Genomic DNA, 226367 nt, shown 5'->3' with positions numbered 1-226367 from the left:
GCAGCTACATGGAGACGCTACAGCGGAGCAGCTACAGGGCCAAGAGTTGTCTATGCGCCCATTTGGGTGATGTTGGTCTTCGATGCCAACCAGAGAGCTGTATGCCGGGGGCCGGGATGCCAACAGGCGGAGGAGATCACTGTGGTTGCCACGTCGAGCCCTGCACTGCTGAAGCGCTGGATCGGCCTCAACCTGCGCCAGCTCCGCGAAGAAGCGGGCAAGGAACGCTCCGAGGTCATGCAGAGGCTCGGCTTGTCACGTGCACAGGTGGGGCACCTCGAGACCGCCGAGCGATTGCCGTCCAAGCCGGTTCTGGAGATCCTGCTCGACTTCTACGGCAAACCCGATCGACTGCCTGACTTCTTGCGGATCGTTGAGGCGGCCCGCAAGGGGAAGAACTGGTGGGACAAGCTCAGCGGTGCCGTTCCGCCCTGGTTCGACCTGTTCCTCGGTTTGGAAGCCGGTGCCGCAGACGTCTTGAGTTTCGATGCCTACGTCATGCCCGGCCTGCTGCAAACCCCGGCCTATGCCGAGGCGGTCATCCGTGCTGATCCGGAGCTCACTGACGAGCAGGTCCAACAGCGTGTGGAGCTGCGCATGGGCCGCCAGAAGATCCTCCACCGCGACGACGATCCCGTCCGGTGGTGGACGGTCATCGACGAGGCAGTGCTCACCCGTCAGCGCGGCAGCACCGAGGTGATGGCCGAACAGCTCGATCACATGATCAAGATGAGCGAGCGGCCCCGCATTGACCTGCAAATCCTGCCGTTGAACGCCGGGGCGCACCTGGCGCAATCCGGCGGCTTCCAGGTCCTGAAGTTTCCTGCCGAAATGGCAGGAGATCCTGGTGTCGTCTACCTGGAAGGGCTGGTCGAAGGCCGCTACTACGACAAGCCCGAAGAGGTCGCACTCTATGAGCGGACGATGACCCGGCTACAGGTGCAAGCCGCGACCCAGGAAGACTCGCGAGCGATCTTGCGCCGAGCTGCACAGGAGGTGCTGAAGTGAAGGAATACCCGCTCGACCTGCCACGGGACGACCAGTTCCAGAAGTCGAGCTACAGCAATGACCACCAGGGGTGCGTCGAAGTCGCCGTCACCACCGACGGTGGCCGCTGGCTGCGGGACACCAAGGACCGCTCCAGGCCAGCCCACTACTTCACGCCGGTCGAATGGCAGGCGTTCCTCGCCGGCGTGAAGGACGGCGAGTTCGACTGACCGTCCCCCACTGCTCGCAAGGGCAGTGAACAGGAAGAAGCCCTCCCGGCCAACCCAGGCGGCTGGGAGGTCTCCTTGTTGTGTGAGCGCCGGCCGGGCCCACAAAGGATGATGCCGTACTCGATCACATAGTGTACTCGGACACGCCCCGGAGCCCGCGAACCGGATCCGGGGAGCAGGGGCTTCTGGGGGCGCTTACCGGCCTTCGCTGCCGGACAGTGTTCCGTTGGCCAGCCTGCGGTTGACCTTGGCGATGTTGGCGTCTAGGGCGTCGTAGAGGGTGATGCCCGCGACTTCGGCGACGCGCGCGGCGTACCAGAACACGTCCCCGAGCTCGTCGGCGATTTCCCGGCGCCCGCTGCTCGGTTACCTTCGTGCTCAAGGCCACCCCCGACGAGGCGCAGCACGTGGAACGCAGTGAACCTCGGCGTGGGCGCAGGCACTGCTTTCCACCAAGCCAGGGCGACCTGCATCACCCTCAGCGAAGATTCGCTACTAGGTGGCTCGCCGTGCCTCGCGAGGAACAGGGCCCTCCAGTGCCACTTCGGCTGGTTCGCTGGGCAGGAAGCCTTCGCCGTTCTTCCAGTGCTTGCTGATGCGGGTCCACCAGGTGACATTGGCGGCAAGGGTGGACTGGGTGTCGAGGGTCCGTGCGCGGTGGTGGCCGGGAACGGGTGGGTGGCGGCGGCGGTGGTGGTGGAGGGCGGTGTGAATCATGCTCGTGTGGGCGAGGGCGTCCGCGGTGTCGTGGTCGTGTCCGTCTGCTCGGGCTCGGATGTAGGTGGTGGCACGAACACGGGCGTCGAGATGAGGGTGAAGGTAAACGAGGACATCCCAGCACTCGATGATGCGGTGGTGGAGGCGTTGGTCGAGTCGGCCGAGGGAGAAGGTGTCCCAGAGGCGGTGGAAGCGAGCAGGCCACCACGCCGGGCGTAGGACCATCACGACTTCGGGGCGGACGGCCACGAGGGCGGCCCACAACGGCGCGAGGCGACCGTAGGCAGCGCGATCGCGGGCCAGCCGAACGGCGGCGGGCACTGTGGTGGCGACCAGGGGTGCGGCCAGGCCGAGGCTGGTGAGGATCGCGCCGACGGCGATGAGGGCCCATTCGACGAGGTACTGGTCGTAGGCAGGCGCGGCGTCAAGCAGCGCGAGGATGAGGTAGGCCAGGCGGTGCAGCAGGTAGAAGCCGATCACGATGACGCCGAGGGCGATCAGACGCAGGCCACGGCGGGTCCAGGGCCGGGTATCGGGGTCTCTTGCCCAGACGTTGGCCAGGATCGCGACGCTGATCGTGGAGGAAAGCATGTAGGCGACGTAGAGGGAGACCGCCGCGGCGGACCAGGGTGCGGCGAGCCAGTCCGAGTCCTGCAGTGCGGCGGCGGCATCGGCGTCGGTGCCGAAGCCCGCGAGTGCCCACCGCAACACCAGGATCGCTCCGAGGATCGCGGTATGGATACGCAGTCGGCGCACCCGCGCACGTCCCGGTTCCCACACCCAGCACAGGAACGCCGAGCGCAGCAGGAACGCGACGCTGATCGCGACGGTGTGCCGCAGAGCGTAGGACCACCGCTCCCCCAGTGCTTCGTCGAGGTGGGGAGTGACGGCGTGCAGTTCCAGGACCAGACTGAAGGCCAGGGTCAGCGCGCAGCCGAGCATGAACGCGGCAGCGGGTCGATTCGTACCGGGTCTGCTCAGGTGCAGGGCCTTGGCGACGACGGCGGCCAGCACGACGGCGATGACCGCCAGTTGGATCGCATCCCTCATTCGGTGGCCGTCCCCGGGTTTTCGAACGCCCCGGTCAGCAGCCGGTTCGGCTCGCGGGCGGCGATGGTCAGCGCACGAGCTCGCCCTGCGGCGCGCCAGATGGCGTAGGCCAAGGTTTCGGCTTCCAGCTCTCGTTGGTCGGGGCGGTGACGACGGTGGGACACCCGGGGCGGTTCCTCAGAGTCGTGGTGCCCGCGCGGCAGGGGCAGTCCTTGGTGGCCGAGCAGGATGTGGGCGAGCTCGTGCAGGACAGCGTTCTCCTGGTACAGCTCGGAACCGGTGTCATCGACGACGATCAGGTCCAGATCGGGTTCGGCCACCCAGAACGCGGTGGCGCGCACGGCGTGCCGGCTCATCGTCGCGGGCTCGACCATGATCGGACGTCCCCGTGCTCGCGCGACGTCGGCGATGAAGTCAGGCAGCGACCACGGCGAGGGCAGTGTGATCCCTCGTAACACATTGGTGGCCCGGCGCCGCGCGGCGGACAGGTTCAGGCGGGCGGTCATCGATCGGCCCCGCCGTGCCGGCGGGAGCGCAGATCGGAGATCAGCGCGTCGACCGCAGCCAGGTCGGCGTCGTCGAGGTCGGCCAGGCGCCCCAGCAGCTGCGCCCGCCGCTCGGACAACCAGAAGTAGGTCTCCGGCACTCCGAAGAAGGCGCACAACGATTCCATTGTGCGCGGGTCGATGGCTGCACGGCCGTTGCGGATCCCGGTCAACGTCCCGTGCGACACCGGGTGCCCGGCGGCGCTCATACGCCTGGACAACTCCCGCATGCTCAGCCCGGCGAGATTTTCCCGAGCGGTGTAGCCGTCGACCAAGCGCTCGAACTTCGCCGCGAGTCGTTCCTCTGCGGTCATCTTCCCCACCTCGCATCACCCACCTGGGTGACATTCACCCACGCTGTCGTCCAACACGTTGAACACTCATCCGAGTCATGCCTATCGTCCTCACCACGGTGTTCACTACGTTGAACAACTACCGCCTGACAGAGTAGGCGAATTGCCGACTCAATGAAAGACGAACGGATTCATGTCAAACCGCCCTCGAATACCCGTGCCCGATGGGATAGATCATGACCAGTGCCGACCTCACGCCCCTACCCGACGCCGACCTCGCTGAACGGCTTGCCGCCGTACTGGCGCGCGCCGCCGAACTCGAAGCCGAGAATGATCGACTCCGCCACGACGATCTGACGGGATTCTGGCGACGCGGGCCGTGGGGCGTCGCGGCCACTGGTGCGCTGGCGTCGTTCGGCTCCGACGCACTGTTGCTGATCGCCGACCTCGACCACTTCAAGCGACTCAACGACACGCTCGGTCACACCGGTGGCGACATCGTCCTGCGGGAACAGGCCCACCGGTTGCGCGCGTGCCTGGGCCCGGAAGCCGTGCTGGGCAGACTCGGCGGTGACGGCGGCGACGAATTCCTCGCGCTCACCCGCGCGACGCCTTCCCCGCTCGACCAGCTCACCCGCGCGCTGGCTCGGCCCCTGACCATCGCCGCGCGGGTGGTGCCGGTGTCGGCGTCGATCGGCGCGGTGTCGGCCGCGACCCTGCCCGACGAACCGGATCTCAGCCGCATGTTGGGCGCGGCGGACCAAGCGTTGTACGCGGCGAAGTGCGCCGGTCGCGGCACTCACACCACCTACACCCTGCCCGCGCCGCGACACCCCTGACCCAACGCTCCCGACTTCGGGCACACGCCCCCCGACGTGTGCCACCCGGCCTGGGTGACGACGACCCCCGACACCGTCACCTCGCGCCGCCCGCGCCGTTACCTGGGCGGGCGCTGGCCGGGGTGCTCACGGCAGACGCCTCCCTCCAGCGGACTGCCGTGCCCCCGGGGTGGGGACGACCTACGGGAACAGGTCGTCCCCACCCCGCCGACACCCTCGACGATCTGGATGTGCCTCGTGCTCGACCATCGCCAACTGCAGGCCCTCCGGCAGATCCGCACCCTGATCAGCGGGGAGTGGGTGCCCGACATCCTCGTCTGCCTGGCCGCCGGCACGGCGCACTTCAATGAACTGCGTGAGAGGGTCAACGTGCTCAGCGTGCGACGAGGAGCGTCAGCACGGCTGCACGACAGCATCCTCGCCCGGACACTGCGACGGATGGAACGCGATGGCCTCGTCCACCGTGAACGCGAGGTCGGAAGGTTCCCGCCATCAGTGTCCTACCAGCTGACTCCGCTGGGCGCGGCGCTGCTGCACGCTCTCCGTCCCCTCGTGGACTGGGCTGCCGATCACCATGCCGGCGGGTGCGTCTCCTGATGCGGAGCACGGGTTCGTCAGCTGGCCAGCAGCAGCACTGTTACGGCGCCCGCGATCAGTGCGGGGCCCAGTGGTAGCGCGCTATGCCGGGTTCCGCCGGCGAGGATGACCAGGGCGCCGTGCGCGGCGCCGAGCCCCAGGCCAAGCAGCACTCCCCCCACGAGCACGGTCCACCCGGACCAGCCGAGCAGGAGGCCGAGCAGCCCCGCCAGCCGCACATCACCCGCTCCGAGCCCGCCTCGTGAAATCAGCGCGACGGCGAGGAACGCGCTGAACAGCACGACGCTGGCGACGGCGGCACGGCCCAACGAGGCCCAGTCCCCGGCCCGGTGGGCGGCACCCATCAGCAGTGACGTGACCGTTAGCCCGGTCGGGATCAGCAGCCGGTTGGGCAACCTTCTCTCACAAACGTCGATGATGGCCAGCGGCGCGGCTGCCCCGAGGAACACGCTGAAGGCGGCGAGTTCCAGACCCACATCGGTCCGCCAGGCCGCCAGCGCGAACAGCACCGTGGTCGCCACCACCGCCGCAGCCGTCAGCCGTGGACGCCGCAGGTTTTCGCGTGTCGACTCCCGGTGTGCGAGGTGCCGGGCACCTCGATGGAGCAGGAAACCACAACTGGCCCCGAGCCCGGCCCACACGAGGACCGCCCATTCCGCCAACTCCGAACCGATGCGGGGAACACCTCCTCAGACTGGCCTTTCTTCGATCAACACTGAGATCAATTCCTTCACGAAAAGATCCACGAGTTGACAAGGCGCGACTATGTTGACCGGATGTAATGCTCTACTCCGTTCGAGTGATTGTCGAGTCCCCGACTCATATGCGCTTTGATGCGCGTCCTTACTCCTCTTGCGGTTAGTAGGGGAACAGCGGGTAGAGATGTGCTCCATCACCCCTCGTTTCCTTGATCTGGAGGAACTCGTGTCCGCATTCGTCGATCATCGCCGTGGCTATGCCGCGACGACCTCCGCCGCGTTAACCGTTCTCGTTATCGCCGCCTGCACCCACGACACCAGCGAACCGGGCGAGCGCCCCTCGTCGCCGTCGACGAACCCCGGCCCCTCACATTCGTCAGCCACCCCCAGCAGCACGGTCTCACCGTCGCCGGCCGAAGCCGCCGAGGAAGCCGCGTTGGCCACGTACCGCGGGATGTGGGCGGACTTCGCCGCAGCGGGACGGACATCGGACTGGCAGGACCCGGCGTTGACTGTGCACGCCACCGGCCTAGCGCTGCAGACCTTGACCCGGGGGTTGTACGCCGACGCCTACAACGAGGTCGTCCGGCGCGGGGAACCGGTGCTGACGCCGGAGGTGTGGTCGGTGGAACCGCCGGAGGACCCGCGTCAGGTGATCGTGACCGATTGCGGCGACGGCTCGGAGTGGCTGGCCTACACCGAGGCCGGCGAGCCTGTCGACGAGCCCGCTGGCCGGCGGCGGATCAACGCCATCGTGGAACGCCAGGACGGTGGCGAGTGGAAGGTCAGCGACTTCGGGGTGCACGGGGTGGGGACGTGCTGAGCCGTGGTGGCGTTACCCGCTTCGGCCTGATCCTGGGTGCTACCGGGGCGATGCTGTTCACCGGCTCTTCTCGAGCGGAGGCCGATGGGTGGGGTGCCATCGACTGCTGGCAGAACCCCAGCCCAGCCTGTGATCTGGGCGCGGGCAACGGTGGCCGTCCTGAGCTTCCGGGGATCCCACAACCGGAGCGCCCGTCTGGCCCCGGTGGCTCGCCGGGCGGCGGAGGCTCGGCTTCACCACCGCCCGAGGCGGATGACGGGCGGGCCGACTGCGAGTACGTGCGCAGCGACTACGAACCACCCAGCGTCGTCCCCGCCTCCGCCCCGGCCACACCCGCTCCCGGCTCGGTACGCCCGGTTCCGGTCACGCACACCAACGGCATCGCCGACGCCGCACTCGTGCAACAGCAGCAGGAGGGCCCTGAGCCGGGTGCCTGGTACGTGTGGCAGTGCACCGGGGAAGGCTGGGCCGACGCGTTCTACCGTCCGCCGATCTGGATTCCTGATGGCGAGGAACCCGGGCAGGACGCGCTGCCTTCGCCTGCGGAGTTGGCCGCGCTCGCCCGTGACCAACTGCGGCTTCCGTCTCCGGAGGTCCGGCTCAGCCCCGCCGACGAGCAGCTGGTGCACCTGCCGACCTGGTTGTGGTTGACCCCGCCCAGCTGGGGCGAGCAGAGCGCGTCCGCCTCCGTACCGGGAATCTCCGTCACCGCCTTCGCACGTCCTCGCGCGGTGACCTGGACGACGGGTGACGGCGCGACAATCACCTGTGATGGCCCGGGCACCCCGTTTCCCGCCGATGGTGATCCCGAGGCGGCCTCCCCGGACTGCGGTCACGTCTACCGCACCGCCTCGGTTGGTGAACCCGGGGCCGAGTTCGCGGTGACCGCGACCGTGCACTGGACGATCAGCTGGTCCGGCGGCGGCGACAGCGGGACCTTCCCCGAGTTGACCACCGAGACCACTACCTCGGTGCGTGTCGTGGAGTCCCACGCGCTCAACACCGGCTGATCCGCCTCTTCTCGCGGGTTCAGGTGCGGCCCGCAGTCCTCGAGCACGCGCCTGCCTGTGTCCGTCGATGCCGGGACCGTCCGGCCTGGTGAATCCCTTTTTCTGATCGGAGGTTGTTGATGAAAGTGACTAGTCAGACAGCATCCCGGACTCGCCCCGAGTCGATCTCCGCCGACAATGGTGGGCGACGGCGCAGCGGTCCCCACCTCGCCGTGGGTGCGCTGCTGGTGGTGACCTGCACCGCCGGGTCGGTGTGGTTGTGGAGCAACGCCGGTGAACGGCGAGCGGTGTTGGCGATCGCCCGGCCGGTCACCGCCGGGCAGGTCCTGACTGCGGGTGACCTGCGGGAGGTCCGCATCGCCGCCGACGCTGACGTGCACCTCGTCGACGCGGCTGAGGCCGACACCCTCCTGGGTCGGGCACTGGGCACGAGCCTGCCCGCGGGATCGCTGCTGACTCCGGAAGCCGTGAGCGCCAGCCTGGTGCCCGCCGCCGACCACGCGGTGACAGCAGTGGCATTGGACGAGGGCCAGGTGCCCCCAGAGCTGGCGGCAGGGGCGTCAGTGTCGCTAGTCGCCGCACGCGACGAGCACGGCCCGCGGCAGGGGGTGCGGGAGTGGCCGGCGACGGTGCTCGGAGTGGCCGCCCAGGACACCACGTCGACCACTGTGGTCAGTGTCCAACTGCATCCCGACGCGGCCACCCAGGTCGCTGCCCTGCCGGCGGGTGCCGTGTCGATCGTGGTACTTCCGGCAGGAGGTGACCGGTGATGCTCATCGCCCTGGCCAGTGTCAAGGGAAGCCCCGGGGTGACCACGTTCGCCGTGGCCTTGGCAGCGGCATGGCCCAGCCCCGCACGCCGAATGCTTGTTGAAGCCGACCCGTCCGGCGGTGATCTCGGGGTGCGGTTCGGCTTGCCGGCCACTCCCGGGTTGGTCAGCCTCACTGCCGCTGCCCGCACCAGTCGAGACCCGGAGCTGGTGTGGCAGCACGCCTGGCCGCTGCCCACCGGGGTGCCGGCCGTGGCCGGACCGCCCAGCGCCGAGCAGGCGCGGGCCGCGCTGGCCACGTCCCCTCCTACCGTCGACGATCCGGGTCCGCTGGTGCTGGCCGGGAATCAGCTGAACGCGGTGGTGTTCCTTGACTGCGGCCGGCTCGATCCAGGCTCGCCGACGATGCCGTTGATCGCCGTCGCCGACGCACTGCTGATCCTCACCCACGCGCACGCGGACGCCCTGGCCCACCTCGCCGCGCGGTTCGACACGGTCGGCCGCTGGTCGCACCGCCCCGCGCTGCTGCTCGTCGGTGGCGGACACTCCGCCGCCGAGGTGAGGCGTGAGCTCGGCGCACCCGTGCTCACGCACATCCCGCACGATCCGCGCAGCGCCGCCGCGCTGTGCGGGCGCCCAACAAGCCGCCGCCCACGCGTCCGTTCCCCGCTGGCGAGCAGCGCCCGCCAGGTCGCCCGAGCTCTGCTACGCGACGACGAACCAGCACCCGTCCAGCACCCCGGTGGGGAAGACGGAGCCGACACCCGCGCCGCCCTGACAACCGGGAGGTCGTGATGGTGGGTCCCTCAGACATCCGCGCACCCCGCCCCGCCTGGTCGCAAGAAGGCACCAGCCCTCCCCCGGCTGGACAGGGTCCCTCGCCGCTCCCTGCGAGTGGGGCTGCGGTGGACCGATTGCGCCGTCACCTGCGTGTCGAACTCATCGACCGGCTACCGGAGCGGGTCGAGACGCAGCAGCAGCGCACGGGCGCTGTGTCATCACCCCAAGCACAGCGTGTCCTCGCACGAGAGATCCTCGCCGAGGCGATCCGCGAGCACAGCGAGTCGGAGTTGCTGGCCGACCGGCCGTTGGTACCAGCTCAGGTGGAGACCCGGGTCGTCACCGAGGTCCTCGACGAGGTGTTCGGCCTGGCCGGGCTGCAACCCCTGCTGGACGACCCGGACATCGAGACGATCAACGCGAACGCCTACGACCGGGTGTTCGTGCAGTACGCCGACGGCACCCGCGCCCGCGTCGCCCCGATCGCGGAGTCCGACGAGGACCTTGCCGAGCTGGTGCGGCTGTTGTCCGCGCGCACCGGTGCCGAGGAACGTCGCTTCGACCGTGGAGCACCGGCGGTGAATCTGCAACTACCCGGTGGGCAGCGGTTGTTCGCTGTGCTGGGCGTGACCTCCGGCGGAGTGACGTCGCTGTCGATCCGCCGACACCGACACCAGCACGTCGCGCTGGCCGATCTGCGCGCTCAGGGGACCCTCGACGCGGGGCTGGAGGAGTTCCTGCGGGCGGTAGTGCGTGCGAAGAAGAACATCCTGATCACCGGTGGAACCGGGATCGGCAAGACCACTCTGCTGCGAGGGCTGGCCGCCGAGATCCCACCCCGTGAGCGGTTGGTGACCATCGAGGATGCGTTCGAGCTCGGTCTGGACACCGATCCCCGTCACCCCGACGTCACCGCGTTGCAGGCGCGTGAGGCCAACGTTGAGGGCGAGGGGGCCGTCTCACAGGCCGAGCTGGTGCGGTGGGGGCTCCGAATGTCACCCGACCGGGTCATCGTCGGTGAGATTCGCGGCCCTGAGGTCATTCCGATGTGCAACGCCATGTCCCAGGGCAACGACGGCTCGATGGCCACCCTGCACGCCTCCAGCTCGAAGGGGGCGTTCACCCGCCTGGCCTCCTACGCCGCGCAAGGCGTCGAACGGCTGCCCTTGGAGGCAACGAACCTGCTGGTCGCCTCCGCCGTGCACCTCGTGGTTCACCTCGGCCGAACCACCGACCGTGCCACCCGGGTGATCTCCTCGGTGCGTGAAGTCGTCGGTGCCGATGGCCCGCAGGTGTTGTCCAACGAGATCTACCGCCCGGGCCCCGACCGGCGTGCCATCGCCGTGCCCGGAGCGATGACGAACGACACGCTCGATGACCTCGTAGCTGCCGGATTCAGCCCGCACCTTCTCACCCCCGCCGACACGAGTGGGTGGTCGCGGTGAACACGATGACCGTGTTGTCCGCGCTGCTCGGTGTGGCCGCCGGTCTCGGAATGGTCCTGCTCCTGACCGGCTGGCGTGGCACGGACAGCCCACGACGCGGCCCGGCTACGAAGTCACTCGACATCAAGGGAAGTGTGCTGCGGCGACTCGCGGTGGCGGTGGGGGCCGGGTTGGTGGCCGCGGTGAGCACCGGCTGGTTCGCCGCCGGGCTGCTAGCCGGACTGGCCGGCTGGGTCCTGCCCGGTCTTCTTGGTGGTGGCGCGCGCCGACAACAGCGGGTCGCGCGGATCGAGGGCATCGCGACGTGGGCGGAGATGCTGCGCGACACCCTGTCGGCCGCCGCCGGACTCGAACAGGCAATTCTGGCCACCGCCGACCTGGCCCCGCTTCCAGTACGCAGGGAAATCGGCCGACTTGCCGACCGGCTGCGCGCCGGAGACCGACTGGCCCCGGCGTTGCGGCTCCTCGCCGAGGAGCTCGGTGATCCGACCGCGGATCTGGTCGTCGCCTCGCTGATCTCGGCCTCCCGTCAGCAGACCCGCCGGCTTGGGGAGCTGCTCGGGTCCCTGGCCACCGCAGCCCGCGACCAGGTGTCGCTGCGCCTGCGCATCGAGGCCGGACGCGCGCGCACCCGCACTTCGGTGCGCGTCATCGTCGGCACCACGCTGGGATTCGCTCTCGGTCTCGTCGCCCTGAACAGGGACTACCTCACCGCTTACGACACCACCAGCGGCCAACTCGTCCTGCTCGGCATCGGCGGACTGTTCTCCGTAGGGTTCCTCTGGCTGGCCCGCATCGCCACCCTCGTCGAACCCGCCCGCGTTCTCACCCGGACCAACCAGCACGAGACGACAGACGCTCCGGCGGTGGCCTCGTGATCGGCCCGATGTTGCTCGGGGCGGGCCTCGGGCTGGGCCTGGCGATGCTGGTGGTCTGGCTCTTCCCCCCGCGTCCGAGCCTGGCGGCACTGCTGCACCGCTCCGCCCCAGCCAGGCCACCCTCAGTAAGCGCCGAGTTCAGCTGGGTGGGGACGCTCGGTCGTCCGTGGATTCCCCTGTTGTCGCGCGTGCGAATTCCCGGCCCACAAGTCGACGAGGACCTGGCCGTCCTCGACATTCCGCGGATCACGCACCTGGCGGAGAAGGCCGCCCTGAGCGTGCTCGGGCTCCTGCTACCGGGGCTGCTGAGCCTGCTGCTCGCGCTGCTGGACGCGCCCCTGCCCTGGGCTGTACCCGCCGCAGCTGGGCTCGCGTTCGGGATCCTCGGCTGGGTGGTACCGGACCTACGGGTGCGGCGGGACGCGGCGCGGCGACGAGAGGAATTCCGCTATGCCTTGGCCGCCTACCTGGACCTGGTCTGGATCACCCTGGGCGGGGGCGCCGGCGTCGACAGCGCCCTGCACGACTGCGCCGCCATCGGAGACGGCTGGGCATTCACCCGCCTGCGCCGGGCACTAGCGCGCGCCCACCTCACTCGGACCACGCCCTGGGACGCACTCCGACGCCTCGGAGAGGACCTTGCCGTCACCGATCTCGTCGAGTTGGCCGCCACCGTGTCACTGGCCGGGCACGAAGGCGCCCGAGTCCGCACCTCTCTGGCCGCCAAAGCCCAGGCCCTGCGCACCCGCCAACTCACCACGGCCGAAGGGCAGGCGCAGGCCGCCACCGAACGCATGTCCCTGCCGGTGATGGCCCTGTTCCTCGGGTTCCTCGTCTTCATCGGCTACCCCGCCCTGACCCACGTCCTCACCGGACTCTGACCAACCGAAACGGAGACACCCCATGTGACCTACCTGACCACCCTGTTCGGCGACCTGCGCGACCGCTGGCGGTCCCTGCACGACGACAACCCCGAAGGGGGCTACTCCACCGAGACCGTCGTCGTCACCGCGCTGCTGGTGGCACTGGCCATCGCCGTGTTGGCCGTGCTCGCCGTGGCTGTGATGAACCGGGTCACCAGCATCGACTTCGGCGCCTGACCATGAGCACCCCACCCCTGACGTGTCGCCTGCGTCGCCGAACCCGGGAGGCATTGCGCGGCGAACGCGGCGCGGTGTCGTTGGAGCTGATCATCGCCACGCCGCTGCTCATGTTCGTGCTCCTGGTCATCGTGCAAGCTGGCCTGTGGTCGCACGCCACCCACCTCGCTCAGGCCGCCGCCTCCCGTGGCTTGGCCGCCGCCCGCGTCCACCACGGGACCGCGCAACAGGGACACGACGAGGCGGCTCGGCTGCTCGACGCCCTCGGCTCGGCCAGCCTCACCGACATCCGCATCGACATCGACCGCGGCCCCGACACCGCCTCCGCGCACATCACCGGCCACGCCAGCAGCGTCGTGCCCGGGCTGAAACTGCCCGTCCGGGCCACGACCAGCGGGCCGGTCGAACGCCTCACCACGACCCTCGCCCTACCTCGCGAGGAGGCATTCCATGACCACTGACACCCGCACGAAGCAACCTCCTGCTCAGCCGGGGCGAACTCAGCCTCGCCGTTGGTGGCGGGCGGAGGCAGGGGCAGCGGCGGCGGAGGTCACCCTCGTCCTGCCCTTTCTGATCATGCTGTTGCTGTTCACGGCCGTGGTCGTCCATCGGGGTGTGACAGCACGCCTGCGCTTGGACGACGCCGCGCACCAGGCGGCGCGGGCCGCCAGCATCGAACGCAGCGGCCCTGCGGCGCAGGCGGCAGCCCGGTCGGCTGCCGAGGCCACCGTGACCGCGTCGGGTGTGGCCTGCGTGGCGGTGCGCGTCGACGTCGATACCGGTGAGCTCATCCCCGGAGCAACGGTACGAACCCGGGTGGCGTGCCAGGTCGACCTCGGCGACGCGCTGATGCTCGGCGTCCCGGGGACGCGGGAACTCTCGGCGACCGCGTCCGAGGTCGTCGACACCTGGCGCGCCGCCAGGTCGAGCTCGGCGAAGGCACGCCGATGAGCCGGGGGCGACACGCACGGCCAACGTGGTGGGAACGCCTCCGCCATCGGTGGCGATCCTGGTGGGGACGCGAGGATGGGCAGGTGACGGCATTCGTGGTCACCCTCGTCGCCGCGCTTCTCCTCGTGGCAGGTCTCGCGCTCGACGGCGGACTCGCACTCGCCACGAACGTCCGTGCCACCGGCCAAGCGCAGGCCGCGGCCCGTGCCGGCGCTCAGGCCCTGGACCTCACCGCCTACCGCGAGCAGGGCCACGTTCGACTCGACGCGGCGCGGGCCGTAGCCCAGGCGCAGGCCTACCTGCGCGAGATCGACGCCACCGGCACCGTGACCGCCTCCGCTGAGCGGGTGGAGGTCGCCGTCCACGCCACGCACCAGGCTCGGATGCTGTCGTTGGTCGGCATCGGTGAGATCCCCGTGCGGGGCCAGGGCAGCGCCGAGCCCGTGTCCGACGTATCCGCGCCAGGACCGTGAGAACGGGTGAGGGTGCCGGGTGCGCAGGTTCGTCGTAAGAGTTACGGCCGGTGCGGTCGCTGTTGTGGGGCTGGCCGTGCTGCTCATCGGCCTACCCTGGGCGTTGATCGCCGGGATTGGGTGGCCGCTGCCCACGGGGCTTCCGACCTCGGCGGAGTTTCCCGACGTGCTGCGCATGGCGATGACGCCCGCGCTGCTGCTGGACCTGCTGGCTTGCTTGTGCTGGGTCGGCTGGGCCTTCTTCGTCACCTACCTGGGCCGCGGTGCCCTCGACGCGCTGCGCTACAGACGGCTCCACCACAACCCTGGTTCACCAGTGCAGGCGACTGCGACCGTTCTCATCGGGCTGCTCACCCTGGCCCTGTCCGGCGAACGCCTGGACTCGACGTCACCGACCACCCTGGCCGCGACAGTCACAGTCCCCACCACCAGCACGGGCAACCCTGCCGACCACCAGCCCGACCTGCCACCATCGGGGGCCGGGAGAAGCCAGGAAGCAACCAATGCGTCTCATGTTCCGACGACGGTGGTGGTCGAGGCGCCTCGCGACGGCGTGCACGACTCGCTGTGGCGCATCGCGCGTCGCACGCTCGGCGACGGCGCCCGCTGGCCCGACATCTACCACCTCAACCACGGACGCCCCCAACCCAACGGCGGCACGTTCACCGACCCCGGCCTCATCCACCCCGGCCAGGAACTCCTTCTGCCCACCACCCAACCCGCGCCGGCGGAACAAGCCCCAGCGGCGGACGAGCGGACATCCGCGCCACCGAGCACCCCGACGCCGACTGCCTCCCAGCGTCCGACGTCACCAACCAACCCTGCCGTTCCCGAGATAGGACACACCGATTCACCCGCTCAGCGCCCTTCCTCGGGATCGGGACCCTCCATGTTCGTCGGCGCCGCTCTCGCCGCAGCAGTCAGCGCCGCGTTGCTTCTGGCACGGCGACACCGACAGAGCTACCGACCCGGCAGCGGCCGACGGGACCAGTCGCTGCCCGCCGCTCCGGTGGTCTACGACCTGCACCTCGCCCACCTCCGCGAGAGCCAGCCAGCTGACGACGAGCCGCACCCTGATCTGGCCGGCGACCTGCTCGGACCTTCCGAGGTCCCTCCCCCGATCGTCGGACCGGGAACGGGGGGAAACGCAGCCGCTCCCACAGGAGACCCGTCAGCCCTCAGCCTCGGTGCCCGAGAGGGACGGGAGATCGCGGTCGACCTCGCGGTCACTCACGGCCTCGGTCTGATCGGTGATGGGGCACGCGCCGCTCTGCGCGCCGTGCTGGTCACCCTGCTCGCCGCTGCCCCCTCCCCCGGAACACGAATCGTCGTGCCCGCCGAGGACCTCGACGAGCTGCTTGGCAGGACGCACTCCGACCTCAACCGAATACCGAACCTGGACGTCGCCGCCGACCTGGACGCCGCTCTCGACCTGGTCGAGGCCGAGCTCCTGCGTCGCCTGCGCACTCCCACCCCACCAGAGGGATGGCCGTGCCAGGTAATCGTCGCCCGCATCTCCGAAACCGCGACTCGACGGCTGCAGTCGGTACTGGACAACGGCACCAGCCTCGCCGTCGTTGGCCTGCTGCTCGGCCCGTGGCCCGCCGGTGCCACCGTCTACGTCCGTGCCGACGGGTTGGTCACCGCGACCAACCGCGGCCCGGCACGGCGGTTGCTCGACGCCCACATGTTCCACCTTCCCGACACCGCCACCGTCGACTTGCTCAACGTGCTGCAGCACGCCGCACCCGCCACGAACACCGTCCCTGGTTCAGCGGACGCACCCAGCGGGCACGGCGATCCGGCCGCCGGTACCGAGCAGGAACGACTCGGTCTCGACGTGGAAGAGAGCGAAAGCGACCAGCCCGGCCCTTCTCCCTCCGCCAACGCGAGCGAGGCGGGCTTGAGCGAACCCGAGGACCACCTGGAGGTCACGGCCGCGCTCACCGAACCCGATGCGTCCGTTCCCTCCCTGGGGGGCGCGAACTCGATGTCGCCGGCTGTCAACGCCGCAGAAGAGCCTCATTCGCGGGGCACCTCACCAGGTCACATACCTCCCTTGGCGCTGACGATCCTGGGAAAGCTGTCGTTGTGGTGGCATCGCCACCACAACGACTCGGAGGAGGGGATCGTTGACCTCAGCGATGTCGTTCGCCCGCGGCAGTGGGAGCTGCTGACGTTCCTCGCTCTGCACCCCCAGGGCGTTTCCCGAAGCCTGCTCGTACGTACGCTATGGGCTGACGCGCCGCCCCAACGGCCGACCAACGCCCTCAACACCGCTCTCACCAGGCTGCGCAAGACTCTGAGAGAGGCGACCGGCGGACGTGTCGTATCGCCCGTCGTCACCAACGCGGACCGCTACCACCTCGACCCCACAGTGATCAGTGTCGACTACCACGACCTCGCCGAAGCGGTCGTCGCCCGCCGGGAAGCAGTCAGCGACCGCGAACGGCTCGCTGCCGACCGGCACATCATGAGCCGATATCCGGGGCCGCTCGCCGAGGACCTGAACGTCGCCTGGCTCGAACCACTGCGCGAATCCTGTCGGCGCGACGCCCTGGACGCGGTGTCCGCCCTCGCCCGTGCCACCGTCACCCAGGACCCGGCAACGACGTTGGAGCTGCTGGAGACCGCCCGTGCGGCCGACCCTCACAACGAGCTTCTCTACCGCGACATCATGCGCCTGCAAAGCCGCCTGTCCCGCCCAGAGGCGATTCCCCGCACCCTGGCTCTGCTCACCACCAGCCTCGCTGAGATTGACGATGCCCCTACATCGGAGACCCGCGTTCTCGCCGAACAGCTGCAGCACCGCAAGTCCGAGTGACCGCAGAACAGCGCGAGGTCGTTCGCGTCCGGCGAGTCAGACGGGGTCGAGACCGCCGCAGCGGATCGCGTGCGCCCGAGCGATGACCTCCTCGTGACGACGCGCCCACTCCACGAGCACCCCCATCGCGGAGACAAATTCTCGCGCGGCCGGCGTCAAGGCATACGTCACATACGGAGGGAACACCTCTTCTTTCTGCTCCCGCAGCAGAAGACCCTCGTCAGTCAACTTTTTCAACACTTTCGTCAGAATGCTATCGTGCAGGACGGACACTTTCTCCGACCATTCGACACTCAACGGGTACGAGCGAATCGTGGACAGGATTTCCACTCGCCGCAGCGGGCCGGCGGACAGCACCAGGAGCACCGCGGGGACCCACTTGTCCCCGAGCAACGACCGCACCTCATACCAGCGAGTCAGGAACTCCTCGTCGGTCGCCTCCATCGCCACCTCCCCGCACGCCATCCTGAGACTTCACCCACGGCGCCTAGGGCCCCGAGTGGGACGAGTCATCCTGCCCCCGGTACCCGCGCCCCGCCACACGAGCCTCGGCGCCGAGCGCGAACGAGGGATAGCGGCACGTGCGGCGAGGCCCAGCTGGGGTACCGATCGGGGTACCAATCGGGCTGCCCGCTGGAGTGACACCCCCATGCCTCGCCGACACCCCAGGTCACCCCGACGGACGGGGGTACCAGCGGACTCCCAGACTCCTATGCCCACAGGCATGTCAGCACATCGGAACGCCCCGGCCCAGGCAACGACACTTGCACCTCCACCAACCGCCCAGGCCGCGAATTCCACTCCCTCCACCACCCAATCAGAAACAAAGAGAAAGAACCGCATCGACATTCTCGTTTGCCCAATTTCGTCAATGGTGAAGGCCACCACCAGCGACAACGTGAATCCCGCCAACTCATGCAACGAATCGGTCGAACACCGAAACACCAACCGCATTCTGCGAATCGCGACGCAAAGAGTCTTGAAAAACGCGCTTCCTGGCATTGCATCCGTACGGCCATCGAGCTATCTTTGAATTGTCACCGGGAACGGAATAACCCAAAGTGCACCCGGCCTTCCACGGCACACTACTCGCACAATTACAACCACGCGCGAACCCTGGTTAATTATCCCGCCCCTCACTGCCCCAATCCCCCGCCCGTTGTCCCAGCTCACCCCTGCCCAGATTCCCGCCGCATTCCTCACCAACCGCCGCGCCGTCGCTACCTGAAAACGTCCGACCGGAAAGGACCTGTACCCATGGAACCGGTCAACACCATTGACCAGTTGATCAGGGACCTCCACGAATCCGATCCCGAGGCGCCGGTTCGGCTGGCGGCCCCGCCCGGCTTGCCACCCGAGCTCGGCGTCGGCGGTGTCGCTTCCGCCGCGACCAACCACGGCCACGAACCCATTGGCCAACCGTCGTAGACCGCGGCCGGCGACTACCTCGGTTACCCCCACCCCTGCCGTTGTCCCCCTCGGGTGGAAGGGCTGACGCCCCACCCCGGGACCAACGACCGCCGGCCACCACGTCGGCCGGATCAGGAAAGGATTCCCAATGAAGTTGTCAAGCGGTGAAGGTGTCGGGCCGTGAGCTCGTCAGGCCGCTGCGGCTTCGGGTTGCGGCGTGCCGGTCTGGAAGGCGCGGTTGTCGCGGATGAGTGCCCACAACACGTTCAGGCGTCGGCGGGCCAGCGCGAGGACGGCCTGTTTGTGCGCCTTGCCTTCGCGCCTTTTCCTGTCGTAGAAGGCTTTCGACGTCGGGCAACAGCGGGCGGCGACCTGCGCGGACAGGTAGAACATGCGCAGCAGGCGCCGGTTGTAGCGGCGTGGCCGGCGCAGGTTGCCCCGGACTCGTCCGGAGTCCTTGGGCACCGGCGCCAGGCCCGCGACACCGGCCAGCCGGTCGGCGCTGCCGAACGCGGCCATGTCGCCGCCGGTCAGCGCGATGAACTCGGCTCCGAGCAGGGGCCCGACGCCGGGCATGCTCAGGACCGCGACGGCGTGACGGTGTCGGCGAAACCGGCCCTCGATGAGCGCGTCGGTCTCCGCGATCTCGTCATCGAGGGCCATCACCCCCTTGGCGAGCCGGGCCACCATGGCCGCGGCCGTCATCTCTCCGGGGACGGTGGTGAACTGGGCTTCGGCGGCGGCGACTGCGGCGGCGGCGACCGTCGCGCTGTTGCGGACCTTCCGGGCGCGCAGCCAGTCGGCGAGCTGTTCCCGGCCGCGCTCACGCAGTGCGGCGGGGGTCTGGTGGCCGGTGAGCAGGACCAGGGCGGCCTTGGAGGTGCTGTAGTCGAAGGCCCGTTCCAACGCGGGGAAGTACTCCAGCAGTTGGGCGCGCAGCCGGTTGATCGCCCGGGTGCGGTCGGCGGCCAGGTCGTAGCGGCGGGCGGTGAGGATCCGCAACTCCACCGCGATCTCGTCGCCGGCGGTCACCGGGTGCAGGTCACGGCGCATCCGGGCCTGGTCGGCGATGACGAAGGCGTCCTTGGAGTCGCTCTTGCCGTCCCCACGATAGGTGCCGGCGGCGCGGTGGACGGTGCGACCGGGGATGTAGAGCAGCTTCTGTCCGTGGTTGACCAGCAATGCGATCAGCAGCGCGGCCCCGCCGGAGTTCAGGTCGATCGCCCACAGCACGTCCGGGGCCAAAGCCCGTACGTCACCGATCAGCTCCAACAGGTCGGCCTCGTTGTTGGCGACCCGGCGGGAAAGCACCTTCGTGCCGTCGGTATCAATCACCGTGCAGTGGTGCGCGGCCTTGCCCGCGTCCACGCCGGCCCAGAGTTCGGGCACGGCCACCTCCGTCGTCGTTCGTGCGGAACACCCGGCAGACGACCTCGCCGGCACGTCCTTATGCAGCGATCGGTTCGCTCATCCCAATCAGCGGTCGAGTCGTCGCGGGACCTCGGGCGGCCAATCCTTTCAAGCCACACCAACGGCGACCACATGACAGCCACACCCGAAGTCCCCGGGCCCTCCCGATCTTACGACTGACCAGAACAGACCCGACTTAGAAGATAAGGACTGCCCCATGACCACGCCATCCCCACCGTCCGGACCCACCGGCCCCCGGTTGCGCAGCGGTGAACTACGTCGCCTCGTCGCCGAAGCGCTCACCCGGTCCCCGGGCCGCGCCTTCACCCCAGGGGAGGTCGCCCGCACGCTCGGCCGGTCATCGGGTGCCGTCGGTAACGCGCTGACCGTGTTGGCCAGCCGGGGTGAAGCTGAGCAAGTTTCGGACGCGCCCTTGCGGTACCGCGCGACGGCGACCACGGCCGGCGCCGCCACGGCCACTACCCCACCTCCGGCCACGTCGCCGACAAGCCGGAAACGGTCCCGGTCGCCACGCCCACCGGGATCGGCCCAGCCGGCGGCAACGGCGGCGCCCGAGCCAGTGTCGGTGTCGGGTCCGGTGGCACGGCCCAACGGACAGCTCTACCACCCGCGCACCGTGGCGGGCATGCCGGACGTGACCGCGCTGCGAAAGCTGCGCGGGGCCGGGGTATCGGCGTTGTTGTACGGCCCGCCCGGAACGGGCAAGACATCAGTGGTAGAGGCCGCCTTCGGGGACCTGGTGACCGTGCAGGGCGACGGTGACACCACGGTCGCCGACTTGGTCGGCGAGTACACCCAGACCCCCGACGGTCGGTTCGTGTTCGTCCACGGCCCCCTGGTCCGGGCAATGCGTGAGGGCCGGACCCTGTTCATCGACGACGCCACCCTGATCCCGCCGACCGTACTCGCCGTGGTTTACCCCGCCATGGACGGCCGCCGTCAGATCGTGATCAAAGCCAACGGCGGGGAAACCGTCGACGCCGCCCCCGGCTTCTACACCGTCGCCGGGCACAACCCCGGGGTACACGGCGCGGTGTTGTCCGACGCGTTGGCGTCCCGGTTTTCGGTGCAGATCCAGGTCTCCACCGACTACGACCTGGCCACCCAGCTCAAGATCGACGCCCGGGCCGTGCGCGCCGCCCGCAACCTCGCCAACCGGCAGGCCGCCGGGGAAATCGGTTGGGCGCCGCAACTGCGCGAGTTGATCTCGTTTCACAAGATCGCGGACGTGCTCGGCGTCGACGCCGCCGCCGGGAACCTCATCGGGTCCGCGCCCGAAGAGGACCGCGACACCGTGGCTTCGGTGGTGTGCGGCGTGTTCGGCAAGACCCTCGCCCCCCTGTCCCTCGGGCGCCGCATCTGACCCCCGCCCCCACCACATCCGGAAGGACCCGCGCCATGCCCTCGCACCTGATCACCGACCCGACCGCGACCGGAACCGCCGTGTTTCCCGCCGCCCCCGGTTGGATGGCCCTGTCGGCCGCCATGACCGCCGAGGTCCCGGTGATCGCCGAACGCGACGACCTTGTCGTCACCATCGCGCCCGGCGCCGGTCACGGTGCTCCGGCGTGCTACCTACGGGCCCAAGCGTCAATCGAGGTCGACGGCACCCACCTCGGCGCCGTTGACCCCGCCACCGCCCGCCCACACCTGGTCAGCGACCGCACCCGGTACGCCACCGTGTGGGGGTTGCTCACCCACGAATGCGCGCACGCCCGCCACAGCGCCTGGCACCCACCGGACGGCGCGCCCCCCGGGGCCGTCATGGCCGCCCAGTTGTTGGAGGAGCCCCGCATCGAAGCCGCCCAGATATTGCGGCGCCCCCGCGACTGGCACTGGTTGCGGGCCTCGGTAACCAACATCATCCTGAACGACATGCGCGCCGCCGACCCCGCGCATGACCCCACGATGAGCCGGCATAACGCCGCCAAGGCCGCCGCTCTACTGCTGGCACGGGTTCCCGCCGGGGTCCTCACCCCCATCGAGGTTCGCCCCGTCCGCCGCACGGTCGAAACCATCCTCGGCAAGGAGGTCCTGTACCAGTTGCGCTCGGTATGGAACCTGATATTCGACGTCGCCGACGACGACGGCGAGACCATGATCGAGTTGGGCCGTCGGTGGTGCGAGATTCTTGGCGAGGACCCCACCGCGCGCACGCCACCCGCCCCCGGGACCTCCGCCCCCCACGCGCCGGGTACCCCGGGTGGCGAAACCGCCACCGACGGGCCCACACCGCTGTCGGACGCGATCACGGAGGCAGTCGGAAAGATCACGCGCGCCGTGGCCCGGGCGGAGGCCCCGGCCGAACCCACCACACGCGCCGCCCGTGCCACCAAGCCCGCCACCGACGGGACAGCCGAGAAGGTCGCCCAGCGGGTATTCGCCGCCCCCGGCGGCACGACGGACCGGCACACGCGCCTGACCGGCACCCGTCCCCCGACCACCACCGAACGCACCGCCGCTCGCACGCTGGCACGGGCGCTGAGCACGGCCGGCACCCGTGATCGGGTGGCCTCGAAGACAACCTCGGCCGTTCCGCCGGGCCGGTTGCGGATGCGCGGCGCACTGGCCGCCGCCGCCCAACGTGCTGCCGGGGCCATCCCCACCGCTGAGCCGTTCACCCGCACCACCCGCACCACCGTGCCGACCCCGCCGCTGCGACTGGGCATCGCCTGTGACGTGTCCGGGTCGATGTACGCCTTCGCCGCGCCGGTCGCCTCCGCCGCTTGGATCCTCGCCCACGCCGCCCACCACACCCGAGTACCCGCCACCACGGCCACCGTGATCTTCGGTGAGCACGTACGCCCGATCACCCACCCCGGCACGGCACCCGCCGCCGTCACCCAATTCGACACCCGGGACGACTGGGAAGCCATCGACGTCGCTATCCCCGCACTTGACGGGGCCCTCGGCTTGTCAAGGCCCGACGCCGCCCGCCTCCTCGTGATCATCTCCGACGGCAAGTACCGGGACCAGCCACGCCGGGATGGCCAACGGCACCTCGACCGCTTGCGCGCAACAGGTTGCGGCGTCCTGTGGCTGGCTACCGGCACCTACGACGCCCCCCTCGATGGCGCCACCGTCCACGTCATGACGAACCCCATCAACACGGCGCAAGCGATCGGGCGCGCCGCGACCAAGGCCTTGCGAGCCACACGGTGACCACCCGGACGGCGGGGCGGCCGAACGGCGTCCCGCCGCGTCCGGCCTCGTCGGGACCGACCACACGGGTCCCCTCGAGGCCGCATTCCGACAGGGTCGGAGCGTGTTCGGTGCCACCGGGTCCATCAGCGAGGACGGCCACACCCTTGCCCATCGCCGGAATGAACCTGGCCCCGACGGGCGCTAGGACCAGCCGCACGGCAACGCCCCGACTACTCGGGTGCGCCCCATCACCGCAGCCGCGCCGCGCCGTCGTACGCCATCTCGTCCGGGTCCCGACCTACTCACCGTGGAACACGAGCGCTATCGGCGTCACCGGGCCGCGATCACTGCGGGGTAGTTGATGAGGTCAACTTCCTGCTGGGTCCGCAGGGAATAGCCGCCGACCTCCATGCTTGGTAACGACCAGCTCAAAGGTCAGGGTTCACGTTGGTCGCCCCGCAGCTGAGGGGTGAGCCTCGCTCGACGCGAAGGCTACGCAAACTTGGCATTGATCAGTTCGGACATGTCCCGAATTGCCGAAGGAATTTTCGAGGAACCAATGGAAGCAATTCTTCGAGTTTCACCAAGGAGCGAATTGATAGCCCGAGTCGAACCGATATTTCCCGAATCATCGTAAAGACGTCGAAGCGCCTTTTCCGCATCCTCCCACTGTTCGATCTTCATAAGCGCCTCGAGCAGTCGAACCCACCATATGATGCGGTACTTCGGCTGGACGGACCGATCGACGGCATGCACAACCTCGTACAGGATCGGGGCAGCATCACCTGGTTGCCCAAGGTCTATGAGCGCGCAGGCGTATTGACCTTCCAGTTCCAGTCCGTCGATCCACCATGCCCATTCCGGATCATGATCCGACACGCCATCCAGGAAGTAGCTGCGCGCTTGCGCTATTAGCTTTATTGCCATTCGCTCCTCAAGCTTCGAGTATGCGCGCGCCTGCCTGATGAGGCACATTGCGTGGACACGTGAGGATACCTTTGAATCGATAATCGACTGAGCGACAGCGATGGCCTCGCCGTATCTTCCAACATGATTCGATTGCATACTCATGTTGAGTTTGACAAGGTTCTCCATCTTTCGGTCACCAGCCAGACTGGAAAGCACGAGCGCCTTCTCGTTCATCTCGCGTGCCTCGTTTTGGCGTTCACCATCATACGCGACCCAGCCAGCGACCTCGAAAAGCTCGGCAACAGCGGCACGCAGGTCCCTTTCAGTTCTTGAGTCCAGAGGTTCTCGCATCATCCGGTGATTCGCAGAGTTTGCAGCCATTGTCGCCAAATCCGCGATGGCTCGTGATCCCAAACTGACATCAAGCCCTATGAGGTGTCGCGACGTCGCGCGAACAGAATCAACTACGGCACTACCAGTCGAGATGCTGGGCATGAAGCCCTGACTTGCTGGGACATCAGACCCGACAGCCACGGGAAGTGCGGTGGTTCCCGCGTGCAACAAGTTATCGAGTTGGCCGAGGTCAACACCGAGGAGTTGCGCCAACTTGACGCGGCGATGCGGCTGCACATTCTGTTTTCCCGCTTCCCAGCGGCGTACCGTCGTCCAGTGGACCCCTAGTGCTTCCCCCAAGGACTCCTGTGTGTATCCAGCAGCCTTCCGGGCCCGAGCAAGCCCCATCCGGTGTTCAACCATTCGAGTGACCTTCCGACGCCGGCGGACTACAGCGTCCGCTTTGGACGTTCCCTGCCGATTTAGTTCCCTGGTTGGCCGAAGCTTCCATCAGGCAACCGTGCTCGGCCCAGGTCCGACCACCATAGCCCGCCACGACGATTATCAAGGACCGTTCACGTCGCCCTTACATCACTCCTAGGAGGTGCCCCTACGGCGACAGCGGACCACCCTGAGCTTTGCCAATGCTGTGGCACGGCGGATGCGGGTTCTGTGGATGGCTGTACGAGCCGCGCCGAGGGGCACCAGCCGGCCGCAGCCGCCGTTCCGGTCACGAGCATGCCCAACGCCCTCGCGGCGGCCGTGTACAAGTTGCTCCGGCACGGCAACTCACGCGGCCGGGCGTGAGGAGATCGTAGTCCTCGTTGGGCGCACCGAAACCCCCGAACTTCGGTGTGGAGGCGCGTTGACCAGCGCACGGCGCCTCCACACCTCGCCCGGCTGCTACTTCAAACCGGACGAACGACGGCGGGTGCTCTGCTTGCTCGGCCTGCCCTCGTTCAGCCAGGCGGGGATAACGCTGGTCACCGCAGCCGTGACAATGCCCGCTACGACCACAGCCTTCTCGTGCGGGAGCACGATCACGAGGGCAACCAGCCCGGCGGTCGCGGCCAAGGCGGCCGAGCCGCGGCGGCTCCCGACTGCGCGATGATGGGTGGACGAGGGACGTCGCCTCATCGGTTCTCCTTCGTGCTCGCGTCGCCCCGCCGACATGGATTCCAGCCCGGTGAGCGGGGCGACGCTCTTCTCACCGCCCCAACTTTGTCGGGCACGGGCGGCGCGCCACTGGCGCCGCGTAACCATCCTGACCTGCGAAAAGGAGTGCTGTTCGTCGCGAGACGACACTGGGGGTGATCGAGTAGAAGCCTTGGAGAAGCCAGTCTTCGCGAGGCAAACGCTGGTCAACAGCACGGGTTCAGTAGGATTCGTCAGGAGTCGTGAAGGGATCGATCCCATGCCGCCACGCCTGACCAAGCCGACGAACGTGCCCGCCTCGCGGCAACCCCTCGTCGATCTCCTCTGGCGCTTCTACGTCGCCGCCCGACGGCCGACGACGAGGCGGATCGCGGAGGTGATCGAGGCGTGGGATGACGATCGGCGCACCGGTACGGCCAACCACGAGACGGTTCGCCGTACCTTGCGAGGCGAACAGATCGGCGCGTGGCAAACCGTCGAGGTGATCTTCCTGGCGCTTTGCCAACTCGCCGACGTGGATCCCAACGACGCGGACGACCCCGACGAGAACGATCGATGGTCACCGCCCCCGGGCACTCACATTGAGCTCCTTCACCAGTACTGGAATCAGGCGGTGGACGACTCGCCGATGCCGGACGTTCCCAAGACGCGGAAGGAACGGGCGGAGCAAGCTGCGTTGGAGCAGGCACGCCCCGCCGCCCTCTGGGACTCCGCGCCCTCAGGCGCCAGCTCGTACCCAGACGAGGCACCGTTCTGAACGGTCGCCACCAAGTCGAGGGACGTGCGGTTCGTTGACCAAGCCCTTCGAACCAGCCCGAGTCGGCCGTACGCCCTGACGGACCACACGGCGGCAGGGACGGGATCACTGGAGCACCGCAGGGCCCCGACCAGAATCCTCCAGTCGTGCCGAGCGCCTCACCTGGCCACCACGGGATGAGCTCGCCGCTTGCCCCCGGCCACGCCTGCGCGAGACCGACGAACCTTCCAGCTGGCTCCGCCGAGCGACCGGTCGCACGCACCTTGCGAACCCTGGTTACCGCTTCCGCCCTGAGTGGCCTACACCAGCACGTGTCCGTCCGCAGCCACCGAGCTAGAAGGCGCGGTGTCGGTGTGCCGTTCCGACGATCAGAACGCCACACCGACACCAACCAGTCCCGAGGTCTCCTCACTCGCCGTCTGGGCTCGCGTCCCCCGCCGCCGAGCCCTCCTGCGGTATGACCTGGTAGCGCTTCGGTGAGTCAGCGACCCGGATCACGTACCCGTCAGCGACCAGCTTCTCCAAAGCATTCGCGACGGCTCCGCCAGAGCGCCCCAGCGCCTTACCGATCATCGCGGGTCCGAACGCTTCCCCCTGATGTGCGATCAGGAAGTCCTCGACCATGCCCCGCAACGCCCCCTTCGCCAACCGTCCGCGCTTCTGGCCGGTCGCCTTTGGGACGGAGGACGGTGTCCTGGTCCTGGTGCTGGCGCCGGACCCCGTACTGGGCGACTCCACGCTCGCATCAGCGGCTGGCGGGGCAGGGGCCACGGTGACGCTCGCGGCGTGTCTCGAGGACACCGATACTGCGGGGTCATGCGTAGCGACCTCGGCCGTGACCTTCTCGTCCGGCGCGGCGGCGCCTTCCGGGTTCGACGTCGAGAGCTCGCCGACCACCCCCGCCGGATCGTTATCCGTTGGGTGATCGGTGACGACGGTCAATCGTGCGGGCGTCGCACCGTCCTCCTCGGTCGTGTTGCCGTCGCGGGCCTGGAGGTCACTGGTGTCGGGGGTGATGGTCCAACGGTCGGCGACGCGCCGGCCGCCGGTGGCGATACCGGAAGTACGGGTCACGCTGCCCTCCTTAGCCCAGGCGGCCAGTAGTTTCGTCGCCGTCGACCGGCCGATCCCAGCGATACCGGCCAACTCGGCCGCCGACTTGCCGGGGTTGCCGTGCAGCGTCTCCCACAACCGGTCCTCGACTCTGTTGGCGCGGTCCGTTCGGGCAACGACGCGCAGATGGGTAGTGGTGGTATCAGGCATGACAGACTCCTGATCAGCTAGGTGACGGTCATGCCCCCGGGGGCGATGCGACCCCCGGCGCGCTACCGGTGGATCGGGTCGCGTGTCTATGAACGCTTCCTTCACCGGCAACAGTCAAGTCGAGCGTCAACAAAGACGACTGTCTTCGTAACACCCCTTGCGCATATACCAGTTGCGTCGGTCACGGCGATACCAGTGACCAGATCACGAGTGCTGTCACACCTGCGGCGACGAGGCCACCGATGAATCCCCGAAAGACGTACGTCAGCCGGTCAGGAATCGCTCCATCAGCGGCATAGTCAGCTGCATGTTGAATAGACAGTGCGGCCTTTGCGACATCCTGGGCAGCGTTGCTGAACTTTGCTTCGTAACCACCCTGCCGCAAGGTTTCGAAGTCGTTCCTTGCCTGACGCAACTGGTCGGCGGCTTCTTCGACCGCCTCGGCAGCGGATTGTGAAAGTTCAGCGTGATCCGGGATCTCATTGAGGACCTTGCAGGACTGCTCCAGCGACGTCACATAGTCCTGAAGGTGAGAAATGTTTTCCGTCGCCGTCCCCAGACTGGCTACCCAGTCAGACATGCTGTTCAGCTCTTGAGAGGATTGTTGCAGCAGGACTACGTAGTCCCGCAGTGCATCCAGACTCGAAGACGACCGCTCGAGCATAGGAACATAATCCATCATCCCTTGCAGCGCGTTCGCGGAATGAGCAAGAGAAACAACAGATTCGGCATCGAGGTGAGGACGCTTGAAGGTCTCATCGACGAGAACCCTGAGCAGGTTCGCGCTCTCGCGTGACACCTGCTCCACGTCATTAATCGCCTTGGTCAGTTCCACTTTTGTCTCGCCGATGATGTCGTTGAGAGTCGATCCCAGAAGATCCTCGAGGCCGTCCTCGGTCAATCCCTGAAGGTCGACAGCCATTTGGCCTTCTCGTGCCGTCTTCCAGTCAGTGAGAGTCTCGACACTGTACTGAATGCTGGTAACCTCACCGTCCACCAGTTTGTGATGGTAGGTGCACAGCAACAGGAGGTTGGGAAAAGCACGTCGGTCGTCGTCGGTCATCGACGCGTCATAGCGGGGCCCACCTTTCTGAGCCGCGCAGATGTGGGAAATCTCCGCAAGGACCACCGCAGTGCCGTCGCTCGCCATCCGCACGACCTGCTCCTGGCAGTCCGGTTCGTAACACCGGCCGAGGCTGAGCGCGAAGAGAGCCTTGCGCGTGGGTTCGGAGTAGTTACGTGCCTTCATGACAAGCCCTTCGTCGTGTCGCGCTCAGAGTTGTCGCGACCTGACGGAGAGGGTACGAACGAGTACCGACAGTAGCCGACGGAAGTCGTCGTCTTCCCCGGATCAGAGCAGGCGTCAGCCCACGGACGCTCCGCAGTTCCCTGGTCAGATTGGTGGTTGCACCACCCCGCACGCGCTTCGTTACTCAGCGCCCCAGCCGTCTCGCCCCCGCATACCGATCCCCCTCCCACCGGTAGTTTCCGATCTGAACGGGTTGTCCGAAGGTGGGGGCGTGAATCATCTGGTCGTTGCCGAGGTAGAGGCCGACGTGGGTGATCTTGCTGGCGGGGTCGCCGTAGAAGACCAGGTCGCCAGGCAGTAGTGGTGCGTCGACGGGCAGTCGGGGTCCGGCGTGGTACTGGGTATGGGCGGTTCGGGGAAGGGAGATGCCGGCGGCGGAGTAGGCGGCGGTGGTCAGACCTGAGCAGTCGAAGCCCGCGTGACCTGCGTCGGGTCCGTCACCGCCCCACACGTACGGCAGGCCGAGTTGTCCCATGGCGTAGTCGATGGCGGTACTCGCGGCCTGAGTGGGGGCGTGCTGGGTGTCAGTGCGGGTGGCGTAGGTCTGGGCCTGGGCGAGGACTTTCGCTACGTACCAGTCGGCTCGGTTGTAGGCGAAGACCGCGGCGTGGAGGTCGTCCGGTGCCCCGGAATCGCAGAGGTACAGGGCAGCGGCGTGAATCGCGTCGTGCGGGTCGTAGCGCGAGGGTGGGGTGCCACCACCGGGCGGGATCCGGTCGGCGACGGAGCTGAACGTCGGTTGCAGGAACTGCATCGGCCCGCCTGCGCCCGCGTAGTTCTCGCCGTCGTGAACTCCGGGAAGGGGGACTCGACCGTGGTCGGTCTCGACTTTGCCGATCGCGGCGAGGACCGACCAGTCCAGCCCGGGGCAGGTTGGCGCGGCCTGGAAGTACAGGGCGAGGTAGTCCGCGGGGATGTCGTCGAGTGCGATCTGACTCGGGGCGCTGTCGTCGGAACCGAACAGGGACGCGGTGAGGCCGTGCAGCAGCGCTGCGATCAGCACCGGGACCAGCAACAGAACACCGAGTGCGGCGGCGGCGACCTTACCGACCAACGCGTTTTCCCGGGTACGGCGTTGTCGAGGCAGCGGAGGACGGGGGCATGGGGTCGGGCGGTGGCAGGGTCGGCGCCAGCGAGGGCCCGGGGTCACCAGGCGCGGATGGTGGGTTCGGGACTGAAGCAGGGCCCAGGTAGGGCCAGGCGTCGGGCAGGCGGTGTAGTGGACGGCGGCCTCCCGCTCCGGTGGCGTCCAGTGGCAGCCAGACGGCGTCGGCGGGATTGGCGTGTCCTGCGGGTGGTTCGGGGGTGGCGGTGGCGACAGGAACGCGTTCAGGATGGTCGAGGTCGGCCCAGGCACGGGCTAGGGCGCGGCGGGCACCGGTTTCACGGCGCGCTGTGGGCAGCCATAGCAGGATCGGCGTGGTGATGCCGGTGGCTTCGGCGAGCCGGGCGTAGCCGTGGAGTTTGGCGGTGACCACGCGCAGGGCCTCGCTCCCGGTGTCGTATTCGAGGAAGAACTCGACCTCGCGGCCTTCGGTCTGCCATCGGCCGTAGGCGTCGGGTCGGACGAGGTCGCCGAAGTGGCGTGCGACGCGGGTTTCTGACCACCAGGACGAGAGAGCGGAGGCGGTGTCACAGCGGGCGCGGTGTACAAGGCTGGTGAACCAAGTGTTGACTCCGACGGTGTGAGCCAGGCGCAGGCTGTAGGCGATGCCGAACGCGCGTTCCCGCCGGTAGCCGAGGTCCCTGACGTCCAAGCCTTCCTCCGCGGCGAGGACGCTGGCCCCGGCGGGTGCCAGGACGTAGTGCATCGGCGCGGCGCCCAGCGCCGCGAAAGGTTGGAAACGGTCGAGCAGGCTCCACGTGAACAGTTCCAGCAGCCGTTGGCGGGTGGCGCGGCCCGAGGGGAATGCCAGGTCGGTGATCTGGTGTGAGGTCAGCACACGATGCTCATGCAGCATGCGCAGCAGCCACCGGTCCCGGGCGGTCAGTCGCGCTGCCAGAAACGCTTGGTGCTCGGTCGAGTTCACGATCCGTGGCCTCGGCCGAGCGGCTTCGGGGCTGCGGTGGTTTCGCTGAGGGGTGGGCGGTCGGGCCATGGCGAGCCTCCTACAGAGCTCGAGGGCGGCGGGTGGGAACGCGGGTCGGGTTCGACTCGGGTGACGTTCTGCCGAGGACGGCCGTCAGCGGACGCGGCGGGGATCGGTACGTGGCGCGTAGGGGGCGCTTCTCGCGTTCGGGTCGTGCGGGTCGAGGTCGTCTGTGGCGCCCGGCTGCCGTTCGGCAGCGGGTGTGGTGGCGGGGCGGTCGCGCAGCGCGCGTCGCAACTTCCGCGCGCGGCCGGGGACGGCCGGGGGCAGGGGGTTGGTAGTGAGGGTGAAGGGTGGTGTGTTCTCGCCGGCGACGACGAGGCGGGTGGCGGCGTGGTAGGCGCCGAGGTGCGCGAGGTCGTGGTCGCTGAGCCGGGGTGCGGTGTGGCGGGCCAGGTCGCCGGCGTCCTCCGGGGAGGAAGTGAAGAAGATTTTGTTGCGGGCGTTGGTGGAGATGCCCTCCCGGAGGTCGCGTGGGAGCTGGCCGAGGTGTTGGTGGGCCAGGGTCATCGACACGCGGAAGCCGCGGGCTTCGGCCAGCATGTCCTCCAAGGAGTAGGGCAAGTTCAGGAAGTTGTGGCATTCGTCGATGACCATGGAGGCGTCGCGGCGTTCGGCCTGTGGGGTGTGGGCGCGTCCGGTGGTTGCCTGCCAGGCGCGGGCGACGATCAGGGAGCCGACCAGACGGGTCGTCTCCTCACCCAGGGAACCCTTGGGGATGCGTACCAGGCAGATCCCGCCGTCGAGCACCTGGTCAAGGTCTACAGTGGATTTCCCGGCGGTGAGGGCATGCCGGACGAAGGGGCGGAGCAGGAACCCGCGGAGCTTGTTCATCAGCGGGGAGACGACCTGGGAGCGGCTGGCGTCGGTCAGGTCGGCGTACCAGGCCCAGAACCCCCGAAGGACGGGGTCGGTGACTCCCGCGGTGACGCGAGTACGGAATGCGGGCTCGGAGAGCAGGCGGGGCAGGTCGGCCAGGGTGGTGACTCCCTCCTGAGTGCGCAGGGTCAGGCAGGCCGCGCGCAGGAGGTCGTCCGTGCGGGGTCCCCAGAAGGCGGAGTACACGCGGCGGAACACCGAGACGATGTTGTCTACGACCAGGTCGGTCTCACCGCCGTCCAAGGGGTTGAGGCACGGTGGGCGCAGGCGGGAGTCGGCGTCGAAGAGGACCAACCGATCGGCCGCTGCGGCAGGCAGGCGGGAGAGGACGTCGGTGACCAGATCGCCCTTGGGATCGACGACGACCAGCCCTCGCCCGGCCTCGGCGTCGTCGAGGATCATGTTCGCGAGCAGGGTGGACTTGCCCGAGCCTGTCGCGCCGAGAACGTGCAGGTGGTGGCGGGTGTCGGGCACCCACACCGCAACGGGTCGCCGGTGTCCGGAGTCGGCTGAACCCAGCGGTTTGGCTTGCGGCCCCGGGGCAGGCACGCCCGGTGGTGGCGGCAGGGCGCGGGCGCCCGCGCGTTGAACACCGGGGGTGGCCTCGTCGACGGGCAGGTGCGCCAGCGCGGCCAGTTCGGGCACCGACAGCAGGTCGCCGCGGCCCAGGCACCGATCAGAAAGTGTCCGTTGGGGGCGGCGGAGTCGGCGACGGGTGTAGTGGTTGTGCTCGGTGTAGGCGGCGAATGCCGCGGCCAGGGCGTGTGCGCGGCCTCGAGCGGTCTGACGAGCCTGCCGCACTTCCTCCGCGGCCGCGTGGGGTGGGACGTCGGCCGTGACGGCGTAGCGCAGGACGGTCTCGTACTGGGCGCCGCGCTGTTTGGCGACCACGACCCGGTTCTGCGCGGCGTAGTCCAGTGCGGTCTGCGGATCGCCACCCGGTCGCGTCGAGGAGACGCGACGGTGTGGGGTTCCGCCGGGGGTGAGCAGGTCCAGCAGCGCGCCGAGAGGCCGGGCCGCGCGGCCGGTGTGCAGCCGTCGAGCAGCACGGCGGGCACGGGCGACTCGGCGGCCGGTGACCGGTCGGGCCAGTACCTGAACGCAGGCATGTTCACCTGGCCCTAGACCGACGGGAGCTCCGATCAACGCGCGCAGCGGGTCGACGTCGAAGTCGGTGCGGATCGGCAACGCCTCCGACCGGGCCAACCGCAGCTGCCCGGCAACGAGCACCCGAGGACGTTCCGCAGCCTCGGGAAGTGGTGGTGTGGCGGGCTCGGTGCGGGTGTGGGCGCCAGGCCAGGCGGCCTCCACGGCTCGTTCGACCAAGCCGGGAGGAACCACCCCGGGCACCCACACCCGCAGGACGACGCCGGTCTCGGAGAACAGGTACTCCCACACGAGGTGCGGTTGGTCCCCGAGTAGGCGGGCAAGGGTCGGGCGGAGCAGGCCGACGAGGTTCGACCACAGCGCCGCCCCGCCCGCCGAGTCCACCGCGGGTGGCGCGAGAACCGTCACCACCCGGTCGTCGTGCATCAGCCTCCGCTGGTGGCGGCGCTGCCACCACGACCGCACGACGAGCAGCACACCAAACGCGGCGAATACGAGCGGGCCGACCACCGGCCCCCACTCGACAAGCCACCCGCCGAGCCGACCCAGCACGGTGCGCGTGGTACCGCCGGGATCGCGCAGATAGTCCCCCACCCACCCGCCGAGTCCTGAGTCGGCGGTGGTTCGAGTCGGTGCGGTGAACGAGTGTGGGGACCACGAGGACGTGAACATGCGAGCTCCTCCTTTCCTCGTGCGGACGTGGGATCAGTCGTGGTCGAGCGGGAGGTGCTCGTCAGCGGAGTCGAACTCGTCGGCCGGATACCAGTCGAGCTCAGGCTCGAGATCGACGGCGCCGCCCCCGTCGGGGCCGGCTCCGTCCCGATCGGCGAGTTCGGCGGGGTTGCTGGTGACGAGGTCGTGCTCCGTCGGTGAGGCCAGGGATTGGAACGCGACCCGCTGGGTTCCTGCCGAGAGCAGTCCCTGGCCGCGGTCAGCGGTGAGAAGGAAGCGACGTTCCCCACCGGAGAGGTCGAAGGTCGCGGTGACCTCGTCGATGGCTTGCGACGCCTGGCGCAGCAGGATCTGCGTCGCGGCATTGGCCACGATCGCCTTCCCCAGCTCGGAGCCGAGGACGTCGGCGGTGTCCTGGGTCGCCACCGTCAGCCCGGCCCAGTGCTTTCGAGCGGCCTTGGCCATTCGGAAGAGGAACTCGGCGCCGGCGGGCTGTCCCATCAGCAGCCATGCCTCGTCGACGACGACGAGGCGGGGGCGTCGCAGGCTCGGGTTGGATACCCGGCGCCAGACGGTGTCGAGGGTGAGCAGGGTGCCGATCGGTTTGAGCTCGTCAGGCAGGTCGCGCAGGGAGAACACCACGAGGTGCCCTTCCGGGCGGGTGGTGGTGGGTCCGTCGAACAGGGTGGAGAAGGCTCCGTCGACGAACGGGTGCAGCCGGTCGGCCAACTCACGTGCGGCCGGGTCGTCAGTGGCAGCGAGGGTGTCGCGCAGGTCGACCAGCAGCGGCGCCGGCCGCGTCCAGGTCCTCGAGTCGCCGGTAATGCCCGCTCCCCGGTAGGTGGCGGTGATCGCCCGGTCCAGCGCGGCACGCTCCGTCGCCGTGGGTGGTGCGCCGAGCAGGACGGCCAGCAGGGTGTGGAGGAACAGGCTGCGGCGCAGGAGGGCGTCGCGGGGTGCGGTGCGACGTCCGTCGGGCCGGGTGTGCACGGGCAGGTCGAACGGGTTGACCCGCACCTGCGCACCGCCGAGGTGGACGTAGGTTCCGCCGACCGCGCCGGCGAGCCGGGCGTACTCGTCCTCGGGGTCGATGACGTGAATCTCGATGCCTCGGTAAAGGCTGCGCAGCAGTTCGAGCTTGACCAGGTAGGACTTGCCCGCGCCCGAGCGGCCCAGGACGACGGAGTTGTGGTTGTCCAGCGCGAAGCGGTCCCAGTGCACTAGGCCCTGGGAGCCGACGTTGAAGCCGTAGAGCACACCGGCCGGCGCCGCCGGGGAGGCCGGGTCGGGCGGCGGGAGGTCCGGGCTGGTGAACGGAAACGCCGCCGAGAGCGCTGCGGTGTCGAAGGTGCGGCGCATTCCGACCAGGTCCAGGCCCATCGGCAACGTCGTCACCCAGCCTTGCAAGCTGCGATAGGTGGTGGGCTTGGCGTCGAGCAGCAGCGAGGCTGCCAACGAGCGGATCGCGCCGGTCTCCTCGACCAGCTGCTCCCGGGAGGTGGCGTGCACGGTGAGGTAGAGACCGACTCGGAACAGGCGGCCCTCGCCGCGAGCGACGCGGGCGGACAGGTCGTAGGCGTCCTCCGTCGCGGCTTCAGCCTGCGGATCCAGCAGCCGCCCTTTCTCGGCGGTCTGCCTGCGCCCGGACTCCAACTTCGCGAGCTGCCGTTTCAGCCTCGCCGCCGCGGTCACCGGGTCGACAGGTTCGACGTGCAGGCTGACGTCAACGCGTCCCGGGTAGGTCACCAACGGCTGCAACCAGCCCGGGTGCACCTCGCGGGGGTAGCCGGCGATGGCAAACGAGGCCACCCACTCGGAACCGACCTCCAGGTGACGAGCACCGACAGACAGCGAATCCGGGCTGAACATCGGGTCCCCGCTCGGCTCCGCCGCCCGCCGAGGCGTGTTCCTACGCCGGCGCCTCACACCGACCACCTCGCAGCGAACTCGGCCTCCTCGCCGTCGTCGAACAAATCGTCGACCGCACCCGCACCGGTTGCGCTGGTGATGACCTCGTCGGCGCCGGCGGTCTCGGTCGAGGGCGGCAGCAGGGAGTCCGGGGAGCACGCCGAGGCCAGCACGGCGGTCGCCTGACCGGCCGCCAGCGGCGTCACCACGATCCCGCTGGGCCCTAGCAGTTCGGCGGCCTCGGCCAGTCGCCGCACCAGCCGCGATTCCGCAGCCCGTCGCGCCGCTTCCTGCCCGGCCGCGTGCGGATCCGGGGAACGACGCCACCTCAAGGGCCGCGCGGAGTCGTCGGCAGTGGGCGAGTGCAGGGGTTCACGCAGGATGAGCAGGACCTGGCGGCGCAGCAGATCGGTCTGCTCACCGAGCTGCCGCAGGTAGTCGGCGTGTTCTCGGGCTGCGGTCTCCAACGCCGGATGCGGCAACACCGGCGCGCGCTCGTGGAGCTCGCGGATCTGCGCGGACACGTCGAGGCGTTCGGTACGGATCAGGATCTGCACCGGTGCGGTCAACGAGTGCAGGTAGCGACCGAATGAGCTCACCAGAGCCTCCTGTTCGGTCGGAGTGCGCAGCGCGAAGTTCACCGTCGAGCACACCGCGACCACTGCCAGCCCATCCCGACCCAGGTCGATCACCCCGGCCTCCGACACCCCACGTGCGGGCAGCCGAAGCGCAGCAGGGGCTTCCGCTACATCGGGACTGGTGGTTGTCGCATCGGCGGTGACGCTGGCGACGACCCAGTCCGGCACCGGCCGCGCCTCCTCACCCAGGGCGATCCGTCTGGCCGGAGCACGGCGTTGCCGCCAGGCGGCCAACACGAACCGGTCCAACGACAACCCGTCGCGTTGTCCGACTGCCAGCAGTCCGGTGGCCGCACCGAACGGGATCGCGACGGCGAGGAACACTGGCCACGGCACCCACGGCTGCGCCAGTGTCCAGCCCCCGTAGAGGATGAGGCCGGCCACGACCAGGATCACCAGTTGACGTGCGGTCAACGTCCCGAGGACCCGGTCCGGGCGGTCAACGTCAGCGGGAATCCGCACCGGCTGAGTCACGGCGAATCTCCTTTCCGTTCAGGGCTGGACTCCGGAGGCGGCGTTCGGAGTGACCGGGGCGGTCGCGGCAGATCCAGAGGTAGGCGCTGCTGGCCTCCCGTCGAGCGGGGTCGAGAGGACGAGCTCACCGGGGGTTGCGGGGATGAGGGCGCCGCAGGGCCTGCGGACGGGCCGGGCGGAGGTTCGGGCCTGCTCGACGGAGGAACACGCTGAACGCCGTCGAGGGGCAGGCGGTATTGACCGGAGCGGTCCGGCCGGTTGCCCTGGTAGGGGTCGAACGGCAACGGCGGCTGCCGCACACGCGGCTGTCGAGGCGATCGCGGCGGCGGGGCCTCCTTCGGTCGGTCGGGACGGGTGACCTTCCGCACGCCTTCCAGCGGCAGTCGGTACTGGCCCGACCGGTCGGGACGGTTGCCCTTGTACGGGTCCAATGGCAACTCCAACTGCCTCCCGCGTGAGGACCGACTCGGTCGGGGCGAGGGCTCTGCCGATGGTGTGTCGTCAGACGGCGGGGATGCGCGAGTGACGTCGAGGGGCAGGCGGTTCTCCGGCCAGTCCTGTCCCAACGGCAGCGTCAACTGCCGCCCCCGCCGGCCTGGTGGTCCCTCGGCCTTGCCCTGACCCGCCGTCGGCGGGCTCGGCGGGCTGGTCGTGACGGGGCGCCGAGTGCGCACCCCGGGCAGTGGCAGCGTGTACTGCCCGTCGGCGGTGATCCGCGATCGGGCATACGGATCCGGCGAGGACGCCGCGCCGGCAGCGGCAACGGCGTTGCCACGGTCGCCACCCGACGGCTTGCCCGAACCGTTCCTACCGCCGCCAAGCAACCCGAAGGTCTTGTAGGCCAACCAACCCTTGAACGCGGACCCGATCAACGAGCGCCCGCCGCCACGGATCGAGGACAGCACCCAGAAGGGAATCTTGAACAGGATGTAGAGCAGCGCGATCGCCACGATGAGGTTGACGAGACCGTCGGTTTGCGGCCCGAACTGGGTGAACCCGCCGGGAGTGAGGAACACCCGGATCGCGGTGATCAGGGTGAGGCTCTGCACGACCTGGATCGCCAGACACCCGCCGAACGCCCGCCACCACCACTTCGCGATGCCCTCGGTCTGGGGCAGGGCGTGGAACATCAACGCGATCGGAGCACCGACGACCAACACGATCGTCAATGCCACCCGCACCACGTAGGTGACCAACAACGCCAGCAACAGACCGGCCAGCACGAGGCCGAGCAGGATGATGACGAACCCGCCGACCAACGACTCCATGATCATCTCTTCGAGGGCGCGGGCAGTTTCTTCCCCGTCGACACCGCCGCCCATCAGCGCACCCGCCAACGCGTTGGCGACATCGATCGCCATTCCGGCCAGCACCAACGACAACGCACCGGCCAGGAACCCCACCGCCAGGCGTGGGGCGATCTCCTTGATCGAGTGTCGGGTCTGCAACGACTCGTAGGCCATCACCAGGACTCCCGCGGCAGCCACCAGTACCGCGTAGGAGGCCAGCAGGATCTGCCACGACGACTCCCACAGTTCCGCCACCCGGGGCATCGATTCTGGCGTCGGCGTGGTCAGCAGCGTCCGGCTCAGCAGGTCCAGCAGGGGGTTGAGGGCACCGGTCACCACGCTCCGGAAGAAGCCGTCGATCGCCTCGTTGACACAGGCGGGGATGTCAGTGATCCCGCACTGCGACTCCGGCTCCGGGGGCTCCGCGGGCTCGGGTGACGGCGGCTCGGTCGTCGGCGGTTCCGGTGCCGGCTCCGAGGCGTCCGGGGGTTGCGGTGTCGGTAGGCAGAGCACGGGGTCGTAATCCGGCAACTCACACGAGGGCGGTGGTGGTAGCGCCGGAGGCGGTGACTGCGCGACCGCCGACACGGTCGTGACCACCGTTCCCGCCACGGCAAGGATGAGGACCACCACCAGGCGCAGCACCGTCCGCCGCCGGGCGCGAGCTCGGCAGCCAACGAGGTGGGGTCGACGTCCCGCTTGGTGAAGACGCGTCCGGCCCATCGTCAGGCCCCCACGATGCCGCGCAGGATCTCCACGACCAGCGGCGCCAAGACAGCCAACCCATAGCCCCACCCCGCGGACTTGAACGCTGTCTTGGCCTTCTCCACCTCACCCGGATCGCCCGCGGCCATGACGTAGCGGACACCGCCGATCGACAGGAACACCGTCGCCAACCCAGCGAGAATCCCCATCAGCCAGTCGCGGATGTTGTTCAACACCTCGTCCACCGACTGCGCCTGGGCCACCACCGTCTCCGTCGCAGTGGCCGGGACGGCGAACACCGAGAGACCGACCGCGACCAACCCCACGACCGCCAGCGGGCCGGCATTGGCGACGGTGGCACGGCGCACCGCGCGGGCTGGCACACCCGCAGTCATCTGATGCCTGATGTCCGGGTCGGCGTGCTCACTCGGCCAGCGACGACGGGTCCGCTGCCGTCGGCGAACGACTTCTGGTGCGGTCGTCGTGTCGACGTCGGGACGGCTGGAGGCAGAAGGATTCAGGAGCATCGGGGACCCTCCGGAGACGAGGAAGCGGCCGGGGTGCCCGGGAGGGTCGAGGGCCTCCCGGACACCTGAACTCCGGAATCAGGACCTGGTTTCGACGCCGTCGGCGCTACTTTCTGCTTCCCGTCGACCAGTGGCACGCTCACGGTGGGTGATGACGACGGCTGGCTCAGCGCCAGAGCAGTGGGTAGCTGAGCTGCTGGATCACCACCTGCTTCGGTCTCATCAGCGGTGGCACGCAGGTGGGCGACCAGACGGTGTTCGGCGCGGCGACGTGCCTGATGCGTCGCCGCGTAGGTCACGCCGCGAGCGGCGGCAACCTCGCTCAGCGACTGGCCTCCCAGACGGGTGGCGGCGATCAACTCGGCCTCACTGGCCGACACGACGCCTTCTGCTACGGCGCGGGCGAGAACGAGGTCCGGGTGCCCCGAGGGCGGCGTCGGAACAGCGACGTGAGACGCAGGACCGGTGGGAACCGGCGCGTCCAAGGCTTCCCTCACAGCGGCGTGCCCAGCGCGGTAAGCCGCCCACCGCAGGCGCAACATCACCCGAGGCTTGCGAAGGTCGATGCGCGGCAGCTCAGCGAGGAACCCGGTCAACACCGCAGCGTGAACGTCGCAGGGGTCGCCGGCGAAGCGGGCTGAGAGGCGCGCGGCGATGGTCACCAACGCCGGTAGCGCGACCCCGACGCACCCGACTGTCCACGCCGAGCCGTCGGTGCGGGCCAGCAGCACCAGGTGCGCCCACACCGCGTCACGAACCGCCTGACAGCACCGCCGAGCCAACAACCGTTCCCGCACCTCGTCCAACGGCACCCGCCGAGCCGGGAACGAGGGAAACAACCGACCATCTACCGAGAGCGCGTTCGGACCCGACACCAGAAATCCGAACGCGGACCGCGCAACGTCCAGCGGCATCGGATCACGTCGGACATCCTCATACGAAGGCATGGGCACAACTCCTGAGGGCGACACCAGAACTGACGCCAACAGAAGGCCACAGCAGCTACTACCCGCCTGCTACCGAACCGCTACCGAACCACTACAGATCCGCAGCGATGAGGCTTTATCCGCATCGGCCGGCAACCCGGAGAACGATCAGAACGAACCAGCCCGGTGATCGGGCGTAGTAGTACCTCACCTGCTGATACACCGGCCGTAGTAGCTGCGTAGTAGATCAACATCGGCCCGCCGACCGCCACTGCACAGTGATCCACAAAGTTTCCACAAGTCCCGTCATCAGCGATCCCGGAACCGAAGAAGTCCCTTACCCCATCGCCACCTACTCGGGCGAGCTCACTACCGCTTCGAGTTCGGCTAAGCGCACCCGCACCTCGAGCGATCCAGGCACCACGAGTGGCACCCCGATAAAAAACTCAGCACCACATGTCGAAAAATGCAGCGCACAACGGAGTTCAGAGATGTCACCGCACGCACTCTCACAAAACCCATCGGAAGGACTTCGTGGTGCCCACTACGCCTCGACACGAAAACCGCCCCGCATCCGCCGGTCCGCCTTCGGCGGCGAGCCGGTCGGCGACCGGCGCGGCGCGTCGTTCTCTTCGCACGGCCCGCCCATCCCGGATGCCCACCATCCCCCCGACCGTCTGGACCGTGGGCACCGCACCGCCGAACAGCGCCGCCGACCTCTGGGACCAGAACGTGATCGAGCAGGTCGTCGTCTCGTTCACCCGACCCGGGCATCGCGTCCTCCTGCTCGACACCACCAGCAACTCACAGACCGACGGCACGGCGCCCGAACTTGAGCAGCCCGACAGTGTTCGTGCCGGCACCGGTGAGACGATCGCGGCCCTGGGACGCGGCAGCGTCGTCCTGCCCGCGACCCAACAAACGGATGAGGGCGCCTCGGCCACGCCCTACTGGGCCGTACTGATTCCGGGTAACGAGGTCAACGACTCCGCTCCCGCGACAGCCCGCCCCACTCCAGGCGGGCCAGACTCTCCGGCGGATCTGGTGATCGCCGTTGTCCCACCGAGCTGGACCGGACAACGCGTGCTCGATCACCTAGCCCTTCGGGTGGCCGAACTGCTGCGCACCGGAGGCATCCTCGCCGTAATCACTCACTGTGACCGCAAGCAGGGGCGATTGGTCGACCCGACCGGCTCGGTCGTCGCGGCAGCACAGAACGCCGACCTGCTCTACCTCCAGCACATCGTCGCCGTGCACTCCCACCCCGCCGACGTTGCGAACACCGACGCCGAACACAGCGACGGAGTGATCTTCGGGCCGCACGTGCTGACGCACTCCGACGTGCTCGTCTTCGCCCAACCCCACGACCACCACACCCCACCCCACGCCCCGACGCACGGACGTTACGCACTCGATTCATCCGATGACTAACCGCGCCCGCTGCTGCTGCCACCTCCCAACCCCCTCAAACACCGAAGGGAACCCAATGCCCCACACCACGCGGAGAGTCCCCACCCTTGACGACACCCCCACCCTTCCGATCCCCGCCGACGTGATCAAGGACATCGACCAGCGAGCTCGTCCAGCTCACGCGTCCGACGAACCTCACCGGGCGGGTTCGGTGTGGGATACCGCACAGCAGTCACCTAGCGCTCAGCGCAAGGGCCGTTACGTTGCCGAGTCCACCCCGCACCCGGCCAAGATGCTCCCTGCGGTGGCCGCCCACGCCATCGACCGCTTCACGCGTCCGGGTGACCTGGTTCTGGACCCCATGTGCGGGATCGGCACCACCCTGGTCGAAGCCGTTCGCACCCGGCGCCGCGCGATCGGCGTGGAGTACGAAACCCACTGGGCTCACGTCGCTGCGGCCAATGTTGACCTCGCCCGCCGTACTCACCCCAACCTCGATGGCCAAGTCTTCCAGGGGGACGCCCGACAGCTCGATCACATCCTGCCGCATCAGATTCGCGGACAGGTCGCGTTGGTGGTCACGTCTCCGCCCTACGGACCCTCCATCCACGGGCGGGTCTCCGTCGTGCCCGGAGGCGGAGTGCACAAGTACCACCACCTCTACGGCAACGTCCTCGACCGAGGCAATCTGGCCAACATCGGCCATCACCGCCTGCTGGCCGGGTTCACGCGCATCCTCACCGCCACCGCCGGATTCCTACGGCCCGGGGGACGCGTCGCCGTCACCCTGCGACCGTGGCGAGAGCACGCCGAGTTGATCGACCTGCCCGCCCAGATCCTGGCTTGCGGCACGCGAGCCGGGCTCGTCCCTGTCGAACGCTGCGTCGCCCTACTCGCCCGTCGCACCCCCGAGGGACAGATCATTCCTCGGGGCTCGTTCTTCCAACGCGACTTCCTGCGCAAGCAGCGAGAGAAGGGTCTACCCCTGCACCTCATCGCCCACGAAGACGTCCTCGTCTTCCGCACGCCCACGCTCAACGAGCGGCACGACCCGCAGTACCCCGCGAACAACGTCGAACCGTCCACCTGGCGCATGGAGCTCGAGGGTGCCACGTGAGCGCCCGCGTGCACTGCTCCCACTGCGGATTCCGCCGCCACTATCACCGCGCCGACACCGCCGCCGATGTCGCCGCCCGGCACCGCTGCCCCACCCACCCCGGCAACCAGCCCATCACGCACTCCACGCCACACCCTTCACCTTCGCCGGCGCCGTCGACCGTGCCTTCGGCGAGTGCGGCTGCTCCGTACGACGCTGGCTGGTGACCACCACATCGTGCCCAGCAGCGGGGCGGGCTGGACCTCAGCGTCCAGGCCGCCCCGCCTGGTACGCCGCCCCGGCTCCGGCCACCCAAGTACTGGACGCGAGTCCTCCTGCAGGATCGGGAACACGCGCTCCGGGCTGCTCAAAATCTACTCATCCGCCACCCGCAGCACGCTCCAGCCTAGGTAGGCGAACCCGCGCCGTGCTCCTGTAACTACTTACCTCGCATCTCATCGATGCGTAGCTGCGCTTCACGGTCGATGCTCACAATGCAACGGTCTACCGCTTCCTCAACAACCTCCAGGACCTCCTCTATTTCCGCGAAAGCCCGAAGAACATCGGTCGCCACGGGTATTTCGGACAGGCATCGAGCTTCGTGAAACCAATCCTCGATCACCTTTTCGGTGACTGACAGGGGACGCGTCCAGAAATCCTCAGGCAACTCGGTTTCGACATCAGCGAAACCCTGAGGAGCCTGCTGAACTAGACGTAAGGTCACTTGCCGAGTTACGCCGGGAGGGATAAATTCCCCGATCTCATCCAAATTATCCAGAAGCGCATCAAGCCTTGCCAATAGGTGCCTGGAAAGCGCCCGTGAAATTCCAAAGTGGTCGAGCTTGAGGGAATCGAGAAAGTAGTCCGCAACATGATTGGCAAGCGCTTCCGTATCGAACAAATCAGCAGGCAGGGTGGATTTTGGCAAGTTTCCATCGAGCACACTCGCGATACCCGCAGGCACCTGACCAATCTGGCGCATGTTGTCTTTCTCACTTTTCAGCAAGTGACAGCAAAGAAAGAAAAGTATCTGCACGGCAGGTCCGAGAACATCTGCGCGCACGGTGTCGCGATGATAGGCCGCATTTCGATACCGATGCAAAATCTTAAGACAGGAGGCGTACTCATCGCCCAAGGCGAAGCCATCCTCAAACACGTAATCTACAAGCGCTTCGTAGTTGCGCTCGATCTTTTTCCTGCGCGTCCTAGAAAGCGACCTTAGCTTGATGTCAGCTTTGAGGCGTCTCCCTTCTTCATCATCGACGGGGACATCCCGCATTCGGTGGAGTAATCCATCGAAAAGCTCAGCCATATCCATTTTAGCTCGCGCCGTTCGCATAAGTGACATCTCCGCTGCGTTGTCCAAAAGCAGCAGATAAATCCGTCCACGCGGGACATCGCCAGGCATCGCGAGTCGTCTCGCCTCTGCGATTTGAACCACGGTTCGTTCCAGCTCATCCATGGACGACGCCAACGACTAACCCCCAAGAATCCAATTTGACTTCATCATATCAAGCGTCGTGAGTCTGTATCGCGTCGCCACCCGAAAGGGCCCCCAGAAATAGATCCCCCGGTCACATCACAGTCCCGGTAAACCGACTCTATCCGCCAAGCCGACCCAAAACCTAGTTTTCTATGGTTTCCCACTTCCTCGAAGGAGTTCAGTGGCAGCCAGCCGCATGACAATCCTCACGCTGAGCCGGGAGCACGATCGGGCACGAAGGAGCTGGATAATGGTCAACGCGTGACGTGACCATTCGGCACGTATTCCGATGCGGATCGGGACACTTGATCCCGATGAGAAAAGGCCGCATGGGTTAGTACTTCCTCCCGTCACACTCGGATCACCTCCATTTGAACGCGTGCGTATGACAACTGGCCACAGCGAACTTTGATCAGGAGTAGCCATGCTTCCCGATCCTGACCGCGAGGTGACCTCACCAAGCACGAAGCCAGACAGTTCACCTGCTCACCAGATCCTGCATACCCCCGCCGAAGCGGCTCGATTGCTGTCGGTCAAGGAGAGCTGGCTACGCCGCGCGGCGGGCCGACGCCTAATTCCCTCGACACGTCTCGGCAAGCATCTGCGCTTTTCGGCCGGTGACCTCCAGGCCATCGTCATGGATGGAGCTCGACCGTCATGCGCTTCTAGTCCCTCGGCCCGGCATCACGGCAGAAACCACGCTGACTATCCGTGAGCCACATGGGGTGGCGTGCTGGACCTGATCCGGGAGCTACCCACAACTTCTTTGTGGCTTAGGTCCATTTCGTAACCTCGCCTGTCCGGGGTCACGGAGACCACTCCACGCGTGAACACATACCGATTGCTCTCCAGGTCAGGCTGAGCGGCAATAGGTCCCGCTCGGCCTGACCCAGGGGTCGACGCCAAGGCAGGAAGGAGAAAAAGCCCATGGCATGGGTGGAACGGCACGGCGGCAAGTGGCGGGTTCGTTACCCGACCGGCGACGGGACCCTGGCCTCTGACTCGGGGTTCCCGACGAAGACCGCAGCGCAGGAGCGGGCGAAGGACATCGACTTCCGCCTCCGGCATCCAGAGCCGAAGGAGCAGCGGGCGAACCGGATGTCGCTGTCCGAGTGGATCGAGGTGTGGTCTCAGGCCCACGACGTGTCACGCGGCACCTGGGCGAAGTACCGATCACACCTGCGCAACCACGTCGAGCCGAGGTTCGGCGGAAGTGCCCTGTCGGACATCTCGCGCATGCAGGTGAAGGGATGGGTCAAATCGCTTCGCACACGGCTGGCCCCGGCCACGGTGACCGACGTGGTCACGCTCCTGTCGATGCTCCTTGGTGAAGCAGTCGAGGAGAACCTGATCGGGTCGAACCCATGTCGCAGGTTGCGAATCAGCACCGGTGACTTCCGGGAACGCCAGATCGCGGAGCCGTGGCAGGTGACACGGATCGCCCAGCGCATGCCCGAAGGACTGGGACTGCTGGTGGTGACCGCCGCCTACACGGGCCTGCGATGGGGTGAGCTGGCCGCCCTGCAGTGGAAACGGGTCGACCTGGTCGAGGGCACCGTGCGCGTCGACCCCCAGACCGGGGCGCTGCACGAGATTGGCGGGCGGGTGGAACTCGGCCCACCGAAGACGCCCGCCTCCGTACGCACCGTGCACCTACCGAAGTTCCTCACCGACGCCCTGCACGTGCACCGTGGGATCCAGGATCACGACCACGTCTTCACTGGAGCCGAAGGAGGAGTCCTGCGGCGGTCGAACTTCCGACACCGCTTCTGGCTGCCCGCCGTCGCCGGAACGGAACGACGCGGGCTGGCTCCGCTACTCCCCGGCTTCCACTTCCATGACCTCCGTCACACTCACAAGACCTGGATGATCGAGGACAAGATCCCGGAGATCGCCCAACACGCACGTCTGGGCCACCGGATGCAGGGCGCCCAGGGCATCTACTCGCACGTGACGAAGGTCATGATCGACGACATCTTGGCCAGGCTCAGCCGGCGGTGGGAGATCACCCAGTAGAGCTCAGTTCCGGTAGTGCTCAGAACCGATCCTCCCAAAATCCTCCCAAGACGCAGAAAGCCCCGCCGACGAAGATCGTCGGCGGGGCTTCTGACCACCATGTATAACTGGTGGGCGATACTGGGATTGAACCAGTGACCTCTACCGTGTCAAGGTAGCGCTCTCCCACTGAGCTAATCGCCCGAGGCGGAGGCGGGAATCGAACCCGCGTACAGGGCTTTGCAGGCCCTTGCCTAAACCACTCGGCCACTCCGCCGAATCCCGGCTCGCACCGAGACGTCGGCCTCGTTACGGCCGCTCAGAGCGGACGACGGGACTCGAACCCGCGACCCTCACCTTGGCAAGGTGATGCGCTACCAACTGCGCTACGTCCGCAGAAGCAAGGCGGTGAACCCCTGGGCTTGGATCCTCCCGGGGAGTCCCTGCCTCGCTGTCGTGATGAGAACTCTAGCGGACCCCGTCCTGGTGGATCAAACGGGGGGTCCCCAAACACGCATGGTCGGCCGTTTCCGCTGGTCAGGACCGGTCGTGAGGGAGCAGTCGCGCCAGCGCGTCGTCGACGTTGACCCAGAGGTTCTCGTTGCCGGGCATCACGACGTCGTAGGTCTGGTCCAGGAAGTCGGCGAGCTCCTGCGCCGAAGCCTCGAACATGGCATGCCCCGAGGGGGAGCTCAGCTCGATGACGACGACCTCGGGGTTGTCCATCGCGGGCCGCAGCCGGACGTCGCCGTCACCGACCTCGGCGATGAGTCCGTCGGCGAGCAGGTCGCGGGCGAAGACCCACTCGACACTGCCGCCCCGCCCCGTCTGGAACGCGGCGACGATGGCGTAGGGGTCGCGGGTGTCGTACCGGAGCTCCACGTGCACCGGCACGGCCGGCGTTCGGGGGGCCAGCAGATCGAAAACCGCCTTCGAGCAGAGCGTCACGTGATCGTTGCGCATTGTTGTTACCCTCTCCTGTTCACTACTGGTCTGAAACGACCGACCACAACAGTTGTGACGCGTAGAGACCCGAAAATGCTCGCATTGGGCCGAGACATCACCCGTACGGGTCAGAACTAATTCGTTGGGCGACCGACCAGCTGCGCTCCGTGCCCAGAATCCGAGGAATCTCTCCTGGCCGTCCACCTCCGCCCGGGAGGAGCGGGCAGTCATCTCGCTGCGTGACGCAACTGGCCCTGGACGCACGGTGAGTGCCACGGCGAGCCACTTCCACTCTTGTCACATGCCGCCATCGTCCGTCCTGAGCAAACCAGAGCGCAGCCGCGCCGGCCATCATCACATTGCGGGAAAAAGCACAGGGTGAGCCGTCGCCGGGAGCTCTCGCGCGCCCCCGACCACCCGCCCGGAGGGGCGACGCGGGAGGCGACCCACCTCGGCACGGGAGACGCGGGTGCCAGGAGGCGGGTGGCCGCCCACCAGGCGTTCCCGTTCCATGATCCGGCCGCGACCCCCCGGGCGAAGACCGCCGAACAGGTGGTGTAGTGTTCTTCTCGTCGCCGGGGAGCCCCGGAGGCACCGGAGCCGGCCGAGCAAGCGGAAGTGATTCCGCCCTCGACCAGGAACCACGGGCGATTAGCTCAGGGGGAGAGCGCTTCGTTCACACCGAAGAGGTCACTGGTTCGATCCCAGTATCGCCCACCCAACGCAACGGCCCTACCCGATAGGTTCGGGTAGGGCCGTTGTCGTTTTCCCAGGTGCTCCCTGGTCGCGCCAGACCGGGCTCGTGTGCCCGTCGCCACCCCTCGTGAGCGGTCGTGCCGCGACGTTGCCGGGCCGGAGCCGGCCCCCTCATCCGCCGCCCTCCACCGTCCTTCCGCGTGGTTGGCGCCCGGACCAGCGTCGAGGCGCACCGGACGTCGAACGGACGGTGGTGGCGACGACGGCGGTGCCGTCCTCGGTCAGTCCCCCGCGTACCTGATGTTCGGCCGGGGCGGCGGCGCCATGTCCGCGCCGAGGAAGTAGTCGAGGTGGTGGGACTGCGGGTAGCCCTTGAGCGTCATCCCGTTTCGGTAGGCGGGGTTGTGGGCGAGCGTGTAGATCCTGGTGTCCGTCGGCTGGTCCGTGGTGAAGATGATGAGTTCGTCGTACTCGGCGTTGGTGTGAACGACCTCCTCACGCCAGTCGCCCAGGATGTCGCCCACGAAGGCCGGGTTCGGTCCGCTGGCGTTGACCGCGCCGTGCCGCCAGGTGGTGACCAGCCTTCGAAGGCTGTTGCTCGGTCTCGGGTCGTTGGGCTCCCACTTCTCGATCTTGCCGTCGTTGAGCAGCTCCATCGTCAGATCGCCGTCCCACCACAGGCCGAGGTGCGGCCACGGCGCCAGCGAGGTGTCTGGTTCGGTGAGGGTGTTGGTGGGCGCGTTGTACAGGCCGGAGAACGACCAAACCTCCATGCCGGGGTGGTTGGGGTCGATGTCGCCCGCCATGCCGCGGCCGACGTCGCTGACGCCCTCCTCGACGTGCTGCCACAGCATGGTGCCGTCGCTGGCGTCGTAGTAGTACTCGCGCAGGCCACCGGGGTGGTCCTGCTGCACCCCGTACCCCTGGAGGCCCGGGCGGGTCGGGTCCATCTTGGCGATGTGGAAGCGGTCGCCGTGGACGATGCCCTGCTCCCCCAGGCTGTAGCGGAGGGTTCCGTCCCCGTTGAGCACGAAGCCGATCTCGGCGATCTCGTCCCTGCCGTCGCCGTCGACGTCGACGATGCGGGTGTTGTGGCCGTCGGGGGCGTTCTGGTCGCCGCGCAGCCACGTCCACTGCCGCGTCAGGTCGCGGCCGTCGAAGTTCCAGGCGGCCATCATCAGGTTGAAGCCGCCGTCGCCGACGCGGTTCTTCATGTAGGAGACGACGCTCGGCGTGACGCCGTCGAGGTGGCCGACGCCGAGGCGCGCGTACATCGGCCCGTCGGACAGGTAGTCCGTGGGGACGGCGGCGGTGGCCCGGGACGCGCCGGTCATACCGTCGAGGATGGCGATGAACTGGTGGTCGTCGTGGTCGTGGGTGAAGGTCTCCCCGTCTCCGAAGGTGACCCCGTTGGCGATGCGCACGGCGACCTCCGCGTGCCCGTCGCCGTCGAGGTCCTGGACGGTGACCCCGTCCCAGTGGCCCACGTTGAGGGTGGACGAGCCTCCTTCGATGTTGTTCTGGTCCATGCTGTTCGGCCCCATGTCGACCTCCCAGAGGAACTCCCCGTCGTTGCGGTAGGCCTCGAGCTTCTGGGGTGCGGTCTGCCGGTCGAGCACGTAGTCGTACTCGCCGTCACCGTCGAGGTCACCGACCCAGACGAACTTGACGGGGCCTCCGGGTCGCAACGGGACGCGGACGACGGGTTCGACGGGGTTGTCCGCGGGCAGGGTGAAGGAGCCGCTCGGATCCTGTTCGGTGTCGTCGAGCACCGGACGCACCCGGTAGCTGTTGGGCTGGTCGAGGTCGGCGGTCGAGTCGACGAAGTTGGTCCCGCCCGTGAGGACCTCGGAGTTCAGCCGCTCGTACGGCCCGCCGGAGGCGGAGCGGTACACGTGGAAGCCGATGTCGTCCGGGTCGAGTCCGAGGAGCCGCCAGGTGACGAGGACGTCGGAGCCGCTGGAACGCACCGCCACGACACCGCGGTCGAGGCGCTCCATCACGCGCGGCGTCGAGATCGCCGGCTCGCCCGGTGGGTCGTCACCGCCGTGGGGCGGGTTGGTCACCAGGGTGGCGCTGGCGGTCAGTACCAGCGCGCTGATCGTCGCGGCTCGGCGGCGGGGACGCGTGACTGCCATGAAGTCCTCCCTGACTTCCGATGGTCATGCGGTGCTGTGTGCGGATGGTGCGGCGCTGGCGGGACCGGCGGGGTGGACCCGGACGGCGGGCGGCGCGGGGCGGGGTGGGGTGGGCGGTGGCGTGGCGGATCCCGGAACACGCTCAGGGCCTCGTACCGGGTTCCGGGGACGCGGCGGGCGTGTGGGCTCGCGTTCCCGTGCTCACGGGGGCGGGCCCTCCCGGCCGCCGGGTGCCCGGGGAACGTCACGGGCGGGCCGACGGGGTCACCAGGGGGCGAGGTCGCTGCGGGCGGACGGCGCTCCGCCGCTGTGCGCGCGGTTCGGTGGGCCGGAGTGGCCGACGGGGGTCCGAGGATGTCGGGCGGCCGTCACCTACGCCCTCCCCACCACGGCCGTTTCCCGGTAGCGGACCGACTCCATGTATACGGTTACATAAGGATGGGAGCACGGTGCCGCCGGTGCCGTCAAGGGAGCGGGCGCCGGCATCCTAGGGTGGCCGCGTCGTTCCCCCTGGGCGGGTGGCGCGGGTTCTCCCTCCGATCCACCCTGTGGGCGCGGCGGTGATTTGACACCAGTGCGCCAGCCCGGAACCATCGCGTGTAATCGTTTTACCAGCACGTTTCAGCGTGACGAGGAGGTACGGATGGGCCGGCGCGCGGCGTCCGACAGCGGGGGACGGCGGCCGACGACGATCAGGGATGTGGCCGCCCGCGCCGGGGTGTCCGTCGCCACGGTGTCCCGCATCCTCTCCGGGACGTACCCGGGAGCCGCCGCGACCCGGGGCAAGGTGCTCCGCGCGGTGCGCGAACTCGACTACGTGGCCAACGCGAACGCGCGGGGGCTCGCCGGCGCCCGCAGCCGCAGCGTCGCGATCATCGTCAACTCCGTGATCTCCCCGCACTACGCCCACGTGGCGCAGGGGGTCCAGACGCAGGCGGCGATCGAGGGCAAACTGTGCATCGTCGGCACCACCGGCGGCGATCCCGAGCGCGAACTGGCCACGGTCCAGTTGATGCGCGAGGAGCACGCCGAGTGCGTGATCCTGGTCGGGAACGTGATCGCCGACGACGCCTACCGCGAGCGCATGGCGAACTACGCCCGCGCCCTGGCGGCGGCCGGCTCGCAGCTGGTGCTGTGCGGCCGACCCGCGTTGGGTTCCGACGTCCCCGCACTCGTCGTCGAGTACGACAACACCGGCGGCGCCTATGCCATCACCAGCCACCTGCTGTCGCTGGGGCACCGGCGCATCCTGTTCCTCGGCCGCCGCGACAGCTACACCACCCCGGAAAGCCGGGTCGCCGGCTACCGGGCGGCCCTGGCCGACCACCGTGTCCCCCACGACCCCGGGTTGGAGGTCGAGGGCCGGATGGAACGGGACGAGGGCTACCGGATGATCCGGGATCGGCTCGCCGCCGGGCCGCGCGACTTCACCGCCGTCTTCGCCGGGAACGACCTCATCGCGGCGGGCGCCCGCCAGGCGTTGCGGGCGCACGAGCTCCGCGTCCCCGAGGACGTCTCCCTGGTGGGCTTCGACGACCTGCCGCCGTCGGCGGACATCGACCTCACCACGGTGCACGTGCCGCACGAGGAGCTGGGACGCACTGCCGTGCGGATGGCCCTGGGTCGCCCCCGGGATTCCACGGCGGCGGTCCCCGGCGTGATGCTCGGGACGCACATCGTCGTCCGCGACTCGGTTCGGCCGCTCGTCCGCGAGGAGCCCCGGGTGGGGTGACGGTGGGCCCGGGACGCCCGGTCGAGGAGGTACCCGTCGCGGGTCCGTCCCGCTCTCCCGGTGTTCCCGCACCACGCCCGCCCGGGGCACACCCCGCACCACGGCGGGGCGAGGCGGGGCGCCGCCGACGATCGGTTCGGGGCTGGCGGTGGTCCCGGCGGGCGTGGGCCGGGAGCGGATCACGCCCGGTGCCCGTGCCCGGTGGTCGCGCCAGGCCGTCGCGTTCTCGACCGTGCCGTCGACATCCGCCCATCCCGTCGCACCGGTCAACGGCGGTGCGCCCCGGAAGCGGGTCACCTACAGCCGGGGGTGCTCGCCGGGCGGCTCCTCGAAGAGGTCCCCGTACCGGTCGAGCCGGTCCGGGATCATGCCGTGGGTGAAGACCAGGTCCTCCGGCGTGGCGCAGCTCTCCACCTCGTCCCAGGTGACCGGGGTGGACACGGTGGCCTGGGCGCGGGCGCGGAGCGAGTAGGGCGCCACCGTCGTCTTGGCCGGGTTGTTCTGGCTCCAGTCGATGAGCACCCGGCCCACCCGCCTGGCCTTGGTCATCGTCGACACCACGGCCTCCGGATGGCGCTGGGCCAGCCGATCGGCGAGTTCCCTCGCGTACCGGGAGGTCCGGTCCGCCTCGGCCACGGTGACCGGCACGTAGAGCTGGAGCCCCTTCGACCCGCTGGTCTTGGGCCGGGGGGCGAGCCCGTCCGCCTCCAGTTCGACGCGGAGGAGTTCCGCCACCCGGCAGCACTCGACGACCGTCGCGGGCGGGCCGGGGTCGAGGTCGAAAACGAGCAGGTCGGGGGTGTCGCGCGCCCCGTCGGGGGTGACCCGCCACTGGGGGACGTGCAGTTCGAGGGCGGCCAGGTTGGCGAGCCACACCAGGGTCGGTACCTCGTCCACCAGGACGAACTCCGTCGTCTCCGCTCCCTTGCTGCTGCCCGGGGTGGGGATCTCGACGGTGGGCACCCAGTCCGGGGCCGACCGGGAGGCGTTCTTCTCGAAGAACGACTGCCCGTCGACGCCGTCCGGGTAGCGGCGCAGCGTCACCGGTCGTCCCCGGAGGTGCCCGAGCAGGACGGGTGCGACCCGGGCGTAGTAGTCGATGACGTCCCGTTTGCTCACCCCCGCCTCGGGGTAGAGGATCTTGCCGAGGTTCGTCAGGCGGAGGCGGCGGTCGCCGACGACGACGCTGACCCGGTCCTCAGGCACCCTCGGTCACCTCCGCTGGCCGTTTGTCGTCCCGGAGTCCGCGCCAGCGGGGGGCCCGGAGCCGCCCGTCCCGCGTCCACTCCTGGAACAGCACCTCACCGACCAGGCGGGGTTCGACCCAGCGGGCGGACCGGGCCCGCTGGGCCGGCACCGGTCCGGCGAAGGGGGACTTCGCGCTGGCCAGCTCGCGCAGCGTGCCGGTGAGGCTCCTCAGTTCGGCTTCGGAGAAGCCGCTGCCGACCGATCCGACGAAGCGGAGCCCGTCGGGGCCGGGGAGGCCGAGCAACAGCGATCCCAGCACCCCGCTCCGCCGGCCCTCCCCCGGACGCCAGCCGCCGACCACCACCTCCTGGGTGCGCACGTCCTTGATCTTGGTCCAGGCCGGTGAGCGCCGGCCCGGCCGGTACGGGGAGTCTCGGTGCTTGGCGACGATGCCCTCGAACCCCCGTTCCCTGCTCACCTCGAGGACGGCTGCGCCCCCTCCGGAGAAGGACGGGGGTGTCTGCCAGTGGGGTCCGCGCGGGGCGAGCTCGTCGAGCAGCGCCCGCCGCCGCGTGTAGGGCAGGTCGAAGAGGTTCCGGCCGTCGAGGTGGAGGAGGTCGAAGACGAGGAGGGTGGCGGGGTGTTCCTCGGCGAGGCGCCTGGTCCTGGCCTGCCCGGTGACGTGGAGCCGACGTTGGAGCAGCGCGAAACTCGGGCGTCCCTGGTCGAGCACGACGATCTCGCCGTCGAGCAGCACCTGGGTGGAGCCGAGCTGCTCCCCGAGCCCCCGCAGCTCGGGGTAGGTGGCGGTGACGTCCTCGCCTCGACGGTTGCGCAACCGGAGCCGACCGCCCTCCACCTCGGCGAGGGCCCGGGCGCCGTCCCACTTGAACTCGTAGCACCACTGGTCGTCCTCGGAGGTGCTGGGCAGGGTGCCGGCGGTGGCCAGCATCGGCGCCACGTCGTCGGGCACCGGGACCCGGTCGGGGTCCTGGGGCGGGTCGCTCCGTCGCACCATCCAGTCGCCGCCTCGACCGAAGAAGACGTAGCGCCCCGTCACCCGGTCGCCGTGCAGCACCACGTCGACCTCGTGGTCGGTCCACTTCCGGGTCTCGTAGGTGCCCCTGTCCCAGATCAGCACCTCACCGGCCCCGTACTCCCCCTTCGGGATGCGGCCCTCGAAGTCCGCGTAGTCGAGCGGGTGGTCCTCGGTGCGCACGGCGAGTCGGACGGTGCCGGGTTCGGCGGGCAAGCCCTTGGGCACCGCCCAGGAGACGAGCACCCCGTTCCGTTCGAGCCGGACATCCCAGTGCAGGCGTCGGGCGTGGTGTTCCTGCACGACGAACACGTCGTCCGCGCCGTGCGGGAGGGGGCCGTGGTCGGGGACGGGCTCGGGCGTCCGTCTCGGGTCCCGCCGACGCCGGTACTCGTCCAGGTCGGCCATGCTCAGGCGCTGCTCTTCCTACCGCCGGTGCGACGGGTGGAGCCGGACCGGGTGGTCTTCTCGTCCTGCTCCTTCTCCGCCTTCTTCTTCCCACCCCCGCCGCTCCGCCCCCGGGAGGTCCGGCGGTCCTGGTCCCCGGTGCCGTCCCGGGAGGTCCTCGCCTGCTCGACGCTGCGTTCCAGCGCGGTCATGAGGTCGATGACCTCGCCCTCCCGTTCGGGTTCCGGTCGTTCGGGTATCTCGGCGCCCTCGGCCTTGGCGCTGATCAGTTCCCCGAGCGCCTCCCGGTAGTCGTCGGAGAACTGGTCGGGTTCGAAGTCCCCGGCCATGCTCTGCACGAGGGAGGACGCCATCTGGAGTTCCTGGGGCCGGATCTCGACGTCCTGGGACAGGAAGGAGAACTCCGGTTTCCGGACCTCGTCCGGCCAGAGCATGGTGTGCAGGACCAGGACGTCGTTCCTGGCGCGCAGCATCGCCAGGGTCTCCCGCTGGCGGAGGGTGATCTTGACCACGGCGAGCAGGTCGGCCTCCTCCAGGGCGCGGCGCAGCAGCACGTACGGCCGGACCGCCGCCTTGTCGGGTTCGAGGTAGTAGCTCTTCTGGAAGAAGATCGGGTCCACCTCGGCGGCGGGCACGAACTCGAGGACCTCGATGGCGTGCTCGGTCTTGATCGGCAGCGACTCGAAGTCCTCGGGCCCGAGCATCACCATCCGGCCGTCCTCGAACTCGTACCCCTTCGCGATGTCCTCGTTGCCGACCTGCTTGCCGCAGACCGAGCACACCCGCTGGTACCGGATCCGCCCGCCGTCCTCCCGGTGCACCTGGTGGAACCGGAAGTCGTGTTCCTCGGTCGCCCGGTACAGCCGGACGGCGACCGTCACCAGCCCGAAGGACACGGCTCCACGCCACAGCGACCTCATGGGGTCTGCCTACCCGAGGCTGGAGCCCCCAACCACCCGAGGTCACCCACATCGGCGGATTCCCACCGGAGGCAGCGGTCGGGCCGGTCGTCGAAGCCACCGGTCCCTCCTGGACCCGGCGGTGTCCGCCCTCGGCATCCGTTACCACCAACCTGCCGGAAATGTGCTGACCAGAGAGGGTCTCGACGATGCGCCGGCAGCCCGGTGCGGTGCGCTCGGCAGGTGTATATTCCCTGCTTCGTGTGCGGCTGTCGGGTCCGAGCGCCCCTGCTTCCCGCTTCCCCGGTTCGTCGGGCCGGCAGGAGGCCGACCCGACTCGCTGCCGTGGTCGTGGAGCGCGTGGTCGTCGTGGCCGGGCATGACGGCGACCTCACCCCCTCCCCGGTGGACTGAGCACCGTGAGTCTGTTCGAGGGCGAACTGCGCCCGCGGAAGCGGCCGCGAGGTCGCTCCATGGCCACGACCAAGTGGTGGCAGTACCCGGCCCGGCTGTTGGTCCTCGTCTTCGCCGCTGCCGTGCTCGTCGGCACGGTGCTGCTCGCGTTGCCCCTCGCCACCGAGGGACCGGCCTCCGCTCCGCTGCTCACCGCACTGTTCACCGCCACCTCCGCGGTGTGCGTCACCGGGTTGATCATCGTCGACACCCCGGTCTACTGGTCCACCTTCGGTGAGGTGGTGCTCATCGGGCTCGTGCAACTGGGCGGGCTCGGGATCATGACCCTGGCGTCCGTTCTCGCCCTGGTCGTGTCCCGCCGGCTGGGACTCCGGATGCAGCTCTCGGCCCAGGCCGAGACCGGCACGCTGAACCTGGGTGATGTGCGCGCGCTCGTGGGTGGCGTGATCCGTACGAGCCTGCTGTTCGAGGCCGTGACGGCGGTCATCCTGGTCACCCGCTTCCTCGTCGGGTACGACGAACCCTGGTCACAGGCCTTGCGGCTGGGTCTGTTCCATGCGGTGGCCGCCTTCAACAACGCGGGTTTCGCGCTGTTCAGCGACAACCTGGAGAGCTTCTCGGGGGATCCGTGGATCGTGCTTCCGGTGGTGGTGGCCGCGACCGCGGGTGGGCTCGGGTTCCCCGTACTGCTGGAGCTGTGGCGCAGGATGCGCACCCCCCGCCGCTGGTCGCTGCATGTGAAGGTGACGCTGATCACCAGCGGCGCGCTCGCCGTCCTCGGAACGCTCATGGTGACGACCTTCGAGTGGTCCAACCCAGCCACCCTGGGTTTGATGGGGGTGCCCGAGAAGCTGATGAACGGCTTCTTCCACGGCATGATGCCCAGGAGTGCCGGGTTCAACACCGTCGCGGTCGGCGAGATGGAGCAGGCGACCCTGCTCGGCACCTCGGCGCTGATGTTCATCGGCGGAGGCAGTGCGGGCACGGCGGGAGGGATCAAGGTGACGACCTTCGCCGTCCTGCTCTTCGTGCTGTTGGCGGAGGTGCGGGGCCACCCCAGCACGCACGTGGCAGGCCGCCGGGTCCCCCTCGACGTCCAGCGACAGGCCCTCGCCGTCGCGCTGATCGGCGTGGCCGTCGTGATCCTGTCCACCGTCTACCTGCTGCTCATCAGCTCGTTCCCGTTGGAGAAGGCGCTCTTCGAGGTCACGTCGGCGTTCGGCGTCGTGGGCCTGTCCACGGGCATCACGGCTGACCTCCCCCCCACGGGCCAGGCACTGCTGGTCCTGCTCATGTTCGCCGGACGACTCGGTCCCATCACCCTCGCCGCCGCGCTGGCCCTTCGTGAGAAGACGCGGCGGTACGAACTCCCGGAGGAGCGACCCATCATTGGCTAGGAAACGTCAACGCAGGAAGCCCCCCTCGGGGCACCGCGTCCTGGTGATCGGTCTTGGCCGCTTCGGCGGCTCGCTGGCGCTCGAGCTCGCCAACCGGGGGTGGGAGGTGCTCGGGCTGGACAACGACGCGCGGGTGGTCCAGGACTTCCGCCAGCAACTCACGCACACCATGGTCGTCGACTCGACCGACGTCGAGGCCCTCCGGCAGGTGGGGGCCCAGGAGCACCGCCGAGCGGTGGTGGGCATCGGCACCGACCTGGAGGCGAGCATCCTCACCACCTCGCTGTTGGTGGACCTGGGCGTGCCCAACATCTGGGCCAAGGCCATCAACCGGCAGCACGGGCGGATCCTGGAGCAGATCGGCGCCCACCACGTGGTCCTGCCGGAACACGACATGGGTGAGCGGGTCGCGCACCTGGTGACGGGCCGGATGTTGGACTTCATCGAGTTCGAGGACGACTTCGCGCTGGCGAAGACCGTCGCCCCCGCCGAGGCCACCGACCTGCCGCTGGGCGAGTCGAGGCTCCGGGCGAAGTACGGCGTCACCGTCGTGTCCATCAAACGGGAGGGGGCCGACTTCACGTACGCGACGGCGGACACGGTGATCAGGCGGGATGACGTGCTGATCGTGGCCGGACGGACCAACGACGTGGAACGGTTCTCCGAGCTGGTGTGACGGTCGGCGGCCCGCCGCCGACCGGGCCGCTCAGGATCGCACGAGCCGGGCGATCGCCTCGCTGGCCTCGCGCACCTTCTCGTCGGCGACCTCCCCGCCCTCGGTCAGCGCCTCGCTGACGCAGTGCCGGAGGTGGTCGTCGAGGAGGCCGAGGGACACGGCCTGGAGCGCCTTCGTCGCGGCGGCGATCTGGGTGAGGACGTCGATGCAGTAGCTGTCGTTCTCGATCATCCGGGAGAGACCCCGCACCTGGCCCTCGACGCGGCGCAGCCGCTTGAGGTAACTGTCCTTGTCCGGCGTGTAACCGTGCATCGGGGCTCCTCGCGTCGTCCGGTCCCTCCCGACGACGTTACCCCCACCGGGTAGCGTTCCGGGCCGCTCGACCGGGGGCGGCTGACGTGGTCAGCCGCTGCCCGTCACCTCGGTGCCGCGGGTGGGAGCCGGGAGCTCGACGTCGTGCTCCCGGGGATGGCCACCGCCAGGGGGTGGGCTCAGCCGTCGGAGGGCCGGTAGTCCTCGTCCAGGGGTTCGGACCTCAGCTGCTCGGCGACGTCGGCGGGGTTCGCCTGTTCCGCCCGGTCGGCGATGTGCTCGGCGTCCCCGCTCGTCTCCTCCTCGTCGGGAGCCGCGGCTCGCTCCTGTTCCACGGCGTCCGGTTGCGGGACCGCCCGGTCCTCGTCGTGGCTGGACATGGTCAGCCTCCCGTCGACTGGGGCTCCAGCGCACGTTCGCTGGTCCCGCTCTCCGCCCTGGTCTCCGCGCGGAGCCGGTTCAACAGCTCGCGGCGCTCGCCCTCGGCCAGGCCGCCCCAGACCCCGTACCGTTCACCGCTCGCCAACGCGTGCGCGCGGCAGCGGAGCATCACCGGGCAGGTCTCGCAGATGCGCTTGGCGCGCTCCTCGCGGATCGTCCGGGCCGCTCCGCGCTCCCCCTCCGAGAAGAAGAAGACGGAGGGGTCGATGTCCCGGCAGGCCGCCTCGAGTTGCCAGTCCCAGAGTTCCGTCACAGGCTGTGGTAGGCGCTTGGTGCTCGTCATGCTCAGCTCCCCGCAGTTGTCCCAGGTCCGTAGTTCGCTGTTCGGCGGCCCGTGCCGACCCGCGCTACTTCGTCCTTACCCACCCGAGGCGAAAACATGCATGTGATCCACAGGAGCTTTTCGGGTTCGGTCGGGGGGTCCAGGGGCACCACCGGTCGGGACCGCCACCGGCGGGCGCACCCGGTTCGGCTGGCCGTGGCCCCGAACCTGACGGGGCCGTGACCACGTCGGGGGGCGGCGGTGGCCGTGGGCGCCACCGGCCGCGTTCCCCGGGGCGGCGAGTGGACACCGTGAGCGCGTCCCTCCCGAGGGGTCTCGTCGTGACCGCCGCGCTCAGCTGGCGCCTGCTCGTCATCGCGGGTGCCGGCTACCTCGTCCTCCACCTGGTCGCCGCCCTCTCCACGGTGGTGGTCCCGACCGCGCTGGCCGTGCTGCTGTCGGCGCTGTTGGCTCCGGTGGTGGGCTGGCTGGTCCGGCACCGGGTCGCGCGCGGTCTCGCCACGGCGATCGCGATCCTGGGTGGTCTCGCCGTCCTCACGCTCCTGCTGACCTTCGTGATCGGGGCGCTCGTCTCGGGTGCCGGCGAACTCGCCGGGCAGTTGGCAGACGCGGTGGGTTCCGTCGAGACCTGGCTGGTCGAGGGGCCGTTGCCGCTGGGCGACGACGTGGTCAGCGACCTGTCCGACCGGTTGAGCCGGTGGCTCTCCGAGCACCAGGCGCGGCTGGCCTCCTGGGCGGTGACGGTCGCCGGCGGTGTCGGCGCGGTCCTGACCGGGGCCGTCCTCACGCTGTTCGTCCTGGTCTTCTTCCTCCGCGACGGTGAGCGCATCTGGCGTTTCGTCCTGCTGGCCGTTCCCGCGCGGTACCGGCCGAGGACCGACGACGCGGGTCGGCAGGCGTTCCGCCAGCTGGGCCGCTACATCCGCGCCACCGCCGCGGTCTCCTTGATCGACGCGGTGGGGATCGGCCTGGGCCTACTGGTCCTGGGCGTGCCCCTGGCCCTCCCCCTGTCGATGCTGGTGTTCGTCGGCGGTTTCGTCCCGCTGATCGGGGCCTTCCTGTCCGGCGCGGTCGCCGTGCTGGTGGCCCTGGCCTCGAACGGCTTGCTGACCGCGGTGCTGGTGCTGGGCGTGGTGCTGGCCGTGCAGCAGCTGGAGGGCAACGTCCTCCAGCCACTGCTGATGGGCCGGATGGTCCGATTGCACCCGCTCGCGGTGGCGCTGGCCATCGCCGTCGGCGTGATCCAGGCCGGTGTCATCGGCGCGTTGCTCGCGGTCCCCCTGCTCACGACGCTGCGGACGATGGTGGTCGTGCTCGCGCGGTCGGCGGCGGAACCTCCCGGCCCCGTGGCATCGGGAGGGGGGACGACCGAGGGCGAAGCGCCGTGAGGTGCGGGCTGGCGTGCCGGTGGCGTCGGGGCCGAGGGGCGCCCCATCCCGCGAACCGGGTGTTTCCCCTCTCCCTGGCCCGCCCACGGTCACGCCTGGGATGGCTCGTCGGGCCGTCAGTGCGGGCGGCGGCCGAGGGGCCTGGTCGGGGACGTCCCGTCCGCTCCCGTGCCTCGGGGCCCCGCCACCGCCCGAACCGGTGGCTGGTGGGACCCGCTACACGGGTCGACCCCTCCGCCTGGACACTCCACCCGATGTGCTCCTCGACGGACGGCACGTGACGCGCGGCGGGCTCTGCCGGCGACGTCGGTCCGTCTCGTTCCCCGTGCGCCCGGGGCCGACCGGGGGACGCGGGTCCGCGCCGCCGGCGCCGGGGGTGCCAGCTCAGCCGGTGGCGGAGCTGAACTGGGGAAGCGAGACGGTGGGGCGGGTGGGGTCGGCGGCGGGCTGGGCTGGGGCCTCCTGGGCTGGGGCCGGCTGGCTCAGGGCGAGTTCCTGCGCGGAGGCCTCCGCCGCGGCGGCCAGCTCGGCACGCCTGGCTTCCTCCTCGGCCTCCCGGACGGCACGCTGGTGGGCCCGGCCCCGTTCGGCGACCTCCCGGATGCGTTGGGTCGCCTCGCGCTGATCAGCCCGACGTTTGTTGCGCGCGACCCGGTCCTTCTTGACCGTGCGGTCGTTGCGCTGGGTGACCGCCCGGGCGCGCTCCACGTAGGGTCGAAAGACTTCCCGCAAGTGGCTCGCGTTGCGATCCGAGAGGTCGATTTCGTAGTTGACCCCGTCCAAGGCGAACTGCACGGTGGACTGCGCAGGCGCTCCGTCGAGGTCATCAACCAGTTCGACGCAGACACGCTCGGCCATGATCACCTAGTCTTTCCGTGTACAACTCGGGCACCGCAGAGCCGCGGCGGCACCCTGATTCTAACGGAATCGTCACCGGAAGCCGAAACCCCTCCCCGGCCGACAAGCCTTGCGGCAAGATGCACGGCCCCCCTTACCAAGGGCCATCCGGGCGCACGCGCAAAGCGCTTCCCACGCAACGGCGAAGAGACACGCCATCAGCATCATGTTTATGATTGCCGCAGTGGGATACCGTATGCCAACCGCGGGCATCGGGAAACAGCGGAATTAGGGAGTGCAACATGGCCCAGAAGGTCACGGTCCAACTGCTCGATGACATCGACGGCTCAGTGGCCGAGCAGACCGTTAAGTTCGGACTGGACGGGGTGGAGTTCGAGATCGACCTGTCCAATGGGAACGCGGACAAACTGCGGGAAACGCTGACGCCCTTTGTGGACAACGCCCGCCGCACGGGGGGCCGCAAGCGCGGTGGTCGGACCGCCAGGGCGACCGGTGCGCAGCCGGCCCCGAGCCAGGCCTCGGACCGGGAGCGCAACCAGGCCATCCGGGAGTGGGCGCGGGAGCAGGGCCTGAAGGTGTCCGACCGCGGCCGCATCCCCGCCGAGGTCATCGAGGCGTACGACAAGCGCGGCTGATCCGCGCTGGCCGTGGTAGGCCCAGCGCGAGACAAGCAGTCCCGGCACGATCGACGCGACAGCGCGAATGTGCCGGGATACGCGTATATGGGGCGGACGTCACAGCGCCGTTAACCAGGGTCCCCGGGGGAGCACCCCGGGGACCCGACCCCGGGTTCACCTCTGTTAATGCGCCCACGGGAGTAATCCCGCGCTCACCGAGGAGAACGGAAAATCAACGACACGCCCACGCCGGTCCCGGCAAACGAGCCACCGGGACGTGACGTGGCTCTCCGCTTAAGGGCTCGCGGACCACCCGACCGACTAGCCACCGATACCGGATCGATGATCCCGACTACTGCCCGCTACTACGAGCGGGCTCGTGACGACGTTTCGCGGGCGACACCACCCGCGCCGGCTGACCCTCCAATCGTCGGCACGACATTGGGTCACCACCGGTCACCTGGTGACGGTAGCGGCCCTTCCCCGACTTTCCCGGACGCTCCGCATTCGGCGAAACACGTTTGGTTGCCGTGGCGAGCGGACGTCGCCCTCCCACCCACACGCCCATCTCACCCGCGACCGACGGGGACCATCGGTCGTGACCTCGCGACGGAGGTTCCTCCGTCCCGACGATTCCTCAATGCGCGCGGAGACGACCGGCCATCCCGGTCAGCCCGCCACCGGGCGCCGCCACCGAATCCCTGCTCCTGAGTTCGGCTGGCATGCGCACGACGGCCCCGGGGGCCGTCCGCCGCGCCCCGGTCGCGATCCGCCCCGCCGTGACCGCGCCGCTCCGCAACGGCAGTCGCACGGTGGTGAGCTCGGGCACCACGTCCACGGCGACGGGCAGGTCGTCGAACCCCGCCACCGAGACGTCCTCCGGTACCCGGACCCCGCACGCGCGGAAGGACGCGATGACCCCGGAGGCGGTGAGATCGTTCCCGGCCACCACCGCCGTGCAGTCCACGCCCGCGCGCACCAGCTCGCGGCCGGCCTCCAGACCCGCGGCCCGGGAGAACCCGCTCCTGATCCAGAGGCAGCTGTCGGGATCGATCCCGGCCTCGGTCAACGCCTGCCTGGCACCGGCGACCCGCGCGCTGCTCGTGGTGTGGTGGGGTGGGCCGGTGAGGTAGGCGATCCGGCGGTGCCCGGCGGCGAGCAGCAGTCGGGTGAGGGCGGCGGCGCCACCGTCGTTGTCGAACACCACGCTGGCCGCCTCGCTGTCGGGCGGTGCCTCCCGTCCGCAGAAGACGACGCGGGTCCCCCGGGAAACGCTCTGCCGCACCAGGTCGGCGGTCCGCCGACGGTGCCCGTCGTCCTCTGGTCCGCCCCCGGTGACGACGATGGCCCTGGCGCGCTGCCGGAGCAGCAGCTCCATGTACCTGAGTTCGTCGTCGGCCGAGCCGGCGGTGTGGCAGATCATCGTCAGCAGGTCCGCCTCGGCGGCCTCCCGTTGGATCCCGCTGGCGAGCACCCCGAAGAAGGGGTCGGACACGTCGTTGACCAGGACGCCGAGCACCTCCGACGTGGCGGCGGCGAGAGCCCGGGCCGGCCCGTTGACCACGTAGTTCAGTTCCCGGAGCGCCTCGGTCACCCGCCGCCGGGTCGCCTCGGCGACCGGGTAGTTGCCGTTGAGCACCCGGGACACCGTCGCGCTGGACACACCCGCCCTGGCCGCGACATCGGCCAACGTTGCCGCCACCCTGCACGCCTCCGATCGGTCCTGACCCGTCCCCCTCGGGACCGGTCCTGGATAGCACGCGGGAACGGGCCGTCGTGCGGGGCGGCACCGTCTCCCGCACGCCGTACTGTCCGTCGCTGGCCCCCCGCGCGGCGCGGCCCCGGCCGATCTCGGCCAGGAGTGCGGGCACCTCCTTGACCACCCCGTGCCCGCCACCTAGCTTTCGAGGCTCAGTAAGCGCTTTCTACGAACCGGAGCTGACCCCGTGGCACTCACGCTGCCGACAGACGCCGGCGATCTCGTCCAGTACACCCCTCGACCGACCGCGCCGCGTTCGGCCAAGGGCGCTCCCCCGAGCAGCCGAGTGCTCTACGCCGCGGCGCACGTCGTGGCTGACCCGCTCGCGGACAACACCCCGGGTGTCCCGGCACGCCCCGACTGGGGCGCCACCATGGCGTTCCGCCACCACCTGTGGGAGCACGGCGTCGGGGTCGCCGACGCCATGGACACCGCGCAGCGGGGGATGGGCCTGGACTGGCCGACGGCGGCCGAGCTCATCCGCCGCAGCGGCGCGGAGGCCCGGTCGGTCGGTGGGGCGCTCGGCGTGGGTGTGGGCACCGACCAGCTCGGTCCCGGTGACCACGGCATCCCGGAGATCATCGCGGCCTACGAGGAGCAGGCCGAGGTCGCCGTGGCCGCCGGGGCCACCGTGATCCTGATGGCCAGCCGCGCCCTGGCCAGCGCGGCCACCGGACCCGAGGACTACCAGCGGGTGTACGACCACCTGTTGGGACAGTTGCCCGAGCCGGCGATCCTGCACTGGCTCGGACCGATGTTCGACCCCCAGCTGCTGGGTTACTGGGGCTCCCGCGACCTCGACACCGCGACAGACACCTTCACCTCGATCATCGAGGCCAACAGCGCGAAGGTCGACGGCATCAAGGTGTCGCTGCTGGACGCGGACCGGGAGGTGGCGCTCCGGCGGCGGCTCCCGACGGGCGTCCGCTGCTACACCGGCGACGACTTCCACTACCCGGAGCTGATCAGGGGTGACGACCGGGGGTACAGCCACGCCCTGCTCGGCATCTTCGACGCCATCGCGCCGGCTGCGGTCGCGGCGGTCCGGGCGCTGGACTCCGGGGACGAGGAGACCTTCGACCGGCTGTTGGACCCCACCGTTCCGCTGTCCCGGCACATCTTCCAGACACCCACGTACTACTACAAGACGGGCATCGTCTTCCTCGCGTGGCTGTCCGGGCACCAGGACCACTTCCGCATGGTGGGCGGCCTGGAGAGCGCTCGGTCCGTCCCCCATCTGGCCAGGCTGTTCGTCCTCGCCGACGAAGCCGGCCTCCTCCCCGACCCCGACCTCGCCGAGCGCCGCATGCGCCTGTTCCTCGAACTGTCCGGAGTGGCCCAGTGACCAGCACCGACGCCGCTCCCCTCGCGGGAGCCGACCTGTCCCGGTTGAGCCTGAACCAGGCGACGATCAAGTACGCGGACCTGGAGACCGTGGTGGCCGAATGCGTGCGCGCCGGGGTGCCCGGCGTGGGCCTGTGGCGGGAGCCGGTCGCCGAGTACGGGCTGGCCAGGTCGGCGGACCTGGTCAGGAAGGCCGGCCTCGAGGTCACCTCGCTCTGCCGGGGTGGCTTCTTCACCTCGGCGGACCCCGGGGAGCGGGCCGCCGCCCTGGAGGACAACCGCCGCGCGGTCGACGAGTGCGCCGAGCTGGGGACCTCGGTGCTCGTGCTGGTGTCCGGTGGTCTGCCCGCCGGGAGCACCGACGTGGACGGCGCCCGGGAACGGGTGGCCGACGCGCTCGGGGAGCTCGGCCCCTACGCCCAGGAACGCGGGGTCCGGCTCGCGGTGGAACCGCTGCACCCCATGTTCTGCTCGGACCGCTGCGTGGTCTCGACGCTGGACCAGGCGGTCGACCTGGCGAGCCGCTTCCCCGTCGAACAGGTCGGGGTGGTGGTCGACGCCTACCACGTCTGGTGGGACCCCAACGTCTACCAGGCCATCGAGCGGGCCGGCGAGCGGATCGCGTCCTACCAGGTCTGCGACTGGGTGACGCCGCTCCCGGCCGACGTCCTGCTGGGCAGGGGCATGATGGGTGACGGCTGCGTGGAGCTCGCGCGGTTGCGCGAGGCCGTGGAACGCGCCGGGTACGACGGCCCCATCGAGGTCGAGATCTTCAACCAGGGGCTCTGGGACGCCGCGCCCCGCGAGGTGGTGGACCTGACCGTGGAGCGCTACCGGCGCCACGTCTGGTAGTCAATCGAACCCCGTCCGTGATCCCCGTCGGGAAGATCGGTAGTACCGTGGCGGCGAGTCGGCCGTGAGGGCGCGACCGGACTGGATTGCCGAGGCACACGATGGCACTGCGGGCGGGGGACCTCGTCCCCGACTTCGAGTTGACCGACCAGCACGGCGAGACGCTCTCGTTGGGTGACCTGCTCACCAGGGGTCCCGTCGTGCTCTTCTTCTACCCCGCCGCCTTCACCACCGGGTGCACCGCCGAGAGCTGCCACTTCCGGGACCTCGCCTCGGAGTTCGGCGAGCTGGGGGCGCGGCCGGTGGGTGTGAGCGGCGACGCGGTCGAGCGGCAGCGGGAGTTCGACGAGGCGAACTCCCTGGGTTTCCCGCTGCTCTCCGACCCCGCCGGCACCGTCGCCGCCCAGTTCGGGGTCCGGCGGATCGGTCCCCTCCCGATGAAGCGGCACACCTTCGTCATCGGGACCGACCGCCGGCTCCTGCACGTGACGCGCAGCGAGTTCCGGATGGAGATCCACGCGGACGAGGCGCTCGCCGCGTTGCGCGCGTCGTCCTGAGCGGACCCGCGCCAGCGCGGAACCGGCCGCGGTCGTCCCCAGCCCCTACAGTCGGTGCCATGTCACTCACCCTGGGATCGGGTCCCTTCGCGCGACCGTTGGCCGGGCACCTGAACTTCGACCTGGAGGCCGCCGCGCCGGCGCACGTCCTGTACCTGCACGAGGTGGACCGCCGCGTTCGCGGCGAGGTGGCCGGCGAGACGGTGGTGGACACCGTCGGGGCGCGGATGCTGCACGAGACGGGCCTGCTCCCCCAGTGGTACCTCCCGCTGTCCGACGTCAGCGGAGAGCTCGTGGACAGCGACCACCGGACGCACTGCCCCTTCAAGGGCGACGCCCGGTACTGGCACCTCCGGGTGGGTGACCGGGTGCTGGAGAACGTCGTGTGGTCCTACCCGGACCCGGTGCGGGGCTCCCCGGACCTGTCCGGGCTCGGCGCCTTCTACTTCGAGCGCCTGGACGCGTGGTTCGAGGAGGACGAGCGGGTGTTCGCGCATCCGAGGGACCCCTTCCACCGCGTCGACACCCGCCGCTCGAGTCGGCTCGTCCGGGTCTGGGCGGGGTCCCTGCTGATCGCCGAGACCCGGCGTCCGGTGGCCCTGTTCGAGACGGGGCTGCCCGTCCGGTGGTACGTCCCCCGGGAGGACGTGGCGAGCGAGTTCCTGGTGCCGGCGGAGCGGGTGACGATGTGCCCGTACAAGGGACGCGCGGGGTACTTCGACCTCGAGGCACCTGAGGTCAGCGGCGCCGAGGTGGCCTGGACCTACCCCCTGCCGCTGGCCGAGGCGGCGGCGGTCGCCGGCTACCTGTGCTTCGCCGGCCCCCGGGTGCGCGTCGAGGTGGGGTGAGGCGGTCCGCCGGGAACGGGGTTCCCGGCGGACGCTCCACTCAGGAGGCGGCGACCGAGGACACCGCGCCGTTGAGCACCGGAAGGTATCCGTTGGCGTGGCCGTTGGCGTTGGGGTGGTAGGACTCGGTCAACGGGAGCATCGGGCCGTTGATCCACGCGCCGGAGGCGCAGTAGCCACGTCCCTGGAAGGCGGGCCGCGCGTCGGCGAAGGTGAAGCCGGCCGCACCGGCGTGGGTGTTGGTCACGTCGGCCAGCAGGTCCGCGGTCTCGTTCAGCAGCGTGCGGCGTTCGTTGGACACCAGGCAGGTGCCCGCCGAGAACAGGTGCGGGTAGCCGATCACGACGACCTCGGCATTGGGGGCCGAGGAACTGATCGCGGCGTAGGTGGCGTCGAGGCGGGCGGGGAGTTCGTCGGCGATGAAGGCCTGGGCGCCGGCGACCGCGTCCGCGCAGCCCTGGGAAGTTCCGATCGTGCAGGTCGTGATGACGCTGGCGAAGCCGGCGTCGTTGCCGCCGATGGAGACGCTGACGAGGTCGGTCGCGGGGTCGAGCGCGCCGATCTGGTTGGCGAGCAGGTCGTCGGTGGTGGCTCCGGAACACGCGGCGAAGGTGAGGCTCGCGGCGTTCTCGCTCGCCCAGAGCTCCGGGTAGGCCAGCGGCGACCGCTGGCAGTTCCCGCTGTCGGGGTCGTACTGGCCGATTCCGGTACCGGAGACGTAGGAGTCGCCGAGCGCGGCGTAGGCGAGGTCCTGTTGGGCGACGGCGGCGGGGGCGACGGAGACGGCGGTGGCGACGGCGAGCGCCGCGCCGGCCAGGGTGGTCAGGAGACGAGCACGCACGGATACCTCCCGATCATGGGCAACGTGGCTCATCCTTAACACGGTCGTTCTCAACGTGAAACTTTTCGCCGAGGCAACCAGCCGGTCGGACGATCGCCGGTCACCGTGCGTGCGCACCTGGGCCGCTCCGCTCGCCCACTCACCCGCCGGAAACGTTTCGCCGTATTCATGGTCGAATTCGCAACGAATCGTCATAATGAGCATGGTTTGCCGCATGATCCGGCCGGGTATTGCCCCCTAGCCTTGAGGTATGGCTGTCACGACCGACCACGCTCACGCGACGACGCGGAGCACCTCCGAGGCGATCGCGCTCGACGAGCGGTGGAGCACGCACAACTACCACCCGCTTCCGGTGGTCATCGCGCACGGTGAGGGCGCATGGGTGACCGACGTGGAGGGGCGCCGCTACCTGGACTTCCTCGCCGGCTACTCCGCGCTGAACTTCGGCCACCGCCACCCGGACCTGGTGTCGGCCGCGGTCGAGCAGCTCGGTCGGGTCACCCTGACCAGCAGGGCGTTCCACCACGACCAGCTCGGGCCCTTCTGCGCCGAGCTCGCCGAGCTGACCGGCACCGAGCTGGTGTTGCCCATGAACTCGGGCGCGGAGGCCGTCGAGTCGGCCATCAAGGTCGCCAGGAAGTGGGCGTACCAGGTCAAGGGCGTGCCGGCTGACACCGCGGAGATCGTGGTCGCCGGCTCGAACTTCCACGGCCGGACGACGACCATCGTGTCCTTCTCGACCGACGAGGTCGCCCGAGCGGACTTCGGACCGTTCACCCCGGGTTTCGTCGTGACACCTTACGGCGACGCCGCGGCGGTGGAACGCGCGATCACCCCTCGGACCGCCGCCGTCCTGGTGGAACCCATCCAGGGCGAGTCGGGAGTGGTGGTCCCGCCTCCGGACTACCTGCGGACCCTGCGGCGCGTCTGCGACGAGCACGGGGTGCTGCTGGTGATCGACGAGATCCAGTCCGGGCTGGCCAGGACCGGGGAGTTGCTGGCGTCCGCGCACGACGGGGTCCGCGCCGACCTGTACACGCTGGGGAAGGCGTTGGGCGGCGGGCTGTTGCCGCTGTCGGCCGTCGTGGGGAGCCGGGACGTCCTCGGCGTGCTCCGACCCGGTGAGCACGGCTCGACCTTCGGCGGGAACCCGTTGGCCTGCGCCGTCGGCAGGGCGGTGATCCGGCTGCTGTCCACCGGTGAGTTCCAGCGCCGCGCCGTCGAGCTCGGCGGACGGCTGCACTCCCGCCTCGGGGAGCTGGTGGGTCACGGCGTCACCGAGGTGCGGGGTCGCGGCCTGTGGGCCGGCGTGGAGATCGCGCCGGGGGGCCCGGCTGGGCGTCAGGTGTCGGAGGAACTGGCCCGTCGCGGGGTGCTCTGCAAGGAGACCCAGTCGACGACGCTGCGCATCGCGCCGCCACTGGTGATCAGCGAGGCCGAGCTGGACCGCGGCGTCGAGGCCATCGGGGAGGTGCTCGGGAGCCGCTGAGCTCCCGTCAGCCGGCGGCGCCCTGCCCGCTCTCGGCCGGGCGAGTGGCGCCCTTCCTGGCCAAGGCGGTCAGGCGGCTGATCGCCCGCAGGTACTTCTTGCGGTACCCGCCGCGCACCATGTCGGCGCCGAAGAGCTCCGCGACCGAGGATCCCGACACGACCACCGGGATGTCGCGGTCGTAGAGGCGGTCGGCGAACGCGACGAAGCGCAACGCCACGTCCTGGTCGGGTAACGGGCGGACACCGCGCAGGTGGACGGCGCTCACGCCGTCCACCAGCCGCCCGTACCGCGACGGGTGCAGTCGGGCCAGGTGGGCGCACAGCTCCTCGAAACCGTCGAGGGTGGCGTCGGGATCGGCCTCCGCGCGCCGGGCGAGTTCGTCGTCGTCCACCGGCTCGGGAGCCTCCGGCAGGCCCCGGTGCCGGTAGTCGGGGCCGTCGACCCGCACCACCTCGAAGCGACTCGCCATCGCGTGGATCTCGCGGAGGAAGTCGTCCGCCGCGAAACGCCCCTCCCCCAACCGGTCGGGCAAGGTGTTGGAGGTCGCGGCGACGAACACCCCGGCGGACATCAGCTCGGACAGCAGCCTGGTCACCAGCATGGTGTCGCCCGGATCGTCCAGCTCGAACTCGTCGATCGCCAGCAGTCGGTGATCCGAGAGCCTGCGCACGGTCTCGGCGAAGCCCAACGCCCCGACCAGGTGAGTGAGCTCGACGAAGGTGCCGAAGACCCGGGGCGCCGGTACCTCGTGCCAGGTCGCGGCGAGCAGGTGGGTCTTGCCGACACCGAACCCGCCGTCGAGGTAGATCCCCCTCGGCCCCGGGTCGGGGCGCCGGCTCCCGAACAGCGACCACCGGGACCGACGCCGTCCCCCGGCGACCCGGGCGGCGAAGTCGCGGCACCGCCGCAACGCCTCGGCCTGGCTCGGTTCGTCGGGGTTGGGGAGGTAGGTGTCGTACCGCACCGAGTCGAACTGCGGAGGCGGGCTCATCGCAGCGATCAACTCGTCCGCGCCGACCTGCGGTGTCCGATCGGTCAGGCAGGTGCCGGGCATGGCCACCAGCCTAACGTGGTGGGATGAGCCGGTGCGCAGGCTCTTCCCGCCGCCCGCCGAGGGCCTCCCCGAGCTTCCCGAGGACGAGGTGGAACGGCTACACGCGTATCCGCCGACCCTCGAACGGCCCTGGGTCCGGACGAACATGGTGGCCAGTCTCGACGGGGCCATCAGCCTGGACGGGGCGTCCGGTGGGCTGTCCGGTCCCGCCGACCGCCGGATGCTCTCCCTGTTCCGCGACCTCGCCGACGTCGTGCTCGTCGGGTTGGGCACGGCGCTGGCCGAGGGCTACCGGGGTATCACCGCCACCGAGAGGCGAACGGCCCGCCGAGCGAGGTGGGGGCTGGCCGGCGTCCCGCCGCTCGCCGTCGTGACCAATTCCTGTGACGTACCGCCCGGTGCGCCCCTCCTCACCGATGTCGTGGCCAGGACCATCGTCGTGACCTGCGCCGCCGCGCCGGAGGAACGCCGCCGCCGGGCCGAGGACGACGGAGCGGAGGTGGTGCTCGCCGGTGACGCGCGGGTGGACCCTCGGATCCTCGTCGCGGAACTGGGCCGCCGTGGCCTGCGTCGGGTGTGCTGCGAAGGGGGCCCTCAGCTCCTCGGAGCGCTCATCGAGGACGAACTGGTGGACGAGTTCTGCCTCACGGTGTCCCCGGTTCTCGCCGGCGGCGCCACCGGCCGGGCGGCGCTCGGGTCACACCCGCCGGTCCGGCGGGACATGACCCTGCTGTCGACCTTGGAGGAGGACGGCATGCTCTTCCTCCGGTACGGCAGGCGGGCGTAGTGGAACGCCTGGTCGGGCACGGGGACCGCGAGCTCGTGGAGGCCGCCGTCGGCGGCGCGGACGGCGCGTTCGACGAGCTGGTCCGACGTCACACCCCCCGGCTCTACCGGGTGGCGCTGCGCATCGTCGGTGACCGCGCGGACGCCGAGGACGTCGTCCAGGACGCCTGGATCTCGGCCTGGCGCGCTCTGCCCCGCTACCGGGGCGACGCCGAACCGTCGACCTGGCTGTACCGGGTGGTCACCAACGCCGCTCTCGGTCGGTTGCGCCGGCGTCGACGGATGCCGGAGCAGCCGATGACCGACGCGGCCGCGGCCATCCTGGACACGATGCCCGCGCCCGGCGGTGGCCCCGAGGCGGGAGTGCTGCGGCAGGAACGTGGCGACCAGGTCCAGCGGGCGATCGCCACGCTCGACTCCTCCCAGCGCGTCCCGCTGGTGCTTCGGGAGTTCGAGGGACTCGACTACGAGGAGATCGCCGCCATCCTCGGCGTCGGGGTCCCTGCCCTCCGCGCCCGGTTGCACCGGGCCAGGGTGGTACTGCTCGGGAGACTCAGGGAGGTCCAGTGAACCTCGACCGGTCGGGAGACGACCAGGTCCTGGCGTGCGGCACGCCGGTCGGTTCCCTGCTCGCGCTGGTGGCCGACCGCGCCGCGCGGCGCCCGGACGCGGACTCGTCGACGCTGGCGCGCCACGTGTCCGGCTGCGCCGGCTGCCAGCGGCGGCTCCGGGAGCTCGCGTCGGGGTGGGAACCGGTGCGGCGGGAGGCGGCCAGGGAGGTCGCCGTCCCACCGAACCTCGTCGAGGAGGCCCTCCGCGGCCTGGCCACGGTGCGGCAACGGGAGACCTCCGTCGAGGTGGTCGAAGCCGGCGGGAGCATCCGGGTGTCCCGGGGCGCCCTCGTCCTGCTGGTCAGGCAGGAGGTGGCCGACTTCGCGGCCGGCACCTCGACGGTGGGCCGCCCGACGGTGCGGGTGTCGGCGGACGGGGTCACCGTGGAGGTCGCCGCAAGGTACGGGGTCCGCGTCCCGCTGGCGGCCGACGCGCTGCGCCGGCACCTCGTCGCCAGCCTGGACGAGCACTTCGGAACGGCCGCGCCGGCGGTCCGGGTCCTGGTCACGGACGTCCTGGAGCCCTGAGGCTCACTCCTTAGGGGGGTTTGACGGCACAAGGTGCCAGCTGCCGGCATCAGGGTGGGTACCGCCATCGAACGGCGCGGGAGCGTTTCCGCTCGCGCCCGTGGTACCCGGCCTGACAGGGAAGAAGGTTGCCCCCATGACGCAGAGCAGGACCAGCAAGGAGACCACCGGAACCGACAGCGGCCAACCACCGAGCCCCCGGGCCTCCTCCACGGCGGTCCGCACCGCCGACGAGACCACCGAGGGCAAGACGACCATCTCCAGCGCCGTCGTCCAGAAGGTCGCGGGGATCGCCGCCAGGGAGATCGGCGGCGTCTACGCGATGGGTGGCGGGGTGTCGAGGGCGTTCGGGGCGCTGAAGGAGCGGATCCCCGGCGGCGGCACGTCCGCGGCGACGGGAGTGCAGGTGGAGGTCGGGGAGAAGCAGGCCGCGATCGACCTGGACCTCATCGTCGAGTACGGCGTCTCGATCGTGGACCTGGCGCGCGCGGTGCGCCGCAACGTGATCTCCTCGGTGGAGCGGATGACCGGCCTGGACGTGATCGAGGTCAACATCGCGGTCAACGACATCCAACTCCCCGACCAGGACCAGCAGGAACCCTCCACCCCCCGGGTCGAGTGAGCGCGGGACGCGCCGGCCCGGTCGGGAGCCTCGGTCCGGGAGGGCGCGGTCCGAGGGGCACCGGTGATCCCGGTGCCGACGGTCACCGGATCGGAGCGGTGACCTCGGGAGACACCGGACCGGGGGCGTGAACCCATGCAGCCAACACCAGCCAGGCACGAGCACGACGACACTCGCGGCCGCGCGGAGCGGTTGCGCCAGGAGGTGCTGTCCCACCCGGCGGTGGAACGGTTGGACGAGAGCCGGACCTCCGCCGTCGACACCCTCCTGCCCGGCGCCCGGATACGCGGGGTGGCCGTGGGAGAGGCGGGTGAACCGGTCGCCATCGCCGTGGTCCTGCGGTTCGGAGCCTCGATCCCGCAGGTGGTCCGGGAGTTGCGTTCCCTGGCCCGGACCGTGGTGGGGGACGTGCCGGTGGACGTCACCGTCGCCGACGTCGTGGTCTCGACGGAACCACCCGCGCCGCGCGTCGCCAGCGGGAGGTGACCGTGCCCGAACGGTCAACGCCTCGGTCCGCTGACTGGCGGGCCGCACGACGAGCGTTCGTCCGCGCGCACCACCCCGACGCCGGTGGTGACCCGGCGGCCTTCTCCGCCGGACTCCCGCCCCGGCTCGACGGCACCGACCCGCGTTCCCACCCACCCGTGGTGGTCACCGCGTTCCGCCACCGGTCGTTCCCGGTCCGGTGCGGACGGTGCCTCCGCCGGTGGTGGTGGCGACGCCACCACGCCAGGGTGCGGTGACCTCCACCAGGCGCCCGCAGCGCGGAGCGGCGACCGAAGCGCCGCACCGAAGTCGACCAGCAAGGAGACCCGCATGAGTGCCACCCAAACCGGCCTGTTGGCCGGCCTGATCCTCGGCGCCGCCGGCGCCATCGGCGGTTTCGCCGCCTTCCTCGCCGCCCTGGTCGTCGGGTTGATCGGTCTCGTGATCGGCCGGGTCCTCGACGGTGAACTCGACCTCGGCGGCATGTTCGAACGCGGCCGGGGGCGGGACCGGTGACGCCGGGCGCGCACCGACTCGACCGGGCGAACCCAAGGCGGCCCACCGGATCCGAGGGGGCCGGACCCGGGGTTGAGGACCGCCCCTCGCGGGTCGAGCGCACGCCGCCCGACGACGCCGGGGAACGCGGGACCCTCACCATCAAGGACCAGGTGCTCCGCAAGGTGGCGCGCCAGGCCGTCGGGGAGTCGCCCACCGTGCTCCCCTCGGGCGGGGGCGGGCACGGGGGCGCCAAGGTCCGGATCACCGACCCGGGGGACGGGCTCCACCTGCGGCTCGACGTCGCCCTCCGCTACCCGTGCCGGGTGCGGTCAGCGGTGGCGGAGATCCGGGAACGGGTGCGCGCGGGACTGCTCCGGGCCACCGGCAGGGAGACGCGAACGGTGGACGTCAGGATCGTCGCCCTGCGGGGCGTGTCCCCGGCACGGGTGGAGTAGACATGCGCGCACTGATCCGGATCCTCACCACCCTCATCGGGGTCGCCGTCGCGGTCGTCGGCGCCCTGACCGTCATCGAGGTGTTGTGGGCGTGGTGGCGGCCGGCCTCCGCGCCGCTGTGGATCCCCTGGCCCCAGTGGCTGGACCAGGCCTCCACCCTCACCTGGCAGGGCACGGGCCCACGCGTCACCGCGGCCCTGGTCGCACTCGCCGGTCTGCTCCTGGTCCTGCTCTCGGCCGCCGCCCGGCGACACCACCTCGCCCTGCACGACCCCGCACCGGACGTCACGGTGACGACGTCGTCCCGTTCCCTGGCCCGCGTGGTGGGCCACCGCGTGCGGGCCGAGACCGGGGTGCGCTCGGCCTCCGTCACCGCCACCCGGGCGCACGTCACGGTCCGAGCGGCCGCCGCCCCGACCGACGGCGACGACACCCTGCGCGCGCGGCTGCTGGAGATCGTGCGGGACCTGGTGGACGACCTGCCCCTGCGGGAGAAGCCGCGCGTCACCGTCACCATCGACTCCTCCCGGGAACGCCGGGAACGCCACCCCGAGCCGTCGGGGTCACGTCCGGCGGCGCCCGGGCTGCGGCCGGGGTCCTGACGGCGAACACCCGCCCCCCATCCCATCGCGAGGAGTTGTCATGAGCAGGAGTTCCCACGCCGCCGTCGCCCGGCCCGCCACCACGGAACGCACCGTGACGGCGGTCGTGGGCACCCTCGCCCTGCTGGCCGGGCTCCTCGCGCTCGTCGTGGGGGCCGGCTGGCTGGGCGCCGACCGCGCCACCCGACCGGTGGCCGACCCGGTCGCGGTCGACTGGCTCGGCGGCTCCGGGGTCCTGGGTCGGTTGCTCGCCGTCCTGCTCGGGCTCGTCCTCCTGGTGCTCGGCGTGCGCTGGGCGCTGCGGGCGTCGCGCCCGGAGCACCACCCGGACGTGGAATTCGACGACGCGGAGGGCGAGCTCCGGGTGTCGGCCCGCGCGGTGACGGAGGCGGTCCAGGACGACGCGCGGGGGATCGACGGGGTGTCCAGGGCTCGGGTGACCCTCGTGGGCAGCCAGGAGCGGCCGGCCTTGCGGCTCCTGCTGGCCCTGCGCCGGGGCACCGACATCCGCATGGTGTGGAGCGCGCTGGAGAACCGGGTACTCGCCCGGGCCAGGGATGCGCTCGGGCTGGAACGGCTGCCGGCGGCGGTCCACCTGGAACTGGACGCGGCGGAGCGGCACCGGGTCCGCTGAGGTCCCGGCAGCGGTCGCCGGGCAGAGCCACCAGGACGGGCGCGCGGCGCATCGGAGGACCGGCGGACCCCACCTCGCTCCCGCTGCTGACGTGGTGGCGGCCGTCCGCCCCAGGGGCAGGGGCAGGGCCGGGTCCGCGCGCACCACCGCGCGGCCCCAGGCGGCCAGCCGGGCCGGGTGACGGGGCCCCAGAGCACGGGGCGACATGCGGGACGGAGCCGCCGGTCCCACGATGGGGACATGGCGCTCCCGCTGGCTCCTCCCGTCGCTCCCATGCTCGCCAGGCCGGTCGCCGATCTGCCCGCCGGGGACTACCTCTTCGAACCCAAGTGGGACGGCTTCCGCTGCCTGGTGTTCCGGGACGGCGAGGACGTCGTCCTCCAGTCCCGCACCGGCAAGTCGTTGGACCGGTACTTCCCGGAGGTGGTGCGGGAGGTCCGCGATCGGCTCCCGGCCGGGGCCGTCGTCGACGGGGAGCTCGTGGTCGCGGTCGGCGACCGGCTGGACTTCGACGCGATGTCGGAACGCATTCACCCCGCCGAGTCCCGGGTTCGGGCACTGGCGGAACGGACGCCGGCCACCTTCGTCGCCTTCGACCTGCTCGCCGACGCGAACGGGCTCCTGGTGGACGAACCGTTCGAGGCCCGCCGGGCCGCGCTGGAACGGATGGTGCCCGCCTCGACCGGCGGGGTGCGCCTCACCCCGGCCACCCGGGACAGGGGGACGGCGCGGCGGTGGTTCGAGCTCTTCGAGGGAGCCGGTCTGGACGGGGTGATCGCCAAGGCCGCGACCGACCGGTACCAGCCCGGTCAGCGCGTCATGCTCAAGGTCAAGCACCAGCGCACCGCCGACTGCGTGGTGGGGGGACTGCGCTGGCACAAGGGAACCGAACCGGGGACGGCGGTGGGCTCCCTGCTCCTCGGCCTGTACGACGAACACGCTGTGCTGCACCACGTCGGGGTGTGCGCGACGTTCACCGCCGCGCGTCGACGCGCGCTGGCGACCGAGCTGATGCCGCTGGCAGTCGAGCCCTCCGACCACCCGTGGTCGTCGGAGGCGGGCGAGGGCCGCCGGGTGCCCGGCCAGATCAGCCGGTGGCGATCCACCGAGCAGCCGTGGCAGCCGCTCCGGCCGGAGCGGGTCGTCGAGGTGGGCTACGACCACCTGGAGGGGGCGCACCCGGCTCGGTTCCGGCACACCACGAGCTTCCTGCGCTGGCGGCCCGACCGGGACCCGGTGACCTGCGGGTACGACCAGTTGGATGAACCCGTGCGGTTCGACCTGGCCTCCGTGCTCCGGGGGGAGGTTCGTGGCTCCCCCTGACCTCGGCCGCCGCGCGGGCACCGGTCGAGGACATCCGGGTGTCGCCTCGGGACCGCTCACCGCCCTGTTACCCGGTCGCTGGGAGCGTCTTGCGTAGTCTCTGCGTCAACCGGGACGTGGTCGGGCACGGGATGCCCGACCACCCGAGCCCGGCGACCAGCGGAGGACGGTTCCGATCGGGGGAGGACACGTGCCGCGCACCCGAAGCCACGCGGTGGGTCTGGCGCTGACGCTCGCAGCCGTCGTGGCGGCGACCTCGTGTTCGGCGGGTGCGTCCACGCCACCCCCGGTGGCGGTGGCCGCCGACCCGGACCGCTCGGTGACCGTCGAACCCGGGACCGACCCCGTACCGCTGCCCCCGCTGGAGGAGCCGGGCGCCCACACCATCCACTGGGCCGACTGCACCCAGCACACTCGGCAACGGCTCGGGCTGCCCCAGGAAGCGGAGACCAGGTCCTACGAGTGCGGCAGCGTGACGGGCCCCCTGGACTCACCGGAGCAACCGAACTTCGGCACCGCCACGACCCACGTCCTGCGCGTGGGTACCGGTGCCGTCCCCCTCGTCGTGCTCAACGACGTCGGCGGGGCGCCGGGCTCGTTGTACGCGGCGCGCCTGGCCGAGGCGCTGCCGGCCGAGCTGTTGGAGACCTTCTCGCTCATCGGCGTCGACCGGCGCGGCACGGGCATGTCCGACCCGATCAGCTCCGTCAGGGGCGACGACCGGGAGAACATGGTCGGGTTCGACCCCGCCGTCACCGACGTGGCCGGCCAGGACTCCCTGCACTCCTCCTCGTCGTCGGCCGCGAAGGAGTGCACCTGGTTGCTCGAGTACCGGGCACGGGCCTTCGACCCGGCGCGGACCGCCGGTGACCTGGAGGTCCTCCGGTTGGAGCTGGGGATGTCCCGGATCAACGCGATCGCACGGGGGGACGGGTCGGAGGTGCTGGTCTCCTACGCCCAGCGGTTCCCCGACCACGTCGGGCGCGTGGTCCTGGACGGGGTCCCGGACCTGAGCTCGGACGCCCTGGCCCGGGCCGAGGAGCGGGCGGCCACGGCGGAACGCGCGTTCGAGGCGTTCACCTCGTCGTGCGCGGCGCGGGCGGACTGCCCGCTCGGTCCCGACCCGGGCGGTGCGGTGGCGGAACTGGCGGAAGTGCTGCGCCGGGAGCCGCTGTTGACCTCCGACGCGATGATCACTCCCGGGACCCTGACCCGGGTGCTCCTCGACGGGCTCGCGGTGCCGGAGGAGTGGCCCGAGGTGGCCGAGGCGGTCGCGGCCGCCCGGGACGGGGACGGAGTGCCGCTGGGCACCCGGCTGCGGGACACGTTGTGGGAGGGTCCGCTGGACCCGCCCAGGTTCGATGCCTCGTTGGTGACCAGGTGCAATGCCTCCGCGCTGCGCCTACCGCCGAACCAGGTGGCCGAGCTCAGCGAGGAGTGGCACGCCGACTACCCGACCTTCGGCGGGCTGTTCGCCCAGGAACTGCTGCACTGCACCGCCTGGCCGGTGCCGTACCAGGGGACCGAGGGCGACACGGTTCGGGGCGCGCCGCCGGTGATGGTGGTCAGCACGGCGACGGACCCGGTGACCCCGGGCCCGGCGACCCGTCGGATGGCCGGGCGGTTCGACAGCGCGGTCCTGGTCGACTGGCAGGGCACCGGCCACGGCGGGCTGGCGCGGTCGTCCTGCGTGACCGACGCCGCCGTCTCCTTCCTGGTGGACGGCGAGGCACCGGAGAACGACGTCGTGTGCCCACCGTGAGGTGGGCACATCCAACGCCGTGCTGACCGGGTGAACGGGCTCAGCAGCCCGCGCAGCAGCCGCAGCCGGGGCCGGTGCACCCGGAACAGCAGCTGCAACCACCCTGGCTGGGCGCGTGGCTGGTCGTGATCTCCATGTCAGCCTCCTAACGGGAACGCGAAAATGCCACCTCGTCGATCGTCGCCGGGCTCGCACCCCGTCGGGGACCGCTGCTCGGATGAACCGAGGAGGTCATTTTCACGCCGGCGGTCATACCCAACGTAGTCGCCTGAACCGTTTCGGTGATGACCTGGACCGGTCCCCGTCAGGCCTCCCGATCGGCGGTTCCTCGCCCCCTCGCGCGGGAGGGCTGCACCCGCGCCGGTTCCCCCGGCATCTTGGGGTGGTCGGGTGGATAGGGCAGGTCGCCCAGGCCGTGGTCACGTTCGTCCCTGTCCGCCAGTTCGAGGAGGGTCTCGAGTCGGCTCGGGTGGGAGCGCAGGTCGGCGTGGGGGTCGCCGCGCCGGGCCACCAGGCCGGGCACGGTGCGGGTGGTCAGGTCCCGGGGGTCGACCTCGCCGAGCTCGTCCCACTTCACCGGGGTCGACACCGTCGCCGTCGGGCTGGCCCGTACCGAGTAGGCGGCGACGATCGTGCGGTCGCGGGCGGCCTGGTTGTAGTCGACGAACACCCGCCGCCCCCGCTCCTCCTTCCACCACGACGTGGTGAGCAGCTCCGGTTCGCGGCGGGCGAGTTCCCTGGCGAGGGCGATCACGGCTCGCCGCACGGTCACGAACTCCCACTCCGGCTCGATGGGGACCAGGACGTGCAGGCCTCGGCCACCGGAGGTCTTGACGAAGCCCGGGTACCCCAGCTCGGCGAGCAGCTCCCGGGTGAGCTCGGCCGCCCTGACGGCGTCGGCGAACCCCGTTCCGGGTTGGGGATCCAGGTCCACCCGCAGCTGGTCCGGCTGCTCGACCCGGTCGCGGCGCACGGGCCAGGGGTGGAGCTCGATGGCCCCGAGGTTGGCCACCCATGCGAGCACGGCGACCTCGGTCGGGCAGATCTCGTCGGCGCTGCGACCACTGGGGAAGCGGATGCGGACGGTGTCGACCCAGTCGGGGGCGCCTCGGGGCACGCGTTTCTGGAAGAACGACTCGCCGTCGACGCCCGAGGGGAACCGGCGCAGGGTGGTGGGCCGGTGGTGGACGGCGCGCAGCACGGCATCACCCAGCGCCAGGTAGAACTCGACGAGGTCGAGCTTGGTCACTCCGACCTCGGGAAACAGCACCCGGTCCGGGTTGGTCACCCGAACCGTCCGCTCACCGACCGCCAGTTCACGAGCCTCGGTCGCCATGTGGTCCACCGTACGAGGAGTTGGCCCGCCCGGCCGGGCACGACGGCCCGTCCGCCCCGCCATCGCCGAACGGGTGGCCAGGTGGCCGCCACTCGCTACCGTGGACGTATGCGCGACACCTGGTTCGGTGCCGAGGACCCCGACGAGGGACGTGACGTGCCAGGCAACGGCACGGACCGCCTCCGGGACGAACTCGTGGGGCTCGACCCGGACGACCCCGAGGTCAGGGCTTTCGCCGAGCACCTCGACCGCATGTCCCGACCGGGTCCGACGATGACGGTGGAGGGGTCGCTCCGGGCTGTCACCGAGTTCACCGACTCGGCGAACAGGGCGCGAGGTGGACGGCGGGCCCTCGCGGTGGCCCTGGTGTGGCTGATGTTGCTGTTCTTCGCGCTCGCCGCGTGGACCCTGCTCGGGTTCCTGCTCGGCGGCGGGGCGTGACAGGGGTCTCCGCCCTCCGACCAGCGTCCGCTTGCCCGTGCGACTAGCGTTAGGGGCATGGAACCGGTGGTCGGTGCGACCCCTCGGGTCGTGAAGTCCGAGCGGGAGTGGCGCGAGGAACTGGGTCCGGTCGAGTACGCGGTACTGCGACAGGCCGGAACCGAGCCCCCCTGGAGCGGGGAGTACGTCGAGACGAAGGCCACGGGCGTGTACGAGTGCCGCGCCTGCGGAGCCGAGCTCTTCCGCAGCTCGACCAAGTTCGACTCCCACTGCGGGTGGCCGTCGTTCTTCTCCCCGATGGCGGGCGATCGGGTCATCCTGCGCGAGGACCGCAAGCACGGGATGCTCCGCACCGAGGTCCTGTGCGCCTCCTGCCACAGCCACCTCGGGCACGTCTTCGAGGGCGAGGGGTACGACACGCCCACCGACCAGCGGTACTGCATCAACAGCATCTCGCTGCGCCTGGTCGAGGACGAGTAGCCGGGCCCGCCGGCGCACCCAACATCACAACATGGCCACACCGGGCAACGGTGGTCCCCCCACCAGTCGTCCTACGGCCATGGTTGGGATTCTCCGCTCGGCCTTCGTGGTGCTCGGGGCCACGGTCCTCGCCGGCTGCGCCTCCACCGCCCCCGCGACGGGGGCCCTCTCGTGCGCGCGGACCGAGGCGGCCCCCGGGGTGGAACTGCGGATCAACCCGCCCCTGGGAGCCAGGGTCGCGGCCGCCGAACTGGACGTGTGCTGGCAGGACTACTGCACCTCCGAGTCCGTACGACTCGTGCGGAGCGCGACCACGTCCACAGACTGCGCTCCTCCCGGCCGCCCGACCGACACCCCGGAAGCCCGTCACGAACCGCCTTCGCCCGTGCCGGCCGACGCGTCCCCGCCCGGTCATGGCGCCGAGACCACCCCGCGCTTCTCGTGGCAGGCACCCGAACCCCCCGTCCTGTCCGAGGGCGAGGTCACCGCGGGTGGGCGGCTCGACGCGCTCACCGACTGCGAGGACCCGCGCGCACGGACGGAGCTCACCGGGTTCGTCCCGATCCCCGAGCTGTCGGCAGTGCCGACCGAGGTGAGCGTCCTGCTGGCCGAGAACGGGGGTGGCGTGCTGCTCAACGAGACGATCGAGCTGACCCCGTGGGACCTGGCCGAGGACGGGCAGTGCCAGGACAGCGGGGCGAGGGCGGTGCTGCGGGTCGACGGCGGGGGCCGGTTCTTCGCCGAGTGAGGACCCGACCCCGCCGCGAGGTCAGGGAAGCGCGGCCACCAGGTCACCGACCGGCACCCGGGTCCCGGTGTAGAAGGGGGTCTCCTCGCGCACGTGCCGCCGCGCCTCCGTCCCCCGGAGGTGGCGCATCAGGTCGAGGATCCGGTGCAGTTCGTCGGCCTCGAAGGCGAGCATCCACTCGTAGTCGCCCAATGCGAAGGAGGCGACGGTGTTGGCCCGCACATCAGGGTAGTCGCGTGCTTCCTTGCCGTGGTCGGCGAGCATCCGGCGCCGGTCGGCGTCGGGGAGCAGGTACCACTCGTAGGAGCGGACGAAGGGGTAGACGCAGACGAATCGGCGCGGCTCCTCCCCGGCGAGGAACGCCGGGATGTGGCTCTTGTTGAACTCCGCCGGCCGGTGCAGCGCGACGTTGCTCCACACCGGCTCCGAGGCCCGCCCCAGCGCGGTCCGCCGCAGACCGGTGTAGGCCGCCTGGAGGGTCTCCACCTCCTCGGCGTGCCACCAGATCATGTAGTCGGCGTCGGCGCGGAGGCCCGCGACGTCGTACACACCGCGCACCTCGACGCCCCGGGCCCGCAGGGACTCCAGGTAGTCGTGGGCCTCGGTGGCCGCGTCCGCGCGGTCCTCGGGCAGGCTCCCGCCCCGCACTCGGAACACCGACCACATCGTGTACCGGATCGTGGAGTTCAGTTCGTGGTAGTCAAGCCGCGACATGGCTACATCCTCGCACCGGCTGGCCGGGCGGCCCGCAGCTGGTCGAGGTCGTCCAGCACCTTGTCGGCCGCCGCGTTCCCGCTGGCCACACAGGCGGGGACCCCCACCCCGCCCAGGGCCGCGCCCGCCGCCGCGATCCCCACGACGGGGTCGAGCCCCGAGGTGATCCGCGCTACGCGGTCCAGGTGACCGACCCCGTACTGCGGCAGCGCCCCACCCCAGCGCACGACCGCGGTGTCCAGGGGACGCACCGGGGTGCCGAGGAGCTCGGTCAGGTCCGCGAGCACGCCCCGCGTGATCTCCTCGTCGCCCCGCCGCAGGGCGGAGGCCTCCCCGAACCGGCCCACCGAGCCGCGTACCAGCACCGGAGCGTCCCCGCCACCGGCGAGGTGCGGCCACTTGCGGCTCGAGTAGGTGAAGGCCTTGGCCGTGAACGGGGTGCCGTCGTCGTGGCGCTCCCCCGCCGCCACGAGGACGCCGCTGCTGTCGGGGAGCACGGTGTCCGGCGGCAGTGCCAGCCCCACCACGACCGACGAGGCCAGCTCGACCTCCCGGTACGCCGCGGCCGCCCCAGGCGCGACGTCGGCCAGCAGCCGGGCCGCGGCGGGGGCGGGAACGGCGAGGACGACCAGGTCCACCGAGAGCGACTCGGGGCGGGCGGCGGAGCCGATCTCCAGGCGCCACCCGTTCGTGGCGGGTTCGACGGCGCGGACCGGGAGGCCGAGGCGGAGGTCGGCGGCCGAGGATTCGAGCAACAGCTCGGGCAGGGTGGCAAGGCCCTCCCGCAGGGTCGCGAACACCGGAGGGCGGGACCGGCCCTCCGCGACGGGTGGTGGCATCAGGTGGCTGACGGCCGCCAACAGCGTGCTGGGTTCCTCATCGAGGCGGGAGGCCAGCCCCGGCATCGTGGCCCGCAGGCCCAGGTCGTCGGCGCGGCCCGCGTACACGCCCCCGAGCAGGGGATCCACCAGCCGGTCGACCACCTCGTCACCGAGCCGCTCCCGGACGAGACGGCCGAGGGAGACGTCCCGGCCCCCGAGGTCGACGGGAGGCTGGTCGGCCTCCGATGCCACCAGCTCGACCGACGCCGGGGACAGCACGTCCCGCACGGCCTGGGGGGTTTCCGGGAGGCCCTGGAAGGTGCGGCGGGGCAGCGGAACCGTGCGCCCGCCAGCGCGCACCGTGGGGGCGGCCCCCGAAGGGTGGACGAGGTCGACGTCCACGTCGAGTTCGCCCAGCAGGTCGGCGATCTCGGGACGCCGGGCCAGGTACGCCTCGGCGCCCAGGTCGTACCGGACGCCACCCACCGGCACCGCCCGCAGCTTGCCCCCGACCGCGCGTCCCTGGTCGATCACGGTGATCCGGGCGTCGGGGCCGAGGCGCTTCCGCAGCCGGTGGGCGGCCGTGAGCCCCGCGACTCCGCCTCCGACGACGGCGACGCGGGGCGACGCGGACGAGTGGGTCACGGTCGACGCGTCCCGCCGGGAGTGGCACCCTCCACGGTCATGCCCCCGGGTCGCGGCGGGTGGTCTCGTGCACGTGGTCGACCACCCGGGTCAGCACGCCGGGATCGGTGTCCGGCAGGACGCCGTGCCCCAGGTTGAAGATGTGCCCCGCGGCGGCCCGGCCCTCGGTGATCACCCGATCGGTCTCCCGCAGTGCCACCTCCTCGCCGGCGAACAGCACGGCTGGGTCGAGGTTGCCCTGGACCACCGGGAGCGGGGCGTCCGGGTCGGCCAGCCGCAGCCGGCGCACCGCCTCGTCCAGCGGGAGGCGCCAGTCCACGCCGACGACGTCGGCGCCGGCCTGCCGCATCGATCCCAGCAGTTCACCGGTCCCCACCCCGAAGTGGATTCGGGGAACGCCCATGCCGGCCAGGCCAGCCAGCACCCTGCTGCTGTGCGGGAGCACGAACTCGCGGTACTCGCGCACCGAGAGGGCACCGGCCCAGGAGTCGAAGAGCTGCACGGCGTCCACCCCGGCTGCCACCTGCTCCCGGAGGAACAGCAGGGTCAGGTCCGCGAGGTGGGCCAGCAGCGCGTGCCAGGTGCCGGGGTCGCCGTGCATCATCGCCTTGGTCCGCTCGTGGTTGCGGCTCGGGCCGCCCTCCACGAGGTAGGAGGCGAGGGTGAACGGGGCACCGGCGAAACCGATGAGCGGTGTCCGCCCGAGTTCGCCGAGCAGCATCCGCACCGTCTCCGCCACGGGCGCGATCTGGTCCGGGTCGAGGCGCGGCAGCCGGGACACCGCGGCGGCGTCCCGTACGGGCTCGGCGATCACCGGTCCGGTACCGGGGACGATGTCCAGGTCGACGCCGGCCGCCGCCAGGGGGACGACGATGTCGCTGAACAGGATCGCCGCGTCCACCTGGTGCCTGCGCACCGGCTGGAGCGTGATCTCGCAGGCCATGTCCGGTGTCAGGCACGCCTGGAGCATCGGAACGCCCGCCCGCAGTTCGCGGTACTCGGGCAGCGACCTGCCGGCCTGACGCATGAACCACACGGGCGTGTGATCGGGAACCCCGCCGGAGGCCGCGACCAGCAGAGGGCTCTGGGTGAGGTCCCGACGCGTCGAGACCGTGGAGGGATTCGTCATGGCACCCCCATCGTCCCATGCGTCCGCCACGCCCGGCACCGGCCCTCGATGGGTGCCGGGCTCCGAACGGGACGTCGTGTCGGACTGCCCGCGAGATTCTCGGCGCGCCTGCGGGATTCCGTCGCCGGATGCACCTACAGTCGCCAGCCGTGACCGGGATGTCGGGTGTACCCGAGGTGTTCCGGCTGGCGGTGACCACGCTGCGGTCGGTGAGGCCACGGCCCGAGTTGACCTTCGAGGAAGTGCGCCCGCCCCAGCGGCTGGCCCCGTGGGCGTACGCGCTGACGGCGGAGGTCACGGGACCGACCGGCGAGTTCGCCACCGGCCGGCTGATCGTGCTGCACGATCCGGAGAAGAGCGGCGGTTGGGGCGGTGAGCTCCGGCTCGTCGTGTACCTGCAGGCGGAGCTGGACCCCGAGTTCGCCGCCGATCCACTGCTGACCGAGGTCGGGTGGTCCTGGCTGACCGAGGCGCTGGAGGTCCGAGGGGCCGACTTCTCCGCGTTGGGGGGGACCGTGACGGTCACGTCCTCCGTCCGTTTCGGGGACATCTCCGGGCCCACCCGTTCCCACGAACTGGAGTTGCGGGGGTCGTGGACGGCGGGCAGCGGCGATCTCGCCCCGCACGGCGACGCCCTGTGCGGGTTGCTCGCCAGCGCGGTGGGCCTGCCGCCGGTGGGGGTGACCACGCTCGGCCCGCGCCGGGGTGACACGCACGCCTGATCGGCGCGCGGCGGTGGCGGGCGCGGTGGCGCCCCAGCCCGTCGTGCCGTCGCACCACCGGGGTGGGGCACTCGTGGTTGGTCGACTCGGGCGCCGGCGTTCGACGCGCTTCGGCGGGGTCGGCCCCGAGCGACCCCCGGGGACTGGTTGGTCGAGGGCACCCCGCTCGAGCGGAAAAGTGGGCGGGATCTCAGAATGGAACCCGGCGGGACACCGGCCCGCCGTGATCGTCCCCGGATTCCCGGTGGTGGCCGCGCCCCGACGGGCTGCGCTGTTCGGTGGTGCCGAGGCACCACCATCCGCTGGCGCCAGGTCCACCTATCGCACGATCAAAAAGGGAATGTCGCCCCGCGGGCCGCTCGCGTTAGCCAACACTCGCATCGTCACCCGAACGTGTTATCAGTTCCTGGCCAGGTGACAACCCAATCGGGATAGATCCCGCCTCGATCGTCCCGCTGGGACAGTTTGCCGGCTACGCTGCCCGAGTCGACACCACTTTCGGTCGATCAGTGGCGCGGCTGATTGGTCGAGAGTCCCGGTGCCGGTCGGGGGGCACGACCGACTCCAGGGAGGTAGTGACGTGGCTGCCGTCGGCTTAGGTCAGGCCGTTCGAACCACGCCAGCCGGCGCGTTGCCGGCCAACATGGTCCCGCACCCGCGGGAAGAGCTGTTCTCGGTACTGGTGGTGGACGACCATCCGCTGCTTCGGGAGGCGATCGCCGCCCGGTTGCAGCAGATGGGCGCCGGCACCGTGCACGAGGCGGCGTCGCTGGCCGAAGCCAGAGCTCGTGCTCTGGCCACCGGACCATGCGACCTTGCGATCCTCGATCTCGGGCTCCCGGACGGGAGTGGCATCGACCTGGTCACGGAACTCCGTGGCCACGGTTGGCCCCGGATCGTGGTCCTGGCATCCTCCGACGACCCGTACGCGGTACGGGCGGCCTTCCAGGCGGGCGCTCAGGCGTACCTGCTGAAGTCCGCCTCGCCGATGGTCGTCACCGACGGGGTTCGCCGGGTCCTCGACGGCGGGGTGTACGCCGACCCGAGTGTGGCGCCCGTCCTCGCAGCGGGCACCAGGGTTCCGGGCACCGACAACACGCCTCGCGAGTTGTCCGCCCGTGAGGTCGAGGTGTTGCAGCTGGTCGCTGACGGCCGATCCAACAAGGAGATCGGCGAGGCGCTCAACCTGTCCGCCCTCACGGTCAAGAGCCACCTGTCACGCATCGGCCGCAAACTCGGTACCGGTGATCGTGCGCAGATGGTGGCGCTGGCCATGCGGGCGGGCGTGATCCGCTAGTGGAGTGGGGATGGCACGAACCCGTGCCATCCCCACCTTCCAGCAGTGCCTGTGGGATCCGGGGACGGGGGAGGCACGTAGGGTCATCGCCCGTGGACGCTCAACCAGCCAACCCGGATGAGGTCGGACCCGGCGACCGCGGCGGTGAGAACCGGAAACACGCTCAGGGCACGGACGAGAACGCGGCGGTACCGCTGCGCCGCCCGGCCGACGGCGTGCCTCCTGTTGTCGTCGACCGCAACGCGCTCCAGCTCGTCGCCACCGCGATGGCCGGTGCCACCGGCCCGGTGGCCGTCGACACCGAACGCGCCTCGGGCTACCGGTACTCCAATCGCGCCTACCTGGTCCAGCTCCGTCGCGAGGGCGCGGGGACGGCGCTGATCGACCCGATCCCCGTCGCCGACGCGCTTGGCCCGCTCAGGGAGGCGCTCACCGGGCCGGAATGGGTCTTACACGCCGCCTCGCAGGACCTGCCGTGCCTCGCGGAGTTGGAACTGCGGCCGACGTCGTTGTTCGACACCGAACTCGCCGGCCGGCTCGCCGGCTTCCCCCGCGTGTCGCTCGCGGCGCTCGTGCGGCAGCAGCTCGGATACGAGCTGGAGAAGGGACACGGCGCGGCCGACTGGTCACATCGTCCCCTGCCCGCGGACTGGCTGAACTACGCCGCCCTCGACGTGGAACTGCTGGTGCCGTTGCGGGACTCCCTGGAGGAGGAACTCCGCCGGCAGGGGAAGCTCGACTGGGCGTTGCAGGAGTTCGAGTGGGTCCGCACGGCCCCACCTCCGCCGCCCCGCGCACAGCCCTGGCGCCGGACCTCGGGCATCCACCGGGTGCACGCCCCCAGGCAGCTCGCGGCCGTTCGCGAGCTGTGGCTGGCCCGGGACGCCGTCGCCGAGTCGCGGGACATCGCCCCCGGTCGGGTCCTGCCGGACAAGGCCGTGATCGAGGCCGCGCAGGCTGCTCCGAAGACGGAACGCGAACTGTTGGCGCTGCCGGTATTCCGGGGCCGGGCTCAGCGGCGGCGGGCGCACACCTGGCTGGCGGCCCTGCGGGCGGCGGCCGAGCTGCCGACGGATGAGCTCCCCAGCCCGGCGCAGCCCTCGGACGGCCCGCCACCCCCGAACCGGTGGGCGGACCGGGACCCGGAGGCCGCGGCACGGCTCTCCGCCGCCAGGGCCGTGCTGACCGAGACCGCCGAGCGGCTGCGGCTGCCGGTCGAGAACCTCATCCAACCCGATCTCGTCCGCCGGACGTGCTGGACGCCCCCGGAGCAGCTGGACGTCCAGGCGGTGAGCGCGGCGCTGCGGGCGGGCAACGCCCGCGAATGGCAGGTGGAACTCACGGCGTCCCATCTCACCGAGGCGCTGCGGGTCACCGCCTGACAGCGGATCACTCGAGCAGGGCCGCGGCGTGCTGGAGCGCCGCGGCCAGCCGGGCGGCGGTGTCCCCCGGGTAGGCCAACCGCGCAGGGGTGGCCTGGTGGCCGTTGAGCCGCAACACGGCCAGGGGGGCCTGCCGTCGGAGCGCGCGGTGCACCACCAGGGAGCGTGGTCGGGCGTCGGCGGTGACGCCGTCCACCTGGCCCAGTGGTCCCACTCCGCGCGCTCCGGGGAGGAAGGCGTTGCCGATGGTCAGGGCGGCCGTCTCCGCCGCGCGGGTGGTCACCTTGAGCGTCCCGCGCCCGGGGCTGTCCCCCAGCACCAGGAGGACCCGCCACTGCCGCCGGTCGACCGTGACCACGGTGAACGATGGAGTCCCGGTCACCAGGTCGTCGCCGGGCACCGCGACGGCCCAACGGTTGTCGAGCAGGATCACCCTGTCTGTCCTTTCCGGAACGCGGGGCTGATGTCGGGCGGCGTGTGCCGCCACCCTGATCGCGTTGCGGGGTCGCCACACTACGGCACGGCGCGGGGAGGCCCCGCGATGGGAGCGCTCCAACGACCCGCCCGACTCCGCTTCCCGATCTTTTCGCCGCCCACCCTGGCGTTTGGGTTACTGACGGGTAGCATCGCGGTCAGCGGGCGCGGAGCAGCGCGCCCAGGCCCACTCAGCGAGGAGAAGGAGCACGCCGTGGCCGACGCCGTTGCAGCGCGTGCGCTTCGGAACGTGGTCTTCGTCGACGGTGTGAGGACACCGTTCGGCAAGGCCGGCCCGAAGGGCATCTACGCCGAGACCCGCGCGGACGACCTGGTCGTCAAGACGCTCAGGGAACTCCTCCGGCGACATCCCCAACTGCCGCCCGAGCGGGTCGGTGAGGTCGCCATCGCCGCGACGACCCAGATCGGGGACCAGGGACTGACCATCGGCAGGACGGCGGCACTGCTGGCCGGGCTGCCCCGTTCGGTGCCCGGATTCGCCATCGACCGGATGTGCGCCGGAGCGATGACGGCCGTGACCTCGGTGGCCGGCGGCATCGCCTTCGGCGCCTACGACGTCGCGCTGGCCGGCGGTGTGGAGCACATGGGCCGGCACCCGATGGGCGAGGGCGTTGATCCCAACCCCCGATTCCTCGCGGACAAGCTCGTGGACCCCTCCGCGCTGGTCATGGGCCAGACGGCGGAGAACCTGCACGACCGGTTCCCCCACCTGGACAAGGGTCGGGTCGACGCCTACGCGGCGACCAGCCAGGAGCGCTTCGCCGAGGCGGTCAAGACCGGTCGGATCAGCGCCGACCTCGTCCCGGTGGCCACCAGGTCCGCCGAGCTCGGCTGGGGGCTGGCGACCGAGGACGAGCCGCCCCGCCCCGGCACCACCGTCGAGGCCCTCGCCGCGCTGAAGACCCCCTTCCGCCCGCACGGCCGGGTCACCGCCGGCAACTCCGCCGGGCTGAACGACGGGGCCACCGCCGCGCTGATCGCCGGCGAGGACACGGCCACCGAACTCGGGCTGCCGGTGGGGATGCGGCTGGTCGGCTACTCCTTCGCCGGTGTCGACCCGGAGGTGATGGGAGTCGGGCCGGTACCCGCCACCGAGCAGGCGCTGGCCAGGGCTGGCCTGACGATCGACGACATCGGCCTGTTCGAGATCAACGAGGCCTTCGCCGTCCAGGTCCTGGCCTTCCTCGACCACTTCGGCATCGCCGACGACGACCCCAGGGTCAACCCGTGGGGCGGCGCGATCGCGTGCGGCCACCCCCTCGCCGCCTCGGGCGTCCGGCTGATGACCCAGCTCAGCCGCCACTTCGCCGAACGCCCCGAGGTCCGCTACGGGATCACCACCATGTGCATCGGCATCGGCATGGGCGGCACGGTCATCTGGGAGAACCCGCACTGGGACGGTCGGGAACGGAACGGGGACGCGAAGTGAGTGACACGACGGGCGGGGTCACCGCCGAGGACATGCGGAACGCGATGCCGGACGAGGTCGTGACCAGGTCGGTGACCAGGCTCGTCCGCGTGCCCGGCGTCGAACGACCGATCGCCCTGGTGACCCTGGACAACGGGCACGACCACACGCGCCCCTCCACCCTCGGCCCCCAGGGGCTGCTCAGCCTGGACGCGGCGCTCGACGAGGCCTTCGCCGCGGAGCCCGCCGCGATCGCGGTGACCGGCAAGCCCTTCGTCTTCGCGGTCGGCGCGGATCTCTCCGGCGTCACCCGGCTGACCTCGGCCGAGCAGGCCCGGTGGATCGCCCACACCGGGCACGCGGTCTTCCGCCGCCTCACCGAGTCCACCATCCCGACCTTCGCCTTCGTCAACGGGGCGGCGCTCGGCGGCGGCCTGGAACTCGCGCTCTCCTGCCACTACCGCACGGTCGCGGCGAACGCGGCGATGCTCGCCCTGCCCGAGACCTTCCTGGGGCTGTTCCCCGGGTGGGGCGGCACCCAACTGCTGCCCAACCTGATCGGGCCGGACGCGGCGGTCACGGTCATCCTGGAGAACGCCCTCAACCAGAACCGCCGGCTCAGCCCCGCCAAGGCCGCGGCGCTCGGCGTCGTCGACGTGGTGCTGGACTCCGCCGACTACCTGGAGCAGTCCCTGCGGTGGGCGGCCGGGGTGCTCGAGGGGCGGATTCGGCCCGAACGTCCGGAGATCGACCGGGACCAGGCCTGGACCGCCGCCCTCGACCGGGGGCGGGCCTTCGTCGCGGCCAAGACGCAGGGAGCGGCGCCTGGCGCGACGAAGGCGTTGGAACTCCTCGAGCTGGCCCGCCACGCCACCCTGGACGAGGGGTACGCGGCCGAGACCGAGGGCCTCACCGAGCTGCTCATGTCCGACGAGCTGCGGGCGGGCCTGTACGCGTTCGACCTGACGCAGAAGCGCGCTCGGCGTCCCGCCGGCGCCCCGGACAAGTCACTCGCTCGTCCCGTCACCAAGGTGGGGGTGGTCGGCGCCGGGCTCATGGCGAGCCAGCTCGCGCTGCTCTTCGTCCGCCGCCTGCGGGTTCCCGTGGTACTCACCGACGTCGACCAGGAACGGCTCGACCGGGGCGTCGGCTACGTGCACGCCGAGGTGGACAAGCTGTTGTCGAAGGGGCGCGTCTCGCCGGACGAGGCGAACCGGCTCCGAGCCCTGGTGACGGGTTCGCTGGACAAGGCCGCCTTCGCCGACGCCGACTTCGTCATCGAGGCCGTCTTCGAGGACCTGTCGCTGAAGCGGCGCGTGTTCGCCGAGCTGGAGGAGCACGTCTCCCCGGAGGCGGTGCTCGCCACGAACACCTCGTCGCTGTCCATCACGGACATGGCCGCGGAACTGCGACACCCGGAGCGGGTCGTGGGCTTCCACTTCTTCAACCCGGTCGCGGTCCTCCCGCTGCTGGAGGTCGTGCGCGGGCAGCACACCGACGACGCCACCGTCGCCACCGCCCTGCGCACGGGCAAGGAGCTGAAGAAGTCCTGCGTGCTCGTCGCCGACGCGCCGGCCTTCGTCGTGAACCGACTGCTCACCCGGTTCCTCGGCGAGGTGATCGGCGCGATCGACGAGGGCACCCCCTTCGAGGTCGCCGACCGCGCGCTCCAACCGCTCGGGCTGCCCATGAGCCCGCTGATCCTGCTCCAGCTGGTCGGGCCAGCCGTCGCCTCGCACGTCGCGCAGACCCTGCACGACGCCTTCCCGGACCGGTTCGGGGTCAGCGAGAACCTGCGCCGGTTCGTGGCGGCCGGCAAGACCGCGGTGTGGACCTGGGACGAGCGGAACGTGCAGCGGCTCGACCCGGAGGTGGCGGAGCTCTGGCACCAGGGTGACGCGCCGCTCACCGAGGAGGAGCTGCGGGAGCGCGCGCTGGCCGCGCTCGCCGAGGAGGCCCGCGTCATGCTGGAGGAGAAGGTCGTCGCGGAGCCGGCGGACATCGACCTGTGCATGATCCTCGGCGCCGGCTGGCCGTTCTGGCTGGGTGGGATCACCCCGTACCTCGACCGCACCGGCGTGGCGGAGCGGGTCAACGGGGAACGCTTCCTCCCGAGGGGCGTCGCGTCCCCGGCGGCCGGCTGAGAACTCCGGTCGACAACTCCGGTGGGGTCGGCGGGGAACCGTCGGCCCCACCGGGACACCGGGTCCGTGTCCCGCCGCCCCCTCGGGCTCAGGGCGCGGCGGGGAACTCCACCGTCACGGTGAGGCCACCGCCGTCCACCGGCTCCACCTCGACACGACCGCCGTGGGCGGCCGCCGCCGACCGGACGATCGAGAGGCCGAGGCCGGCGCCGAAGTGGGAGGTCCTGCCGCCGCCCCTGCTGAAGGGCTCGAGCAGCTGCGCCGCCCGTTCCGGCGGGACCACCGGCCCCGACGAGGACACCACCAGCCGCGAACCCGACTGGTCCCCGCTCGTGCGCACGCTGATCCAGCCCCCCTCCACGTTGTGCCGCACCGCGTTCTCGACCAGGTTCCCGGCGATCCGCTCGACCAGGGCCGGGTCTCCGGTCACCAGGCCGGGCTCCGTGTCGAAGGTGACGGAGAGCTTCCGGTCGGCGGCCTCGGCGCGCACCGCGCGCCACGCGCTCTCCACCATGGTGGCGAGGTCCACCGGCTCCCGGGCGTTGAGCCCCGTGGCGTCGGTGCGGGCCAACAACAGCAACGCGGTGACGAGGTGCTCCGCCCGTCGTGTGGCGTCCCGCACCACGTCGGCCATCCTGCGGAGCTCCGCCACGTCCGCGTCCGGATCGGCCAGGGTGACGTCCAGCTCGGTGCGGATCACCGCCAGCGGCGTGCGCAGCTCGTGGCTCGCGTTGGCGACGAACCGGCGCTGGGCCTCGAAGGCGGCCTGGAGCCGGTCGAGCATCTCGTCGAAGGTGTCAGCGAGTTCCGCCACCTCGTCGCGCGCGCCCACGAACTCGATGCGCTCCTCCAGCGATTCGGCGGACAGCCGACGAGCCGTGCCGGTGACCCTGTGCAACGGGGCCAACACCCGCCCGGTGAGGGACCAGGCGAGCAGGAAGGCCGCCGCGATGACGCACAGGTAGGCCAGCAGCCCCACCTCCAGGACCCGGTCCCTCGCCTGGTCGTGCAGCAGCGTCGTCAGTTCGGTCGCCTCGACCTCGACGCCGTCGACCCGGACCCGCATACCGCGCGGCAACCGGGGCGAGTCGGCGAGGGCCTGCCCGATCTGCATCCAGCCCAACCACAGGAGCAGCGCGCTCACGACGGCGACGAGCCCGGTCGCGAGCAGGGTGATGCGGACCCGGAGGCCGAGACCTCGACGGCCGGGGCGGTGGTCAGCGTTCAGTGTTCGCACCCGCGACGCTGTCGGTCTCCGGTTCCACGACTCCCGCGGTCGGCACCCGGTACCCGGACCCGACGACGGTCTCCACCACCGCCGGTTCCCCGAGCTTCTTCCGCAGGGTCATGACGGTCACCCGCACGGTGGTGGTGAACGGGTCCGCGTTCTCGTCCCACACGCGCTCCAGCAGCTCCTCGCTGCTGACGACCGAACCGCCGGCGGAGAGCAGCACCTCCAGGACGCCGAACTCCTTGCGGGTCAGGTCGACCTGTTCACCGTTGCGGGTGACGGTGCGGGAGGCTGGATCGAGCACCAGCTGCTCGGCCGTGAGCCGGGGCGGCACCGGGGGCGTGGACCGCCGGCCCAACGCGCGGATCCTGGCGACCAGCTCGGGGAAGGCGAAGGGCTTCGCCAGGTAGTCGTCCGCGCCCAGCGACAGGCCCTCGACCCGGTCCTCCACCTCGCCGCTCGCCGTGAGCATCATGACCCGCGTCAGTGCCCCAGACCGGAGGATCTCCCGGCACAACTCGTCGCCGGACAGCCCCGGAAGATCGCGGTCGAGCACCACGACGTCGTATCTGGTGATCGACGCCTTCTCGTGCCCCGACTCACCGTCATAGGCGATGTCAACGGCCATGCCCTCTCGGCGCAGACCCCGGGCGATCGCGTCTGCCAGGGGCTGCTCGTCCTCTACGACCAGTATGCGCACGTCACCAACCGTCCCACACGAACCTGAGAGCGGGCTGGGCTTTCCCGGCCCGCGGCAGCGTCACCGATGTCACTTCCGCTCGCTGTCCCGCACCCGCTGCGGGTCCGCGACGTCGACCTCGGGCGAGTCACTCGCCTCACCCAGGATCCCGGCGGCCCACTCGGTGATCCGGCGCGCGACGTCCTGGTCGGTGAGCCCGAGCTCGGCGAGCACCTCTCCCCGGGAACCGTGGTCGAGGAACCGTTGGGGCACGCCGATGTCGCGGAGGGGGACATCGACCTCCGCGTCCCGCAGCGCCGCCGCCAGCGCCCAGCCGACGCCTCCGTGCCGGCCACCGTCCTCGACCGTGACGACCATCCGGTGGTCCGCCGCGAGCGCCACCAGTTCCTCGGGTACTGGCACGACCCACCTCGGATCCACCACGGTGACCCCGATTCCCTGGTCGGCCAGTCGGTGCGCGGCGCGGACGGCCAGTTCGGCGAAGCTACCGACGCCGACCAGGAGGACGTCCGCCTCGGTGTCCTCCCGGAGGACGTCCACCGGGCCGACGCGCCGGACGGCCTCGATCCGGTCGCCGACGTCGCCCTTGGCGAACCGGATCACCCCGGGCCCGTCGGTGATCCGCACCGCCTCCCGCAGCGCCTCACGGAGGGTGTCGGCGTCCCGGGGGGCGGCGACCCGGATGCCCGGCACCACACCGAGGATCGACAGGTCCCACACGCCGTTGTGGCTCGCGCCGTCCGAGCCGGTGATCCCGGCGCGGTCGAGCACGACCGTCACCGGCTGCCGGTGCAGCGCGACGTCCATCAGCAGCTGGTCGAAGGCGCGGTTGAGGAACGTCGCGTACACCGCCACCACGGGGTGCATGCCCGCCATCGCCAGACCGGCGGCCGAGGTCAGCGCGTGCTGTTCGGCGATACCGACGTCGAAGCACCGCTTCGGGTAGGCCGAGGCGAACCTGTCCAGGCCGGTCGGCCCGAGCATCGCGGCGGTGATCGCGACGAGGTCCTGGCGCTCCGCCCCGATCCGCACGAGCTCGTCGGAGAACACCGAGGTCCAGCTCGTCCCGCCGGAGGCCGTGGCCGGTTCCCCGGTGACCGGGTCGATCACACCCGTGGAGTGCATCTGGTCGGCCGTGTCGTTCTCGGCCGGGGCGAAGCCCGTGCCCTTCCTGGTGACCGCGTGCACGATGACCGGGCCACCGAACGCCTTGGCCCGGCGGAGGGCGGCGTCGAGGGCGCCCAGGTCGTGTCCGTCCACCGGCCCGAAGTACTTCAGCCCGAGGTCCTCGAACATGGCCTGCGGGCTGATGGCGTCCTTGAGCCCGCGTTTCGCCGCGTGCAGACCCGCGTAGATCGGACGGCCGACCATGGGGATGCTCTGGAGGGTGCGCTTCCCGCTCTCCAGGGCGCGTTCGTAGCCGGGCCGCAGGCGCAGCGACGCCAGGTGGTCCGCGAGGCCGCCGATGGTGGGCGAGTAGGACCGGCCGTTGTCGTTGACCACGATCACGAGCGGGCGGTTGCCGTCGCCGGCGATGTTGTTCAACGCCTCCCAGCACATTCCACCGGTCAGCGCGCCGTCACCGACCACGGCCACGACGTGCCGGCGGGCGCCCTGGAGCTGGTAGGCCTTGGCGAGCCCGTCGGCGTAGGAGAGCGCGGTCGAGGCGTGGCTGTTCTCCACCAGGTCGTGTTCGCTCTCGGCCCGCGACGGGTAGCCGGACAGCCCGTCCCGCTTCCTCAGCCGGTCGAACCCTCCCTGACGACCCGTGATGATCTTGTGCACGTAGGCCTGGTGCCCGGTGTCGAAGACGACGGGGTCGTGGGGTGAGTCGAAGACGCGGTGGACGGCGAGGGTCAGCTCCACGACCCCGAGGTTGGGCCCCAGGTGCCCGCCGGTCCGCGAGACCTTCTCGATGAGGAAGGAGCGGATCTCCTCGGCCAGTCGCTGGAGCTCACCCAGCTCCATTCTCCTCAGATCAGCCGGGCTGTGCACGGACTCGAGCAGGGTCACCACTCCACCTCAATTCAGTGCCGTTCGCCAGCCCCGTCCAGGTACGAGGGCGTACTCCCACGGACAGGGTGCGGCCGGTCAACTACGTCGCGCCAGTCTACGGACGGGTAACCCGAGGGCACCGTCCCGGTCGCTGCGGGGTGTGAGCCTGGCGTGACGGCGCCTCACCGGAGTGGGTAGAGGGCCGGGACAGACTCGAGCGCGTTCCCCCCAATGAACTTACCCAGCGTGAAGGGAATCACTCCTCGGGGCTAACAGCCGGCGTCGTGGTGGCGGTATCCCCGTTCCCGTCCGCCTGCTCGAAGAGTGCCACGCACTCCACGTGGTGCGTCATCGGGAAGGCGTCGAACGCACGCAGTTCGGCCAACCGGTACCCCTGCTCCCTCAGTAGCCCGACGTCTCGGGCGAAGGCAGCCGGGTCGCAGGCCACGTGCACGACCCTTGCCGGGCGGGCTGCGCCGATCTGGCTGATCACCTCACGACCGGCGCCCTTGCGGGGCGGGTCCAGCACGACCACGTCGGGAGCGCCGCCACCGAGGCCCCGGGCGAGCACCCGCTCCACCCGCCCCGTCACGAAGCTCACCTGGGGGAGGTCCGCGAGCTCCCGCTCGCCGTCGGCGACGGCGCGGGGAGCTGACTCCACGACGACCACCGCTCCCCCGGTGCCGACCTGCTCGGCGAGCACCGAGGCGAACAGACCCGCTCCCCCGTAGAGGTCCCAGGCCGTCCCTCCCCTGGGGGCGCGAGTCCAGGATCCGACGGCCTCGGCCAGCACGTCGGCGGCGGCGGGGTGCACCTGCCAGAAGCCGTGGGGGTGGACGCGCCAGTCGCGACCAGCGGCGCGCTGCACGGCCACTCCGTCCCCGGCGATCCGGCGCGAGGTCGGGCGCGAGCCGCGCCCCGGCCGGAGCTCGCTGACGTGCACCTGCTCGTTGGCGTCGACGGTCACGTCGAGTTCGATACCCGGCCGCCAGCGCCGTCCCAGCAGCCCGTCGACCATGCCCGGCACGGACAACGGGCATCCGGTCGCCGCGACCACCCGGTGACTGCGGTGGGCCCGGAACCCGGCGACCCCGGCGTCGTCCACGGCCAGCCGTACCCGGCTGCGCCACCCGAGCACACCACCGGGCAGTTCCTCCACGACCACGGAACGGTCGACGCCGGCGATGCGGCGCAGCTGCTCCTCCACCACTCCGGCCTTGATCGCGCGCTGCCGCTCCGGGCGGACGTGCTGCCAGTCACAGCCGCCGCACCCGCCCGGACCGGAGAGCGGGCAGCTCGGGGTGACCCGGTCCGGGGAGGCGGAGTGCACGGTGACGGCGTCGGCGCGGCAGTAGCCGCCGCCTTTGTCCTCGGTCACGAGGGCGGTCACCCGCTCCCCGGGCAGGGCGTGCCGGACGAAGACCACTCGGCCCTCGTGCCGGGCAACGCAGAAACCACCGTGTCCGGGAGGGCCGACCTCCAGATCGATCCGATGTCCTGTCCAGTCCGGTCGCTGGCTCGGCGCAGAGGTGCTCACCGCGGGACGGGGTCCTTTCCGACATCAGGGAAACGCTCGTACCCAGCGTAGCCCCAGCCGGGCCGGACGAACGGGCAGCGGAGGTGCCGCGCCGGCGGGGCGCCCGGTCGCCGCGGCCCCCTGGCGGGACGAGAACGGACGGACGGGCCCGCGCACCGCGAAGGGGGCCACGCCCCCACCGCCGGCACCCCGACAACGACACACCAGTCTTTCAGGGGAAATCGGCGACGGGGACCCGACAGCGGAGGATATCCCTGACCCTTTGTTCCGACAATCAGGGGAATGATCTGGAAAAAGCTCCACTTCGCGACACCAGACCCCACCTGAACAGGCATTACCCCGCATATCGCGATCGCTTTTATCATTCGGTGGTGCTCGAGCACGGAGGGTCAACGCCTTGACAGGTGATATCGGGAATGTCGAGCGGAAGGGTCCACTTTCGCAGCAAGATCCGCTGATACGGTCCGACGCGGTGAACACGGAAAACGACTCCCGGCGGCGCGGGCCGCCCACTCTCCCTTTCTGGGGAGTCCCCTCGTAACCGATGGAGAAGGGTTGTCCAGGTGAAGACTCCTGACGAGAAAACCTCCTGTTCGACCGTCCGCCGCCACGCACGCGGCGCGACGGCGGCTGTGCTCGGCGCCGCGGTCGCCGCCGGCCTCCTGCTCGTTCCCACGGCGTCGGCCGACCAGGACGAGGACAACGCGCGGCTGCTGCCCCGACCGCTGAACTCACTGCTCGACACGACCCAGGAACGCTTCCACGCCCAGGTCGTCGTCAACGGCGAGGTGGTGTGGGAGCAGACGGGCGAAACCTCCGACTGGACGATCTCCTCCACCGAGGACAACGTCGTGGTGGGCGGGCCCGTGCACGACGCCGCGCAGTGCGACAACGAGGTGTCACCGACCAGCCGCCTCTCCCTCCTCCAGGGAGTGTGGACGCTGGCCGACTTCCTCACGGGCCTCACCACGCTGATCTGCCAGGAACTCGACTCCGGCACGGCGGAGGGGACCGACCCCGCGACGGCCGGGGAGACCACGACCCTGCCGGAGGACGCCCCCGGGCGGTGGTGGCAGAACTCGGCCGGCTGGGACCTGCCCTGGTGGGCTCGGACGCCGGACGCGGAGCGACGGCCCGAGGACACCGGCTCGTCCACCACGCCCGAACGGGACGCCGAGGAGGACCAGCGGGGAACGGCGGGTCCGGTCGAGGACGGCACGACGACGCGCGTCGGCTGAGCACCGCCGCGGACGACGAGGGGCCAGCCGTGGCTGGCCCCTCGTCGTCCACCAGGACATGACCAGGGCGGTGGGGAGCGATCCAGGGCCGGCCGCTCGGCGACGGCGATCACGCCGGGTGATCCAGCCGATCCAGCCCGACAGCGGGGCCGGGTCGGCGAACTCCGCCGCCTCGGGGACGACGGCTCAGGGACTCCCAGGTGAGCGGCCGTCCCGTGCGGAGGCGGGGGAGGCCTCCGGTTCGCTCATCGCTCCGCCGGCACCCACCTCGTCCGGAGCCGAGGACGGCCGGACGTCGGCGGTTCCCCCGGCTCCCGCCGGCGACGGGGATTCGGGCGCCGCCCGCGCCGCCTCCTCCTCGACGATCCGGTTCGCGCGGCGCACCGCCCAGATCGTGAGCAACAACGCGACCGCCGTCAGCGGGGTGCCCATGCTCAGGCGCGCCACGCCGAGCCAGCCGGCCTCGTCCGCGTCGTAGAGCCACTGCTGGACCACGAACCGGGAGAAGAAGAACACGGTCCACAGGGCGGTGGCGAGCTGGTAGGCCGCCCGCGCGCGCGGTACCGACCGCCAGGCGAAGCCGGAGCCGTTCAGCCCGGCCCAGATCACCCCGACCAGCGGCCACCGCGCCACCATCGAGACCAGGAAGGCGATGCCGAAGACGAGGCTCGCCCAGATCCCGTACAGGTAGAAGCCCCGCTCGGAACCGGTGCGATAGGCGATGAAAGCGCACAGCAGGACGCCGAGCACACCGGAGACCGCGGGTTGGAGCGCCTCCTTGCGCACCAGGCGCCAGATCGCGATCAGCACCGCGCCGCCGATGGCGGCCCACAGCGCCACCTGCCACTCGGTCAGCGCGCTGACCGAGACGAAGAGCACCACGGGGATCACCGACGCGATCAGCCCGGAGATGCCCCCCATCTGCTCGAGCAGGGTGGGTGCTGGCGGTTCCGCTGGGTCGGCGACGTGTGCCGCGGCGTCCGTCGGCGACACCGCCGGACCGGTCGGTTCCGGCTCGGGTTCCGTGTGCGTAGTTCTGGGTTCGCTCATGCCGTCGTCCGCAACTCGTCCTCGGCGTGTGGGGTCAGGACCCGGCCCGTCGACACCACCGCGTCGAGCGTTCCGCGTGGGCGCCGACCAGCCGGGAACTCGCCGTCCGCCCACGACCACTGTAGCCCCGGCACCCGTTCACCCCGAACGGTCGATCACTGAGCGGAGGCGAACGTTCTCGGAACGGTGAGGACGGGCACCCTCCGTCGTCCGTCCCCTCCCCACACCCGACGACGCCCATCCGTTCGGGGCGGATGACTGGTCGAGGAGGAGCCGTCGCCCTGACGGGAGACCGGGCAACGGCACGGACGACGGGTCAGCGCGCGGTCTGCCTGCGCTGCGTGATCGCCGCCTGGGCGTCACGCACCTTCGCCTGGCCCTCCTGCTGGGCACGAGCCTGTTCGAGGTGGGCCTCGACCTGCTTGGGGAGCTTGATGGGCAGTGGGGTGCGCACCGGCAGCGGGTTGGTACCCCGCACCACGATCGTGTCCCGGACGACGTCGCGCAGCAGGGTGGCCAGCGCCTCGCTGTGCTCACTCGGCCCGGCGGCGACGCCGCGCAGCAGCCAGCGGGGACCGTCGACGCCGAGGAAGCGCAACGTGACCTTCGGGGAGGTGGACACCAGTTCCGTGTCCCACTCCCCCGGTTCCTTCCGCACGCGGGCCCCGTCCTTGCCCAGCTGCTCGGCGAGCTCGGTGCGGATGTCGGCCCACAGGCCGCTCGACCGGGGAGCCGCGAAGGCGCTGACGGTCAGCCTCCCCACCTGGGTCACCAGGTGCACGGCCCGGACCGGCCCCGAGGGGTCCACCTCGACCTGGAGCTGGGACCCGTTGGGCACGGGCAACCGGACCGAACCGAGGTCGAGCCGGCTCAGCTTGTCGTCCGGGGCCTCGTTCTCGTCGAACGGCCCGACGACCTCACCGCCGGATGCGGCCTCCTCCTCGGTAACACGGTCCCGCTCGGAACGCTGACGTCGGCCCCATCCGAACATCCGTCACACCTCCGTCTCTGCCGCCAGCGACCCCACCGGGCCCGCCGCACCTGCTGTGTCGCCCGCCACCGTGGTCGGGCCGGAGCCCACCACCGCTGCCCCCGTGTGATCCAGAGTGGCATGACCTCCGGTGGAACCGTAGCCACCGGAACCACGCTCGGACGGCGGCAACTCGGCCACCTCGTGGAATTCCGCCTTTTCGACCCGTTGGACCACCAGCTGGGCGATGCGGTCCATCCGTTCCAGTCGGACGGGCTCCCTCGGATCGTGGTTGATCAGACAGACCCGGATCTCCCCGCGATACCCGCAGTCGATCGTGCCCGGCGTGTTCACGACGCTCAGGCCCACCCTGGCCGCCAGCCCGGACCTCGGGTGGACGAAACCCGCGTACCCGGGGGGGAGGGCCACGGCGATCCCCGTTCCCACCACCACACGTTCTCCCGGAGCGAGTTCCACGTTGCTGGTCGTGACCAGATCCACTCCAGCGTCGCCCTCACGCGCGTAACTGGGAAGTGGAACCGCCGGATCCAGCCGGGTCAACAACACCTCGACGCCTACCACGAGCGGCGAGACTACTCTGACCCACGTGACTGACAGTACGGGCACGGCACCCACGCCGAACGTCACCACCGGCTCCGCCGGTCCCCAGGGCGACGTGTCGGGGCTCCCCCGCACGCGGCAACGCCTCTACGTGCCGTGGTGGGGGTGGCCGCCAGCGCTCGGCGCGGCGGTTCTGCTGGGTGTCCAGATCCACATGGGCTACCCGGGCCCCCGGGCCTGGATCCCCTACGTCGTTCTCGCCACGGTGATGGTCGCCGTGCTGGTGTGGCTCGGCCGGGCACGGGTCGAGGTCGGCGGTGGCGACCTGGTCGTGGGGCCCGCCCGGATTCCCACCCGGTTCGTGGGAGAGGTCGAGGTCGTCGACAAGGCCGAGAAGGGCCGGGCGCTCGGACGGGAACTCGACCCGGCGGCCTACGTCGTCCACCGCGCCTGGGTCGGGCCGATGGTGTGGGTGGAGATCACCGACCCCCAGGACCCCACGCCCTACTGGTTGTTCAGCGCCCGCCGCCCGGAGGAGGTCAGGGACGCGTTGCTCGCCGAGAAGGAGGCGTCAGCCGACGCCTGACCCGGCTGGGCGGGTCGGTCACCCGACGTCGCGGGCACCCACTCCGAGCACGGACGCGGGGGCACGGAGCCGTCCCGAGGGTTCCGCGTCGTCGTGGCCGGAGCCGGGCACCCGTCCGGCTCCCCGGCCCACTGTCCTCGGAGCTCTCAGGCAGCGCAGTCGCGGCAGACGTAGCGCCCACCGCGCTCCTCGGCCAGCCGGCTGCGGTGGTGCACCAAGAAGCACTGCGAGCAGGTGAACTCGTCGGCCTGCTTCGGGAGCACCTTGACCGTCAGCTCCTCGCCGGACAGGTCGGCCCCGGGCAGCTCGAAGTTCTCTGCGTTCTCACCCTCGTCGACGTCGACGACCGCAGCCTGGGCCTCGTTCCGCCGTGCCTTCAGCTCCTCTAGCGAATCCTCAGCGAGGTCGTCCGCCTCGCTTCTGCGCGGAGCGTCGTAGTCGGTCGCCATCGTGTTCACCCCTGCGATCAACGGAGACTGTGTTTCGTGCCGCTGGACAACGTCCGAGCACCCGTGTTTGTGCCCATCCCCGACGTGACGGAGGTCTCGTCCGCACCTCGGGCCGCGGATCCGGCCACCAGCGGGAGCCAGTAACCGTGTCCGGGGCGGGGCGAGGGTAGCTCACGAACGCGGACCATGAGCGTCGGGTCACCCGGTCGACGTAACGGAGAGGACACGGCCGCTCGCACACGCTGTTCCCTCACCTCCACCTCAACCCACGAGTTGTGACAAACATCACAGCTAGCAACCCGGAGTGATCATTCCGACGTCTGGAGAGGTGCGGGGTACGCCGGCTGGCAGGGTTCCTCCCGGCCACCCGGAGTCCTGTTCGTCGACGCCGAGGCGAGCCAGGGCGGTCGTCCCGGCCGCCGAGGACGCCCGATCACCTCTGGCGACCCCGCCCCGGGAGCCCGGAGTGGCCGGTCGACGATCACGAAGGCGCCACCATGCCTGCCACTGCCCAGCACGAAGCTGGGCGACCGCATAGGCTAAAACAACCTGCCCGGCTGTCAACCGGGTCATCCAAAGCTTGAGTCGGGGGAGGCTTGCAGGACGTGGGTGCCCGGAAAGGAACACCACAGAACACCGTGCCGAGGTACCGGCGCCGCAAGCCCCTACCGGCGTTAATCCTGATCGCCGTGCTGGGGGGCGTGGCCGGCTGGGTGTGGACCGGCGTCTTCGACAACATCGAGACCATCGAGGAAGCCACGAGGTGCTCGCCGCCCTCGGTGCGCACCACCGCCCCGGACGAGGAACCGCCACCGGAGCCCGGTGAGGCGATGCCGAGGGACGCGCTGGACCGCACCGACCCGGCCCCGCCCTCCCAGGTGATGGTGACGGTGCTGAACGCCAACGGCGTCCGAGGCCAGGCGACGATGATCGCCGAGGAACTGTCGGCGCTGGAGTTCGAACAGGCCTACCGGCCGAACAACGACCCCGTGTACGCCGACCAGGACATGGACTGCCACGGCCAGATCCGGTTCGGACCGAACAGCGCGGCGATGGCCAGGACCCTGAGCCTGGCGGTTCCCTGCGCTGAGCTGGTCAGCGACCAGCGGCAGGAGGCGACGATCGCGCTCGCGCTCGGCTCCAAGTTCGACGAGGTCAAACCGAACGCGGCCGCCAAGGAGATCCTGGAGCAACTGGCGGCCTGGGGAACCGACCAGCCGAGCCAGCAGGGCGGCCAGCAGTCCGACGGTGGCGACACCGCCGGCCCCGCCCTCGACGAGGAGATGCTGGCGGCCGCCCGGGACGTGAGCTGCTGACCCCTCCGGGGTCGCCGCCCGCGCCGCCCCGGGGGCCGCGCCGACCACTCCCTCAGACGGATCCGAAGCCCGCCCCCGGCAACGCGGACCAGAGCGCGTCCGCGATGCCGGGGGCGGCGACGAACGTGAGGTCACTCCCGTGGCTCCCGGGAGAGCCGCCCAGGTCGGCCGCCACGCCGGGCTCCGACCCCGGCAGTCGGACGACGGCGCCAGCCTCGGCCGCGATCAGGGCACCGGCTGCCCAGTCCCACCGGTGCAGCCCGTGCTCCGCGTAGGCGTCCACCCACCCGGCGGCGACCGCGCAGAGGTCCAGTGACGCCGCTCCGGCCCGGCGCACGTCCCGGACCACCCCCAGCAGCGAGCTGACCGCGGACGCCTGCCGGCTCCGGCGGGCTGGGTCGTAGGCGAACCCGGTCGCAACCAGGGTCGTGTCCAGCTCCCTCCGGTCCGACACCGAGAGGGGCATGTCGTCCAGCGTCGCCCCCAGGCCCTGCCCCGCGCTCCACACCCGCCCGCTCGCCGGTTCGACCACCGCGCCCGCCACGGACGTGCCGCCGTACTGGACGGCCACGGAGACGCCGTACCAGGGGTAGCCGTACAGGTAGTTCACCGTCCCGTCGATCGGGTCGACGACCCAACGGGGGGCGTCCGGCCCGGCCTCCTCCTCCCCGCCGCCCTCCTCGCCGAGGACCGCGTCCCCTGGCCGGAGCTCGGCGAGGCGCTGGCGGATCAGCCTCTCCGCCGCGTGGTCGGCCTCGGTGACGACGTCCGTCCTCGTGCTCTTGGTGTCGACACCGCCCTGGTAGTCCCCCAACGAGCCCCGGCGTTCCCGGACCAGCTCGGCCGCCTCACGGGCGAGCGCCACCGCCGTCGAACGGAGTTCGGCCACCTCCTCACCGGCGAGCGCGGGTCGGGAGGACAGGGGGGACGTCGACTTGTCTGCTGCCACCCGTCCATCGGATCACAGGGTGGGAGTCCCGACCATCGCGCGGGTAACACAGCTCACGCTTTCCCACCGGGATGACCTATGGTTCTGCACACCATTAGCTGAATCGAGTAGGAAGGACCACGGGATGGGCGCTACCCGGGGCTTCGGCATCGACATTGGCGGTTCCGGCATCAAGGGGAGCCTGGTCGATCTGGGGGCCGGAGAGCTCGCCGCCGACCGGGTGCGTATTCCCACCCCCCAACCCTCCAGGCCCGACGCGGTCGCCGACGTCGTGGCCGAGATCACCAAGTCCTTCGGGTGGGACGGAGCGGTGGGCGTCACCCTGCCCTGCGTGATGAGCCAGGGCGTCGCGCACACCGCGGCCAACGTCGACGACGCGTGGATCGGCACCGACGCTCAGAACCTGTTCGCGGAAAGGTTGGGACGCCGCCGCGAGGATGTCGTGGTGCTCAACGACGCGGATGCCGCCGGCACCGCCGAGATGACCTACGGGGCCGGCGCCGGCCGTGGCGGGCTGGTGGTCGTCCTCACCTTCGGCACCGGGATCGGCAGCGCGATGTTCCTCGACGGCAAGCTGATCCCCAACTCCGAGCTGGGTCACCTGGAGGTGGACGGTCACGACGCGGAGAGCCGGGCGGCGGCGTCGGTGAAGGACGACGAGAAGCTGTCGTGGGAGGAGTGGGTGGTCCGGGTCAACCGGTACGTCCACGCGCTCGAACGAGCGTTCTGGCCGGACCTCATCATCGCGGGCGGCGGTGTCAGCAAGAAGGCCGACAAATGGCTCCCACTGCTGGACATCAGGACGGAGATCGTGGCGGCGAAGCTGCGCAACGACGCCGGGATCGTCGGTGCCGCCGCGGCCGCGCGGGCCGTCGGGAGCACATGAGGAACGGGGCGCACCGGCCGCTGACCAGAGTGAACCCCGGGCGGCGGCCGGGTACCCGCCGGGGGTGGGCGGCACGTCGCACTCGGGCGGGGAACGCCGGTACCGGTGAGATCGTTCCCCCGAGAGGGCCTCGCGGGGGGTTCGCACCCACGGGCTGTCGTTACAATGGAACGCGCCCCCTCCGATCAATCGACCAAATCGGCTGGCGGGTAATTCCCCGAACACGTGGCGGCCGAGGTGTGCGACCTGCGGCTTGCCGTGATCGATCGTCGCGAAAGGGCGTACGTGGCAGCCGCAAACACAGCAACCCGACGCTCCAGCTCCGTCGCCGCGGGCGGCGCCAAGTCGACGACGGCCACCCCGGCTCAGGCGGCCGCCAAACTTGACGCAGAGACACCCGCGAAGAAACCGGCCTCGCCGCGGAAGACCTCCGCCAAGAAGCCGGCGGCCAAGGGCCGGGGCAGGAAGAGCGAGAAGGGCACGGCGGGCAAGTCTCAGACCAAGGCCAAGAAGGGCCTCGAGTTGGACGAGGCGGTGGAGCTGGAGGCCGCCGCCCCCGGTTCCGACGACCTCGCCGACGTCGCGGTCGACCTGACCGAGGAGACGCTGGCCGAGACGGACACGCAGGAGGAGGAAGCCGCCAAGGCTAGTGGCGACTTCGTCTGGGACGAGGAGGAGTCGGAGGCGCTCCGCCAGGCGCGCAAGGACGCGGAGCTGACCGCGTCGGCCGACTCCGTCCGGGCCTACCTGAAGCAGATCGGCAAGGTGGCCCTGCTCAACGCCGAGGAGGAGGTGGAGCTCGCCAAGCGGATCGAGGCGGGTCTCTACGCCGCCGAACGCGTCCGCAAGGCCGAGGACGAGGGCGAGAAGCTCTCCCCCCAGCTCGGCCGGGACCTGCGGTGGATCGTCCGGGACGGCGAGCGGGCCAAGAGCCACCTGCTGGAGGCGAACCTCCGACTCGTGGTCAGCCTGGCCAAGCGCTACACGGGCCGCGGCATGGCGTTCCTGGACCTCATCCAGGAGGGCAACCTCGGCCTGATCCGCGCCGTCGAGAAGTTCGACTACACCAAGGGCTACAAGTTCTCCACCTACGCGACCTGGTGGATCCGCCAGGCCATCACCCGTGCGATGGCCGACCAGGCGAGGACCATCCGGATTCCGGTCCACATGGTGGAGGTCATCAACAAGCTCGGTCGCATCCAGCGTGAGCTCCTCCAGGACCTGGGCCGCGAGCCCACTCCCGAGGAGCTCGCGAAGGAGATGGACATCACCCCGGAGAAGGTGCTGGAGATCCAGCAGTACGCCCGGGAGCCCATCTCGCTCGACCAGACGATCGGTGACGAGGGCGACTCCCAGCTCGGTGACTTCATCGAGGACTCGGAGGCCGTGGTGGCGGTGGACGCCGTGTCGTTCACCCTTCTCCAGGACCAGCTCCAGTCGGTGCTGGCCACCCTGTCCGAGCGGGAGGCCGGCGTCGTGCGGCTCCGCTTCGGGCTCACCGACGGCCAGCCGCGCACCCTGGACGAGATCGGCCAGGTGTACGGCGTGACCAGGGAACGGATTCGGCAGATCGAGTCCAAGACGATGTCGAAGCTCCGCCACCCCTCTCGCTCCCAGGTCCTGCGGGACTACCTGGACTGAGCCGAGCCGGCCCCGGCGGTACGACGACGCGAACGGGCGTCTCCCCTGTGGAGGCGCCCGTTCGCGCGTCCCCGCGCCTCCCCGGTGAACCAGGCCCATGCCGTCCGGGGTCGGGAACAGTGGCGGGTGCGCGGTGGCACTCGTCCTCCCACCTGGTTGCCCTGCCCTGTTCGCGCTCTCCCGACCAGCCCTCCCACCGACTAGCATCCCTCCTCGGCGGCCGCCTGGGCCGACGTGGGGAGGATGGCGGGACATGAGGCGAAATGTGACGGTCATCACTGGTGGTTCCCGAGGCATCGGGGCCGCGACGGCCCGCCTGCTCGGCGCCGAGGGTCATCACCTCGTCGTGGGGTACCGGCGGGATCGGGACGCCGCCGACCGGGTCGTGGCCGACGTCGTGGCCGCCGGAGGACGGGCGGTCGCCTGCGCGGTCGACATCGCGGACGAGGACGCCGTCGACCGCCTCTTCGAGGTGGCCTCGGAGCGGTTGGGCCCGGTGACGGGCCTGGTGAACAACGCCGCGATCACCAGCAGGCTGGGTCCGCTCGCCGACTCCGACACCTCGGACCTCCGGTCGGTCGTCGAGGTCGGGGTGATCGGCTACCTGTTGTGCGCCCGCCGGGCCGTCCGCGCGATGTCCACCTCACGGGGCGGCGGGGGCGGGGTGATCGTGAACGTGTCCTCGGCGGCGGCCACGCTGGGGAGCCCGGGCGAGTACGTGCACTACGCGGCGAGCAAGGCCGCGGTGGACGCGATGACGGTGGGGCTGGCCAAGGAGGTCGCCGCCGAGGGCATCCGCGTGAACGCGGTGGCGCCCGGGACCGTGCACACCGAGATCCACGCGTCGTCGGGGGACCCGGACCGCGCGACCAGGGTGGCGACACGCATCCCGCTGGGCCGCGCCGGGCAGCCCGAGGAGATCGCGCACGCGATCAGCTGGTTCCTCTCACCCGGAGCCACCTACGCCAGCGGGGCGGTCCTGCGGGTCGCTGGGGGCAACTGACGGGCCCGGGCGGCCAGCCTCCCTCGGCGCCGCTGGCGGGCCCGTTGGAGGCTCGCTCGGGTCTCGCGCGGCCGCCAGGGGCGACACCGCTTCCACACCTCGGGTGGCGCCCGGTCAGCCGGGTTCGGGTGGCGGGCCGGCCGGCTTGTCGTCCCGGGTGCGCAGCGCCACCGCTCCCACCACGCAGAGGATCCCGACGGCCTCCAGCGGTGCGGGCACCTGGGCGAGCACGACGAGGCCGGTCACCGTCGCGGTGACCGGCAGGAGCGCCAGCAGCAGCGCGAACCGCGCCTGACCGACCCTGCGCAGGACGATCTGGTCCAGCAGGTACGGCACCAGCGTCGAGAGCACCCCCACCCCGACGGCCAGCACCAGCAGCCTCGGTGAGCCCCACACCGGCCCGGTGCCCACCGCGAGCGGGCTGAGCAGCACCGCCGCGACGGTGAAGCCCACCGCCATGTCGTCGAAGCCGTTGCCCCCGGTGGCGACCCGCTTGCCCAGCACGATGTACGCCGCCCAGAACGCCGCCGCCAGCAGGGCGAAGAGCACGCCGAGGGGACTACCGCTCAGGCGGACGTCCGCGATGAGCAGCACACCGAGCACCGCCAGGCCCAGCGCGCCCACGTCGCGCCGGGTCCTCGTCCCCAGCGCCGCGACCACCACCGGCCCCATGAACTCCACGGCCACCGCCGTGCCCATCGGGAGCCGGGCGATCGCCTCGTAGAAGGCGATGTTCATCAACGCGGTCGCCGTCCCGAACAGCCCGGCCAGCAGCAGACGGCGGCCCCGCCACGCCTCCCGTCCCGGACGCCGCCAGGCCAGCAGCACCAGCGCCGCTCCCACCACCCGTAACCAGGCCACCGCCCAGGGGGAGATCTCCTCGAACAGCCAGACGGCGATCGCGGCCCCCACGTACATGGAGAGCCCTCCCGCGACGAACAGCGCGGGCGCCGGCGGCGGGGTGAGCGGACGTGATCGGCTCAGGAACGACACCGCCCCATGGTGCCTGTGCGGGTGTCGCGCCGGTGGGGTACCCGGGGGATGAGGACGGGCGGGGACGGCACCGTCGCCGTCGGTACTCCGATGGGACGTCCGGGTCGGGACGACTGCTGCAACCGGGTGGTTGGGCGTGACGAGGCTCGCGACTCGGACCGGGAACACTGACGGATGCTCGAACGTCTGAAAGAGTGGTACCGCGGAACACCGCGGCCCGGTCCTCGACCGGACGATGGTGGACCGTGGTAGGCCCCAACGGTGTCGGATACCCCGGCCCCGGGACGGAGGGAGATGGAAGATGACCGGAACGCTCACCCGCCCCGAGCTCCGCGCTTCAGACCGCTGCGACCGCTGCGGGGCCGCCGCGAAGGTTCGTGCCGTACTCCCTTCCGGTGGAGAACTCCTCTTCTGCGCTCACCACGCCCGTGAGCACGAGGCGAGACTCCGTGAGCTGGCTGCCGACCTCCAGAGCTGATCATCTGGGCGGACAGCCTCGAGACGCACCACCACGACGTCAGTGAGACCCGCGAAGCGGGTGGCCGGGAAGTTCCCGACCACCCGCTTCCGCGTGTGTGGCGTGGTGTGGGCGGCGGGGGACCCGCCGTGTTGGCGGCTGGCTCCCCTCAGCGCCCGACCGCCGCCGCCCGGCGGCGGGAGACGGCGTCGACGCTGGCGGCGAGGAGCAGGACGACCCCGGTGACGATCGACACGACGGCCGCCGGCTGCCCCAGGAGACCGAGCCCGTTGTCGATGGTGGCGATCACGGTGCCGCCGATGACGGCGTCCCGCAGCCGGCCGCGACCTCCGAACAGGGAGGTGCCCCCGATGACGGCCGCTCCGACGGCGAAGAGGAGGGTGTTCCCGCCTCCGGCCTGGGGGTCCACCGACCCCACCTTCGAGGAGTAGATCACCGCGCCGATGGCGGCGACGGTGGAGCACACGACGAAGACGCTCATCCGGATCTTCACGACGTCGATCCCGGCGCGCCTGGCCGCCTCCCGGTTCCCGCCCACGGCGTAGATGTGACGGCCGTAGCGGGTGCGGTCCAGGACGAGGGTCCCCAGGACGAGCAGGACCAGGACGATCGGCACCACGTAGGGGACGCCGGCGATGACGGTCTGGTCGTTGGGCGAACGGTTCAGGGTGAGCAGCCAGGTGCCCACCAGGGCCAGCAGGACCACCGCCCCCAGCTTGCCCAGCACGAGCGGGGTTGGCGCGGTGACGACCCCGGCCCGCACCTGGCGCAGGTGACGTCCCCACCCGAGCGCGACGTAGCCGAGGACGGCGACCAGCGCGAACAGCCAGCTGCCCCACACGGGAAGGCTGCCGTTGGCGACGGCGAAGAGCACGTCGTCCCGCAGTCCCAGCGTCCCGCCGACGCCGACGAACTGGAGGACGACCCCGCCCCAGGCCAGGAACAGGGCGAGCGTCACCACGAACGCGGGTATCCCGACCCGGGCTACCAGGAAACCGGTCAGGCACCCGATGGCCGTACCGACGCACACGGCCAGCAGGATCTCCAGCCACGGGTTGGCCGGGACACCCAGCACCACGAGCAGCAGCCCCAGGGTCGCCAGGCCCGCGCCGATCCACAACCTGGCCATCAGGGCCAGGACGACGGCGAGGACGATGGCGCCGCAGAAGAGCAGGAAGACCGCGGTGCCCATCGCCCCGAGGAGGTTGCCGTTGTTCACCAGGTGCAGGGCGAGCACGGACGCGGCCACCCCGGAGGCCGTGCCGGCGGAGAGGTCGATGTCGCCGAGCAGCAGCACGAAGACGAGGCCCATGGCGATGACGACGATCCCCGCGCCCTGGCCCAGCAGGTTCGCGAGGTTGCCCAGGGTGAGGAAGCGATCGGAGAGGACCGTGAACACGACGAAGAGGGTGAGCAGGCCGAGGAGCGCCGGCAGCGCGCCCAGCTGCCCGCCACGCAGCCGGGCCACGTAGTCGCCGAGCGCCTCCCGGGTGGTGCGGCGGGTGGTGTCGATGGCGAACCCGTCGGTGGGTTCCGTTCGCTCCTCACCGGAGGAGGAGTTCGGGGAGAGCTGGGTCATGGCCGTCCTCGCGGGCTGGGTGAGGCTGCCCGAGGTCACCGGAGCCCCTGGGCATCGGAACTGGTGGGGGGGTCGTCGGGTTCAGAGCGCGACGTTCTCCGCTCGGGGAAGCCCGAGGTCGCCGGACCGGCCGGCGGTGATGAGCTCCACCACCTGGGCATGGGTGGTGTCGCGGGTGGGGAGTTCGGCGACGAGCCGGCCGAGGTAGAGGGTCGCGATCCGGTCGGCGACCTCGAACACGTCGTTCATGTTGTGGCTGATGAGCACCACCCCCAGGCCGCGTTCGGCGAGCCGCCGGACGAGGTCGAGGACCTGCCTGGTCTGGGCGACGCCGAGTGCGGCGGTGGGCTCGTCGAGGAGGACGACCCTGCTGTTCCACAGGACGGCCTTGGCGATCGCGACCGTCTGGCGCTGCCCGCCGGAGAGGGCGGAGACGGGGGTCCGCACCGAGGCCACGGTGCGGACCGACAGCGAGGCGAGGGTGTCCCTGGCCGCCCGCTCCATGTCCGTCTCGTCCAGCAGACCGCCCCTGGTGCGTTCGCGTCCCAGGAACATGTTCTGCACGATGTCGAGGTTGTCGGCGAGCGCCAGGTCCTGGTAGACGACCTCGATGCCGAGGTCCGCCGCGTCCTTCGGGCTGGTGATGCGGACGGGCTCCCCGTCGAAGTGGATGCTCCCACCGTCCACCGGGTGGATGCCGGCGATGCACTTGACGAGGGTGGACTTCCCCGCTCCGTTGTCGCCGACCAGCGCCGTCACCTCACCGGGGCGCACGGCGAGGTCGACGTCGTGGAGGACGTGCACCGGCCCGAAACTCTTGTTGACGCCGCTGAGCCGCAGCACGGGTCGCACCGGCTCGGTCGGGTCGGCGGGTGACCCCGCCCGCTGGTCATTCACCGGGTCCTCCTCCACCGCCGTCCTGACGGGAATCAGTTGATGCCGAGTTCCGCGCAGTGCTCAGCGACCGCCCCGTCGCAGAGCCGGTCAGCGGTGACCCAGCCGTCGTCGACCACGTCGGCGACGTTGTCCCGGGTCACGAGGACGGGTTCGAGCAGCACGGCGTTCACCTCGCGCTCGCCCACCTCGTCGGCGACGGTGCCACTGACCTGCTCCTCGGCCGCCCCCTCGTCACCTCCGGCGAGAGCGAGCGCGAGGTCCACCAGCGCCTGGGCTTCGAGGGAGACCGGCTTGTAGACGGTCATGCACTGTTCGCCCAGCAGGATCGACCGGAGAGCCTCGGGGTCGGCGTCCTGCCCGGTGACGGGCACCGTCCCCGCGAGCCCGCTCTGCCGGAGGACGTTGATCACCGCCCCGGCGAGCCCGTCGTTGGCGGCGACGACTCCGTCGACGTTCCCGCCGTTGGCGGTCAGGATCTGCTGGAAGGTCGTGCCGCCACGCTGGTTGTTCCACTGGTCGATGGGTTGGCTGTCGACCAGCTCGTACTCCCCGGAGTCGTAGAGCGGCTGGAGCACCTGGCGCTGCCCCTCCTGGAAGAGGCTGGCGTTGTTGTCGGTCGGGGAGCCCTGGATCTCGATGATCTCGGCGCCCTCGGTGTCACCGAGGCAGTCGACGAGCCCTTCGGCCTGGAGTTCGCCGACCCGCACGTTGTCGAAGGAGATGTAGTAGTCGGCCTCCCCGCCGAGGGTGAGCCGGTCGTAGTCGACCGTGGTGATGCCGGCGGCCGTCGCCTTGCGCTGGACGGTCGCGCCGCTCTCGCTGCTCAGGTTGACGGTGGCGAGGACGTCCACGCCGCCTTGGATCATCTGGTCGGCGATGGTCGAGAAGCGTTGGATGTCGCCCTGGGCGTTCTGGATGTCGGCGTCCACCCCGGCCTCCGCGAAGGCCTGTTCGAGGTAGGGCTTGTCGAAGCCCTCCCAGCGCGCGGAGCTGCGCGTGTCGGGCAGGATCACGCCGACGGACAGTCCGCTCGCTCCGTCGCCCCCGGTGGCGTTGTCCTCCTCGGGTGCGTCGGCCGCCTGGTTGGCTCCGCACGCGGAGAGGGCCAGGGCGGCCCCGGTGACCATCACGAGCAGGGTCCTGCTGCGCATTGCCGTCCCCTATCGACTTCCCGCCGGGCGTGGCCCAGCCCAGCGACCCACGTTGGTTGCTGACGGCAACAAGGTAGTCACCGGAAGGAGTGAGGTGGAACAGCGAGAACGAGGATGACTCGAATCCTGTCCGGTGAATGACACGGATTGCGACGACCGCAGCAACCCGGTGGGCTGGTCAGCTCCGACGCGATTCGGCGATCGGCGGCAGGACGGCACCGCCGTTCGCCGCGTCCGACAGGACGAGTCCGCTACACCATCGACGACGTTCGACAGCGCCGGGCGGCCGGCGCCGCTCGCGGTGTCCCGGACGGGGCCGGCGGCTCCGGAGCCCTCGTCGGCGCGGGGCCGGTCACCCGCTCCCAGGTGCGACGAGCCCCGTCTCGTAGGCGACGATGACGGCCTGTGCCCGGTCCCGCAGGCCGAGTTTGGCGAAGATCCGGCCCACGTGGGTCTTGACGGTCGCCTCGGCGACGAAGAGGTCCTGGGCGATCTCCAGGTTGGACCTGCCTCGGGAGATGAGGCGGAGCACCTCCACCTCCCGCTCGGTGAGGTCGTTGAGCCTGGTCCGCGAAAGCGACCCCGGGCGGGGGTTCGCGGCGAAGCGTTCGACCAGCCGCCGGGTGACGGAGGGCGCGAGCAGCGCGTCCCCCGCAGCGACGATCCGTACGGCCGCGACGAGGTCCTCGGGTTCGGCGTCCTTGAGCAGGAAACCGCTCGCCCCGGAGTGCAGGGCCTCGTACACGTAGTCGTCGATGTCGAAGGTGGTCAGCATCAGCACCCTGGGGAGGGGCGCGGCGGCGGGGGAACCGGCCGGCGGGTCGAGGATGCGCCGGGTGGCCTCCAGGCCGTTCATCTCCGGCATCCGCACGTCCATCAGGACGACGTCGGGGCGGGTCGCCCTGGCCTCGCGGACCGCCTGCTCGCCGTTCGCCGCGACACCGACCACCTCGATGTCCTCCTCGTCGTCGAGGAGGGCGGCGAAGCCGGCGCGCACCATCGACTGGTCGTCCGCGATCAGGACCCGAATCACCTGTTCTCCCCCTCGTCGGCTCCACTACCCGGCTCCGCCAGCGGTAGGACCACGGTGACCAGGAAACCACCGGCCGGTGTCGGACCGATCATCGTCTCCCCACCGAGCAGGGCCACGCGCTCGCGGATGCCGAGCAGGCCGTAGCCGTCGCCGGACTTCGCCACCCCGGGGCGGTCGGCCGGCGGTCGATCGTTGCGCACCGACACCACGAGACCTCGGCCGTCCCCGCGCACCTCCACGCTGCTCGTCGCACCCGAGGCATGCCGCACCACGTTGCTGAGCGCCTCCTGCACGGTCCGGTAGGCGGTGAGCTGCACGAGATCCGGGACGTCCTCCGGCAGGTCACCGAGGTCGAGCGAGACCGGGGTGCCCGCGCGCCGGGTCGCGTCGACGACCTCGCCGAGCCGGTCCAGGTGCGGCTGCGGTTCCGTCTCCGGTTCGCTGTCGTCGGCGCGCAGCACCGAGAGCAGCCGCCGCATCTCACCGAGCGAGGTCCGGGCGGCGGCGGCGATGGAGTCGAACTCCTCCCGGGCCTCCTCGTTGATGCCCTTGCGCCGGCGGGACACCGTGGCCGACTGGACGGCGATCACCGACATGTGGTGGGCGACGACGTCGTGCAGTTCCCTGGCGATACGAGCCCGTTCCTCCAGCAGTTCCCGCCGGCCCCGTTCGGTCGCGCTGAGCCGCTCCTGCTGGTGGAGCTCCGCGCTCGCCTGCCGGCGCAGCCGCACGTTGTACCCGACCAGCAGGGCCACTCCCGAGAGCACGGAGAACCATCCGAGGGAGGGGACGGAGGTGCCGGTGAAGGCGCCCGCGACCGCCCAGGCGACCAGCGGCCCCACCGCGAGCATGGTCATCCAGGCCGTGATGGCCACTCTTGGGGGTCGGTGGGCGGCCACCTGGTACTGGACCACGAGGTAGACGGCGACGGCCTGCGGTAGCCACGGCCAGACGGCGTACTCGTTCACGGGTTGCGCCAGCAGGGGGACGACCACGCCCACCAGGGAGAGCGACCAGGCCGTCATGGGTCGGTAGCGGCTGACGACGAGGGGGGCGCACACGAGCGCCGCGACGAGCAGCCGGGGAAGACCGTGGAGCAGTTCGAGCGCGCCCTTGCTGTAATGGTCGGACGTGTAGAAGAACACCGTGACCCCGAGGATCCCCGCCAGGAGGGTCAACAGCGTCCAGACGACGCGCCCGGCGCGACCCGGTGGCGGTGGCCTTTCCTCGGTCCAGAACTCCCGGAACCGCGAACCCGCCGCCGTCCGCCAGCGTGCCAGCTGGTCGCGGGGGTCCTCTCGCTGCTTCATGCGACGAGGCTAGGGACCGGCGGCGGCGGCGCGCGTCCACCTCGCGGTGGGCCCGCTCCTCATCCCGTGGTCGGAGGTTGCCGGCGGCGGGCGACGCGTGGGCGAACCGGCCTGGACCGGGTCTGCGCCGGGGTGGAGGGGCGTGACCCGCGGTGATGCTCAGCGGTCCCCACCGAGGATGCCTACCCGACCACCCGGCTCCGCCTGGAGGAGCACCGAGACCTGGTCCCCGGGCGTGACGACTCCCACCTCTCCCCGTGCCTAGCGTCCCGTCGGGTCGGCGTCCGGTGCCGACCAGGAGGAGGGGCGATGACGGTGGCGACGACGCGGGACGTGGTGGCGGGGCGGGGTCCTGCTTCGCTGGCTCCTGCCGGGGAGGACGCGGCGAGTGGGCGCGGTGGCGGGAGGCTGGGCTGGCTGGTCCGGGCGCGGGGCTGGGTGTGGACGGCGGTGGGGTCCCGGTGGTCGGTACCGGTCGTGTGGGGTTCGTTCGCGCTCATCGCGCTGGCCACGCTCCTGGTCACGTCGTCGCCCGCCCACCGGGTGTGGGCGGGCGGGGCGCTGCTCGGTTACGGGGCGGCGGCCCTGGTCACGGCGGGCTGGACCTGGTGGTCGGCGAGCACGTACGGCGGACCCGATGGCCCGGCGGGGCCCCGGCCGGGCGTGCCGGGTGTCGCGACGGGGTGCGCCGTCCTCGGCTCGGTCGTGGCGCCGCTTCTGGTGTTGACCGTCTCGGGGGTGACGCAGCCCGAGGTCCGGGTCACCGAGGACGCGGGGCGGCTGCTGGTCACGACCGGCACGCCCTACCTGTCCGACCCCACCGAGGTGTACGACCACAACCCGCACCTGCCCGCGCTGGCTGTCTTCGGCCTGCCCCGGGTGCTGCTCGGTCCCGGTGTCGCGGGTGATCCCCGCTGGTGGTTCGCGGTGTTCTTCCTGGGCACCGTCGCGCTCGCCGTCCGGGTGGCGGGTGGGAGCGCCGGCCGGCTGGCGAGGCCGTCCGGGTGGCGGCTGCTGCCCGTCCTGCTCTGCTGCCCGCTGGTCGCGCTGCCGGTGGTGGTGGGCGGCGTGGACCTGCCGACGATCGGGCTGACCTGCCTGTCCCTGGCGCTCGCCTCCCGGGGGCGAGCGGGGTCGGCGGGGCTGGCGGTCGGGCTCGCGGTCACGGTCACGGTCAAGTGGATGGCGGTACCCGCCCTGGTGGTGGTCTGCGCCCTGCTCGCGGGACGGTTCGGGGCGCGGCGGGCACTGCTGGGCGCGCTCGTCGGGGGCGGCGCGGTCGCGGCGGTCACCGTGCCAGCCCTGCTGGTCGACCCCTCGGCGTTCGTGTCGCACGTGGTGCGGTTCCCGCCGGGGCTCACCGAGGTGTCCTCGCCGGCGGCGTCCCCATTGCCGGGGCACCTGCTCTCCACGCTGGTACCGGGGGGCCCGGCCCTGTCCCTGGTCCTGCTCGGTCTGGCCGCCGGCCTGCTGGGACTGTGGACGCTCCGCCGGCCGCCCCGCGACCTCCGGGAGGCCGTGACACTGCTGGCGACGGGCCTCACCGTGGCGGTCCTGCTGATGCCGGCCACCAGGTTCGGGTACCTCGCCTACCCGGTGGCGCTGCTGTTCTTCCTGATCGCCTGCCGACCGGAGGTCATGCGCGCGGCGCCACGGCGGCCGCCCGCTCCGGCCGCCGCCCAGATCCGAGGCACCGGGCCGCACGCGCGTCCCGGTGCGGGGACCGGCGTTCGACAGCCGCTGAGCTCGCTGGGGGGCGAGGGCTGATGGGCCGGACACTCGTCGTCACGAACGACTTCCCGCCCCGTCGGGGTGGCATCGAGACCTTCGTGTACGAGGTGGTGCGGCGGTTCCCCGGCGGGTCGGTGGTGGTGCTCACCTCCCGCGCCGAGGGTGCGGCGGAGTTCGACAGGGCACTGCCCTTCCCCGTGGTCCGCTCGCCGGCGAGGACGTTGCTGCCCACCCGGGCGGTGGCCCGACACGCGGCGGAGGTGGCCTCGTCCCACGGCTGCGACCGGGTCTGGTTCGGCGCCGCCGCTCCCCTGGGGCTGCTGGCCGGCCCGCTGCGCGCCGCGGGGATCCGCCGACTGGTCGCCTCCACCCACGGGCACGAGGTGTGGTGGGCCTCGCTGCCAGGGGCCCGCTCCGCGCTGCGGCGCGTCGGGGACGGGGTGGACGTGGTGACCTACCTCGGTGACTACACCCGGCGGCGCATCGTCCCGGTGCTCAGCGCGCGGGCCGCGGCGGCCGCCCGCCGGCTGCGGCCCGGGGTGGACACCACAGTCTTCCGCCCGTCGCCCGAGGGCCGGGTGGTGCGGGACCGCCACGGGCTGGGCGAGCGCCCGGTGGTCCTCTGCGTGTCCCGGCTGGTGCGGATCAAGAACCAGCGCGCGCTCGTCCAGGCGCTGCCGCTCGTCCGCGAACGGGTGCCCGAGGCCACCCTGCTGGTGGTGGGAGGCGGGCCGGAGGAGGCCCACCTGCGCGCGATCGCGGCGGCTCGGGGAGTGGAGGACGCCGTCGTCCTCGCCGGCTCGGTGCCCCACGGCGCGGTGGCGCCGTACTACGCCGCCGCCGACGTCTTCGCGATGCCGTGCCGCACCCGCCGGCTGGGCCTGCACCCGGAAGGTCTGGGGATCGTGTTCCTGGAGGCCGCCGCCAGTGGGCTGCCGGTGCTGGTCGGCCGTTCCGGCGGGGCGCCGGACACGCTCGAGGACGGCCGGACCGGCCACCTCGTCGACGGTGGGGACGTGTCCGAGGTGGCGGGCCGGTTGGTGGACCTGCTGGTCGACCCGGAGCGCGCCGCCGCGATGGGGCGGGCCGGCAGGGACTTCGCGCGCCGACACTGGAGTTGGGACGACTCCTTCGGGACCCTCGCCGAGCTGCTGCGGCTCTGAGGGCGGGGCGGGCCGCCGTACTCGACCGCCCGGTGACGTGTTGACCGCCGCGCCACCCGGGTACGTCTGGGAGGTCAGGCTGAACAGCACCAGTGACGAACAGAGGGAGGCCCCTGATGGTTGCCGTTCGCGAACTGATGCACCAGGGCGCCGAGTGCGTCGGTGAGAACCAGACCCTGTCCTACGCGGCGCGGCGGATGCGGGACCTCGGCGTGGGCGCGATGCCGGTGTGCGGGAACGACGACAAGCTCCACGGCATGGTGACCGACCGCGACATCGTCGTGAAGTGCGTGGCCGAGGGGCACGACCCGACGCGGGCCAGTGTGTCGGACCTGGCCGAGGGCCGGCCCTTCTGCGTGCGCGCCGAGGCCGACGTGTCGGAGGCGATCGACCTGATGGAACGGCACCAGGTGAAGCGCCTCCCCGTCATCGACGACCACCGGCTGGTGGGGATCGTCAGCGAGGCGGACCTGGTGGGCCATGTCAGCGCCGAACAGCTCGGCGAACTCATCGAGGCGCTGAAGGCGCCCTCCGCCGCCTCGGCGTGAACCCGCTCCACCGAGCTGGCCGGGCGCCGGGACGGTAGGGCCCGGCGCCCGAGGCTCACCAGGACCGCAGGGTCGCGATCCGCTCCTCCAGCTGTTCCACGGTGGCCATCGCGGTGGGCGGTCCGCCGCAGTGGCTCCGCAGCGCGTTGTGGATCGCCCCGTGGGGTTTCCTGGTCCGGTGGTGGTGGAGCGCCACGAGGGTGTTCAGCTCCTTGCGCAGCGCCGTGAGGTGTTCGGAGACGTTCCTCGGCCGTGCCTTGGGCTCGGGTGGTCTCGCCGCGGCCTCGGCGTCGGCGGCGGCCTTCCTGCGGGAGGCCTCGGCGAGTTGCTGGTCCTGCCGTTGCCGGAGCAGGGCCCGCACCTGGTCGGGTTCGAGCAGTCCCGGCAGCCCCAGGTAGTCCTGTTCCTCCCCGGTCCCGGCGAAGGCGGCGGTGCCGAACGAGGAACCGTCGTAGATGAGCTGGTCGAGCTCCGCGCTGGCCTCCAGGGCGGTGAAGGCGCGTTCGTCCTCGCCCGGTTCGTCGCGCTGCCGGTTCGCCTCGGCGAGGAGTTCGTCGTCCCACCCCTCCTTCTCCCGGTGCGGCTTGCCCAGGACGTGGTCGCGTTGAGCCTCCAGCTGGCTGGCGAGCTCCAGCAGGACGGGCACGCTGGGCAGGAAGACGCTCGCCGTCTCCCCCGGTCGCCGCGACCGGACGAAACGCCCGATGGCCTGCGCGAAGAACAACGGTGTCGAGGCGCTCGTGGCGTAGACGCCCACCGCCAGCCGGGGGACGTCGACCCCCTCGCTGACCATCCGGACGGCCACCATCCACGGCTCGTCGGAGTCGGAGAACTCGGAGATCCGCTTGGAGGCCGTGGGGTCGTCGGAGAGCACGACCGTGGGCGCGCTCCCGGTGTCCCGTTCGAGGATCTTCGCGTAGGCCTTCGCGGTGACGTGGTCCGAGGCGATGACGAGCCCACCGGCATCCGGCATCCCGGCCGCGCGGAGCTGGTGCAGTCGGGTGTTGGCGGCGGCGAGCACCGACGGTATCCACTCCCCGGACGGGTCCAGCGCCGTGCGCCACGCCCGGGTCGTCTCCTCCTTGCTGAGGGGCTGCCCCAGCCTGGCCACGTACTCGTCGCCCGCGTTGGTCCGCCAGCGGGCCTCCCCCGAGTAGGCCAGGAAGAGCACGGGCCGGACCACGCCGTCCTTCAGCGCGTCCGAGTAGCCGTAGGAGTGGTCGGCCCGGCTGTGCAGCACCCCGGCCCCGTCCGGCTCGTAGGGGATGAACGGGATGGGCGTGTCGTCGCTGCGGAAGGGCGTCCCCGTCAGGGCGAGCCGCCGGGTGGCGGGGGTGAAGGCCTCCCGCACGGCGTCCCCCCAGGACAACGCGTCCCCCGCGTGGTGCACCTCGTCCAGGATCACCAGCGTCTTGCGGCGCTCGGTCCGGACCCGGTGCAGGGTCGGGTGGGCGGCGACCTGCGCGTAGGTGACGGCGACGCCCTGGAAGTCCTGGGAGTGGGCGCCCGCCGCGTTGCGGAAGTGGGAGTCGATGGCGATGCCGGTGCGCGCCGCGGCCTCCGCCCACTGGTGCTTCAGGTGCTCGGTGGGAGCGACGATCGTCACCGCCTCCACCTTGCGGTCGGCCAGCAGTTCGGAGGCCACCCGCAGGCCGAAGGTGGTCTTGCCCGCCCCGGGGGTGGCCACCACCAGGTAGTCGGCGGGCCCGGTCGCCAGGTACCGGGTCAGTGCCCGTCGCTGCCAGGTCCGCAGCGGGCGGGCGGGCGGTGGCTGCTCCGCCGCCGGTGTGGAGGCCGGAGTACCGACCCCGATCTGCGACTCGGTCACCAGTGTTTGGCACCCCTTCCGGTGGACGGGCACGAGGCCGGGCGCGGACACGCAAAAGGCCCTCACACGACGGTGCGCACCAGGGACGCGGTGAGGGCCCGGACAGCTTACCGGCCGACCCGGGCTCCGCCGTGGCGCGACGCGGTGGGCGGCGTTCGACCGGGGTCGCGACGCGGGCGGACCGTCGCATAGCGCATCCTTGACCGACGATGGGTCCTCAGAGCAGTCACGACGCCACCAGCACCCCGCCCCCCCGGCGGGGGCCGTTGCGGCTGACGGGCAGAACCGTGTCACGTGCCTGGAACGACAACATCTTCTCCGAGGCGGCCGAGGCGGCCTTCTGGACGACGCTGTCGCTGCCCCCGCTGCTGCTCGGCCTGCTCGGAAGCCTGGGCTTCCTCGGTGAGTGGTTCGGCCAACAGCTCGTGGACAACATCCACGGGAAGATCATCACGTTCAGCGAGACGATCTTCAGCGACAACGTCGTGCAGCAGATCATCGCTCCCACGGTGGAGGACGTGCTCACGCGAGGCCGGGGGGAGATCGTCTCCCTGGGCTTCGTCATCTCGCTGTGGGCCGGGTCCTCGGCCATCTCCTCCTACGTGGACGCGGTCACCGTCGCCTACCGGCAGTACGACGTGCGGAACGCGGTGTGGCAGCGGTTGTTCTCGCTCCTGCTGTACCTCGCCGGCCTCGTCGTCGCCATCATCGGGCTCCCGGTCGTCGCGCTGGGCCCCGACATGCTGCCGCACCTGTTCCCGGAGAGCTGGCGGCCGACGCTCGTGGAGATCCTCGGTTACTTCTACTACCCGGTGACCGGTGTCCTGCTGGTCATCGCGCTGGCGATGTTCTACAAGGTGGCGCTGCCGCACAAACTGCCGTGGCACCGGGGGCTGCCGGGAGCGCTGCTCGCGATGGCGGTCTTCCTGGTCTCGAGCGCTGGGCTCCGCTGGTACATCACCTGGGTCACCGGCACCGGCTACACCTACGGGGCGCTCGCGACGCCGATCGCGTTCCTGCTGTTCGCGTTCTTCATCGGGTTCGCCATCGTGTTGGGCGCCCACTTCAACGCGGCGATCCAGGAGATGTGGCCGGCGAAGATGACCCACCGCGAGCGGCGCCGGTGGCGGCGGCTCGGGATGGAACGGGTCGCCGAACAGCTGCGCCGCGAGGAGAGCCAACGCCGTTGGCAGGTCCAACACGGAACCTCGGGCGACGAGGACGGCCCGCCGGCGGGCTCGGGCGAGGCGGGACCAGCCGCCGACCTGGTGGAACTGGAGGAGGAAGCGGGGCGGCCGGTCGACGCGGGCGGAGCCGCGCGGCCCGCCACGCCACAAGGGGAGGCGGCTGGTCAGCCCGAACGGAGGGGCGGCGGACGCCACCGGCGGGTGGAGGACGACGGGGACGAAGGGCGCCGGGGCTGACCGGTACCCACCGCAACCACCCCCGGCTCGTGGCCCGGGCCCGTCCGTGGGGCCGCGCTCAGCGGCGCGGCCGCCGCCGGATCAGCTGTCACCGCCGCCGGGCGGGAGCGACTGGTAGATCTTCTTGCAGTCCGGGCAGACCGGAGCGCCCGGCTTGGGCGACCGCGTGACGGGGAACACCTCGCCGCAGAGCGCCACCACGTGCGTGCCCATGACCGCGCTCTCGGCGATCTTGTTCTTCCGCACGTAGTGGAACATCTTCGGCTCGTCGCCACCGGTGTCCTCGGTGTGCTCCGGCCGCGTGTCAACATCAGGCAGAGTCTGGGTCGGCGTACTCACATGACCCATGATGCCCCATGGTTCGACCAGGGGTGAACGAGAACAAGGAGGCGGAGCGTGGTCAGCTCCATGCGCACGCGGGCGAGCGAGGAGGTCGCCACCGCGGTCCGGGAAGGCCGGCCGGTGGTGGCGTTGGAGAGCACACTGCTCGCCCACGGGCTTCCCCCAGGTCACAACCGGAAGGTGGCGGCCAGGCTGGAGGCCGTGGTCCGGGAGCGGGGCGCCGTCCCCGCCACCATCGCGGTGCTCGACGGGGTCGCCCGGATCGGGTTGTCCGACGACGAGCTCGACCGGGTGTGCGATCCCGACGCCGGGCTCGTGAAACTGTCCCAGCGTGACCTGGGTCCCGTGCTGGGGCTGGGGCTCAGCGGGGCGACGACCGTGGCGAGCACCTGCGCCCTGGCCCACTCGGTGGGCGTGGGCGTCTTCGCCACCGGAGGTCTGGGCGGCGTCCACCGGGGGGCGGCGACCAGCTGGGACGTGTCGGCTGACCTGGGGGTCCTGGCCGGCACCCCGGTGGTGGTGGTGTGTTCCGGGGTCAAGTCGGTGCTGGACATCCCCGCCACCCTCGAGGTGCTGGAAACCTACTCCGTCCCGGTGCTGGCGTACCGGACGGACGCGTTCCCCGCCTTCTACCTGCGGGACTCCGGGCTGCCGGCCCCGTGGCGGGTGGACACCGCCGACCAGGTCGCGGCGACCGTGCTCGCCCACCGGACCGAGGTCCCGGGCGACTCCGGCGTGCTGGTGGCCAACCCGGTGCCCTCGGATGTCGAGATGGACCGGGACCTCCACGACCGGCTGCTGCGCGAGGGTCTCGACCTGCTCAGGAGCCGGGACGTGCGGGGCAAGGACGTGACACCGGTTCTCCTCGAGCACTTCCACTCGGGCAGCGGTGGCGCGAGCCTCGTCGCCAACGAGGGCCTGGTGGTGCACAACGCCGAGGTCGCCGCCGACGTCGCCGTGGCCATCTCCGAGCGGTCCGGACCGGTGCGGGCATGACGGGCACCGCGCCGCCGGGGAACGGCACCCCGACCGTGGTGGTGGTCGGCGACGCCGGTCTCGACATCGTGGCCAGGCACCGCGACCCGCTCGTCACCGGAGGGGACACCCGGGCTCGGATCAGGATGACCGCCGGCGGTGCCGGTGCGAACACCGCAGCCTGGCTGGCCAGGGAGGGGGTTCACCCCGTGCTGGTCGCCCGCGTGGGGGATGACGCCGCGGGCCGGCAGACCGAGACGGAGTTGGAAGCCGCCGGCGTGCGCTGCGCCTTCGCCGTCGACCCCGACGAGCCCACGTGCTGCGTGATCGTCCTGGTCGATGGCACGGGGCAACGGACGATGGTGCCGGACCGGGGGGCGAACGCCCGGTTCTCCCCGTCGGACGTCAACCCGGCCGTCATCGACGGCACCGCCCTCGCCGGGACACCCGGGTGGTCCGCGCCCCGCCACCTCCACCTCTCGGGGTACGTGCTGCTCGACGCGAGTTCCCGGGACGCGGGTCTGGCCGCGTTGCGGGGGGCCAGGGCCGCCGGGCTCACCACCTCGGTGGACCCGCAGGCGGCCGTGCTGCTCACCAGGGAGGGCTCGGAGGACTTCCTGGAGGCCGTGCGCGGGGTCGACCTCCTGCTGCCCAACCAGGACGAGTTGTTGGCCCTGACCGGTTCGGCCGACCCCTCGTCGGCCGAAGGGCTGCTGGACCTGGTGGGCGCGGTGGCGGTGACCGGCGGCGCCGAGGGCGCCTGGTGGGTCGACCGGGACGGCGTGCGGGGGGTGCCAGCGCCGCAGGTGGAGTGCGCGGACTCCACGGGGGCTGGCGACGCCTTCGACGCCGGCGTCGTCGCGGCCTGGCTGCGGGGCGCCTCGGCACGGGAGGCGTTGGCCGCCGGGGTGCTCGCGGGCACGGAGGCGGTGCGGCACGTCGGGGCGCAGCCCCCGTCGGCGACCCCGCCGGTCATCCGGTCGCTGCCCGAGGCCGTCGGTTCGGCCTGAGTCCCGCCGGGTGGGGACCGGTTCCCGCCTCCCCACCCGGAGCGCCCACCCCGCCTGGCGCCGGACGGCCCCGGCGGGGCGGGCTCGGCGAGCTACTGGTCGATGACGGTGTGCTCCCGCGACTCAAGACGCCGGTGGTCGCGCTTGAACCGGCTCACCCGCTCCGCCTTCTTCGGCGGTCGGTCGTTGGCGATGAGCACCGCCATCCACGGCAACGGCACCGACAGCGCGACCAGCAGCAACGCCAGCCACCAGATCTGGTAGCAGAGCACGCCGGCGATCACGCAGCCACCTCGGACACACATCATGATCATGTACTTGCGTTGGCGCGCCGCGAGCTGGTCGTCCTGCGACGGCGCGGCCTCCGTGATGAGCACGGGCCGTGACTGCGCCGGTGAATCGGCCACGAGACCACCTCCGCTCCCATCGTCTCACTGTCGGCGACGACGCCCCGGCCGGCGCCGGGTACGGTCCGGACATCCTCGGGGACGGTCCTCGTGGTGGGGAGGTGCCCGAATGCGAGCGGTGGTGTCCAGGGTCACCCGGGCCCGGGTGCGGGTCGCCGGGAGGACCGTCGGCGAGATCGAGCGCCCAGGACTGCTGGTGCTGGTCGGCGTGACGCACGAGGACGGCACGGACGAGGCGCGCGCGCTCGCGCGGAAGGTGCACGAACTGCGGGTGCTGCGGGACGAGGAGTCCTGTGCGACGAGCGGGGCACCCCTGCTCGTCGTCAGCCAGTTCACCCTCTACGGGGCCACTCGGAAGGGGCGCCGGCCGTCCTGGACCGCGGCGGCACCACCGGAACGCGCGCGGCCGTTGGTCGAGGAGGTGGTGCGCGACCTGCGGGAGAGGGGAGCGACCGTCGCCACTGGCCAGTTCGGGGCTGACATGGCGGTCGAGAGTGTCAACGACGGCCCCTTCACGGTGCTCGTGGAGGTCTGACGTCGTCGGATGTGCCAGCCGTCCCCGTCACGAGACCCCACTCCCGAGTAACGCCACTACTCCCTTCGGGTGACAACGCCACTTCTGTGACGTGCACGACCGCGTTTTGGCAACGGAACGGGAACGAATCCGCGATCCACCGCGTTGAGCGGGTAGCAAACGTCGACAACGGCCTGGGAACCCGGCAGCGGTGGCGCGAATCCCCGGGCCTCCGCTGACGCGTCGCGCCCGCCGACGCGGCGCTCCAGCATCCCGACAGGGAGGTAAGTCAATGACCGTCCCGCAGACCGTCCCTACTTCGGAAGCTTACGCCGAGGCGGACATCGATGCGCAGGGCCCGGCCGCTGATCTTGTTCGGGTCTACCTCAACGGGATCGGGCGTACCGCTCTGTTGACCGCTCAGCAAGAGGTCGACCTCGCCAAGCGTATCGAAGCCGGTGTGTTCGCCGAGCACGTGCTCGACACCGACCCCGAGCTGTCCCCTGGTCGTCGCTCCGACCTGCGCGCACTGGTGCGGGACGGGCACCGGGCCAAGAACCACCTCCTGGAGGCGAACCTCCGGCTCGTGGTCAGCCTGGCCAAGCGCTACACGGGCCGGGGCATGCCCCTGCTGGACCTCATCCAGGAGGGCAACCTCGGACTGATCCGCGCCGTCGAGAAGTTCGACTACACGAAGGGCTTCAAGTTCTCGACCTACGCCACCTGGTGGATCCGGCAGGCCATCACGCGGGGCATGGCCGACCAGGGGCGGACCATCCGCCTCCCGGTGCACCTCGTCGAGCAGGTGAACAAGCTCGCGCGGATCAAGCGTGACCTGCACCAGCAGCTGGGGCGGGAGGCCACGCACGAGGAGCTGGCCAACGAGTCGGGGCTCCCGGTGGGCAAGGTGTCCGACCTGCTCGACCACTCCCGTGACCCGGTGAGCCTGGACATGCCGGTGGGCGCGGAGGAGGACGCCCCACTGGGTGACTTCATCGAGGACGGCGAGGCAACCGACGCGGAGAACGCGGTGATCTCCGGCCTCCTCCAGGACGACCTCCGCCGGGTTCTCGCCACTCTTGACGAGCGCGAACAGAACGTCATCCGCCTGCGGTACGGGCTGGAGGACGGTCAGCCGCGCACGCTCGACCAGATCGGCCGCACCTTCGGGCTCTCCCGGGAACGCGTCCGCCAGATCGAGCGCGAGGTGATGGCGAAGCTGCGGCAGGGCGACCGGGCCGAGCGGCTGCGCGCGTACGCGTCCTGACGCCGAGGACCCACCCGGGGTCAGGACGAGTCGGCCTCCCACCGCCCCGGCGCCACGCCGACGGTGGACCCACCTCGGCACCGGACCAGGCCGGGCCGCTCCGGTGCCGGCCGCCACGCGGGCACGCGGCGCGAACACCGAGCCGTCCGCGCCGGGGCACCCAGGCCGACGACCGCGGGCGACATCGCGCGCGGTACCGAGTCCCGGGCCTCGTCACCGGGCGTCCACGCGGTCCGGGAACTCCGCGCCCGTCCCGACGTGGGACGGAAGCGCCTCGGCTCCCGCCCCGGGGACGGCGCGGGCCCCCAGTACCCAGCCCCCACGGACGAGAAAAAACCTGGCACCGAGGCAACCCGCCGGACCAGCGGGTCCGTCTCCTGAGCATGAGACGCCTTACTACCGCAGTCGGCGCCGGCGTCCTGTTCCTGGGGATCTCCGCCTGCGCCGACTCCAACGAAGACAGTGGTGTCGGGCTGGGTGGCCAACCGTCCCAGGCACCTCCGACCAGCAGCGAGCAGGAGGCCCCGCCCAGCGCGGAGGAACCCGAGACGCGCCCGGCCGAGGCGGTCGACGTCCCCGAGGAACAGGTCGACACGGCTGCCATCGACGAGGGCTACCCGGTCGAGGTCTGGACCCTCGACGAGGGAGCGGTCCTCGGGGCGATGGGCCAGGAGGGCGGATGCGGCACGGTCAGCGCCTCCGCGACCGAGGACGAGGAGTCGGTGACGCTCCTGCTCACCGAGGACATCCCGACCTCCGGCCCCTGCACGATGGACATCCGGTTCCGCGCGGTCAGCGTGGACCTGGACCAGCCCCTGGGCGACCGAACCGTCGTCCTCGAGACCGAGACCGTCGGACCGCCCTCCTCCTGACGGACTCGGCCCCACCCCGGGGACCCGGCCGGTGACCGCCGGCTCGCGGTCCCCGGGGTGTCGTGGTCCGAGGACCCCCGACGCCAGCGCGCCCGGAACGGTGTCCCCGGGGGCCACTCCGGGCCCCTCAACTCAGCGCAGCCGCCGGGGCCCGGTGTCGGTCCGGGTGGGAGGCGGCCCGATGGTGAGGGTCGCGCTGGTCACGAACGCTCCCGCCGAGGATGCCAACACGGGCTCCAACCTCAGTTCCCGGAGCTCGGGCACGTCCTCGGCCAACGCCGCCACCCGCAACACCAGGTCCTCGAGCGCGTCCAGCCGCGCCGGCTCACCCCCGCCGTAGCCGGTGAGCAGCGGGGCGGCGCGCGGGGCTCGGACCAGCTCCGACGCGTCGACGTCCGAGAGCGGCACCGCGCGGTAGGCACGGTCGCCCAACAGGTCGGTGACGATCCCCGACAGCCCGAACGAGAGCACCGCGCCGAAGGAGGGGTCGTCCTGGACCCCGACCACGCAGGAGATGCCCTTCGGCGCCATCCGCTGCACGTAGACCTCGGAGGAACCCGACAGGTCCCGCAGCGCCCGGTGCGCGGCCCGCACCGAGTCGGCGCTGTCGAGGTCGAGCCGCACCCCGACGAGGTCGTTGCGGTGCCGCAACCGCCGGTCCGGTGACTTCAGCACCACCGGGTACCCCAGTTCGGCCGCCGCCCGCACCGCCGCGCCAGAACCGCGGACCCGGCGGAAGTCGACGACGTCCACCCCGTAACAGCGCAGCAGGCGCACCGCCTCCTCGTCGGGAAGCCGCCATCCGCCGTCCGCCTCCTCGGCACTGCCCTCCGGCGGATCCGCCATCCACCCGTCCACGACCGACCTCGCCTGGTCCGTCCGGACACCGGCCGGGGTGACGAAGTCACCCTGCGGAGCCGACCGCCACCGCGCGTACCTGGCGATCCTCGCCAGGGAGCCAACGGCCCGTTCCGGGCTGGGGTAGGAGGGCACCGAACCCCAGCCGGGTGCCGTGCCGTCGGCTCCGCCCACCGCGAGCTCCTCCGGGACCCCCTCGGCGGCGAGGAAGGTCGACACCACGGGTTTCGCGGCCGCGAGCGAGTCCTCGAAGACGACCGCGCGCAGCGCGCGGGCGTACTCGGCTCCCGACACGGCCAGCGGGGGCACGAACACCGCGACCACCGCGTCGACGTCCTCCCGCCGCACCGCGTCGCGCACGGCCGCACCGAACTCCTCCGGGCCCGCCCCCGCCCCGACGTCGACGGGATCACCGGCCACCCTCATCCCCTGGGCGAGCGCGACGTCGGCGGCGAGCACCCCCAGGGCCGACGCGTTGCCGACCACCGCGACCCGGTCGCCCGAGGGGAGCGGTTGGTTGGCCAGCACGAGGGCGGTGTCGAAGAGCTGGGCTAGGGACTCCACCCTGATCACCCCGGACTGCTCGAACAGCGCCTGCACGCTGGCCTCGTCCACGGGGACCGAGGTGGCCCGCAGCGCGGGACTGACGGCGTGTCGACCCGACTTGACCGCGACGATGGGTTTGGTCCGTCCCAGCCGGCGCGCCAACCGGGCGAACTTGCGGGGGTTGCCGAACGATTCCAGGTAGAGGAGGACGACGTCGGTCGCCGGATCCGTCTGCCAGTACTGGAGGAGGTCGTTCCCGGACAGGTCGGCCCGGTTGCCCGCCGACACGAAGGTGGACAGTCCGAGTCCCCGGTTGGCGGCGGTCGCCAGGATCGCCACTCCCAGCGCCCCCGACTGGCAGAAGAACCCCACCCTCCCCCGGCCGGGCAGGCGCGGCGCCAGGGTCGCGTTCAGCCGCACCTCGGGGTCGGTGTTGACCACGCCGAGCGCGTTCGGCCCGATCACCCGCATCCCGTGCGCGCGGGCCTCGCGGACCAGGCGGCGTTCCTGCGAACGCCCGTCCTCACCGGTCTCGCCGAACCCGGAGGTGACGACGACCAACGCCTTGACGCCCTTGGCGAGGCAGGCGTCAAGCACCTCGTCGACGCGGGCCGCGGGTACGGCGATGACGGCGAGGTCGACCTCGTCGGGGATGTCCAGCACGGAGGCGTAGGCGCGGACACCCCGCACCGACCGGTGTTCGGCGTTGACGGGGTAGACCGGCCCCGCGAAGTTGGCCGCCAACAGGTTCGCCAGCACGGCGTGCCCGACCTTGGCCTGGTCCGCCGAGGCGCCCACCACCGCGACGGAACGGGGGTGCAGGACGTTGTGGACGCTCCGGGCCTCGGCGGCCTGCTCCCGCGCCCTGGCCACCGCCACCGAGCGCTCGGTGGGGTCGACGTCGAACTCCAGGTGCAGGATGCCCTCCTCCACCTCCCGCCGCACCGAGTAGCCGGCGTCGCGGAAAACGCGCAGCATCGGACCGTTCTCCGCCAACACCTCGGCCTCGAAGCGGCGCAGCCCACGCTCCCGCGCCGCGGCGGCGAGGTGTTCCAGCAGGATCGAACCCAGCCCCCGGCCCTGGTGGGCGTCCTCCACGACGAAGGCGACCTCGGCGGAGCTGGTCGACGGCAGCCGGTCGAACCGGCCGACGGCGACGATGTCGTCGCCGAGGAACGCGCCGAAGGCGACCCGGTCGTGGTGGTCGACGGTGCTGAACCGCCGCATGTCCGCCTCGGGCATCCTCGGGTAGGCCCCGAAGTACCGGAAGTACCGTGTCCGGTCGCTCATCCTGGCGTGCAGCTCGACCAGTCGTGGCCCGTCCGCCGGGCGCAGCGGCCGCAGGTGCACGGTGCCGCCGTCGGCGAGCACGACATCGGCCCGCCAGTGCCTCGGGTAGTCCGCCGCCGCGCCTGCTCCGAGGTCCTCGACCGGATCGTCGCCGCCCGCACGCTGCCCGTCGTCCACCGTCATCACTCCGCCCTGGGCCGCCTGCCTGACACGTCGCTCCGAACCGCCTCATGATTACCCGTCCCGGGCCGGGGGTGGCGCCACTCACGCACCGGGTCCGCCCCGGTCTCAGTCCCGCCGGTCATCCGCGTCGAGCCCGAGCAGGGGGAACACCGCCCGTCGCGTGGCGAGCAGCGCGTGGTCCACCGGGGTGTCGACCGTCCCGTCCCACGGCTGGTAGCCGGGGTCGACCCCGTCGCTCAGGGTGGCGGGGAGGGCGTCGCCCCCCGCGAACGGGGTGGCGTAGCGAACCCACTCCCCCGGCACGCCGGTCCCCGGGGCGAGGTCGCGGTCGAGCACCGTCGCGATCAGGTGGGTCCAGGAGCGCGGCACCACCCGGGCGAGCGCGTACCCACCCCCGCCCAGGGCGAGCCAACGCCCCTCGGCGTACGTCTCCGCCAACTCCCGCAACCGCCGGTAGAGGGCCCGATGCCCGTCGACGGTGAGCCGCAGGTCCGCCAACGGGTCCTCCCGGTGGGTGTCGGCGCCGCACTGGGTGACCAGCAGCTGGGGGCGGAAGGCCGCGAGCGCCGCGGGGACCACGGCCTCGAACGCACGCCGCCAGCCGGCGTCCCCGGTACCCGGGGGCAGCGCGAGGTTCACCGACGTCCCCTCGGCCGCGCCCGTCCCCAGCTCCTCGGGACGTCCGGTGCCCGGCCACAGGGTCGCGGGGTGCTGGTGGACGGACACGGTCAACACCCGGGGGTCGTCGTAGAAGGCGGTCTGGACCCCGTCTCCGTGGTGGACGTCGACGTCGAGGTAGGCGATCCGTTCCACGCCGTGGTCGAGCAGCCAGGCGATCGCCACGGCGCAGTCGTTGTACACGCAGAACCCGGCGGCGTGCCCCGGCATGGCGTGGTGCAGGCCGCCACCGATGTTGATGGCACGGGAGGCGCCGTCCAGGATCGCGCGCGCCGCCGCCAACGATCCTCCGGCGATCAGCGACGCGGCCTCGTGCATCCCGTCGAAGACGGGGTTGTCGACCGTCCCCAGTCCACGCAGGCCGACCGAACGACGGCCGGCGCGCACCGCCTCGACGTACCCGCTCTCGTGGACCCGGGTGAGTTGCGCGCTCGTCGCCTCGGGCGGCCGGAGGACGCTGACATCCGTCAGTAGCCCGAGCTCTCCGGCGAGGCGCATGGTCAGGTCGAGTCGACGCGGGTTGAGCGGGTGGTGCTCCCCCAGGTTGTAACCGAGATATGACTCGTCCCACACGACCACGGCGTCCATGCGGCCGACCGTACCCCGCACGGCGCTCGCCGAGTCGCCCGTTCGGGTCAGTCACGGCTGGGGCGCACCGGCCGCCAGCTGACCGACGATCCGGCACGGTCCTCGCCGGTAGGGGCGCTGGGCGCACCCGGGGCGTCGGGGATGCCACCGGCACGGGCGACGGGACCGGCGCCGCCTCCCTGGCCGACCGGCGAGTCCGCCGGCTGGGCGGCCGAACCGGCCCCTCGCCGGTGCGACCGGCGGCCAGCCGCGCGACGTCAGCTGAGATTGGCGAGCAGGCGCTGGCACGCGTCGGCGCACCGCCGGCACGCCTCCGCGCACACCCGGCAGTGCCCGTGCCGGCCGGCGTGCCGCTGGCACTCCTCGGCGCAGGAGATCGTGGTCGTCGCGCACGCCCGCGCCAGGGTGCGGCTGATGTTCACGTCGTACCCGGTGTGCCGGGAGAGCACACGCGCGGTGGCATCGCAGACGTCGGCGCAGTCCGCGCAGGTCCGCACGCACTTCCGCAGCATCGGCAACTCGTCGTCGGGTTCGGCCAGGCAGGCGTCGGCGCACGCGGTGCAGGCCTGGGCGCAACGCTGGCACTCCTCGACGCATTCGCCCAGGGCCGTCCGGTCGACGGCGCCGAGACCGGCCGGATAGGTGTTCAGCATGTCCGTCACGGTGCTCATGGCCGCTCCTCCTGCTCCTGCCGTGGTCCTCCGCGACTTCGCCCGGCCACCCGGGCCGCCGCGCGGTTCGCGTCCTCCACCCGCTCGGGTACCCCGTCGCGGCATGACTCCTCACCGCGAAGGTCCCGTCGAGGGGCGACGTGGAACGCCGGGTCACCGGCCCCCGAGCCCCACGGTCCGCGATGTGCGGGCCCCGCGCGTCGCCGACCACGCCCGGCCGGTCGGCGGCTCCCCCCTGGGCCACGGGGTTGGGGCGCCTGCCGGCACCCCCGCGTGGTGACGGAAACTGTTGGTGACGGCGCGCGCCTGGGGGCGGCCGGAACGTGGACGGTGGGTGACAGGGTGGCGCTGACGGACTCGGCGATCGAGAAGATCAAACAGATGATCATCGACGGGGAGCTGCGGCCGGGCGACCGGCTCCCCAGGGAGGCCGACCTCGCCGCTCACCTCGGCCTCTCCCGGAGTTCCCTGCGTGAGGCCGTGCGCGCGCTGGCCCTGATCCACGTCCTCGACGTCCGGCAGGGCGACGGCACCTACGTCACCAGCCTGGACCCGGCGTTGTTGCTCGACGCCGTGGCCTTCGTGGTCGACTTCCACCAGGACGAGAGCGTTCTCCAGCTGTTCGAGGTGCGCCGCATCCTGGAACCGGCGGCAGCGGCGATCGCGGCGCAGGTGATGCCCGACGAGGACGCCAGGGGCCTGCTGCCCCTGCTCGACGAGGTCACCGACCACACCGACATCGAGCAGCTGGTCGCCAACGACATCGAGTTCCACCGGCGGGTCGCGGAAGGCACCGGGAACCAGGTGCTCTGCTCACTCGTCGACAGCCTGTCCAGCTCCACGCACCGGGCTCGCGTGTGGCGGGGGTTGACCCAGAAGGACTCCGTCCGCCGGACCTTGGACGAACACCGGGCGATCGCGGAGGCCATCATCAGTCGCGAGGCGGAGGTCGCGCGGTCCTGGGCGACCGTTCACGTGGCGGGCGTGGAGCAGTGGCTGCGCACCGCGTTGTAGTGGCTACGGCCCGACCGGACGAGGCGACTCGGGCGGTCGGCTCCACGACGGGGTGACGGGACCGGGACCGCTCGGACAACCTCCTCCCGCAGGAGGGACACCTTCGCCTCCACCCCACCGGCACCGCCCTTCGCGTGATCCTGACCGATTCGGATGCCGATGATCACTCCTCTGGGTTAGCCTCTGCCGTCAAGCGGACCTCGCGGGAAGCACACGGGCGTGGTGCCACGCCACGCGTGGCGAGGCCCCTCGGTCCAACCCCAGCCGTCGCCTTCGACGCCCGCCGGCGATCGTCGCGACGGCCCGTGCCGTGGAAAGGCGGGCCCTCATGACGAGGCGAACCTGGAACGCCGTCGGCGCTCTGCTGCTGGCCGCGGGGCTGAGCGCGTGCGCCACCGAGGTGTCCGGAACCGCGATCCCCCTCGGCGCGGCACCGGACCAGGGGCAGACCGGGTCGTCGGACGCACCGGCCCCGCCGGCCACCGAACCCGCGTTCCCCGGCACCGACGACGAGGCCGACCTCGGCTTCGACGGGGTCCCCCAGGTGCCCACCGGCGAGGTGGGCACCGTGAAGACCTCCGAGGGCGTCGTGGTGTGCGAGCTGCTGAGTTCTGACGAACTCCGCGAGCTGCTCGGCGCCGACGCGGTCGAGATCGAGGCGGGCGGCGACGAGTTCCCGGACGAGTGCAAGTGGGAGATCTCGCTCGACGGCGCGAGCCCGTGGACGAAGATGCAGTTCACCGGGTTCGGCCCGAGCGTGGTCGAGGACTACACCTATTCCGACGTGGCGCCGATGACCATCGCCGGCAACAGCGCCTTCAAGCTGTACAACCCCGGCCGCTGCGACATCTCCGTGCAGATCGCCACGGACGGCGCCCCGGACGCCCTCCGGTTCGACCTGGACTCCCTGGGGATGCTTGACGGGGACTACTGCGCGCAGGTGGAGAACGCGATCAGCATCGCCGTCGAGCGGCTGCCGGCGGGCTGACCGGTGTCGGGGCCTGTCCCGCTCAGCGCGGATCCGGCCCCAGCACCGCCGGCCGGGCCGGGTCGGACGACCACTCCGACCAGGACCCCGGGTAGAGCGCCGCCGGCGCGCCAGCCTCCCGGACCCCGGCGGCTTCCAGGGCCAGCACCACCGAACACGCGGTCACACCGGACCCGCAGTAGACACCCACCTCCTGGCCCGGCCGCACGCCGAGACCGGCGAAGTGGGCGGCCAGCTCCTCCCGGCTCCGCCACCGCCCCTCCTCGGTGACGTGGGCGCCGAAGGGCGCGTTCACCGCGCCGGGCACGTGGCCTGGCCTCGGGTCGACGGGTTCCACCTCCCCCCGGTACCGCTCCGGGGCGCGCGCGTCGAGCAACAGGCCCGTCCCGGCCAACGCGCCGGCCTCGGTCGCGCCGAGCACCGGCATCGACCCGGGGACGACCTCGAAGTCGCCAGGGCGTGCCGCGGGCACCTCGGTGGTGACCGGGTGACCAGCGCCGACCCACGCGGCGTACCCCCCGTCGAGCACCGCCACCTCGGGATGGCCGGCCCAGCGGAGCAGCCACCAGGCCCTGGCGGCGGCGGACCCGTCCACCGCGTCGTACACGACCACCGGTCGACCAGCGCCGACCCCAGCCGCGCGGAGCGTCGCGCCCAGGCGCTGCGCGTCCGGCAGCGGGTGTCGTCCTCCTGCACCGGGCGGTCCCGCGAGCTCGGTGTCGAGGTCGACGAAGACAGCACCAGGCAGGTGGCCGGCGTCATACGCCTCCCGCCCGGGCGGTCCGGTCAGGCTCCACCGGACGTCCAACAGGGTCGTCGGTCCGGCGGCGCCGAGCCGTTCGGCCAGTTCGTCGGGGGTGACCAGTGGCCCCATGTCCCACCTCTCTCGTCCGCGGATCGCCGCGCGCGGGGTGAGGCGCGCGACGGTCGGGGAATGTCGTTGCCGTCCGATACGGTTCCAGACTCCGCGCGGTCCGTCCCCGGCGGCTGTCAGGGGGAACAACACTGTGTGAACAGACGACTAGAATGGCGGCGGGCTGGTTACCGTGAGTCGGGTCACCCGGAGTCCGGTCAGCATCGCCTCGCGCGATCAGGACGGTCGAGGAAGCACCTCATCGAACAGGCAGCCCCCGCTAGTCCGCCTCTGATGCCTCTGGCTCCGAAAACGTACAGGAGAGCTGGCGTGAACGACCTAATCGACACCACGGAGATGTATCTCCGGACGATCTACGAGCTCGGAGAGGAAGGCGTCGTCCCGCTGCGCGCGCGTATCGCCGAACGCCTCGGGCAGAGTGGGCCCACCGTCAGCCAGACCGTGGCGAGAATGGAGCGGGACGGCCTGTTGGTGGTGGCCGACGACCGGCACCTGGAACTGACCGAGACCGGCCGGGAACGAGCGATCGCGGTCATGCGGAAGCACCGGTTGGCGGAACGGCTGCTCGTGGACGTGATCGGCCTGGAGTGGGAGCACGTGCACAGTGAGGCGTGTCGGTGGGAGCACGTGATGAGCGAGGCCGTCGAACGCAAGCTGGTAGCGCTGTTGGACCACCCGACCACCTCCCCCTACGGGAACCCGATTCCGGGGCTGGACAAACTCGGGGTCGGCGACGCCGCCCCGCCGGCCGACTCCGACCTCCGCAGGCTCGACGAGGTCGCCCGGCAGGGCGGGGGCCTGGTCCGGGTGAGCCGGATCGCCGAGCACGTGCAGCTCGACCCGGTCCTGATGGCCGACCTGAAGGCGGCCGGCGTGATGCCGGGCAACGACGTCAGGGTGGAGGCGAGCACGTCAGGCCAGCCGGTGAAGGTGGAGGGCGTCGCCAGCGCGGAGATCGTCTCCAGCATCGCCCACGCCGTGTTGGTACGCACCCGATGACGCCGGGGAGACGGGCGGCCCGCACCTTCCAGGAGCTGCACGGGCGGGCTCCGGAGGTGGTGTGGTCCGCCCCGGGTCGGGCGAACCTCATCGGGGAGCACACGGACTACAACGGTGGTCTGGTGCTGCCGTTCGCGTTGCCCTACCGCATCGCGGTGGCCGCCTCGCCCCGCGAGGACGGGCTGGTCGGGATGACCACCGTCGATGATTCCGGGCACGCGCGAGCGGCGGCTCCGGTGCCGTTGGCCGAGGTGGAGCCCGGTGACGTCACCGGGTGGTCCGCCTACCCGGCCGGGGTCGCCTGGGTCCTCCGGGACGCGGGCCTCCAGCGGGAGGGCGTGGAACTCGTCATCGCCGGCGACGTGCCCAGCGGAGCCGGGTTGTCGTCCTCGGCCGCCCTGGAGTGCGCGGTCGCGCTGGCGCTGTTGGACCTTGCCGGCAGGCCCGTCACCGACGACTCCGACCGCGTCCAGGTGGCTCGCTGGGCGCAGCTCGCCGAGAACGACTTCGTCGGTGCCCCGACCGGCGTGTTGGACCAGATGGCGTCGCTGTGCTGCCAGGAGGCCCACCTGCTGCTGTACGACGTGTCGACGGAGGAACGGGAACAGGTGCCCTTCGATCCCTCATCGGAGGGGCTCGAGGTGCTCGTCATCGACTCGGGCACCCGCCACGAGCACAGCGAGTCGGGTTACGCCGACCGCCGCGCCGGCTGCGAGCAGGCGGTCAAGCAGCTCGGGGTGACCTCGCTGAGCGCGATCGAGCCGCGCGAGCTGCCCGAACGACTGTCCCAACTCGACCCCGCGCTGCGTCCGCTGGCACGCCACGTGGTCACGGAGAACCAGCGGGTCCGCGACACCGTGGCGTTGCTGCGGACCGGCCGGACGTGGGAGGCCGGCGCGCTGCTGACGGAATCCCACGTGAGCCTCCGCGACGACTACCGCGTGTCGTGCCCGGAACTCGACCTGGCGGTGGACGTCGCGGTGGAGGCCGGCGCCGCCGGGGCCCGCATGATGGGCGGCGGTTTCGGTGGCTCCGGCATCGCGCTCGTCGAGACCGAGCGCGGTCCGGCGGTGCGGCGCGCCGTCACCGACGCCTACCGCGCTGAGGGACTGACGGACCCCAGGTTCTTCTCGGCCGTACCGGCGGCGGGCGCGGGTCGGGACCTCGACCGCTGAGCGGGACCCCGCCCCGGCACCCGGAGCTCCGCGGCTCCGGGTGCCGGGGCCTCGGCCACCCGCCGTGACCGGGCAGAATGGGCCGCCCAGTCCCGACCGCCGTGGGCGGGACGCGGCGAAAGGGAAGACACCATCGTGAAACTGCTGGTGACGGGTGGCGCGGGCTATGTGGGAAGCGTGTGCGCCGCCCGCCTGGTCGAGGGCGGACACGAGGTCGTCGTGCTGGACGACCTGTCCACCGGTCATGCCGACGCGGTGCCGGACGGGTGCCGGTTCGTGCGAGGTGACCTCGCCGAGGTGGCCGGGGACGTGCTCTCCGAAGGCTACGACGGGGTCCTGCACTTCGCGGCCAAGTCGCTCGTCGCCGAGTCGATGGCCGACCCGGCCAAGTACTGGGACGGCAACGTCGTCACCTCGCTCCGCCTGCTGGAGGCCATGCGGGAGCACGGCACGCCACGGCTGGTGTTCTCCTCGACCGCCGCGACCTACGGACAACCCGAGGAGGTGCCGATCCCGGAGTCCGCGCCGACCCGGCCGACCAACACCTACGGCGCCAGCAAACTCGCGATCGACTACGCCATCACCTCCTACGCGCGAGCGCACGGGCTCGCCGCCGTGAGCCTGAGGTACTTCAACGTCGCCGGGGCGCACGGCCAGTACGGCGAGCGGCACACCGTCGAGACCCATCTGATCCCGCTCGTGCTCCAGGTCGCGCAGGGCACCCGGGAGCACATCCAGATCGCCGGGGAGGACTGGCCCACCGAGGACGGCACCTGTGTGCGCGACTACATCCACGTCACCGATCTCGCCGACGCGCACGAGCTGGCCCTGAGCCACGCGGTGGGCGGTGAACACCGCATCTACAACCTGGGCAGCGGGCACGGCTTCTCGGTGCGTGAGGTGATCGACGCCTGCCGGCGGGTGACCGGCCACCCGATCCCGGCCGTGGTGGGCCCTCGCCGGCCCGGTGACCCGGACCGGCTCATCGCCTCCAGCACCTTGGCCCGCGCCGAGCTGGGGTGGACACCGGAGCGCACCGACCTGGACAGGATCGTCGCCGACGCGTGGGCCTTCGCGTCTCGCTGACCTGGTCACCAGGCGTCCTCGCCGTCCGACTCGATCGCCAGGCGGGCCTCCTCCGCTCCGTCCGCGACCACCCTTCTCACTCGGTCGGGTGGAAGTCCGGCGGCGAGCGCCCGACCGAGCAGCCGGGCCAACGCATGCTCGGGCGCCGCGGCCCGGCTGGCCTCCAGGGCGAGCCCGGCGAGCGCCCCGTCGCCACGCAGGTAGGCCGTCACCGCAAGCAGGGCGGCCGGTTCCGCACGGTGCGGCGGCGGGGTCGCCCTGGTCAGGACCAGCCACAACCGCTCGGCGGCCGCGGAACGCGGTCCCGAACTCCAAGACATGCAGGCGTCCCGCACCCGGGTTTCGGACAACGCCACGGCGATCCTCGCCACGTCCTCGTCAGTCACGACGAACGTGCCTCGCTCAACCTGTTCCAGCGCCCGGTGCACGGCGGACAGGTCAGCGCGGGCGGCACGACCGGCGTCGAGGGCCCGCTCCAGGTCCGCTGTCTCCTCCACCGGCCCGAGGAGTTCCGATCTCCGGTGGAGATCCGCCGGCGGATCGGGGTCGAGGAGCCTGGCCAGCGCCGCGCGGTCGGCGAAGGTGACGAACCCGGCGAGTGCGCTGGCCGCCGCCGTCACGGTGCCCGCCGGATCGGGAACGCGGCCGGAGCAGGCGTCCTCGTCGTAGCAGAACCACCGTTCGTCCGCCGAGGTCGCCGCCACCCACACCGAGTGCAGGCAGGCGACCCCTGCCTCCGCTGCCGCCCGCTCGACGGCCGTGACGAGGGCGCGGCGGGGCGGTCCGCCGCGCCGACCGCGAGCGCCGCCGCCGACCACGACCAGCAGCACGCCCGAGGCGCGCTGACCGCGCAGCGGCGGCAGCACGTGGTCGAGGACGGCGGTCTCGTCCTCGCGGGGTGGGAGGTCCAACCGGAGGCAGAGACCGACCCGGGACCGCCGCTCACCCGTGAGGCAGATGACCACCAGGGACTCCTGGGGATGGAAACCGAGCAGGTGTGGGACGGCGGCCACGACCTCACCGGGGTCGTGCAGGCGGACGCAGGAGGCCAGGGCGGGCGGCGGTGTCGGGGTCATGGCCGCCACTGTTCACCTCGGCATGCCCGACCAGCCATCGCCGCCCCGCTGACCTGTGGACAACCACGTGGCTGTGGACAACCGGGGCGCGGACCGGCCGCGCCCCGGCTCCGCGGGGCTCAGCGCGGCAACGCCGCCGCGACCGCGTCGGCTCCGCCCACCACGGGAAGGACCAGCCTGGTGTCCGCGAGGTCCACGGCGATCCCCGCCCCCGGGGCGGGCCGCAACGTGTAGTCGCGGTCGCTGGAGAGCACGACGAGTCCCAGGGAGTGCCCGGTGGGCAGGACGTGGTCGTGCGCCTGGAGTTGGACATCGACCCGGTAGAACTCCCCGGGGGTGATCGGAAGCGTGCTGGCGATGTCCTCCCGGTTCTGCGGGTCGACCCAGCCCCGGGTGATCGCCCGGTTCGTGCCGTCCGGCGCCCGGTCGACGAGGACGACCGTCAGGTTCGCCGCGGGACGGGCGAACGCCGCGCGCAGCTCGACCCGGGGTGTTCCGCTCAGCCGCATCGGCTCCCTGACGGGGGCGCTCGTGTAGGAAAGCCGGTTCCCGGACCTCGGCGCGTCCACGAGCTCGGCTGCCGGCCGGGTCGCGTCGTCCACCAGGCGTTCGACCGTCGGTCCGCCCGGCACCGCTCCCCGGGCGGTCAGGGTCCCCACCGCGCTGCCGCCCGGCCACGGGTGCAGCTCGACCGGCTCGGTGCCGGGGGCCGGCCAGTCCGCCTCCTCCACCCAGCTCCCGTCCTCGCGTTGCAGGACGGCCCTGGGCTGGTCCGCCACCCCGTTCGGCACCTTGTGCAGGTAGTTGGTGAACCACCGGTTGAGCGCGTCCAGCCACTCCTCCCGGCGGAGGCCGAGTGGGTCGACGTGCCCGGACTGGTGCAGCCAGATCTGGCGGGGGACGTCGTGGCGGGCGAGGGCCTCGTACCACTGGGCCACGTGCCTGGTCTTCACGTTCCAGTCGTTGAGCCCGTGGACGGCGAGGACGGCGGCCTCGACCTGGTGAGCGTTGTTCACGTAGTTCCGCTCGTCCCAGAACTCGCTGTAGTCACCGGTCACCCGGTCCTGCCGTTCGGTGAGCTCCGCGATGACCTCGCGACAGATCTCCCGGTCGCTCCTCGTGTACACGTACTCGGCGAGCGAGTCCAGATCCTCGCCCTGGTAGCCGCCGGGCGCCACCACCGCGCCGTCAGCGCGGTAGTAGTCGTACCAGTTGGAGATGGCGGCGATGGGGACGATGGCGTCCAGCCCCTCGACCCCGGTCGCCGCGACCGCGTTGGGCAGGGTGCCGTTGTAGGACACGCCCATCATCCCGACGCTCCCGGTCGCCCAGTCCGCCGTCACCGCGTTCCCGTCGGCGTCGACACCCTCGGCCCGTCCGTTCAGCCAGTCGACGACCGCCCGCGCCCCCACCGTCTCGTTCTCACCCCCGCTGGTGGGGCACCCCGTCGACTGGCCCGTGCCGAGGGACTCCGCGTAGACCACGCCGTACCCCCTGGCCAACAGGAAATCCTCGTAGGCCGAGCGGATCCTCGGAGTGGTGGCCGCGGTGCGCGCGGCGCCACCGGTCCGCGGCGCCACCCCCGCCGACTCCGCGCCGTCGGCGTCCGGCACGTACAGCTCCACGTCCACGTCGTGGAACTCCATCGGGTTGCCGCCGGAGAAGTAGGGGCTGACGAAGTAGACGACGGGGACCTGGAGACCGTCGGCGGTGCCAGCCGGTCGCACCACCTCGACGTACATCTCGTCGTCGACCCCGTCGCGGTCGCTGTCCACCGGAGCCCGCACGTGGAGGCTCTCCCGAAGGGCGTCCGCGGGGTCGAACACCGGCTGGGCGACGCCGTCGCGGAACACCGGGACGATCCCGTCACCCGCCGCGACCGGGACGTCCGCGTCCGGGCGCTGCCCCGCGTTGGCTGGTAACGCTCCCGCCAGGGGAAGCGCGACCGCCGTCGCGAGCAGCACGGCGCGTCCACGCCGAACGAGTGTTCTCGATGTTCCCAGCCCCACGCGCGCTCCCCGTTCCCGAACCTCGGCCGGTGCGATCACGTGCGGTGTCGACGCCGGCGCTCCCTGTCAGGAGAACCTTCACCAGTGGTGTGGCCACTGTCAAGATCGGAGCGCCGGCGGCGACTCGCCCGGGAACCGGTGGGCGGCGTCAGCGCCCGGCGCGGGGACGCCGGCAGACGTAGGTGAGCGCCGGCGGGAAGTTGCGCCACACCACGCGCGTGGGCATCACCTCGTCGAAGGTGGCCTCCAGCAGGGCCCGGAACCGGCGGGCGCCCCCCAGCGGGAGGGCGTGCAGGTAGGCGAAGGTCGTGAAGACTCCGTGCTGCCCGAGGCTCTCCGCGCTGCGTCGCAGGATCGCCCGTTGCGCGGAGAGCGGGATGAGCGACCAGGGCAGTCCTCCGACGACCGCGTCCACCCGGTCGATGTCACGCTCGGCGAGCAGTTCGTCCAGTCGGGCCGCGTCCGCGTTGACGACCTCCACGCGGGGGAACCGGCGTGCGAGGTGGTCGGCGAGCTGGGTGTCGACCTCGATCGCGAGGTGGCGACCGCGGTCCCCGAGCCGCCGGCTGATCGTCTCGGTCACGGGCCCCGTTCCCGGGCCGAGCTCCACCACGACGGGCTCGCCCTGACCAGGCACGACGGCGGCCAGCCGCCGGGCGAGCAGCGGGGAGCTGGGGACGAGGGCGCCAATCACGGCCGGCCGCCGGACCACGGCGTTGAGGAAGACGGAGAGGCCACCCCGGGAAGCAGTCATCCTGACAGCTTGCACCCATCACGGCACGCAACCACCAGCGGCCGAACGAGTGTGTTCCGGCTCACTTCGCCGGGTGGGTGCGGGCACCGCGCCAAGCCCGGCGGCGCTCCCCGCCGCGCCGCACTGGATTCCCCGTTCGCCCAGCGCGGGGGAGGTTCAGGCGGCATCCCGGGGGTACCACCAAGGCATCGGAGAGAGGAGGAGCTATGGCTGAGGCACACATGTCACACCAGCCGGCCGGACGGCCCGCCGGCGGCGCCGTGTTGCACCGGGACGGCCGGGAGGGCACGGGCCAGGGCTGGGTTCTCTTCGCGGGGATCTTCATGATCCTGCTCGGCGCGTTCCACGTGATCCAGGGGCTGGTGGCACTACTGCGGTCCGACTACTTCCTGGTCACCGAGAACGGCCTGCTGGTCCAGTTCAACTTCACCGCGTGGGGCTGGATCCACCTCGTGCTCGGCGTGGTGGCCGTCCTCGCCGGGCTCGGCATCATGACCGGAGCCCAGTGGGCGAGGATCACCGGCATCGTGTTGGCCGGTCTCAGCGTGCTGGTCAACCTGGCGTTCCTCGCCGCCTACCCGTTGTGGACGACGCTGATCATCGCGTTCGACATCCTCGTCATCTACGCCCTCGCGGTGCACGGGCGGGAGGCCCGGACGACGGCCTGACCTCAGGGTCGCCCGGTCGGTACCGCATCCGTCACGGCGGGGTGAACCGGGGCCGGAGGACCCCTCCGGCCCCGGACGCGCACCGATGCCGCGGCGGCCACCTCCCGCGCGGGCGCGCGGGACAGGGCATCGACCGGGCACCGGGCGGGTCAGGAGGAGCGCCGCGACTGCCTGTTGAGCATCGCCCGGACCGACGCGGTCGTGATCCCGCCGTCCGGGTGGCGGTCGAGTACCCCCCGCAGCGCCAGGTCGTGCACCTCCCGGCGCCCCAGGCCCATCATCGCCGCGGCCACCGGGTAGGAGACGGCGAGCGCGGTCGGGTGCCCCACCGTGCGAGCCACCGCCTGCCCGAAGGGCGTCCGCCACCACGTGGCGGGCGGGTCGAAGGGGCCAGCCCCCGGGTACAGCGCGAACACCAGCCGCACCGCCGTGGACCTCGCCGTGTGCTGGTCCTCCCCGAGTAAGTCATCCGCCCACCTGTCCACCTCCTCCCGCATCCGGGGCGCCAACCGCTCGTCGACCTCCTGGCGGCCGAGGAGGGCGGCCAGCGGATCGAGAAGAGCGCTCTGCACGACCCGGGACAACTGGTCCACCAGAGCGTCCCGAACCGCGACCATGTCGGTCATCACCAGAGTCCCCTCGTCCATGCCGCCCCTCCTGATGCGTGCCGGTGGGGGCCGTCAACGAGCTCGGCCCGTGTTCATCTTCCCGGCAGGGCGGCCAGCCCGACTCACCCGACCGAATGGCTGAACGGCATCCGGGTTCGTGGGCCATGTCGAGGTGGAACCGTTGACCTCCAGGTCAGCCCCGGCGGCGGAAAGCGTGCTGTCGGGGGTTGGCGGCCTCGAACCGCCGGGGCTGGCGGGCCATCGCCTGCCCCCCTCGCTGAGCGCGTTCGGTCGGGTTCTTCGCCGAACGTCGACGCTCGGCGCGGTTGCGGGGCTGGTCGGCGTCGGTCACGGGTTCCTCCGAGCTGGTGTTGGTCGTCTCCGGGGGGAGGGCCAGGGGTGCGGACGGACGGGCGGGCAGCACCGCCCGGTCTCGGTCCGTATCGCTCAGGTCGGGTTGGTCGTGGGAAGCGGCCATGTGAGGGGCCTCCGTTCCTGGGATGTCACGGGGCGCCGGCGCGCCGGTGGGAACCGTGCGAGCGGTTCGGGGACGCGGGCGCGACGGAACCCCGTCGCACGGGAAGGTGTGCGCGGCACGGTGACCGATCCACGTTCCGGCGGGGAACGGGGTCGTCAACGGTGCGCGGGGAAGCCGCCCGTCAGAAGGGCGACCGAAGCGGCGGTACCACGCTGGAACAGCGGGTCACTCGGGTCTCGCTCTCAGATCACGAGGGTGACCGTAGCAAGGGGCGGCACCGCCCCGCACCTCCTTTTCCAGCGACCGACCACAGGAGGAGGTCCTCGGCGCTGAACCCGCCTGGAGGAGCGGTGCGGACCTCCCGGGTCGGGGGACGCGCCCGCGCCCTCAGTCCCAGGCAGCGGCGAGGCACGCCAGCTCGTCCCGGTACTCGATGCGCCCGGCCCAGTCCGCCGGCCAGGCGTCCATCCCGAGCGCCGCACCGGCGAAGGCACCCGTCAGGCACGCGATCGAGTCGGAGTCCCCGCTGGTCGTGGCCGCCCTGGCCAACGCGTCCACCGGACTTCCCTGGTGGAGCAACAGGCAGTGCACGGCCGTCGCCAGTGCCTCCTCCGCCACCCAACCGGCCCCGGTCCGCTCACAGGGGTCACGAGACGGATCCGGCGCGGCCACCGCCTCGACGAGCCGGTCGATCGCCGAGCGGCACTCGTCCCAGCCGAGGGCCATGTACGTCGCGGGGTCGGGCACGCCCGGCCGGTCCCAGAGGTCGCCGAGCCAGTCGTGGTGGTAGACGGACCGCTGGAGACGGCAGTGTTCCCGCAGTGCCGCCGGGAGGTCGGCCGGCGCCATTCCGTCGGCCAACCAGCGCACGGCCAGCGCGGTGAGCTCACTCGCCGCCAGTGCTGTGGGGTGGCCGTGGGTCAGCGCCGCCTGGAACTGGGCGAAGGCGGCTCGCTCCTGGTCGGCCAGTCCCGGTGCGAGACCCGCGGGCACGACGCGCATGTTCGCGCCGCACCCCTTGGACCAGTCGTTGGTGGCCTCACGCCACGGGAGCCCGTCCGCCAACCTCCCGCACGCCTCCAGGCAGGTCATCCCGGGTGCCCTGTTGTTCTCGGGGCTGCGCGACCACTCCACGAACCCGGACCGCAACAGCGGTTCCACCCGCTCCGCGCTCAGGGCGGGAGGAGTCGTCACGCGCAGCAGGGCCTCCCCCACCGGCAGCGTCATCTGGGTGTCGTCGGTGACGAGGGCCGGGTCGCCCCGCAGGTCACGCGGCCCGCCGGGGCCGTGCTCCGCGACGATCTCCGCGACCGTCCTGAACTCGGTTGCCGCTCCGAGCGCGTCCCCGTACGCCAGGCCGAACAGTGCCCCACTCGCCCGTCGCCGTCCCATGCCACGCCACCCCCAGGTTCACCCGATCGGGGAAGCCTAGTCCTCACCGCCCCCAGTCGGGGGCGTGTGCGGCGAGGTCCGCTCTCCGCTCAGGAGTCCCCGCCCCCGTTCCACACACCGAGGACACCTCGACCGCGAGGAGGAAGAACTGGTCACCGGACACCGCGGACGGCGGGCGAGGACCGGGATCACCCTCCCCACGACACCGCTCCGGTGGCCTCCAGCGCGAGGACACCCGCGAGCCTCACCGAACACGTCGTGGTCTCGTGCCCGGTCGTCGGCCCGAACCACCGGAGTGGCGCCGCCGAGCACTCGGTCATCGGGGTCGCAAGTCAGCAGTACCACCGGACGGACCGTGACCAACGCGGTCGCTGCCACCATGAGCCAGTCGCGCACCTGTGACCCGACAGGTCCGCACTCCCGAGAAGTGCACCTGCCGCTCGACCCAGTTCCGGGGTGGACGGGCACCGTGACGATCGTGGACAGGACCCGGCGTACGGAGGCGTCTCGCGCGCCACCCCGCAGGACCTCCGCGAGTGTGAACGCGTTGACGACGACTCCGGCGCCGCGCTATCGCGCGGTCTGCGGTTAGGCGAGCGCCCTCGGCTGTTCCTCGACGAGCCCGGACAGCCCTTCGCCGCCCAGGACCAGGGAGCCGTCCGCCATCGCTCGACGTCAGGCCATGCCGCCCCAGCCTTCGCTAGGTACCCCTCCGGCGCTGGTCCGTGCTCGGCGGTGAGCGGTTCGGAGCCTCGCCCACCCGCCACTGAGGGCGGGTGGGCGAGCCCGATCGTCTCCCGTCAGCTGCAGCCGGAGGTGGAGCCGCAGCCCTCGCAGACGTAGCAGGACCCGGCGGGGCGCATCTTGGTGCCGCAGGTGAAGCACAACGGCGCGTCCGCCTCCTTGCCCTGCCGCAGTTCGAGGAGCTCGGTCGAACTGCCCGCACCGCTCGTCGGGCGCTCCGGGGCCTGCCCGGCCTCCACGGTGGAACGCATCCCCTCCAGATCGACCGGCTCGGTCCCGTCACCGCTCTCCCCGGCGACCTGCGCAGACCGCTCGGCCACGCTGAAGATGCCCAGCTCGGCGCGCTTCTCCAACGGCAGGTAGTCCAGGGCGAGGCGGCGGAACAGGTAGTCGAGGACGCTGGTGGCGATCCGCACGTCCGGGTCGTCGGTCATCCCCGCCGGTTCGAAGCGGAGGTTCTGGAACTTGGACACGTAGAACTCGAGGGGGATGCCGTACTGGAGGCCCACCGAGATGGACATGGAGAAGGCGTCCATCACGCCGGCCAGGGTCGAACCCTGCTTGCCCAGTTTCACGAAGATCTCGCCGAGGCCGTCGTCCGGGTAGGAACCGGCGTGCAGGTAGCCCTCGGCGCCTCCCACCGTGAAGGACACGGTCTGACTGGGCCGCTTCTTCGGCAGCCGCTTCCGGACGGGCCGGTACTCGACGACCGGTTCCGGGGCCTCCTCGGCGGCGGACTTCGACTTCCCCGCCGACAGCGGCTGGCCGACCTTGCAGTTGTCGCGGTAGATGGCCAGGGCCTTCAGACCCAGCCGCCAGCCCTCCCGGTAGATCTCGGCGACGTCCTCGACGGTGGCCCGTTCCGGCAGGTTGACGGTCTTGGAGATGGCACCGGAGATGAAGGGCTGGACGGCGGCCATCATGCGGACGTGGCCCATCGGGGCGATGGCCCGCTCCCCCATGGCGCAGTCGAAGACCTCGTAGTGCTCCGGGCGCAGCCCGGGAGCGTCCACCACGTGCCCGTGCTCGGCGATGTACTCGACGATCGCCTCGCTCTGCTCCTGCTGGTAGCCCAGCGCCCGCAGGGCGCGGGGAACGGTCTGGTTGACGATCTGCATGGACCCGCCGCCGACCAGCTTCTTGAACTTCACCAGGGCGAGGTCGGGTTCGATGCCCGTGGTGTCGCAGTCCATCATCAGGCCGATCGTGCCGGTCGGCGCGAGGACGCTGGCCTGCGCGTTCCGCCACCCGTGGCGGGCACCGACCTCCAGGCCGCGCTGCCAGGCGGTGGTGGCGCGGGCCTGGATGGCGGAGTCGTTCTGGTTGTGGGTGCGGATCAGGTCGTTGGCCGCGGCGTGCTTGCGCATGACGCGCTGGTGGGCGTCCGCGTTGCGCGCGTACCCCTCGTAGGGACCGACGATGCCGGCGAGCTCGGCGGACCGCCGGTAGGACACCGCCGTCATCAACGAGGTGATCGACGCGGCGAGCGAACGTCCGCCGTCGGAGTTGTACGCGTGTCCCGTCGCCATCAGCAGCGCGCCGAGGTTGGCGTAGCCGATGCCCAGCTGGCGGAACTTCCTGGTGGTGTCGCCGATCTCGGGTGTCGGGAAGTCCGCGAAGCAGATGGAGATGTCCATCGCGGTGATGACCAGCTCGACCGACCGCTCGAACAGGTCGGCGTCGAAGACACCGTCCTCGCCGAGGAAGCGCATCAGGTTCAGCGACGCCAGGTTGCAGCTGGAGTTGTCGAGGTGCATGTACTCGGAGCACGGGTTGGAGGCCGTGATGCGGCCGGACTCCGGGCAGGTGTGCCAGTCGTTGATGGTCGTGTCGTACTGGATGCCGGGGTCGGCGCACTCCCAGGCCGCCCTGGCGATGCGGTCGAAGAGCCGGCGCGCGTCGACCTCCTCCACGGTCTCGCCGGTGGTGCGGGACCGCAGGCCGAAGTTCGTGCCCGACTCCACGGCCCGCATGAACTCGTCGGAGACGCGGACCGAGTTGTTGGCGTTCTGGTACTGCACGCTGACGATGTCGTCGCCGCCCAGGTCCATGTCGAAACCGGCGTCGCGCAGCGCCCGGATCTTCTGCTCCTCCCGGGCCTTGGTCTCGACGAACTCCTCGATGTCGGGGTGGTCGACGTCGAGGACGACCATCTTCGCCGCGCGCCTGGTCGCGCCGCCGGACTTGATGGTGCCGGCGGAGGCGTCCGCGCCGCGCATGAACGAGACCGGGCCCGAGGCGGTGCCGCCGGAGGACAACAACTCCTTGGAGGACCGGATGCGAGACAGGTTCAGCCCCGCGCCGGAGCCGCCCTTGAAGATCAGCCCCTCCTCGCGGTACCAGTTCAGGATCGACTCCATCGTGTCGTCGACCGCCAGGATGAAGCACGCGCTGACCTGCTGCGGGGAGGAGGTGCCGACGTTGAACCACACCGGGGAGTTGAAGCTGAACACCTGGTGGAGCAGCATGTGGGTGAGCTCGTGCTCGAAGATCTCCGCGTCGGCGTCGGTCTCGAAGTAGCCGTGCTCGACCCCGGCCGCGACGTAGGTGCCCACGACCCGGTCGATGAGCTGGCGGAGGCTGTTCTCCCGGTGCTCCGAACCGACCGCTCCCCGGAAGTACTTGCTGGTGACGATGTTCACGGCGTTGACCGACCAGAAGTCGGGGAACTCGACGCCCCGCTGCTCGAAGTTGACCGACCCGTCCCGCCAGTTGGTCATGACCACGTCGCGGTGCTGCCAGTTCACGGCCTCGTAGGGGTGGACGCCCTCCGTGGTGTGCACTCGGCCCACCCGGAGCTTCGCTCCCGCCGACCGGGATCCGCCGGTGGTGGACTTCGCCTTGCCCCTGGCTCGTCCGGTGGCGCTCCCGACGGTTTCAGTCATGCCGCTCTCTCCTCGTCCTGCTGGTGTGGTTCGTCCGCCACTCGGGCGGTTCCGGTCGTGGTCAACCCGCGGTGGGGCTGCCCTCCGGGCAGCCGTCAGCCCCGTCACGTTGCCGGGTGTGGGTGTGGGCCGTCGTGGCCCCGAAGTCGGATCCGCTGACGCCCTCAGGGGGCCTCGGCTGGCTCCTCCCCGTCCGCCTGGACGGTCCGCAACTCGGCGATTTCCTTTTCGAAGTCCTCCACGGAGGAGAACGCCCGGTAGACGCTGGCGAAGCGCAGGTACGCGACCTCGTCGAGGTCCCGGAGTGGTCCCAGGATGGCCAGACCGACCTCGTGGCTGGCGATCTCGGCGGAGCCCGTGGACCGGACGACCTCCTCGACGCGGTGCGCGAGCTGTTGCAGCGCGTCCTCGTCCACCGGCCGTCCCTGGCAGGCGCGCTGGACGCCTCGGACGACCTTGTTCCGGCTGAACGGCTCCGTCACTCCGGAGCGTTTCACGACGGCGAGCACTGCTTCCTCAACCGTGGTGAACCGGCGACCACAGCCCGTGCACGACCTCCGACGCCGGATGGCCTGTCCCTCGTCGACCTCCCGCGAGTCGACGACGCGGGAGTCAGAGTGTCGACAGAACGGACACCGCACGATCCACCCCTTAACTCGGTACGCACTGGTGGGACCGGCATCGCCGCGCCCGGTGACCAGGATACTCGGGCATCGTTCACCAAGCTCACCCGAACCCCAATCTGTAGAGCGTTCCCGGCACTCCGACACTAGATGTTGGGGTCCAAACCTAGACACGCGGCCGAAGCGGGTGCAAGCAACGACACGGGTGAACCCCGACTTCGCCCTGACGGGTGGGCCCGACCTGGCCGTACGCCGCTCCGTCACGGCGCGCGCACCCCAGGTGACGTGCCACCCGCCCCCGCCCGAACCACCCCCTCCCCGAGCGGGCACCCCACCCGACACCCGGCCCGAGCGCGCGCCGAGCGCAGCCGCCCACGGGGCGATCGGAATGGGCGGACGAGGCGTGCGGTGGACGTCGAACAAGGAATTGCGACGCGTTCCGAACCGAACAGACGTTCGATTTCCTTCGTCCTTTCCGGCACTCGGGGAACCGGGGCGACGGGGGGACTCGCCCATTCGAACAGGTGTTTGATCTTCACGTATGTTCGCGTTACCGTGGACATCTCGACAGTCCCGGCGGAGTGGGGCGGACGACGGTCGGCGCGATGTCGATACCGCCACTCCCTCCGCGGCAGTCCCGGGTGATCCACGCGTGGACGGCACGATGATCACGGATCATCTGGTTGCGCGGGAATCACGACGGTGACCGGAGCCGAACGTCGTCACGACGTCGGTGCGACGAGGGCGACAGCCCAGGAGGACAGGAGATGGCACGCAGGACCGAGCCGGATCTGGGCCCCGACCGCGCGGCGGCCGTGTCCGAGGTGCCCTCGACGGGCGCCGCGTCCCCTCCGAACGGCGCGCTGACCAGCCGCCAACAACGGGTGCTCGACGTCATCAGGCAGTGGTTGGACGAGCACGGCTACCCACCCAGCATCCGGGAGATCGGAGAGGCGGTCGGTCTGACCTCCACCTCCTCGGTGGCGCACCAGCTGCGCACACTGGAGCGGAAGGGGTACCTGCGCCGGGATCCCAACCGGCCGCGCGCGGTCGGCGTGCTCCCGGTCGACGTGGTCGTGCCAGCCACGGAGGAGCCCACTACCTCGGCGCCCGCCTACGTACCCCTGCTGGGCCGCATCGCGGCGGGAGGTCCCATTCTCGCGGAGGAGGCGGTGGAGGACGTCTTCCCCCTCCCCAGGGAGATCGTCGGTGAGGGTTCCCTGTTCCTGCTCCGAGTCACGGGTGACTCGATGGTGGAGGCGGCGATCACCGACGGCGACTGGGTGGTGGTCCGGCAGCAGCCCGACGCCGAGAACGGCGACGTCGTCGCCGCGATGCTGGAGGGCGAGGCGACGGTCAAGACCTTCCGCCGGCGCGAGGACCACGTCTGGTTGATGCCGCACAACCCCGCCTTCGAACCGATCCTCGGTGATGACGCGACCATCCTCGGCAAGGTGGTGGCGGTCCTCCGCCGGCTCTGACCACCCCGCCGCCGCGCTGGGGAGGGAGGCGGGGCCGCACGTCGCCTCGGAAGGACGTGGGGGTGCCCTTCGGCTCCCGCCCCGGTCGCGGAGCTGGGACCGCCGCGCGGGGGGCCGCCACCACGACGGGCCGTGCCGAGCGAGGAGCGGCAGTGGCGGGAGCTGGCGCTGGCTGCGCCGGGAGTGCGGACCACCCACCCGCGCCGGTCCCCACGGCCCTCGTCCGCCCTCGGCCGGAGTTCGGCATGGCGACGGCGCCGCGGCCGGGTCACCACTCCCCGGCCAGGGTGTGGGCATCCCGCAGGAGGTGAGACCCCCGGACGCGCGGCACTGGGAACGGACGGGTCGGCTGGGGCGCCCTGTCCGTCCCGCTCCAGCGCCCCTCGGCCTCCCGCCCGGCCGCCCCGGGGTCTAGGTGGCCCGCCGCGAACGGCTCACGACCCAGGTCAGGAGCGCCGCGAGCAGGCCGGCGATCCCCAGGGCCTGCCAACCCGGCATCCCCTCGTCGTCAGCACTGAGGGCGGCGTCCTCCCCGTGGTCCCGCCCGGCTTCGCCGCGGTCCTCCTCCTCGGACGGGACCTCGCCGCTCGCCGTGGACCCCCGGGAACGTTCCGCCTCGGCGAGCAGCTCGACGGCGCCCGGGTAGGCCCGGATCGGCTGGTTCTCACCCTCCGAGGTCGAGAGCAAGGTGCCATCCGGCTCGAGGGCGACGGCCTCCCCCTGCGGCTCGTCCGGGATCGGGATGTTGACCGGTTCTCCGGCCAGGGCCTCCACCACGTCGCCGTCGGGGGCGCTGAACAGGTAGGCCTCGGTGTAGGTGCGCAGCGCGACCACGGTGCCGTCCGCGCTGACCGAGCCGCCCGTGACCGCCACCGACCCCACCATCTCCGGGATCGGCCCCCCTGGCGTGGTGGTGCTCCGAAACCGCACCGAGCCCACCTCCTCCAGGGGCACCGGCCCCGGGGTGCGCAGCGGCTCCGCCGGTCGGTACACGTAGGCGGTTCCGAAGATCTCCTTCGTCACGATGTGGGGTACGCCGTCGCGGTCCAGCAGCAGTGCCTCGGCGTCGTGCGGACCACGCGGGTAGGTCATCCGGTGCAGCGACGCCACCCCGTCCGGGGTGATGCGGACGAAGGCGACGTGCTCCCGCCGCCGGCGGTTGTCGCCGGTCTCGGCCACCCAGATCGTGCCGTCCGGGGCGACCGCGACGTCCCCGACGTCGTAGTGGTCGATGCCGGTGGTGATCACCCTCGCCACCGAGCAGTCCCGGTTGAGGACGAACACCTGGACCTGCGGGTCGTGGTCGTTGACCACGTACCAGTGCGTGCCGTCCGAGGCGATGCCGGAGACCATCGTCAGCCGGGGGTCGCTCATCCTGCACAACTCCACCGGCTCCGGCGGTCGCACCTCCGCCGCCGCCGGAACCGAACCGAGGACGGTGAGCGCCACGACCCCCAGCACGGCCGACGCGACGGCCATCAGTGGCGCGCCGGCACGTCCACGGCGAACTCCCGCAGCGCGGCGGCGAGGTTCGGCCACACACGGGCCCGCAACCGGGTACCGGTGTCGGTGTGCTCCTCCTCCAGCACCTCCCCCTCCTCGTGCACGCGAGCGACCAGCTCACCACGCGAGTAGGGCACCAGGGCGTCCACCACGTCGCCCGGGCGGGGCAGGGCGTCGGAGATGCGCTGGCGCAGGTCCTCGATGCCCTCTCGGGTGTGGGCTGACACGAAGACCGCGTCGGGGAAGAGGTGCCGCAGTTCCGCCAGCACGACCTCGCTCGCCTGGTCGATCTTGTTGACGACGAGCAGCTCGGGTGGCATCGGGTTCTCGCGGTCCTCGGTGATCTCCCGCAGCACGTCCCGAACCGAGGACACCTGCCGGGTGGGCACCGCGTCGGAACCGTCCACCACGTGCACCAGGAGGTCGGCGTCGGCCACCTCCTCCAGCGTCGACCGGAAGGCCTCCACCAGCTGGTGCGGGAGGTGGCGGACGAAGCCGACGGTGTCGGTGAAGGTCAGGGGCCGGCCATCGGGCGTCACACCACGACGGGTGGCCGGGTCGAGGGTCGCGAACAGCGCGTCCTCCACCAGCACCCCGGCGTCGGTGACCGCGTTGAGCAGGCTGGACTTGCCGGCGTTGGTGTAACCGGCGATCGCCACGTTGGGGGTGGTGCTGCCCAGGCGCCTGCTCCGCTTCGTCTGCCGGGCCTGTCCCATCAGGTTGATCTCCCGGCGCAGCTTGGCGATCCGCTTGTGGATCCGTCGCCGGTCGGTCTCCAGCTTGGTCTCACCCGGACCCCTGCCGCCGATACCGCCGCCCGCCAGCCGTCCACCGGCCTGCCGCGACATCGCCTCACCCCAGCCCCGCAGGCGGGGCAGCATGTACTGGAGCTGCGCGAGCTCGACCTGCGCCTTGCCCTCCCGCGAACTCGCGTGCTGGGCGAAGATGTCCAGGATCAGCGCGGTGCGGTCGATCACCTTGAGCTTGACGCGCTCCTCCAGCTGGCGCAGCTGGCTGGGGGACAGCTCACCGTCGCAGATGATCGTGTCGGCGCCCTGCGACACCGCCAGGTCGCGCAGTTCGCGCACCTTGCCCGAACCGATGTAGGTGGCGGGGTCGGGACGGGGGCGCCGCTGCACCAACCCGTCCAGCACCTCGGAGCCGGCTGTCTCGGCGAGCCGGGCCAGCTCGGCCAGCGAGGCCTCCGCGTAGGCGCTGTCACCGTCGGTCCACACGCCGACGAGCACCACCCGCTCCAAGCGGAGCTGCCGGTACTCCACCTCGGTGACGTCGGTGAGTTCCGTGGAGAGGCCGGCGACCCTGCGGAGGGCCACCCGGTCGGCGAGGGCCAGGTCACCCGTCGACGGAGTCTCTTCTTCGACCAGTTCTGGGTCGGACTCGAAGTTCGTCATACGCGTCCATCATCCCACGGTTGGCCACCCTTTTTCCGCTCCCGAGGAGGGTTGGTGCCACCGGGCGTGGGGAGAACGGCTCCGGAGGGCGCGGCAGGGGCTCGGGGGCCGGCGCCCCAGGGCCGGGGACGGACGGGCGGCGGCCCAGCCGACACCAGCCCCGGCCCGGCCTCGCCGCCGCCGGTCGGTCGGTCGTCCTCGTTCCGGGCGACGCAGCCGTCGCGGCGGCGCGAACCGGGTCCCGGTCGGCGCTGGGCGAACTCGTCAACCAGTCCGAGGAGCCCCTCCCCGCAGCCCTTCGAGTGGAAGGCCGCCGACCTCGATGTCGACAGCCGCTCCCGGTCCCCAAGACCCGGCTCCGGGCCCACGACGGCCGGGCGGACGCCGGTGGGCACCGCCTCGGGCGCGCTCGCCCCCGGCCGAGGCCGGCACCAGGGAACCCGCCTTGGCGGGACTCCGGGCGGGTGGAGCAGCGAGGTCGGGTCCTCGACGGGCCGTTCCCGCCTGCTCCTCGTCGGTGAGCTCGCGCCCGTGCGGGCGGTCCGACGGTCCGACGGTGCGGCGGCGCCGAGCGGGCGAGCGGCCGCCCGCTTCCCGCCCGCCGCGCATTCCGCGCCCACCTCGGCCGGCCCGCCCTGTCGACAGCCTGGCCGCGACCTCGCGTCCACGGAGCCGCCGCTCCGCCCAACGGACGAGGTGCCAGGCGAGGACAGGTGGTTGACCGTCACCCGGAGGAGGGGAAAGATCGCCCCGCGTGAAGGGGAGCAGCCTCCGGCACCACCACGACTTCCGGCTCCTCTGGGCCGGGGAGACCACGGCCCAGTTCGGCAAGGTCATCGGGACAGTCCTGATACCCCTGGTCGCGGCCACGGCCCTGGGAGCCAGCCCCTTCGAGATGGGCCTGCTGACGGCGGCGAGCACCAGTGCCTTCCTCGTGCTCGGTCTCCCGGCTGGTGCGATCGTGGACCGGGTACGGCGACGGCCACTGATGATCCGCTGCGACCTCGCTCGGGCCGCGCTCCTGGCCACCGTGCCGTTGGCCTGGTGGTGGGACGCGCTGACCTTCGGTCACCTGCTGGTGGTCGCGCTGCTCGTCGGGGTGTGCACGGTCTTCTTCGACGTCTCCTACCAGTCGATCCTGCCCTCGTTGGTGGGCAGGAGCAGGCTCGTGGAGGGCAACACCAAGCTCCAGGCGAGTGAGTCGGTCGCCCAGGTCTCCGGCAGACCGGCGGCCGGCGGCCTCGCCCACCTCGTGGGGGCCGGCGGCGGGGTGGTCGTGACGGCGGCCTGCTACCTGGTCTCGGCGGTCTCGCTGAGCAGGATGCGCGTCGTGGAGGAACCTCGTCCCCGGCCCCAGGGGCAACGGCTGCGCACCGAGGTCATGGAGGGGGTGCGCTTCGTGTTCGCGCATCCCGTGCTGCGCGCGCTCGCCCTGTGCACCGGGACCGCGAACCTCTTCGGCGGGGTCTTCCAGGCGGTCGTCATGCTGTTCCTGGTCCGGGAGGTCGGTCTCGCCCCTGGCCCCCTCGGGCTGCTGATGGCGGCGGGCAGCCTCGGCGGTGTCCTCGGCGCGCTCAGCGCGGGCTGGTGGGTGGCACGGGTCGGACAGATCCGGACCTGCTGGCTGTCGCTGCTGCTGACCACTCCGTTCGGGCTGCTGTGCGCGTTCGCCGAGAAGGACTGGCGGCTCGGGCTCTTCGCCCTGGGCGAATTCGTCTTCAGCTTCGGCGTCATCGTCTACAACGTCGCCCAGGTGAGCCTCCGGCAGTCCATCACCCCGGACCACCTCCTCGGCCGCATGAACGCCTCGCTCCGGTTCCTCGCCTGGGGGCTCATCCCCCTCGGCGGGCTCCTCGGCGGGGTCCTCGGGGAATGGCTGGGCGTGCGGGAGGCACTCGTGGTCGCGGTGGTCGGGCAGTGCCTCGCGATTGCCTGGGTGGTCCTGTCGCCCCTCTACCGGGACCCGGCGTCGGTGCGCGCGATGGTCGAGTTGACCGCGACCGAGCCGCCTGACGGCGATCCGGGTGTGCCGTCCCGTACCTGACGCCCGCGCCGGGCATGGGCCGGCCGGGCCCTGGTCCCCAGGGGTTCCGCTGGTCCGGGCGCTGAGGCGGCCGGCCGTTCGCCACGCCGCGCCACGCCGATCGGCGGCACCGATCAGCCCAGCCGAAGCAGCCCCACCTTCCGACGTGCGATCTGACCGCTCACCGTCCTTGCGCCGCGCGAACCGTTGACCGGTGCTCGGCGGTTCGGAAAGCGTTCCCTCGTGATCGTCGAACCCGGTGCCCCGAAGCCGGCACTGTCGAGGGACTTCCGCCTGCTGTGGTCGGCGGACTTCTCCAGCCAGCTCGGCAACGCGGTGCAGTTCGTCGCCTTACCCCTGATCGCGGCGACGGTGTTCGGGGCGGGCCCACTGGAGATGGGTCTCCTCGCCGCGGCTGGCACGGTGCCCAACCTGGTCATCGGCCTGCCGGCCGGTGTCTGGGTCGATCGCCTGCGGCGCCGCCCCCTGCTGCGGTGGACCGAGCGCGGCCAGGCGCTGGTGCTCGCCTCGGTCCCCCTCGCCTGGTGGGCCGAGATGCTGACGATGGCCCAGCTGTACGTGGTGGCCGTCCTCAGCGGTGCCCTGTTCACCCTGTTCGAGGTGGCCAGCCAGTCGTACCTGCCCGCTCTCGTGGGCCGACGCCTCCTGCCGGACGCCAACTCGCGACTCCAGACCACCCGCCAGGTCATCCAGTTCTCGGGTCGTCCGCTCGGCGGGCTGCTCGCCCAGATCCTCGGCGCCACCAACGCCGTGGTGGTGTGCGTGCTGGGCTTCGTGGGGTCCACCACCCTGCTCGGCAGGATCAGGGACCAGGAGGTGCCACCGGAACGCGCTCGGGGCGGCCGGTTGTCCGTCGAGGTGGCGGCCGGGCTCCGGTTCCTCTTCCAGCACTGGTTGCTCCGACCGACCTCGCTGTGCGTCACGGTGCACAACTTCTTCCTGAACGTCTACGTGGCCGTCAGCGTGCTGTTCCTCGTCCGCGACCTCCAGCTCCCCGAGGGGGTGGTGGGTCTGCTCATCAGCGTCACCGGCGCCGGTGGGATCCTCGGCGGCCTGACGGTGCGGCGCTGGGCGACCCGCTTCGGCAAGGTGCGGGCGCTGATCCTCATCATGGTGGTGACGACGCCCTTCCGCCTGCTGGTCCCCTTCGCGGACACCGGGTGGGCGCTGTCCCTGTTCGTGCTGGGTGTCCTCGGCGGCGGTTACGGCACGATCGCGTTCCAGGTCCTGGCCGTGAGCCTGCGGCAGACCGTGTGCCCGGACGACCTGCTCGGCAGGGTCAACGCGTCCGCCCGGTTCCTGACCTGGGGCGTCATCCCCCTCGGCTCCCTCGCGGGCGGGGCGCTCGGGGAGCTGGTCGGGCTGCGGCCGACGATGTGGGTCGCCGGGGTGGGGATGGTCCTGTCGACGTCGTTCCTGCTGGTGGCGCCGATGCGCCTCCTGCGGGAGGCCCCGGAGGAGTTCGTCGGTCAGGAACTGCGTCGGGACGCGGTGGAGGAGGACCGGCCAGGGACGTCGGACGACAACTCCCCCCAGGGCCCGGCCGGCAACCCCCGGCCGGTGTCCTGAGACGCGGCAGGTCTCGGGGGGCGGGTCAGGAGGAACGTGCCACTGCCGGCTCCCGGCCCGCCTCCCGCCACCAGGACTCGGCCAGGCGGCCGGACGCGACGAGCACGGTGGGGCCGGTGAGGGTGCTCGTCATCTCCTCGATGGTCACCGTGAGCAGCCCCCCGGGCGTCTCGACCAGCACCGTTCCGGTCCGCTGGTGGGACTCTCCCAGTGCCGCCGCGACGGCGGCGACGGTCCCCGTCCCGCACGAGCGGGTCTCGCCGACCCCCCGCTCGTGGACCCGCATCCGCACCCGCCCCGGAGCGAGGGTGCGGACGAACTCGACGTTCACCCCGTTGGGGAAGACCTCGGCGTCGTACCCGGGGGCGACGCCCAGGTCGAACTCGTCGAGCAGGTCGCCGGCCGACGCGTCCAGCACGCACGCCAGGTGCGGGTTGCCCATGTCCACGCAGACCCCGTCGAAGACGGCGTCGCCGACGACCGCGCTCGACCGCCCGGTCACCACCGCGCGGCCCATGTCGACCGTCACCGTCGCGAGTGCCGACGACGAACTCACCGGGCGGTTGGAGGCCGTGGTGGACCAGGTAGCTCGCGAAGACTCGGACCCCGTTGCCGCACATCTCCACGGCGGACCCATCGGCGTTGCGGTAGTCCATGAACCAGCAGGAGTCCGCGGTGTCGGCGGGGACGAGCTGGTCGGTTCGGGAGGAGCGGACGACCCGTAGCACGCCGTCGGCGCCCAGCCCTTCGCGTCGGTCGCACAGCGCGCGGACCCGGGCGGAGGTCAGTTCCAGCGCGTCACCTCGGTCGGGCAGCACGACGAAGTCGTTCTGGGTGCCGTGCCCCTTGGTGAACTCCACTCCACTCACCCATCCAGCCTAGGCCAGCGGCAGCCGGGGGCCTCGACGCGGTGCCGTCCTCGGCCGCCCCGCCAGCCATCGGAACGCCCCTCGACCTGGCGGCCCGTCGCTGGTCGACGACCGCGGTCAGCGCAGCAGGGCGAGCACCTCGGGCAGCGGGTCGGAACGCCCCGCGTCGACCCAGTGCGTGCGGCGGTCGCGGCGGAACCAGGACCGTTGACGTCGGACGAAACGCCGGGTGGCCCGTGCGGTGTCCTCGGCGGCCCTGGACAGGGCTTCCCGACCGCCGCCGGCGTCCAGCGCCGCCAGGACCTGCTGGTAGCCGAGAGCGCGCGCGGCGGTGCGCCCCTCGCGCAGGCCGACCGCGTCCAGGGCGCGGACCTCGTCGACGAGGCCGGCGGCGAACATGTGGTCCACCCGCCGGTTCACCCGCTCGTCCAGTGCGGCCGGGTCGCGGTCGAGCCCGACGAGGACCGCCCCGTACCGGGCCGGGCCCGGTACGGGCATGGACGCCGAGAAGGGGCGGCCGGTCAGTTCGATCACCTCCAGCGCGCGGACGACGCGACGGCCGTTGCTGGGCAGGATCGAGGAAGCCGCCGCCGGGTCGAGGGCGGCGAGGCGCTCGTGGAGGACCGAGGAGCCGGCCGTGGCCAGCTCGGTCTCCAGTCGACCGCGGATCGCGGGGTCGGTGCCGGGGAACTCCAGGTCGTCGATCACCGAACTGACGTAGAGCCCTGACCCCCCGACCAGGATCGGGGTGCGACCCGCCGCGAGCAGCTTCTCCACGATCGCCCTGGCCCGCCGCTGGTAGGCGGCCACCGAGGCCGTCTCCGTCACGTCCAGCACGTCGAGGAGGTGGTGGGGGACTCCGGCCCGTTCGGTGACGGGAAGTTTGGCCGTTCCGATGTCCATGCCCCGGTAGAGCTGCATCGCGTCGGCGTTGATCACCTCGCCGTCGAGGGCGGTCGCGAGCCCGAGCGCGAGATCCGACTTTCCCGTGGCGGTCGGGCCCGCCACGACGAGGAGGCGGGGCCTGGAGGTGGTCACCGGCCAACCCTAGGACGCCCGACCACCGGCTGGTGCGCCCCCACCGTTCCGCGCCGGGGCCGGGGCCGGGCCGGGGTTCGCGTCCTCCGAGCGCCACAGGGCCAGGTGGTAGCCCACGCCCAACCCACGATCCGTGTGGCTCTCCAGCACATGCCAGCGCCGCTCGGAGGCGGCCACCACCCCGGCCAGGACCTGCCAGCCGACCCTGCCGGTGGCCTGTTGCTCGTCCGCCGCCCTGGAGGTCATCCGGAGCAGCGCCTCGTGGTCGCCCGCCGCGAACGCGGCGGCGACGGTGGCGTCGAAGTCGGAGGCGGCGGGGTGGGGCGGCGCGGGCGAATGCTCACCGTGGCGGATGGAGCCGTCCCCCAGGACCACCAACCCCACCGGTCGGTCCCCCGCCGCCTCCGAGGGGGCCGGGTTCGTCGGGCGCCCGTGCCACAGGTCGACGCCGAAGGCACGGCTCCGTTCCGGGCTCAGGTCGGGCGGCAGCAGCAGGGTTTCCGCCTCCTCCGCGTCGACGGCCCCGCGCAGCCACCCGGCGATCAGCGCGGGGAGCGGCAGCATCGGGTCGGCCGGATCCCTCGGGGGTCGTGAGGAGAGCGAGACCGGGACGTCGACGCCGTAGGACGCGAAGGTCCCGGTGGCGGCGGCCGGCACCGTGCGGGGGCCGGTGGGATCAGCGGCCACCGCCCACCAGATCGGGGTGATCCCGGCGAGTCCGGCGGCGATCGACAGGCAGGTGGCCCGGAGTTCCTCCGTTCGTCGCACCGCACCACCCACCAGCTCCGGGACCAGCAACGGGGGTGTCGGCAGGACAGCGGCGGCGACGATCATCCGGCCCAGGTTAGCGCCTACCGATTGGCAGATCCTTCCGCTCAGGACGGCACTCGCGGTACCACTGGGCACGTTCACCTGTTTGAATGCGCCCACGGGTGTTCACCGTGGGGTGGACGCTCGCGTTGCTTCGGCCCCGGAAGTACCCGGGGCGCCCGTGACCTTCACGGGCATCAGGCGGGCATTCAAGGAGGAGCCGGCGATGACCGAGCACGAGACAACACCGGAGACCGTGGCAGCGGAGCGCCCCGCCGGCGAGCCGGAACCGCGCCCGCGACCTTCGGTTCCGGCGGCCTCGGCCGATCCTGGTCGGTGGGGACGGGTCGACGACGAGGGCACCGTCTACGTGGTGACGGCGGACGGCGAACGTGCCGTGGGCTCCTGGCAGGCGGGGGCCGCGCGGGACGGCCTGGCGCACTACGCCCGCCGGTTCGACGACATCGTGACCGAGGTCGAGCTGTTGGAGGCACGGGTGGCCTCCCGGGCCGGCGACCCGAGGCAGAGCCTGGGGAGTGCCACCCAGCTGCGGGACGGCCTGGCCGAGGCCGCCGTCGTCGGGGACCTGGCGGCGCTGGGCGCGCGGATCGACCACCTGGTGGAGGTCGCGGAACGGGCGGTGGAACGGTCCAAGGCCGACCGCGAGCAGGCCAGAGCGGACTCCGTGGCCAAGAAGGAGGCGCTGGCGGCCGAGGCGGAGAAGATCGCCGAGGAGTCCACCCAGTGGAAGCCGGCCGGTGACCGGCTCCGGGCCATCGTCGACGAGTGGAAGCAGATCCGTGGCGTCGACCGGAAGACGGACGAACAGCTGTGGCGACGCTTCGCCAGGGCACGGGACTCGTTCAACCGCCGGCGCGGTGCGCACTTCGCGGAGCTGGACCGGCAGCGGCTGACCGCCAAGTCGCGGAAGCAGGAGCTGGTCGCCGAGGCGGAGAAGTTGGCCGACTCGACCGACTGGTCCGGTACCGCCGAGCGGTACCGCCACCTGATGGCGGAGTGGAAGGCCGCGGGTCGTGCCCCCCGCGACGCGGACGACAAGCTGTGGCAGCAGTTCCGGGCGGCGCAGGACTCGTTCTTCGGACGTCGGTCCGAGGCCTTCGAGGAGCGGGACGCCGAGTTCGCCGAGAACGCCGTCAAGAAGGAGGAACTGCTGGCGGAGGCCGAGCAGATCGATCCAGCCACGAACCTGAAGGCGGCTCGGGCGCACCTGTCCCGCATCCAGGACCGGTGGGACGAGATCGGGAAGGTGCCCCGCAACCGCATCCGCGACCTGGAGTCGCGGCTGCGGGCCGTGGAGGAGCGGGTGCGCAACGCGGCGGACGCGAAGTGGCGGCGCACCGACCCGGAGGCGGAGGCCAGGGTCGCCCAGTTCCGGGACCGGGTCTCCCAGTTCGAGGCGCAGGCGGAGAAGGCCAGGGCCTCGGGTGACAAGCGCAAGGCGCAGGAGGCGGACCGGCAGGCGGCGCAGTGGCGGGAGTGGCTGACGGCCGCGGAGCAGGCGCTGGCCACCCGCTGAGAGGACCCGTCGGTGCGTGGCGGCCACCAGGCTGCCACGCACCGGCGTTGACCCGGATCAGGTGTCCGGCCGGCCGACGCCCCCTCGGGCGGCGCGCCCGGCCCACGTCCCCGTCCCGGGTGTTCCGCGCCCGCTGGCGGCAGCCGGGTCCAGCCACGGGAGGGGAGGATCCGTTCTGATCCGTTCCGCGCCGGGTCCCGCCACGCCCGGCCCGAACTCCGAGCCGCCTGTTCATCCGCCACGCGATTCGGGGCGCGGCAGCCCCCGGTCCCTCGCAGGGCACCCGGGGGTCGTGGGACGCCAGCCCTGCCGCCCGCGTCGCGGGGTCGGGCTCGATCAGTCCCTCGACCAGGCGATCTTCACCCACTGGAGGGTGATGACGAAGATCGCGAGCACGGTGATCAGCAGGCCGATCCCCGGGCCGGGGGCGCCCGGCGCGGTCTGGCGGGTCCAGATCGCCAGCATCCCCTCGAAGATCGAGTGCCCGCACCCGATGAGGCTGAGCCACGCCAGCCCCCAGCGACGCACGGCCAGGGCCACACCGCTGACGACCAGGCCGAACAGCAGCACGGTCACGGCGAAGACCTGCGGCAGGATCCCGACCCCGAGCTCGGGTGGCACCCGGCTCAGCAGGACGTCGATGCCGTTGGAGTCACCGGCCCAGGGCAACACCACGCCCAGGACCAGCAGCAACATGCCGGCGCCGATCACGGCCGCCCGGTGCCCCGGCTCGAAACTGCGACGAGCCCGGTGACCGGCCTCGTCGATCTCCGTCCGGAGCGCGGCCACCTCGGGGCTCTCCTGGTCGGTCGGGCTCGACTCGCTCATCGGACCTCACATCCGCCGACCGGGGCCGGCTCGGTCGCTGGCCTGCCGAAGGACGGCAGGCCGAGGCTCACACCAGAGGTTTTGGGACGCACACCCGCTTCCCAGTGGTCACCGGCGCGAGTGCGGCGGTGCGCCAGCGGCTCACCATCGGCGACGAGGTGGTGCGGGGCCGCGTGCGTGACGAGCGTCCGCACCAGGTCGCCCGGGCGGACCTCCCCGTCCACTCCTCCCCCGACCGGGGAGAAATGGACGAGCCGGCCGTCCCTGGCCCGTCCGCTGAGGCGACGGGTCTCGGCGTCCTTGCGCCCTGCTCCCTCGGTGACCAGCACCTCGACCTCGGTGCCCACCAGCTCCTTGTTGAGGTCCCAGGAGATGTCGTCCTGGAGCCGCACCAACCGGTCGTACCGCTCCTGCACGACCTCCTTGGGCACCTGGTCGTCCATCTCCGCGGCCGGGGTACCGGGACGCTTGGAGTACTGGAAGGTGAACGCCTGGGAGAACCGGGACCGCCGCACCACCTCCAGCGTCTCCTGGAAGTCCTCCTCGGTCTCCCCGGGGAAGCCGACGATGATGTCGGTGGTGATCGCGGCGTCCGGGATGGCCGCCCGCACCCGCTCCACGATGCCCAGGAACCGCTCGGCCCGGTAGGACCGCCGCATCGCCCGCAGCACCCGGTCGGAGCCGGACTGGAGGGGCATGTGCAGCTGGGGGCAGACGTTGGGGGTCTCGGCCATCGCCTCGATGACGTCGTCGGTGAACTCCCTCGGGTGGGGTGAGGTGAAGCGCACCCGCTCCAGGCCCTCGACGGAGCCGCAGGCGCGCAGCAGCTTCCCGAAGGCGTGCCGGTCGCCGAACTCGACTCCGTAGGCGTTCACGTTCTGCCCCAGCAGCGTCACCTCGCTGACACCCTCCGCGACGAGCGCCGACACCTCCGCGAGGATCTCACCGGGACGGCGGTCCCGTTCCTTGCCTCGCAGGGCCGGGACGATGCAGAACGTGCAGGTGTTGTTGCAGCCGACCGAGATCGACACCCAGCCGGAGTGGGCGGAGTCCCGGCGGGCGGGCAGCGTCGAGGGGAAGACCTCCAGGGCCTCCTCGATCTCCACCTGGGCCTCCCGGTTGTGCCGGGACCGTTCGAGCAGCGTCGGCAACGAGCCGATGTTGTGGGTACCGAAGACGACGTCGACCCAGGGGGCCCGGCGGACGATCTCGCCCCGGTCCTTCTGCGCGAGGCACCCACCCACGGCGATCTGCATGCCCGGGTGGGAGTCCTTGACGGGACGCAGCCGGCCGAGGTTGCCGTAGAGGCGGTTGTCGGCGTTCTCCCGGACCGCGCACGTGTTGAACACGACGACGTCCGGCGTGGCCTCGGCCCCCGACCGCACGTACCCGGCGTCCTCCAGCAACCCGGCGAGCCGCTCGGAGTCGTGCACGTTCATCTGACATCCGTACGTGCGGACCTCGTAGCTTCGCTGCACCCTGCACCCCTTTCCGCTGACCAGGGTACGAGCTGGTCCGTGGCCGGTTCATCGGGGCGGGGCCACCGGCGGTGATGACCGGGTTGATACCCCCAGGTACCGGTGCGGTTACAGACCTCGCCGAGGTGGGGACGCCACTCCTCCGTGCGGTTATGGTGTGCGGCCATGAGCGCAACGTCCGGGCAGCCACCGATGATCAGGATGTCCTCGGTGGACAAGTTCTTCGGTCCGCTGCACGTGCTCAAGGACATCAATCTCGAGGTCCCCCGGGGCCAGGTGGTTGTCGTCCTCGGGCCGTCGGGTTCCGGCAAGTCGACCCTCTGCCGGACCATCAACAGGCTGGAGCCGATCAACTCCGGTGTCATCGCCATCGACGGCAAGGACCTGCCCGCCGAGGGCAAGGCCCTCGCCGGGCTGCGCGCCGACGTGGGCATGGTGTTCCAGCAGTTCAACCTGTTCGCCCACAAGACGATCCTGGAGAACGTCACGCTCGGCCCCCTCAAGGTGAGGAGGACCGAGAAGGCGGAGGCGGAGCAACGCGCCCGGCAACTGCTGGAGCGGGTTGGCATCGCCAACCAGGCAGACAAGTACCCGGCCCAGCTCTCGGGTGGTCAGCAGCAGCGCGCGGCCATCGCCCGAGCACTGGCGATGAAGCCGAAGGTCATGCTCTTCGACGAGCCGACCTCGGCGCTGGACCCGGAGATGGTCCAGGAGGTCCTGGACACGATGACGGACCTGGCCAAGGAGGGCATGACCATGCTCGTGGTCACCCACGAGATGGGCTTCGCCCGCAAGGCCGCCGACCGGGTCATCTTCATGGCGGACGGCGAGGTCGTGGAGGATTCCACGCCCGAGGACTTCTTCAAGGCTCCGAAGTCCGACCGGGCCCGGGACTTCCTCGGCAAGATCCTCACCCACTGACCGGCCCGCCGGCACCAGCCCGCGGCGCGTGCGGCGCCGCACCGAACAGAACACAGGAGACGACGATGAGGAACCGCTCCCTCGCCGCGAGTCTGCTCGTCGGCGCGCTCGCGCTGACCGCGTGTGGACGCGAGGGCGGCCCGGCCGACGAGAACGCCGAGCCGGACTCGGTCGAGCAGTCGGTGCAGGCCGACGTCGAGCTGGAGGGCTCGCCGACCTTCGACCGCATGACCGAGCGCGGCAACGTGATCATCGGGGTCAAGGACGACCAGCCCGGCCTGGGCTACCGCGACCCGACGACCGACGAGTACTCCGGCTTCGACATCGAGATCGCTCGGTTGATCGCGGCCCAGCTCGGTTTCGACCCCGCGTCGGACATCGAGTACAAGCCGATCGCCTCCGCCGCCCGCGAGCAGGAGATCGCGAACGGCAACATCGACTACTACGTCGGCACGTACACGATCAACGACGGCCGCAAGGAGCAGATCGACTTCGCCGGCCCGTACTACATCGCCGGCCAGGACCTGCTGGTGCGCGGGGACGACGACTCGATCAACGGGCCGGAGGACCTCGAGGGCAAGAAGGTCTGCTCCGCGCAGGGCTCCACCCCGATCCAGCGGGTTCGGGAGGAGGGCCTGACCGAGGAGAGCAACATCGTCGAGTTCCAGGGCTACTCCGACTGCGTGACGCAGCTGCTCCAGGGTTCCGTCGACGCGGTCACCACCGACGACGCGATCCTGCTCGGCTACGCCTCCGTCGAGGAGGAGGGCTCGCTGCGGGTCGTCGGCGAGACGTTCTCCGACGAGCCCTACGGCATCGGCCTGCCCAAGGGCGACGACGCGCTCCGCGAGCGGGTGAACGACATCCTGGACGAGGCGCGGGACAACGGCGGCTGGCAGGAGATCTACGACGCCACCCTGGGCAAGAGCGGCAACGAGGCCGAGCAGCCCGAGGTCGACCGGTACTGAGCAGGGACTGACGGCCGGCGGCACCCAGCTCCGGGGCCGCCGGCCGTCGTCACAGGCTGGTAAGGAATCGTATGGACGTCCTGCTGGACAACTCCGATCTCTACGTTCGCGGCTTCGTCACCACGCTCCAACTCTTCGCGCTCTCCGCGGTGGGGTCGCTGGTGTTGGGTGCGTTCCTGGCGATGCTGCGGGTGAGCCCCGTCCCGGTGTTCCGGTCGGCCGGGTCGCTGTACGTGACGGTCGTGCGGAACACCCCGCTGACCCTGGTGTTCCTGTTCTTCGCGTTCGCGTGGAACCTGTTGGAGATCGTGCGCATCTCCTTCTTCACGGCGGCGGTCACCGCGTTGACCGTCTACACGGCCGCCTTCGTCTGCGAGGTGTTCCGCTCCGGCATCAACACCGTTCCGGTCGGCCAGGCCGAGGCCGCGCGGGCCATCGGGCTGACCTTCGGGCAGACGCTGGGGCAGATCATCCTCCCGCAGGCGACCCGCTCGGTGTTCCCCCCGATGGTCAGCACCCTGATCGCGTTGCTGAAGAACACCACGATCGCGGCCGGCTTCTCCGTCTTCGAGGCCGGTGGCATCCGGCAGAACCTGTCCGAACGGGGTGAACCGGTCCTCGAGGGCCTGCTCTGGGTGGCGGCCATCTTCGTGCTGCTGGTGATCCCGCTGACGCTGCTGCAACGCGCGTTGGAGAAGCGCTGGAGCGTGGCCCGATGAGTTCTGTCCTGTTCGACGTCCCGGGCCCGCGCGCCAGGGCCCGCAACCGCATCCTCGGCGTCGTCGGGGTGGCGGCGCTGGTCGCCGCGGTCGGGTACGTCCTGTACCGGTTCTACGACACCGGCCAGTTCGACCCGAGGCGCTGGGAGTGGCTGCTGTACAAGCAGGTCCAGCTGGACCTGTTGCAGGCCTTCCAGTTCACGATGCAGGCCTTCGCGCTGGGCGCGGTGGGCGCCCTGCTGTTCGGGGCCGTCTTCGCCGCCGGGCGGCTCTCCGAGCACGCCTGGTTGCGGGTCCCGGCGACGGTGGTCGTGGAGTTCTTCCGGGCGATCCCGCTGGTCATCCTGATGTTCGTCTTCTACTTCGGCACCGGGGTGAGCTCCCTGGTGGCGGTGGTGGTCGGCCTGACCCTCTACAACGGCTCGGTGTTGGCCGAGGTCTTCAGGGCCGGGGTGCTCGCGCTGCCCAAGGGGCAGTCGGAGGCGGCCTACGCGATCGGGATGCGCAAGACGCAGGCGATGACGAACGTGCTGCTCCCGCAGTCGTTGCGCGCGATGCTGCCGACCATCGTCAGCCAGCTCGTGGTGTTGCTGAAGGACACCTCGCTGGGCTTCCTCATCACCTACAACGAGCTGCTGCGCTACGCGCGGGTGATGGGGAGTGACCCGAACTTCGGGCGTCCGCAGATCCCGACCGCGATCGTCGTGGCGATCATCTACATCGCCCTGTGCCTGCTGCTGTCCTGGCTGGCCAACTACCTCGGCCGCCGCCAGCAGCGCAGCAAGCTGCGCCCGGAGGCCGCCATGCCGGCGGCGACCGGGAAGGCGGACGGCGAAGCGGAACCGGACGGGCTGGCTGGCCCAACCGCACCGGGTGACCGTCCAGGGAAACTCGGCGCCGTGGGCGACTGACCACGGACCGGGGACGACGAAGGGGCATCCCGCCACGCGGGGTGCCCCTTCGTCCGTGCGGCGCCGGGCACCGGCGGCGACACCGGCGGCGGGACGGCTGGATCGGGCGGCCGAGCCACTCCCGTGCCCGGCCCCGGCCACTCGCGGGCGACCGACGGGACGCTCGTCGGCGGATGGCGGTCAGGAGGGGCGCACCGCGACCACCCGCAGCCGCCGGTAGTCGGCGTACCAGCGGCCCTCGCGGCCCAGAGTGCCCCGCAGGCGGCCCTGGAGGGCGTGGAGGAACGCGTCGGGATCGGGCACGCCGGCGAGCAGGTGGCCGCCGAACATGCGGACCCAGGTGGCGAGCCCGTCGTCCCCGTCGAGGGGGGTCGGTCGCTCGAAGTGCCAGGCGGCCCTGACCTCGAAGCCGGCCGTCTCCAGCACGAGGGCCCACCCCGCGAGCGTGGGGAAGTACCAGGGGGAGTCGGCGGGCGGCAGTCGTTCGTCGGCGCGGAGGCGTTCCGCCTCGGACACGATGGTGGCGACGTTGCCGGCGCCTCCGAGCTCGGCCACCAGCCGTCCCGCCGGGCGCAGCAGTCGGAACAACGCCGCCGCGGCCTGGGGGGCCTGGGGAATCCAGTGCAGGGTGGCGTTGCTCAGGATCGCGTCCGCTCCGGAGCCCGGCAACGGGGCGAGGTCCTCGGGCCGGACGCCGAGCAGGTCCCCGGTGACGAAGTGGAGGGCCGGGTACTTGCGCCTGGCACGCCCGACCATCTCGGGGCTGCTGTCGAGACCGACCGCGTGCGCTCCCCGCCCGCTCAACGCGGCGACGTGGTCACCCGTACCGCAGCCGACGTCGAGGACGTGCTCGCCCGGCTGGGGGTCCACCAGGTCGAGCAGCTCCCTCCCGTGAGAGGAGACGAACCCGTGCCGCTCGTCGTAGAGGGCGGCGTTCCAGGCGGTGTCGGGCATTCCGCCACCCTAGGCCCCCGTCCGCCCGTCGGGATCGGGTTCCCACCGCGCGGTCCGGAGTCCGCTGGCCCCCGAAGCCCGCGAGCTACCCCGGCCGCGGCGACGTGCTCCCCGGTACGGCGTTCGTCCCCCGGTCGCCGGCTCGGGCGCCGGCACCACCACCCCAGCCGGGGTGATCCCCTCGGCAGGCGGGTGCGCGCGCGACGATCCGGACGAGACGGCGACCGAGCGCCTCGCTCACCGGGCCAGGGCGGCTGGCTCGGCACTCACCCCCTCCTGGCCTCGCGGTGGCGCGGCACGCACACCGGGCCGGGGACGAGCACCGCCACCCAGCCTGACCTGCCCGATCCCGGTTATCAACCATTCGGGTTCTGAATCGATTCCTGGATCGATAATGGATTCCCGAGCTTCTTTCGCATACGCTGCACCCGAATTCAGCGACGCGGGCGCCCACGTCGGACGGGTGGCCGTCGACTAGGAGAAGGAGCCAGCAGCGTGGACAGCGCAGCCGCCGATCGGACCACCACTCCGCATCCCGTGGTCGCCGCGGTGACCCGCCGCATCGTCGAACGCAGCAGCCAGTCCCGGGCCGCCTACCTGGCCCGAACGCGGGCGGCCGCGAGCCAGGGCCCGGTCAGGATGGGGTTGCCGTGCAGCAACCTGGCACACGGCTTCGCCGCGTGCTCGGGCTCGGACCTGCTGGCGTTGCGCGGTGCGGTCAAGCCCGGCGTGGCGATCGTGTCGGCCTACAACGACATGCTCTCGGCCCACCAGCCCCTGGACGAGTTCCCCGCGTGGATCAAGGACTCGGTGCGCCAGGCCGGCGGGGTGGCGCAGTTCGCCGGTGGGGTGCCGGCCATGTGCGACGGCATCACCCAGGGCAGGGACGGCATGGAGCTGTCGCTGTTCAGTCGGGACGTCATCGCGATGTCGACCGGCATCGCGCTCTCCCACGACATGTTCGACGCCGCTCTGCTGTTGGGGGTGTGCGACAAGATCGTCCCCGGTCTGGTCATCGGGGCGTTGTCCTTCGGACACCTGCCGGTGATCCTGGTACCGGCGGGCCCCATGCCCTCCGGGCTCCCGAACAAGGAGAAGGCACGGGTCCGCCAGCTCTACGCGGAGGGGCAGGCCAGCCGCGATGACCTGCTGGCCGCCGAGGCAGCGTCCTACCACTCGCCCGGCACCTGCACCTTCTACGGCACCGCGAACTCCAACCAGCTGCTCATGGAGGTCATGGGCCTCCACCTCCCGGGGTCCAGCTTCGTGCAGCCCGGCACCCCCCTGCGACAGGCGCTGACCGAGTACGCGGGCCGGCGCGCCGTCGCGCTCAGCGCCCTGGGCGACGAGTACACACCGATGGCCGAGGTCGTCAACGAACGCACGATCGTCAACGGCGTCGTGGCCCTGCTGGCGACGGGCGGGTCCACCAACCACACCATGCACCTGGTCGCCATGGCGGCGGCCGCGGGGATCACCCTCACCTGGGACGACTTCGACGAGCTGTCCTCCGTGGTCCCGCTGCTCGCCCGGGTCTACCCCAACGGTCCGGCCGACATCAACCACTTCAGCGCGGCGGGCGGCGTCCCCTTCCTCGTGCGCGAACTCCTCGCGGCCGGTCTGCTCCACGCCGACGTTCCCACCGTGGCCGGGCACGGCCTCGAGCGCTACCGCCAGGAACCGTTCCTCGTCGACGGCGAACTCGTCTGGCGGGACGGCACCGACACCAGCCTGGACCCCGAGGTGCTCCGCCCGGCGACGGATCCCTTCGCCGGCGACGGAGGCCTCCGCGTGCTGCGCGGCAACCTCGGTCGGGCCGTCATCAAGGTGTCCGCCGTGGCGGACGAACACCGCACCGTCATCGCCCCGGCCAGGGTCTTCGCCAGCCAGGAGGCGTTCACCTCGGCGTTCCGCGCGGGCGAACTCAACACCGACCTGGTGGCCGTCCTGCCCAACCAGGGTCCGAGGGCCAAGGGCATGCCCGAACTGCACGGCCTGACCCCCGCGCTCGGGTCGCTGCTCGACCACGGCCACCGGGTCGCCCTGGTCACCGACGGCCGCATGTCCGGTGCCTCCGGGAAGGTCCCGGCCGCCATCCAGGTGTCCCCGGAGGCCGCCGTCGGCGGTCCGCTCGGTCGGATCCGGGACGGTGACCTGGTGCGGGTGGACAGCGAACGAGGCAGCCTCGAAGTCCTCGTCCCCGACGAGGAGCTGGCGGCCAGGGCCGTCACCGACCTGCCGCCGACCCAGGCAGAATGGGCCGGCACCGGACGGGAACTGTTCGGCGCGTTGCGGGGTTCCGTGGGCCAGGCCGAGCACGGCGCGAGCGTCTTCGCGCCGTGGGGAGCGGAGGCGGCCAGCCCCGCTCCGAGCGAAGTGGAGGCACACCAGTGAGCCAGCCCGGCACCGCGACCGACCTGCTGACCGTCGCGCCCGTCGTCCCCGTCGTGGTGCTCGAGGATGTGGAGCACGCCGTTCCCCTGGCCCGCGCGCTGCTCGCGGGCGGGTTGCCGGTCATCGAGCTGACGCTGCGCACCCCGGCGGCGCTGGAGGGCGTGCGGCGGATCGCCGACGAGGTACCCGAGATCGCCCTCGGAGTCGGCACCGTCACCACGCCGGAGCAGGCTCGGCTCGCCGCCGAGTCGGGCGCCGGGTTCCTCGTCACGCCCGGCGGCACCGAACGGTTGCTCGACGCCGTCGAGGACACCGGGCTGCCCTTCCTCGCGGGGGTGAGCACCGTGTCGGAGGCCCTCCGTCTCGCGGAACGTGGGCACCGGGCGATGAAGTTCTTCCCGGCGGAGGCGGCCGGCGGTGCCGCCTACCTGAAGTCCCTCGGTGGGCCGCTCCCGGAACTCCGCTTCTGCCCCACCGGGGGCATCACGACGCGGACGGCCGCCGACTACCTCGCCCTCCCCAACGTCGGGTGTGTCGGAGGCTCCTGGTTGACGCCCAGGGACCTGCTGGCCGCCGGCGACTGGACTGGCGTCGCCGACCTCGCCAGGGCCGCGGCCAGCCTGCGCACCGCCTAGACGGGCGACGAACGAACGGAACCGACCACCGGACCCGCACCGCCTCCGGGTCCGGTGGTACGGAGCTGGGACGCCCACGCCCCTGGTGACGCCCCGGCTCCGGCAGGACCTCGCGGGCCGTTGGGGTGGCCGCCCCGCAACGGGGGTCCGGGCGCGGAACGCGCCCGACCGTGCCGGGCCGTCCTCGCGCTCGTGGTCAGGTGCCGGACGTGCTCGCGGCGGCTGACCGTCGCCGGCGCCTCCGGGTCGGCCTCCTGGTTCGGACGCGAGGACAGGTGACGGTGCCCGCCCGCCGGAGCCCTGGTCAGTCGACTTCCGCCGCCCCCGTCCACACCCGTTCACCGTCGACGACATCCTCGGTGGGGGTGAGACCGGCCGCCATCGCCACCCGTTCGGAGGCGCGGTGGGCGGGGTGGATCGTCGCGGAGAAGCGCCGCACCCCCTGCCGGGCGAGCCAGCGGGTCATCGCGCGGGCGGCCTCGGTGGCCAGCCCCCGGCCCTGCCAGGGGACGGCGGTGGTCCAGGCGAGCAGCGCGGTCGCCGGTCCACCCGTCTCCCACCGCACCGTCGCCGGCGCCCACCCGACGATCCGCCCGGTGGCCCGGTGGCGGGCCGCCCAGTTGCACCAGGCCTCCCCCGGTTCCTCCGGCCCGGCGTTCATCCGGAGGCACCGTTGTCGCCACCGAGCGGCGTCGGCGGGCTGTCCCCCGGTGTACTCGTGCAGCCGGTCGTCGGCGAGCGCCTCGGCCAGCTCGTCCGCGTGGCGGCCGGCGAGCGGTTCCAGGTCGAGGCGCGGGGCGCGGATCGCGCTGGCCACCGGTGCGGCTTCCACCAGGGATCACCCATCTCCTCTCGGGGACGCGTGCCGTCGGGAGACGGCTGGCGTCAGGGGTGGCACCACGGGGAGCCGGACCGGCGCTGCGCGGGGCACCCGGGCCGGTAGGACGGTAGCCGGGAGATCGCGGAACGCGCACCCGGTTTCCCGGTAGGGAGAGGTCGCGAAGGGTGCTGGCCGAGCGCTCGGCTCTCGGTGGCCTCCCCCGCCGGCTCAGCTGGGGACGAGCCGCACGCCCGGGGTACGCGCGAGCGCGGCGGCCTCCGCCAGTGTGTCGGCGACCGGGTAGCCGGTGGCCAGGAGCCGGTCGGGCGCCGTCATCCCGGTGGTCACGAGCACGCACCCCGTTCCCACCTGCCCGGCGGCCGCCGCGTCGTCCAGGACGTCGCCGACGAGCACCACCTCGGAAGGCGGCAGGTCGAGTTCCCGCAGGTGGCGTTCGAGGTGTTCGGCCTTCGAACCGCCGCCGACGTCGACCCGCAGCCCGTCGACCCGGCTGAAGTGCTCGACCAGCCCCAGCTTCGTGATCAGCGGGACCAGGTCGGTGTGGAACCACATGGACAGCAGCGACTGGCTCCGCCCGGCGTCACCCCAGGACCGGAGCACGTCCCGGGCTCCGGCACCGAGTTCGCAGGTGTGCAGCAACTCGTCGTAGGAGCGGTGGTAGAGGGCGTCGAGTTCCGCCCACTCCACCGGCGACAGCTCACGACCGAGCAGACGCGCGTAGCACTCCTGGAGGGGCCGGGAGAAGACGTCACGCCAGTAGTCCAGTTCGATCTCGTCCCGGCCGTAGAGCCGGCAGACCGCGTTGACGCCGGCCATCACCGCGTGGTTGTCGTCGAGCAGGGTGCCGTTCCAGTCCCACACGATGTGCCGGGTGCCGGTCGTCTCCACCGTCCGCGTCACTGCCGCCCTCCTCGTGGCGTCGTCCTGCTGCTGTCCCGGAACGCGACCCGGCCGAGGCGCGTTCCAGCCGCGTTCCACGCGCCGGGCCGCACGCTACCGGGCTGGCCGGCGCCGCTGCCAGGTCGCGGGCCCTCCCCAGCAGTTCCGGTGTTCGGTCTCACAGCGCCCGCCGGCGGCCCCGACCCAGGCAGCTGGCTGCCCGCTCGTCCGGGCCGCCGGCCTGGCACGTCTCGCTCGGTCACCGGAGCTCGGCGCGTCCGGCTCCGGGGAGGGCACCGGGACGGCCGGCGGGCAGCGCCACCGGTCCGGCTCGCCGCCCCCGGGCCGGTGTTCTCGCCGTCGCCGAATTCCGACGGCGCGGAGCCGCCGGCCAGGCCGAGCCACGAGGGGGACGTCCGCCGCGTCGGCCCTGGCCGGCCCGCTGGCCGTGCCCGGAAATGCCCGGCAGCGGGGGCATGGCCTCGTGGCCCGTGCTCGGGACGACGGGAGCACCGGGCGGAGCCGGACGAGCGGCGATCAGAAGCGGTCACGCAGCTCGTCGAGCGCCTCCTCCTCCGTTCCCTCCTCAGCCAGCTCCTCGCGCACCACGCGGAAGGCCAGCCCCTGGGAGTAGCCCTTCCTGGCCAGCATCCCGACCAACCTCCGGACCCGGGCCTGGACGTCGACGCCCCCCGTGGATCGCATCTTCCGACGCACCAGCTGGCGGGCGCGCTCCTCCTCCGCCTCGCCGTCCACGGTGACCAGCGCCTCCTCGGCGACCTCGGGGTTGACCCCCTTGCGCCGCAACTCGCTGAGCAGTGCCCGCCGGCCCAACCCGCGTTGGGTGTGCCGGGAGTGCACCCAGGCTTCGGCGAAGGCCGCGTCGTCCACCAGGCCAACCTCGTCGAACCTGTCCAGGACAGCGTCCGCGACCTCCTCCGGCACGGCACGCCGGAGGAGCCGGCTCCTGAGCTCGGCCTTGCTGTGCGGTCTGGACGTGAGCAACCGGAGGCAGAGTTCCCGCGCCTGGGACTCGTCCGGGGGAGGTTCGGCCTGGCGATCGGTAGGTGGTTCGTCAGCGGCGTCGGGACCGCCGACCGTGGGGCCACCCATGCTCAGAAGTCGGCCGAGACGGGGGCTTCCTCAGGGTCGTCGAGCTTGGGACCGATCCCCAGCTTCTCCTTGATGCGCTTCTCCAGCTCGTTGGCGACGTCACCGTTCTCCCGCAGATACCGGCGGGCGTTCTCCTTGCCCTGGCCGAGCTGGTCACCCTCGTAGGTGTACCAGGCCCCCGACTTCCGCAGGATGCCGTGCTCCACCCCCATGTCGATGAGCGAGCCCTCCCGGCTGATGCCGTGCCCGTAGAGGATGTCGAACTCGGCCTGCTTGAACGGAGGCGCGACCTTGTTCTTCACGACCTTGACCCGGGTGCGGTTGCCGACCGCGTCGGACCCGTCCTTGAGGGTCTCGATCCGCCGGACGTCCAACCGGACGGAGGAGTAGAACTTCAACGCCCGCCCACCGGTGGTGGTCTCCGGGGAGCCGAACATCACGCCGACCTTCTCCCGGAGCTGGTTGATGAAGATGGCGGTGGTCTTGGCGGTGTGCAGCGCGGAGGTCAACTTCCGCAGGGCCTGGCTCATCAGGCGCGCCTGGAGGCCGACGTGGCTGTCCCCCATCTCGCCCTCGATCTCGGCGCGGGGGACCAGGGCCGCGACCGAGTCGATGACCAGGATGTCCAACGCGCCGGAGCGGATCAGCATGTCCGCGATCTCCAGCGCCTGCTCGCCGGTGTCCGGCTGGGACACCAGCAGCGAGTCGGTGTCGACGCCGAGGGCCTTGGCGTACTCGGGGTCGAGGGCGTGCTCGGCGTCGATGAAGGCCGCGACCCCGCCGGCCCGCTGGGCGTTGGCCACCGAGTGCAGGGCGACCGTGGTCTTACCGGAGCTCTCCGGGCCGTAGATCTCGACGACCCTGCCCCGGGGCAGGCCGCCGATGCCGAGGGCGACGTCGAGGGCGATGGAACCGGTGGGGATGACCTCCATCGGGGCCCGGCCCTCGTCCCCGAGACGCATCACCGACCCCTTGCCGAACTGCTTGTCGATCTGCGCCAGGGCCAGCTCGAGCGCCTTCTCCCTGTCGGGTGCTGCTGGTGCCATCGGGAATCCACCTCGGGTCGAGTCGTGCGTGGGGTCGTCTTGGGGGCGTGCCACGGCTGCCGGAACCAACCTCCGTGCTTCCGGCTGGCGTGTCCCAGGCTGGCGCCGCCGCTGTCCGCCGGTCGGCGGCCAGGATGGGTCAGCGGTCGGCTGGACGGCTCCGCTCCGCGTCGCGCCGAGCGGCGGCCGAGCGGGTTCCACGCTAGCTCCCGGGTCCGACAACCGTGACGGTCGCGGTGGAGGCGAGCGGCCCGACCAGCACGGCCCAGCCTAGCCGAACAGGTGTTCGATCAACCACAGGAACACGCCATCGAGTGATCGTGGACCGCGCCGCCGCTCCCGAACCCGCCGGCCCGGTGCGCTCGGCCGGCCACCGCCTCCCGCTCGCGTCCCCCACGGGATGCGTCGTCACCCGGACGGGCGGACACTGGGGGCAGCCACCACTGCCTGGCGCTGTCCGCGCACGTCATGAGGAGGCCGCCGTGAGAATGAGCCAGTACCTTCCGGCCAACCACCCCCTGAGCAAGGTGTACCGGCTCGGAGCCGCGCTCGTCGGAGTGGTGATCATCGTGTTCGGTGTCCTCGGCCTGGTGAACCGACTACCGCTGTTCACCACGGAGGGCCAGGACTTCCTGGGACTGTCCAACAACGGGCTGTTGTCGCTGATCTCCCTCGTGGTGGGCGCCGTGCTCATCGGCGCCGCGGTGCGCGGCGGAGCGGTGGCGTCCACGACCACGGCGGTCATCGGGGCCCTGTTCCTGCTGTCCGGGCTGTTGAACCTGGCGGTGCTCAACACCTCGCTGAACCTGCTGGCGTTCAAGATCCCGAACGTCCTCTTCAGCGTCGTGTGCGGGATCCTGCTGCTCTCGCTCGGGCTCTACGGTCGGCTCAGCGGCGGTCTCCCCGAGGACAACCCGTACGTCCGCGCCCGCCACCACGAGCCGCCGAACGCCGACCACTCGAGCGAGATCGCGGCCGATCGCCACCGCCTCGCCCAGATCGACGAGATCGCCAGGGCCGAGGCCGCCCTGGCCAACGGGCACGCCTCCCCCGAGCAGGAGGCGATGGTGCGCGAGGACTCGCGGCACCGGGCCGAGGAGGCCCGACGGGAGGCCTACTCGCACTACCTCGAACACGAACGGGTCGAACGGCAGCGGTTGCTCCGATACGGGCCGCACCGCACCGGCCGACACCGGGCCGGGCTGACCTGACGGAGGTCCGCCGGAGCGGTCAACGGCGCTCCGGCGGCACGTCGAAGGCGTCGCACACCGCCCGCCACGCCTCACGGGGGTTGACGCCGGCTTCGAGCGCGTCGTCGACGGTGCGGCCCCCGAGGGCCGACAGGACGTGGTCGCGGGCCAGCATCTCGGCACGGATCCGGCCGAACTCCTCGGCCATCTGCCTGCGGAAGACGGTGTGTCTCATCCAGCCCAGGTTACCGCCGGGCCAGGTCCTCCCCCCGGGACCGGGTGACGGACCGGACGAACACGACGGATCTGACTTCCCGCCCGGCGGCGGCTAGCCTGGAGGCCGTGTTGGCACTGTTCCAGGGAGACCCGACCGGCCTGTCCTCTCCGGTGACGCAGTTGCTCCTCATCGGGGCGCTCGTCACCTCGATCACGCTCGCCGCCCGGTGGTGGTGGCAGCAGCGCAAGCGCTGACCCACCGCCGGGGATCCCACCCCCAACGCCGGGTGTGGCGCGCCACCGAGCCTCAGGTGTGCCGCAACGAGACGACGACGGCCGTGACCAGCAGCGGCAGCGTGGCGATCCCGACGAGGACGCCGAGCATCGCGAAGGACGCCGTGCTCACGACCAGACCCGCGACGACAGCGCCCACCACCCCCGACATGTTCATCATCGTGTCGGACAGCCCCTGGAGCAGGGGGCGGAACTCGCGCCTGGTGGCCTGGGTCAGCGCGAGCGACGCCGACACCAGCAGCGCCGACCAGCCCATCCCGAGCACGGTCAGCCCCGCCGCGAGCTGGGGCGCCTCGTGGTCCGGTGCCATGCCCGACAGGCCCACCCCGGCGACCAGCATCGCCGCCCCCAGCCCCAGCACCGGCACCGCGCCGTGCCGGTCCACCAGCCAGCCGAAGAGCGGGCTGAACGCGTACATCCCCAGGAAGTGGGAGCTCAACACCGCTCCGACCCCGCTCAGGGAGGCACCGCCGTGGTAGAGGTGCACCGGGGTCATCGTCATCATCGCGGTCATCGCGCCGTGCGCCGCGACGACGGCGCCGAGGGCCAACAACCCTTCGGTGGGCAGCCTCCGGAGCTCGACCACCCAGTCCGCCGCGCGTGGCCGCGAGCTGACGCGCACCCCTCCGCTCCCCTGTCCCCCACCCTCGGGTAGGGGACGCACCCCCGCCGGGAGGGAGTCGGGCCGCAGCCAGCGGAGCACTCCGAGCCCCGCCAGGGCGAAGGTCACGGCGACCAGCAGGAAGGGGCCGGCGTCACTGGGCAGGCCGCCGGCGGCGGCCGCGTTCTCGCCGAGGACGGCGAGGTTGGGTCCCACCACCACGCCGCCCGCGGTCGCGAAGACCATGACGGACAGTCGCCGACCTCCGCTGCCGGGTGACGCGGTACCGCCGGGGTCGACGACCGCGTAGCGGGCGGCGAAGTTCGCCGCCGTTCCCGCCCCGAGCAGGAGCATGGCCCCCACCAGGAGCGGCCAACTGCCCACTCCGACGGCGAGCGCGGCCACCACCGCCCCGAGCGTTCCCACCCCGTACCCGGTGGACAGCGACCACCGGCGTCCGCGCCGCGTCGCCATCCGCCCCAACGGCAACGCGATGAGCGCTGCCCCCAGCAGGGTGGTGGCCTGCGCCAGCCCCGCCAACGCCTCGGACTCGGCGAGCCGCAGCGTGGCGACGCCACTCGTGGTCACCCCGATGGCGACCCCGACCCCGGAGAGGATCTGGGTGACCACGAGCACGACCAGAATCCGCCGATCGGCGGGCACGGCTCCTCCTTCGTCGCCGCCGAGCGAAAAACCCTGATGACAGCTCATCAGCCCGCACCACCCGCCATCGACCGACACACGACTACCGACCGCACCCGGGGGATGAGGTGGTACTACTCGATCGTGTCAGCGGCCGTGAGCTGGGAACACGTCCGGCTGTGCGAAGCGGTGGGGCCAGCCGAGGGATCACCCGGAGCGGCGGCGACTACTCCGAGCGACCACGACCGTCGATGGTGGGGACCACTGCCGGCGGACCGGCGGGTCAGGGCTCCAACCCTGGTTGAACGTGGTCCTCGAAGTAGTCGGCGAGCACGTCCGCCGACAGTGTTCCCGGGTCGGCGCTGGAGGTGAGCAGCACACCGACCACCGGGCGGTCGTCGACGGTGAACACGAGCCGACCGACCGACTCCTCGACGGTGGCCCGGTAGCGCCCGCTCAGGCCGTTGCCCGTCCAGTCCGCCTGGACCAGGTCCCCGTCGGAGCCGCCGAGCCAGAGCGTGGCGGTGTTCTCGGCGTCCTCGGTGGAGGGCGCGTGGTTGTAGGCGAGGGTGTGGCTCCGCGTCCCCTCGGCGAACCGGCAGGTCACCAGGACCCCGTCCGGCTGGCCCTCGTCGGTCCCGCTCCCGGGTTCGCACCGGCCCGGGTGGTCGTCGGGTACGGAGCCCGCCAGTTGGCGCATGCACTCGGTGAACCCGTCGTCGTCAACGGGACCGGGCTGGTGGCAGTCGGCGGCCGAGGGCAGGTCCTCGCCCCTGGTGAGGACGACGGCGGCGGTGGCTCCGCCGACCACGGCCACCACGGCACCCAGCGCGAGGAGGACGGTGCCCCGGCCACGACGTCTCGGGGGCGGTGGTGCGCCCAACGGAGGGGGCGGCCCGGGGAGTCCCGGCCCGACGGGACCGACGGGACCGGCCGGCGGTGGGACGGGGAAGCCACCGGTGGGCGGGCCCAGTCCCGGGGCCGGGTGGGGAGCGGTCGGGAGACCCGTGCTGGCGGGTGGGGCGACGGGTGGGGGCGCGGAGGCCTGCCCGGCGGGGCGGACGCGGAGGGCTGGTGCCTCGGTGCCCGGCACGTCCCGGGCACCGAGGGCGACGGCTGTCTCCGGCTGGTCGAGGCTGACCGGCAGGACGCCGGTCCACTCGGTGATGAGGGTGGCGACGAGCGGGATACGGCTGGATCCTCCGACCAGGTAGATCCCGGCGAGCTCACCGGCGGTGTGCCCGCTGGCTGTCACGGTGTCGACGAGCACGGTCGCGCTGCGCAGGAGGTTGGCCCGCATCAACGCGTCGAGTTCCGCCCTGGTGACGAGGACGTCCGGGAAGGGCTCCGGGAGCGGGACCTCGGTCTGGGAATGCCGCGACAGCGCCTCCTTCGCCGCCCGGACGTCCTCCCGGAGCATCCGCTGGGCTCGTCGGTCGGACGTCGTCCCGGGGCGCAGCAGCCGCTGCCACCGCGCCGGTTCCTGATGGGAGACCTGGCTCCCGACGTGGTCGAGCAGCACCTGGTCCACGTCGAGACCACCGAGGTTGGGCAGCCCGTTCTCGGCGAGGACGACGAACCCGTCCTCGGTCGCCGCCACCACCGCGCAGTCGAAGGTCCCCGCCCCCAGGTCGTAGACGGCGAGCGCCTGCCCCGATGCGAGCGAACGACCGGGGAACGAGGTGAAGTGCGCGGCGGCGGCCACGGGCTCCGGGACCAGCACCAGCCGGCACGTGAAGCCGGCGAGCCGGGCCGCCGAGAGCAACACCGTCCGCCGGTTGGTGCCCCACCTCGCCGGATGCGTGAGCCGCACCTCGTCGAGCTCCTCCCCGCCGAGTTGGCGGCTGGCCTCCTCCGCCACCCTGCGCAGCACCGCGGCCAACGCGTCGGTGACGGTGACGACGGTCGTGCCCAGCAGGAGGGTGCCCTCGTCGACCCGCCGTTTGGGGTTGGGTTCGAACCGGGCCGGGTCGAGCCGGGCGCGGCGCTCGGCGTCCCGTCCGACCACGAGTGCCCCGTCCTCGTCCGCGTACACGGCGGAGGGCATGGTGGCGGAACCGTCGAGTTCGACGACCCTCGGTTCCCGGCCGTGCGCCGAGAGCACGGCGACCGTGTTCGAGGTGCCGAGGTCCACGGACAGGACTCGCACTGCGACTCTCCTCGGGGTTCCAGCCGGTCCAGCGCGGGCTGGTCCGCGTCTGGTCACCCACCCCCTGAGATCACTCGACCAGGGGACGGATCGGGCTCATGCTGCCATGTCACGAGCCGTCCCCGGGGCTGGTGGCCGGGATTCGCGCTCCACGGGTGCCGTGCCCGCTCCCCGCGCCGGACCCCCGGTCCAGGGGTGCTGGTGTCGGTCGGGTCGGTCAGGATGGCAGCGTGCGCGACGGCGAGGACGGAACGACCCGGGGGGCCAGCGGCGGACCGGGCGGGAGGGCGGACGTGCTGGACGTCTTCTCCCCGGCGACGGCCGGCTGGTTCCGCGCCGCGTTCGCCACCCCCACCTCGGCGCAACGGGAAGCGTGGACGGCGATCTCCCGGGGGGAGCACACGCTCGTCGTCGCCCCGACCGGTTCCGGGAAGACCCTGGCCGCCTTCCTGTGGGCATTGGACACGCTGGCCACCTCGCCTGGCACCGCCGACGAGGGGGCGGCCTGCCGGGTGCTCTACGTGTCGCCGCTGAAGGCGCTGGCCGTGGACGTGGAACGCAACCTGCGCACCCCGCTGGCCGGGATCGGGCAGACGGCCCGCCGGTTGGGTCAGGACCCACCGGAGATCAGGGTGGGCACCCGGACCGGGGACACGCCGCAGGCGGAGCGGCGGGCCTTCGCGCGCCGTCCCCCCGACGTGCTGGTCACCACCCCGGAGTCCCTGTTCCTGCTGCTCACCTCGCAGGCCCGGGAGTCGCTGCGCGGCGTCACCACGGTCATCCTCGACGAGGTGCACGCCCTGGCTGGTTCGAAGCGCGGCGCCCACCTGGCGCTGTCCCTGGAACGCCTCGACGAGCTGCTCCCGGAACCGGCGCAGCGCATCGGCCTCTCCGCGACGGTCCGGCCCACCGAGGAGGTGGCGGCCTTCCTGGCGGGCGGGCGGCCGGTCCAGGTGGTCACGCCCGGCGACCCGAAACGGATCACGGTGACGGTCGAGGTGCCGGTCGCCGACATGACCGAGCTCGACGGCGGCGGACCAGCCCCGGCTGGCCGCTCCACCCCCGAGGCGGGGGAAGCCGGCCCGGTGGAGGGTTTTCCCGGGCTGGGGGACGACTACCCCGGCGCCGGTGACGTCCGGGCCGCGGGGCCGGTCCGCGGCACCTCCATCTGGCCCTCGGTGGAACGGCGGGTCCTGGACCTGGTGGAGGAGCACCGATCGACGATCGTGTTCACGAACTCCCGACGGCTCGCCGAGAGGTTGACGGCGCGGCTCAACGAACTCGCGGCGGACCGCGCGGCGGAGGCGGGCGGTCCGGTCGAGCCCCAGCCCACGACCCCGGTGTTCCCCGCCGAGGCGGTGGGCGGGTCCGGGATCACCGGCGGGGCACCACCGACGGTGGCCCGCGCGCACCACGGGTCGATGTCGAAGGAGCAGCGGGCCGGGGTGGAGGAGGACCTGAAGGCGGGGCGGCTGCCGTGCGTGGTGGCCACCAGCTCGTTGGAGTTGGGCATCGACATGGGCGCCGTCGATCTGGTCGTCCAGGTGGAGGCGCCGCCGAGCGTCGCGTCCGGCATGCAGCGGGTGGGGCGGGCCGGCCACCAGGTGGGGGCCGTCTCCGAGGGCGTGGTGTTCCCGAAGTTCCGGGGTGACCTGGTCTCGTGCGCGGTGGTCGCCGAGCGGATGCGGGCGGGGCTGATCGAGGCTCTGCGGTATCCGCGCAACCCGCTGGACGTGCTGGCCCAGCAGGTGGTGGCGATGGTGGCGATGGAGCCGTGGACCGTCGAGGCGCTGGCCGGTGTGGTGCGCCGTGCCGCCCCGTTCTCCGCGCTCCCGGACTCCGCCCTGCACGCCGTGCTGGACATGCTCGCCGGCCGGTACCCGAGCGAGGAGTTCGGCGAGTTGCGGCCGCGGATCGTGTGGGACCGCGTCCACGGCGAGCTCCGGGGACGGCCCGGCGCGGGGAGACTGGCCGTGACCTCCGGCGGCACGATCCCCGATCGGGGGCTGTTCACCGTCACCACCCCGCCCAGCGAGGACGGCAGCGGGTCGAGGGTGGGCGAACTGGACGAGGAGATGGTCTACGAGTCCCGGGTGGGCGACACGTTCCTGCTCGGGACCTCCGCGTGGCGGGTGGAGGACATCACCCACGACCGGGTGATCGTGGTGCCCGCGCCGGGCCAGCCGGCCCGGATGCCGTTCTGGAAGGGCGACACGCCCGGTCGCCCCCTGGAGCTGGGGCGGGCGATCGGCTCCTTCGTCCGGGAACTCGGGGCGGCCGGAGAGGTGGGGGCCAGGCGGCGGGCCACCGAGGCGGGGCTGGACGGGTGGGCCGTGGACAACCTGCTCGCCTACCTCCGTGAACAGCGGGAGGCCACCGGGCACGTACCGGACGACCGCACCGTCGTCGTGGAACGGTTCCGCACCGAGCTCGGCGACTGGCAGCTGGTGGTGCACTCCCCCTTCGGAGGTCAGGTCAACGCGCCCTGGGCACTGGCGATCGGCGCCCGACTGCGGGAGAGGTACGGCACGGACGCCCAGATCGCGCACTCCGACGACGGCATCGTGCTCCGGGTCGTGGACGCGGTCACCGAGGACGGCGCCGAGGTCCTGCCCACCGCGGAGGACGTCCTGTTCGACCCGGCCGAGATCGACGACGTCGTCCGGACGGAGGTGAGTGGTTCGGCCCTGTTCGCCGCCCGGTTCCGGGAGTGCGCCGCGCGGTCGCTGTTGCTGCCGCGCCGTGACCCCCGTCGCCGCACCCCCTTGTGGCAGCAACGCCAGCGGGCCGCCCAGCTGCTGGGGGTGGCGTCGGCGTACGAGCGGTTCCCCGTCGTGCTGGAGACCATGCGGGAGTGCCTGCGGGACGTCTACGACCTGCCGGGGCTGACCGATCTGCTGACGGGTGTGCGCGACCGGCGGATCCGGGTCGTGGAGGTGGAGACGCCCTCGGCGTCGCCGTTCGCCCGCAGCCTCCTCTTCGGGTACGTCGGCATGTTCCTGTACGAGACGGACGCCCCGCTGGCGGACCGGCGCGCCGCCGCGTTGAGCCTGGACTCCGGTCTGCTCGCGGAGCTCCTCGGGTCGGAGGCGATCCGGGAGCTGCTGGACCCGGAGGTCCTGGCCGAGGTCGAGGCGACCCTGGCGCGCACCGCGCCGGACCGCCACGTGCGCGACGTCGAGCAGACCGCCGACCTGGTGCGGGCGTTGGGCGACCTGACGGAGGCGGAGGCCGCCGCCCGGGGTGCCCGGCCCGAGTGGCTGCGGGAGTTGGAGGAGCAGCGGCGGGTGATCCGGGTGCGCCTCGCCGGGGAGGAACGGTTCGCCCCGGTGGAGGACGCGGGCCGCCTCCGGGACGGCCTGGGTGTCGCGCTGCCCGTCGGGATCCCGACCGCCTTCACCGAACCGGTGGCCGATCCGGTCGGCGACCTGTTGTCCCGCTACGCGCGGACCAGGGGTCCGTTCACCGCGCTCGCGGCCGCGACCCGGTTCGGGCTGGGGGTGGCGGTGGTGACGGGGGTGTTGGAGCGCCTGGTCGGCACGGGCCGCCTGGTGCGGGGCGAGCTGCGCCCGGTCTCGCTCGAACCGCCGGACGCGGGCGGCTACGGCCAACCAACCGAGTACTGCGACGCTGAGGTGCTCCGCCGGTTGCGCAGGGCGTCGCTGGCGCGGCTGCGCGCGGAGGTCGAGCCGGTGGAACCGGCCGCGTTGGGGCGCTTCCTCCCGCACTGGCACGGCATCTCCAGCCGACCGGGTCGGCGGCCAGCCGGCGCCGAGGACGTGCTGGCCGTCGTGGAGCAACTGGCGGGGGTGCCGGTGCCGGCCAGCGCCGTGGAGTCCCTGATCCTGCCCGCGCGGCTGCCCGGTTACGTCCCCGCCCTGTTGGACGAGCTGACGGCCTCGGGCGAGGTCACGTGGTGTGGCGCCGGTGCGTTGGCTGGTGGTGACGGCTGGGTCGCGTTGGCACCCACTGAGATCGCGGACCTGGTGTTGCCACCGGTCGCCGAGGAACCGCCCGACGCTCCGGCGCACCGGGCGCTGCTGTCCGCCCTGTCGGGGGGCGGGTTGTTCTTCCGGCAGGTGGCGGACCGGGCGGCGGAGATCCTGCTCGCCGAGGGAGAACCGCTGCCCGACGAGGCCACCCTGGTCTCGGCCCTGTGGGACCTGGTGTGGGCGGGGTTGGTGGGCAACGACACCCTGGCGCCGGTGCGCGCCCTGGTGTCCGGTGGCGGGGCCCGGCACCGGCAGCGGCGACGGGCTCCCCGTGGCCGGTACGCCTCCCTCCGGGCCGGCCTGGCCGGCTCCTCGGTGCCGGCCAGGCCCGGACTGCCCTCCCGCTCGGGGCCCCCTTCGGTGGGGGGCCGGTGGGCACCGGTGCCGGTCAGGGAGGCCGATCCGACTCGTCGGGCCCATGCGAGGGCGGAGGTGCTGTTGGAACGCCATGGCGTCCTGACCAGGGGGGCGCTGGACACCGAGCGGATGCCGGGCGGTTTCGGGGGCATCTACCGGGTGCTGCGCGCGATGGAGGAGGCGGGCCGGTGCCGGCGGGGTTACGTGGTGGAAGGGCTGGGAGCGGCGCAGTTCGCGGTTCCCGGCGCCATCGACCGGTTGCGCTCCTTCTCCCGTCCTGCCGGGGAGGAGCCCGCCGACCGGTCCGTCGTCGTGCTCGCCGCCACGGACCCGGCGCAGCCGCACGGCGCGGCTCTTCCGTGGCCGTCCGTCGTCGGGGAGGGCAGGCACCGGCCAGGGCGCAAGGCCGGGGCCCTGGTCGTGCTCGTCGACGGGGTGGCCACGCTCTACCTGGAGCGGGGTGGGCGGTCGCTGTTGGCCTTCACCGAGGACGAGTTCCCGCTGCGGGCCGCGGCGGGTGGCCTGGCCGGGGCGGTCCGCGCCGGCTGGTTGGACCAGGTGACCGTGTCACGGGCGGGAGGTGAGGCCCCCTGGGGTACCCGGCTCGCCGATCTCCTCGGGGAGGCCGGTTTCCGGGCCACGCCCCAGGGGATGCGGTTGCGGGGCTGACCGGCGGGCGTTCCGCGCCGGGAGCGTGGTGGCCAGTGGGAGTGGCCGTTCCGGCTCCGCCGCCCGGCCGGTTCCGGCCAGCGTCGGGAGCGGCGCACCACGTTGCTCCGGACGGCCCTGTCCCGCCCCCCTGCCCCCGGCGCATGGTTGATGCCGCTACCCGCGACATCCGGGACCGGCCGCCGGGCGGCCCGCGCCGGCCCGGCGGGGCCGCCCGGCGCGACGACGCGCCCCGGCGGTCGCGGTGGTCACACAGCGCAGTTCCCGTCCCGTTCCCGTCCTGTCCGACCCAGGAGGTCACGAACGTGCCCACACAGCGGAACGCTACGCTGCACCCACGGAAACAGCAGCTCACGACACTTTTTCACGCAACGATCCAGCGCTCCCCCAGCAGGGTCGCCCCGATGACGAACCCGGGCACCGGGAGTGATCGGTCGCGGCGCGTCGCCGGCACCGGGAGCCGCATCTGGGGGAGACGATGAGCGTCATCGGCGACGACGGTTGGCACCTCGCCAGGGCGGGCACCGGAAATGCCGCCCAGGGTCCACAGGGTCAACTGCTCACGACCACGATCAGCCAGGAGATCTGCGGAGCCAGCCAGCTCGGCGCCGGCCTCGTGCACATGCCCCCCGGGCACCACTCGCGGGCCCACCTGCACCGGGACGCGGAGTTGATCGTCCACGTGATCGAGGGCAACGCCGTGACACTGCTGGGCGAACGCCTCGAACGGGTGGTCTTCCACGATCCCGGCGACACCCTCTTCATCGCTCCCGGCGTGCCCCACGCGGCCGTCAACCTGTCCCGCTCGCATCCGATCCGAGCGATCGAGGTTCGCGGGGACCAGTGCTTCAACGCGGACGTCGTTCCGCTCCCCGAGCTCGACGAGATCGTCGGCCGCGCGGCCACCCGGCTCCAGGACGAGTTCGCCGGGGACGCCCGTCCCACCGAACGGTGAGCTGACCGACCACCTCGCGGGGCCACCGCCTCGGCGGCGTCCCTCGGTGGGACTCCGAGGGCGCCGCGGCGGGGTCAGACCGCCCGCACCCCGTCGAGGGCACCGTGCGGGTCCAGCACGTACTTGCGGCTGGCGCCCCGGTCGAACTCGGCGTAGCCGCGCGGTGCGTCGTCCAGCGGGATCGGGGTGGCGTTCACCGCCTTCGCGATGTGCACCCGGTCGTGCAAGATCGCCATCGCCAGTTGGCGGTGGTACCTCATGACCGGGCACTGCCCGGTGTGCAGGGTGTGGCTCTTGGCCCAGCCGAGCCCGAGGCGGATGCGCAGCGAGCCGTGCCGTGCCTCGCTGTCGACGCCGCCGGGGTCCTCGGTGACGTAGAGACCCGGGATGCCGAGGCTGCCGCCCGCCCTCGTGACCTCCATGACCGAGTTCAGCACGGTGGCCGGTGCCTCACCCGCTCCCGCTTCCTGCGCCTTCGCCTCGAAGCCCACCGCGTCGATCGCCGAGTCGACCTCGGGGACGCCGAGGAGCTCGGCGATCCTTTCGCCGAGTCCACCCTGGGTGAGGTCCACGGTCTCGCACCCGAAGCCGCGGGCCTGCGCCAGGCGCTCGGCGTTGAGGTCCCCGACGATGACGACGGCCGCGCCGAGCAACCGCGCGGACGCGGCGGCGGCGAGGCCGACCGGACCCGCACCGGCGACGTACACCGTGCTGCCCACACCCACGCCCGCGGTCACCGCTCCGTGGAAACCCGTGGGGAAGATGTCGGAGAGCATGGTCAGGTCCAGGAGCTTCGCCAGGGCCTGGTCCCGGTCGCGGAAACGCAGCAGGTTGAAGTCGGCGTAGGGCACCATCACGTACTCGGCCTGCCCCCCGACCCATCCCCCCATGTCCACGTAGCCGTAGGCGCCTCCAGGGCGGGCGGGGTTGACGTTCAGGCAGATGCCCGTCTGGCGTTCCTTGCAGTTGCGGCACCGCCCGCAGGCGATGTTGAAGGGGACCGAGACGATGTCGCCCGGTTGGACGAACTCCACGTCCCGGCCGGCCTCGATCACCTCGCCCGTGATCTCGTGACCGAGCACCAGGTCACGGGGGGCGGTGGTCCGACCTCGGACCATGTGCTGGTCGCTGCCGCAGATGTTGGTCGCCAGGACCTTGAGCACCACGCCGTGCTGGCACTGGCGGCCCACGTTCGCGGGGTCCACCCCGGGGCCGTCACGCAGTTCGAGAGCGGGGAAGTCGATGTCCTGCACCTCGACCTGGCCGGGTCCGACGTAGGCGACCGCTCTGTTCGCACTCATCGTTCTCGCCTCCAACCATGCGGTGGAAGGGGGGCGGCGGAACCACCTCCCGCCCTCCAGTGTCCGCCGAGGAGCCGGGTGCGGAGGCGGGCTGGTTCGTTCGCCCGCGTCGTCGGGCCGCCACCGACGAGTCGCGAACAGCGACCCACGAGTAGTCCGAAATATCGGACACCGCGCTTGGCGACCATCTACGGTAAGCGTTTTCAGCGGGCTGGTCAAGGGCGGGCCCTCGGCTGGTGAACCAGGTACGCGAGGGAGACACCGGGACGTTGACCAGGGAAACGAGCCTGATTACCGTATCCGAAATATCGTATGACGTCCGTAGAAACTCCGCATCAACTCGGATACCGACGCTCCCCGTTCCGCTCCAACACCGCCGGCGGGACCTCCCTCCCCCGGCTCCGCCAGCTCGAGGTCAACGTCGACGGAGGTGGCACCTCGCATGCCCGGCACAGCACACGGAGGCCCCACCCTCGCGGTGATCGCCAGGGAGGCAGGGGTCTCCGTACCCACGGTCTCGAAGGTCGTCAACGGGCGCGAGGACGTCGCCCCGCATACCCGGCGGCGGGTCAGCGAGGTCCTGGAACGTCGCGGCTACATGCGCCGTCCGGTGGTCCGCGCTCCCCGGGACGGGGTCGGAGGCCCCATCGACGTGGTCATCCACGGCCTGGGCGCCTCGTGGGCGACGACGATCCTGAGCGGGGTGGAGGACGCCGCCTACCGGGTGGGGCTGGACATCGTCGTCTCGGCCGCCCGGACCGGCACCGGGCATACCGGCCGGGGCTGGTTGGACCGGGTGGCCGACCGGGGGACCGCCGGTGTGCTGCTCGTCCTCGTCGAACCCACGCCCTCGCAACGGGAGTGGCTGCGCCACCACCGCATCCCCTACGTCGTGCTCGACCCCGTGTCCGTACCGCCACCGGGTGTCCCCTCCGTGGGAGCGACCAACTGGGCTGGTGGTGTCAGCGCGACCGAACACCTGCTGCGGGCGGGTCACCGGCGCATCGCCGTGGTCAGCGGGCCCGAGGACAGGCTGTGCGGCCAGGCCAGGCTGGCGGGCTACCGGTCGGCGATGGCGGCGGCGGGGTTGCCCGTCCTCCCCGAGCTGATCGCCGTGGGTGACTTCACCCTGGAGAGCGGGCGACGGCGGGCCGGCGACCTGCTCGACCTCCCCGAACCACCGACCGCCGTGTTCGCCTGCACGGACCAGATGGCGCTGGGCGTCTGCGACGCGGCCCGGGAACGGGGGCTGACCGTACCCGAGGACCTCAGCGTGGTGGGTTTCGACGACCTGCCCGAGGCCAGGTGGGCACGACCGGCGCTGACCACCGTGCGCCAGCCGCTGAACGAGATGGCCTCGGCGGCCATCGGCCTGCTGGTGCGCCTGATGCGGGGCGAGACCGCCGAGGCGGACCGCATCGAACTGTCCACCTGCCTGGTGGAACGCGCGAGCACCTCGGCCCCGTCCCTCGGTTTCCCGGCTCCTCGCCGGGGAACCCCGACGGGATGATGGTTTCGGTACTGCGGGGCGCGGCGGCCGGCGCTGCCGGGACGACCGCGCTGAACGGCGTCACGTACCTGGACATGGTCCTGCGTGGACGCGGCCCCAGCTCGGCGCCTGAGGAGACGGCGGAAAGGCTGCTCGGCCACGCCGGGGTGGCCGTGCCAGGGAGGCCGGCGAACCGCCGCGACCGCCTCAGCGGTGCCGGCGCCCTGCTGGGGATCCTGACCGGAGTCGCGGTGGGTGCCGCCGCCGGCGCGGCGCGCCGGTTCGGCTGGCGACCATCCCGCACGACCGCCGTCCTGACGACCACGGCGGCGGCCATGACCGCCTCGGACGTCCCGATGGCCGCCCTCGGGGTGTCCGATCCCCGCCGCTGGCGCCCGCGCGACTGGGCGAGCGACGTGCTCCCGCACCTGGCCTTCGGCCTGGCGACCACCTGGACGCTCGACGCCACGTCCCGGGCCTGACCACCGCGCGGCGCGCGGGCCGGCACCAGACACGACCGTGACGACCCGTCAGGAGGGTGCACCCGACATGGCAGACCAGACATTCCGCCACGAACTCGCCCAACAGCTCCGGGTTGACTCGGTGCGTTCCAGCGCCGCCGCCGGGTCTGGCCACCCGACCTCGTCCATGTCGGCGGCCGACCTGATGGCCGTCCTGCTCGACGGCTACCTGCGGCTCGACTTCACCGACCCCGGCAACCCCCACAACGACCACCTCGTCTTCTCCAAGGGTCACGCGTCCCCGCTGTACTACTCGCTGCTCAAGGCCGCCGGAGCCATCGACGACGAGGAGCTGCTGTCCTTCCGGGAGTTCGGGAGCAGGCTCGAGGGCCACCCGACACCGCGCATCCCGCCGACCGACGTGGCCACCGGCTCCCTGGGCCAGGGGCTCCCGGTCGCGGTGGGGCTCGCCCTGGCGGGGGCGCGGTTGGACCGGCTGCCCTACCGCGTGTGGGCGCTGTGCGGTGACTCGGAGATGGCGGAGGGCTCGGTGTGGGAGGCGTTCCAGCACGCCGCCTGGTACGGCCTCGACAACCTGACCGTGCTGGTCGACGTCAACCGGCTGGGGCAGACCGGGGAGACGATGCTCGGCTGGGACATGGACGGGTACGCGGCCCGCGCTCGCGCCTTCGGCTGGCACGCCGTCGTCGTGGACGGCCACGATCTCGCGGCCGTGGACGAGGCGTTCGCCGAGGCGGTGGCCACCACCGGGCGTCCCACCGCCGTCCTCGCGCGCACGGAGAAGGGCCACGGCGTCCGGGCGGTGGCTGACCAGCCCGGACGGCACGGCAAGCCCCTCGACGATCCGGAGGGTGCCGTGCGGGAACTGGGCGGTGAGCGGAACCTCGGCGTCCGGGTCGCGGCCCCGGAGAACACCGGGACTCCGCACCGCTTCCCCGTCGGGGAGGCGACCCCACCTCGGTGGGAGGTGGGGGAGGAGGTCGCGACGAGGCTCGCCTACGGGGAGGCGCTGACGGCTCTCGGCGCGGCCAGGGGCGACGTCGTCGCGCTCGACGGCGAGGTCTCCAACTCCACCCATTCCGAGCTGTTCGCCCGCGCGCATCCCGACCGCTACTTCGAGATGTTCATCGCCGAGCAGCAGATGATCGCCGCCGCCGTGGGGATGCAGGCTCGGAACTGGGTGCCGTTCGCCTCCACCTTCGGCGCTTTCCTCAGCCGGGCGTACGACTTCGTCCGCATGGCCGCGGTCTCGCGGGCCGACCTGCGGCTCTGCGGCTCGCACGCCGGCGTCTCCATCGGGGAGGACGGTCCCTCGCAGATGGCGCTGGAGGACATGGCCGCGCTGCGAGCCGTCCACGGGAGCGCCGTCCTCCACCCCTCCGACGCCAACCAGGCAGCCCGCCTGGTGGAGGCGATGGCCGACCGCCCCGGCATCAGCTACCTGCGCACCCTGCGTGGGAAGACACCGGTGCGGACGCCGCCGGACGAGGAGGTCAGCATCGGCGGTAGTCGGGTGGTCAGGGCCACCGACCACGACGATCTGACGATCGTCGCCTGCGGTGTCACCGTCGACGAGGCCGAACGGGCCGCCGACGTGCTGGAAGCCGAGGGCGTGCTCGCCAAGGTCATCGACTGCTACTCGGTGAAGCCGATCGACACGGTCACCCTGGCCGCGGCGGCATCGGAGAGCAGGGCGGTGATCACGGTGGAGGACCACTGGCCGGAAGGCGGGCTGGGCGAGGCGGTCCTCAGCGCACTGGCGGGAGTGGCCGACCGGCCACCGGTCCGCGTTCTCGGTGTGCGCGACATGCCGGTCTCCGGCAGTCCGGCGGAGCTGACGCACGCCGCGGCCATCGACGCGGACGCCGTCGTCGCGGCGGCACGTCACCTGCTCCGCAACCCGAGCCCCACCGTCGTGGGCTGACCGCCCTGAGCGCGGGGCCCCTCAGCCGCTCCGCCTGCCGACGAGTGCCTCCGCCACGCCGATCAGCAGCACCGACGCGACGACCGCGGCGATGAAGCCGAGGATGTTGAGTTCGAAGATGTCGCCGGTGCCCAGCAGGCTGGCGATGGTGCCGCCGATGACCGAGCCCACCAGTCCGAGTCCGAGGGTGGCCAACAACCCGAGGTTCTGCCTGCCCGGCTTCACGAGCCGGGCGAGGGCTCCGATGATGAGGCCCGCCACCAGGAAACCGATCATGGTCCGCTCCGTCCCACGTCCTCGCGTCACGTGACGTGCCGCTCCTGCGGGAGCAACGGACCACGACCACGTCTGGTTCCGCCCGGACCCCTGCTCGGACGGAACCGCGCCACCAGGAGGGGCACCCGGGAGTCGGGCGGGAGGACCACCGGGGCCCTCGGCCCGGGGCCGGCCCGCCGAGGTCGCCCCTGCCCGGCCTCGGGCGGCCCGTGACGGGCGAGGGAGGTCCCGGTGGCCACCGCCGGGGCGCGTTCCCGCCCTGGGCGGACGCCACCCCCGGTGTCCGGCGATTAGCCGGGGTGGGCGGCGGGAACCCCGAGGGCATGGGCAAACAGATGGAAGGCGACAACACCCAACGCCGGAACCGGGCCCGCCAGGCCAGGGCCGAGGGCACCACGCCGAGTCATGCCCAGGTCACCTTGGGGGCGTCCAAGGCATCGGAGCACCTGCCGCACCACACCGGGCACGCGGAGCGGCAGCGGTCCCCCGAACGGGGGAAGCAACGCAGTGAGGTGGACCGGGGCCTCCGCAAGCGCGCCCGCTGACCCGCTCCCCCGGAGGTCGCGGCGGAACCCGGGGCTGGTCGTGGTCACGGCCCGGTTCGGACTACTCGGCGGCAGGAACTGCGGCGACCGCCTCGACCTCCACGAGTTGGTCGTCGTAGCCCAGGACCGCCACCCCGAGCAGCGTGCTCGGCGGGTCGTGCTGGTGTTCGGCGAAGGAGTCCCGCACCACCTCCCAGGCGGTCACCAGGTCCTCCTGCCGAGTGGAGGCCACGTAGACGGTGGTGCGCACGACGTCGGCGAGCCCGGCTCCGGCCTCGCCGAGGGCGGTGACGAGGTTCGCCATCACCCGCCGGGCCTGCCCGGCGTAGTCGCCGACGGCCACGGTGCGGCCCTCGGCGTCGAGCGGGCAGGCGCCCGCCGTGTAGATCAGTTCGGTTCCTGGAGCGACGGTCGTGGAGTAGGCGTACTCGGCCACGTCGGAGAGGGTGGACGAGCGGTTCAGGCGCAGGTGTGCTGGCACGGGCGAACCCTAACCGCCCCGGCGCGGCTACCGCGACCGGATTTCGCCCGAACCGGACCTCCGACGCGGATCGGCGTCCCCCCGCGCGGCGAAGGCCACCCGGGCGGCGCCGAGGAGGCCGCCGTCGCGCGAGACCTCACCCGCACGCACCAGGAGCCCCCGGAGGAAGGGCAGGCGGGCGTAGCCCGCCAGGTGCTCGCGCAGCGGGGCGAACAGCAGCGGCCCGGCCTGGGCCACGCCGCCTCCCACCACCGCGACCCGTACCTCCGTCAACGCGGCGGCGGACACGATGCCGGCGGCGAGGGCGCGAGCGGCGCGGTCGAAGGCCGCGACCGGGATCGGCTCGCCGGACCGCGCCGCTCCGGCGAGGTCCTGGGCGGTGGCCGTCCCCGGTCCGGACCACCCCTGGTCCCGGGCCCAACGCACCATGGACGGCCCGCTGGCGATCGACTCGACGCAGCCGACCGAGCCGCAGGCACAGGGGTCGCCGTCCACGTCCACCACGACGTGCCCCAGGTGGCCGGCATTGCCCGAGGGGCCGGGGAGCAGTCGCCCTCCCGAGACCAGCCCGCCGCCGACTCCGGTCGACACCACCAGGCAGATCGCGTCGTCGAACCCTCGAGCGGCCCCGAGCCAGTGCTCCGCGGCCGCGTAGGCCGGGCCGTCCCCGCACAGCAGGACCGGGCGGCGGCCGCCGAGCAGTGACCGCACCCGGTCGACCAGGGGGAACCGCCGCCAGGCCGGGATGTTGACCGGGCTGACCGCTCCCTCCGCCAGGTGGACCGGCGCGGCGCTGCCGATTCCGACGACCTCCACCCTGTCGGCGTCCGGAAGCGCGAGCAGCCGCCGCACCAGTCGCTCCACCGCCTGGAAGACGTCGTCGGCGTCGGCCCCGGCCCCCGGGGTGTCCTCCCGGTCGGTGGCGAGTACCGCGCCGTCGCCGGTCACCAGGCCACCGGCGATCTTGGTCCCTCCGACGTCGAGCGCCAGCGCCACCTCCCCGCCGCCGTGCCGGTCCCCGTCCGCGACGAGCAGCGTGTCCCCCACCGTTGTCGCCTCCTCGCTCGCGGCCTCCGGACACGCCCCGTCGCCCTCGGGAAGGCCGTTGACATCGTTGTCGGTTCCGGTTCGCCCCCTGCCCTCCGGCGACGGCCCGGGGCCGGAACGCGACCGAGCCTAGGGAGGCCCGACGGGAACCGGCAAGGCGTCCGCCGGACCCGGTGGCGGACCCGGCGGACGCTGGGGCGGCCGGCACGCCTCCCCGGGTGTGGCCCCGCCGGGCGGGGGAAGCACGCCGCGGCCCTCCGGGAGGGTCGGCGGCCGGTGGGGCGGGGGCGGTGGTCGGTCACCGTGGCGGTCACCGCCGGCGGACGGAGGGGTCACCACCACCCTCCGTGCACCGGGCACAGGGGACGGTGGCGGTCGACCAGCGTCCACCCTGGACATCCCGGTCCACCGGCACCGCCTTGACCGGCCAAGACTCGCGCCCGTACGCTGGTCGCGGGATACGGTTCCGTTCCTTGGGTGGCGCTGTCGAGCGCGACGCGGCCACAGGGGGTCATCACATGTCGCAGCGTGCCGTCGTGTCGGCAACCCTGGTCGACGTCGCGAAGGCGGCGGGCGTGTCCTTGGCGACCGCGTCCAGGGTCCTCAGCGGAAGCCCCCGCAAGGTCCGGGAGGACCTGCGGGAGAGCGTGGTGCGCGCCGCCCACGAGCTGAACTACACGGCGAACGCCCAGGCCCAGGCGATGGCCCGGGGACGCACCGACGTCGTCGGGTTGATCGTGCACGACATCGCCGACCCCTACTTCTCCTCCATCGCCGCCGGGGTGATGCGCAGCGCGGAGGAGAATCAGCTGATCGTGACGATGTCGAGCACGATGCGGCGCCCGGAACGGGAGATCCAGTACCTCTCCGCGCTCCGGGGCCAACGCGCCAGGGCGGTGGTCCTGGCCGGCAGCCGGGTGACCGACCGGGGCCTGGTGGAGCGGCTCTCCGCCGAGCTGGAGAAGTTCCAGGCCATCGGTGGGCGCGTCGCGCTGGTCAGCCAGCCCCGCCTCCAGGTCGACACCGTGGTGTTGGAGAACCGCGCGGGTGCTCGCTCGCTGGCCGGGGCGCTGCACGAACGCGGTTACCGCCGGTTCGCGGTGCTCGCCGGTCCTCGCAACCTCGTCACGGCCCGCGACAGGCTGACCGGGTTCCGGGAAGGCCTCACCAGGGTCGGGGCGCCGCTCGCTCCCGACCACGTGATCCACGGCGACTTCACCCGCGACGGCGGGTACTCGGCAGCCGAGGAACTCCTCGCCACCAGGGCAGAGGTCGACTGCGTCTTCGCGGTCAACGACGTGATGGCCGTCGGCGCGATGGTCGCGCTCCGGGACCACGGTGTGCGCCTCCCGATCGAGGTCGGGGTGGCCGGTTTCGACGACATCGCCACCCTCCGCGACGTGACCCCGGCGCTGACCACCGTCCGGGTGCCCCTGGAGCGGCTCGGCGCCACGGCCGTGGACCTGGTGCTCGACGAGCAGCAGACGGACCGGCCGCGGGTTCGACGGGTACGTGGCGAGGTCGTCCTGCGGGACAGCACCCCACCCCGGTCGGTGGGCTGACCCCTTCCCGCCACGAGGGCCCTCGCCCGGTGCCGGGACACGACCGGCGCGGTGCCACCCCACGCACCGCCCGCCGCTGGAGCCGGGGACCGGTCGGCGGCCTCGGGCCTCCCACCGGGGGCGAGGAGCGACCGGGCACTGGGCGGCCGGGCCGGTGAGCGTTGTCCGACCGTCGGCCCCGGGTTACGGTCCCCCCGTTGTCCCACTTGACGATCGAAGGGTGCCGATGAGAGCCGAAGCCGTCTCCGACCCCGTGACCCACCACGGCGAGGGGCCCGTCTGGAACCCCGCGACTGGCCGACTCCACTTCGTGGACATGCTCGCCGGCGACGTCCTGACCCTGGCGGCCGACGGCGGGATCACCCGGACGAGGGTGGGCTCGGTCGCGGCGGTGGTCCGCCCGAACCGGTCGGGTGGTCTCGTGCTGGCCATCGACCGGGGGTTCGCCGTGCTGCCCGAAGGGGCGGACGAACCGTCGCGCCTGCCCGAGCTGTGGTCGGACCCGGGAGTGCGGATGAACGAGGGGGGCTGTGACCCGCAGGGGCGTTTCTACGCCGGCTCGATGGCCTTCGACGCCACACCGGAACGGGGCACGCTGTGGCGTCTGGACCCGGACGGCGGCACGCACCGGGTGCTCACCCCGGTGACGATCTCGAACGGGTTGGTGTGGAGCCCGGACGGCCAGCTCGTGTACTACGTCGACACGCCCACCGGCCGGGTCGACGTCTTCGACTTCGACGCCGCCCGAGGTGAGTTCCTGAACCGCCGGCCGCTGGTCGAGATCCCGGAGGAGCACGGGTCGCCGGACGGCATGGCGATCGACGCCCACGGCCGGTTGTGGGTGGCGATGTGGGGCGGGTCGGCGGTGCGTTGCTACTCGCCGGAGGGCGAGCTGGAGGCCGTCGTCGAGGTCCCGGTCCGCCAGGTGACGGCCTGCGCCTTCGGCGGCCCGGACCTCGACCAGTTGTACGTCACCACCTCCCGCGACGGGCTGGCGGACCCGGAACCGGCCGCTGGCGCGCTCCACCTCGCCGACACCGGGGTCCGAGGCCTGCCCGTCCACTCCTTCGCGGGCCTCGACGAGGGTGTCCTGCCGGGCTGAGGGCGGTCGGCACCCGGGGGCGTGGGCGGTGGCCAGGAGGGGCACCGCCCACGCCTCCCGCTCAGCCGGCGGTGTCCCGCTTCTCCCAGCCCTCCTTGAACAGGTTGAAGTTGGCCTGCTGGCGCGGGTGTTCGGCCACCGCGTCCAGATCCAGTTCCACGCCGAGACCGGGCCCGGTGGGCAGGGCGAAGTAGCCGTCCACCACCTCGGGGTTGCCCGGCGCGACCTGCTTGACGAAGGAGTCGGCGAAGTCGTTGAAGTGTTCCTGGATCTTGAAGTTGGTGGTGCAGGCCGCCAGGTGCAGGTTCGCGGCGGTGAGCACCGCTCCACCGACGTTGTGCGGGGCGATGAGCACGTGGTGCGTCTCCGCGGTGGCGGCGAGCTTCTTGGTCTCCAGGATCCCGCCGAAGTGGGAGATGTCCGGCTGCACGATGTCGGCGGCCTGGAGCGCGAACAGCTGGCGGAACTCGTGGCGGGTGTGCAACCGCTCGCCCGTGGCCACCGGGGCGTTGGCCCGCGCGGCGAACTTGGCGAGCGACTCGATGTCGTCCGGCGGGACCGGCTCCTCCAACCAGGCCGGGTCGTAGGGCTCGAGGAGCCGGGCGAGCCGGGAGGCGGTGGCGGCCGTGAAGCGGCCGTGCATCTCGACCAGCAGTTCCACGTCCGGGCCGACGGCGTCGCGGACGGCCTCGACCAGGGAGACCGACCGCATCGTCTCGGCGTGGTCGAGTTCCATGGTCCCGGGGCCGAACGGGTCGAACTTGAGCGCCCGGTACCCGCGCTCCACCACGGTCCTCGCCGCGGCGTGGAACTCCTCGGGGGAACGCTCGACGGTGTACCAGCCGTTGGCGTAGGCCTTGATCCGGTCGCGCACGGCTCCACCCAGCAACCGGTAGACGGGCTGGCCGAGGGCCTTGCCGACGATGTCCCAGCACGCCATCTCGACGCAGGCGATACCGGACATCACGATCTCGCCGGCCCGCCCGTAGTCCAGGTTGTACATCCGGTGGACCAGGGACTCGATGTCGAAGGGGTTGGAGCCCACCACGTGGTTCGGCGCGGCCTCGGTGAGGTAGCCGATGAGCGCGTCGGTGTGGTTGAGCATCCGGGCCTCGCCGACGCCGGTGAGGCCCTCGTCGGTCTCGACCACCACGTAGGTGAGGTTACGCCACGGCGTGCCCAGTACCACGGTGCGAATGTTGGAGATCTTCACTGTGCCGTCCCTGTCATCCTTGCCGTCCTTGTCATGGGGTTCACCCCGCCGTCCGCGCCTGCTCGCGGGATCACTCGGGCGCGGGCAGACGGGTCAACGGGCCGATGTCGCGGGCGCCGCGCGGTGACGCCTCGGCCAGGAGCCCGTGGCGGTCCAGCAGGGCCATGCCGAGCTCCGCGCGTCGGACCCGTTCCCTGCCGCTGCGCACCGCCACGTCCCGCAGGTGTTCGCCGACCGGGTAGATGTCGGGCGCGTTGCGGAGCCCGAACTTCAGGTACACCGGCGCCACGGTGCGGACGAGTTCCGGCGCCTCGAAGTGGCGGACGAAGCCGCCGAGGTTGTCCGGGGACTCCACGTAGAGGTCGATGGCGGCGCGTCCGGCAGCCCGGATCGACGCCAGCTGCGCCAGGCTCAGGTCACCTGGCACGTTGATGGAGTCGGCCCCGATGCCCTCGAACAGGGCGAAGGACGCCGGGTTGGCCGGTCCGATCAGGGCGGACACCTTGAACCGGGTGTCGGCGGGGAGGCTGCCAGCCAGGCGCAGCCGGTGCAGCGTCCACAACACCCCCTCGTCGCCGACCAGGAGCGAGCGGACGCCGAGCTCCACGGCTCGCAGGGCGTCGTCCACGCAGTAGCGGAGCTGGTCGCCGCCGCGCGCCCGGGTTCCCAGCCCTCCGGCCGAGGTGTACCGGCCGGCTCCGGTGTCCCAACTGGCCCTCGGGCCGAGGAAGAGGCACAGTTCGACCTGGGCGCGGTCGCACATGTCCAGCATCTCGGTGATCTCGTTGTCGCTGAGCATCATCACGCCGCTGCCCTGGCTGACGCGGTGGACGAGCAGCCCTCGTGCCTCGATCTCGTCGAGCACGGCGGCAAGCGGCCCCGGTCCCTCCACCGAGGGAATCTCCACGCGGAACGCGCCGCCATCGGGGAACCGCACCGGGGAGGCGGGCGGTGCGGGTTCACCCGCACCGAAACCCAGCCCCGCGACCAGCGCTCGCCCCGCCGAACCGTGATCTGCCGGTTGTCCCTCGTTCGCTGCCACCACACCATCCCGTCGGTCTTGTGCCGTCCTCGCACGCCGGGTCGCGCCGCAGGATCCGGCGCCCGTCGGACCCGTCGGGGAGACCTCTTCGGGCGGCCCACACTCGACGGTTGTCCGAAATCACGTACACACTCCGTATCTACGAACAAAAACTACGGCCTCGTTATCAGTACCGTCAAGAGTGGCCCCGGTCGGGAAGTTCGCGAGTTCGAGCAGATATTTCGGCAGGAAGTGGCCGGTCGATCCCCCTCCTCCACCCCCTCTCCCGGTGTTAGGGTGAACGGAGATTCCCGATAGCGTCCAGCATTTCGGATATCGTCCGGCGGGAAACGACACGATGTGGCCAGACTCGGCAGGGAGGAAGTCCGAGGTGACCGAGGCGAGTACGGCGGAGTCGGCGACCTGGCCAGGAGGGAGGCCCCCCACCGTCGCGGTGGAGGTGCTCGGGCCCGGCCAACACCGGCTGATCGAACACGCGCCGCCCGAGCCCGGGCCGGGGGAGGCGCTCGTCGAGGTGGCGGCCGCGGGCATCTGCGGATCCGACGTGGAACTCTTCGAAGGTCGCCGACCGGCCGAGATCGTGCGTTACCCCGTCATCCCCGGCCACGAGTGGGCCGGTTCGGTGTTGGCGGTCGGTCCCGACGTGCGGCACGTCCGCCCCGGCGACCCGGTGATCGCCGAGGGGTTCAGGTCCTGCGGTGTCTGCGCCCGGTGCAGGGCGGCGGAACCCACCCTGTGCACCGCGGAGTACGCGGAGACGGGTTTCACCCACCCGGGCGCCTTCAGTCACCGGGTGCTCGTGCCCGCGCGGCTCGTCCACCGCCTGCCCGACCCCTTGCCGCCGGGAACCGAACTCGAGCACTGCGCGCTGCTGGAGCCCGCCGCCTGCGTGGCCGCCGGGCTGCTCGCCGCACCTCCGCTCGCCGGCGGCCACTTCGCCGTGCTGGGCACCGGCACCCTCAGCCTGCTGGCGGTGCAGATGCTCGCCGCCCACCGGCCGGCCTCGCTGACCGTCGTCGGCCGCCGCGCCCACCAGTTCCCCCTCGCGGAGCGGTTCGGCGCGACCCGCTGCCTCCTGGGCGAGGAGGTGTCCTCCGCCGCCGGCACCGCCGACCTCGTCTTCGAGGCCACCGGGGCCGCGAGCGTCGTCCCGACGGCCTTCGACCTCGCTCGTCGGGGCGGCACCGTGGTGTTGGAGGGCATCGCCGGCACGGGCGAGATCGCGATGGACCCGGACGTGTTCGCGTTGAAACAGCTGACGGTCCTGGGCGTGTTCGGTGCGAGCCCGGCAGCCTGGGCCCACACGATCGGCCTGTTGGCGGCGGGTGTGCTCGACCTGGCCCCCCTCGTCTCGCACCGCGTGCCGCTCAGCGGGTACGAACGCGCGCTGGACCTGCTGCAACGACGACCGCCGGGCCTGGGCAAGATCCTGCTCGTGCCGGACGCCACGGCCTGATCCGCGACCAGACGCACCGCCCCGGAGCGGAACCCCGCGCCGGGCGACTCCAGGCTGACCGGACAGCCGCCACGGAGCACCCATGTCGACAGCGCACGAACTGAGGAGGACGACGATGCCGAGCACCCGCGCGCTCACCGGTGCCAACCTCATCGCCGGTGAGGAGAGCACCGAGGGGCCGGCCGATCTGCGGCAGACCCGCCCGGCCACCGGTGAGCAGGGCCCCGCCTTCCACCAGGCGACGGTGGCCGAGGTGCGTGCCGCGACCGCGGCCGCGGCCCTGGCCGCCCCGGTGTACGCCGCGACCCCGGCGACGACCCGGGCCGAGCTGCTGCGGCGGATCGCGACCGGGATCGAGGGGGCCGCCGACGAGCTGGTCGCCGCGGCGGACGAGGAGACCGCGCTGGGCGAGACCCGGTTGCGCGGCGAACTGGCCAGGACGAACGCCCAGCTCCGCATGTTCGCTGACCTGATCGCCAGCGGCGCCCACCTGGACGCCACCATCGACACCCCTGACCCCTCCGCGATCCCGCCGCGCCCCGACCTGCGCCGCCTCCAGGTCCCGCTCGGGCCGGTGGCCGTCTTCAGCGCCAGCAACTTCCCGTTCGCCTTCTCGGTCGCCGGCGGTGACACCGCCTCGGCGTTGGCGGCGGGCTCCCCCGTCGTGCTCAAGGCGCATCCCGCGCACCCGGCGACCTCCGAGCTGACCGGGCGGATCGTCGTCGAGGCCGTCGCGGACTCGGGTCTCCCCGCCGGTGTCTTCGCCCTGCTGCACGGTGCGGGTCCCGAGGTGGGGCAGGCCCTGGTCATCGATCCGGCCATCAAGGCCGTCGGGTTCACCGGGTCGCTCCGGGCCGGCCGGGCACTGCACGACGCGGCGGCGGCGCGACCGGAACCGATCCCGGTGTACGCCGAGATGGGCAGCACCAACCCCGTCCTCCTCAGCGAGGCGGCCGTCGCCGCGAGGGCCGAGGAGATCGCGGCCGGGCTGGCGCAGTCCTTCACGATGGGCAACGGGCAGTTCTGCACCAAGCCGGGGATCGTGCTGCTCCCCGCCGGTGCGGCGGAGTTCGAGTCGGCCTTCACCTCCGCCGCCCAGCAGGTCAGCCCCGGCACCCTGCTCTCCCCGCAGATCCAGCGGGGGCTGGCGGCCCAGCTCGCCGAGACCCGGGACCTCGACGGGGTGGACGTGCTGACGGAGGTGGTCGCCGACGGAGGGGGCCTGCGCTCCCCGGTGGTGGTGCTGCGCACCGACGTCGCCGGCTACCTGCGCCACGAGCAGCTGCGCGAGGAGCACTTCGGGCCCGTCGTCGTCCTCGTGGAGTACGGCTCCACGGAGGACGTCCTCGCCGCGCTGGCCGAGGTGCCCGGCAGCCTCACCGCGACGGTGCACGCCGAACCCGGCGAGGAGGACCGGCTCGCCGAGCCGATCGCCCGGCTGGTGGCGCTCAGCGGTCGCCTGGTCTGGAACGGGTTCCCCACCGGAGTGGCGGTCAGCTTCGCCCAGCAGCACGGCGGGCCGTACCCGTCGACGACCGCCGCCTGGTCGACCTCGGTCGGCACCTCGGCCATCCGCCGTTTCCAACGACCGGTCGCCTACCAGGCCGCGCCGGCGGCGGTGCTCCCCTCCGCCCTGCGGAACGAGAACCCGGACGGCATCGTCCGGCTGGTCAACGGGCGGGTCACCACGGACCCGGTGACCGCCGAGTAGCCTGTCCCGCGCGAACACCGCTGGCTCCCGGCACTCGAACCGTTCCGTGCCGGGGCCGGCGGCGGCCGAGGTCCGACGGTCCGGGCACCGGACCCCCGGTCCGCCCACCGTTCGATCCCGGGTCGCCGGCGGAGCGGTCCCGCTCCGGCCCACCCCCACAGCCACGAGGAGACCAGCGGCGATGCCCCGACTCGTACCGGCGGTCATGCGCGCCGCCGATGTCCTCGAACTGTTCCTCGGAGAACGAAGCTCGCTGTCCGCGCCGGACATCGCCGCCCGGCTCGGCCTGCCGAGGTCCACCGCGCACGAACTGCTCAACACCCTGGTCAACCGTGGCTACCTGGCCAGGCGGCCGGGCAAGGACGGGGTGTACAAGCTGGGGCCCCGGCTGTTGGAACTGGGTGCCCGCTACCAACAGGACCTGGACCTGGCCGTGGAAGGCGAGGCCGTCACCCGGCGCGTGGCCGCGGAGTGCGACGAGACCGTGCACGTCGCCGTGCTGGACGGCGCGGAGGTCGTGTACGTGTGCAAGATCGACTCGACCCACTCGGTCCGGATGATCTCCGCCGTCGGGCGGCGGCTGCCCGCGCACTGCACCGCCGTCGGCAAGGTGCTGCTCGCGGGACTGCCGGCCGACCGGCTCGACCAGCTCCTGCGGGAGCAGGAGCTGGTCGCCCTGACGCCGAGGAGCATCACCTCGGCCGCCGCGCTCCGCGCCCAGCTCGGCGAGGTGCGCCGGACCGGCGTCGCCTACGAGATGTGCGAGTCCAACCCCGATGTCGGATGCGTGGCAGCGCCGGTGACCGACTACTCGGGCGAGTGGGTGGCCGCGATGAGCATGTCGGTGCCGACCATCCGCCACGGCGAGGCCGCCTGGCAGCGGTGGGAGAAGCTGATCCGCGACGGTGCGACCGAGTTGTCCCGGCGGCTGGGCAGCGCGGTCCGCTGAGGGGTCCGCTGAGGCGGGCGGCACCGGACCCGCGCCAGGGCCGACCGTGGAAGCCCACCGGAGGCCGTCGGCCCCGCTCGGGTCAGCACCGAGGGCAGATCATGCCCCCGCCGCCCTGCACGGGGATCATGGGTCCACCGCAGGTGGGGCAGAGGCTGTCGCCGTGCCAGCGGCAGTGACCGCCGCCGGGGCACGGGCAGGGGGTGCGCTCAGCGGAATCCATCTCACTCCTCAGTGGTCGAAGGGGCACTGGTCCGCGGCGACCGCGTCCACGTACACCGTGGTGCGCCCGCCTCCGACCGCCGGCCAGGAGCAGATGATCGAGTCCCCCCGCTCGGCGACCTTGAGATCGCGGAACCACGCGACGTCGAGGAACTCGGTGTCGGTCGTGCGAACCCACCGTTCGCCGAACCGGACGAGTTGGGGTTCGCCCTCCGCCGCCCGATCCCGGATCCACTCGGCCACCTGCTCGGGGCTGCGGAGCACCTCCCGGGGCGGCAGGTCGGAACGGTCGAGGCACAGGGACCCCGCACCGAGGTAGGCGTGCCAGTGCAGTCCCCTCTCCTCCCATTCCGTGCCCGCGAGCATGTCCTCGAACCTCACGACGGGATACCTCCAGGTGTGCGGACACCGGTCGCCGGCGCCCGACGGGGACCCGCGTGGACCTCCCACCGGACCGGCATCACGGTCGCGGTTCGCGTGGGCCCGAGCGAAACGGGCGGCGCTCGTCGTGGTGCCCACCGAACGCCCCACATCATGTGCCGTACCCCATTCCTGGTTCACATCGGGGTGAGGATTCGGCCGCGAGCGGTCACCGAAGCGCAAGTGGACAATTCAACGACAAACGTGGAAGTCGTCGTCGCCCCAGCGATCGCGAGCGCGGGAGCACGGGTCGGCAAGGAGAACACGAATTCCTCTCGCCCACCGGAGCCAGCCGATCGTCACGCGGACACCCTGGAGAGCGGTTCCACGCGACCGTTTCCGCGCGGCCCGCGAGGCCCCCGTGCCGCCTCGTCCGAGTCGTCCTGGAACGCTCGGGGCCGATCCGACCCCGAGCCGGCCTCCTGGAGCCCAATCCAGGGCACGATACCCCTGACCAGGTAGGATTCACCCCGTCGCCATGCTCGTCGCACCCCCCGGCACGCCGGACCGCCACGACCGCCACCGCCCGCCGGCGACCCGGGAAACGGTGGTGCCACACCCCTCCCCCGCGGTGCGCCCGGAATGCGAGGTACGGGGACGCGCCATTACCGCCGCGCGACGCGCCAATGCCCACCAGCAATCGGAGGCACTGGTTCGGAGCATTCGACACCGCCGATCGGAAACCCTCCTCGGGGCACGACGGATCACGCCGACGAAGGACTTCCGCTGGCCGTCAGCGCCGCGCACCGCCGTCAACGGGGCATTCCGGGAGCAGCATTTTCGTCCGCTCGGGGGAAAGCCCCGAATTCACGTACGTGACTTCCCGACGACAAGGGCGCCGGCGAGCACCCGGCTCCAGGCAGGTCCCGCGACGGCGCCCCGGGCAACGGCCGGGACGAGGTGCCCGCGCCGCCCACCACGACGACCCGAGGAGAACCGGCCAGCGACCGGATCCCGCCGTGGCGCATCACCCACGCCGCAGAGAAGCCCAGGTCATCCCGCCCATTCCCCGCCCGAGAGTGGTGCCCTTCCCTGGCCCCGCCGGCCCGCTTCCGCGCCCACCGGCACCGCTGGACGCCTGGCCGGCGCCCCGGATCCGCAGGCCGTGGACAGCTCCGGGGACCGGTTCGGCCCTCGGCTCAGCCAGGCGCCCCGGTCGAGCCCGCCACCGGCCCCGCCGCCGGCACTTCCGCCGCCAGCCGTCCCCGCGTCGAGGCGGGGACGGTCGTCAGCGCAGCAGCCCGCTCTCCCCGATCCACGACTCGACGCGCGGATCACAGCCGGCCGTCATCGCGGCGAAGGCACGGCGGGCGAGGCAGCCGGGTGGAGCGAGGAACGTGATCATCCGCTGGCCGGACTCGGGCAGGCCCAGGACGGCGTAACTCACCCGGCCCGCCTCCGCCAGCAGCTCCCGGGGCGGTGCCGAGTCGGGAGGAGGCGGTGGGGCGTCGGGATCCTCCGGGGCCACCTCGAAGTCGTCCGCCCCCTCCTCCAGGTCCGGATCGGCGAACAGCTCGTCGGGAGCGGCCGGAGGCGGGTCGGGCCGAGCCCCCGGCTCGCCGAACTCGGACTCGGACTCGGCGAGCCTGACGACCTCGCCCACGCCACGCCGTTCCACTCCCTGGTGGCGGATCCGCACCGATCCCCACCCAGGTTCGACGAAGCGGTGGCGCGGCCAGATCTTCCGGAAGACCGCACTCGAACCCGCCAGCCGACGAATCACCCGTTCGAGGGCCGGATCGAGCCGTTCCGCGTGGGCCCGCAGACTTCCGACGAGTTCGGTGCCCATCCGGTCCGCGTCGACGGGGTCCAGGAGCTGACGCAGACCGGGGTCGCAGAAGAGCAGCCAGAGCAGGTTGCGCTGTTCGCCGGGACGGTCGACCAACCCGCCGAAGAGCGTGTCGGCCGGCCCGTTCCACGCCAGCAGGTCGTAGCGCCGGTCGACCACGACGGCGGGAGCCCGGTCCATCGTGCCGAGCAGCAGCCGGGCGCGGTCGTCGAGGGGTTCGCTCTCCGCCGGCTCGTCGGAGGCCTTGAGGACCAGGCGGTGCAGGTAGCCGTGCTCCGCCTCCGTGAGCAGCAGCGCCCTGGCCAGCGCGGCCAACACGGCCACGGTGGGACGTCGTCCCCGGCCCTGTTCCAGTCGGGCGTAGTGGTCGACGGAGATGCCGGCTCGGCCGGCCACCTCCTCACGACGCAGCCCGGGCGTGCGGCGCCGAGCGCTGGAGGTCAGGCCGACGTCGGCCGGACGCAGCTGTTCCCGACGGTGCCGCAGGAAGTCCCCGAACGTGTTCTCCGGCATTCCCCGATGGTGCGCCCTCCGAGCCGGGTTAGCCAGGGATGCGACGGCAGGGGCACGGGCCGCCAGGTCAGGCCGGGACACGGGTCCGCATCGACCTCGTGCCGAGCGGCCCGGGCCCGTCCGCTGGCGCGGCGGCGGGGAGGTCGGCGGCGGCGGCCGGTGGGTCACCTCCCGGTTGCCGCCTCGCCGCCGGGACTGGTCGGGGTGTCCGACTCCTGCCACTTCTTGGTGATCTGCGGGAGCTCACCGCGCAGGAACTCCCAGAAGCGGGCGCTCTCCCGCAACCGCCCCCCGGCTCGCGTGCCGTCCCCGACCACGTGAACGCCCTCGTTGAGGAGGTCCTCGAGCTGCCGCAGGAGATCGGTCCGGCGCACGAGGGTCAGGTACCAGACGTTCTCGTCGACCCAGTAGCGGTCCCGGCGCTGACCGGGCTCCCGCTCGCGTTCGAGGATGCCGACCCGCCCCAGGTAGCTGACCGCGCCGGAGATCGCCGGCGCGCTGGCCCCCAGCTCCTCCCCGAGTTCCGCCGCGGTCCGGCTCCGGTCGGCCACCAGCAGGACGATCAACACCCGGGCGGCCATCCGGGGCATCCCGAGGTCCCCCATCTGGCGCGCGAACCGCTCGACGTACCGGTCGAACTCGGCGCCGCGCTCGTTGATCCGGGACATCCGCACACCCTTCCGCCACCGATGGTCGGCACAGCCTAACGACACTAAAACAATTCTTAAAATTCACGAAATTCGTGAAAATTGGGTACGATCACCCCCACGTCACCGACCCGGCACGCTCCGCCCCGAATCCACCCGTTCGGAAGGGACCGAGAGATGACCGATGCGACACCCGTCCCCCAGGGCCTCCCCATGGAACGGCAGTGCCCCTTCAGCCCACCGCGCGGCCTGGTCGAGCTGCGCGACCAACGACCGGTGAGCCGGATGACCTACCCCGACGGCCACGAGGGGTGGCTGGTCACCGGTCACGCCCAGGCGAGGGAGGTGCTGGCCAACCCCCGGTTCAGCTCCCGAGGCGACCTCGCCAGGGCCCCGATCCCCACGGGACCGATGGCCGAGGGAACGAGGCGCTTCATCCCCCGGGGAGCTCTCACCCGGATGGACCCTCCCGAGCACACCCGGTACCGCCGCTTGCTGACCGGGGAGTTCACTGTGCGCCGGATGCGCCTGTTGGAGCCGATGATCCAGGGGATCGTCGACCACCAGTTGGACCTGATGGCCGGCGGCGACCAACCAGCCGACCTGGTCGCCGACTTCGCGCTTCCCGTCCCCTCCCTCGTCATCTGCGCGTTGCTGGGGGTCCCCACCACCGACCGGCCCCTGTTCGAACGGGACACGAGGACGCTCTTCAACCTCGACACCCCCGTCGAGGACCGCAACGACGCGCTCCGGAGCCTGGGCGCCTACCTGGGCCGGCTCGTGGCGGACAAGCGCGCGACCCCGGAGGACGACCTGCTCAGCGACCTGGTGGCGGGAGGCCAGCTCGACGACGAGGAGCTGGCGACGATGGGCATGGTGCTGCTGGTCGCGGGCCACGAGACCACGGCGAACATGCTCGCCCACGGCGTCTTCGCGCTGCTCCGGCACCCGGACCAGCTCGCCCTCCTCCGCTCCGACCCCGCCCTGCTGCCCAACGCGGTGGAGGAGCTGCTGCGCTACCTGAGCGTGATCCACGTGGGTCCGATCCGAACCGCCCTGGACGACATCGAGCTGAACGGCCAGCTCATCCGAGCCGGCGACAGCGTCACCGTCTCGGTACCGGCGGCGAACTGGGACCCCACCCGGTTCCCCGAGCCGGACCGGCTCGACATCACACGGCGATCGACCAGCCACCTCGCCTTCGGCCACGGGATCCACCAGTGCCTCGGCCAGCAGCTCGCCCGGGTGGAGATGCGGATCGGTTTCGGCTCCCTGCTCGGCAGGTTCCCCGGCCTCCGGCTCGCGGTCGAACCCGACGCGGTCCCCCTGCGGTCGGACATGGGGATCTACGGCGTCCACCAGCTCCCCGTGGCCTGGTGAGCCCCGTGCGAGTGGCGGTCGACCGGGAACGGTGTTGCGCGGCGGGCATGTGCGCGCTGGTCGCGCCCGCGACCTTCTCCCAGGACGACGAGGACGGCAGGGTGGTGGTACTCGAGGAACGCCCTCCCGAGGGTGAGCGGGCCTCCGTGGCCGAGGCCGCCGCGATCTGCCCGCGCGGGGTCATCAGCCTCCTGGAGTGATCCCGCACGGAGCCGGGGATGACGAGCCCCCGGCGGCTGGCCCGCGGTAGGCCTCCGCCGCGCCCGGGTGGGCCGAGCGGGGCCGACGGACGTGCCGCCCGGAGGACCGGGCGAACAACACCGCCCGGTCCTCTGAGGTCCCGCCACCGTTGGCGGCCCTCGCCTCCGTTCCGGCCGGGGTGGAGCGGTCAGGGCCTGCCCACCCGGTGCTCCTGACGGCGGAGCGCCAGGAGCAGAGCCACCCCGGCCAGCGCCACCACGACCGCGCCCGGCACCTGGAACGGGGCCGGCAGGTGGCTGACGAGCACCCAGCCGGACGGCTCACCACGTGCCACCAGGAACAGCGCCACCACGCCCTGGGGGAGCAGCAGCAGGAACCCCACCACCCTGGCGATCTCCCGTGCCGCCTTCCCCGCGGACGACGGGGGTGCGTCGCGCGGCCCGGCCGGACTCGGCGCGTCCGGCCGGGACACCGGGGCCGTCTCCGCACCCCGTGCCCCGACAGCCGGCCGGGCCGAGGGCACGTCCTCGTCGGAGGGCTCGGACTGGAACAGGGTGGAGTACAGCGGGCCGGCGACCAGCCAGATCACGAGCACCACGGTGAACCGGATGGCCCACCCCCACAGGGCGCCGACATCGCCCCCCGGCGGGGACAGCGCGATCAGCAGGAGCAGCACCAGGCAGGAGATCCCCCAGGCGAGCACGAGCTTCCGCCACTCCCGCCACTCGTGCCGCACCCGCAGCGGGCCACGGCGCGGCGGACGCACCGGCGGGGGACCACCCGCGAAGCGGTGGGCGAAGCGCTGGTCCGCCCACCGCACCATGCTCGGACCGAAGGCGACGCTCACGCCGAGGTACACCGCCGCCAGGCCGTGCACCGCCCCGGGATCGCCGCCTCCCCGCAGGTCCACGACGGTCAGGACGAGGATCACGACGTCCACCAGCGGGACGGACGACAACATCAGCCAGCTGAGACGTCGTCGGCGCAGCACGTACCGCACCGCGAGGCCGGCCAGGATCAACAACCAGAAGAGGATCTCAGCGGCCGCGATCGCCGCGACCAGCGGATTCTCCCGCAGCGCTTGCCAGAGGTCGGTCACGGCACCCAGCCTGGCCGAGGCGGCCCCAGCCGCGCGTCGGCGATCCGGTCCGGTCCTCGTCCTCCCGGGGGAGGACCTCCGCCGGGACGGGGTCCGTCGTCGGGATGACGTGCCGGGCGGCCCGCCGTGCTGTGATGTGGCGGTGTCCGGTCCGCTCCGTTCCCTCGCCGCCTGGGCCCGCCCGCCCTGGCGCGACCCGCTGATCGCGGTGGCGCTGTTCACCTTCGGTGCGGTGCTCTACGAACTCCAGGACCCGACGGCACTGCCGGGGGTCGTCGACCAGCCGCAGCAGTGGGCTCGCCTCCTGGTGCTGGGGGTCTGCTGCTCCGGGACCCTCCTGCGCGCCCGCCGGCCCCCGCTGGCGCTGGCCATCGGTCTGGCCGGTGCCGGAGTGGACTTCGTGCTCGGGTTCAGCGCGCCGGTCCTGTTCGTCCTCGCGGACCTGATGTTCGCCGCCGTGCACTACGGATCCCGCCGGTTGGCTCGCGCGATGGTCGCGTTGGTCCCGGTGGCGTTGGTGGGTTCCCTCGTGGTCACCGTGGCCACGACCGGGCTGCTCGCCCTCGCGTTCCTCACCGCGGTCCAGGTGGCCGCGGTCGTCCTGATCCCCGTGTGGTGGGGCATGAACGTGCGCCAACACCGGGACGCGGCCGCGGCCGAACGCGAGCGCGCGGAGCAGGCCGCCAGGATCGCCGAGCTCGACCGGCGAGCGGTGATCGCGAACGAACGCGCGAGGATGGCCAGGGACCTGCACGATGTCGTCGCCGGCCACCTCTCGGCGATCGCGATCCAGTCCGAGGCCGTGCTGTCGATGGCCGGCGGGGGTGACCAGGCCACCGTGCGCACCGTGCTCGCATCGATCAGGGAGAACAGCGTCCGTTCCCTCACGGAGATGCGGGCGATGATCGACATGTTGCGCGGCGACGAGGAGGGCGTCCGCGAGGTCGCCGCCCCGCCCCGGCTGGCCGAGGTCGATGGCCTGGTGGACTCGGCGCGGGCCTCCGGTCTCCGGGTGGCGGTCCGGAACGCCCTGGGGGCCGCCGTGGGCGAGGGGGCTCCCGGGCCCCCGGCTGGACCGCCCGCGGCGGTGGAACTCGCCGCCTACCGCATCATCCAGGAGGCGTTGACCAACGCCGTCCGGCACGCCCCCGGGAGCCGGGTCGACCTGGTGCTGGAGCGGACGGTGGACGGTGTGCTGGTGACCGTCACCAACACCCTGCCCGACCGCCTCCCACCGAGTGGTGGAACCGGGCACGGCCTGACGGGCATGCGAGAACGAGCGAGGGCGACGGGCGGCACCGTGACGGCCGGGGTGGTCGAGGGCCGGTGGCGGGTGCGCGCGGCGTTGCCGGTGAGGGGAGACGACAGGTGAGCATCAGGGTTCTGGTGGCCGACGACCACGCCGCCATCCGGGCGGGACTGGTCCTCATCCTCTCCGGGGCACCGGGGATCGAGGTGGTGGGAGAGGCCGGCGACGGAGCCACGGCCGTCCGCCGGGCCGTCGACCTGCGGCCCGACGTCGTGCTCATGGACATCCGGATGCCGGGCACCGACGGCATCGAGGCGACCAGGCGGCTGGTCGGCGCCGGGACCTGCGAGGTGGTGGTCCTGACCACCTTCGACCTGGACGAGTACGTCTACGGTGCGCTGCGTGCCGGCGCGGCCGGTTTCCTGCTCAAGTCGGTCGAGGCTCCGGCGCTGATCGAGGCGGTGCGCCTGGTCGCGGCGGGAGAGGCGGTGCTGGCGCCCCAGGTCACCCGCCGGTTGCTCACCGCCTTCGCCGACGCCGCCCCGGCACCGCCCCCCACCCGGAACCTGGACCAGCTCACGGACCGCGAACGGGACGTGCTGGCTTGCCTGGGCGAGGGCATGTCGAACCAGGAGATCGCGCGCCGACTGCACATCGGGGAGACCACGGTGAAGACCCACGTGTCCCGCGTCCTGGCGAAGCTCGAGCTGCGGTCCCGCGTCCAGGCCGCGATCGCCGCCCAGGAGGCGGGGCTGGCCGGCCGGTGAGACGGGCGGCCCGGCGGCCGGGGAACCGTCGGCGGTCGCTGTCAGGCTCGGCCGGTGACGACCACTGATCTCACCTTGTTGCGGCGGGCTCGGGACAGGATGGACCGCGAGTACTGGCTGCCGCTGAACGTCCCCGTGCTCGCCCGCACCGCCCTGATGTCCACGTCGCACTTCTCCCGACGCTTCCGGCAGGTCTACGGGGAAACGCCGTACCAGTACCTGATGACACGTCGTATCGAACGCGCGAAGGCGCTGCTCCGCACGGGCGCCCTGTCCGTGACCGAGGTGTGCGTGGCCGTCGGCTGCACCTCACTCGGCTCGTTCAGCAGCAGGTTCACCGAACTCGTCGGGGAGAGCCCGAGCGCCTACCGGGCACGGCCACGTCCAGCCCTCGTGCTCCCCGGCTGCCACCTCCGCGCCCTCGCCAGGCCGAGCAGAAACCGAGAAGCACGTCGGAGGCGCCTCGCCCTACCGTCCTCGGTATGAATCTGACCTTGTCCCACACCTTCCTCTTCGTCGACGACCAGGACGCGGCGCTGGCCTTCTACCGCGACGTCCTGGGCCTGGAGGTGCGCTCGGACCACACCTTCGACGACGAGTTCGACAACATGCGCTGGCTGACGGTCGGCCCGGCCGGGCAGCCCGACCTGGAGATCAACCTCTACGCCGGCAGTGCCCTCGTCTCCGAGGAGGACAACCGCGTCCTCCAGGACCTGACGGCCAAGGGAGCGATGCCGGGGGTCATCTTCCTCACCGACGACCTCGACGCCACGTTCGAGCGCGTGCGCGCCTCGGGAGCCGACGTGATGCAGGAGCCGACCGACCAGGCCTACGGCGTGCGCGACTGCGCCTTCCGGGACCCGGCCGGGAACATGGTGCGTTTCTCCGCCCGCGCTCGGGACTGATGTCGTGGGCACGGGGCTGACCCTGCTCGCGCTCCACGATCAGGGGATGATGCCGCCCTCGGCGCGCAGGTTCTGCCCCGTGACCCAGGCGGCGTCCGGTCCCACCAGGAAGGCGACGACGTTGGCGATGTCCTCGGGCCGGCCGAGCCGACCCAGCGGCGTGGAGGCGGCCAGGGCTCCCAGCGCCTCCGCCGAGTTGGCCTGGCGGAGCATGTCCGTCTCGGTGGCCCCCGGCGAGACCGTGTTGACGGTGATGCCCCGTTCGCCGAATTCCTTGGCCGCCACCACGGTGAACTGTTCGAGTGCCGCCTTGCTCCCGGCGTAGAGGGCCACGGTCGGTGATCGCACCACGGTGTTCACCGAGGACACCGTGACGATCCGCCCGCCGTCCCGCAGGCGTCGGCCGGCTTCCTGGATGGCGAAGAACGGGCCCCGCACGTTGGTGTCGAACACGTGCTCGTAGTCGTCCTCGGTCGCGTCAGCGAAGATCGGCGCGCGGATCGTCGCGGCGTTGAGCACGACGATGTCCAGTCCGCCGAGCCGTTCCTCCGCCTGTTCGAAGAGCAGGCGGACCTCGGTGACCCTGGCCTGGTCCGCGCGGAGGGCGTGGGCCAGGCCCCCCTGGGAGCGCACACCGTCGACCACGTCGGCGGCCGCGGCGGCGTCGGACCGGTAGCTGAGGACGACCTCCGCACCGTCCACCGCCAGCCGTTCCACCACGCCCCGACCGATTCCCCGGGACCCGCCCGTCACCAGCGCGGTCCTACCGTCGAGCGCGCCCACCTGTCCTCCTGGCCATCCGGGGAAGTGCCACCGACGTTAGTCAACCGACAGCGGGCTGGCACACCTCCGGCCGGACGAACCCCGCCGGCGGCTGACGGCCACCCGCCCGATCTCCCGCCCCGAGGGACCGGCGGTGGAGATCCCTCTCCCTGGCCGCGGCTCCCGCTCCTCGGCCCCGCCCCGGCACGCGCGCCGCACCGCCCGTCATGCCGGGGCGCCGGCGGGTACGGACGCCCCGCCACCCGCTCACGTCGGGCGTCCCGCCGTTGTCGCCCCCGGACTCCGCCCCGAGTGCCGCGCCCGCCCGCTCCGAAGCCCCGGAAGCCCGGTCTGGGCTCCGCCCCGCCGTACGGCGCCCCTCACCCGGTGCCCGCCGCCGAATGTCCCCCGTTCGGAGGACTCAGGCGCCGCTCGTCGCAGGGGGAACACAGGTCGGCGCGAAGCCTTCCGCTCGGGCCCCCTCGCCGGAGTGACGCCGCTGCTCCTTACGTCGTCTCCCGCCGATGAGGTGGTTGTCAGCAGCGCTCCTCGGCGGGGAGCGGACCGGCGCTCCCACCCGCGAGGACCACGAACCAGGAGACACGTGATGGCCCCACCGACGACCGACCATCTCCCCGTCGCCGGAACACCGACCGCCTGCCCCCCGCAGCCGGCCTCCCCCACCAGGAACCCAACCCCCCAGCCCATCCCGGCGCCCGATCGGGCCGGTCGTCTCCGGGCGGAGCGGTCATGACCGGCGAACCGGACGTCCGCGTCCACGGCAGGGAACTGCTGTGCGAACGTTCGCGACTGGTGACCGTGCGCCCCGATCGCGCGGGGAGCCGGGTGTTGCTGCACGTGGGGACCACTCCGCACGCCGGCCTCATCCAGCTCACGCCGGAACTGGCGCGGAGGGCCGCGGACGCGATCAGGTTGGGCTCCACCACCGAGTTGGAGGGCACCTGCCTCACCGGACGACGGTGGTTGACGATCGAGCACACCCGATGGCGGATGTTGACGGGCCTGGCGGTACGCGGCCCTTACACGAACGAGGAGCCGATCGGCGTCGAACGCAGCCAGGCCGGTCTGCTGGCGGACGCGCTGGAACGCGTCGCCGGCTCGATCGTCTCCCACCGCGCTCACCGGGCGGCCCCCGTGGGGGACGACCTGCTGTGGGTGCGCCGGCACGGCCGGTGGCTGCCGCCGAGGCACCACACCGAGGAACGCTGCTGGCAGCTGTGGCTGGACGCCGTACCGGCGGGCTCCCCCTTCGCGACCCTGGCACCAGGAACCCGGTACGGGGTGTGCGACGGCCACCGGGCGCGCACCCGGCGGATTCGGCAACTCGTCACGGTGAACCGGGTCCTGCGCTGCGCCGTCAGCACCCCGGAGCAGGCCGAGGCGGAGCTCGCCGCCTTCCTCGGCGCGGTGGGGCGTGACCTGACGGTGGAGAGCTGGCAGCGGGAGGCCCACGCGCACCGCTTCACGGTCGACCGGCCCTACCAGCTCTGCGCGTGGACGCACGGGGACCCCGAGACCGTGAGCCTCGCACTGCCGGAGGGGTCGCGCTTCTCGCCGAGCGGCTGGTTGCGGATCAGCGGCTCCCAGCTGACCGAGGACTGAGTGGACGGGCAGCGGGGTCACCGCTGGTGCCGGCCGCGGCCAGCCCCCGCCCGCACGCGTCCCGTCGCCGCCCTGAGGACGGCGCACCCGGTCAGAGAGGGAGCCGCGCCGTTGGCCGTGACCGTCGCCGGGGGGCGGGGCCTGGCTCGTCGCCGCGCTCGGGCCACGGGGATGCCGCCCGGCGGCGTCGACCCCCGCCGACGAGAGTTCTGACCACCTCCGCCCGCACGGCGCACCGGCTAGTGTGCGGGGGCCGAACAGAGGACGCCGCCGCCCGGCGGTGGCTTGGTCGAGAGGACTTCGCCATGAGCGCCGTCGTGGCCGTCAGCCGCAGTGCGACCCACACCTTCACCAAACCCGCGCAGCGGAGCATCCGCCTCCTCACCGGATTGGGGGTGGAGGGCGACGCGCACGCCGGAACCACCGTCCGCCACCGGTCGAGGGTCGCGAAGGACCCGACCCGGCCGAACCTGCGGCAGGTCCACCTGATCAGCCAGGAGTTGTTGGGGGAGTTGGGGGAGCTCGGCTACCGGGTCGGGCCCGGCGAGCTCGGGGAGAACGTGACCACCTCGGGGCTCGACCTGGTGGCGTTACCGACCGACACCCTGCTCGTCTTCCCAGGGGGCGCCGCCGTGCGGGTGACCGGTCTCCGCAACCCCTGCCACCAGATCAACCGCTTCCGCCCCGGTCTGCTGGGCCAGGTGATCGGCAGGGACGACCGCGGCGAGGTGGTGCGGCGGGCGGGGATCATGGGTGTGGTCGTCCAGGGCGGGGAGATCAGGCCTGGGGACACCATCACCGTCGAGCTGCCCACCGCCCCGCACTCCCCGCTGGTCGTCGTCTGATCGGCTCCCTCCCGGAGGGGATCAGCCGAACTCCGCGCGCAGCGCCGGCAACAGCTCGCCCTCGGCGAACCGGAAGAACTCGTCCTGCCGGTCCGCGCCCGCCTGCACGAGCGCGACGTCGGTGAAGCCCGCCTCGACGAACGGTCGGACGGCGTCCACGTGGCGTGCGACGTCCGGCCCGCAGGGGATGGTCGCCGCGACGTCCTCGGGGCGGACGAACTGGCTCGCCGCGGCGAAGCCGGCGGTGGAGGGGATCTCCGAGTTGACCTTCCACCCACCGCCGAACCAGCGGAAGAGCCGGTGCGCCCGCCGCACCGCCTCCTCGCGGTCCGGCCCGTAGGCGAGCGGCTGCTGGCCGATCTTGCGGCTCGTGGCCCGCCCGGGTCGGGCCTCGTCCCACATCCGCACCAGCTCGGCCTTGGGCTCGGTGGCCACGAGGTGGTCACCGAGCGGGCCGAAGACGGTGCACGACTGGCGGCCGGACACCGCCATCGCCAGCGGGACCCGCTCCTCGGGCAGGTCCCACAGCTTGGCCGAGTCGACCCGGTAGTGCTCGCCGACGTAGTTGACGTAACCGCCGTCGAACAGCGCCGAGATGATCTCGCAGGCCTCGGCGAGCATCTCGTGCCGCACGTTCACCGGCGGCCAGTCCAGGCCCACCACGTGCTCGTTGAGGTTCTCCCCCGCTCCCAGCCCAAGGGTGAACCGGCCCTCGGAGAGCAGTTGCAGGGTCGCGGCCTTCTGCGCGACGACCGCCGGGTGGTACCGGATGGTCGGGCAGGTCACGTACGTCATCAGCCGCATCCGCTCGGTGGCGTGCGCGACCGCCCCGAGCACGGCCCAGCAGTACGCGGAGTGCCCCAGCTCGTCCAGCCACGGGAAGTAGTGGTCACTGCTGACGGCGAAGTCGAAGCCGGCTCGTTCGGCAGCGACCGAGTCGCGGACCAACTGCCGAGGATCTGCCTGCTCGGTGAAGAGCGTGTACCCGAAGTCAACCACCCGACGACCGTGGCACGCATCGGGTGGTCCCGCAGGGTGGCGCCCCCGCGTTCACCCCGCCGATGCCGCCCTCGATCCGGTCCCGACTCGACGGGCCACGGTCACCGGCACGGCTCGGAGGGCGGCGGCGCGCGTGCCCAGGCCCGAGGTCAGCGGGTGCAGACGCGCAGCAACGCCCACAGTTGCGCGATGGCGTCGAAGTCCCCGTCGACCGTGACCGCCCGGTCGGGGAGCCGGCCCCACAGCCAGAGCAGGACCGAGGAGGGGTCACCGGACACCGTGGCGTCCACGGCGCCTCCCGGACCAGGCCCGACCCGGCGGACCCTCGATCCTCGGGCCCCGGCCGAGGCGTGCCAGGTCCGTCCGCCGGCGCGGACCGCGACCACCGCCTCGCGGGAGGCCGTGATCGCGAGTTCGGCGAGCCGGTGACCGAAGTACAGGAAGAGGATCTCGTCGATGCCGTCCACGGCGATCGGGGACTCGACGGGCCCGACGTCGACGAGGGAGGCCGCCTCCACGTCGACCCGGTGCACCGTGGTCTCGTGGGCCATCCTCCGGTACCAGAAGCCGCAGCGCGGGTCGGCGGGCCACAGGGTGGGGCAGGGTTCCGCCGGTTCCCTGGTGGCGAGCACCGCCATCAGTTCGGCCAGGCCGCCGTGGACGTACTCGGCGAGCTCGGGACCTCGGGTGGGGACCGGATGCGCGGCGCCGTCGCCGCCGGCGCCGCGCAGGCAGCGGGCCACCTCCCGGTGCACCCTGCCGACGTGCCGCGCCGTGTCCCCCAGGGTGCGGCCCGGGCAGCCAGGGACCTCCCCGCCCGGGTCGGCGGCGGGCAGCGCGCGAACCAGCGCGGCGCCCTCCGCGCCCACGGTGGTGAACAGGTTCTCGTAGTCCACGAGTGGAGCCGTCGTCACGCTCCCACCTTCCCCGTGCCCGGCCGAAGCCGCAGTGTGGAATCGATCAGGGTGAGGAACTGGTCGGTGCGGCGGAGGAGTTCGTCGGCGACCCGTTGGTGGGCCAGGCGGTGCACGCCGGCGTCCACCGCCGCCCGCCGGTCCGAGCACGACTGGAAGAACGTGGCCCACTTCCCGAGTTCGGGGGCCGCGTCGGCGAGCAGCACCCAGACGCTGGTGGGGCCTCGTGCGGCCGACGGCCGCGCCCGAGCCGCCACCAGCGCCGCGGCGCCCTGCACCGCCGCCAGGTACGCCGAGGAATACCTGCGGTCGGCAGCGGACGCGCGGGCGGCCTCGCCCAGCGCGGACCTCGCGCGGCGCAGGAGCTGCTCCGCCGCGAGGGAGGTCGGGGCTTCGGACGGGGTCGGGGTGTCCGGGAGCGAGGCGGACCGGCGGCCCCGCTCGGACGACGTGCCCGGCGCCGATCCTGGTACGAGGTCGGTAGGCCGGTGCGGAGAGGTGGACATCGGACTCCTCCCGGGTGGTGCCGTGACGGCTTCCGAGAACGCCGTCCCGGTGGTCGGGGTGCTTCCCCCACCCCGACCACCGGGCGGACGGAGAGGGCCGGGGCGGACCCCAACCCTTGATCGAACAGATGTTCGAACAGGGCCACCCTAGCCCGCCAGATCCCCCTCGCTCAAGTCGTGGTCTGATGGTCCCCGTGAACTCGGTGACGCACCCAGGGGTCATGGCTGTGGTCGACATCCTCCGGTCCACCGGCATGAGCGGCTGCGCCGACGGACTCCGGTTCCTGGACTCCGACGTCCGGACGGCCGCCCAGGCCGCGGCCCAGGTGGGTGTCGAGGTGGGAGCGATCGCCAACAGCCTCGTGTTCGACGCCGACGGGGCACCGCTGCTGGTGATGACCTCCGGAGCGCACCGCGCGGACGTGGCCACGTTGGCCGGTCTCGTCGGCGCCACCCGGGTGGGCCGCGCCACGCCCGACTTCGTCCGACGTCACACCGGTCAGGCCATCGGCGGGGTCGCCCCCGTCGGCCACCCGACCCGCGTCGCCACCCTCGTCGACACGTCCCTCCGCCGCCACCCGGTCGTCTGGGCCGCGGCGGGGCACCCCCGTTCGCTGTTCCCCATCACGGTCGACCAACTCGTCGCGGTCACCGGGGGGAGGGAGGTCAGCGTCACGCGGGCGAGTGCCGCCCCGACTCCCGAACAGGAGGACGCCCCGAGGTGACCGTGCTCCCGGAGGCCTCCGGGCCGGATCGGATCGTCGCCCTCGACCCGGAGGGGATGCGGGCCAGGCTGACCGAGGCCCTCGGCATCTACGTGTCCGCCATGCGGTACCCGCCCAGCGCCGTGCACCAGCGGGCGTCGACCTGGATGTCCCACATCAGCCGGCCGGGCTGGCGGGCGGTCGCCGCGCTGCGGGGCGAGGACATGGTGGGCGTCGCCTACGGCTACCTGGGTGGTTCGGGCCAGTGGTGGTACGAGCAGGTGTTGCGCGGACTCACCGGGACCGGGGAGCACCAGGCGGCCGCCGAGTGGCTGGCCGACTACTTCGAACTCACCGAACTCCACGTGTCCCCGGCGGCACAGGGGCGGGGCACCGGGGAACGTCTGTTGCGGGCACTGCTCGGCGACCTGCCCTGCTCACGCGTCCTGCTGTCCACGCCAGAGGGGCCGAGTCGCGCGTGGCGGCTCTACCGGCGGATGGGCTTCGAGGACGTGTTGCGCCACCACCGGTTCGCCGGCGACCCGCGTCCCTTCGCCGTGCTGGGACGCGCACTGCCGATCTGAGGCACCACCCGGTTCGAGGCACCGGACCCGTCGCGGGTCCGGTGCGCCCGCCGTCCGCGTCAGAACGAGCTCAGCTGCCGGCGGAGCACGTCCAGCCCCAGCCCTCCGAGCTCCAGCGCGCGGCGGTGGAAGGCCTGGAGGTCGAACTGGTCTCCCTGCCGCTGGCGGACCTCGTCCCTGGCCCGCAGCCACAGCCGCTCACCGAGCTTGTAGGCGGGCGCCTGCCCCGGCCACCCCAGGTAACGGTCGATCTCGTCCCGCACGTTCGTCGGGTCCTCGATGGTCCGGGTGAGCATGAACTCCAGGCCCAGCTCCGGGGTCCACCGTTCGCCGTCGTGGAAGCCGTGACCGGCGGGGATCTCCAGCTCCAGGTGCATCCCGATGTCGACGATGACCCGGGCGGCCCGGAACAGCTGCGCGTTGAGCATCCCCAGCAGGTCCCCGTCGTCGGACAGGTAGCCGAGCTCCCGCATCAGGCGCTCCGCGTACAGCGCCCAGCCCTCCCCGTGGCCGGAGGTCCAGCACATCAACCGCTGCCACTGGTTGAGGTTCTCCGACTGGTCCACCGCCGTCGCGACCTGGAGGTGGTGGCCGGGGACGCCCTCGTGGTAGACGGTCGTCACCTCACGCCAGGTGGAGAACTCCTCCTTGTCGGCGGGAACCGACCACCACATCCGGCCTGGCCGGCTGAAGTCCTCGTTCGGACCGGTGTAGTAGGCGCCGTTCCCCCCGCCGGGGGGAGCGATCCGGCACTCGAGGTCCATCAACCGGTCCGGGATGTGGAAGTGCTTGCCCCGCAGCTCCGCGAGCGCGGCGTCCGACAGCTGCTGCATCCACCGCTGGAACGCGTCCTGCCCGTGCACCCGGTACCGGGGGTCGTTGTCCAGTGCCCCGGCCACCTCGGCGAGGGTGCCGCCCGCCTTGATGCGGCCAGCGACCTCCTTCATCTCGGACTCGATGCGGATGAACTCCTCCCAGCCCCACTGGTAGGCCTCCAGCAGGTCGAGCTCCGCTCCGATGAAGTAGCGGGACCACAACTGGTAGACGTCCCGCCCCACCGCGTCCTTCCTCGGGGCGAGCGGGGCGAGGTCCTCACGCAGGAAGCGGGCCAGCTCGCCGTAGGCCTCCGAGGCCGCGCGGGCTCCCTCGGCGAGGTCGGACCGCAGCGCGTCGCTCGTGCCCGGCACCGCGTCGGCACCCGCCACCAGCGAGCCGAAGAAGGAGGGCGTTCCCCGCTGGCCGGCCCAGGTCTCGCACTGCTCGGCGGTCCTGGTCACCTGCCGGAGCGCCGACACCCTGCCGTCCTGGGCGGCCTTCGTCAACGAGGCCCGCAACCCGGACAGCGTCTCCGGCACCGCGCTCAGCCGCGCCGAGATCATCGCCCAGTCCTCCGCCGTCGCGGTCGGCATCAGGTCGAACACCTGCCGCACGTCCTGCACCGGGCTCGCGGTGACGTTGAGGGCGGACAGGTCCAGCCCGGCGTCGTGCAGTTCGACCTGGAGGCCGACCCGCTCCTCGAACGCCTCCTTGGCGACCCGTTCCCCCGCGTCGACCGGTTCCGCCGCCCGCACCGAGGCCAGCGCCGCCCTGGCCAGCTCGCCCCGCCGCTCGTAGCCCTCGGGGGAGAAGTCCGTCAACCTGTCGTCGTGGCCGCCGACGCCCATGAAGGTCGCCTCGATCGGTTCGAGCGCGGCGTGGTCCTCGACGTACCTGTCACTGAGCCGGTGCACACCCTGCGGGCTGGAAGACATGGCTGGCACGCTACCGCGCGACCCCGGCGTTCCCCCATCCGGTTTGCACGTGACGAACACCCTCCGCGAGCGGCGAGCATCGTTCAGGCGACACCCTGGCGGGATTGGGAGACGCGCCGCCGGCACCCTGTGGGGGACGGTCCACAGCGCGCGGACCCCCGGGGGTAGCTGGCACGATGACGCAATGAACCCGGTGCCTCGATCCTCGCTTGCCCGATCGGGACGGCTGCTGACCGCTGCGGTGTTGGCGCTGGTTGGCCTGGTTCTCACCGGTTGTCTCCGGGTTGACGTGTCGTTGGAGGTCTCCGAGAACGCCAGGGTCTCTGGGCACGCCGTGGTGGCCGTGCGTCCCGTGCAGGTCGGCGACGTCGGGCCGCAACTCCAGGCGCCCGCCAAGCTGGACGCCAAGGTGGAGTCGGAGCCCTACGACGCGGACGGTTACGTCGGAACCCGACTGACCTTCTCCGAGCTGACCACCGAAGAGTTCCGCCAACTGGTGGAAGGGGGCCCGTGGGCCGACCGGTACCGGCTGACCGTCCGGCAGGTGAACGAGACCCTCTCCGTGCACGGCTCCCTCGACCTGACGCAGATCCCCCGGGAGGAGGCGGACCTCGCGGTGGTCGCCGAGTTCCCCTACGAGGTGGGCCGCACCGACGGTGACGTGGAGGGCACCCGGGTCAGCTGGTCGCCGGAACCAGGTCGCGTCTACAACCTGAACGCCTCGGTGCGCTCCTCCGGCCAGGACTCGGTGTGGACCCAGGGTGTGGTGATGATCGGCGGGCTCACGGGGAGCGCGACGGTGTTCGTGCTGATGATGGCGTTGATCTCCCGGCGCCGCAGCAGGATGCTCCCGGCCGGCGAGACACCGTTCTGATCCGCCCCCGGCTCCGGGGCGTCCCTCCCGGGCCGTTCGGGTTCGCGCGTCGGCCCGCGCGCACGTCGCCTCAGACCCGGGTGGGCGCCAGTCCGAGTCGGCCGATCACCTCACGGGTGGCCGTGGACCTGTTCAGGGTGTAGAAGTGCAGACCCCGCACCCCCTCGGCCAGCAGTCGTTCGGACAGCTCCGTCACCACGTCGATCCCGGCGGCGCGGAACGCCTTCGGGTCATCCCGGTGGGGGGCCAACCGGCGTTCCAGGGACGGCGGGACTCCCGCACCGGACAGCTCCACGGTCTTGTCCAGGGTCCGGACGGTGGTCAGGGGCATGACACCCGGCAGCAGCGGGGCGTCGCAGCCCCGGCTGGCCAGCCGGTCGCGGAGCCGGAGGAAGTCGTCGGCCTCGAAGAACAACTGGGCGATGGCGAAGTCGGCGCCCGCCCTGATCTTGCCCACGAGGTGGTCGGTGTCGGTGTCGAGGTCACCCGACCTCGGGTGCCCGTAGGGGAAGGCGGCGACGCCGACGCAGAAGGGGCCGAGCGAACGCACCAGCCGCACCAGCTCCGAGGCGTAGGTGATGCCCTCCGGGTGCGCGACCCACTCCCCGAGGGGATCACCGGGCGGGTCACCTCGGACGGCGAGGACGTTGTGCACCCCCACCGCCGCGTACCAGCCGACCACGTTCCGCAACTCGGCCAGCGAGTGGTTGACGCCGGTGAGGTGCGCCATCGGGACCAGCGTCGTCTCCTGCGCGATGCGGCCGGTGGTGCGGATGGTCCGGTCCCTGCTGGACCCGCCCGCCCCGTAGGTGATGGACACGAACGCCGGGTCGAGTGGCTCCAGCTCCCGGACGGCGCGCCACAGCTGCCGCTCGCTGGCATCATCCCTTGGGGGGAAAAACTCCACCGAGAACACCGGCCTGTCCGTACGGAGCCGATCCACCACCGCCGTCATGACTCTCAGGTTACGGATTCACGACTAGGCGTGGTACCCGTCGTCGCGCTCGTCCGCATGGTGGGAGCGCCCTGTGGGCGGGCCACGAAGGCCCTGATCGGTGCAACGAGGGAACGGCCCTCGCGTACCAGTACGTGGACTCCCCTGCCCCACCGCCACCGCGCGCGGTGAACGCGCCGCCCGGGTCCACCCCCCAGGTTCGTCACCGTCGTGGCCCCTCGCGGAGGATGACCGGGTGCAGCACTTCAGAAACGGACGGGACGAGTCCGGTCGAGACCTGATCACCGCCGTCCACGGCGCGCTGGAGGAGTTCCTCCACGACAGGAGGGCCACGGTCGCGCTGGCGTCCGCGGAGTTCGCCCAGGCGGTGGACGCGCTGTCCGGGCTGGTGCTCGGAGGCGGGAAACGGGTCCGCCCCACCTTCGCCTGGTGGGGCTGGCGGGCGGCGGGCGGCGACCCCACCTCACCGGGCACCGAGGCCGTGGTGAGGGCGGTGAGCAGCCTCGAACTCATCCAGGGCTGCGCGCTGGTGCACGACGACCTGATGGACGACTCCCCCCTGCGTCGCGGCCGGCCGACCGTGCACGTGTCCTTCGCCGACCACCACCGCCGGGAGGGCTGGCGAGGGGCCCCCGAGCGGTTCGGGATGGCCAGCGCCGTGCTGCTGGGGGACGTCGCCCTCGCCTGGGCCGACGACATGTTCTTCGGATCGGGCCTGTCGGCGGAGGCCCTGGCCCGATCGCTGCCGGTGTGGCACGCGATGCGCAGCGAGATGCTGGCCGGCCAGTACCTGGACATGCTCAGCCAGGTGCGCGGCGACGAGGACGCGGAGACGGCCCTGCACGTGAACCGGCTCAAGTGCGCCGCTTACACGGTCGAGCGGCCGTTGCACCTCGGCGCGGCGATCGCGGGCGCGGAGCAGCCGGTCGTGGACGGGTTGCGGCGGTTCGGAGCCGACATCGGCATCGCCTTCCAGCTGCGGGACGACCTGCTCGGGGTCTTCGGGGACCCCGAGGTGACCGGCAAACCAGCCGGGGACGACCTCCGCGAGGGCAAGCGGACCCTGCTCGCCTCCGCCGGCCTCCGGCTGGCGGAGGAACAGGGGCGGACGGACGCGCTGGCCGAACTGCGGGGCGTCATCGGCGACCCCGAACTGGACGCGGACCGGGTCGCGGCGACCCGCGCCCTCCTTCTCGAACTCGGCGCGGTCGACGAGGTGGAGGCCCGCATCGACCAGTACACCGACTCCGCCCTGCGGGCGCTGACGGACACCTCCGTCACCGAGGAGGCCAGGGGTCGGCTGACGGAACTGGCGGTGTCGGTGACCAAACGGGACCAGTAGCCGGCCCCCGCTCCCGCTCGCTCGGCCCGCACCCGGGGGTGCCGTGGGGAACGCCACGCGGCTGGTCCTCGCCCGCACGGTTGCGGCGCCGAGGGGAGGTGCCTACCGTCGTCGCCGCACGTGAGGAGCACCCGGCACGGCTGCTGCGGCCGGCGGCACCCCTGCCGTGGTCGGCGGGCCGGCCGCCGCCGGGACGCCCTCACCGGGGACACCGCGACGGGGAGGGAGTCGATGGGCGCGGGCCGACGGCCGAGCAGCCTGGGCCAGTACGGGATCCGGCGACGTCTCCGCGCGGTGCCCACCTGGCTGGGGGCCGCGCTCCGGGGGGCGGGTCCGGAACGGGACGTGCTCGTCCAGGCGGCGAAGACCGCCCTCGCCGCCACCCTCGCCTGGGTGATCGCCGAGCACTGGCTGAACCTCCCCCAGTCGTTCCTGGCCCCGTACGCCGCGATGTTCATGGTGTCGGCCACCGTCTACCGCTCGGTGACCGGCGCGCTCCAACAGGTGGCCGCCGTGGGCCTCGGCCTGGTCCTGGCCTTCGTCGTCGTGCGGCTCGTCGGCCCCGAACTCGCGGCCCTCGCGGTGATGGTCGCCGTCGGCGTCCTGCTCGGCCGCTGGCGCGGGTTCGGGGAGAACGGCCAGTGGGTCGCGGCGACCGCGCTCCTGGTCTTCACCTACGGCATGGCCGCCGACGCGACGATGTTGGGGATCCGGCTGGCGGAGACGGCGGGCGGGGCCGCGCTGGGGGCGCTCATCAACGTGCTGATCCTCCCACCCGTCCACCTCAGGGACGCCAGGACCGCCATCGAGTCCCTCGCCTCCGCGATGGCCGACCTCCTGGAGGAGTTCGCCGGAACCCTCCACGAGGGCGGGTGGCGGTCCGGCCAGGTGGACGACTGGTGCCACCGGGTGGACGGCCTGGACCGCCGCATCCGCCGGGCCGAACGGGCCGTCTCCTGGCAACGGGAGAGCACCCGGTTCAACCCCCGGCCGAGGATCGGCCGGCGACGGCGCTCCGAGCCCGTCCCACCGGACCTCACCTCCGTGCTGTCCACCCTCCGCCACCTGGAGTACCCCCTGAGCGAGCTGGCGGACATCGCCCCGTCCGTCGGGGACCGGGACGCGGACCCGGGCCCCGGTTCGGCGCTCGCGGAACCGTGGGGCGACGCCGTCGCGGGTGTCGCCGAGGCGGTGCGCCACCTCGCGGACGGGGGCTCCTGCGGGACCCGGGCCGAGGAGTGCGCGGTGCGGCGAGCGGTGGACCGCGCGCACGCCCTGGCCGAGCGGCTCGACGACCAGCCGCCACGGCCCCGGGTGTGGGCCGGCACCGGAGCGCTGCTGCACGCGGTGGACCGGATGATCACCCAACTGGAGCCGCACTGCCAGTGCGAACGGCCGGACGAGGCCGGCCGTTCGCCGCTCGTCACCCGGGGCTGAGCCCTTCCCGGGAGGCCGGTGCCCGCACCGCCCGGGCACCGCGCCCCGGCGGCCTGCCTCGGGGGCGTGCGTGCGAGCCGACCAGGAACGATCACATATCGGTCAGATCGCGCAACGGAGCGATACCCCGCTGTGGGAACATAAGCCGAAATGTCCACGCCATCGTTGCCCCGATCCAGCCCCGCGCCCGACACCTCCGCGGCGGCTGCCCAGCCTCCCCTACTCCGGCGCCGGAGCCCGGATCCCGAGGCCACGCGTGACTCCCCTGACCGGCCCGAACGGCGTTCGCTGGGTCGGCGG

General features: G+C 71.7%; 208 protein-coding genes, 4 tRNA genes and 1 pseudogene (1 of these 213 cut by a window edge). 113 read left to right on the top strand and 100 right to left on the bottom strand.

Annotated elements, in window-relative coordinates:
- Nucleotides 1–141: 141 nt before the first annotated feature.
- Nucleotides 142–1008, top strand: coding sequence for a helix-turn-helix domain-containing protein (locus ACOJVX_RS06745; RefSeq protein ID WP_418153418.1), 867 nt, complete (start codon nucleotides 142–144; stop codon nucleotides 1006–1008).
- Nucleotides 1005–1217, top strand: a complete 213-nt coding sequence (locus ACOJVX_RS06740; RefSeq protein WP_418153417.1) for a DUF397 domain-containing protein — start codon at nucleotides 1005–1007, stop codon at nucleotides 1215–1217. Before ACOJVX_RS06745 ends, ACOJVX_RS06740 begins: the two co-directional genes overlap by 4 nt.
- 195 nt (nucleotides 1218–1412) lie before the next feature.
- On the opposite strand, the gene ACOJVX_RS06735 is transcribed toward ACOJVX_RS06740, so the two are convergent.
- The 4 genes from ACOJVX_RS06735 to ACOJVX_RS06720 all read right to left on the bottom strand — a co-directional run bounded on the left by ACOJVX_RS06735 (nucleotide 1413) and on the right by ACOJVX_RS06720 (nucleotide 3843).
- On the bottom strand, nucleotides 1413–1562 hold the full coding sequence (locus tag ACOJVX_RS06735; RefSeq protein ID WP_418153432.1) for a MazG nucleotide pyrophosphohydrolase domain-containing protein: 150 nt from the start codon (nucleotides 1560–1562) through the stop codon (nucleotides 1413–1415).
- Nucleotides 1563–1712: 150 nt separating this feature from the next.
- Nucleotides 1713–2984 (bottom strand): MAB_1171c family putative transporter, encoded by a 1272-nt coding sequence (locus tag ACOJVX_RS06730; protein ID WP_422647338.1) that lies wholly within the window; start codon nucleotides 2982–2984, stop codon nucleotides 1713–1715.
- Nucleotides 2981–3490, bottom strand: a complete 510-nt coding sequence (locus tag ACOJVX_RS06725; protein WP_418153415.1) for an ImmA/IrrE family metallo-endopeptidase — start codon at nucleotides 3488–3490, stop codon at nucleotides 2981–2983. The genes ACOJVX_RS06730 and ACOJVX_RS06725 overlap by 4 nt, the downstream gene beginning before the upstream one ends.
- Entirely contained in the window at nucleotides 3487–3843 is a 357-nt protein-coding gene (locus ACOJVX_RS06720) for a helix-turn-helix domain-containing protein (protein WP_418153414.1), read from the bottom strand. The genes ACOJVX_RS06725 and ACOJVX_RS06720 overlap by 4 nt, the downstream gene beginning before the upstream one ends.
- Nucleotides 3844–4058: 215 nt before the next feature.
- Here ACOJVX_RS06720 and ACOJVX_RS06715 point away from each other — a divergent pair, with 215 nt between their 5' ends.
- Nucleotides 4059–4661: a diguanylate cyclase domain-containing protein gene (locus ACOJVX_RS06715; protein WP_418153413.1), complete on the top strand. Its 603-nt coding sequence runs from the start codon at nucleotides 4059–4061 to the stop codon at nucleotides 4659–4661.
- A gap of 54 nt (nucleotides 4662–4715) precedes the next feature.
- Nucleotides 4716–5258 carry a winged helix-turn-helix transcriptional regulator gene (locus ACOJVX_RS06710; protein ID WP_418153412.1) on the top strand — a complete coding sequence of 181 codons (543 nt, stop codon included), beginning with the start codon at nucleotides 4716–4718 and terminating at the stop codon, nucleotides 5256–5258.
- Nucleotides 5259–5275: 17 nt separating this feature from the next.
- On the opposite strand, the gene ACOJVX_RS06705 is transcribed toward ACOJVX_RS06710, so the two are convergent.
- A complete protein-coding gene (locus ACOJVX_RS06705) occupies nucleotides 5276–5782 on the bottom strand; it encodes a prepilin peptidase (RefSeq protein WP_418153411.1) in 507 nt (168 codons plus the stop codon).
- Between the two features lie 610 nt (nucleotides 5783–6392).
- Between ACOJVX_RS06705 and ACOJVX_RS06700 the strand changes: the two genes are divergently transcribed.
- From ACOJVX_RS06700 to ACOJVX_RS06645, 12 genes are all read left to right on the top strand, one after another.
- Nucleotides 6393–6779, top strand: coding sequence for a hypothetical protein (locus ACOJVX_RS06700; protein WP_418153410.1), 387 nt, complete (start codon nucleotides 6393–6395; stop codon nucleotides 6777–6779).
- A 278-nt stretch (nucleotides 6780–7057) separates the two neighbouring features.
- On the top strand, nucleotides 7058–7789 hold the full coding sequence (locus tag ACOJVX_RS06695; RefSeq protein ID WP_422647337.1) for a hypothetical protein: 732 nt from the start codon (nucleotides 7058–7060) through the stop codon (nucleotides 7787–7789).
- A 119-nt stretch (nucleotides 7790–7908) separates the two neighbouring features.
- Nucleotides 7909–8559 (top strand): SAF domain-containing protein, encoded by a 651-nt coding sequence (locus tag ACOJVX_RS06690; RefSeq protein ID WP_418153408.1) that lies wholly within the window; start codon nucleotides 7909–7911, stop codon nucleotides 8557–8559.
- A complete protein-coding gene (locus tag ACOJVX_RS06685) occupies nucleotides 8559–9353 on the top strand; it encodes a chromosome partitioning protein (RefSeq protein ID WP_422647336.1) in 795 nt (264 codons plus the stop codon). Before ACOJVX_RS06690 ends, ACOJVX_RS06685 begins: the two co-directional genes overlap by 1 nt.
- A 110-nt stretch (nucleotides 9354–9463) precedes the next feature.
- Nucleotides 9464–10783 carry a CpaF family protein gene (locus ACOJVX_RS06680; RefSeq protein WP_418153406.1) on the top strand — a complete coding sequence of 440 codons (1320 nt, stop codon included), beginning with the start codon at nucleotides 9464–9466 and terminating at the stop codon, nucleotides 10781–10783.
- A gap of 5 nt (nucleotides 10784–10788) precedes the next feature.
- Entirely contained in the window at nucleotides 10789–11661 is an 873-nt protein-coding gene (locus tag ACOJVX_RS06675) for a type II secretion system F family protein (RefSeq protein ID WP_418153431.1), read from the top strand.
- Nucleotides 11658–12542: a type II secretion system F family protein gene (locus tag ACOJVX_RS06670; protein WP_422647335.1), complete on the top strand. Its 885-nt coding sequence runs from the start codon at nucleotides 11658–11660 to the stop codon at nucleotides 12540–12542. Before ACOJVX_RS06675 ends, ACOJVX_RS06670 begins: the two co-directional genes overlap by 4 nt.
- A gap of 24 nt (nucleotides 12543–12566) precedes the next feature.
- Entirely contained in the window at nucleotides 12567–12761 is a 195-nt protein-coding gene (locus ACOJVX_RS06665) for a hypothetical protein (protein WP_418153404.1), read from the top strand.
- Nucleotides 12762–12763: 2 nt separating this feature from the next.
- Nucleotides 12764–13222, top strand: a complete 459-nt coding sequence (locus tag ACOJVX_RS06660; protein ID WP_418153403.1) for a TadE family protein — start codon at nucleotides 12764–12766, stop codon at nucleotides 13220–13222.
- Complete coding sequence (locus ACOJVX_RS06655; protein WP_418153402.1) at nucleotides 13212–13712, top strand: TadE/TadG family type IV pilus assembly protein; 501 nt, start codon at nucleotides 13212–13214, stop codon at nucleotides 13710–13712. The genes ACOJVX_RS06660 and ACOJVX_RS06655 overlap by 11 nt, the downstream gene beginning before the upstream one ends.
- 83 nt (nucleotides 13713–13795) lie before the next feature.
- Nucleotides 13796–14185, top strand: coding sequence for a hypothetical protein (locus ACOJVX_RS06650; RefSeq protein WP_418153401.1), 390 nt, complete (start codon nucleotides 13796–13798; stop codon nucleotides 14183–14185).
- Nucleotides 14186–14204: 19 nt separating this feature from the next.
- A complete protein-coding gene (locus tag ACOJVX_RS06645; protein ID WP_422647334.1) occupies nucleotides 14205–17009 on the top strand; it encodes a transcriptional regulator in 2805 nt (934 codons plus the stop codon).
- Nucleotides 17010–17045: 36 nt separating this feature from the next.
- Here ACOJVX_RS06645 and ACOJVX_RS06640 read toward each other — a convergent pair whose 3' ends face one another.
- Entirely contained in the window at nucleotides 17046–17453 is a 408-nt protein-coding gene (locus tag ACOJVX_RS06640; protein ID WP_418153398.1) for a winged helix-turn-helix transcriptional regulator, read from the bottom strand.
- A gap of 813 nt (nucleotides 17454–18266) precedes the next feature.
- On the opposite strand from ACOJVX_RS06640, the gene ACOJVX_RS06635 reads away from it, so the two are divergent.
- Nucleotides 18267–18437: a hypothetical protein gene (locus tag ACOJVX_RS06635; protein ID WP_422647333.1), complete on the top strand. Its 171-nt coding sequence runs from the start codon at nucleotides 18267–18269 to the stop codon at nucleotides 18435–18437.
- 171 nt (nucleotides 18438–18608) lie between these two features.
- On the opposite strand, the gene ACOJVX_RS06630 is transcribed toward ACOJVX_RS06635, so the two are convergent.
- On the bottom strand, nucleotides 18609–19814 hold the full coding sequence (locus ACOJVX_RS06630; protein ID WP_035274619.1) for an IS110 family transposase: 1206 nt from the start codon (nucleotides 19812–19814) through the stop codon (nucleotides 18609–18611).
- A gap of 661 nt (nucleotides 19815–20475) precedes the next feature.
- Between ACOJVX_RS06630 and ACOJVX_RS06625 the strand changes: the two genes are divergently transcribed.
- Together ACOJVX_RS06625 and ACOJVX_RS06620 are read left to right on the top strand one after the other, a co-directional pair.
- Nucleotides 20476–21213 carry an AAA family ATPase gene (locus ACOJVX_RS06625; protein WP_422647332.1) on the top strand — a complete coding sequence of 246 codons (738 nt, stop codon included), beginning with the start codon at nucleotides 20476–20478 and terminating at the stop codon, nucleotides 21211–21213.
- A 35-nt stretch (nucleotides 21214–21248) separates the two neighbouring features.
- Nucleotides 21249–23012, top strand: coding sequence for a hypothetical protein (locus ACOJVX_RS06620; RefSeq protein ID WP_422647331.1), 1764 nt, complete (start codon nucleotides 21249–21251; stop codon nucleotides 23010–23012).
- 474 nt (nucleotides 23013–23486) lie between these two features.
- Here ACOJVX_RS06620 and ACOJVX_RS06615 read toward each other — a convergent pair whose 3' ends face one another.
- A complete protein-coding gene (locus ACOJVX_RS06615; RefSeq protein WP_418153394.1) occupies nucleotides 23487–24659 on the bottom strand; it encodes a helix-turn-helix domain-containing protein in 1173 nt (390 codons plus the stop codon).
- Nucleotides 24660–25650: 991 nt separating this feature from the next.
- Between ACOJVX_RS06615 and ACOJVX_RS06610 the strand changes: the two genes are divergently transcribed.
- Nucleotides 25651–26148: a hypothetical protein gene (locus ACOJVX_RS06610; RefSeq protein ID WP_418153393.1), complete on the top strand. Its 498-nt coding sequence runs from the start codon at nucleotides 25651–25653 to the stop codon at nucleotides 26146–26148.
- A gap of 408 nt (nucleotides 26149–26556) precedes the next feature.
- Here ACOJVX_RS06610 and ACOJVX_RS06605 read toward each other — a convergent pair whose 3' ends face one another.
- The 9 genes from ACOJVX_RS06605 to ACOJVX_RS06565 all read right to left on the bottom strand — a co-directional run bounded on the left by ACOJVX_RS06605 (nucleotide 26557) and on the right by ACOJVX_RS06565 (nucleotide 39009).
- The gene (locus ACOJVX_RS06605; protein ID WP_418153391.1) at nucleotides 26557–27411 is read right to left on the bottom strand and encodes a MarR family transcriptional regulator; all 855 of its coding nucleotides are present in this window, start codon (nucleotides 27409–27411) and stop codon (nucleotides 26557–26559) included.
- A gap of 181 nt (nucleotides 27412–27592) precedes the next feature.
- Entirely contained in the window at nucleotides 27593–28660 is a 1068-nt protein-coding gene (locus tag ACOJVX_RS06600) for a hypothetical protein (protein ID WP_422647330.1), read from the bottom strand.
- Between the two features lie 184 nt (nucleotides 28661–28844).
- The gene (locus ACOJVX_RS06595; protein ID WP_422647329.1) at nucleotides 28845–29774 is read right to left on the bottom strand and encodes an NlpC/P60 family protein; all 930 of its coding nucleotides are present in this window, start codon (nucleotides 29772–29774) and stop codon (nucleotides 28845–28847) included.
- Nucleotides 29764–30819: a replication-relaxation family protein gene (locus ACOJVX_RS06590; RefSeq protein ID WP_422647328.1), complete on the bottom strand. Its 1056-nt coding sequence runs from the start codon at nucleotides 30817–30819 to the stop codon at nucleotides 29764–29766. Before ACOJVX_RS06590 ends, ACOJVX_RS06595 begins: the two co-directional genes overlap by 11 nt.
- Before the next feature lie 84 nt (nucleotides 30820–30903).
- On the bottom strand, nucleotides 30904–33468 hold the full coding sequence (locus ACOJVX_RS06585) for a type IV secretory system conjugative DNA transfer family protein (RefSeq protein WP_422647327.1): 2565 nt from the start codon (nucleotides 33466–33468) through the stop codon (nucleotides 30904–30906).
- Nucleotides 33469–33501: 33 nt separating this feature from the next.
- On the bottom strand, nucleotides 33502–35337 hold the full coding sequence (locus ACOJVX_RS06580) for a VirB4 family type IV secretion system protein (protein WP_418153387.1): 1836 nt from the start codon (nucleotides 35335–35337) through the stop codon (nucleotides 33502–33504).
- Between the two features lie 53 nt (nucleotides 35338–35390).
- Nucleotides 35391–36488, bottom strand: a complete 1098-nt coding sequence (locus ACOJVX_RS06575; RefSeq protein ID WP_418153386.1) for a PrgI family protein — start codon at nucleotides 36486–36488, stop codon at nucleotides 35391–35393.
- Complete coding sequence (locus ACOJVX_RS06570; protein WP_418153385.1) at nucleotides 36485–38308, bottom strand: hypothetical protein; 1824 nt, start codon at nucleotides 38306–38308, stop codon at nucleotides 36485–36487. Before ACOJVX_RS06570 ends, ACOJVX_RS06575 begins: the two co-directional genes overlap by 4 nt.
- A gap of 194 nt (nucleotides 38309–38502) precedes the next feature.
- On the bottom strand, nucleotides 38503–39009 hold the full coding sequence (locus tag ACOJVX_RS06565) for a pilin (protein WP_422647326.1): 507 nt from the start codon (nucleotides 39007–39009) through the stop codon (nucleotides 38503–38505).
- A gap of 1610 nt (nucleotides 39010–40619) precedes the next feature.
- Between ACOJVX_RS06565 and ACOJVX_RS06560 the strand changes: the two genes are divergently transcribed.
- Nucleotides 40620–41366 (top strand): hypothetical protein, encoded by a 747-nt coding sequence (locus ACOJVX_RS06560; RefSeq protein ID WP_418153383.1) that lies wholly within the window; start codon nucleotides 40620–40622, stop codon nucleotides 41364–41366.
- Nucleotides 41367–41487: 121 nt separating this feature from the next.
- The gene (locus ACOJVX_RS06555) at nucleotides 41488–42462 is read left to right on the top strand and encodes a TRM11 family SAM-dependent methyltransferase (RefSeq protein WP_422647325.1); all 975 of its coding nucleotides are present in this window, start codon (nucleotides 41488–41490) and stop codon (nucleotides 42460–42462) included.
- Between the two features lie 418 nt (nucleotides 42463–42880).
- Here ACOJVX_RS06555 and ACOJVX_RS06550 read toward each other — a convergent pair whose 3' ends face one another.
- Nucleotides 42881–43903, bottom strand: coding sequence for a hypothetical protein (locus ACOJVX_RS06550; protein ID WP_418153381.1), 1023 nt, complete (start codon nucleotides 43901–43903; stop codon nucleotides 42881–42883).
- Between the two features lie 445 nt (nucleotides 43904–44348).
- Here ACOJVX_RS06550 and ACOJVX_RS06545 point away from each other — a divergent pair, with 445 nt between their 5' ends.
- Both ACOJVX_RS06545 and ACOJVX_RS06540 read left to right on the top strand, forming a co-directional pair.
- Nucleotides 44349–44639 carry a helix-turn-helix domain-containing protein gene (locus ACOJVX_RS06545; protein WP_418153380.1) on the top strand — a complete coding sequence of 97 codons (291 nt, stop codon included), beginning with the start codon at nucleotides 44349–44351 and terminating at the stop codon, nucleotides 44637–44639.
- A gap of 212 nt (nucleotides 44640–44851) precedes the next feature.
- Complete coding sequence (locus tag ACOJVX_RS06540; protein WP_418153379.1) at nucleotides 44852–45940, top strand: tyrosine-type recombinase/integrase; 1089 nt, start codon at nucleotides 44852–44854, stop codon at nucleotides 45938–45940.
- 108 nt (nucleotides 45941–46048) lie between these two features.
- On the opposite strand, the gene ACOJVX_RS06535 is transcribed toward ACOJVX_RS06540, so the two are convergent.
- From ACOJVX_RS06535 to ACOJVX_RS06520, 4 genes are all read right to left on the bottom strand, one after another.
- Nucleotides 46049–46123: transfer RNA gene (locus ACOJVX_RS06535), tRNA-Val, on the bottom strand.
- Between the two features lies 1 nt (nucleotide 46124).
- A tRNA-Cys gene (locus ACOJVX_RS06530) sits at nucleotides 46125–46196 on the bottom strand.
- 46 nt (nucleotides 46197–46242) lie between these two features.
- Nucleotides 46243–46315 (bottom strand) — tRNA-Gly (locus ACOJVX_RS06525).
- 141 nt (nucleotides 46316–46456) lie between these two features.
- Nucleotides 46457–46882, bottom strand: coding sequence for an SsgA family sporulation/cell division regulator (locus ACOJVX_RS06520; RefSeq protein ID WP_016699318.1), 426 nt, complete (start codon nucleotides 46880–46882; stop codon nucleotides 46457–46459).
- A 627-nt stretch (nucleotides 46883–47509) separates the two neighbouring features.
- Here ACOJVX_RS06520 and ACOJVX_RS06515 point away from each other — a divergent pair.
- Nucleotides 47510–47581 (top strand) — tRNA-Val (locus tag ACOJVX_RS06515).
- A gap of 260 nt (nucleotides 47582–47841) precedes the next feature.
- On the opposite strand, the gene ACOJVX_RS06510 is transcribed toward ACOJVX_RS06515, so the two are convergent.
- Nucleotides 47842–49698, bottom strand: coding sequence for a hypothetical protein (locus ACOJVX_RS06510; RefSeq protein ID WP_051313814.1), 1857 nt, complete (start codon nucleotides 49696–49698; stop codon nucleotides 47842–47844).
- Nucleotides 49699–50341: 643 nt separating this feature from the next.
- Between ACOJVX_RS06510 and ACOJVX_RS06505 the strand changes: the two genes are divergently transcribed.
- Nucleotides 50342–51430 carry a LacI family DNA-binding transcriptional regulator gene (locus ACOJVX_RS06505; protein ID WP_026418386.1) on the top strand — a complete coding sequence of 363 codons (1089 nt, stop codon included), beginning with the start codon at nucleotides 50342–50344 and terminating at the stop codon, nucleotides 51428–51430.
- Nucleotides 51431–51727: 297 nt separating this feature from the next.
- Here ACOJVX_RS06505 and ligD (ACOJVX_RS06500) read toward each other — a convergent pair whose 3' ends face one another.
- Genes ligD (ACOJVX_RS06500) through ACOJVX_RS06490 form a run of 3 tightly spaced genes read right to left on the bottom strand, consistent with a single transcriptional unit; the run spans nucleotide 51728 to nucleotide 54982 of the window.
- Entirely contained in the window at nucleotides 51728–52636 is a 909-nt protein-coding gene (gene ligD, locus ACOJVX_RS06500; RefSeq protein WP_030225692.1) for a non-homologous end-joining DNA ligase, read from the bottom strand.
- Nucleotides 52629–54062 carry a non-homologous end-joining DNA ligase gene (ligD, locus tag ACOJVX_RS06495; RefSeq protein WP_030103962.1) on the bottom strand — a complete coding sequence of 478 codons (1434 nt, stop codon included), beginning with the start codon at nucleotides 54060–54062 and terminating at the stop codon, nucleotides 52629–52631. The genes ligD (ACOJVX_RS06500) and ligD (ACOJVX_RS06495) overlap by 8 nt, the downstream gene beginning before the upstream one ends.
- A gap of 2 nt (nucleotides 54063–54064) precedes the next feature.
- Nucleotides 54065–54982: a Ku protein gene (locus ACOJVX_RS06490; protein ID WP_026418383.1), complete on the bottom strand. Its 918-nt coding sequence runs from the start codon at nucleotides 54980–54982 to the stop codon at nucleotides 54065–54067.
- A gap of 452 nt (nucleotides 54983–55434) precedes the next feature.
- On the opposite strand from ACOJVX_RS06490, the gene ACOJVX_RS06485 reads away from it, so the two are divergent.
- Together ACOJVX_RS06485 and ACOJVX_RS06480 are read left to right on the top strand one after the other, a co-directional pair.
- A complete protein-coding gene (locus tag ACOJVX_RS06485; RefSeq protein WP_035291813.1) occupies nucleotides 55435–56772 on the top strand; it encodes a TrkH family potassium uptake protein in 1338 nt (445 codons plus the stop codon).
- The gene (locus ACOJVX_RS06480) at nucleotides 56765–57448 is read left to right on the top strand and encodes a potassium channel family protein (protein ID WP_211237498.1); all 684 of its coding nucleotides are present in this window, start codon (nucleotides 56765–56767) and stop codon (nucleotides 57446–57448) included. Before ACOJVX_RS06485 ends, ACOJVX_RS06480 begins: the two co-directional genes overlap by 8 nt.
- A gap of 30 nt (nucleotides 57449–57478) precedes the next feature.
- Here the strand turns inward: ACOJVX_RS06480 and ACOJVX_RS06475 are convergent, their stop codons facing one another.
- The 3 genes from ACOJVX_RS06475 to ACOJVX_RS06465 form a co-directional block, all read right to left on the bottom strand.
- A complete protein-coding gene (locus ACOJVX_RS06475; protein WP_016697159.1) occupies nucleotides 57479–57760 on the bottom strand; it encodes a metal-sensitive transcriptional regulator in 282 nt (93 codons plus the stop codon).
- Nucleotides 57761–57939: 179 nt separating this feature from the next.
- Entirely contained in the window at nucleotides 57940–58140 is a 201-nt protein-coding gene (locus tag ACOJVX_RS06470; protein ID WP_026418380.1) for a hypothetical protein, read from the bottom strand.
- A gap of 2 nt (nucleotides 58141–58142) precedes the next feature.
- Nucleotides 58143–58484 (bottom strand): WhiB family transcriptional regulator, encoded by a 342-nt coding sequence (locus ACOJVX_RS06465; RefSeq protein ID WP_026418379.1) that lies wholly within the window; start codon nucleotides 58482–58484, stop codon nucleotides 58143–58145.
- Between the two features lie 290 nt (nucleotides 58485–58774).
- On the opposite strand from ACOJVX_RS06465, the gene ACOJVX_RS06460 reads away from it, so the two are divergent.
- Complete coding sequence (locus tag ACOJVX_RS06460) at nucleotides 58775–59872, top strand: AI-2E family transporter (protein WP_245588748.1); 1098 nt, start codon at nucleotides 58775–58777, stop codon at nucleotides 59870–59872.
- A gap of 384 nt (nucleotides 59873–60256) precedes the next feature.
- Here ACOJVX_RS06460 and ACOJVX_RS06455 read toward each other — a convergent pair whose 3' ends face one another.
- Nucleotides 60257–60730 (bottom strand): histone-like nucleoid-structuring protein Lsr2, encoded by a 474-nt coding sequence (locus ACOJVX_RS06455; protein ID WP_035273083.1) that lies wholly within the window; start codon nucleotides 60728–60730, stop codon nucleotides 60257–60259.
- A 281-nt stretch (nucleotides 60731–61011) separates the two neighbouring features.
- Here ACOJVX_RS06455 and ACOJVX_RS06450 point away from each other — a divergent pair, with 281 nt between their 5' ends.
- Nucleotides 61012–61365 (top strand): histone-like nucleoid-structuring protein Lsr2, encoded by a 354-nt coding sequence (locus tag ACOJVX_RS06450; RefSeq protein WP_026418376.1) that lies wholly within the window; start codon nucleotides 61012–61014, stop codon nucleotides 61363–61365.
- A gap of 619 nt (nucleotides 61366–61984) precedes the next feature.
- On the opposite strand, the gene ACOJVX_RS06445 is transcribed toward ACOJVX_RS06450, so the two are convergent.
- Entirely contained in the window at nucleotides 61985–63049 is a 1065-nt protein-coding gene (locus ACOJVX_RS06445; protein WP_026418375.1) for a LacI family DNA-binding transcriptional regulator, read from the bottom strand.
- A 244-nt stretch (nucleotides 63050–63293) separates the two neighbouring features.
- Between ACOJVX_RS06445 and ACOJVX_RS06440 the strand changes: the two genes are divergently transcribed.
- From ACOJVX_RS06440 to ACOJVX_RS06425, 4 genes are all read left to right on the top strand, one after another.
- On the top strand, nucleotides 63294–64451 hold the full coding sequence (locus ACOJVX_RS06440; RefSeq protein WP_026418374.1) for a dihydrodipicolinate synthase family protein: 1158 nt from the start codon (nucleotides 63294–63296) through the stop codon (nucleotides 64449–64451).
- The gene (locus ACOJVX_RS06435) at nucleotides 64448–65302 is read left to right on the top strand and encodes a sugar phosphate isomerase/epimerase family protein (protein ID WP_211237497.1); all 855 of its coding nucleotides are present in this window, start codon (nucleotides 64448–64450) and stop codon (nucleotides 65300–65302) included. Before ACOJVX_RS06440 ends, ACOJVX_RS06435 begins: the two co-directional genes overlap by 4 nt.
- 101 nt (nucleotides 65303–65403) lie before the next feature.
- On the top strand, nucleotides 65404–65859 hold the full coding sequence (locus tag ACOJVX_RS06430) for a peroxiredoxin (protein ID WP_030103956.1): 456 nt from the start codon (nucleotides 65404–65406) through the stop codon (nucleotides 65857–65859).
- A 59-nt stretch (nucleotides 65860–65918) separates the two neighbouring features.
- Nucleotides 65919–66707 (top strand): DUF427 domain-containing protein, encoded by a 789-nt coding sequence (locus ACOJVX_RS06425; protein WP_030225683.1) that lies wholly within the window; start codon nucleotides 65919–65921, stop codon nucleotides 66705–66707.
- 40 nt (nucleotides 66708–66747) lie between these two features.
- Here the strand turns inward: ACOJVX_RS06425 and ACOJVX_RS06420 are convergent, their stop codons facing one another.
- Nucleotides 66748–67548, bottom strand: coding sequence for an SGNH/GDSL hydrolase family protein (locus ACOJVX_RS06420; RefSeq protein WP_026418370.1), 801 nt, complete (start codon nucleotides 67546–67548; stop codon nucleotides 66748–66750).
- Nucleotides 67549–67798: 250 nt separating this feature from the next.
- On the opposite strand from ACOJVX_RS06420, the gene rocD reads away from it, so the two are divergent.
- Nucleotides 67799–69037 carry an ornithine--oxo-acid transaminase gene (rocD, locus tag ACOJVX_RS06415; RefSeq protein ID WP_026418369.1) on the top strand — a complete coding sequence of 413 codons (1239 nt, stop codon included), beginning with the start codon at nucleotides 67799–67801 and terminating at the stop codon, nucleotides 69035–69037.
- A 7-nt stretch (nucleotides 69038–69044) separates the two neighbouring features.
- Here the strand turns inward: rocD and zapE are convergent, their stop codons facing one another.
- Nucleotides 69045–70094 carry a cell division protein ZapE gene (gene zapE, locus ACOJVX_RS06410; protein WP_103056971.1) on the bottom strand — a complete coding sequence of 350 codons (1050 nt, stop codon included), beginning with the start codon at nucleotides 70092–70094 and terminating at the stop codon, nucleotides 69045–69047.
- Here zapE and ACOJVX_RS06405 point away from each other — a divergent pair.
- From ACOJVX_RS06405 to ACOJVX_RS06355, 11 genes are all read left to right on the top strand, one after another.
- A complete protein-coding gene (locus tag ACOJVX_RS06405) occupies nucleotides 70093–70881 on the top strand; it encodes a pyrimidine reductase family protein (RefSeq protein WP_248783739.1) in 789 nt (262 codons plus the stop codon). The genes zapE and ACOJVX_RS06405 overlap by 2 nt on opposite strands.
- Complete coding sequence (locus ACOJVX_RS06400; RefSeq protein WP_026418366.1) at nucleotides 70881–71450, top strand: RNA polymerase sigma factor; 570 nt, start codon at nucleotides 70881–70883, stop codon at nucleotides 71448–71450. Before ACOJVX_RS06405 ends, ACOJVX_RS06400 begins: the two co-directional genes overlap by 1 nt.
- The gene (locus tag ACOJVX_RS06395) at nucleotides 71447–72019 is read left to right on the top strand and encodes a hypothetical protein (protein ID WP_030225677.1); all 573 of its coding nucleotides are present in this window, start codon (nucleotides 71447–71449) and stop codon (nucleotides 72017–72019) included. Before ACOJVX_RS06400 ends, ACOJVX_RS06395 begins: the two co-directional genes overlap by 4 nt.
- 136 nt (nucleotides 72020–72155) lie before the next feature.
- Nucleotides 72156–72641 (top strand): Asp23/Gls24 family envelope stress response protein, encoded by a 486-nt coding sequence (locus tag ACOJVX_RS06390; RefSeq protein WP_026418364.1) that lies wholly within the window; start codon nucleotides 72156–72158, stop codon nucleotides 72639–72641.
- Between the two features lie 135 nt (nucleotides 72642–72776).
- Nucleotides 72777–73127, top strand: a complete 351-nt coding sequence (locus tag ACOJVX_RS06385; protein ID WP_026418363.1) for a hypothetical protein — start codon at nucleotides 72777–72779, stop codon at nucleotides 73125–73127.
- Between the two features lie 330 nt (nucleotides 73128–73457).
- On the top strand, nucleotides 73458–73643 hold the full coding sequence (locus ACOJVX_RS06380; RefSeq protein WP_016697177.1) for a hypothetical protein: 186 nt from the start codon (nucleotides 73458–73460) through the stop codon (nucleotides 73641–73643).
- Complete coding sequence (locus ACOJVX_RS06375; protein WP_103055601.1) at nucleotides 73640–74080, top strand: Asp23/Gls24 family envelope stress response protein; 441 nt, start codon at nucleotides 73640–73642, stop codon at nucleotides 74078–74080. Before ACOJVX_RS06380 ends, ACOJVX_RS06375 begins: the two co-directional genes overlap by 4 nt.
- Before the next feature lie 2 nt (nucleotides 74081–74082).
- Nucleotides 74083–74682 (top strand): DUF6286 domain-containing protein, encoded by a 600-nt coding sequence (locus ACOJVX_RS06370; RefSeq protein ID WP_211237496.1) that lies wholly within the window; start codon nucleotides 74083–74085, stop codon nucleotides 74680–74682.
- Between the two features lie 40 nt (nucleotides 74683–74722).
- Entirely contained in the window at nucleotides 74723–75316 is a 594-nt protein-coding gene (locus ACOJVX_RS06365) for a hypothetical protein (protein ID WP_026418362.1), read from the top strand.
- A gap of 240 nt (nucleotides 75317–75556) precedes the next feature.
- A complete protein-coding gene (locus ACOJVX_RS06360; protein WP_418153367.1) occupies nucleotides 75557–76639 on the top strand; it encodes an ATP-dependent DNA ligase in 1083 nt (360 codons plus the stop codon).
- A gap of 190 nt (nucleotides 76640–76829) precedes the next feature.
- Nucleotides 76830–78401, top strand: a complete 1572-nt coding sequence (locus ACOJVX_RS06355; protein ID WP_422647324.1) for an alpha/beta hydrolase — start codon at nucleotides 76830–76832, stop codon at nucleotides 78399–78401.
- Nucleotides 78402–78705: 304 nt separating this feature from the next.
- Here ACOJVX_RS06355 and ligD (ACOJVX_RS06350) read toward each other — a convergent pair whose 3' ends face one another.
- Nucleotides 78706–79737 (bottom strand): non-homologous end-joining DNA ligase, encoded by a 1032-nt coding sequence (gene ligD, locus ACOJVX_RS06350; protein WP_418153365.1) that lies wholly within the window; start codon nucleotides 79735–79737, stop codon nucleotides 78706–78708.
- 108 nt (nucleotides 79738–79845) lie between these two features.
- On the opposite strand from ligD (ACOJVX_RS06350), the gene ACOJVX_RS06345 reads away from it, so the two are divergent.
- The 3 genes from ACOJVX_RS06345 to ACOJVX_RS06335 all read left to right on the top strand — a co-directional run bounded on the left by ACOJVX_RS06345 (nucleotide 79846) and on the right by ACOJVX_RS06335 (nucleotide 81406).
- Nucleotides 79846–80178, top strand: coding sequence for a hypothetical protein (locus tag ACOJVX_RS06345; protein ID WP_081715350.1), 333 nt, complete (start codon nucleotides 79846–79848; stop codon nucleotides 80176–80178).
- 57 nt (nucleotides 80179–80235) lie between these two features.
- Nucleotides 80236–80658 (top strand): peptide-methionine (R)-S-oxide reductase MsrB, encoded by a 423-nt coding sequence (msrB, locus tag ACOJVX_RS06340; RefSeq protein WP_026418357.1) that lies wholly within the window; start codon nucleotides 80236–80238, stop codon nucleotides 80656–80658.
- A gap of 79 nt (nucleotides 80659–80737) precedes the next feature.
- Nucleotides 80738–81406, top strand: a complete 669-nt coding sequence (locus ACOJVX_RS06335; RefSeq protein ID WP_026418356.1) for a hypothetical protein — start codon at nucleotides 80738–80740, stop codon at nucleotides 81404–81406.
- A gap of 21 nt (nucleotides 81407–81427) precedes the next feature.
- Here ACOJVX_RS06335 and hemQ read toward each other — a convergent pair whose 3' ends face one another.
- From hemQ to hemE, 3 genes are read right to left on the bottom strand one after another with little or no spacing between them, the layout of a single operon-like run.
- Complete coding sequence (gene hemQ, locus ACOJVX_RS06330) at nucleotides 81428–82120, bottom strand: hydrogen peroxide-dependent heme synthase (protein ID WP_030103944.1); 693 nt, start codon at nucleotides 82118–82120, stop codon at nucleotides 81428–81430.
- 2 nt (nucleotides 82121–82122) lie between these two features.
- Complete coding sequence (gene hemG, locus ACOJVX_RS06325; protein ID WP_422647323.1) at nucleotides 82123–83586, bottom strand: protoporphyrinogen oxidase; 1464 nt, start codon at nucleotides 83584–83586, stop codon at nucleotides 82123–82125.
- A 37-nt stretch (nucleotides 83587–83623) separates the two neighbouring features.
- Nucleotides 83624–84715, bottom strand: a complete 1092-nt coding sequence (gene hemE, locus ACOJVX_RS06320) for a uroporphyrinogen decarboxylase (RefSeq protein ID WP_026418353.1) — start codon at nucleotides 84713–84715, stop codon at nucleotides 83624–83626.
- A gap of 158 nt (nucleotides 84716–84873) precedes the next feature.
- Between hemE and ACOJVX_RS06315 the strand changes: the two genes are divergently transcribed.
- From ACOJVX_RS06315 to ACOJVX_RS06305, 3 genes are all read left to right on the top strand, one after another.
- On the top strand, nucleotides 84874–85437 hold the full coding sequence (locus tag ACOJVX_RS06315) for a DUF3000 domain-containing protein (RefSeq protein ID WP_030103941.1): 564 nt from the start codon (nucleotides 84874–84876) through the stop codon (nucleotides 85435–85437).
- A gap of 580 nt (nucleotides 85438–86017) precedes the next feature.
- Nucleotides 86018–86734: a response regulator gene (locus ACOJVX_RS06310; RefSeq protein WP_035272912.1), complete on the top strand. Its 717-nt coding sequence runs from the start codon at nucleotides 86018–86020 to the stop codon at nucleotides 86732–86734.
- A 92-nt stretch (nucleotides 86735–86826) separates the two neighbouring features.
- Complete coding sequence (locus ACOJVX_RS06305; protein WP_418153363.1) at nucleotides 86827–88116, top strand: ribonuclease D; 1290 nt, start codon at nucleotides 86827–86829, stop codon at nucleotides 88114–88116.
- A 7-nt stretch (nucleotides 88117–88123) separates the two neighbouring features.
- On the opposite strand, the gene ACOJVX_RS06300 is transcribed toward ACOJVX_RS06305, so the two are convergent.
- Complete coding sequence (locus tag ACOJVX_RS06300; RefSeq protein WP_026418350.1) at nucleotides 88124–88549, bottom strand: hypothetical protein; 426 nt, start codon at nucleotides 88547–88549, stop codon at nucleotides 88124–88126.
- Nucleotides 88550–88804: 255 nt separating this feature from the next.
- Between ACOJVX_RS06300 and ACOJVX_RS06295 the strand changes: the two genes are divergently transcribed.
- The gene (locus ACOJVX_RS06295) at nucleotides 88805–90040 is read left to right on the top strand and encodes a thiolase family protein (RefSeq protein WP_026418349.1); all 1236 of its coding nucleotides are present in this window, start codon (nucleotides 88805–88807) and stop codon (nucleotides 90038–90040) included.
- A 32-nt stretch (nucleotides 90041–90072) separates the two neighbouring features.
- Nucleotides 90073–92163: a 3-hydroxyacyl-CoA dehydrogenase NAD-binding domain-containing protein gene (locus tag ACOJVX_RS06290; RefSeq protein ID WP_026418348.1), complete on the top strand. Its 2091-nt coding sequence runs from the start codon at nucleotides 90073–90075 to the stop codon at nucleotides 92161–92163.
- An 88-nt stretch (nucleotides 92164–92251) separates the two neighbouring features.
- Here the strand turns inward: ACOJVX_RS06290 and ACOJVX_RS06285 are convergent, their stop codons facing one another.
- The 4 genes from ACOJVX_RS06285 to ACOJVX_RS06270 all read right to left on the bottom strand — a co-directional run bounded on the left by ACOJVX_RS06285 (nucleotide 92252) and on the right by ACOJVX_RS06270 (nucleotide 97626).
- Nucleotides 92252–93400 carry a sensor histidine kinase gene (locus tag ACOJVX_RS06285; protein ID WP_026418347.1) on the bottom strand — a complete coding sequence of 383 codons (1149 nt, stop codon included), beginning with the start codon at nucleotides 93398–93400 and terminating at the stop codon, nucleotides 92252–92254.
- On the bottom strand, nucleotides 93381–94094 hold the full coding sequence (locus ACOJVX_RS06280; RefSeq protein WP_035273061.1) for a response regulator transcription factor: 714 nt from the start codon (nucleotides 94092–94094) through the stop codon (nucleotides 93381–93383). Before ACOJVX_RS06280 ends, ACOJVX_RS06285 begins: the two co-directional genes overlap by 20 nt.
- Nucleotides 94095–94163: 69 nt before the next feature.
- Nucleotides 94164–96107, bottom strand: a complete 1944-nt coding sequence (gene dxs, locus ACOJVX_RS06275; protein ID WP_026418346.1) for a 1-deoxy-D-xylulose-5-phosphate synthase — start codon at nucleotides 96105–96107, stop codon at nucleotides 94164–94166.
- 238 nt (nucleotides 96108–96345) lie between these two features.
- Entirely contained in the window at nucleotides 96346–97626 is a 1281-nt protein-coding gene (locus ACOJVX_RS06270) for a class I SAM-dependent RNA methyltransferase (RefSeq protein WP_422647322.1), read from the bottom strand.
- A 563-nt stretch (nucleotides 97627–98189) separates the two neighbouring features.
- Here ACOJVX_RS06270 and ACOJVX_RS06265 point away from each other — a divergent pair.
- Nucleotides 98190–98864 carry a hypothetical protein gene (locus ACOJVX_RS06265; protein WP_422647321.1) on the top strand — a complete coding sequence of 225 codons (675 nt, stop codon included), beginning with the start codon at nucleotides 98190–98192 and terminating at the stop codon, nucleotides 98862–98864.
- Between the two features lie 186 nt (nucleotides 98865–99050).
- On the opposite strand, the gene ACOJVX_RS06260 is transcribed toward ACOJVX_RS06265, so the two are convergent.
- The 3 genes from ACOJVX_RS06260 to dut form a co-directional block, all read right to left on the bottom strand.
- Nucleotides 99051–99914: a DUF3159 domain-containing protein gene (locus ACOJVX_RS06260; RefSeq protein ID WP_422647320.1), complete on the bottom strand. Its 864-nt coding sequence runs from the start codon at nucleotides 99912–99914 to the stop codon at nucleotides 99051–99053.
- 316 nt (nucleotides 99915–100230) lie between these two features.
- Nucleotides 100231–100905 carry a DUF3710 domain-containing protein gene (locus ACOJVX_RS06255; protein ID WP_026418343.1) on the bottom strand — a complete coding sequence of 225 codons (675 nt, stop codon included), beginning with the start codon at nucleotides 100903–100905 and terminating at the stop codon, nucleotides 100231–100233.
- 3 nt (nucleotides 100906–100908) lie between these two features.
- The gene (gene dut / locus ACOJVX_RS06250; RefSeq protein WP_162147293.1) at nucleotides 100909–101466 is read right to left on the bottom strand and encodes a dUTP diphosphatase; all 558 of its coding nucleotides are present in this window, start codon (nucleotides 101464–101466) and stop codon (nucleotides 100909–100911) included.
- 25 nt (nucleotides 101467–101491) lie between these two features.
- Here dut and ACOJVX_RS06245 point away from each other — a divergent pair, with 25 nt between their 5' ends.
- Nucleotides 101492–102031, top strand: coding sequence for a DUF3093 domain-containing protein (locus ACOJVX_RS06245; RefSeq protein WP_155886086.1), 540 nt, complete (start codon nucleotides 101492–101494; stop codon nucleotides 102029–102031).
- Between the two features lie 146 nt (nucleotides 102032–102177).
- Here ACOJVX_RS06245 and ACOJVX_RS06240 read toward each other — a convergent pair whose 3' ends face one another.
- The gene (locus ACOJVX_RS06240; protein ID WP_026065628.1) at nucleotides 102178–102480 is read right to left on the bottom strand and encodes a DUF4193 domain-containing protein; all 303 of its coding nucleotides are present in this window, start codon (nucleotides 102478–102480) and stop codon (nucleotides 102178–102180) included.
- Between the two features lie 638 nt (nucleotides 102481–103118).
- Between ACOJVX_RS06240 and cei the strand changes: the two genes are divergently transcribed.
- Entirely contained in the window at nucleotides 103119–103796 is a 678-nt protein-coding gene (cei, locus tag ACOJVX_RS06235) for an envelope integrity protein Cei (RefSeq protein ID WP_026418341.1), read from the top strand.
- Nucleotides 103797–103848: 52 nt separating this feature from the next.
- On the opposite strand, the gene ACOJVX_RS06230 is transcribed toward cei, so the two are convergent.
- A complete protein-coding gene (locus ACOJVX_RS06230) occupies nucleotides 103849–104745 on the bottom strand; it encodes an inositol monophosphatase family protein (protein ID WP_372492968.1) in 897 nt (298 codons plus the stop codon).
- Between the two features lie 124 nt (nucleotides 104746–104869).
- Between ACOJVX_RS06230 and ppgK the strand changes: the two genes are divergently transcribed.
- The 3 genes from ppgK (at nucleotide 104870) to ACOJVX_RS06215 (ending at nucleotide 108275) form a co-directional block, all read left to right on the top strand.
- The gene (ppgK, locus tag ACOJVX_RS06225; protein ID WP_026418339.1) at nucleotides 104870–105631 is read left to right on the top strand and encodes a polyphosphate--glucose phosphotransferase; all 762 of its coding nucleotides are present in this window, start codon (nucleotides 104870–104872) and stop codon (nucleotides 105629–105631) included.
- Nucleotides 105632–105916: 285 nt separating this feature from the next.
- The gene (locus tag ACOJVX_RS06220; RefSeq protein ID WP_026065630.1) at nucleotides 105917–107272 is read left to right on the top strand and encodes an RNA polymerase sigma factor; all 1356 of its coding nucleotides are present in this window, start codon (nucleotides 105917–105919) and stop codon (nucleotides 107270–107272) included.
- A 253-nt stretch (nucleotides 107273–107525) separates the two neighbouring features.
- The gene (locus tag ACOJVX_RS06215) at nucleotides 107526–108275 is read left to right on the top strand and encodes an SDR family oxidoreductase (RefSeq protein WP_026418338.1); all 750 of its coding nucleotides are present in this window, start codon (nucleotides 107526–107528) and stop codon (nucleotides 108273–108275) included.
- 114 nt (nucleotides 108276–108389) lie between these two features.
- Here ACOJVX_RS06215 and ACOJVX_RS06210 read toward each other — a convergent pair whose 3' ends face one another.
- Nucleotides 108390–109193: an EamA family transporter gene (locus tag ACOJVX_RS06210; RefSeq protein WP_035272908.1), complete on the bottom strand. Its 804-nt coding sequence runs from the start codon at nucleotides 109191–109193 to the stop codon at nucleotides 108390–108392.
- Between the two features lie 376 nt (nucleotides 109194–109569).
- Between ACOJVX_RS06210 and ACOJVX_RS06205 the strand changes: the two genes are divergently transcribed.
- Nucleotides 109570–109746: a DUF7455 domain-containing protein gene (locus ACOJVX_RS06205; protein WP_085944855.1), complete on the top strand. Its 177-nt coding sequence runs from the start codon at nucleotides 109570–109572 to the stop codon at nucleotides 109744–109746.
- A 148-nt stretch (nucleotides 109747–109894) separates the two neighbouring features.
- Here the strand turns inward: ACOJVX_RS06205 and ACOJVX_RS06200 are convergent, their stop codons facing one another.
- The 5 genes from ACOJVX_RS06200 to ACOJVX_RS06180 all read right to left on the bottom strand — a co-directional run bounded on the left by ACOJVX_RS06200 (nucleotide 109895) and on the right by ACOJVX_RS06180 (nucleotide 115716).
- Entirely contained in the window at nucleotides 109895–111325 is a 1431-nt protein-coding gene (locus tag ACOJVX_RS06200; protein WP_026418337.1) for a sugar ABC transporter permease, read from the bottom strand.
- Between the two features lie 81 nt (nucleotides 111326–111406).
- Nucleotides 111407–112177 (bottom strand): ATP-binding cassette domain-containing protein, encoded by a 771-nt coding sequence (locus ACOJVX_RS06195; protein ID WP_026418336.1) that lies wholly within the window; start codon nucleotides 112175–112177, stop codon nucleotides 111407–111409.
- Nucleotides 112178–112254: 77 nt separating this feature from the next.
- On the bottom strand, nucleotides 112255–113373 hold the full coding sequence (locus ACOJVX_RS06190) for a sugar ABC transporter substrate-binding protein (protein WP_030225671.1): 1119 nt from the start codon (nucleotides 113371–113373) through the stop codon (nucleotides 112255–112257).
- A 352-nt stretch (nucleotides 113374–113725) separates the two neighbouring features.
- On the bottom strand, nucleotides 113726–114406 hold the full coding sequence (locus ACOJVX_RS06185) for a response regulator (protein ID WP_026418334.1): 681 nt from the start codon (nucleotides 114404–114406) through the stop codon (nucleotides 113726–113728).
- The gene (locus ACOJVX_RS06180; protein WP_051313809.1) at nucleotides 114403–115716 is read right to left on the bottom strand and encodes a sensor histidine kinase; all 1314 of its coding nucleotides are present in this window, start codon (nucleotides 115714–115716) and stop codon (nucleotides 114403–114405) included. Before ACOJVX_RS06180 ends, ACOJVX_RS06185 begins: the two co-directional genes overlap by 4 nt.
- Nucleotides 115717–116025: 309 nt before the next feature.
- Here ACOJVX_RS06180 and ACOJVX_RS06175 point away from each other — a divergent pair, with 309 nt between their 5' ends.
- From ACOJVX_RS06175 to ACOJVX_RS06165, 3 genes are all read left to right on the top strand, one after another.
- The gene (locus ACOJVX_RS06175; RefSeq protein ID WP_422647319.1) at nucleotides 116026–117483 is read left to right on the top strand and encodes a glycosyltransferase 87 family protein; all 1458 of its coding nucleotides are present in this window, start codon (nucleotides 116026–116028) and stop codon (nucleotides 117481–117483) included.
- Entirely contained in the window at nucleotides 117483–118610 is a 1128-nt protein-coding gene (locus ACOJVX_RS06170) for a glycosyltransferase family 4 protein (protein WP_016699383.1), read from the top strand. The genes ACOJVX_RS06175 and ACOJVX_RS06170 overlap by 1 nt, the downstream gene beginning before the upstream one ends.
- Nucleotides 118611–118726: 116 nt before the next feature.
- Entirely contained in the window at nucleotides 118727–119158 is a 432-nt protein-coding gene (locus ACOJVX_RS06165) for a CBS domain-containing protein (protein WP_026418332.1), read from the top strand.
- Nucleotides 119159–119213: 55 nt separating this feature from the next.
- On the opposite strand, the gene ACOJVX_RS06160 is transcribed toward ACOJVX_RS06165, so the two are convergent.
- Nucleotides 119214–120971: a DEAD/DEAH box helicase gene (locus tag ACOJVX_RS06160; RefSeq protein ID WP_418154837.1), complete on the bottom strand. Its 1758-nt coding sequence runs from the start codon at nucleotides 120969–120971 to the stop codon at nucleotides 119214–119216.
- A gap of 224 nt (nucleotides 120972–121195) precedes the next feature.
- Between ACOJVX_RS06160 and ACOJVX_RS06155 the strand changes: the two genes are divergently transcribed.
- On the top strand, nucleotides 121196–122410 hold the full coding sequence (locus tag ACOJVX_RS06155) for a YihY/virulence factor BrkB family protein (RefSeq protein ID WP_422647318.1): 1215 nt from the start codon (nucleotides 121196–121198) through the stop codon (nucleotides 122408–122410).
- 81 nt (nucleotides 122411–122491) lie between these two features.
- Here ACOJVX_RS06155 and ACOJVX_RS06150 read toward each other — a convergent pair whose 3' ends face one another.
- A complete protein-coding gene (locus ACOJVX_RS06150) occupies nucleotides 122492–122758 on the bottom strand; it encodes a DUF3039 domain-containing protein (RefSeq protein WP_026066095.1) in 267 nt (88 codons plus the stop codon).
- Nucleotides 122759–122818: 60 nt separating this feature from the next.
- Between ACOJVX_RS06150 and ACOJVX_RS06145 the strand changes: the two genes are divergently transcribed.
- Together ACOJVX_RS06145 and ACOJVX_RS06140 are read left to right on the top strand one after the other, a co-directional pair.
- On the top strand, nucleotides 122819–123748 hold the full coding sequence (locus ACOJVX_RS06145; RefSeq protein WP_026418329.1) for a pseudouridine-5'-phosphate glycosidase: 930 nt from the start codon (nucleotides 122819–122821) through the stop codon (nucleotides 123746–123748).
- Nucleotides 123745–124737 carry a carbohydrate kinase family protein gene (locus ACOJVX_RS06140; RefSeq protein WP_418154830.1) on the top strand — a complete coding sequence of 331 codons (993 nt, stop codon included), beginning with the start codon at nucleotides 123745–123747 and terminating at the stop codon, nucleotides 124735–124737. The genes ACOJVX_RS06145 and ACOJVX_RS06140 overlap by 4 nt, the downstream gene beginning before the upstream one ends.
- Before the next feature lie 92 nt (nucleotides 124738–124829).
- Here the strand turns inward: ACOJVX_RS06140 and ACOJVX_RS06135 are convergent, their stop codons facing one another.
- A complete protein-coding gene (locus tag ACOJVX_RS06135) occupies nucleotides 124830–125144 on the bottom strand; it encodes a DUF3099 domain-containing protein (RefSeq protein WP_026418328.1) in 315 nt (104 codons plus the stop codon).
- Between the two features lie 109 nt (nucleotides 125145–125253).
- On the opposite strand from ACOJVX_RS06135, the gene dtd reads away from it, so the two are divergent.
- From dtd to ACOJVX_RS06120, 3 genes are all read left to right on the top strand, one after another.
- The gene (gene dtd / locus ACOJVX_RS06130; RefSeq protein ID WP_418154829.1) at nucleotides 125254–125679 is read left to right on the top strand and encodes a D-aminoacyl-tRNA deacylase; all 426 of its coding nucleotides are present in this window, start codon (nucleotides 125254–125256) and stop codon (nucleotides 125677–125679) included.
- 271 nt (nucleotides 125680–125950) lie between these two features.
- Nucleotides 125951–126925 (top strand): sigma-70 family RNA polymerase sigma factor, encoded by a 975-nt coding sequence (locus ACOJVX_RS06125; protein ID WP_026418326.1) that lies wholly within the window; start codon nucleotides 125951–125953, stop codon nucleotides 126923–126925.
- A 383-nt stretch (nucleotides 126926–127308) separates the two neighbouring features.
- Nucleotides 127309–127797 (top strand): hypothetical protein, encoded by a 489-nt coding sequence (locus ACOJVX_RS06120; protein WP_026418325.1) that lies wholly within the window; start codon nucleotides 127309–127311, stop codon nucleotides 127795–127797.
- Between the two features lie 132 nt (nucleotides 127798–127929).
- On the opposite strand, the gene ACOJVX_RS06115 is transcribed toward ACOJVX_RS06120, so the two are convergent.
- From ACOJVX_RS06115 to ACOJVX_RS06105, 3 genes are all read right to left on the bottom strand, one after another.
- Nucleotides 127930–130674 carry a GNAT family N-acetyltransferase gene (locus tag ACOJVX_RS06115; RefSeq protein ID WP_026418324.1) on the bottom strand — a complete coding sequence of 915 codons (2745 nt, stop codon included), beginning with the start codon at nucleotides 130672–130674 and terminating at the stop codon, nucleotides 127930–127932.
- 105 nt (nucleotides 130675–130779) lie between these two features.
- Nucleotides 130780–131940: an acetoin utilization protein AcuC gene (locus ACOJVX_RS06110; RefSeq protein WP_422647317.1), complete on the bottom strand. Its 1161-nt coding sequence runs from the start codon at nucleotides 131938–131940 to the stop codon at nucleotides 130780–130782.
- A 257-nt stretch (nucleotides 131941–132197) separates the two neighbouring features.
- Entirely contained in the window at nucleotides 132198–132611 is a 414-nt protein-coding gene (locus tag ACOJVX_RS06105) for a four-helix bundle copper-binding protein (protein WP_026418322.1), read from the bottom strand.
- Between the two features lie 342 nt (nucleotides 132612–132953).
- Here ACOJVX_RS06105 and ACOJVX_RS06100 point away from each other — a divergent pair, with 342 nt between their 5' ends.
- Together ACOJVX_RS06100 and ACOJVX_RS06095 are read left to right on the top strand one after the other, a co-directional pair.
- A complete protein-coding gene (locus ACOJVX_RS06100; RefSeq protein WP_026418320.1) occupies nucleotides 132954–133625 on the top strand; it encodes a FadR/GntR family transcriptional regulator in 672 nt (223 codons plus the stop codon).
- Between the two features lie 328 nt (nucleotides 133626–133953).
- Entirely contained in the window at nucleotides 133954–134613 is a 660-nt protein-coding gene (locus tag ACOJVX_RS06095; protein WP_418154825.1) for a DUF3558 family protein, read from the top strand.
- Between the two features lie 22 nt (nucleotides 134614–134635).
- Here ACOJVX_RS06095 and ACOJVX_RS06090 read toward each other — a convergent pair whose 3' ends face one another.
- On the bottom strand, nucleotides 134636–135487 hold the full coding sequence (locus ACOJVX_RS06090) for a sulfurtransferase (RefSeq protein ID WP_103055612.1): 852 nt from the start codon (nucleotides 135485–135487) through the stop codon (nucleotides 134636–134638).
- Nucleotides 135488–135796: 309 nt separating this feature from the next.
- On the opposite strand from ACOJVX_RS06090, the gene ACOJVX_RS06085 reads away from it, so the two are divergent.
- The 3 genes from ACOJVX_RS06085 to galE all read left to right on the top strand — a co-directional run bounded on the left by ACOJVX_RS06085 (nucleotide 135797) and on the right by galE (nucleotide 138747).
- Nucleotides 135797–136486: a metal-dependent transcriptional regulator gene (locus tag ACOJVX_RS06085; protein WP_030103915.1), complete on the top strand. Its 690-nt coding sequence runs from the start codon at nucleotides 135797–135799 to the stop codon at nucleotides 136484–136486.
- Entirely contained in the window at nucleotides 136483–137661 is a 1179-nt protein-coding gene (gene galK / locus ACOJVX_RS06080) for a galactokinase (RefSeq protein WP_418154823.1), read from the top strand. The genes ACOJVX_RS06085 and galK overlap by 4 nt, the downstream gene beginning before the upstream one ends.
- Before the next feature lie 135 nt (nucleotides 137662–137796).
- Nucleotides 137797–138747 (top strand): UDP-glucose 4-epimerase GalE, encoded by a 951-nt coding sequence (gene galE / locus ACOJVX_RS06075; RefSeq protein WP_026418315.1) that lies wholly within the window; start codon nucleotides 137797–137799, stop codon nucleotides 138745–138747.
- A 5-nt stretch (nucleotides 138748–138752) separates the two neighbouring features.
- On the opposite strand, the gene ACOJVX_RS06070 is transcribed toward galE, so the two are convergent.
- From ACOJVX_RS06070 to ACOJVX_RS06060, 3 genes are all read right to left on the bottom strand, one after another.
- On the bottom strand, nucleotides 138753–139823 hold the full coding sequence (locus ACOJVX_RS06070; protein ID WP_035272898.1) for a DUF4192 family protein: 1071 nt from the start codon (nucleotides 139821–139823) through the stop codon (nucleotides 138753–138755).
- A 119-nt stretch (nucleotides 139824–139942) separates the two neighbouring features.
- Nucleotides 139943–141787 carry a Xaa-Pro dipeptidyl-peptidase gene (locus tag ACOJVX_RS06065; RefSeq protein WP_422647316.1) on the bottom strand — a complete coding sequence of 615 codons (1845 nt, stop codon included), beginning with the start codon at nucleotides 141785–141787 and terminating at the stop codon, nucleotides 139943–139945.
- A 193-nt stretch (nucleotides 141788–141980) separates the two neighbouring features.
- A complete protein-coding gene (locus tag ACOJVX_RS06060) occupies nucleotides 141981–142586 on the bottom strand; it encodes a class I SAM-dependent methyltransferase (RefSeq protein WP_026418313.1) in 606 nt (201 codons plus the stop codon).
- Nucleotides 142587–142792: 206 nt separating this feature from the next.
- Between ACOJVX_RS06060 and ACOJVX_RS06055 the strand changes: the two genes are divergently transcribed.
- The gene (locus tag ACOJVX_RS06055; RefSeq protein ID WP_245588745.1) at nucleotides 142793–143254 is read left to right on the top strand and encodes a DUF7144 family membrane protein; all 462 of its coding nucleotides are present in this window, start codon (nucleotides 142793–142795) and stop codon (nucleotides 143252–143254) included.
- A gap of 149 nt (nucleotides 143255–143403) precedes the next feature.
- On the opposite strand, the gene ACOJVX_RS06050 is transcribed toward ACOJVX_RS06055, so the two are convergent.
- From ACOJVX_RS06050 to nrdR, 5 genes are all read right to left on the bottom strand, one after another.
- Nucleotides 143404–143901 carry a hypothetical protein gene (locus tag ACOJVX_RS06050; protein WP_026418311.1) on the bottom strand — a complete coding sequence of 166 codons (498 nt, stop codon included), beginning with the start codon at nucleotides 143899–143901 and terminating at the stop codon, nucleotides 143404–143406.
- Nucleotides 143902–144055: 154 nt separating this feature from the next.
- Nucleotides 144056–144340, bottom strand: a complete 285-nt coding sequence (locus tag ACOJVX_RS06045; protein WP_418154819.1) for a hypothetical protein — start codon at nucleotides 144338–144340, stop codon at nucleotides 144056–144058.
- Between the two features lie 387 nt (nucleotides 144341–144727).
- Entirely contained in the window at nucleotides 144728–145732 is a 1005-nt protein-coding gene (locus ACOJVX_RS06040; RefSeq protein ID WP_422647315.1) for an ADP-ribosylglycohydrolase family protein, read from the bottom strand.
- Between the two features lie 800 nt (nucleotides 145733–146532).
- Entirely contained in the window at nucleotides 146533–149361 is a 2829-nt protein-coding gene (locus tag ACOJVX_RS06035) for a vitamin B12-dependent ribonucleotide reductase (RefSeq protein WP_422647314.1), read from the bottom strand.
- Between the two features lie 164 nt (nucleotides 149362–149525).
- The gene (gene nrdR / locus ACOJVX_RS06030; RefSeq protein WP_026418307.1) at nucleotides 149526–150002 is read right to left on the bottom strand and encodes a transcriptional regulator NrdR; all 477 of its coding nucleotides are present in this window, start codon (nucleotides 150000–150002) and stop codon (nucleotides 149526–149528) included.
- Between the two features lie 749 nt (nucleotides 150003–150751).
- Here nrdR and lexA point away from each other — a divergent pair.
- Nucleotides 150752–151465: a transcriptional repressor LexA gene (gene lexA / locus ACOJVX_RS06025; RefSeq protein WP_418154816.1), complete on the top strand. Its 714-nt coding sequence runs from the start codon at nucleotides 150752–150754 to the stop codon at nucleotides 151463–151465.
- A 411-nt stretch (nucleotides 151466–151876) separates the two neighbouring features.
- Here the strand turns inward: lexA and ACOJVX_RS06020 are convergent, their stop codons facing one another.
- Together ACOJVX_RS06020 and hflX are read right to left on the bottom strand one after the other, a co-directional pair.
- Entirely contained in the window at nucleotides 151877–152944 is a 1068-nt protein-coding gene (locus ACOJVX_RS06020) for a hypothetical protein (RefSeq protein ID WP_103055619.1), read from the bottom strand.
- Nucleotides 152944–154380: a GTPase HflX gene (gene hflX, locus ACOJVX_RS06015; protein ID WP_026418304.1), complete on the bottom strand. Its 1437-nt coding sequence runs from the start codon at nucleotides 154378–154380 to the stop codon at nucleotides 152944–152946. Before hflX ends, ACOJVX_RS06020 begins: the two co-directional genes overlap by 1 nt.
- Nucleotides 154381–155134: 754 nt before the next feature.
- Between hflX and ACOJVX_RS06010 the strand changes: the two genes are divergently transcribed.
- Nucleotides 155135–156424: an MFS transporter gene (locus tag ACOJVX_RS06010; protein WP_418154813.1), complete on the top strand. Its 1290-nt coding sequence runs from the start codon at nucleotides 155135–155137 to the stop codon at nucleotides 156422–156424.
- 222 nt (nucleotides 156425–156646) lie between these two features.
- Nucleotides 156647–157993, top strand: coding sequence for an MFS transporter (locus tag ACOJVX_RS06005; RefSeq protein WP_422647313.1), 1347 nt, complete (start codon nucleotides 156647–156649; stop codon nucleotides 157991–157993).
- Nucleotides 157994–158018: 25 nt separating this feature from the next.
- Here ACOJVX_RS06005 and ACOJVX_RS06000 read toward each other — a convergent pair whose 3' ends face one another.
- From ACOJVX_RS06000 to ACOJVX_RS05985, 4 genes and pseudogenes are all read right to left on the bottom strand, one after another.
- Entirely contained in the window at nucleotides 158019–158549 is a 531-nt protein-coding gene (locus tag ACOJVX_RS06000; protein WP_422647312.1) for a hypothetical protein, read from the bottom strand.
- Between the two features lie 28 nt (nucleotides 158550–158577).
- Nucleotides 158578–158811 (bottom strand): annotated as a pseudogene (locus ACOJVX_RS05995) (diaminopimelate epimerase); the annotation flags it as partial.
- 168 nt (nucleotides 158812–158979) lie between these two features.
- A complete protein-coding gene (gene miaA / locus ACOJVX_RS05990) occupies nucleotides 158980–159900 on the bottom strand; it encodes a tRNA (adenosine(37)-N6)-dimethylallyltransferase MiaA (protein WP_418153843.1) in 921 nt (306 codons plus the stop codon).
- 9 nt (nucleotides 159901–159909) lie between these two features.
- Nucleotides 159910–160734, bottom strand: coding sequence for a hypothetical protein (locus ACOJVX_RS05985; RefSeq protein WP_051712798.1), 825 nt, complete (start codon nucleotides 160732–160734; stop codon nucleotides 159910–159912).
- Nucleotides 160735–160936: 202 nt separating this feature from the next.
- Here ACOJVX_RS05985 and ACOJVX_RS05980 point away from each other — a divergent pair, with 202 nt between their 5' ends.
- Nucleotides 160937–162247: a DUF349 domain-containing protein gene (locus ACOJVX_RS05980; protein ID WP_026418299.1), complete on the top strand. Its 1311-nt coding sequence runs from the start codon at nucleotides 160937–160939 to the stop codon at nucleotides 162245–162247.
- A 336-nt stretch (nucleotides 162248–162583) separates the two neighbouring features.
- Here ACOJVX_RS05980 and ACOJVX_RS05975 read toward each other — a convergent pair whose 3' ends face one another.
- Both ACOJVX_RS05975 and miaB read right to left on the bottom strand, forming a co-directional pair.
- Nucleotides 162584–163075 carry a hypothetical protein gene (locus ACOJVX_RS05975; RefSeq protein ID WP_030103900.1) on the bottom strand — a complete coding sequence of 164 codons (492 nt, stop codon included), beginning with the start codon at nucleotides 163073–163075 and terminating at the stop codon, nucleotides 162584–162586.
- A complete protein-coding gene (gene miaB, locus ACOJVX_RS05970; RefSeq protein ID WP_026418297.1) occupies nucleotides 163072–164553 on the bottom strand; it encodes a tRNA (N6-isopentenyl adenosine(37)-C2)-methylthiotransferase MiaB in 1482 nt (493 codons plus the stop codon). The genes ACOJVX_RS05975 and miaB overlap by 4 nt, the downstream gene beginning before the upstream one ends.
- Nucleotides 164554–164745: 192 nt before the next feature.
- Between miaB and ACOJVX_RS05965 the strand changes: the two genes are divergently transcribed.
- From ACOJVX_RS05965 to ACOJVX_RS05950, 4 genes are all read left to right on the top strand, one after another.
- The gene (locus tag ACOJVX_RS05965; protein ID WP_162147296.1) at nucleotides 164746–165474 is read left to right on the top strand and encodes an amino acid ABC transporter ATP-binding protein; all 729 of its coding nucleotides are present in this window, start codon (nucleotides 164746–164748) and stop codon (nucleotides 165472–165474) included.
- 65 nt (nucleotides 165475–165539) lie between these two features.
- Nucleotides 165540–166442, top strand: a complete 903-nt coding sequence (locus tag ACOJVX_RS05960) for a glutamate ABC transporter substrate-binding protein (protein ID WP_026418295.1) — start codon at nucleotides 165540–165542, stop codon at nucleotides 166440–166442.
- A gap of 71 nt (nucleotides 166443–166513) precedes the next feature.
- A complete protein-coding gene (locus ACOJVX_RS05955; protein WP_026418294.1) occupies nucleotides 166514–167161 on the top strand; it encodes an amino acid ABC transporter permease in 648 nt (215 codons plus the stop codon).
- Nucleotides 167158–168072, top strand: coding sequence for an amino acid ABC transporter permease (locus ACOJVX_RS05950; RefSeq protein ID WP_026418293.1), 915 nt, complete (start codon nucleotides 167158–167160; stop codon nucleotides 168070–168072). Before ACOJVX_RS05955 ends, ACOJVX_RS05950 begins: the two co-directional genes overlap by 4 nt.
- Nucleotides 168073–168252: 180 nt before the next feature.
- Here the strand turns inward: ACOJVX_RS05950 and ACOJVX_RS05945 are convergent, their stop codons facing one another.
- Nucleotides 168253–169026, bottom strand: a complete 774-nt coding sequence (locus tag ACOJVX_RS05945; protein ID WP_030103897.1) for a class I SAM-dependent methyltransferase — start codon at nucleotides 169024–169026, stop codon at nucleotides 168253–168255.
- Between the two features lie 495 nt (nucleotides 169027–169521).
- Between ACOJVX_RS05945 and edd the strand changes: the two genes are divergently transcribed.
- Both edd and eda read left to right on the top strand, forming a co-directional pair.
- The gene (gene edd / locus ACOJVX_RS05940) at nucleotides 169522–171420 is read left to right on the top strand and encodes a phosphogluconate dehydratase (protein ID WP_418153840.1); all 1899 of its coding nucleotides are present in this window, start codon (nucleotides 169522–169524) and stop codon (nucleotides 171418–171420) included.
- Nucleotides 171417–172055 (top strand): bifunctional 4-hydroxy-2-oxoglutarate aldolase/2-dehydro-3-deoxy-phosphogluconate aldolase, encoded by a 639-nt coding sequence (eda, locus tag ACOJVX_RS05935; RefSeq protein WP_026418290.1) that lies wholly within the window; start codon nucleotides 171417–171419, stop codon nucleotides 172053–172055. The genes edd and eda overlap by 4 nt, the downstream gene beginning before the upstream one ends.
- 304 nt (nucleotides 172056–172359) lie before the next feature.
- Here the strand turns inward: eda and ACOJVX_RS05930 are convergent, their stop codons facing one another.
- The 4 genes from ACOJVX_RS05930 to recA all read right to left on the bottom strand — a co-directional run bounded on the left by ACOJVX_RS05930 (nucleotide 172360) and on the right by recA (nucleotide 175934).
- Nucleotides 172360–172887 carry a GNAT family N-acetyltransferase gene (locus tag ACOJVX_RS05930; RefSeq protein ID WP_418153839.1) on the bottom strand — a complete coding sequence of 176 codons (528 nt, stop codon included), beginning with the start codon at nucleotides 172885–172887 and terminating at the stop codon, nucleotides 172360–172362.
- Nucleotides 172888–173103: 216 nt separating this feature from the next.
- Entirely contained in the window at nucleotides 173104–173796 is a 693-nt protein-coding gene (locus tag ACOJVX_RS05925) for an HAD family hydrolase (protein ID WP_026418289.1), read from the bottom strand.
- Nucleotides 173797–174312: 516 nt separating this feature from the next.
- Entirely contained in the window at nucleotides 174313–174888 is a 576-nt protein-coding gene (gene recX, locus ACOJVX_RS05920; protein WP_418153837.1) for a recombination regulator RecX, read from the bottom strand.
- Nucleotides 174889–174890: 2 nt separating this feature from the next.
- Complete coding sequence (gene recA / locus ACOJVX_RS05915; protein ID WP_026418287.1) at nucleotides 174891–175934, bottom strand: recombinase RecA; 1044 nt, start codon at nucleotides 175932–175934, stop codon at nucleotides 174891–174893.
- 488 nt (nucleotides 175935–176422) lie between these two features.
- Between recA and ACOJVX_RS05910 the strand changes: the two genes are divergently transcribed.
- Nucleotides 176423–177145 carry a DUF4383 domain-containing protein gene (locus ACOJVX_RS05910; RefSeq protein WP_026418286.1) on the top strand — a complete coding sequence of 241 codons (723 nt, stop codon included), beginning with the start codon at nucleotides 176423–176425 and terminating at the stop codon, nucleotides 177143–177145.
- 19 nt (nucleotides 177146–177164) lie between these two features.
- Here the strand turns inward: ACOJVX_RS05910 and ACOJVX_RS05905 are convergent, their stop codons facing one another.
- Entirely contained in the window at nucleotides 177165–177359 is a 195-nt protein-coding gene (locus ACOJVX_RS05905) for a DUF3046 domain-containing protein (protein WP_026418285.1), read from the bottom strand.
- A gap of 107 nt (nucleotides 177360–177466) precedes the next feature.
- Between ACOJVX_RS05905 and ACOJVX_RS05900 the strand changes: the two genes are divergently transcribed.
- Nucleotides 177467–177595 (top strand): hypothetical protein, encoded by a 129-nt coding sequence (locus tag ACOJVX_RS05900; RefSeq protein ID WP_269808353.1) that lies wholly within the window; start codon nucleotides 177467–177469, stop codon nucleotides 177593–177595.
- Nucleotides 177596–177647: 52 nt separating this feature from the next.
- On the opposite strand, the gene ACOJVX_RS05895 is transcribed toward ACOJVX_RS05900, so the two are convergent.
- Together ACOJVX_RS05895 and ACOJVX_RS05890 are read right to left on the bottom strand one after the other, a co-directional pair.
- Complete coding sequence (locus tag ACOJVX_RS05895) at nucleotides 177648–178898, bottom strand: MFS transporter (RefSeq protein ID WP_422647311.1); 1251 nt, start codon at nucleotides 178896–178898, stop codon at nucleotides 177648–177650.
- A gap of 262 nt (nucleotides 178899–179160) precedes the next feature.
- Nucleotides 179161–181026, bottom strand: a complete 1866-nt coding sequence (locus ACOJVX_RS05890) for an Hsp70 family protein (RefSeq protein ID WP_422647310.1) — start codon at nucleotides 181024–181026, stop codon at nucleotides 179161–179163.
- A 293-nt stretch (nucleotides 181027–181319) separates the two neighbouring features.
- On the opposite strand from ACOJVX_RS05890, the gene ACOJVX_RS05885 reads away from it, so the two are divergent.
- Nucleotides 181320–186044: an Lhr family helicase gene (locus tag ACOJVX_RS05885; protein ID WP_422647571.1), complete on the top strand. Its 4725-nt coding sequence runs from the start codon at nucleotides 181320–181322 to the stop codon at nucleotides 186042–186044.
- Nucleotides 186045–186522: 478 nt separating this feature from the next.
- Nucleotides 186523–186999, top strand: a complete 477-nt coding sequence (locus tag ACOJVX_RS05880; RefSeq protein ID WP_418153830.1) for a cupin domain-containing protein — start codon at nucleotides 186523–186525, stop codon at nucleotides 186997–186999.
- A 74-nt stretch (nucleotides 187000–187073) separates the two neighbouring features.
- Here ACOJVX_RS05880 and fdhA read toward each other — a convergent pair whose 3' ends face one another.
- A complete protein-coding gene (gene fdhA, locus ACOJVX_RS05875; RefSeq protein WP_026418281.1) occupies nucleotides 187074–188300 on the bottom strand; it encodes a formaldehyde dehydrogenase, glutathione-independent in 1227 nt (408 codons plus the stop codon).
- Nucleotides 188301–188742: 442 nt separating this feature from the next.
- On the opposite strand from fdhA, the gene ACOJVX_RS05870 reads away from it, so the two are divergent.
- From ACOJVX_RS05870 to ACOJVX_RS05860, 3 genes are all read left to right on the top strand, one after another.
- Nucleotides 188743–189810: a LacI family DNA-binding transcriptional regulator gene (locus tag ACOJVX_RS05870; RefSeq protein WP_103055628.1), complete on the top strand. Its 1068-nt coding sequence runs from the start codon at nucleotides 188743–188745 to the stop codon at nucleotides 189808–189810.
- Nucleotides 189807–190271 (top strand): hypothetical protein, encoded by a 465-nt coding sequence (locus ACOJVX_RS05865; protein WP_026418280.1) that lies wholly within the window; start codon nucleotides 189807–189809, stop codon nucleotides 190269–190271. The genes ACOJVX_RS05870 and ACOJVX_RS05865 overlap by 4 nt, the downstream gene beginning before the upstream one ends.
- Nucleotides 190272–190338: 67 nt before the next feature.
- On the top strand, nucleotides 190339–192195 hold the full coding sequence (locus ACOJVX_RS05860) for a transketolase (protein ID WP_422647309.1): 1857 nt from the start codon (nucleotides 190339–190341) through the stop codon (nucleotides 192193–192195).
- Nucleotides 192196–192216: 21 nt separating this feature from the next.
- Here the strand turns inward: ACOJVX_RS05860 and ACOJVX_RS05855 are convergent, their stop codons facing one another.
- Entirely contained in the window at nucleotides 192217–192471 is a 255-nt protein-coding gene (locus tag ACOJVX_RS05855) for a GlsB/YeaQ/YmgE family stress response membrane protein (RefSeq protein WP_026418278.1), read from the bottom strand.
- A gap of 323 nt (nucleotides 192472–192794) precedes the next feature.
- Here ACOJVX_RS05855 and ACOJVX_RS05850 point away from each other — a divergent pair, with 323 nt between their 5' ends.
- Complete coding sequence (locus tag ACOJVX_RS05850; protein ID WP_155886085.1) at nucleotides 192795–193016, top strand: hypothetical protein; 222 nt, start codon at nucleotides 192795–192797, stop codon at nucleotides 193014–193016.
- 61 nt (nucleotides 193017–193077) lie between these two features.
- Here the strand turns inward: ACOJVX_RS05850 and ACOJVX_RS05845 are convergent, their stop codons facing one another.
- The gene (locus ACOJVX_RS05845; RefSeq protein ID WP_418153828.1) at nucleotides 193078–193497 is read right to left on the bottom strand and encodes a RidA family protein; all 420 of its coding nucleotides are present in this window, start codon (nucleotides 193495–193497) and stop codon (nucleotides 193078–193080) included.
- Between the two features lie 27 nt (nucleotides 193498–193524).
- Entirely contained in the window at nucleotides 193525–194544 is a 1020-nt protein-coding gene (locus ACOJVX_RS05840) for an ROK family protein (protein ID WP_418153826.1), read from the bottom strand.
- Between the two features lie 518 nt (nucleotides 194545–195062).
- Here ACOJVX_RS05840 and ACOJVX_RS05835 point away from each other — a divergent pair.
- Nucleotides 195063–196106, top strand: a complete 1044-nt coding sequence (locus ACOJVX_RS05835) for a LacI family DNA-binding transcriptional regulator (protein ID WP_026418276.1) — start codon at nucleotides 195063–195065, stop codon at nucleotides 196104–196106.
- Between the two features lie 226 nt (nucleotides 196107–196332).
- The gene (locus ACOJVX_RS05830) at nucleotides 196333–197208 is read left to right on the top strand and encodes an SMP-30/gluconolactonase/LRE family protein (protein ID WP_030103883.1); all 876 of its coding nucleotides are present in this window, start codon (nucleotides 196333–196335) and stop codon (nucleotides 197206–197208) included.
- Nucleotides 197209–197269: 61 nt separating this feature from the next.
- Here ACOJVX_RS05830 and ACOJVX_RS05825 read toward each other — a convergent pair whose 3' ends face one another.
- On the bottom strand, nucleotides 197270–198421 hold the full coding sequence (locus tag ACOJVX_RS05825) for a mandelate racemase/muconate lactonizing enzyme family protein (RefSeq protein ID WP_422647308.1): 1152 nt from the start codon (nucleotides 198419–198421) through the stop codon (nucleotides 197270–197272).
- 70 nt (nucleotides 198422–198491) lie between these two features.
- A complete protein-coding gene (locus tag ACOJVX_RS05820) occupies nucleotides 198492–199466 on the bottom strand; it encodes a hypothetical protein (protein WP_026418273.1) in 975 nt (324 codons plus the stop codon).
- A 367-nt stretch (nucleotides 199467–199833) separates the two neighbouring features.
- Here ACOJVX_RS05820 and ACOJVX_RS05815 point away from each other — a divergent pair, with 367 nt between their 5' ends.
- From ACOJVX_RS05815 to ACOJVX_RS05805, 3 genes are all read left to right on the top strand, one after another.
- Nucleotides 199834–200919: a zinc-dependent alcohol dehydrogenase gene (locus tag ACOJVX_RS05815; protein WP_051313800.1), complete on the top strand. Its 1086-nt coding sequence runs from the start codon at nucleotides 199834–199836 to the stop codon at nucleotides 200917–200919.
- Between the two features lie 82 nt (nucleotides 200920–201001).
- Entirely contained in the window at nucleotides 201002–202630 is a 1629-nt protein-coding gene (locus ACOJVX_RS05810; protein ID WP_422647307.1) for an aldehyde dehydrogenase (NADP(+)), read from the top strand.
- 181 nt (nucleotides 202631–202811) lie between these two features.
- Nucleotides 202812–203579 (top strand): IclR family transcriptional regulator, encoded by a 768-nt coding sequence (locus ACOJVX_RS05805; RefSeq protein WP_418153822.1) that lies wholly within the window; start codon nucleotides 202812–202814, stop codon nucleotides 203577–203579.
- A gap of 231 nt (nucleotides 203580–203810) precedes the next feature.
- On the opposite strand, the gene ACOJVX_RS05800 is transcribed toward ACOJVX_RS05805, so the two are convergent.
- The 3 genes from ACOJVX_RS05800 to ACOJVX_RS05790 all read right to left on the bottom strand — a co-directional run bounded on the left by ACOJVX_RS05800 (nucleotide 203811) and on the right by ACOJVX_RS05790 (nucleotide 207191).
- A complete protein-coding gene (locus ACOJVX_RS05800; protein WP_030103879.1) occupies nucleotides 203811–204182 on the bottom strand; it encodes a hypothetical protein in 372 nt (123 codons plus the stop codon).
- A gap of 1267 nt (nucleotides 204183–205449) precedes the next feature.
- Entirely contained in the window at nucleotides 205450–206523 is a 1074-nt protein-coding gene (locus ACOJVX_RS05795) for a helix-turn-helix domain-containing protein (protein WP_103055629.1), read from the bottom strand.
- Between the two features lie 164 nt (nucleotides 206524–206687).
- On the bottom strand, nucleotides 206688–207191 hold the full coding sequence (locus ACOJVX_RS05790; RefSeq protein ID WP_030103877.1) for a GbsR/MarR family transcriptional regulator: 504 nt from the start codon (nucleotides 207189–207191) through the stop codon (nucleotides 206688–206690).
- 156 nt (nucleotides 207192–207347) lie between these two features.
- Here ACOJVX_RS05790 and ACOJVX_RS05785 point away from each other — a divergent pair, with 156 nt between their 5' ends.
- Together ACOJVX_RS05785 and ACOJVX_RS05780 are read left to right on the top strand one after the other, a co-directional pair.
- Nucleotides 207348–208550: a cytochrome P450 gene (locus ACOJVX_RS05785; protein ID WP_418153821.1), complete on the top strand. Its 1203-nt coding sequence runs from the start codon at nucleotides 207348–207350 to the stop codon at nucleotides 208548–208550.
- Complete coding sequence (locus ACOJVX_RS05780; RefSeq protein ID WP_418153820.1) at nucleotides 208547–208750, top strand: ferredoxin; 204 nt, start codon at nucleotides 208547–208549, stop codon at nucleotides 208748–208750. Before ACOJVX_RS05785 ends, ACOJVX_RS05780 begins: the two co-directional genes overlap by 4 nt.
- Before the next feature lie 188 nt (nucleotides 208751–208938).
- Here the strand turns inward: ACOJVX_RS05780 and ACOJVX_RS05775 are convergent, their stop codons facing one another.
- Complete coding sequence (locus tag ACOJVX_RS05775) at nucleotides 208939–209850, bottom strand: hypothetical protein (RefSeq protein WP_418153819.1); 912 nt, start codon at nucleotides 209848–209850, stop codon at nucleotides 208939–208941.
- A gap of 142 nt (nucleotides 209851–209992) precedes the next feature.
- Between ACOJVX_RS05775 and ACOJVX_RS05770 the strand changes: the two genes are divergently transcribed.
- Genes ACOJVX_RS05770 through ACOJVX_RS05755 form a run of 4 tightly spaced genes read left to right on the top strand, consistent with a single transcriptional unit; the run spans nucleotide 209993 to nucleotide 212771 of the window.
- Nucleotides 209993–211222, top strand: coding sequence for a sensor histidine kinase (locus ACOJVX_RS05770; RefSeq protein WP_418153818.1), 1230 nt, complete (start codon nucleotides 209993–209995; stop codon nucleotides 211220–211222).
- Complete coding sequence (locus tag ACOJVX_RS05765; RefSeq protein ID WP_026418265.1) at nucleotides 211219–211866, top strand: response regulator; 648 nt, start codon at nucleotides 211219–211221, stop codon at nucleotides 211864–211866. Before ACOJVX_RS05770 ends, ACOJVX_RS05765 begins: the two co-directional genes overlap by 4 nt.
- A 54-nt stretch (nucleotides 211867–211920) precedes the next feature.
- Nucleotides 211921–212352, top strand: coding sequence for a helix-turn-helix transcriptional regulator (locus ACOJVX_RS05760; RefSeq protein ID WP_026418264.1), 432 nt, complete (start codon nucleotides 211921–211923; stop codon nucleotides 212350–212352).
- Complete coding sequence (locus ACOJVX_RS05755) at nucleotides 212349–212771, top strand: VOC family protein (RefSeq protein WP_026418263.1); 423 nt, start codon at nucleotides 212349–212351, stop codon at nucleotides 212769–212771. Before ACOJVX_RS05760 ends, ACOJVX_RS05755 begins: the two co-directional genes overlap by 4 nt.
- A 39-nt stretch (nucleotides 212772–212810) precedes the next feature.
- Here ACOJVX_RS05755 and ACOJVX_RS05750 read toward each other — a convergent pair whose 3' ends face one another.
- Complete coding sequence (locus tag ACOJVX_RS05750; protein ID WP_026418262.1) at nucleotides 212811–213554, bottom strand: SDR family oxidoreductase; 744 nt, start codon at nucleotides 213552–213554, stop codon at nucleotides 212811–212813.
- A 729-nt stretch (nucleotides 213555–214283) separates the two neighbouring features.
- On the opposite strand from ACOJVX_RS05750, the gene ACOJVX_RS05745 reads away from it, so the two are divergent.
- Nucleotides 214284–215156 (top strand): hypothetical protein, encoded by an 873-nt coding sequence (locus tag ACOJVX_RS05745; protein WP_030103872.1) that lies wholly within the window; start codon nucleotides 214284–214286, stop codon nucleotides 215154–215156.
- 305 nt (nucleotides 215157–215461) lie between these two features.
- Complete coding sequence (locus ACOJVX_RS05740) at nucleotides 215462–216001, top strand: MOSC domain-containing protein (RefSeq protein WP_026418260.1); 540 nt, start codon at nucleotides 215462–215464, stop codon at nucleotides 215999–216001.
- A gap of 21 nt (nucleotides 216002–216022) precedes the next feature.
- Here the strand turns inward: ACOJVX_RS05740 and ACOJVX_RS05735 are convergent, their stop codons facing one another.
- From ACOJVX_RS05735 to ACOJVX_RS05725, 3 genes are all read right to left on the bottom strand, one after another.
- Nucleotides 216023–217000, bottom strand: a complete 978-nt coding sequence (locus tag ACOJVX_RS05735) for a TIGR03557 family F420-dependent LLM class oxidoreductase (protein ID WP_030103871.1) — start codon at nucleotides 216998–217000, stop codon at nucleotides 216023–216025.
- A 149-nt stretch (nucleotides 217001–217149) separates the two neighbouring features.
- Complete coding sequence (locus tag ACOJVX_RS05730) at nucleotides 217150–217914, bottom strand: maleylpyruvate isomerase N-terminal domain-containing protein (RefSeq protein ID WP_026418258.1); 765 nt, start codon at nucleotides 217912–217914, stop codon at nucleotides 217150–217152.
- Complete coding sequence (locus ACOJVX_RS05725; RefSeq protein ID WP_422647306.1) at nucleotides 217911–218420, bottom strand: SAV_6107 family HEPN domain-containing protein; 510 nt, start codon at nucleotides 218418–218420, stop codon at nucleotides 217911–217913. Before ACOJVX_RS05725 ends, ACOJVX_RS05730 begins: the two co-directional genes overlap by 4 nt.
- A 221-nt stretch (nucleotides 218421–218641) precedes the next feature.
- On the opposite strand from ACOJVX_RS05725, the gene ACOJVX_RS05720 reads away from it, so the two are divergent.
- Nucleotides 218642–219145 carry a YbaK/EbsC family protein gene (locus tag ACOJVX_RS05720; RefSeq protein ID WP_418153815.1) on the top strand — a complete coding sequence of 168 codons (504 nt, stop codon included), beginning with the start codon at nucleotides 218642–218644 and terminating at the stop codon, nucleotides 219143–219145.
- Nucleotides 219142–219708 (top strand): GNAT family N-acetyltransferase, encoded by a 567-nt coding sequence (locus ACOJVX_RS05715; RefSeq protein WP_026418256.1) that lies wholly within the window; start codon nucleotides 219142–219144, stop codon nucleotides 219706–219708. Before ACOJVX_RS05720 ends, ACOJVX_RS05715 begins: the two co-directional genes overlap by 4 nt.
- A gap of 59 nt (nucleotides 219709–219767) precedes the next feature.
- Here the strand turns inward: ACOJVX_RS05715 and ACOJVX_RS05710 are convergent, their stop codons facing one another.
- The gene (locus tag ACOJVX_RS05710) at nucleotides 219768–221459 is read right to left on the bottom strand and encodes a DUF885 domain-containing protein (protein ID WP_026418255.1); all 1692 of its coding nucleotides are present in this window, start codon (nucleotides 221457–221459) and stop codon (nucleotides 219768–219770) included.
- Between the two features lie 184 nt (nucleotides 221460–221643).
- On the opposite strand from ACOJVX_RS05710, the gene ACOJVX_RS05705 reads away from it, so the two are divergent.
- Entirely contained in the window at nucleotides 221644–222333 is a 690-nt protein-coding gene (locus ACOJVX_RS05705) for an LppM family (lipo)protein (RefSeq protein WP_051313796.1), read from the top strand.
- A 70-nt stretch (nucleotides 222334–222403) separates the two neighbouring features.
- Here the strand turns inward: ACOJVX_RS05705 and ACOJVX_RS05700 are convergent, their stop codons facing one another.
- On the bottom strand, nucleotides 222404–223288 hold the full coding sequence (locus ACOJVX_RS05700; protein WP_026418254.1) for a methylenetetrahydrofolate reductase: 885 nt from the start codon (nucleotides 223286–223288) through the stop codon (nucleotides 222404–222406).
- 235 nt (nucleotides 223289–223523) lie between these two features.
- Between ACOJVX_RS05700 and ACOJVX_RS05695 the strand changes: the two genes are divergently transcribed.
- From ACOJVX_RS05695 to mptB, 3 genes are all read left to right on the top strand, one after another.
- Nucleotides 223524–224630, top strand: a complete 1107-nt coding sequence (locus ACOJVX_RS05695) for a polyprenyl synthetase family protein (RefSeq protein WP_418153811.1) — start codon at nucleotides 223524–223526, stop codon at nucleotides 224628–224630.
- A 231-nt stretch (nucleotides 224631–224861) separates the two neighbouring features.
- On the top strand, nucleotides 224862–226067 hold the full coding sequence (locus ACOJVX_RS05690; protein ID WP_418153810.1) for an FUSC family protein: 1206 nt from the start codon (nucleotides 224862–224864) through the stop codon (nucleotides 226065–226067).
- Nucleotides 226068–226217: 150 nt separating this feature from the next.
- Nucleotides 226218–226367 carry the 5' end (the start) of a polyprenol phosphomannose-dependent alpha 1,6 mannosyltransferase MptB gene (gene mptB, locus ACOJVX_RS05685; RefSeq protein ID WP_026418252.1) on the top strand. Its footprint extends 1467 nt past the window's final position, so the window shows 150 of its 1617 coding nt (coding positions 1–150); it begins with the start codon at nucleotides 226218–226220; its stop codon lies beyond the right edge, outside the window.

Origin of the sequence: Actinoalloteichus caeruleus (assembly GCF_049311605.1) — a bacterium.
Lineage (GTDB): Bacteria > Actinomycetota > Actinomycetes > Mycobacteriales > Pseudonocardiaceae > Actinoalloteichus_B > Actinoalloteichus_B caeruleus.
This window is presented reverse-complemented; position numbering and strand designations above follow the sequence as displayed.

Bases quoted from the DNA above. Each gene is read 5' to 3' on its own strand.
- ACOJVX_RS06730 (WP_422647338.1), bottom strand. From the start codon at position 2,984: ATGAGGGATGCGATCCAACTGGCGGTCATCGCCGTCGTGCTGGCCGCC.
- ACOJVX_RS06725 (WP_418153415.1), bottom strand. From the start codon at position 3,490: ATGACCGCCCGCCTGAACCTGTCCGCCGCGCGGCGCCGGGCCACCAAT.
- ACOJVX_RS06720 (WP_418153414.1), bottom strand. From the start codon at position 3,843: ATGACCGCAGAGGAACGACTCGCGGCGAAGTTCGAGCGCTTGGTCGAC.
- ACOJVX_RS06715 (WP_418153413.1), top strand. From the start codon at position 4,059: ATGACCAGTGCCGACCTCACGCCCCTACCCGACGCCGACCTCGCTGAA.
- ACOJVX_RS06690 (WP_418153408.1), top strand. From the start codon at position 7,909: ATGAAAGTGACTAGTCAGACAGCATCCCGGACTCGCCCCGAGTCGATC.
- ACOJVX_RS06685 (WP_422647336.1), top strand. From the start codon at position 8,559: ATGCTCATCGCCCTGGCCAGTGTCAAGGGAAGCCCCGGGGTGACCACG.
- ACOJVX_RS06675 (WP_418153431.1), top strand. From the start codon at position 10,789: ATGACCGTGTTGTCCGCGCTGCTCGGTGTGGCCGCCGGTCTCGGAATG.
- ACOJVX_RS06660 (WP_418153403.1), top strand. From the start codon at position 12,764: ATGAGCACCCCACCCCTGACGTGTCGCCTGCGTCGCCGAACCCGGGAG.
- ACOJVX_RS06655 (WP_418153402.1), top strand. From the start codon at position 13,212: ATGACCACTGACACCCGCACGAAGCAACCTCCTGCTCAGCCGGGGCGA.
- ACOJVX_RS06640 (WP_418153398.1), bottom strand. From the start codon at position 17,453: ATGGAGGCGACCGACGAGGAGTTCCTGACTCGCTGGTATGAGGTGCGG.
- ACOJVX_RS06635 (WP_422647333.1), top strand. From the start codon at position 18,267: ATGGAACCGGTCAACACCATTGACCAGTTGATCAGGGACCTCCACGAA.
- ACOJVX_RS06625 (WP_422647332.1), top strand. From the start codon at position 20,476: ATGCCGGACGTGACCGCGCTGCGAAAGCTGCGCGGGGCCGGGGTATCG.
- ACOJVX_RS06620 (WP_422647331.1), top strand. From the start codon at position 21,249: ATGCCCTCGCACCTGATCACCGACCCGACCGCGACCGGAACCGCCGTG.
- ACOJVX_RS06615 (WP_418153394.1), bottom strand. From the start codon at position 24,659: ATGGTTGAACACCGGATGGGGCTTGCTCGGGCCCGGAAGGCTGCTGGA.
- ACOJVX_RS06610 (WP_418153393.1), top strand. From the start codon at position 25,651: ATGCCGCCACGCCTGACCAAGCCGACGAACGTGCCCGCCTCGCGGCAA.
- ACOJVX_RS06605 (WP_418153391.1), bottom strand. From the start codon at position 27,411: ATGCCTGATACCACCACTACCCATCTGCGCGTCGTTGCCCGAACGGAC.
- ACOJVX_RS06600 (WP_422647330.1), bottom strand. From the start codon at position 28,660: ATGAAGGCACGTAACTACTCCGAACCCACGCGCAAGGCTCTCTTCGCG.
- ACOJVX_RS06590 (WP_422647328.1), bottom strand. From the start codon at position 30,819: ATGGCCCGACCGCCCACCCCTCAGCGAAACCACCGCAGCCCCGAAGCC.
- ACOJVX_RS06585 (WP_422647327.1), bottom strand. From the start codon at position 33,468: ATGTTCACGTCCTCGTGGTCCCCACACTCGTTCACCGCACCGACTCGA.
- ACOJVX_RS06580 (WP_418153387.1), bottom strand. From the start codon at position 35,337: ATGTTCAGCCCGGATTCGCTGTCTGTCGGTGCTCGTCACCTGGAGGTC.
- ACOJVX_RS06565 (WP_422647326.1), bottom strand. From the start codon at position 39,009: ATGCTCCTGAATCCTTCTGCCTCCAGCCGTCCCGACGTCGACACGACG.
- ACOJVX_RS06550 (WP_418153381.1), bottom strand. From the start codon at position 43,903: ATGGATGAGCTGGAACGAACCGTGGTTCAAATCGCAGAGGCGAGACGA.
- ACOJVX_RS06545 (WP_418153380.1), top strand. From the start codon at position 44,349: ATGCTTCCCGATCCTGACCGCGAGGTGACCTCACCAAGCACGAAGCCA.
- ACOJVX_RS06540 (WP_418153379.1), top strand. From the start codon at position 44,852: ATGGCATGGGTGGAACGGCACGGCGGCAAGTGGCGGGTTCGTTACCCG.
- ACOJVX_RS06520 (WP_016699318.1), bottom strand. From the start codon at position 46,882: ATGCGCAACGATCACGTGACGCTCTGCTCGAAGGCGGTTTTCGATCTG.
- ACOJVX_RS06510 (WP_051313814.1), bottom strand. From the start codon at position 49,698: ATGGCAGTCACGCGTCCCCGCCGCCGAGCCGCGACGATCAGCGCGCTG.
- ACOJVX_RS06505 (WP_026418386.1), top strand. From the start codon at position 50,342: ATGGGCCGGCGCGCGGCGTCCGACAGCGGGGGACGGCGGCCGACGACG.
- ligD (WP_030103962.1), bottom strand. From the start codon at position 54,062: ATGGCCGACCTGGACGAGTACCGGCGTCGGCGGGACCCGAGACGGACG.
- ACOJVX_RS06490 (WP_026418383.1), bottom strand. From the start codon at position 54,982: ATGAGGTCGCTGTGGCGTGGAGCCGTGTCCTTCGGGCTGGTGACGGTC.
- ACOJVX_RS06485 (WP_035291813.1), top strand. From the start codon at position 55,435: ATGGCCACGACCAAGTGGTGGCAGTACCCGGCCCGGCTGTTGGTCCTC.
- ACOJVX_RS06475 (WP_016697159.1), bottom strand. From the start codon at position 57,760: ATGCACGGTTACACGCCGGACAAGGACAGTTACCTCAAGCGGCTGCGC.
- ACOJVX_RS06470 (WP_026418380.1), bottom strand. From the start codon at position 58,140: ATGTCCAGCCACGACGAGGACCGGGCGGTCCCGCAACCGGACGCCGTG.
- ACOJVX_RS06465 (WP_026418379.1), bottom strand. From the start codon at position 58,484: ATGACGAGCACCAAGCGCCTACCACAGCCTGTGACGGAACTCTGGGAC.
- ACOJVX_RS06455 (WP_035273083.1), bottom strand. From the start codon at position 60,730: ATGGCCGAGCGTGTCTGCGTCGAACTGGTTGATGACCTCGACGGAGCG.
- ACOJVX_RS06450 (WP_026418376.1), top strand. From the start codon at position 61,012: ATGGCCCAGAAGGTCACGGTCCAACTGCTCGATGACATCGACGGCTCA.
- ACOJVX_RS06430 (WP_030103956.1), top strand. From the start codon at position 65,404: ATGGCACTGCGGGCGGGGGACCTCGTCCCCGACTTCGAGTTGACCGAC.
- ACOJVX_RS06425 (WP_030225683.1), top strand. From the start codon at position 65,919: ATGTCACTCACCCTGGGATCGGGTCCCTTCGCGCGACCGTTGGCCGGG.
- rocD (WP_026418369.1), top strand. From the start codon at position 67,799: ATGGCTGTCACGACCGACCACGCTCACGCGACGACGCGGAGCACCTCC.
- ACOJVX_RS06405 (WP_248783739.1), top strand. From the start codon at position 70,093: ATGGCCACCAGCCTAACGTGGTGGGATGAGCCGGTGCGCAGGCTCTTC.
- zapE (WP_103056971.1), bottom strand. From the start codon at position 70,094: ATGCCCGGCACCTGCCTGACCGATCGGACACCGCAGGTCGGCGCGGAC.
- ACOJVX_RS06390 (WP_026418364.1), top strand. From the start codon at position 72,156: ATGACGCAGAGCAGGACCAGCAAGGAGACCACCGGAACCGACAGCGGC.
- ACOJVX_RS06385 (WP_026418363.1), top strand. From the start codon at position 72,777: ATGCAGCCAACACCAGCCAGGCACGAGCACGACGACACTCGCGGCCGC.
- ACOJVX_RS06380 (WP_016697177.1), top strand. From the start codon at position 73,458: ATGAGTGCCACCCAAACCGGCCTGTTGGCCGGCCTGATCCTCGGCGCC.
- ACOJVX_RS06370 (WP_211237496.1), top strand. From the start codon at position 74,083: ATGCGCGCACTGATCCGGATCCTCACCACCCTCATCGGGGTCGCCGTC.
- ACOJVX_RS06365 (WP_026418362.1), top strand. From the start codon at position 74,723: ATGAGCAGGAGTTCCCACGCCGCCGTCGCCCGGCCCGCCACCACGGAA.
- ACOJVX_RS06360 (WP_418153367.1), top strand. From the start codon at position 75,557: ATGGCGCTCCCGCTGGCTCCTCCCGTCGCTCCCATGCTCGCCAGGCCG.
- ligD (WP_418153365.1), bottom strand. From the start codon at position 79,737: ATGGCGACCGAGGCTCGTGAACTGGCGGTCGGTGAGCGGACGGTTCGG.
- ACOJVX_RS06345 (WP_081715350.1), top strand. From the start codon at position 79,846: ATGCGCGACACCTGGTTCGGTGCCGAGGACCCCGACGAGGGACGTGAC.
- msrB (WP_026418357.1), top strand. From the start codon at position 80,236: ATGGAACCGGTGGTCGGTGCGACCCCTCGGGTCGTGAAGTCCGAGCGG.
- ACOJVX_RS06335 (WP_026418356.1), top strand. From the start codon at position 80,738: ATGGTTGGGATTCTCCGCTCGGCCTTCGTGGTGCTCGGGGCCACGGTC.
- hemQ (WP_030103944.1), bottom strand. From the start codon at position 82,120: ATGTCGCGGCTTGACTACCACGAACTGAACTCCACGATCCGGTACACG.
- hemE (WP_026418353.1), bottom strand. From the start codon at position 84,715: ATGACGAATCCCTCCACGGTCTCGACGCGTCGGGACCTCACCCAGAGC.
- ACOJVX_RS06315 (WP_030103941.1), top strand. From the start codon at position 84,874: ATGTCGGGTGTACCCGAGGTGTTCCGGCTGGCGGTGACCACGCTGCGG.
- ACOJVX_RS06290 (WP_026418348.1), top strand. From the start codon at position 90,073: ATGCGGAACGCGATGCCGGACGAGGTCGTGACCAGGTCGGTGACCAGG.
- ACOJVX_RS06260 (WP_422647320.1), bottom strand. From the start codon at position 99,914: ATGAGCGAACCCAGAACTACGCACACGGAACCCGAGCCGGAACCGACC.
- ACOJVX_RS06255 (WP_026418343.1), bottom strand. From the start codon at position 100,905: ATGTTCGGATGGGGCCGACGTCAGCGTTCCGAGCGGGACCGTGTTACC.
- ACOJVX_RS06240 (WP_026065628.1), bottom strand. From the start codon at position 102,480: ATGGCGACCGACTACGACGCTCCGCGCAGAAGCGAGGCGGACGACCTC.
- ppgK (WP_026418339.1), top strand. From the start codon at position 104,870: ATGGGCGCTACCCGGGGCTTCGGCATCGACATTGGCGGTTCCGGCATC.
- ACOJVX_RS06215 (WP_026418338.1), top strand. From the start codon at position 107,526: ATGAGGCGAAATGTGACGGTCATCACTGGTGGTTCCCGAGGCATCGGG.
- ACOJVX_RS06210 (WP_035272908.1), bottom strand. From the start codon at position 109,193: ATGTACGTGGGGGCCGCGATCGCCGTCTGGCTGTTCGAGGAGATCTCC.
- ACOJVX_RS06205 (WP_085944855.1), top strand. From the start codon at position 109,570: ATGACCGGAACGCTCACCCGCCCCGAGCTCCGCGCTTCAGACCGCTGC.
- ACOJVX_RS06200 (WP_026418337.1), bottom strand. From the start codon at position 111,325: ATGACCCAGCTCTCCCCGAACTCCTCCTCCGGTGAGGAGCGAACGGAA.
- ACOJVX_RS06190 (WP_030225671.1), bottom strand. From the start codon at position 113,373: ATGCGCAGCAGGACCCTGCTCGTGATGGTCACCGGGGCCGCCCTGGCC.
- ACOJVX_RS06180 (WP_051313809.1), bottom strand. From the start codon at position 115,716: ATGAAGCAGCGAGAGGACCCCCGCGACCAGCTGGCACGCTGGCGGACG.
- ACOJVX_RS06175 (WP_422647319.1), top strand. From the start codon at position 116,026: ATGACGGTGGCGACGACGCGGGACGTGGTGGCGGGGCGGGGTCCTGCT.
- ACOJVX_RS06170 (WP_016699383.1), top strand. From the start codon at position 117,483: ATGGGCCGGACACTCGTCGTCACGAACGACTTCCCGCCCCGTCGGGGT.
- ACOJVX_RS06165 (WP_026418332.1), top strand. From the start codon at position 118,727: ATGGTTGCCGTTCGCGAACTGATGCACCAGGGCGCCGAGTGCGTCGGT.
- ACOJVX_RS06155 (WP_422647318.1), top strand. From the start codon at position 121,196: ATGGGTCCTCAGAGCAGTCACGACGCCACCAGCACCCCGCCCCCCCGG.
- ACOJVX_RS06150 (WP_026066095.1), bottom strand. From the start codon at position 122,758: ATGGGTCATGTGAGTACGCCGACCCAGACTCTGCCTGATGTTGACACG.
- ACOJVX_RS06145 (WP_026418329.1), top strand. From the start codon at position 122,819: ATGCGCACGCGGGCGAGCGAGGAGGTCGCCACCGCGGTCCGGGAAGGC.
- ACOJVX_RS06140 (WP_418154830.1), top strand. From the start codon at position 123,745: ATGACGGGCACCGCGCCGCCGGGGAACGGCACCCCGACCGTGGTGGTG.
- dtd (WP_418154829.1), top strand. From the start codon at position 125,254: ATGCGAGCGGTGGTGTCCAGGGTCACCCGGGCCCGGGTGCGGGTCGCC.
- ACOJVX_RS06125 (WP_026418326.1), top strand. From the start codon at position 125,951: ATGACCGTCCCGCAGACCGTCCCTACTTCGGAAGCTTACGCCGAGGCG.
- ACOJVX_RS06120 (WP_026418325.1), top strand. From the start codon at position 127,309: ATGAGACGCCTTACTACCGCAGTCGGCGCCGGCGTCCTGTTCCTGGGG.
- ACOJVX_RS06115 (WP_026418324.1), bottom strand. From the start codon at position 130,674: ATGACGGTGGACGACGGGCAGCGTGCGGGCGGCGACGATCCGGTCGAG.
- ACOJVX_RS06110 (WP_422647317.1), bottom strand. From the start codon at position 131,940: ATGGACGCCGTGGTCGTGTGGGACGAGTCATATCTCGGTTACAACCTG.
- ACOJVX_RS06105 (WP_026418322.1), bottom strand. From the start codon at position 132,611: ATGAGCACCGTGACGGACATGCTGAACACCTATCCGGCCGGTCTCGGC.
- ACOJVX_RS06095 (WP_418154825.1), top strand. From the start codon at position 133,954: ATGACGAGGCGAACCTGGAACGCCGTCGGCGCTCTGCTGCTGGCCGCG.
- ACOJVX_RS06090 (WP_103055612.1), bottom strand. From the start codon at position 135,487: ATGGGGCCACTGGTCACCCCCGACGAACTGGCCGAACGGCTCGGCGCC.
- galK (WP_418154823.1), top strand. From the start codon at position 136,483: ATGACGCCGGGGAGACGGGCGGCCCGCACCTTCCAGGAGCTGCACGGG.
- ACOJVX_RS06070 (WP_035272898.1), bottom strand. From the start codon at position 139,823: ATGACCCCGACACCGCCGCCCGCCCTGGCCTCCTGCGTCCGCCTGCAC.
- ACOJVX_RS06060 (WP_026418313.1), bottom strand. From the start codon at position 142,586: ATGACTGCTTCCCGGGGTGGCCTCTCCGTCTTCCTCAACGCCGTGGTC.
- ACOJVX_RS06055 (WP_245588745.1), top strand. From the start codon at position 142,793: ATGGCTGAGGCACACATGTCACACCAGCCGGCCGGACGGCCCGCCGGC.
- ACOJVX_RS06050 (WP_026418311.1), bottom strand. From the start codon at position 143,901: ATGGACGAGGGGACTCTGGTGATGACCGACATGGTCGCGGTTCGGGAC.
- ACOJVX_RS06045 (WP_418154819.1), bottom strand. From the start codon at position 144,340: ATGGCCGCTTCCCACGACCAACCCGACCTGAGCGATACGGACCGAGAC.
- ACOJVX_RS06040 (WP_422647315.1), bottom strand. From the start codon at position 145,732: ATGGGACGGCGACGGGCGAGTGGGGCACTGTTCGGCCTGGCGTACGGG.
- ACOJVX_RS06035 (WP_422647314.1), bottom strand. From the start codon at position 149,361: ATGACTGAAACCGTCGGGAGCGCCACCGGACGAGCCAGGGGCAAGGCG.
- lexA (WP_418154816.1), top strand. From the start codon at position 150,752: ATGGCACGCAGGACCGAGCCGGATCTGGGCCCCGACCGCGCGGCGGCC.
- ACOJVX_RS06020 (WP_103055619.1), bottom strand. From the start codon at position 152,944: ATGGCCGTCGCGTCGGCCGTGCTGGGGGTCGTGGCGCTCACCGTCCTC.
- hflX (WP_026418304.1), bottom strand. From the start codon at position 154,380: ATGACGAACTTCGAGTCCGACCCAGAACTGGTCGAAGAAGAGACTCCG.
- ACOJVX_RS05985 (WP_051712798.1), bottom strand. From the start codon at position 160,734: ATGATCGTCGCCGCCGCTGTCCTGCCGACACCCCCGTTGCTGGTCCCG.
- ACOJVX_RS05980 (WP_026418299.1), top strand. From the start codon at position 160,937: ATGACCGAGCACGAGACAACACCGGAGACCGTGGCAGCGGAGCGCCCC.
- ACOJVX_RS05975 (WP_030103900.1), bottom strand. From the start codon at position 163,075: ATGAGCGAGTCGAGCCCGACCGACCAGGAGAGCCCCGAGGTGGCCGCG.
- ACOJVX_RS05965 (WP_162147296.1), top strand. From the start codon at position 164,746: ATGATCAGGATGTCCTCGGTGGACAAGTTCTTCGGTCCGCTGCACGTG.
- ACOJVX_RS05960 (WP_026418295.1), top strand. From the start codon at position 165,540: ATGAGGAACCGCTCCCTCGCCGCGAGTCTGCTCGTCGGCGCGCTCGCG.
- ACOJVX_RS05955 (WP_026418294.1), top strand. From the start codon at position 166,514: ATGGACGTCCTGCTGGACAACTCCGATCTCTACGTTCGCGGCTTCGTC.
- ACOJVX_RS05950 (WP_026418293.1), top strand. From the start codon at position 167,158: ATGAGTTCTGTCCTGTTCGACGTCCCGGGCCCGCGCGCCAGGGCCCGC.
- ACOJVX_RS05945 (WP_030103897.1), bottom strand. From the start codon at position 169,026: ATGCCCGACACCGCCTGGAACGCCGCCCTCTACGACGAGCGGCACGGG.
- recX (WP_418153837.1), bottom strand. From the start codon at position 174,888: ATGGGTGGCCCCACGGTCGGCGGTCCCGACGCCGCTGACGAACCACCT.
- recA (WP_026418287.1), bottom strand. From the start codon at position 175,934: ATGGCACCAGCAGCACCCGACAGGGAGAAGGCGCTCGAGCTGGCCCTG.
- ACOJVX_RS05910 (WP_026418286.1), top strand. From the start codon at position 176,423: ATGAGCCAGTACCTTCCGGCCAACCACCCCCTGAGCAAGGTGTACCGG.
- ACOJVX_RS05905 (WP_026418285.1), bottom strand. From the start codon at position 177,359: ATGAGACACACCGTCTTCCGCAGGCAGATGGCCGAGGAGTTCGGCCGG.
- ACOJVX_RS05880 (WP_418153830.1), top strand. From the start codon at position 186,523: ATGAGCGTCATCGGCGACGACGGTTGGCACCTCGCCAGGGCGGGCACC.
- fdhA (WP_026418281.1), bottom strand. From the start codon at position 188,300: ATGAGTGCGAACAGAGCGGTCGCCTACGTCGGACCCGGCCAGGTCGAG.
- ACOJVX_RS05870 (WP_103055628.1), top strand. From the start codon at position 188,743: ATGCCCGGCACAGCACACGGAGGCCCCACCCTCGCGGTGATCGCCAGG.
- ACOJVX_RS05865 (WP_026418280.1), top strand. From the start codon at position 189,807: ATGATGGTTTCGGTACTGCGGGGCGCGGCGGCCGGCGCTGCCGGGACG.
- ACOJVX_RS05860 (WP_422647309.1), top strand. From the start codon at position 190,339: ATGGCAGACCAGACATTCCGCCACGAACTCGCCCAACAGCTCCGGGTT.
- ACOJVX_RS05855 (WP_026418278.1), bottom strand. From the start codon at position 192,471: ATGATCGGTTTCCTGGTGGCGGGCCTCATCATCGGAGCCCTCGCCCGG.
- ACOJVX_RS05850 (WP_155886085.1), top strand. From the start codon at position 192,795: ATGGGCAAACAGATGGAAGGCGACAACACCCAACGCCGGAACCGGGCC.
- ACOJVX_RS05835 (WP_026418276.1), top strand. From the start codon at position 195,063: ATGTCGCAGCGTGCCGTCGTGTCGGCAACCCTGGTCGACGTCGCGAAG.
- ACOJVX_RS05830 (WP_030103883.1), top strand. From the start codon at position 196,333: ATGAGAGCCGAAGCCGTCTCCGACCCCGTGACCCACCACGGCGAGGGG.
- ACOJVX_RS05810 (WP_422647307.1), top strand. From the start codon at position 201,002: ATGTCGACAGCGCACGAACTGAGGAGGACGACGATGCCGAGCACCCGC.
- ACOJVX_RS05805 (WP_418153822.1), top strand. From the start codon at position 202,812: ATGCCCCGACTCGTACCGGCGGTCATGCGCGCCGCCGATGTCCTCGAA.
- ACOJVX_RS05795 (WP_103055629.1), bottom strand. From the start codon at position 206,523: ATGCCGGAGAACACGTTCGGGGACTTCCTGCGGCACCGTCGGGAACAG.
- ACOJVX_RS05790 (WP_030103877.1), bottom strand. From the start codon at position 207,191: ATGTCCCGGATCAACGAGCGCGGCGCCGAGTTCGACCGGTACGTCGAG.
- ACOJVX_RS05785 (WP_418153821.1), top strand. From the start codon at position 207,348: ATGACCGATGCGACACCCGTCCCCCAGGGCCTCCCCATGGAACGGCAG.
- ACOJVX_RS05755 (WP_026418263.1), top strand. From the start codon at position 212,349: ATGAATCTGACCTTGTCCCACACCTTCCTCTTCGTCGACGACCAGGAC.
- ACOJVX_RS05745 (WP_030103872.1), top strand. From the start codon at position 214,284: ATGACCGGCGAACCGGACGTCCGCGTCCACGGCAGGGAACTGCTGTGC.
- ACOJVX_RS05740 (WP_026418260.1), top strand. From the start codon at position 215,462: ATGAGCGCCGTCGTGGCCGTCAGCCGCAGTGCGACCCACACCTTCACC.
- ACOJVX_RS05725 (WP_422647306.1), bottom strand. From the start codon at position 218,420: ATGTCCACCTCTCCGCACCGGCCTACCGACCTCGTACCAGGATCGGCG.
- ACOJVX_RS05720 (WP_418153815.1), top strand. From the start codon at position 218,642: ATGGCTGTGGTCGACATCCTCCGGTCCACCGGCATGAGCGGCTGCGCC.
- ACOJVX_RS05710 (WP_026418255.1), bottom strand. From the start codon at position 221,459: ATGTCTTCCAGCCCGCAGGGTGTGCACCGGCTCAGTGACAGGTACGTC.
- ACOJVX_RS05705 (WP_051313796.1), top strand. From the start codon at position 221,644: ATGAACCCGGTGCCTCGATCCTCGCTTGCCCGATCGGGACGGCTGCTG.
- ACOJVX_RS05700 (WP_026418254.1), bottom strand. From the start codon at position 223,288: ATGACGGCGGTGGTGGATCGGCTCCGTACGGACAGGCCGGTGTTCTCG.
- ACOJVX_RS05690 (WP_418153810.1), top strand. From the start codon at position 224,862: ATGGGCGCGGGCCGACGGCCGAGCAGCCTGGGCCAGTACGGGATCCGG.